Origin of the sequence: Reichenbachiella sp., from assembly GCF_965233835.1 — a bacterium.
Lineage (GTDB): Bacteria > Bacteroidota > Bacteroidia > Cytophagales > Cyclobacteriaceae > Reichenbachiella.
Window position 1 is genome coordinate 3,903,499 of record NZ_OZ247585.1, and the last position, 230,686, is coordinate 4,134,184.

Here is a 230,686-nt window from a genome sequence, read left to right on the forward strand (position 1 = left end):
CCATCTATCTTCGAAAAATGGGGCACGAAGTAAAAATCATTGCGCCCAACTTAAATGCTGAGCAAATCAATGATGCAAATGTCAAGTTGATCGGAAAAGGCAGGAGCACGACCCTCTGGGGTGGCACTGAGATCGACATCAACATCGCCAAAGGCGAGGAAGTAGAAGAACTCAAGCACTATTTGAAAAAAGAGCAATTTGACTTACTTCATTTCCATAATGGTTGGACACCATTCATGACTTATCAAGTCAGATACTACTCTAAGGCCAAACACATTGGTACTTTTCATGATACACCTGCTGATAACTTCCTCATGCAGAAGTTTGTGGGTCCAATTTTGATGCCTTTGGCGGCGAGCTTAGTTTGGAAAGTGGCTGACCATATGATATCGGTGTCTGAGTCTCAGGCTCGATATGTAAAGTCTTTTTTAGCCAAAGACCCCACCATTATCCCTAATGGTATCAATCCAGATCAGTTCAACACTTCCTTCGAACCAATTGAGGAATATAAAGATGGTAAGTTTAATCTGCTCTTTTTAGGGCGATTTGAGGAACGTAAAGGACTGTTTTATACTTTGAAAGCTTACAAAACCTTGAAAGCCAAGTATCCTGACATCCGCCTTCTTATTGCTGGTGATGGTGAACAAAAACAGGAGGCCTTAGATTTTGTAGCAGATAACAATTTAGAAGATGTAGTATTTCTTGGCTTTATTGACGAAGAAATCAAAGCCAATTTGATTCGAACAGCGGACATTCTGCTCGCCACTGCGATCTATGGAGAAAGTTTTGGCATCGTCTTGCTAGAAGCCATGGCTTGTGGTACACCTGTAGCCGGATTTGGCAATGAAGGTTATCTCAATGTAATCAAATCGCCTTGGGATGAGTACTTCCCTACGCCTCGTGACCTAGAAACATTGACCAACAAGATCGAAAAGCTGTACCTCAATGAAGACATTAGAAAAGAGATGTCGGCCTGGGGCATTGAAGAAGCCAAAACCTATGAATGGGAGCATGTGACCAATCAGGTGTTTGAGGTGTATGAGATGGTGATGAATAGTTAAAAACACACATCATTACCCGGCGGTGTCCGGGTAATCTTTATCGGCACGCAGTACGTTCGAATCTTACAGCACTTATCATATGTAGATTCCCTGAATGCTTCTCCGTCACATCAGAGAATATCGGGCTTCTGAATTACTTCCCCAATATCCCCTTCAAATCCGCCGGAGAATACTCCACAGATTTCAACGTCTTATCATCTTCCTTTCGATACACCAAAAACAAGCCATCGGCTTCTTTGATATAGCTATCCGTGCCTTTGTTTTCTTTGTAATGCTTGACGGTTGCCTCTGCCACTTCCATGGTTTTGCAAGCCTTGCTCATGTTGGAACGCTGCACTTCATTGAATAACTCCACGAATTTATCACCTAGGCCAAACTCCAACACTGCGCCAGACAATACATACTGAATATCACATAGGGCATCTGCTACTTCTACCAGATCATTATTGTCGATAGCTTCTTGGAGTTCTTTCAACTCTTCGGAGATTAGCTCTACTCTCAGGGCGCATCTTTTGGCATCTGGGATGGCCGGAGCATCCACGATAGGATGTTTGAATGTTTTATGAAATTCGGCTACCTGATTGAGTGAATCTATCTTCTCCATGAAATTGATTATTGATGTTGAAAAATTGAAAGCTCGAAATTCTTAATTCACCATCTAAATCCCAAAAAATGTGGAAAAGTATCTACCCTTTCTTCTTTGATTCATTTCGCATGGCCAATGACAGGAAGTAAACAAACCCGCCCACCACGGTTCCAAGAATTACGATCATTCCGATTATTGCTGAAGCACTCATTTTTTTGCTGCGAATTTGTTGTACAAAAATTTATTCATCAGGAACCCAATCACAATCACAGCTCCCCATTGTGTGATAATAGAAGCATTGCTATACACGTCAAACAAGTTCCAATGGCCATTAGCATCGAACCAAGGGTAGTCGCTATAACCTTGTGACAACCACCAGTAAATGAGGAACAATGCCAATAGGATATTGCCACTCATGCAGATCACAAAATAGTTGGTCGATACTTTGAAGTCCGAATCTTCATCTACCAGTTCTTCTTTGAATTTCTTGGCACCTGATTTAACCACCGCGAATAAAATAAACAGTCCCGTGACGATCAAACCTACTCCCCAAACCCAATCCTGATTAGAAAAGAAGTCCAATGAGTATGCCGATGGAAAACCGAATAGGATAAAGAATATTACCACTCTTGTCATCGCACTCTTTCGAGTAAAGCCCAGGTCATTGAGGTTTCTGGTAAACAACTCAATCATAGGCAGTAGTGAACTAAAGGCAGCTAGAAACAGTGCAGAAAAAAAGACAATAGCTAATAGTCCACCCCCTGGGAAAGTTGAAAACAATTTAGGGATGATGGTGAAAGTCAAAGCTTGATTACCTGACTGCAAATAGGATACTGCGCCCTCATAAGACGGTGCTAAGGCAAACACTGCTGGCAGTATGGCTATGCCAGCTACTAACGAAGCTGTGTTATTCCCAAATGCACTAATAAATGTATTGAGGGTAACCTCCTCATTTTTTCTGGAATAAGAAGAAAGTGTCATCATCAATCCCCATCCCGCTCCAGTGGACCATGCTGATTGCGTTAATGCTTCTATCCAAATTCTTGAATTCCCAAAATCATCCCAATTGATAGAAAACATATATTCTAACCCAAGCACACCATTATCCATATTGAGCGCAATAGCAGCTATGATCAGGAGCAAGAAAAATAAACTAGGAATTAAAATTTTGTTAGCCTTTTCAAGACCTTTTTGAATACCTTTTGACAAGACAAAAACGCCAAGCAAGACATTAAAAATGTACAAGCCAATAGTAACCCAATTGCCATTCGAAATTGAATTCCAAAATTGATTGAGATACTCAGGATTCTCCACCAGCTTTTCAGACAAAGGCTGTGTATCAAACAAATTTCCTAAAGAGAATCCTAAATACCTAAGTGCCCATGCCGTAACTATAGAGTAGTAGAAGGCAATGCCAAGGGTACAGATGGTCACAAAGAAGCCCATCCAGGTATACTTCTCTCCTGCCAGTTGCGCATAGGAACCGATGACTCCTTTCTTAAATTTCTTACCAATAGAAAATTCAGCCAATAACAAAGGTATTGACCAAATGAAGAGAAATAATATCCATAAAAGAATGAAGGTACCGCCGTATTGTCCTGCCAATCTTGGAAATCGCCAGAGATTTCCTGCACCAATGGCCATCCCTAAGGACGCTAATACGATTCCCCACCGACTACTAAACTGATCTTGATCTGTTTGACTCATATTTTGGTTGTTGTTTGTCAAATCGACCTAAAACAACCTAGGTCGGCATTTTTAACAATCGCCAATATTATGGAAAAAACTGACAGAAAAAAAGAATACTTATATCTGCGGGGTATTGGTGAAAATAGTATCAAAAAAAGAGGCCTTCTTTCGAAGGCCCCTACCAATTCAAATAATTAATTTACTCACAAAGTGAGAGTTTAATGATACAGAGCTTGCCTCATTAAACAATTTTTTAACTAAATCCTGGCTCGTGAGCTTGCTCCTATGCCGGTTGACTCGTCAAATCTTTACGAGTTCTAAATTCAATTTCACGTCTACTTCTTCTCCAACCACCAAGCTACCAGTGTCCAGCGTATCATCCCATTTCAGTTTGTAATCAAATCGATTGATGGTGAAACTGGCTTTAAAACCGCTAACCGTCTTCTTACCCATGTTGATCATACCACTGTAGGTCGCAGGAAATGTGATTTTTTTTGTCACATCTCTAATTGTTAGCATGCCTGTGATTTCGTATTGATCATCCCCTTTTTTCTTAAAGGATTCGCTCACAAACGTCATTTGGGGGAATTCCTTGGCATTAAAGAAATCATCCTCTTTTAAATGTTTATCTCTAGTAAGATTCTCAGTTGAAACGCTCTCTACCTTCACCTTTGCATCAATTTTTGCGCCATCAAATGAGTTCTTCTTGGCTTCCAATTCACAAGTGAAATCTGTGAATTTTCCTGTCACCGTAGATATGGTCATGTGCGATACCTCAAACTGGATTGAAGAATGTGCAGGATCTGCCTTCCACATAGTCTGAGCACTGACAGAATAAACTACGAAAATCGATAATAGTAATAGAAAAGCTCTTCTCATTTTGGGTTAATGTTTGTTTCACATAATATAATCAATTTTGAAAACATTACCTATGAAAAATATGTATGTTTGAAATTTGATAAATACTACTAGCTTATGAAGATTACCCAGTTGTCCACCCTTCTTATACTCGTCTTTTTTGGTTGTTCCTCACCTAAAAGCAATAGTGAAAATACTGAAGTAGCCGATGAAATAGCAGAAAACAACCCTCCACCGAATGACAATTACTTCATGCAGGCCACAGATGGCACCTACTACTATTTGGAAGAATTGGTAGATAAAAGAGTCTTCATCAACTATTGGGCTACCTGGTGCAAACCCTGTATTGCAGAAATGCCTGACATACAAGCCGCAGCCGAAATTCTAACCAAAGAAAACTATGTCTTCTTCTTAATCTCTGATCAGGAAATGGACAAAATCAAAGACTTTGAAAATAAGAGAGATTTCAATTTGACGTTCGCCAAATTGAATGGAAAAGTTCAGGACTTAGGTATTCAATCACTACCTACCACAATGATTTACAACACGAGTGGTAAACAGGTCAGAAAAATCGCAGGTGCGGTAAAATGGGACAGCGAGGATATGTTGAACAGTCTGAGAGAAGTAGAGTAATATGAGTGAATATGGATTCTGGTCTTTGGTGCCGCCACTGGTAGCTATTGGTTTAGCACTGCGAACAAAGCAAGTTTTTCTTTCTCTAACCCTGGGCATCTGGATAGGTTGGGTGATTATTGAAGGAGGTAATCCACTCTCAGGTTCTTTTGCCACCCTCAATGCATTTGTAGCTGTTTTCGAAGACGCGGGTAATACCAGAACCATCATTTTTACACTTCTCATTGGCGCTTTGATTGCGCTCATTCAACGATCAGGAGGCGTAGCTGGATTTATAGAATCTGTCAAAAAAGTACTCGACAAGCAGGAGCAAAAAAACAGAAACAATCGAAGGCTGGTTCAGCTCTTCGCTTCACTCACTGGCATAGTGATTTTTGTAGAATCCAATATTTCTATTCTGACGGTGGGTACATTGTACCGTCCCATTTTCGATAATTTAAAAATTCCACGTGAGAAGCTGGCGTACCTTGCAGACTCCAGCTCAGCACCCTCGTGCATTATCTTTCCATTCAACGCCTGGGGAGCCTATATCATGGGCTTGCTAGTCATGCAGGGATTTGACCGTCCTTTTGCTACGATGATGAGTGCACTACCCTACAACTTCTATCCTTTTTTAGCGCTAGGGATTGTTGGATATATCATATACACGGGCAAAGACTATGGCCCAATGAAAAAAGCAGAACAAAGAGCTACAGAAGAAGGAAAACTAATTGCAGACGGCTCCACGCCAATGATTTCAGACGAGGTGTCTATGTTGGAAGCCAAAGAAAATATATCGCACAGAAGCATAAACATGATTCTCCCCATTGTAACCATGATCATTATGATGCCAGTGATGCTGATATATACCGGATGGGGTAGTCTTGAAGACACCAGTGGAAGTTTCATCGACCTTGCTTTGCAAGCCATGGGACAAGGTTCTGGATCTACTTCTGTACTTACAGCGGTAGCCACGTCTGTTTTGGTTGCTATAATCCTCTACAAGGCACAGCGACTCCTAGGTATCAAAGAAATGGTAGACCTCTCTCTCAAAGGCATGTCCGGCATGGTATCTCTGGCCATACTTATGGTATTTGCTTTTGCACTGGGGAGCTTGTGTAAAGAATTGAAAACAGGGCTTTACGTCGCAGAAGTTTCAAAGGCTTGGCTTTCGCCAAATCTAGTACCAGCCATTGTTTTTATGGTTAGCTGTTTTATAGCTTTTAGTACAGGTACTTCTTGGGGAACCTTCGCTATTATGATATCTATCGCTGTGCCTATGGCTACTTCCATGAATGTAGATCCTCACTTGGCTATTGCAGCCGCTATTGGCGGTGGCGTTTTTGGTGATCACTGTTCTCCGATTTCAGACACCACCATTATCTCTTCCATGGCCTCTGCTAGTGACCATGTAGATCATGTAAATACACAACTTCCTTATGCCCTTTCCGCCGGAGGTGTAACCTTGCTCATGTATTTAGTGTTAGGGTTTATGCAATGATCATATCAAGAAAAGCAACTCAAGAAGATATACCTGGCATCCTTGCGCTACAAGCACAAAATCTGGTCAGCGAACTTAGCGAAGAACAACAAGCCACCAATGGCTTTGTTACCACACCATTTACCACCGCGTTGCTGCAAGAAATCATTGAACTGGGTTGGGCTTTTGTCACGGAGATAGAGGATCAAATTGCCGCGTATCTGTTTGGTGGTCCCTGGTCCTACTTTGAAAAATGGCCCATCTTTCCTTATATGACTTCACGATTTTCAAAATGGGGTAATTGGGAAATCAGCACTGAAAACAGTTTTCAATATGGCCCGGTTTGTATAGATGCTAATCATCGAGGGAAGAAGATAATCAACCAGTTGTTTGAGGCCATGCGCAAGGACTTTATCCCAACCTATCCACTGGCGGCTACCTTCATCAATCAGGCTAATCCAATCTCCACCAAAGCACATTTGAAGTTAGGCTGGAAGATTGTTGATGAGTTTGAATACAACAACTCTAAATACTATGGACTAGCGTATGATATGTCCACCCCTGTTGCCTTAGTTTAGATTATCGTAGTCTCAACAACACACGATCTACAATCTCCTTGGCTGTGGTTATTCGGCTCATGTCAGAATACAAGTTACCATTGCGACCAGAATGATGTCCATGACCTGCAAGGTGCAACAACTCATAGCGTTCAGATTGATCACCATCCAAAAGATCAGAAGAGTAAATCAAGGAGGGCTGACCTACCTGACCACTACCTGAATAAATCTCGTCCTCAGGGAATTTATCTTCGTTATAAAATTCGTTCCAGTCGTAAGACTGATTCACCTCCATCAAGACTCTATATTGGTTCATACTCCTTTCACTTTTTGTTTGTATGATAAAGTTATCTGTTGGGGTGGCTCCAGAGACGCCATCTAAATCTGCTGCCTGGGTCAAAGGCACATAGTATCCGTCCTCAGCCAGAATGTTTCTTTTATGCGACCAGTAAGGCAAGGCTTCTGGCCGCCTTTTCACAGAAGGTTTCCAAACACCCCCCTCTTTAATTCCATAGTCAAAAACACCTGAGGCAATGACTCTGGAGATGTACAACGTCTCAACATAATTACCAGCTGAATCTTCCAACCATATGGCAAACAATGGATAATTAAAGGCACTTCCCTTTTTTACTTCGATGGCTAAGGCGCTAGATGAAAGTGCCTCATTTACTTTGATCAATTGATAGTCAAATGAGTGGTCTTCCTTACCCAATTGTGCGTTTCGCCATTTATTTCCCCAATCATACAAATAGTTAACTCCGGCCACATTTTGGTAGCCCCCAACTACAATAAGGGACAAAAGCACAGTCAAAATTGTACTCTGATATTTAGCAAGATGTTTAGATTTTTTGCCTGTGAGATAATTTTTGAGTGGTATTTTATTATTCACAATATGAAAGACCACACTTATCACAAAAAGTACCGCAAACAAAGTATGTATGGCCGCCGTGTTTTTATAAAATGGATAAAAATACATTACCCCTCCGGATAGTGCTAAAACAAGAAAAGTAAGGATCAAAAAGTTACCAACAAGACTTCGGTTCATAGGCTCTGTTTGTTTAAAAAAACAAAGCTAGATCGTAGGGCCAGTTAAGTCAATAAGGGACAAATTCACCCCTATAAAATTCTCTCTTTTTAACAAAATCACAACTCTAACTAAAGATTGATTTACATACATTTACAAAAAATGTTGATCACTTTATTCATCTAGCCATCGTTTCTATGAAACTTCTCTTGTTCTTATACGCTGCTCTCCTCATCAGTTTTCAAACCTCCTGTGCTCAACCTAATGACGATCTATTCACCATCTACCTGGTAAGGCACGCCGAGAAAGATGTATCAGACAAAAAGAACTCAGACCCAGCCTTGACTCCTTGTGGTGTAAAAAGGGCCGAAAGTCTTTCCGTTTTTTTCGATCAAATAGCATTGAACAACATATATAGCTCAGACTATACACGAACTAGAGACACTGCTAAACCAACGGCTCAATCTAAAAGCAAAGCGTTGATCTTATACAATCCTGGGGATTTGGACTCTTTTTCAAAAGAGCTCCTTGAAAAACAAGAAGATGCGTTGGTCGTTGGGCACAGCAACACCACGGGTGTGTTGGCAGGGCTGCTGTCCGATCAAAAAATAGGTTCATTCGATGAAAGTATTTACAACCGGATCTATCAGGTGGTGATCAGCAAGAAAACCGCACAGATGTACGTCTACCATACCTCGTTCTCGTGTGAATAACACTTTAAAAGGAACGACGGTTTAACTTTTCATTAACAATTGATAAGAAAATATTAACAAGTCTCATGACTCTGTTTGGCTTTATTTGAATTTCAAAAAAACCAAACTCATGAAACTGAAATTAATCTCACTTTTAGTACTTCCTACTTTTTTCGCCATTGCACAAAGTTCCAAACTAACCATTCATCCACACATTCGAATGCCGCAAGACAGTGTGGTCAGTCAGCAATTAACTCATGCTTTTAATGAATTCTTGAGCGCTGCTTCCGGGCCCAACGAAGAGAACCCATGGGTGCTCGAATCTCAAAGGATTGAAACCCACATCTTACTGGACGAGTTCAAGGGCATTGAAAAAAGTGAAGCCTTTTCGAATGACCATTTTTACAAACCCTACCTTCAAAATGTATTAAAACTCAAAGAGGGCCAGTATCTCATCCAACTCTCCTACATAGGAACCAAAGACAACGAGAGCCACCTACGAGCCTCATTTGAATTGATCGCTCACCAGGAAGAAAGCTCATTTCTATTCTCCTCTCCACTGCTGTGGTATACGCGCCACTGGAAATCTACAGAGACAAACAATAATATCTTCCACTATGGCCATACCATCAATGAAGAAAATGTTGAGATTTTTGCTCGGCTGGCTGCTGAATTTGACGAAAAGCTAGAGGTAAAAGACAAGACCACTGAATTCTACTGTACAACCAATCTGACCGAGGTGCTGCAACTCATGGGGGTAACTTACCGATTAGATTACAACGGAATTAGTCAGGCCAATTTCAGCTCCACGCTAGCCGATCGAAAGCTCATCATCCTCGGCAATGACAACGCCGCTTTCAACTATTTGGATGAACACGACCTGTGGCACGATCGCCTGAGCCTAAAAATCTCCAGAAGAAAAGTAAACAAACCCATAGATGAAGCTTGTGCCTATTTGTACGGCGGCAGCTGGGGCTTAAGCTGGGACGAGATATTTGATCAGTTCTACGAGAAAGTAGCCAGCAACAAGAAAACGGATTGGACCACACTCAAAGAAGAACCGTTAAACTTCGGTGATAGCAGAGCCACCCACCTGATGGCGGACTATGTGGTTAACGCACTCATCGTACAGCAAATAGAAAATGAAAAAGGGTTTGACGGTGTGTGGGAATTTCTGAATTGTGGCCCATACGAAAAAGAAAATGCCAACTACTATACTACACTGGAAAAGCTAACGGGCATAAAGGAAAAAAACTACAACAAAGCCGTCTGGAAGTTGATAGAAAAGCAAAGACTATTAACCCTGGCGAACAACTAGTCTATGATTTCATATCATCCATCTCAAATTTCATAGCTTTATAATACTCAACAAACGCTATAAAATGAGACCTAAGGAATTAATCAAAAAATGGATCGATCTATTCAACCAAGGGAATGCAGAGCAACTGGCCGAGCTATATCACTCAGATGCTATCAATCATCAGGTAGCCAATGAACCCGTAGAAGGTAAGGAAGCCATTCAGGCCATGTTTGCTGCTGAGTTTCAGGCAGCAGACATGACCTGTATACCGGAAAATTTGTTTGAAGATGACGAATGGGCCATCCTCGAATGGAAAGATCCTATGGGTTTACGAGGTTGTGGTTTTTTTCACGTTATAGATGACAAGATCAAGTTTCAACGGGGCTATTGGGACAAACTGTCTTTCATGAATATGTACAAACCAAAAAATTGAAAGCTTGATGCAACCTATTTGAGGTCATATGCATCTGGGGTTTAGTTTTCAATTTTCATATTCATAAAAAACTCAAAATTATGACAACTAACCTCACACCCCCCAAATGGAGACAACACATCATGCGTGTACTATTCTTACTGATCTTGGTAGGTTTAGGGCCTGACCATTGGATGGCAGTATTTTCACCAAGTGAACCACCCTCACCCATGTCCGGCGTAACGATCAGCTTTTATGCGGCCTTTTCTTTCTTGTGCGTATTAGGTATTCGCTATCCTTTAAAGTTTATCCCTCTACTACTGATCCAGCTGGTATATAAATCCGCCTGGATGATAGGCACTTACTTACCTGCTAAGCATGCCGGCATCCTGGACGAAAACTACGAGTCCTGGTTTTGGTCTATGGCACCAGGTATAGTGATCGATCTCCTGGTTATACCGTGGGGATATGTATACCGAGAATATCTCAAAGACTTTTTTGTTTGGAAAAAAGTTGCTGAGTAGGGCATACAGGCCGCTTGTCATATTCCTACTTATTTGCTACTTTGGGCATCGGTCTGGTCAGCAGCCAGGCTATGCCTGCTTTTTTGTTCTGCAGGCGACCGAATTGCTTGCCTAACCGCAGCCATTCTGAGAAACATAAATAAACGTTTAAAAAATTGCTTAACCGTTCTTCTTTTGGTTTGAGCTATGATTTTAAGCAAAATCAAATGATCAAAAACATAATATGGCTAACACACATTGTGTTAGCCACTTGTTAGCCACAATTAAGAACAATGATTATAACATTTGAAGGACAGCATAAATCTTTGTACTCATTTGTAAGTGAACCACTAAAAAAGTTTACGGTTATAACAGGTGAAAATGGTTGTGGAAAAAGTCAATTAATGGAACTACTTGCCATGAAAGCTGGCAATAATATCCCTGCACTCTTGACTATTACACTGGAGCCTGATTTGAAGAAGATTCAAACAGAAGGAATTGAAAACCCAAACTTGAGTTCACTTAACAATCAAAATTGGAAATCCAAAGTTGATGTTTATGTTAATGTTTTCAAGACTATAGGCGAAAATGGAAAGATATTCATTGCGTACATGCTTGAAGCTGAGACATGGATTGATAAATTAACTTTAGAAAATATCTTTCAAGTAATTAACAGTGATATCATTACCAACGATGAGCTTACTACACTTGTAACAAATACTCTTAAAGAGTTTGAGCCGAACTATTTCAATTCTGAACGCCAGTTTAATCAAGTTTTTGCACGATTAATCCAAAGGGGCTATCTCGCTGGCAAAAGAAAGACAGCACTAGTAGCCAAATATGTTTCGAATTACCGAGAAAGAGTATTCCATCAAGTATCTGACGCTGACTTTTATCTTACTCCTATCCCAGACTACTTTTTGGATGAACCTAAATTATTTGGTTCGCAGCTAGAATATGTATTTTACAATTATGCCAAAAGAAGAGATCAAAACAGAAGGTTGTACTTTGAAAAGAAGGAAGAAAGTGATAAGAATAGCTCAATTCCCGACAATGAATTCGTTGAAAAATTTATTCCACCATGGGATTCTATAAATCAAATATTAGAATCTCACGACATAAAATTTAGATTCAAAGGACTGGATAAGAGAGATTTTTCTTCAGACGCGAGTATTTCATTTCAACTAGTTAAAACCACTATAAACAAGGATATTGAATTCCAACATCTCTCATCAGGAGAAAAGGTGATATTAGGCCTTATTATTAAGTTATTTACAAGTTCCTATTATGAAGAGAGATTAGAATTACCTGAGTTAATAATACTTGATGAGCCAGATGCTCATTTACACCCTGAAATGTCCAAATTACTGATTGATGTATTGAACGACACTTTTGTCAATAAAATGGGCATATACGTTTTAATGGTAACTCATTCACCTTCAACTGTTGCGTTGTGTCCTGACGATTCCATTTTTCAACTTACAAATGAGCCTGAAACAACTCTCACGCAAATTGAGAAAGAACAAGCACTGGATATCCTGACTGGACATTTACCAACCCTTTCTATAGATTACAAAAACCATAAACAAGTATTTGTAGAGAGTCCTACTGACATATACTACTATCAAACAATTTTCAATAAGTTAAATCAAGTCAATAAATATCCTTATCGCCTTTATTTTATATCAAACTCCTATGGAAAAGGTAGTTGTGAGCAAGTAATTAAAATTGTTGATGACATTAGAAGCTCTGGTAACCAAACCAGTTATGGAATAATAGATTGGGATTTAAAAAACCCAGAATCAGATTATGTCAAAGTACATGGTTTAGATAATAGATACAATGTCGAAAATTACCTATACGATCCAATCTATATTTTAATTTTATTGATGAATCTTAAAGCTCATAGTGTTTATACTGAACTAGGAATTGATGAAACTATTAATCAGTATTCGCTAGGAAGTGAAAGCAATGAATTTTTACAAGCTATTTCAGATTGGTTCTTTACCAAGTACTATGAAACGCATAAAGTTGACGAAGAGAAACAAAAAGAATTAGTGGAAATTGAATATCTCAATGGTAAAAAAATAAATGTCCCAAAGTGGTATTTGGAGTTTTCAGGTCATGATTTTGAAAAACGAATAAAGGATGTTTTTTCAGCAATTGAAGGAAGGTATCGTTCTGAAGGTGAGTTACAAAAGGAAATTTCTCTGATCGTAGGTAAAAGTTTCCCTTTTATCCCTAAAGATTCAGAATTATTAATTGAAAAAATAATAAACAGTGGCTAACATTATGTGTAGTGCATAACACCCTTCGGGATGCTACGACACCATACACGGAACGTTACGACCAAAACCAAAAATGAAAAGCAAATTATACCCAATGCTATATATGCTACTGCTGATCGGTTGTTCAAACGATGAACCCACTGATGAAGTAGAAACAGCAACAAGAGACTTTCAGCTTGGATTCACTACATGGACTTACGCCCCCACCCTGGAGGCTGTCAATGATACTTACTCCTTTATAGCCAATAACTCTGACATCTATGCTGAGCACATAGACAACAAGATTCCCTGGGATGCCTGGATCAATGACTTGGCACTTCCAACAGAATTCACCAACGAAATAATAGGGAGAGCAAATAGGAAGATGATAGATAAGGAGTTACTGCTCTCGGTGAGCTTGCTCACTTTGAACAGAGACGAACTTGCTTCAGACTTTGATGACACCACACCTTCTTATACAAACCTTGATGATGCATCCATTAAAAATGCTTATTTCAAGCATATCAACTATTTAGTCGACGCGTTTAATCCAGATTACCTTGTGATTGCTATTGAGGTTAATGAACTGAATCTTAAGTCTCCGGAAAAGTGGGATTCATACAAAACATTAATTGTAGATGTTAAATCCAGAATTAAACAGTCCTATCCTGATTTAAAGGTTTCAGAATCTATTTCATTGCACAATCTATATGAACCGGAAGTAGCCAACCCCAAGTCTCATATTGCGGAAATTTTTAATCATATCAATCAAAATGACTTTGTAGCTATCAGCTTTTATCCGTTTCTGAAAAATCTGAGTTCGAAGAGTGACTTCCAAAAAGTATTTGACTTTTTACATGCAAATACTACTCTGCCCATTGCCTTTGTAGAAACTGCGCACATCGCAGAAAATTTAGTAATTCCAAATCTTAGTGTTTCAATAGATGGAGATGAAATCGGACAGAGTGACTACTTAGAAACTTTACTTGAGAACGCTGGTAACCAGAATTATGAATTTATTATTTGGTGGGCGCACAGAGATTTTGATGCGCTTTGGGAAACTTTCCCGGAAGAAGTTAAAGACCTAGGTCAGGTATGGAGAGATACGGGTCTATTGAGTGAATCCGGAAAAGAAAGGCCTGCTTATTCAGTTTGGTCTGCCAGCCTCCAAAATTAAAAACCTATGCGTAATGAGTTATCAGTTAAACCAAGAATTACTTGAACTCATCCTTTCTATAAATTTGAAAACAAGAATAGCTTCATTAAAATCAACCTTATATGTCAACATTTAGTATTGTAGTAATTGTGGCTGTAGCATTGGCCGGATTTCTCTTGTTTTCAGCTTGTAGGCCTTTCTCCGGGCCCGTGGACGAAGCGCTTTCGGATAGCTACTATTACAACCGAGATAAAAGCGATATCCAATACAGCCCCATGGGCAACTGGTTTGAACTGGGCAATACCAAAATGAATGCTGATGTAGCCTCTTTCAAGGTGCTCGGGAGAGAATATGCCAAAGACAAGAACAGAGTGTACTTCAAAGCTGAGGACATTACTGCTGAAGTCGACCATGCTACTTTCCGTGTTGCCGACCACATAGGCTACGACGAATCCTATGTTTACGTGGCCAACGACTATGCACGAAGCAGATTGTCCGATAAACCTATGCCCAAAGAAACTATGCTTAAGGTTGAGAGTGCTAACCCTGCCACCTTTGAAATTATAGACTATGACTGGAGCAAAGATGACAAACTGTTTTTCTATAACTATAGACCCGTAAAGGCAGACTATGCTTCATTCGAAATTCTAAACAATGTCTGCAGCAAGGATAAAAACAACGTCTACCTACACAAGGAAGATGAGCTCATTACCTCGCCGATTGATGTGGCCAGTGTCAAGGTCATCAACGATCACTACGTCGCCGACAAAGATCACCTCTATTCGTACAGCAACTGGATCGAAGACTTGGACTCTGCACTGATCAAGATACCCGTGAAGGATCTTGAAACACTTAGGATAATGGAGCACAATTATCTACTGGTAGATGACAAGGTATATCATGACAATCAGCTAATGCCCATGGCCGATAGAGCCACCTTCAAACTGTGGAAGGATACCTACTACGGAGCAGACAAAAACTACATTTATTATTCAGGCCAACCCATAGAAGGAGCCGATTTGGAGACTTTCTATGTGTATGATTATCCAGCGTACGCCAAGGACAAGAACAATGCGTATTTCGATGGCAAAGTATTAGAAGGTGTTGACTTAGAGACTTTCGGTCCAAAGGATGCTGACGGGTTTATATTCAAGGACAAGAATCATGTTTACAGGGGGAATGAGATTGTGACGGAGTGAATCAGTTGTTTTCCTATTATCAAAAGGTATCAAGTTTAGTTAGTTCGCCTCGCCGGCAGGCGAAACTTTTCCATCAAGAAAGTATGATCTATATAAGTTAAGACAGGGTTATTGAACAGCGGCCTTATTCATTTTAGAATTTTGAAGTGTAAAATCAGAAGAGAAACAAAAGGCTGTTTGAATCCTTGTTCAGATTGGAATCTTGATAGAAATTGAGATGGATGAGTTTCTTTTGTTTCCTGATTTTACACTTCAAAAGGCGTTAATAAATGAATTCAGCCTTGATTTTTTTGCCTACTTTCTTCATCAAGGAAGAAAGTAGGAACCTCAGAGTCAGATCAAAACATGTAATAAGTAAAGGAGACTTTTTGAAGCAGCAGTTTGTATCCGCAAGGGATTGCCACACTTCGCTCCGCTCCATTCGCATTGACGAGAAGTTTCGAGCCTCGGTGAAATAGCTGGTAAACAACAGTCAATTCCCTTTCACTCGCTTCCACAATTCAGCAAGCAGCTTTTTGCCGTCCTGTTTGTTTTTGGGCACTTCTGTAAATATGACCTGACCAGAGTCAACTACATTGATCTGATAGCTGAATACAAAATCCTGGGCATTGGGATCGAGACTTAAGAGTCCAAAACGCAAATCATTGAAATATAACTGTCCTTCTTTTTGACTGATGGTATACCATCCTTCTGATATAGCGATCATTCGCTGTACTGAGCCTTCAGCAATCAAATCACCTAACAGCTGATGGTTCTTAGGATACGGCTCGAATCTGATCGGCTGTGAATCAAAGAGTGAATAGTTTCCTAGCAAATAAGCAGCTTCAGTCTCCACATTGGCACTCCATAGGATCGTATTCATGGGAGAAGGTCTGGTGTCCAATTGTGTGTACTCAATCCCTTGTGCATCCAAGGCAGATTCAAATTGTGCAAATGCCATCCATTTGAATAGAAAAGTAAGCAATAAATATCCCGAACTCATATAGAGTCCCATCCGATTATAAAACTGGCGTTTAGGACTCGTTCTACTTTGAATCATCGCCAGAATCAAAAACACTAAAAATGGTAAGGTGTACAGCGGATCGATAACAAATATGGTCTTGAATGCCAGTCGTAAATCGAAGGGCCAAAACAGCTGTGTGCCCCAAGTGGTATACGCATCCAAGATAGGGTGTGTGATAAACGCCCAGAAAAACAACCACGACCAACTTTTGAAATCTTTCAGACTCTCATAGCGAGAAACCAACCAACCAAAGACCGGTGCGAAAACAACCGAAAACACAATGGAATGGGTAAATCCACGATGTATAGACAAAGCGGATACTGTATCCGTAACATGCGAAGCCAATACATCCAAATCTGGAATCGTGCCAGCAATAGCCCCATAGAGCATAGCTTTGTTGCCAACCTTCTTACCCAAGACCGCTTCTCCTACTGCGGCTCCTAATACAATTTGTGTGACCGAATCCATCTAGCGTTTCATTAATACACGTTTTCTATTGCGTATCCAGTATCACGGGTAATATAAATACTAATCTTGTGAGCAAGTTTCTGCAGCAATCAACTCTTCCTTTGTTGGGTTGTATGAGTTGTCTTCAATGGACACATAAATATCCTCCGCCTCAACAATTGAGGATATTGAACAATAATCTGATAAATTGGCATTGTTTTTAATGTAGAGGGCGTTTATACTTTCCAATCCACTCAAATCATCCAAATTTGCTAATAAAGTGTTTTTAATTGAGATATCTCCAGTTATCACCTTGATAGAAGATAGATTAGAAAGGCTAGAAACCACATCAATATCTGTATCAGAAATAATAATCAGATCACCATCAATTGTATCATATCCACTAAAGTCATACGAATCAATTCCTGATTGATTTCTAAACCTTAGTTCTCCGTGAAGGACATTATCTGGTATATCCTTCTCGCACTCTACATCCTGTATATCCCACCTTGTTGGGTTGTATTTGTTACCTTTTGGTAGATAAAATATGCCTTCTAGCCCTTCTGCTACAAGAAAATCCTTTATACCACAATAACTGGTTAACACATCATTTCCACTAATACTTAATGACCCTCCAACTCTGGTCAACTTAGCTAGTCCATCTAGGTTCTTAATTTTTGGATTCGATTTAATATGAAGATTTGATCGCACATCAGTCAAACTAGAAACCCCATCTATGCTTTCTAGGTTTTCACTATTGGTGATGTATAGGTACTCACAAGAATTCAGATTAGACAGTGCTTCCAAATTTGAAATCAAGGGGTTATAGGTAATGTTAATACCAAATGAAGCATCTGTGATTGTTGGAAATCCGTCCAACGTCTTCAACGAAGAGTTCAGAGCAATTTGTAACATCTCATTTATCTGCAAATCTTCTATACCAACCAATGATTCAACTTTTGTCTGAAAAACATCCAAACCTCCAACAGTTTTTAGCTTTTCTAAAGGTGCCAAACTTGTCACCTCTCCTCCCAATATCAATCTACCTCCTACCTCAGTATAACCATCTGAAATAAATTGTTCTAACTCTTCTTGAGTGAATAAGTTAGCATCACCCTCAAACTTATCGTCGTCCCCAACACCATCAATATTAAACTCTGTTGATCCTTCATCAATATTGCTTTCGATACGAACTACACCCTGATACTCTCTTTCCTCTTTAGGTTCAAACAAAATTTCAACAACTTGAAACTCCCCTATCTGTATGTTTCCAGACAACCAGTCAAGAGAATATCCAGAAGGGACAGAAATATTTGATACTGACAAAGCTACATTTCCTTCATTATGGATTTCGAAAGACAAAGTTCTGTTATATCCAACTACAACATTTTCAAAATCCAGTGTGTCTCCGTCATCAAACACAATGTCAACAGCTGGAGTTTCAACAAACGTATCTTCAATAAGGTCATCAACGGCCTCTTCTGTATTACAAGAAAAGAAGCAAAATAAACAAGCTATGAAAGTGAGGAATTGGTTAGGGTTACTCATGTTTTTTTCAGCAAACATGTTCAATGTTTACATACAATTCAAATGATCTACAAAAATTAATCACCACTGACTCACTCCTCCAAAAGTTATACTTACATTTTCAATCGCAAGGCACCAGCTTTTTAAAAAATAGAACTTATACTAATTCTTCTTCTGATACGGCAAGAATCAAAAAATAGAGAGATAGACATTCCAGTACTACCCTACCCCAATGCCAATTGGCCCAGATAACTAATTCATTTTTTAGTTCAACTTCACTGAAGGCGGATTGAAAGAAGGCTTGATTGGTTGATTTGAAATAGATATAAAAAGAAGAAACAAACATAATCGCCAGCACGGTTGAAATCAAAGCGAAGTTTAACCCTTGAGCTCGTGTTTTGAAGAAATGAATAGCATATCCAATCGGTATTAGCAGAGCCATAATAGTCAAGACAGTATAGAAGCGATTAATGGCTGGTCCGAATGTCTGATAGTAGTTGTAGAACTCGCCAGAAGACATGGATTGCCAATACGGCACAAGTAGTACGCCTTCTGTTATTTGGCTTCCTACAAAAATTGAAAATACGGCGATTAAAAATAGGTTGGATTGAGATTTCATAATTGCTTTGGCTCGTTACTAATAGTCCAGTATTTCATTCTCATACTACTCCACTGTCTAGCAACCTTAAGCTCCCCTCCTCCACATCCAACTCGGCTTGTATACCGAAAGGTAAAGTAGCATTGTCATCGATATGTCCAATCGGCAGTCCATAAAGCACAGGAATGCTCAAATCCTCAAACCGATCTTTTAATACATTTTCCAGACTAGTCGATAACGCAAAGTCAGGGTCGGTGGATTTGGTTTCGCAACCCCAGAACACACCCATGGCGATGCCCTTGGCTTTTGCCAACTTACCTGAATTGAGCAACTGAGTGAGCATACGATCTACTCGGTAAGGGGACTCTCCTATTTCTTCTATGAATACAATTTTGTCAGTGTAGTCAATATCATAGGGCGTTCCCATGAGCGAGCACATCAGGCTCAAGTTGCCACCTACCAAGGCTCCTTGCTCAGCCCCTGTCACAATAGATAGTAATTGGAATGCCGGGTCTTGATTTTCCTCCCATGTCTTAGGTCTTTCAAACTTTGGTGCTTTGCCTTTCATTAGCACTTGCTCAAATCCCTTTTCTGTAAATTCAGAATATTCTGAAGCCCCTACGGGTCCGTGAAAACAAACCAAACCTGTCTGCTCGTGAATACCATAGAGCAAAGCAGTGATGTCACTGTAGCCAACCAACACTTTGGGGTTGGCTTTGATTAGATCGTAGTTGATATTTGGTAATAACCGCCCAGAGCCATAACCTCCACGTGCACAGACTATGCCGTCTATGTTTGGATCTTCAAACATCCGATGTAGATCGTCCAGTCGCTGCTGATCGGTGCCCGCCAAGAAGCCTTTACGTACACTCATGTTGTCCGTGTATTTTACAACAAACCCCATGGCCTCCAAGTTTTCTACCGCCTTTTCAAAGGCCTGTCTGGTGACTGCGCTAGCCGGCGTAATCAGGCCTATCGTATCACCTTTTTTTAAAGCTTTGGGTTTTATCAGTGATTCGCCTGCTTTAGCTTGTGCATTGGCGGCATTTAGGGTAAGTACAGTCGCTGCTGAAGCTACTGCCGATTTCTTTACAAAACTTCGTCGATCCATATGATCGAAAATAAAGAATTCAGACAGAAGATGATGATGAATCAATAATATATTGGCAATATTGAGCAGTTCAGAAATTCTTCGTACTGATTTGTCATTCAAATTTTAGTTTTTATGGATTTATACGCTCCTCTTTTTGGGTATCTGGCTGTAGCGCTGACCATATCCAGTTTTGTTCCTCAGGTCTGGCAATCTCTCAAAACACGATCAGTTGAAGATTTGTCACTTTGGACTTTGATCATCTTCGTGTGTTCATCTAGTTCATGGCTCACTTATGGAATTCTTATTTTCGACCTCCCCATAATTATGACCAACACCATAGTCCTCAGTTTGCAAATGGCCTTATTAGTTCTAAAATTAAAACACAACAGCCCACGTCAGCATAAAATTAAAATTGAACACGTCGCCATATGGGTAAACGACCTTGAAGGTATGTGCGAGTTTTACTCCAAGTATTTTCAAGCAGAGCGTGGGGCTAAGTACGAAAACCCTGCGAAGAAATTTACTTCTTATTTCCTTCGATTCGATCATCGTAAGACCAGAATTGAGCTGATGCACAACCCTGAATATTTACCAAAAGAAAAACAAGAAAGTAAGATTAACGGATTGGCACATTTGGCCTTTTCTGTAGGGAATAAGCAACACGTAGATGAATTAACGAACCAATTGAGAGCAGACGGTTATGCGGTACTGAGTGAACCAAGAACTACAGGTGATGGCTACTACGAAAGTGTTATAGCAGATCCAGAAGGTAATGCAGTTGAGGTTACGATCTAGACACAAAAAAAGAGGACTAGAAGCCCTCTTTTTTAACCTAACTGTATGATAATAACTTAATCAAAATGTATTTCTATAGTTCCTCGACTGATATTTCCATCTGCATCCTCAACTCTAACGATCAAATGAAGATGTTCCCCATCCTCAAGTTCATCTAAGTCAGATTGATTGACGACGATAGATTCGTTAGCCAACAGATTTCTAAACTGCACCATTCCTTCTCCTTCTACATCAAACTCCTTATCATAAATGGCATCTTCTAGTACACGGCCATGATCGTGTCCATCATGTCCGCCATCTTCTTCGTCCAAATGACCTACGCTAATATCAATATGAGCCAGCGTACCAGTCTCGTCCAGCACGTAGCCGTCGATCTCAAGGGCTTGTCCTACTACACCTTCCAACTCGTCGATTTCTACGTCGTTGGCATCAGTGAAGGTCACATGACCCATCGCTTCATTCGTAATCCAAATTTCAACCTCTACATTAGAGTCATCCTGAAAGGATGTTGAGTTACCTGCTGCATCAATAGCTTGTATTATGAAGTGGTAGGGACCAGCGGTTGCTGTTGCTGGAATTTCAATTTCCTGATGCATATGCACATCCGTACCCGCTGTCTCATAACTTTCGCTAAAACTAAATTTATCCAAAGTCCTACCATGCGAATGACCATCGAAATTATCGTGTATGGAAATGCTATAGGTGGCCAAATCCACATCATCCTCCAGGTCTCCGTGTACTTCCATCGTAGTTCCAGCAGCAATTTGCTCTCCACTTACCGGATCTTCAAGTGTAATAGTTGGTGCGGTGGTATCCACTGCGTCGTCGTCATCACAAGAAAACAATGCTGGCATTACCAAAAGGGCCAATAACCAATTTTTCGTCTTTTTCATTAGAGTATTTTAATTTGCAACAATATTGCAATATTAATACTAATGTTACTTAATTGCAAAAGGTAATTGAAAGGAAATCACAAAGTTTCTACCCTGTTCGGGCAAATTGAGCAATCGATACCTGCTCAAGTGATTGTAATATTCTTTATTGAGTAAGTTTTGTGCAGAAAAGGTAAGCTGCCCCACCGTGTTTTCGCCAAGTCTTAAGCCCATTCCTGCATTCAGTCCCAATAGCCAATAGCCAGGCGTTGTGTTTTCATTTCTATCAACTCGATTTTGATCAAACACCCATTTGGTATTAGCACCAAGATGTATATCATCCAAGAATGAATGGTTCATTTCGAAACCATATTCCAATTCAGAATACAACGATCCCGGCGGTGTGAAGGGTAGAGGTAGTTTGGTATCCAAGTTGTAATTGTACACATATTCATAGGCTGCTCGCCAGTGTAGCGCTTCTACAGGGTGGTATTCTACGGCCAATTCTGTTCCGGCAAACACCGCATCATTCTGCCGGTATTGATAAATCTGACCACTCTCCGCGGGCAAAAAGGGATTGAATCCAGCTGAAAACTCAGTGCTTGCTGCCAAATAGATGAAATCATTAAAGTATGAGACAAATGGGGTTACTACTAAACTGAAATCCTTCTTTTGATAGCTTAGACTGAAATCCATTTGCACACCACGTTCTGTGGATAGGTTGCTATCTCCGAGCTCATACCTGAAGGTACCGTGGTGCAGTCCGTTGATAGAAAGTTCATTAGGTGAAGGCACTCTATAGCTGGTACCCAGATTGAACTTTAAATTGAGCTGTTCGCTCGGATAATAGGATAACCCAAGCGCTCCTGATACATTAAAATAGGTGCGATTGATATCCTCATTATACTGGAAAAAATCGGTACCATCAGATTCACTGTATCCTGTGATATCTCTAATGGCATAGTCTACTCTCACTCCTCCTGTTGCAGTAAAGCGTTTGGCCCAACTGTATTCCTCATATAGAAACAATCCAAAATTGCTACTTCTAAACTCAGGCAACAAAAATGCAAAACCGTCCCAGTCGTGCCACTGATACTGTCCCTGAAGACCAATAATTCTTGTATGTGATTCCGAAGCTTGCCAGAAATAACGAGAATTGACACTGAGGGTCTGAAGATCCAGACCATGTTCCAGCGTACCCTCCGGCCCTTCCACCTGACCGTGAGCGGTTGGGTCAGAATGTTCCTCGCGTTGGTTTCGTTGATAGCCCCAGTCCATTTCAAGCCACCGTTTACCTATCAGTATATTAGAATTTGAAGCAACCTTCAAGTGATTAGTTTTTTGATAAGGGATATCGATATTGCGATACGAGCCATCATGATCCAATTGATAGGATCTCGGGATTCCCACCGCTCCGACAAATAGCCCGGCTCTTTGATTGAAGTTGCTCAAGGTAAGTGTAGAATATCCCCAATTCTTTTTGACCCCCGACATCAAAGTGAAATTTCTTTCCTTACCTGCGGTGTTTTTTAGTCGTTCATTGTAAATGGGAAGGGTATATCCATTGTAGGTAAATTGGTCTGCGGGCACCTTGTAATCACCAAAATCCTGTGTACTAAATCTTCCACGATACACCCAATCATTCTTTTTGCCTTGTACCACAGTGGATGAACCAAACAAATGGTTATTGGATTTATAAATTCCTTGTACGGAGCCTTCTATTTCCTTGTCTTGTGGTATAGCCGGCGGGAAAATATTAATGACTCCACCCAACCCATCAGAACCATACATCAGTGAACCAGGCCCTTTAATTACTTCCACCCTACCCGGCTCAAACATATCGATTTCCAATCCGTGATCTGTCCCCCATTGCTGGCCTTCTTGTTTTACTCCTTTGTCGTTCACAATCACACGATTGAAACTCATCCCCCTTATCACTGGCTTGGAGATACCTACACCAGTATTGATCGCACTAATACCCGGAATATCTTCTAAGGAATTAACGAATGTTCCTTTTCTATTTTTGGCCAAAAACTCCGCATCCAAGATTTCCATAGCCAAGGTTTGCTCTTTGGGTCCGGTTTTATAATGGTTGGATTCCACTACTATCTCACTAAGTTCCAAGGTCGTGCTTTCAAGGTATATACTCAAGCTTTCATTTTGCCTCACACTCTTGACCATAGTCCGAGCTTTGTACCCCATGTAGCTAATGTGCAAGTGGTAAGTAGCCGGGCGAATACCTTCAAACAAAAACTGTCCATCAATATCTGTGACTTTTGTGACGTCCAGTTCATGGATGCTCACAATTGCACCAGGTAATGGCTCTCTGTTTTCAGTATCGTATACCACACCTGACAGCAGCACCTGGGACCAGGCAGCCGTATTGATCACCAGCCCTACAATCAACCCCAAAAAATATTTCATGATCTTATCGGGCGTTACATGTTCCACAAACGCCGTTGACTATTACGTCCACTGCACCCATCTTGTAGTCTCGCGGAAGGTGAATGTTAGGCAATGCAATGGACTCCTCTATGCATTCCAATTGGCCGCACGAATTGCACTTGAAATGGAGGTGGTCATGATGATGCTCATCCGGACTACAGGTATCAAAACAAATTCCATAAGATGCAATTCCGCTATCACTGGGGATTTTATGCAGTACACCGCTATCGATAAAACTGTGAAGCGTTCTATACAAGGTTACGCGATCATAGGCTGTCAATTTCTCTTCCAGATCCTTTTGTGAAAGTGCTTGTTTCCTATTGATGAACAAGTCCAGCACATCCAAGCGACAGTCTGTGACACGCAATCCATGTCTTTTAAGTATTTCCTTACGTCCCTTTGTTTCCATATTTGCAAAGATAGCCTACTTGCAATTGAATTGCATTGTCATCGCAAAACTTTTTAGTCCCTATTTAAACTCACAAACCGAGAAAACCAATTATTTAGTTAAATAATTGTTATTTTAGTTGTATAACTAATTTTATAGTTATAAGATTGTGAAGAAATTAAAATACAATGAAAGAACTAACTAAAGCAGAAGAGCAAGTAATGAAAGTACTATGGCAAATAGAACGTGGTGTAGTACATGATATCATTGCCAAGCTTCCTGACCCTAAGCCAGCTTACAATACAGTTTCAACTATTGTGAGAATATTGGAAACCAAAGAATTTGTTTCACATAAGGCTTATGGCAAAACTTATGAATACTTCCCCATCATTGCTAAAAAGGATTACTCCAAATTTTACTTGTCAAATTTTATGGATGGCTATTTTGGCGGATCTTTCAAGAACCTTGTTTCCTTTTTTGCTGAGGAAAACAACTTGGATGTCAAAGAATTGAATGAGCTTATAGAGATAGCTAAAAAAGACACAAAACCTACCAATGATGAATAGTATGCTCAACTACTTCCTCGAATCAGGCCTTGCACTAGGTGTATTCAGCCTGTTCTATTTGATCGCCCTTAAACAAGAGAAGTCGTTTACTTTCAACCGTTTCTACTTGTTAGGCTGCACGGCCCTGGCATTAATTTTACCCTTGATCTCTTTTCGTTTTGAGGGAGTGCCTTCCCATCTGGTTGCAGGAACAATCTTCTTGAATACCGTAACAATGGAAACCCTAGGCAACGCAGGAAAAATTGATTTAGTAAGTTATTGGCCCTTGGCCTATGGGGCGATCTCAGCATTCTTTTTAATCCTATTGGTGGTAAGAACCTCTACCCTATTGGTGAAAAGAAGCCAATCCAAACGAGCTGCTCAGGTCCGGCTCTATGCGATACCTGGCAGTACCGAAGCCTATACTTTCGGAGACACCATCTTCATTGGAGATCAGTTGAATGCTGATGAACGTGATATGATAATAACTCACGAAGAAGTGCACGCTCGCGATTGGCACACCTTGGATATTCTGTTCCTAGAGATAGTGGGTGCACTGCTGTGGATTAACCCTTTTGTTTACATCATCAAGAGACTAGCACGAATCAACCATGAGTATTTAGCAGATGCCAAAGCACTCCATCAGTCCAACAAAGAAGAGTACATCCAGACCTTGGCTTCACATACGATCAAAAGTCAAGGGTATCAACTGGTTCATGCCTTCTATACCTCATCGACATTAAAAAGAATTAAAATGATAAATCAACAAAACAATCAAATTATGAAAATCAAACAAATAGCTCCTATCCTCTTAGGTCTAGGATTAGTCCTAATATTCGGCTGTGAAGATGCCGCAGAACAACTTAGCGACATGAATGATCAAGAGGCAGCTGCAGCCATTACCCAGGTTCAAACCTCGAAAGTACAGGAAGCCGAAGGCATGGATGGTGTTTACGACCTAGTAGAAGTTCAACCGCTTCCTGCTGAAGGAATGACTGCCTTCTACACCTGGATAGCTGAAAACATGCAATACCCGAATCAAGCTAGAAGAGAGGGAGTTGAAGGCCGTGTGTTCATTCAGTTTATAGTGAATGAAAACGGTGATATCACGGAAGTAAAATCAATCAAAGGTATTGGTGCCGGATGTGATGCCGAGGCTGAACGAGTGATGAAATCTGCTGCTAGCTGGAGTCCGGGTATGGTAGACGGCAAACCAGTAAAAGTAAGAATGATTATGCCCATCACGTTCAAACTAGGATGACCCTAAAGGTTTAGTGAATTAAGGCTTTGACCGGAGACAGGTCAAGGCCTTTCTCATTTCCTCCCATCAATCTTAATCAAAGATCTCACTTTTATTTTGAATTAGTCTTCGCTGCATTATTATTGAAGCTGTGAAAGGATGGAAATTTCTGGTCTGGGTGCTGGTGATACTGTTTATCAATAAATCACTAATTATTTCAATATGGAAAGAGACACCTAAGTTATCCCTAACCACCTGTGAGGAATTTAGCCAAAAAGGACCTCAATCTACTCAACATAAACGAGCTTGGGAAGATCCAAAATATCACGCGGAATATTGCCTTTCCTATGAAATAGACAATCAGAGTCATCAAAAAGCTACCCAATTCAAAAACAATTTAACCGATCCCAAGGCTTACAGTTATCCAGAATTTTGGGGAAAAGTATATAGACAACTAGCTGAGTCGGACCAAGTTTATCTGGAGCAAGTAATAGATTCTCTCGACCTCTTGTCGAAATCAGATTCGCTAGACTATTCAGCCTTTGCTCATGCAGTCGTCAAAATGGTCCAAGATATTCCTTATCAATATATCATCTCCGGCCCATGCACCAGCGAGCATAGCGACCATCCATGCTATAGCAACCAACGCTACGGCATCACTTCTCCTGTCGAATTCTTGTATACTTTGAAAGGAGATTGTGACTCAAGGACTGTATTGATATACACCTTGCTAAGACATTTCAATTATGACCCTGTGGTTTTGATCAGCAAGGAATACCGGCATTCAATGTTGGCACTAAATATTGCTGCGGCAGGAGAATACCTTACTATAGCAGGCGAAAAATATTACTTTTGGGAGACCACCGCTACTGGCTGGGAACCCGGCATCATTCCTCCGGGCATGAATAACAAAAAATATTGGAACGTAGCTTTAAAACATGAACTCTAACGTATTCTTTTTAGGCATTATAGAAATTCTCTCCGCTGCCAGTATGGGGCTGGTTATTCTCTCCACCACCTACAAAATTCTCAAATGGTACGGTAAGAAGAAATTCAATATTGGTCATAACAACTTAGCATATAGCATTTTTATAGCCAGCGTACTCATCGGCATGGGACTGATGGTTAGTGGCACGATTGAACCTATTGTTTCCTCCTTCAGGTTACTATCCAACGCTGAAGAAAGCAGCACCCAGCTGTTTTTATCCTTTTTGTTTAGAGGAGGACTTTATATCCTAATTGCTTACTCAGCTGGTTTAGCTATCAGCCTTATGGGTATTGTGATTTACTCTAAACTCACCCCCATTGATGAGTTTGTAGAAATGAAAAACAACAACATTGGAGTAGCTATCATTTCAGGCGCAATTATTATCACGCTGATCCTTTTGACTAAGGATGGTGTGGCTTTGGTGATCGAATCCCTTATTCCATATCCAGAATTGCCACCCAGGTAGTGGTCAATTCACTATATCATATCTACCATCCAATACCTTCACATTAAAAGGCATGTACTGAAAATTTGTAATTCGTTTTGACTTGCGCTTAAACCACTTCTTGATTTCCACTACCGAATACGAATTTCTGCGCGATGTAATGTCGTAATACAGTTGATGAATTTTTGGTGGCAAATCTTCAGACTTTATCCCATTCGCTTGAACGATAACTTCTCTTAAACTCTTGCCAAAACCGTGACCCTGAAAATGAAAATGTGCACGATCTATATCAGATTTGGCTGATTCGGCATATGCACTTTGATCAATCAGGAAATCCCTGAGTTTTCTATGCTCATTCCATTGACTTAGTTTATCAATCATATAATATAGATTGACCTGGGACAATTCTTTCTCCAAGTAAGTTCCACCAATATCTGAATGAACCCCGGGAAACCAAACTTCGTGAGTCACCCCTTCTTTATGGTTCATTAGCGAAGGACGAAAAGAATTGCGAGTTTCATCTATGCTCACCAAATGTACTGCCTGCTGAATATTAGCAGCAATGTGCTGGTCTGTGAATAAATCTTTCTTTCTCAGTTTGAAAGTGGCCAAGATATTATTAAACAACCCCAAAGCACTCACTGTATCCCAAACCCCAAGGAATTCAATTTTCACATCCTTTTTACTACTCCTATCAAATTTTACTCGATGAATTCGTTGTTCCACAACTCTTGTCTCGCGGTTCTCAACAGGTTTCAAGGTTATATCCACACGCTTAGGGATTCCCTCTTGGTTAATTTTTGCAGCCAACAGCCGGGCGGCAGCTGCCCCTCTACTAAAACCAAAAATATAAATCCTATCGCCACTCTGCCAATCCTGTACTAGTCTCGCGTAGGCACGTTCTACAATCAAACCCACCGCCTTGCCATCCGCACCCTTCCAGTTATGGCTCAACCATTTATTATCATTATCGTTTCCCACACCCCTGTGGTATCTAACAATTTGCTCATCCGGTCTATTAATAAATACCCGGGATAGCTGAACAATGTTGGTCACCAATCCGCTTCCGTCCAGACCAGTTTCATCATTCCAGGTGCCATCCAAAAGGATTATATGTTTACGCTCTTTTTCTTCCGCATGATGGTCTTTTTCATACCGCTGAGTATAGGTTGATTTTCGCATGAGTAGGTTTAGTTTTGTTGGTCGATAAATAAGAGGGTATCCGAAAAGACATTATTCCCAATCAGTTGTTCAAATTGTTTAGCGCTCCATTGAACTTCAAAGTAATCTTCCTCTGCATTTGACAGTACTGGATTCATGCCTTGTTCAATCATAGCGTCTATACTTGGATAGGTGACAACCACCTTTTGCTGATCAGTCACTCCCATCAAAAACAGCTCCCACCAGCCGTTCTCTCCTTTCACATTGAGAACAAACTGACCTCCAACCTGCCGAAGGAAGGCTTTTCTCCCAAGTTGAACTTCCAAAACCTCCCTGATTTCATAATAGATAGAATCATTTCTTATCTCAAATGACCTCCCCACCCCAATAACTTGTTGTCGTATTGAATCAAAAGGGTACACTTTACCTTCTTTGAAGAGCGCATAAGCCGTAGTATCCCTTTTTGTATAGGGCAAGGACAAATCGCTATATTCAATATTGGCGAAAAAATACTTGGCTACAATCAATGAGTCTTTGCCATCTGTCCAAACGCCCTGAAAAGGTTCGGGGAACGCATATATGTTACGACCGTTCGTTGGCTGAGGCTGATCAAAGTATTGCTGGCTACAAGCAGACGAAATGGCCAACAAAATGAATAATAGTTTTACTTTCATGGTATCAAGATTTGTTTCCATCTGCCAGAATAGCCCCACCCTTTGTCAGCCAAGAAAAACCAAAAGCAATTAAAGCTGCCGTTTCAGCCCAGAAGGTATATTCGAACTCCGATGCCGGCCAAACCTTACCAAACAATGGAATGCTAACAACACAAAAAATAATTGCCCATCCACAAAATTTATAAATACGATCTCTCGACTTCTTTTCTGACGTTCTGTTTGAATCATCATCATCCTTAGTCTTGGTGAACAGCACCAAAGAGAAAATAGCAAAAGTGAGAAACAATGAAGCGGCAAAGCCATAATGAACCCAACCAATGGCATCAATATCTCCAGTTTTCGTTGTAGGAAACCACGCCACCCCAATAGCAAAAATTCCAGCACAATTACCTGCCCAGTCATCTCTCCAATCAAATCCAGTGTAGAAAAACATAAAAAGAGCTACGGCACACAAAGCGCCAATAAAAACACGCCCCATGGTGGAGTAGTAATAGTGACTGATAGACTCCCAAGAATTACCGTCTAAAAGGTGCGTCCCAATAAGCAGTGTAAAAGGTAACAAGATACCTATCCAGCCGACAGTTTTGCGCAAAGCAAGATAGGAATACGTATGATCAATGTACTTTTGAGGAGTAGACATAGTTAGTTAGGTTTGGTTGTAGATAATGAAAGTTAGAAAAACTAATCATAACTCACAACCACGAAAGAAAAGGCACAAAAAAACCCTGACGAAATCGCCAGGGTCTTCAATATCTACTGAGTAATCAGCTTATTTCAACTGATCCACTACTGCTTTGAAAGCTTCTGGGTGATTCATTGCTAAATCAGCCAATACTTTTCTATTCAATTGAATATCAGAGGCAGTCAATTTGCCCATGAACTGAGAGTAAGACAAACCGTGCTCTCTTGCACCAGCATTGATTCTCTGAATCCACAATTTTCTGAATTCTCTTTTCTTAACTTTTCTGTCTCTGTATGCGTAAGTGAGACCTTTTTCAACGGCGTTTTTAGCAACCGTCCATACATTCTTTCTTCTTCCGAAATAACCCTTGGCTAATTTCAGAACCTTTTTTCTGCGAGCTCTACTCGCTACTGTGTTTACCGATCTTGGCATAATTTTTAACTTTTTTGATTATTGGCGACCTCACTTCCGTCAGATACTTATGAACCAATACTCTGGTGAAAATTTGAACCTAACCTCGTCCTTGACGTGATTAAATGTTTAGCATAGCTTTTACATTAGCTTCATCTGACTTGTGGACTAAGCCCATTTTAGTCAAGTTTCGCTTCTGCTTGGTTTCTTTCTTAGTCAAGATGTGGCTTTTGAAAGCGTGCTTTCTTTTGATTTTACCAGATCCTGTCAGCTTAAACCTTTTCTTAGCTCCTGCTTTAGTTTTAACTTTTGGCATTTGTATATATTGATAAAAAATTAATTCTTCTTTTGAACCTTAGGAGAAAGCATCAAAAACATTCGTTTTCCTTCCAATTTTGGAAGTTGCTCCACCTTGGCGTGTTCTTCAAGAGATTGAGCAAATTTCAATAATAAAATTTCCCCTCTATCCTTGAACACAATGGTACGACCTACAAAGTGCACATAAGCTTTCACTTTTGCGCCCTCCTTCAAAAACTTAATGGCATGCTTTAATTTGAAATTAAAATCATGATCATCAGTATTAGGACCGAACCTGATCTCCTTCAACACGCTTTTATGCGCCTTGGATTTGATCTCCTTTTGTTTCTTCTTTTGTTCGTACTTAAACTTAGAATAATCGGTAATCTTACAAACTGGAGGATCAGCGTTAGGTGAAATCTCCACTAAGTCCAACCCCTGATCTTTCGCCATGTTAATGGCTTGTGAAGTCGGATATACATCGACCTTTACATTTTCACCTACCACCCTAACTTCTCTGGCAGTGATTCGATCATTTACTTTGTAGGGTTCTTCGACACGACCTCTAAAGCCACGTCTTTGGAATCTTTGTTTAGCGATTTTTACTTAAGTTTTAGATTAACAAAATTTTTCGAGGTGCAAATATCGACATTATTTATATAAAAACAATAATGACGCTTTGTATTCACACATTTATTTACACCCATGATCGTCTATGAAGACCATATTTTCAAATATAACTCGTACGACCTTATACACCTTATTATATAGTACAATTTTTTAAATCAATATTTACCCCAAAAACAGCGGAATTTCACCCCCTTTTTACCACTTTTTGAGATTGCTAAAATTAGTTTGGCATTAATACTTTAAATATCTTTCTTTGCACAGATTTTTAAACCAAACAATAATAAAATGTCTGATATAGCACAAAAAGTTAAATCAATTATTATCGACAAGTTAGGAGTAGAAGAGTCTGAAGTAAGCAACGAAGCGAGCTTCACAAACGACTTGGGTGCTGACTCTTTAGACACTGTCGAATTGATTATGGAATTTGAAAAGGAATTCAATATTTCTATTCCAGACGATCAAGCTGAGAATATCGGTACTGTAGGACAAGCTATCGAATACCTAGAAGCGAACGCAAAGTAATTTAATCATACCTAAACAGGGAACTAGCATATATGCAATTAAAGCGAGTTGTAGTTACCGGCATTGGAGCTCTCACACCTATAGGGAATACCGCCGCAGAGTATTGGCAAGGACTTTCTAAAGGTGTGAGCGGCGCTGCTCCCATCACCCGTTTCGATGCGGAAAAATTCAAAACCCAGTTTGCTTGTGAAGTGAAAAATTACGACCCAAACGATCATTTTGATCGTAAGGACGCCCGTAAGATGGATCTTTTCACACAGTTTGCTCATATCGTAGCAGACGAAGCTGTTCTAGACGCCGGACTTGATCTGGATAAGTTAGACAGCAACAGAGCTGGAGTAATCTGGGGAGCTGGCATTGGTGGACTGAAAACTTTCCAAGACGAAGTGATGAACTTCGCTGGAGGAGATGGTACGCCTAGATACAACCCCTTCTTCATTCCGAAGATGATTGCTGATATCGCCCCTGGTATGATTTCTATCAAGTATGGCTTTAGAGGACCAAACTTCACTACAGTGAGTGCTTGTGCCTCAGGAACTAATGCCATCATCGACTCATACAACTACATTCGATTGGGAATGGCAGATGTATTTATTACCGGCGGATCAGAAGCTGCAGTTTGCGAATCTGGTGTCGGTGGATTCAATGCTTTGAAAGCATTGTCCGAAAGAAATGACTCTCCAGAAACAGCCTCAAGGCCATTTGATAAAGACAGAAATGGATTTGTACTAGGCGAAGGTGCTGCTTCTTTAATATTGGAGGACTATGATCACGCCGTTGCGCGTGGCGCAAAAATTTATGCCGAGTTGATCGGAAGTGGTATGTCAGCTGATGCCTATCATATGACTGCCCCACACCCAGAGGGAATTGGAGCAACTAACGTAATGCTTAATGCATTAAAGGATGCCAATTTGAATCCAGAAGATGTTGATTATATCAATGTACATGGAACTTCTACCCCACTTGGAGATGTGAGTGAATCAATGGCGATACAAAATGTATTTAAAGAACACGCCTACGACTTAAATATTTCATCTACCAAATCAATGACTGGTCACCTTCTTGGTGCTGCTGGAGCCATTGAAGCGGCGGCATGTGTGATGGCTATTCAAAATGGAGAAGTCCCTCCTACCATCAACCATTTCTCCGATGATGAAGCATTCGATCCGAAATTGAATTTCACGTTTAACAAATCCCAAAAAAGAGACGTAAAGGTGGCACTAAGCAACACCTTCGGATTTGGAGGTCACAATACTTCCATCATTTTCCGTAAATTTGAAGGGTAATTTGTAAAACTAATTTAAAAGCCGCTGCTGTTATTCAGAAACGCTAAAGACCGGAAGTTTGCCGTTTTGTTAAAACGAATCATTGGATTTAATCCGTCCAATCTGAAGCTGTATGCCCTTGCGATGAGACACAGTTCTGCGGCGCAAGAAAGTCGTAAAGGGTTTTTAGAATCAAACGAACGCTTAGAATATCTGGGTGATGCCGTTTTGGGCATGGCTGTGGCCGAGTATCTTTTTAACAAGTACCCATTTAAAGATGAGGGGTTTCTTACTGAAGTCCGTTCGAGAATGGTGAATCGCGAACACCTCAATCAATTAGCCAGAAAGATTGGATTGGCTGATGTGATCAAGTACAACGGTCAACTCAAAGCCAATGGACAGTCTTTCAAATCTATCTATGGTGATGCGCTGGAAGCATTGGTTGGGGCCGTATATCTCGACAAGGGCTTTGCAGCCACCAAAAATTTCATTTTCAAAATGTTGATCATCCCACATATTGATTTGGATGAAATCATCAACAACAACACCAACTTCAAAAGCAAAATTATAGAGTGGTCACAAAAAGAAAACAAAGACCTTCGTTTTGAAGTAGAAGAACAAGACAATCAAAAGCATTTTAAGAAATTTGAAGCCAAAGTGTTTGTAGGAAAAAAAGAAATCAGTGTTGGCCATGGATTGAGCAAGAAAAAAGCCGAACAAAACGCTGCAGAAAAATCTTGCCAGGTACTCAAAATTGAATAGAACTTTCGAAATCGACTCATGAGCCAAATCCGAATTGCAGGTGCCTGCCTCAACCAAACTCCGATCGACTGGGACAACAATGTCACTAACATTAAAAATGCGATCCAGGAGGCTCAGGAAAAAGACACGAAAATATTATGCCTGCCTGAACTAAGTATCACCGCCTATGGTTGCCAAGATCTCTTTCTTAGCGAGTGGCTCATTGAAGAGGCTATCAAACAATTGCTAACCATTGTTCCACTTTGTCAAAACATAGCGGTAGCCGTCGGTCTTCCCATCCTACATAATCGAAAAACATACAACACTACATGTCTCATTCAAAATGGGGAAATCTTGGGATTTTATGCCAAGCAAATTTTAGCCAATGAAGGCATCCACTATGAACCCAGATGGTTTTCTCCCTGGCCAAGTGGTGTAGAAGAAACACTAACCATTGCCGGAGGAAATTACCCCATTGGAGATTTGACTTTTCATGTTGATGGTATTCATGTGGGTTTTGAAATTTGTGAAGACGCATGGAACGAATCAAGACCGGCCTGCAGACTTTATGAAAAAGGAGTAGACTTAATTTTGAATCCAAGCGCTAGTCATTTTGCCTTCGGCAAACATAAAACCCGAGAAAACCTGATTGTATCGAGCAGTCTCAATTTTGAATGTCACTACTTGTATGTCAACCAACTGGGCAATGAATCTGGCAGAGTCATTTACGATGGAGATATCATTTTGGCCAGTCACGGCCAGTTGCTTGCTACCAATAAAAGATTCTCCTTCCTTCCTTATCAAATAATGACCTTTGACATTGACGTCAAAAACAAAAAGTATGACCAAACCGACCATGTGGATGACATCGATAATAACAGAGATTTTGCTAAAGCAGCATCTTTAGGTCTCTTCGATTATCTCAGAAAGAGCCGGGCGAAAGGCTATTCCTTATCACTAAGCGGTGGTGCCGATTCATCATCTATTGCTGTTTTGGTGGCAGAGTTGGTTCGAAATGGCGTGAAAGAATTGGGTATTGAGTCATTCACAAAAGCAATCGGTCAAGAATTCGAAGCAATTCAAAACCTTGCAAAAGAGGATGCAATCAAACATTTGGTCAACAAAATTCTAATCACAGCTTATCAGGGTACAAAAAACTCCTCAGACGACACTTTGAATTCCGCAAAATCTTTGGCCGAATCCATAGGTGCTCAATTCAAACAATGGGAAGTAGATGATGTAGTGCATACCAATCATGAGATCATTGAACAAGCCATAGGACGAAAACTTACCTGGGAGCAGGATGACATTGCCATGCAAAACATTCAGGCTCGAACACGATCTCCTTTAATCTGGATGATTGCCAATATTACAGGCACCATTCTACTTACTACTTCCAATCGTAGTGAAGGCGATGTAGGCTATACCACTATGGATGGAGACACCAGCGGAAGCTTGGCTCCTATCGCTGGCGTAGACAAGCCCTTCTTGCTTCAATGGCTAAAGTATGCAGAAAAAGAATTGGGTTATTCTGAGCTATCCCATGTGAATAGTCTAACACCTACTGCCGAACTACGCCCAAAAGAGTTTACCCAAACTGATGAGGATGATTTGATGCCTTACCCCATTATGGTTCAAATTGAAAGACTAGGGATATTCCAAAGGAAATCACCATTGGAAGTTTATCAGATGCTGATTCAAGAAATAGATATTGATTCGGAATTACTCAAGAATTACATTAGAAAGTTCTACAAACTGTGGTCAACCAATCAGTGGAAACGTGAACGACTGGCTCCATCCTTTCATCTGGATGATTTTAATGTAGATCCTAAGACTTGGTGTAGATTCCCTATCCTTTCAGGAAGTTTCGTAGAAGAGCTAAAAGCTCTTGATGAAGTTTAGTATTTTCTATCTAATACTTCTTTTAGTAAGATGGCTCTTCGTACCCCGTCGTAATCAGAAAGCATTTCTTCAATATCACCCGCCATGCTGTCTTCCTCCTCCTCTTCTACTGCAAAATGAATATCTCTTTGAAATTCCGGTTTCTTTCTTTCCAATGGTTTGTGAGGTACAATATCGATAAGATCATCTTCGTCCAATGCTTCAACATTTTTCTTTTGATAATCTACAAGCTCTGTAGCTAACACTGGCTCCGGTGCCGGCTGCAATGGTTTTTCTTTTTCATCTTTTGTAAAAGCAGGAGTTTGCTCTCCCGTTAGTTCTTTCAATATATCTTCAAAAGTAGGTGCAGGTTTTTTGGTCGGCTTCGGAGTGTCCAATTCCTCGTATTGATCTACTTCAGCCGGAATGTCTCGATTTTTCTTCTTACCAAATAGTTTTGACAAAACGTAAATAGCGCCTAAAACCAAGTAGTACAATATTGAATCATCCATGTGTCAAATGTAATTAAATTTCATTGATTGCAGACCATATTCATCCTGTTGAAAATGTGGTTTAATTGTTAATAAGTTTGATATTGGGCTCGATTGACCTTTCGGAAATAATTCTAAATTTGTTGGTTCTGAAAAAAGTGTATACTGCATGCAACTGACCAAGTTAGAGATTAAAGGATTCAAAAGTTTTGGTGACAAGGTGGTCATCAATTTTGATGAAGGCATTACGGGAATTGTGGGGCCAAATGGCTGCGGAAAGTCTAATGTGGTAGATTCCATCCGTTGGGTTCTAGGGGAGCAAAAGGTGAAGTCCTTACGCTCTGAAAAGATGGACAACATCATCTTCAATGGGACAAAGAATCGTAAACCGACCCAACTTGCAGAAGTATCACTATCCTTCAAAAACACCAAAAACCTCCTTCCTACCGAATACTCTAACGTAACCATTACCAGACGTTATTACCGATCAGGTGAAAGTGAATACCAACTAAATGGCGTCACCTGTCGACTGAAAGACATCACTAGTTTGTTTCTTGACACAGGTATTGCCTCTAATAGTTATGCCATTATCGAATTGGGCATGGTTGACAATATCCTGAACGATAAGGACAATTCTCGAAGAGGCTTGTTCGAAGAAGCGGCTGGGATTTCCAAGTTTAAAATCCGTAAAAAAGAGACACTTAGAAAACTGAATGATACTGATGCCGACTTGGATCGTGTAGAAGACTTGCTATTTGAAATTGAAAAAAACCTAAAGTCTCTCGAACGACAAGCCAAACAGGCCAAGAGGTATTATCAAATCAAAGAGGATTATAAAACCTATAGCGTTGAACTGGCTAAAACTACTCTTCAGCAACAAAAAGAAAAGCTGGAGAACTTAAAAAAGGCCACAGAAGAAAATAATGACAAGAAAATCAGCCTCAACAAACAATTAGCGGAGAAAGAGGCGCAAACGGAAAAGTCTAAAGCTGATCTGGTAAGTAAAGAAAAAACACTCGCTACCCGGCAGAAAACACTCAATGAGCATGTCAATAAGATCAGACAATACGAGAGTGAAAAGAAGATCAAAAATGAACGTCAGCGCTTCCTAAATGATCGAAGTGACAACCTCAAAGAAATAATAGAACAGGATAGAAAGAGTAGCGAACGCGCTTCATTTTCTATTTCCAGTTTGAGCAAAGAAAAAATCACTTCTGAAAAAATTCTCAGTGAGATTTTTCACAAGCTTGAATCCCTTAAACAAGACTTCGAAGGAGAAAAAGAAAAAAACGAAGAACTTAAGAACCAAGGAGAAGAACTCAATCAAAACTTCATCAATAAAAAAGAAGAAGTTTATCAATTAATCAAATCGCTTGAAATCAAGTCGATTCAAGTAAGCGCACTCAAACAAGAACTTGAAAAAGCAGCTACAGACACTTCTACTAAAACAGAGAACCTTCAAAATTTCGAAAAGCGAATTGCGGAAATTGAGCTGGAGAAAAAGGAAAAGCAGGAGCAATACGACTACCTGAAATCCAAAGATGAAGAACTGAAAAACCGCATCGCTCATTCAGAAAAAACAATAGAAGTCATACGTGAAGAGATGACTCAGGTCAACAGAAAATTAGATGCCTCTCAAAATGAATACAACCTGACAAAGTCTCTGGTAGACAATCTAGAAGGTTTCCCTGAAGCTATTAAATTCCTTAAGAAAGAAACCAGTTGGAGTAAGAATGCCCCACTCCTGTCTGACATCCTCACTTGTCCGGAAGAGTATCGTGTGACTGTAGAAAACTACCTCGAGTCGTACATGAACTACTACATTGTGGACACTGAAGCAGAGGCATTCAAAGCCATTAACATTCTAAGTGATGCCTCTAAAGGCAAAGCTCATTTCTTCATTTTAGATCGTTTTGAAAAATTCAAACCAACTCAAACGGACTTCATAGAAAATGCAGTTGCTGCAACAGAAGTAGTCGAATACGATCCAAAGTACAAAAAGCTGATTAGCTATATATTAGATAATGTGTACATCAGTAGTTTTGAAAACCCTGAAGGAACAGATCATCGAAACACTGTGTTGATAACCAAAAATGGTAAAGTAATAGACAGACAGTTTAGCATTTCGGGTGGTTCAGTCGGGCTATTCGAAGGAAAAAGAATCGGTAGAGCTAAGAATCTTGAAAAACTATCTTCTTCGATCAAGAAACTGACTTCAAAACTCAATGAAGTAAAATCAAATCTGGAAGAAAAAGTAGCTGACCTTAACCGTCTGAAAGAGAATAACTACGAGGAGCAACTAGAACATGTACAAGTCGAATTGGCTCAAATCAAAGAAGAGCATGTATCATTTGCCACCAAACAAGAACAATTCTCAAACCTTCTTACTGAAAACACCAATAAGAGTGAAGATATTCTAGAGAATATCAATGCGCTCAATGAAGAAATCACAGCACTCACTCCTAAAAAGGAGACGGAACAAAAGCTTTTAGATGAACTAGAGCTAAAGAATACAAGCTTTAAAGAAGAACTAATTTCGTACAATGAACTGCTCAATGAAAAATCAGCCGCCTTCAATCAAGAAAATATCCTTTACCATCAGCAGCAAAATAAAGTAGCGAGCGTAGCTCAGGAGATAGCTCACAAAGAAGCCAATCTCGATTCAGCCAAAGATCGAATCGAGAAAAACCAATCAGAGCTGAAACAGACAGATGAAGAAATCCGACAGCTTGTAGAAAAATCGGATTCCAATGATGATCAACTCATCGAAATGTATGAGGAGAAGGATTCCATTGAAACAGCAGTAACTGAAGCCGAGAAAGACTACTATGCCGAAAGGGAGTTAATCGAAACTGTAGAAAAAGAAGCACGAGAAGTGCAACGCGAACGCGAGCAGACTGATATGAATATCATGGAAGTCCAGAACGAGCTGAACGAAACTCGTCTACAACTTTCAAGTGTCAAAGAACGACTGTCCGTCGAATTCAGTATTGATATTGATCAGCTGTTGATCGATGGCAATGAAGATGAAGAAAAGACTGCTGAACTTAAAGATATGAGTGAAACAGAGCTTCGGGCTCATGTAGAAAAAATGAAAAGTCGGATGGACACCATGGGACCTATCAACCCCATGGCTATGGAAGCTTATGAAGAAATCAAAGAACGACACGATTTCATCATCACTCAGAAGGAAGATCTGCTCAAGGCGAAAGAATCACTCATGGAAACTATTAGTGAAATCGATGCTGTAGCGAAGGAGACTTTTGTGGAAGCCTTTGAGAACATCAAATCTAACTTCATCCGCGTATTCCGATCTTTATTTACCGAAGAAGATCAATGTGATTTGAGATTATCTAATCCAGATGACCCGTTGGAGTCTACCATAGAGATCATGGCAAAGCCAAAAGGCAAAAGGCCGTTGAGTATCAACCAGCTTTCTGGTGGTGAAAAAACCCTTACGGCTACGGCATTGCTATTTGCCATCTATTTGATCAAGCCTGCACCATTCTGTATTTTCGATGAGGTGGATGCACCACTCGATGATGCCAATATTGATAAGTTTAATAACATCATTCGAGAATTCTCAAGTGAATCTCAGTTCATCATCGTGACGCACAACAAACGAACGATGGTTTCTACTGATGTAATTTACGGAGTGACTATGGTTGAACAAGGCGTATCTCGAGTGGTACCGGTAGACTTGAAGGAATTGGCCTAAATTTCTTTGTAAGAACTCAACCCTTCCTTCTAATTCATCCATTTTTGAGAGCTTTACAAGAATCATTGTAGGCTGCGCTAAACATTTGATCTGTGCCCCTTTAGAGTTTAATGTGTTGATGAATTCCATTCGACAATACAAAAATCAGCGAAAAACACTTCTGCTTAGCTCTTATCACCCTCCATTCAGCTAAATAAATTCAGCAAACTGCTTTTTGTCTTTAGTCTTATAAGAACATTTAAAATACGTGAATAGACAAAAGATGAAGATTCGTTACTATTTAACCCTTAGTTTATTAGCCTTTGCTATAGTCAGTTGCCAGGAAAAATACACGCCTGCTTCGTACAATGAGGGTATAAACATTACACCAAAACCACTTGAGCTTACTACGAAAGAGGGTTCATTTACCTTAAATAAAACGACCACCTTTGTAACAGGAGAGGATGTCCAACTCAAGCAAGTAGCTGACTTCTTTTCGTCAAAACTTAAAAAGTCTACGGGACTCAACCTTAAGTCTCAAAACAATATAAAAGAGGACAACTTTATTCTTCTCGCACTAGATACTAACCTCGACCTGAATGAAGAAGGTTATACGCTTAATTCAACAAACAAAGGGGTCTCAATAAAAGCCACCTCTCCAAAAGGGATTTTCTATGGCTTAAGTACATTGATGCAACTGTTACCCGCAGAGGTGGAATCTCAGTCGCTGGTTAACAATGTAAACTGGACAGTTCCAACCGTAGAAATAAGAGATGAACCTCGGTTCTCCTGGCGTGGATTTCATATGGATGTTTGTCGTCACTTTATTTCGTTAGAAGAGATAAAGAAGCATATAGACATGCTTTCTGTTTTCAAAATCAACAAGTTTCACTGGCACCTTACTGAGGATCAAGGTTGGAGGATTGAAATCAAAAAATACCCAAAGCTAACTACGGTGGGCGGTACAAGAACCGAAGCTGACGGTTCTACTCACGCTGGATTCTACACTCAAGAAGAAATTAAAGAAGTAGTGGCTTATGCTGCTGAAAGATATATCGACGTAATTCCAGAAATAGAAATGCCTGGTCATGCGCTAGCTGCCCTATCAGCATACCCAGAACTCTCATGTAACGAAGGCTCTTATACTCCCAGAATCATATGGGGTGTAGAAACGGATGTGTTCTGTGCAGGCAAAGACGAGGTTTTTGCTTTCCTAGAAGATGTAATAGAAGAGATCATTCCATTATTCCCTTATGAATACTATCACATGGGTGGTGATGAGTCACCTAAGGATCGATGGAAGACTTGTGCTAGATGTCAAAAAAGAATCAAAAAAGAAGGTTTACATGACGAACATGAATTGCAAAGTTACTTCATGACCAGAATGGAGAACGTACTAAAAAAGCACAACAAGAAAATGGTTGGCTGGGATGAAATCCTTGAAGGTGGAATCTCCGATTCTGCGAATGTTATGTCATGGAGAGGTGAAGAAGGTGGTATAGCTGCAGCCAATGCAGGTAATGACGTAATTATGGCTCCAGGGGCATGGATGTATCTAGATAAGTATGAGGGAGATTATAAAATCGACCCAGTTACTATAGGCGGCCTACTCCCTATCAAGAAAGTTTACAACTACGAGCCAATCCCAGCTGATATAGACTCGTCTAAAGCTCACCATGTATTGGGTGCTCAAACCACCTTGTGGTCGGAATACATCTATCAAGAAGAGCTTTCAGAATACAGAATGTACCCAAGAGCCTTAGCTTTGGCGGAATTGACCTGGACAGCTAAGAACAAAAAGGACTACAAAGATTTTGAGCAACGACTCAATAACCAAATGGTACGATTGGACGGCCATGACATGGACTATTACGTTCCAATGCCAGAAGGGCCTACCTCCCAAATAGCATTTATAGATAGTGCTGTTTTAGAATTCAACACACCTCGACCGGTAGACAGAATGGTTTACACCACTGATGGCAGTAAGCCAAATCTGGCATCTAAGACTTACCAGGAACCTTTGGTGTTCGATACTGATGCTACACTCAAAATTGCCTCCGTACTACCACAAGGTAAAATGAGTCGAATCAGAACTATAACAATCGAAAAACAAGAGCTGTCTCCGGCTGTGGAAACCAAAGCCATCAAACAAGGGTTAGTTGCAAAGACCGCTTATGGCAAATTTCTTAGCACAAGTGACTTGGAAGGAATTGATGAGTGGAAGGAAAAACCACTAGACTCTCTGGCTCAAGTAAACACTACCTTGTATTGGGGATTTATTATCGATGAAGATAGATTCAGAGCTGAAATTATCGAGGGATACATTGATATACCAGAAGACGGTGTTTACTTCTTTGCAAGTAATCAGGATCAAGTTTGGGTGGACAATGAATTAGTCATCAACAACGACGGCTTTGTGAAACGCTTCTCACAAAACGACGGGTCCAAAGCCTTAGCCAAAGGACTACACAAGTTGAAAGTAATCTATCTGAATAATGTATACCGAGGATGGGCTTCCGACTGGAACACAGTAGAAGTACAGATAAGAAAATCTACTCATGAACAGTTTAAGCCGATCACGGCAGATATGACTTTCACTAATGGGAATGCAGAATTACTGACTAGCAACTAGGAATAGCCTGCACCTATTTGGCTGCAGGCTCAAGTGCATCAATTACCTCTTGCATTTTGTTTCTGGTGTATTTACCTGAAGTATTGTATATAATCTTTCCTTCTGGATCGAGAACATAAAAGTAGGGCACATCATTACCGTCGAAATTGAGTGCCTTTTTATACTGCTTGAGTGTTCCTTTATAAAAAAGTACAAGATGTTGAAGTTCAGGGGCCACGGTCTCCTGTACTTTCTTCATAGTACTTTTGTATGCGGCTCTTTTGGCACCAGTGAACATCGGAATAATGTACATATTGAGATCGTATTCAAAACTAAAAAAGGCATTCGGGTCAGGTTCTGTCAAGAATTGATTGTACAACGGATTGAACCAAGAACCTAGATCTTTTTCTGACTTTTTGGAGAATGCCAGAGCAATCAAACTGTATTTTCCATTCAAGTCTGAGGGAATATTGACCGTATCATATCTCAAGCTCTCCCCTTCCATATCAGGAAAAATATCGCCCACTTGAGCAAAACTGCTACTTGCACTAAAAATCAGTATGGTTGCTAGTAAATTTTTCATTGAATTCATCTTTTAGTTGGATCCCGCTAATCTAATCATTCCTTTATCTTCTAATAGCAGAAAAAAGACATAAAAAAAGCCGATAGAATTCTATCGGCTTTTCCTCAGGTGCAATTTTCTTAATTGTTTGCCTTTTCGTCTAGTGCTGGCCTGCTATCTCTATTTACTAGTTCCCAAGCGGTATAGAATACCAAACGCGTTCTTTTTAAGTACACGTCTCTCTCTATTTTCTCAACTGTATCCGTTTCTTTATGATAATCATCGTGAGATCCCGTGGTATAGAATATTACTGGAATGCCGTTTTTAGCAAAGTTCCAGTGGTCAGACCTGTAATAGATTTGCTCTGGGTGATTCTCATCGTTGTACACATAGTTAAGCTCCAAGTTAGTATATGTAGCATTGGCTTTTTCACTGATCTCATGTAGTTCGGTAGAAAGTTTATCCGAACCTACCAAGCAGACATAATCCTTGCCATTATAGTTTTCATCATCATTTCTTCCGATCATATCCATGTTTAGGTTTGTTACTGTATTGGCTAGAGGAAACACAGGATTGTCAGCATAATATTCAGAACCCAAAAGGCCTTTTTCCTCGCCGGTAAAAGCTAAGAACAACATGCTTCTTCGCGGTCCGTTACCATCAGCCTTAGCCATAGCAAACGCCTCTGCCATTTCCATAACGCCAGCAGTACCTGAACCGTCATCATCTGCCCCGTTGAATATTTTATCACCTCTCCTTCCTAAATGATCATAATGTGAGGTAATTACCACCAATTCATCTTTCAAATCAGAACCTTCCAAATAGCCCATCACGTTTTCAGAGCTAATTTTTTTGACTTCCTTCTCAATAGAAACTGTCAACTTACCTTTTTTAATTTTGTTAAAGCCGGCGTTATCTTCTGAAAAAGCAATCGCACTCAATTTATCATAAGGTTTGCCCAGCACATCCTTGAGTAAGCTAGGGGCTAAAAAGTACATCCCCAAAAAATCGCCTTCTTCAATACCAGTATCTACCGTCATACGACCGGCTTCAAGGTATCCACGGTAAGATGTCAATAGCTGATCTAGTATTTCATCTGTTGCGGTTCTCACAGCAATCAACGCTTTGGCTCCGTTAGCTGCAGCAATTTTACTAGCTTTTAAAGTGGCTCTGTAGTTATTGTCTCCGATCATCAATACGAATTTCCCTTTGACATCAAGTGATTCATACCTTTCAGCTGCACCATTGCCCACAAAAATCACTTCTTCTGTCATTTCACCAGAAGTCACCCCTGTACCTACGAATACATTCTTGTCGAAATTTTCATATTTCGTTTTCCCAATTTTCATATAGGCATTTTTAGTCTTTGAAGAAACCAAAGGCACATTTTGGTAATAACTCATTTGATCCCCTTGATTTACGGGAGCTTTCAGTCCTAAACTTTGAAAATGATCACTAAGAAGTGCTGCTGCCATTCGTTGGCCTCTCTCTCCTGTTTCCCTTCCTTCTAATGCATCTGAAGCCAGGATACTTAGTTGATCCATCAGGTCTTCTTCGGTAATAGTGTTGGCATATTTTACCGCCAATTCGGATTTTTGAGCCTGAATATTCAGTGCTGCTAAGGTTAGTAAACCCAAAAATATCTTTCTCATAAAAGTCGATGTTTAATAGTTATGCGAAGATAAGAAATGGTGTGACGCCCGTTCACATTTTTATACCAATGGTCAAAACATCATGAATACGGCAGCAAGTGCAGTCATGAACATGACAAACCATCTAAAACCCTGATCGGAAATTTTCTTGATTACATAAATCCCTAAATAGGCTCCTATTGCAATCATGGGTAGTGCTGTTAAATCCAAAAGTGCAGAATTCAAATCAATGGTTTGCCAGCTCCAAATATGAAACGGAACCTTAAACCAGTTGACGGCCATAAAAAACCAGGCAGCTGTACCGATAAACTCATTCTTGGGCATTCGCATAGATAGGAGATAAAGCGCCATTGTGCTGCCTGCCAAATTTCCCACCATAGTGGTAAACCCGGCAGCAACTCCAAGGAGCATAGCAAACCACCAATAATCAGGTATTTTATCTTTGTTGACGCGTTCCAACCAAATCATTATTCCTAAGCTTAGAAAAATGATCACCCCCATGATAGTCCGAAAGAGCTGATCATCTATATAGTTTCCTGTCCACGTACCTAACAAGACCCCAATCACTGCCCATGGAAACAACCTGATTAGGTGTTTCCATTCTGCATGACGGTGATAATATGCTACTCCGAACACGTCAGCCATTATCAAAAGTGGTAGCATCAAGCCACTCGAAGCCTTCCCTCCAAAAGTAGCAGCCAACAAGGGCACAGCGATCATTCCCATGCCATGCACACCGGTTTTCGACATGCCGATTAGCACTCCAACAAGCAAAAAAGTAGCAAAAGAGAGGTAAGTAAGTTCGTAGGAAAATAGTGTGATCAAGTCCTTTTTTTGCTGCGAAGATACCGGATTTGAAATCAACCAAAAGAAAATAGCTTTCTCAAGTTTTACTTTGAGAAAGCTATTTTAAACATTATTCAGAATTTAGGTTTTCTGCAGGGTTGGCACGAGCCGCTTGAACAGATTGAGCCCCGACAGTTACCCATGCGATCAGAAACACAAGAGCACATGAGCCAATGATTAACCCAACGCCAATATCTGTTCGGTAAACAAATCCTTCTAACCATTTACCCATCAGGTAATACCCCAAAGGCACGGATATCACAATGGCTATAGATAAAAGTTTTGAAAAAGAAGAGAACAACATTCTCACCACATTGCTCACGGTAGCTCCTAAAACCTTGCGAATACCTATTTCTTTTTTGCGCTGTTCGGCAGTAAAAGACGCCAAGGCAAACAATCCTAAACAAGCAATAACAATCGCCAAAGAAGAAAAGAAGCTAAATATGGTACCCAATCGACGTTCTTCCTCGAGTTTAGCTTGGTATTCCTGATCCATAAACGAATATTCAAAAGGTTGACCTGGGGCATGTTCTTTCCATACCCTCTCTACTTTAGAAACTAACCCGAGCGGATCATCCGATTTGTATCTAATCGCCATAGAATAGTTCGCATCAGTGTTTAGAAAAAACACCAACGGCATTATTTTCTGCTTAAAGGAATCAAAGTAAAAATCTTCGACCACACCAATGATGGTTATTTTATTCTCTTCTGACACACGTTTGATCTTTTTCCCAACAGGGTCTTCATACCCTAACCGTTTAGCCATCGACTGATTGATCACAACAGACGCGGTATCAATAGCTCTACTATCATCAAAGTTTCGGCCACTCACAACTTTCATGTCCAAGGTAGGAATGTAACGATCATCTACTTGCCAAACCTGTGCAGATATAGCGTGCTCTGCTCCACTATTCTCTTCTCTATTGAATGGGAAGTCACTACGCCCTCCTCGCGTAGGAAGGAAAAAGCTTGCTGTTGCATTTTCTATTTCCGAATCATTCAACAACTCATTTCTGAATGCTTCTAGTCCTTCCTCCAAGGTGTACGTGTTATCAACAATCATAATCTGTTCTGTATCATAACCCAATCGTTTATTTTGACTATAGCGCAATTGTTTATAAACTACCGCTGTAGCCATGATCATAATGATTGAAATAGAGAATTGAAAAACCACTAAAAGGTTTCTCAGTTTTCCGCTTTTCATACCTGTACTCAAATTGCCTTTCAATACGGCAATGGGCTGAAATCTCGAAAGGAAAAAGGCTGGGTAAACTCCTGCCAACAAACCGATCATCAAACTACTAATTAGTACATAAGGCCAAAGATTAAGTACACCAAACAATGGGTCAACTATATTTTTGCCAGTAAAGGCATTAAAGTATGGCAATACCAAATACACCATTACAATGGCTAGTACAAATGAGATCAAACTGATAACCGTTGATTCTGTAAGAAACTGAGCGATCAAGAATCTTTTCCTAGAACCCATTACTTTTCTCATGCCTACCTCTTTGGCTCTACCGGCAGACTTGGCCGTAGCCAAATTCATAAAATTGATACAAGCCAAGAGTAAGATGAACAACCCAACTGCACTAAAAAGATAGATGTTATCAATGCTGCCATTCGCCTCTATCTCAGCACCGAGATTGGAATGCAAATGGATATCTGTCATTGGCATCAGGGTGTATTCAAGTACATTACCTGATGCCTCGAATTCTTCCATTGATATTTGCGCCATTTCTTGTAGTCTTGGGCTGAAATAGGTCTTCAAAATTTCTGGTAATTTCCTATTGACCTCCTGATAATCCGCACCATCTTTCAGCATAAAATAATTAGAGTAGTTATTTGACAACCAAACAGTGTTTTTGCTATGTTCATATCCCTCCATAGAAAAGAGCACATCGAAATGAAAATGGGTTTGATGTGGCAAGTCTTCATATACTCCATCTACCTGGTATAAAGTACCATCACTAGATTTGACCGATTGCCCTACTGGGTTTTCATACCCAAAAAATTTTTCACTTGTACTCCGAGACAGCAACACAGACTCCGGTTTCTCCAGTGCGGTTTCACTTCCTCCATGGATAAATCGAAGCTTAAAGATGTTGAGAATAGAAGCATCTGCAAAAGCAACATTTTCCTGTTTGATAAAGTAATCTCCTTTTTGCAAGAGCACTGGAACATTGGTTCTAAACCTGCCCGACTCGATGATTTCCGGCACATCAGCTTTTAAAGCATCTTTCATAGGGGCAGGTGACTGCGCCATTCGAAATTCGTTGCCATTGAATAGCACATGGGACGAAATCCGGTAAATGTTTTCATGGTCGTCGAAGTGCTTATCATAGTTGAGCTCATCTTTGACAAAAATTCCAATAATCAGACAACATGCTATGGCAATGGCCAGCCCTGAAACATTGATCACAGAATAGAATCGCTGCTTTTTCAGATTGCGAAAAGCAATCAGAAAGTTGTACTTGAACATAATTTTGATATTTGAGTTTTGACTTTTTTTTATTGCAAAAGGGCGCAAGAAATTGAGTACTTGAAACCAATAGATAAGTGCTGAAACCCACCTGCCCTTCTTTGAGTAGTTCTTTTGAAGATGTTCATATAAATCACCCTGTATCTCTTCTAGTAAATAGCCCTTACAGAATAATTCTAAAAACAGGTCGGCCCACTTTGGGGGTTGGACATCCATCATCAGACGGTTTTAATGGTATACTGTTCCCAAAGGTTTACTCTTAAATCACGAGATAATTCGAGCGCCTTTCTTCCCGCAGCAGTAATTTCAAATATTCTCTTTCTTCTACCACCGCGTTCCTTGGTAGCTCCTCCTAACCTGGAATTGAGTAACCCTTTGTCTTCCAACCTACTGAGCACCGCATGTACCGCTCCTATGGTTGTATTTCTCCCTGCTTGCTCCTTAACCAGCTCCATAATAGCCAACCCGTAGGCCTCTTCACCAGCGATCCCCACTATGAGCAATACTATCTCTTCAAATTCACCAAGGTTTGATCCTTTCATAAGCTTTTGCAGTATTTTGTTCTACAAACATAGAAGATATTACGAAAGTTTAAAATCATTTGTTCTACAAATACAGAATTAATTGCATAAAAAAACCGCTACAGTTCAAAATAGAAGTGTAGCGGCCCAAGCGTTTACCAATACTTCCTAAAGACTCTGTTCTAACAATCTGGCGTTCTCAAACAAAATATTATTCTCAAGATGAATATGCCTATGCAGATCATTGACAAATTCATCCAGCTTGGCAAAAGCCACCTGATAAGTATTGCATGCGTCTTCTGGTGGCGTAAAATTGCTCGACAACGCTGCAATTTGCTTAAACGCATCCCCCTCAAAATCATGCTCTCCTTCCATCCCTTGTATTGGATTGGAAATACTTCCAAACGGAAATGGAGGCATCGGTTTGCCATTCATCTTTGCTTGCTCTATGGCTTCAATGGCAGGAAATAAGATCATCTCCTCTTTTTTCATGTGATCATATAAGGCATCCGTCGCTTCTTCGAAGATTTCTCTGATTTGTATCAATTCAGGGTGTCGCTCTCCATGAACATTGGCAATTTTGTCAAGCAGTTGAAATAGGTAAGGCACGGTATCCTCAATATAAGCATGGTGAACCTCAACTATATGTTTAATGAGTTGTGCATTGGTCCACCCTTCATAGGATATGGAATGATCGTTCCGGTTTCTTAAAGCATGAAGTTCCTCTAGTACGTTCTCCACATTCAGTCCATTTTTTTCACAGGCTTCGAATAAAGACACTTTTCCTCCACAACAAAAATCCAATCCATTAGCGCTGAATATTTGCGCGGCTCTAAAATCTTTTTTTACAATATTCGCTATCGTTTCTTGTTTATTGATCTGCATGATTTCCCTTATTTTTGATCAAAATTAAAAAGCCTAACACATCGATTTTATGACCCAAATCATAAGAGAAAAAAATGATTAACCCGAGCATTTTAGAACAAGCGGGAGCCAAGAAAATACAATTCAAAAAAGGGGAATGGATTTTCAGACAAGGTGACCATGCGCTTAGTTATTTTCAAGTGATTCGAGGCCAGATCAAGATGAGCAATTTCAGCGAACAAGGCCAAGAATTTGTTCAGGGACTATTCTCTGAAGGTCAGAGTTTTGGCGAGCCTCCTCTATTTGTTGATGTCACTTATCCGGCCAGTGCATTGGCTACTACGGATTGTGAATTGCTTAAGCTAGGAAAGGAAAAATTCATGAACCTACTTCTCTCCAATCCAGAAGTAAACCTGGAAGTATCAAAAAACCTTGCCAAGAGACTTCATTACAAGGCTGTGATGGCAACGGAGATCTCAAGTCATGATCCAGAACATAGAATTCTAACTTTGCTAAAATACCTGAAAGCCGAAATGAATCTAGATGCTGATGCCTTATTTGCCATTGAACTTACCCGTCAGCAAATCGCTGACATGACTGGCTTGAGAGTGGAGACTGTTATTCGCGCGATCAAAAAAATGGAATCTGAGAACATTCTTCAAATCAAGAACAGAAAGGTGTATTTGTAATAAGCTTCTCGGCAGCAGGAAAGAGTGCACTCATAAAGCACGAATCAATAAATATAATTATTTCAAGATGAAGTTTTACCTATGCTTGAACTTTCAAGGAAAATCTAGGTCCCATCCAATTCTTTATTGATTATTACTATTTTTACCTAATGGCAATAATTGTACTATGATTGAAATCAATCGGAACAATAGAAACCATTCCACAACTGACTAAACTTATCAAAGAAGCAATCAAAAAATTGCATTTTTATCATTTAAGCAAGAGCAAATAAAAACTATTCAGCTATGACTACAGTGTTCCGAACCCTAAGAGATGATGAAATAGAAATCGTAATGAACGCTCCTGCAATGGTTGCTATGCTAATAGCCGGCGCAGACGATGATGTGGACAAAGATGAAATTGCCGAGGCTATTCATTATGCAACAACGGCAAAGCATCGCTACGATAAACTTGGTGAGTATTTCGAAGATATAGCCACTCAGTTTGAAGATATTTTCAAGAACTACATTTCCGACCTACCGACAGATTTGGACACCAGACAACATGCGATCACCTCTTATCTTCGTCAGCTCAATGGTATACTGCCTAAAGTAGAACCCGAGGTTGCTAAGCAAGTGCACCAATTTTTACTGGATTTAGCCAAAGTGGTAGCAGAAGCATCTGGCGGTGTTTTTGGAATCAAAAAAATAAGCAAGGTTGAGGCTCAGTGGCTTCCGTTGGATATGATTGATAAACCAGCAGATTACGAAATGATGTAATCCAAATCAAGGAAAAACTAAAAAGCCAGTTTCGCAAATCGAATACTGGCTTTTTTTATAGCCATTTGCAACTATTTGAGTGGAGTGACAATCTATAGTCTAGATATAAGCAAAAACTCAACTCATGTTTAAACACAACTTGGTTCTTACCATACGGAACTTCAAAAGATTTAAAAGTTCCTTTTTCATCAATTTGATTGGCCTATCCACAGGATTAGCCTGCACCATGTTCATTTACCTCTGGGTGACAGATGAAATGAATACGGATAAATATCACGTCAACGATGAACGTCTCTTTCAGGTAATGGAACATCAGCAATATGCCGACAATATCATGACAACCTGGTCAACTCCTGGACTTTTAGCAGAAGCTCTCAAAGAGGAATTTCCAGACATTGAACATGCTGCTACCACTACTTGGGTAAATAAAATGACACTTACCTATGAAGACAAAAATCTAAAGTCAGAAGGTTGGTACGTAGGTTCAGATTTCTTCAAAATATTCTCCTATGATTTGATCTCCGGATCTCCAGATCAGGTTCTTCTAGACAAGAATAAAATTGTAATTTCTGACGCCCTGGCCCTTTCAATTTTCGGAACTACCGAAAACCTAATAGGCAAATCGTTAAAACTGAATCACGACGATTCATTCTTAATATCGGGTGTATTTAAAAAAATGCCTCCTGCTTCTAGTAATGTTTTTGATTTTGTACTCTCTTTTGAAAAGTTTAAAGAAGACAACGAATGGGTAACTCGATGGGGCAATAATGGCCCTCGTACTTATGTTACGATTAATGCAGGTGCTACAGATGAGGAAGTAACGAGAAAAATTGCGGAGTTCGTTAAAACAAAAAATGAAAGCTCAAATGTGACACTTTTTCTCAAAAAATTCTCAGACAACTATTTATACGGAAGATATGAAAACGGACATTTGACTGGAGGCCGAATAGAGTACGTACGACTTTTTTCCATCATAGCAGTGTTCATCCTTCTAATTGCTTGCATCAATTTCATGAACTTGTCTACTGCAAGGGCTTCACGGAGAGCCAAAGAGGTCGGCATTAAAAAAGCTGTTGGCGCACCAAAATCAACCATAATAACGCAATACATGACAGAATCATTGACCATGTCTTTAATCTCATTTGCAGTTTCTATAATTATGGTTTATCTCCTTCTTCCACAATTCAATGAGATCACTGGGAAGCAAATTTCAAATTCTTTTGATCTGCCCGTAATCCTTGTGTTTTTTGCTCTTACCATTTTTACCGGAATTATATCAGGCAGCTACCCAGCTATTTACTTATCAAGCTTTACTATCGTAAAAGTATTAAAGGGAGAGATGAAAAGTTCGCTTGCCGAACTATGGGCCCGAAAAGGTTTAGTTGTTTTTCAGTTTACACTTTCCATCATTCTGATTGTATCTGTAATGGTCATTTACAAACAAATTGACTATGTACAATCAAAAAGCCTGGGCTACAACAAAGACAACATGATCTATTTTGATCAGGAAGGTAAAGTAGAGAGCAACGTAGAAACATTTCTAAACCAACTCAAATCCATTCCAGGAATCGTATCTGCAACCAGTACTGGACACACGCTGCTGCAGCGAAACAACAACACCTCCGGTTTAGAATGGGAAGGCAAAGACCCTGAGGCCAATATTCTTTTTGAAAACGTCAGAACCAATTATGACATTTTCCAAACACTCGGTATTGAATTTAAAGAAGGGAGACCATTTTCCAGATCATTTGGTACGGATACTGCGAAGATCATTTTCAATGAAGCGGCTATTAAAGCAATGAACATGGAAGAACCAATCGGAAAAACTATTACGCTTTGGGGAGACAACAAGCTAGAAATAATCGGCGTGGTCAAAAACTTTCATTTTCAATCCCTACACAATGAAGTAAAACCACTGTTTTTTATACTTACTCCGGAAGACACCTGGCACATAATGGCTAGAATACAAGCGGGTACAGAGAAACAAACACTCGCAGAATTAAAGGCCTTCTATGAAGAATTCAATTCTGGATTTGCCTTTGAGTATGAGTTCATGGACGAAACGTATAAAGCGCACTACGAAGCTGAGCAACGGGTATCAACGCTATCTAGGTTTTTCGCTGGTATGGCTATCGTTATTTCATGCCTAGGCCTTTTCGGATTAGCAAGCTTCACTGCGGAACGAAGACAAAAAGAAATAGGCATTAGAAAAGTCCTAGGGTCTAGTGTTATGAATATTGTATATCTACTTTCGACTGACTTCACCAAGCTTGTGGGCCTATCTATACTCTTAGCTCTTCCAATCAGCTATTATCTCATCAGTGATTGGCTCGACCAATTTGCCTTCCGCATCAGTTTACAGGTATGGTTTTTTGTGGGTGCCGGTTTTCTCTCTCTGGTCATCGCCTGGCTCACCGTTGGGTCACAAGCATTGAGAGCTGCGCACGTCAATCCAGCAGAATGTTTAAGAGACGAATAAAGATTTTTGATTGATGGTTATATTGAAACGACTGCATATTGCAGTCGTTTTTTTATTCCACTATATATTTGTTGAAAACTAAAAGCCTATGTCCTACGATGAACCTGTAATGAAACAACTCCTCCGGTCAATTCCTCAAATCGGTAAAGTAGAATGGATAGGCATCCGACAGGAACGCAAAGCATTTCCCACGGCAGTAGATCAAGTCATAGCCAAGAAAAAAACAGGACTAGACGGAGATCATTTTAAAGGAAGTCTTTCCGGAAAAAGGCAGGTGACTTTGATTCAGAAGGAACACTTGGATGCCGTAGCTGCCATGCTCGACAAAGACAATATAGATCCAGGGCTCACTCGAAGGAATATTGTTGTCTCAGGAATCAATCTACTATCTCTCAAATCTCAAAAGTTTAAAATTGGAGAAGTTATTCTGGAAACTTCAGGAATCTGCGCCCCATGCAATAGAATGGAAGAAAATCTGGGTCCAGGCGGTTATAGCGCTATGCGAGGACATGGAGGTATCACAGCAAAAGTAGTTTCTGAAGGATCTATTAAGGTTGGGGACAACATTTCGTTAGAATAAAATTTTGATACCCCTCTGCTTGAACACTCGAAAAATCAAGCACGTTATATAATTATTTTAATATAAAATTTAAGTATTGACTGATTTTCGATGCCTATTATGTAAATAAACGAATAGAACCCATCATTCATCGAAAACGATAGCCTTTACTAGATATAGCTGTTATTTTACTAACCCCATTCCCCATCATTTATCCCTTTCTTGTTAAGAATCATTATATTAACAGCTATGACTATAGATAATTTTTCGGAAAAAAGGGCTATGGTGCGAATGCAACAAATCTTTGATTTGTTTACCGAACTTTCCGCTGATCAATCTTATCATTTTGACAAAGTACTCAAGAGAGCTACTGAACTGGTCGAAATGGACATTGGAATTATCAGTCACATCGACAAAAGCAGGTATGAAGTGCAGGAAGTATTCTGTACTGGAGAGGATGTCATTGAAAAAGGACAATCCTTTAGCCTTGAGGACACCTATTGTAGCCTCACCTTTGCCAGTAACAATATTGTAGACCTAAATCACATAGGTGCGTCAGAACACTGCAGCCACCCTTGTTATCAAAACACTGAACTAGAAGCCTACATTGGTGTTCCAATTGTTGTAAGTGGTAAGAAGTATGGCACCCTCAATTTCTCTTCGCCATCACCAAGAAAAAATCACTTTAACCAATTTGACAGAGACTTTGTTCTCTACCTCGGGCAATGGCTTGGCCAGCATATTACCAGATTGGAATACGAAAAAAAGTTGAGTGAAAAGAACAAACAACTGCAAGAACTCCTCGATGAACGTGAAAAACTAAGTTCTATTCTGATCCATGACCTGAAGGCACCGCTAAATAACCTCAGCGGGCTTCTCGACATTTCTGAGTCTATGACCGACGAGCATGTAATTTCAGATATGATGAAAGACTCATTGAATCGAGCTTTTGGATTGATTAAAGATTTGCAGGAAATCAATCAGCTGGAGCAGGGACTAACCAAGTTTCAACCAACCGTATTGAACGGAGTTGAAATTGCAGAAATCATTATTGGCCAATTCATCAATGCTTCACAACAGAAAAACATCAATTTGGTTCTCTTGAGCATTGAAGAGTTGATACCCGTAGAATCAGACATGAAATTGCTCTGCCGATCTCTTAACAATCTTGTATCTAATGCAATCAAATTCTCGAATGCAGACTCTACTGTAGAGTTGAGCGTGTTTCAAGAAAACGATCAGTTGCACTATAGAGTCAAAGATCAAGGCCCTGGGATCAGTAAAGAAGATCAGAAGAAACTCTTTAAAAGGTTTCAGCGACTATCTGCAAAACCAACAGCCAACGAACACTCTTCTGGACTTGGTTTATACATCGTCAAAGAAAATTGTAAGATCATGAAAGGTGACATCGCTGTAGAAAGTAAGGTCGATCACGGTACAGCTTTTACATTGTCCATTCCACTGAAAGTGCAGGATAATTAGCGACAGCAAATACATGCCGTCGCTAAATCAAAAATTAAGTCACTAAACTAACTATGCTAAAATATCTTCACGAGTTGCAGGCAGCTTCCGGATACGTCGACCTGTAGCATCGAATATGGCATTCAGTACGGCTGGAGCCAAAGGTGGTGTAGCTGGTTCCCCTAAACCGGTAGGAGGTTCCTCACTGGGCACAAAATGCACCTCGATTTCTGGTACTTCATCGATTCGTAGCAATTTATTATTGTGAAAATTGCGTTGTTGAACGACTCCATTTTTGATATCGATTCCACCGTACTTCAGTGCAGACAGTGCCCAAATAATACTTCCCTCCACTTGTCCTCTTCCAAAATGTGGATTAACAACAATTCCACAATCCAACACACTGGTAATCTTCTTAATTCGAATCCCCAAATCTGAGTTACCCTTTTCAACTTCTACTATATGGGCACAAACTGTATCTGCAAAAAAATCTTCCATGGCAAAGCCTCTGCCTACTCCTGTAGACTTAGCTTTTTCCCACAATTGATTTTGTTCCACATAATTCAATACGCTTGTGTAGTTTTTTCTAAGTGTAGTTCGAAACTCCTTGACCACCTCATCAAAGGGCTTTTGTCCTTCGCGTGTAGGCCTATTGAACTTGACTGTTTCGATCTCCTTTGCCAGAAGTTCCTTTCTCATGGCCACCGGATCTTTTCCAAGCTCTATCGCTACTTCATCTATGAAGCACTCTTTGCCCATAGAGCTTGAGTGTACCTGCACACTTCTCCAGGCACCTTGATGCACCAACCCATCAACTGCATTGAGATAGGTATCCAGATGATCAACCGGATAAGGGTGCTCCCAAAGATGATCACCAGATCCGTAATCCACTGACTTAATGAGCTTCACTTGCATACCCGAAAACTCACCCTCTTTAAGCTTGGCGCTAAATCTAGATTCCTGAAAGGGGTGAAAATAGTCGTGCTGAATACCATCTTCTCGCGTCCATGTCAGTTTCACCGGCTGTTCAATTTGCTTTGAAATATAGGCGGCTTCAATTGAAGTATCAGGATAATATCTTCGACCAAAAGAACCTCCAGAGTTCTGCGTATGTACCTCAATTTTATCATCAGGAATACCTACTGCCTTGGCCACATTTAGTACAACGCTACTGGCATTCTGAGCACCTACCCATATTTGACATTTGTCTCCGTCATAATGGGCAGTCGCATTCATGGGTTCCATTAGGGCATGAGCCTGATGGGGATTGATATAGGTGGCTTCTATCTCACGATACCCGTCCTCGACTTTCAGCTTTTCATAGTTTCCTTGGGTATACACTGGTTTCCCAAACTGCTCTCCTGCTTTAGCAAATCCTTCTTCTATTTTCTTATTGTCATTGGATGCATTTTCTCCTAAGTTCCATTCAATTTTCAAGGCTTTTCGCCCTTTAAAGGCAGCCCAGGTAGAATTGGCTATCACTACGACCCCTTCCTGGATATGGTTCATGTCTTCTGCCGGCTCTAAAGCGGGCATGGCTAAGACCTGCGTTACTCCATTTACTTTTAGCGCTTCAGTATCATCAAAAGACTTTAGTTTGCCTTTGTACACCGGGCACTTCTCAATGGATGCATACACCATATTAGGCAAGTCCACATTGATGCCATAGTTAGCATCACCTGCCACTACACTTTCGGTGATTAGATTGCGAACAGACTGGCCAACGATCTTAAAATCCGCAGGTTTTTTGAACTCTACTTCTTCTGGTGCTTCCAGTTTGGAGGCCGTTTCAGCCAACTCACCAAAACTGATTTTTCTGGAGGTGCCTTTCTCGATCACCCATCCTTCTTCAACCTCCAGTTGATCGACAGATACCTCCCACTGATTTGCAGCAGCTGATTTGAGCATTTCACGAGCAGTAGCACCCATACGTCTCATCAGGTCCCAATGGTCTTGAATAGTCCCGCTACCACCAGTAGTTTCACGAATCACACCAATGTACTTCTTATCATAACCCGCTCGGTTCACTTTTACTTTAGACCAATCAGCACCCAACTCCTCCGCGAGTATCATAGGCAGTCCAGTACCCGAGCCTTGCCCCATTTCATGCGCAGTCAATTGAAAAATCACATTTCCGTCCAAGTCAATACTAAGAAAATGATTCAGTTCAGTAAAATCAGCTTCTCCACCGGATTGAGCCAACTTAGCCATCCCTGGCACAGATAAAGCTAACATGAAACCGCCGCCAGCTAATGAGCTGACTTTTAGAAATTCTCTTCTACTTGTTTTCATGGCTCTTGAGTTTTGGCTACTGATTGAATGGCTTTCATAATTCTGGGATAGGTACCACATCGACAAACATTACCTTTCATAGCTCTGTGAATCTGATCCTCACTAGGCTGGGGAATGCGCTCTAGTAAAGCCGCCGCCGACATGATTTGACCAGTTTGGCAATAACCGCATTGTGGTACATCAATTTTTTTCCACGCTTCCTGGACGGGGTGATCTCCATTTTCAGAAAGACCTTCGATGGTGATCACTGACTTGCCTTGCATTCGCTCTATGGGTATGACGCACGATCGAACTGGCGTACCATCCACATGTACTGTGCAAGCGCCGCACTGAGCGATACCACAGCCGTATTTGGTTCCATACAATTTCAATTGGTCTCGCAAGACCCACAACAAGGGCATGTCAGCATCGGCTTCTATGCTTTTTGGTTTTCCGTTAATGTTGAGTTGATATGTAGGCATATTATTTTTTTGATAGTTGGGGTGACAGGGTTTCAAAATCGGCCTCGTTACCCCAGGCGTTCTGGATATAGTTGATTACTTCGATGGTTTCCTTTTGAGATATTGGGATGGCAAGCATGCCTCCATTTCCAGGAGATCCTTTTTCGATGAGGTACTTTGCTCTCGCTGTAAAGTCGGAAGTGATGGATTCACGAGTAAGCGCCGGGTAAGTACCTCCCAGCCCCTTACCATCTGCTCCATGACAGCTCAGGCAATTCGCCAGATAGACCTCTTGCCCTCTGGCCCATTCTAGTTGTTGCTCATCCGACAAACGGCTGCATGCACTGAGGCCCCAGATTCCAATACATAGACCAACGATTTTGAGTTTTAAATTCATCTTTCGGTTCTTTTTAGAAATAAGCTAACGAAAAACGCTTTTGAAATGAACCCAGTTCCTACGTACGACAGAATAAAGACGATCAATGACGACTCATCAAGCCATCACCAAATCGCACACCCATTGAACGAATATGAACAGATCTAAATAGAGCATATACACGTAACTCACTGATTGTCTATTAGTTGAAAGTATCGGCACGCATTTTGGCATAGAAGTTCAAAAACCAAGACATGCTGAAAAACTACTTTAAAATTGCACTACGCACACATATCAAGAATAAGACCTACGCATTGATTAACATTCTAGGACTTTCCGTAGGGATCACTTGTGCTTCGTTAATTCTGTTTTACGTGGAAGATGAGTTGACCTATGATCAATTTCACAGCCAACATGAAAATATCTATCGCATAGTTGAATCAGACCATTCTGACCCCTCAGATGTGCAATATTACGGTCAAACCTCGCCAGGAGTGTCAAACGCCATGCTTAGTGATGTTCCAGGAATCGATGATCGAACCAGAGTCTTTCAACCAGGAGGACATATTGACATTTTATGGAGAGGAGATAAAGAGCAAGTCCGTGACTACCTGATTGCGGATCACAATTTTTTTGATTTTTTCGATTTTGAATTTGTCGCCGGAAACAAAGAGTCAGCCCTTAAGGATAAAAATTCGATTATACTAACAGAAAGCGCGGCTGAGCGATTTTTTGGAAAGGAAAACCCTATGGGTCAGACTATGAAGTGGACAGAGCTTCATGATGTAAAAGTTACAGCAGTTCTTAAAGACATTCCTGATAACTCGCACCTTCAATTCAGCATTCTACTTTCTTTTAATACCATTCAAGAAGAAGATGGTGGTGACGAATACCTTAGTAGCTGGAGAAGTTATGGTGCACACTCATATGTGCTTCTGAATCCATCCACTCATGTACAAGCGGTAGAAGATAAATTTTCCGAATTAGTTACCAAATACGACAAAAGAAATACTCCAGAAGAAAGAAAATTCAGTCTTCAAAAAATGGAAGACATATACCTGAATTCAGAAAACATTCAATATGGCATCACTGAGGCTAAGGGTAATGCTTTCTACATTAAGTTATTCGTTGGCATTGCCGTTTTTATAATGATCGTTGTTTGCATCAATTATGTGAACCTTTCCACAGCCAAATCTACTCAGCGAGCCAAGGAGATAGGTCTACGCAAAGTAAGTGGTGCCAGCAAAAAACAATTGATCTCACAGTTTTTGATTGAATCGATCGTTTTAGCTTTTTTCTCCTTCTTACTTTCTGTTTTGTTGATAGAAATCCTGCTGCCATATTTCAATGAGGTAGCCGGAAAAACCTTCGACCTAAACCAAGAAAATATCCTCAATATCTCCTTAATTATCTTCTGCATCACTTTATTTCTCGGAACTGCCTCAGGCTTCTATCCGGCCTTGGTGCTATCCAAACTGCAACCCGTAGCCAGTCTCAAAGGAGAGGTGAAATCCAATTCTATGAATGTGAGAAGTTCACTGGTAGTGGTACAATTTGCCATCAGTATCGTAATGCTTGTAGGGGCTATAGTTATTTACCAACAAATGAAATACATCGAAAACAAACAGCTTGGGTTCGATCAGGAAAATATGTTGGTGGTTGATATTAACTCTGGAAATGTTCGGAAGAATTTTGAAGCTATGAAATCCCAATTGGCACAAGTACCAGGTGTAGAAAAAGTGGCTACTTCTTCTCGTGTACCCGGTGAATGGAAAAATATAAGAAGGGTGGATTTCAAATCGCACCAAGCGAGTCAAGATTCAGTCAACTCCTATTTTATGTGCTTTGACGAACAAATGCTGGATACCTACCAATTCGAATTATTGGAAGGCTCCAATTTCACAGGAAACAAAGTCACAGATTCAACGAAAGTTATCTTGAACGAGGCTGCTGTGAAAGCGATGAACTTGGAAAATCCTGTTGGGCAAACTATCTATCTGTCTGCCAGAAATTCAGGTCCGATGCAAATCATAGGCGTGGTGAAGGATTTTCATTATCAATCCTTACATAGCGATATTGCCCCTATCGCCTTGGGCTATTGGGCCAATCCAGTCACAGCCATTGATTACTTTTCATTGAAGCTTAATACCTCCAATTTCAGTGAGACATTGGCTGGAGTTAATGCTGTTCACGACAAATTTGACACCAGCACATCCATGGAGTGGCACTTTTTGGACAGCCAAATCAACAACTTTTATGTGAATGACCAACGCATTGGTCAGCTCTTTGGAATTGGCGCTGTGATTATGTTGATTATTGCCGGGTTTGGCTTGTTTGGAATCACGTCATACATGATCGACAGGCGTAAAAAAGAAATTGGGGTGAGAAAAGTACTAGGCTCCACTGGTATTCAGTTGGTAGCCCTACTATTCAAATCTTATGGCAAGCAGGTACTGATCGCTTTTGGTGTAGCCGCACCATTTGCATACCTCTTCACCAACGAATGGTCGAGCCTTTTCACCTATAAAGAAACTATTTCAGTAGTAGTTTTTCTGATAGCTGGTTTAGTTGTGATGCTGTTTACTTTCCTCACGGTGAGTTACAGGGTGATCAACGCCGCCAGGCTAAACCCTGTAGATGTACTGAAAGACGAGTAGTTGGTTCTCCGTCTCAGTAATAAAATACTATAGGTCATTACTCAAATTGATAAGCCTACCACTCAGTCGCTGCTAACGACACAGGGTGGTAGGTTTTTTTATGCTACTCGGCCCCAACAACGATAGAAGTTGGCCGAAAGGACTGGCCAAACTTCACTCGCCATAACAAGAATTATTAGGATCATTAACAATGGCTGTCATTTCGACCAAAGAGTAACGAAGTGAGAAATCTTAATGAAATTCTTTAAGCGAAATGAAAATGTACCGAAAAAGCTACAATAAGATTTCTCTCTACGCCCTCCTTTGTCGGCTTGCTCGAAATGACAATAAACACATAATCAAAGTCCAGGTAGCTACAAAGCAGCCAACACCTCATCAAACAACCGCTTCACTTGCAAGTCGCCAAACCCATAAATACTCTCTCGTTGGTTGAATGCTTTGAAAACCGGCCCAAACTCTTTGGTATCCAACTCACTCATGATTTGTTTGAGCGATTCTTTTGGTCTGCCCAAGTTTCCATCCTTGGGTAGTCGATCCGAATGTGCTTGAATGGCAACGGGAATAAATGGAAATTCGCCCTGAAGTTCTTCTCCTAATTCGACCAGCTGATCTAAGTCTTCATGGCTGTATGATTCCCACAGTTGAGCCAGTCTATCCAAGTCATTGATCTGAACTCTGTCAGCAAAAGCCTGAGTCAGTCCCTCCTGATCCAGCGCCGCAAAACCGTATGGGGTATGCACTTCGGGCCTGACCAAATAGACTTTACAGTGCTCTGTAAATTGATTCAAAAGGTAGCAGGTAAACCAAAAATTCACCTGACAAAACAAGTCGTCTTCGAACCAAAGATTGATTTCCGACTGAGATGGAATGTTCTTGATTTTTTCAAACTCGTTAATAGTTTTGATTTTGTATTCTTCTGTGGGAATATTATAAGTCTCAAATAGAAAGTTAGCCCTTACTTGAAATAGTTCTTCTAGACTATCACTTTTCACTGCTCCATCTACTAGACCCTCACGCGCTACCAGTATCTCTCCCTTGACAGTCTTAGGAAATTGTTCTTTCAGCGCATCTCCGTTTAAAATATGAAAAACCTTCATGCTTTTTGAATGATTTTATAGACTTTCTCAAAAGTTTTCAAACCGTCATCGCGAGTGCAACGAAGCGATCTTAAAGTTCAATGACGGAACGTATGATAAGATTGCTTCACATTGTTCGCAATGACGTTAACTTTTGAGAAAGCCTCGTTTATGACAAATTTCTACTTTTTATTATCCTCAAACGACTTATCTGGATAAGCCGGCACAGGTGGTACGTCTCTTGGATCTTCTTTGATCAGTTTTTGCAGATGCTCAATAGCCGCATCTAGCTGTGCATCTTGCCCATTGAAGGTAGCATGTGGAAGATTGTCCAGTTCAACATCCGGCACAAAACCGTGACCTTCGATCACCCATTCACTATCTTCATCATAGACTCCGAACATAGGTGCACGAGCATAGCCGTTATCGCTCAGGCGATTGCCGCTATGCAGCCAGATCTCACCACCCCAGGTTCGGGTACCGATAGTCACTCCCATGCCCAATTTTCTAAATCCGTCGGCAAAGGCCTCACCATCTGAGTAGGTATTTTCATTCACTAAAACCACCATATGTCCTCTGAATGCATAAGGCATGTTCCAATAAGATTCGCCATTTCTCGCCTTCCAATACATCCAGGCCTTTCTTAAGAGTTTCTCCAAAATGAAACTATCTATATTACCTCCAAAATTGTAACGAACATCTACGATCAATCCCCGCTTGTTGAACACTGGATAGAACTCACGATAGAACTGACTCAAGTCACTACTTCCCATAGCTCTCAGATGCAGGTAACCAATTTCATCATTCCCCTTCTCCTCTACTTCAAGGCGCTTGCCATACTCCCAGTCTCTGTACCGTAAACTATACTCATCGGTGATTGGTTTTACGATAATATCTCTGGTGTCAGCTCCTCTCTTTAGAGTCATTCTCACTTGCTTACCTTGTTGGTTTCTGATAAGCTCGCCGATATCTGTGGCTGATAAAGCGGTCCTACCGTTCACTTTGGTGATCACATCCCCCACTCGAACATCCAAATAAGGATCATCCAAAGGAGATTTTTCGTTTGGATAGTCAGGGTCCACTTTGTAGATATAGTCAATTCTAAATCCCTGGTTCGCTTCGTCCCGACTAAACTCAGCTCCTAAACTGGCGACTGAAATGTTTTTGGGGTCCAATCGCCAATCTCCCCCACGTACACTGGTGTGCAAGGCCGAAAGCTCTCCAACAAACCGACCAATCAAATCAGACAGTTCACGTCGTGTAGTAACTCTTTCAACCAATGGCAGGTACTTGGCATGCATAGCATCCCAGTCCACCCCGTGCATGTTTTGATCATAAAAATAATCTCGCTCCATGCGCCAGGCATCTGTAAAAATCTGCTTCCAATCCTCCAATGGCGTAATGGCAAATCGCCAGCCACTGAGATCAATCTTGCTATCTGACAGGCTACTTACCTTACCAGTTCCGGCATCGATCATGTAGTAACTATCCTTTTTTGTTACCAATATTTTCTCACCATCAGCAGAGAGTTCATAACCATCCGCACCTTCAACCATTGTTTTAACTTTGGCCTCTTCGTTGTCAATTTTGATGACGTTCAAGTGGCTTTTAGCGTTCAATCCCGTTTCTCTTGACATCAAATAGATGGCCCTTTTATTGACCGATAATCTGCTGTAGTTGCCAGCCGACACGGGCACTTCCATGATTCTTTGCTGGATACCTGGTAGATCAATCTCTACTACCAAATTGTCTTCCTCTCCTTTCTTTTTATCTTTTTTACTCTTGATTTTGGCAGGCTTGTCCTCTCCTTTCTTTTTATCTTTTTTACTCTTGATTTTGGCAGGCTTGTCCTCTCCTTCCTTATATAGCTCATCCGGCTCTCTGAATGGTGACCTGGTGCCTTTTTTCAATGCCACATGATAGACCTTTTCGCTCGCATCGAAATACGGCTCTGGCTGTCGAGTGCCCCATGGACTGCCAACCAAAGAAGTAAAGCTTCGATCCGACAAGAAGTAGATGAACTCACCATCAGGACTCCAATTCACACTCATACTATTGGCGCGATCCGTGGTAAGATCAAAAGTATTCCCTGAGTTCACATTATGAACCTTAATCTGATACATTGTGTTTTTAGCAGCTTGCACGAAGGCTATCCACTGGCTATCCGGTGACCAGGAAAAATCTAGAATGCCTTCTTCATTGGTAGAGATGAGCTTGCTCACTCCCGTTTCTAAATTGAGCACATACATACGGTTGGCCAAATCATCGTACGCCAACCACTTCCCATCAGGAGACGGGACACCGGCGTATCTCAGTATATTTCCATCACTAGTCAACTGTTTTTCGCTACCCAGTCCATCAGCCGACATTTTTACAAATTCAAATTCGCCAGACTCGTCCGACAAAGTGTAAATCTCCTCTCCGTCGTGAGAAAATGTGGCGTCCCTCATTCGTACATTTTTCTTTTCTGTAAAGGAAACCATCCTACCAGATTTAGCCGGAGCTACAAACACGCGTCCCCTGGCGGTAATCACCATTTTATCTCCGGAAGGACTTGGATGCACCGATGTAATGTACTGTGATGGATTGCGCTCCCATTTCTCACGCAGCTGATCCATATCTGAAGCTAATCGAATATCAATCACTTTGGTCTGACCAGAGGAGATATTTAGATGCCAAAGGTCAGCTCCTCTTTGATATACAATATTGCCTTCAGATAGATTAGCGTACCGCACATCGAATGCCGTGTGAGTAGTATGTTGCTTAAGATCGGCGCCAGATTCATTCATCGACCAGATATTCATGGTACCATCACGATCCGTGATAAAGTACACTCGACCATTATACCACATAGGATGGTGGCTTTCGCCCAAATGGTCAGTAGTGAGTTTTACAGCTTCTTCTGTGCCTTCGGTAAACTTCCAAATCTGCCTGGCCGTCCCTCCTTTATATCTTTTGGTCACATTCCTGTGAAAACCAGGTCTTACAAAATAAACTGTCTTGCCAGATTCTTCGAAAGAAGCTTCGCTTGCCTGATATAGCGGAATTCTTGATTTTTTCTTTGATTGCAAATCAATAGTCACCAATTGATAATCAGGCAATTTGGAGTAAGCCATCGTAGCGTAGACCAACTTTCCATCTGGCGTCCATTCATTCACTACAGAGCTGTTGGATTCATAGGTCCATCGAGTAGGCAATCCGCCTTCGATTGGCATAGTATAGATTTCCCTGGGGCCTTCGTATCTGGCTGAAAACGCCAAAGTTTTTCCGTCCGGTGAAATGGAAGCATTCGTCTCTTCCTCCATGTGTGTGGTCAGTCGCTTGGCCAAACCACCCGTCAGAGGTACGGACCAAAGGTCTCCTTCTGCGGTAAAAACTACTGTATTTTGATGTACATCAGGAAATCGGTAATAACCTTGAAATCCCTGAGCAGAGGTTGCAAAATGTGTCGTGAGATAAATAAAAAATAATAAGGAAATTTTTGTCAGTCGTAGAGACGAATGGTCAATCATGGTGATAGGATTAGGGTCAAAAAAGTATTATATGCTCAAGAGCCAAGGCAAGAAACATATTTTACCCTAATTATCTATACAGTACTTAGACTAAAAGTTTCAAAATAACATGAGGGGTTAAAAAGTTATTTTAAAGGAGTTTGTCTTTACTACCTACTTAGGTAAACTTTCTTATCTATGATTCTATTTTGATCGGCGTGCATAGCTCAATCAAAAATCCATTATTGTCCAGCACGTAACCTACCTGTTGTCCCCAAGGCTTTTCTACCAGAGGTTCATACTCAGTAGCTCCAGCTTCAACGGCTCGTTGAAAATCAGCTACCACGTTTTCTGTAGTGAACGCGAGCTCTACTCCAAAAGGTTTGTTTGACCTGGATATGGGTTCGAATCCTTTTTTGAAATTTGATGCACCTAGCGCATTCGAGGCGAACGCCAAGGTAGTTTCTCCTGTGAGTAATTCTCCATAATCATTTTCTGGCGTGATGAATTTTCTACTCAAGCCAAAGGCCTTTTCATAGAATTCAATAGTCTCAGTGACATTTTCAACATAGAGGATGGTATAGGCAAATTTCATATTCAAATCTTAATTTCAACCTGTAGCTAGGGTCAGGCACATATAAAGTGAACTAGCTTTTACGAGCTGATTTAGATTTGGGTTTACTGGCTTTGGCCAAAGGGTTGAAAGCCAGACACAAGTCGATCCAGTGCGCTAAGCCGTCATCAAAATCAAAGCCTGCTGGAGTGATAAAGATATAACCTTTCATAGGCCTGCCAGTAAAATCCATTGGCAGACATTCTTCCCTATCTATGTGTTCTTGATAAGCCTCCTCACCAACTCTAGCCATCAACAAGCTGTCTCCATATTTCTTATCGATATGAATGCCACAAAACATTTTATCATCAACCATAAACAGTAAACCACCCATCATTTTTTTACTATAGAAGTTGACAGACTTGTCTTTCAAAATGTTGTTGATGCGCTCACCGAGGTATTCGTCGTAGGCCATTAGTTCTGTTCAGAATATTGTTTTAATCCATTTAGAAACCCTTTGATCCCTTTGTTCCATTTGGGCTTAATCATTAAACCTAGCAATTTTCCTGCAATCCCATACTTCATTTTGAAAGTTTGAATTTGTTCCACCTGATACTTGCCCTTTCCCATTGGCTGAAAATGATACTCATGGCTCAAGCTATGCACTGGAAATGAACAGGCTGTCAATTCGTACTTCAGCGCTTCGTTTTCTCGAAACACTGTGCACTCTTCTTCAAACCAATTCTCTCCATCTTTCATATCCACTCTCCTTTTGCTATGCAATCCCGAATTGGTCTCTGATAGCTTTTTGGACTGCTTGGCCGCAGGGTCAAGCTTGGGCAGCAATTCCAGCTCAGCCAGATTTTTCCAAATAGACGCCAGTGGTGCGTCAATGATGATGTTATTCTTTAATGTAGGCATATTTTTATATTTAACTTGTAAAAACAAAGTTAAAATTAAATATTAACTTCGGAAAAGCAAGTGTTTTGAAATAAAATCATAATTTTGATATATGGAATTTCGATCGCACTGCCCTGTCAACTTTGGTTTGGAACATTTCGGAGACAAATGGTCCTTGCTAATTATCAGGGACCTGATGTTTAAAGGCAAGCGACACTACAACGAGTTTTTCGAATCGGATGAGAAGGTATCTACGAGCGTGCTGGGTGCAAGGCTACGGAGTCTGGAAGAAAGTGGAATAATCTCCAAAGGTCCGGATGAAGTAAAGAAGTCGCGCATCAAATATAGCCTCACCCAAAAAGGAATCGACTTATTGCCGCTAATGGTTGACCTGATTTCATGGAGTGGGTTCCATGATAAGCACACTGAAGCGGGGTCAGCGTTCTTAGATCGAGCAGCCAATCATAGACATGAGCTGCTCGATGAATTGAAGCAGTCCCTAATAAAGGAGCATTTGTAGGTTTACATAGCTGCAGTGCTATCTTCTTCCATCTCCACTACTTCTGGTTCAGGAAAATAGTTGATGGTATTACTTTCAACCAATTGCTTCAAGTTGCTTAGATTTTTTTCTTCTTGCTCCTTCATCATGGAAGGAAAGAAAGAGACAACAGATTGATTCATCAAACCATTGCCTGTTACCAAGGATTGGGTACGTACGATGGTTTGACCATCCTTTTCCTCCAGAGTTATCTGATAGTCCATGTTCATGAAATCCATGGTAAATGTCATCGCCATCAATCGGTTGGGCTCTATTGCTGTGATGGTTTCTTGCATCACCATTTCTTCACCGTTTTCTTCTACATAGATGTTGGACACGGCACCCACGGTGTTCTTCTCACCGCTTACCAATTCGCCATTCTTGTAACCTTCGAGCCATTCGGCGAGGCGCGATTCGTCTGACATTACGGCCCAAGCCTCAGCAGCAGGTTTGTTTACTGTTACTTCGCATTCATAGGCTATCGAGGGTGTCATGAGTCCCTTGCCTAAGAATACGACTACTAAGGCTAGAACAACGTAAAGGAGGTACTTTAGATATTTCATAGTTTAGTGGGTTTTGTTTGATAGGTAATTTAAGGGATTTGGGGGATTAGTGTTAGATGAAGTTAACGCTCAAATTGATACCTGCAAATTTTGCATATTACTAATTGTTTGTGGGACTTGTGTCATCTACTTTTAAACACCCTCTGACAAGAAAATATGAAATTAGTATTGAAATTGTAGGAATTAATGCAGAAGCCCAATTAATCAAAGTAAGGTTGTTCAAATAATTGACTTGGTCAATACACTTAATCAATAGAAAAAATGAAATTATATATACCAACCAGATAATGAGTTTTCCCTTCAACTTTATCTTAATAATGAGAGTGAACATAATTAGGGAAATGAAAACAATAATATCAATCAAAAGTGCCTCTAGAACATAACCACCACTTGCAAAACAAAGCAATGGGGTTAAAAAGGGTAGAATTAATAAAATAGGTTTCTTGTAGTTCTGCATTTATGGGTGTCTTCGATCAGATATGGTGAGTAGCCGCATCAATTTATAAGAAGTACTAAACTAGCTGATCTGCACCACACACACAACTGATTCCAAAAACCACTGCATTGGGAAAGGTAAAGGCCAGAAAAACAAAACTCATAGAAAGAACCAGACATTTTCAGAAGGCGAGAATGGCGGTCGAATTGCACTGAAGCAACTAGAAGTAGGTTGGCATATGCACCTTTAGCGACTGTTAGATGTAGTCTTTTTTGTAACTTCTCCAGTTGATCCGTTCCAATACAGCCCTGTATGCTGAAGTTCGGCAAACTTCCGAAAAAGTTCACCTAGTCTATTTATTGCAGCTGGTTCAAGAGTCATAAAGAATTCTGAAATTGATTTCTCAGGTGCAAGTTCGTTATTGTTCATTCCAACATGGATAGTTGCTTCAGAATCTCCAGGACTAATAAACAAGTTAAAAAGAAAGTAAAATGCGAAGCGATCTTCTGCTTTTTCAGAACCTAGTTCCCACTTGAAATCTTTTGAATTGAAAGGAAAACCCTCCATAGCGTTTGCAATTTGAACTAATCGATCAGCGTTATCATAGATTCCTAAAGTTCCCATTTGTTCACCATTGGAAATCTGAACAGTTAGGTTGACATGATAAGGTTCTTCGTAAAGGTGTCGAGTGATTTTTATGAAAGGTGTGTGTTCCAAGTTAGTTATGCTATTAATTCCAGTTTTCAATATTGCTTCTAACTCTGTCAGCAAAACTTGATGCATCTATTTCATTGCTTCCAAAGCGTTCAATGAACTTATTAGAAATCTTCTTGACCCATGTAGGTTCATGCTCAGCATTCATTCCCTCTGCTTCAATTACATCATGAGCAAAGTCTTTAGCTCTATAATATTCGGACTTAGATATTACATTACGGTCTTCTGTTGGAATACAAAACCCCCACTTCACACATAAGTCATATAAAAAACTGTTCAGTTCCCTTTCCATTGGCAGGGTATCTTCTTTTTGTTTTTTTCTCACTAATTCCGGCACATTTATATCTAACGGCCAGCTATGATGAGTGAGGATCTGAAAGCACTATCCTCTCTTCTCACACATATCCACGCCTTGTTTTAAATTTATTAATTGTGGCGAACTTTCCAATCGCCCTTTAAAATATCCTGATCGAATAAATCTTATTCATTCAAAGCATTTGCTGTACGTCTGTTTTACCATTTGTACTTTGCATTCGGTTTAATAGATTCCGAGCAGCTTTCTGAGCATACTCTGCATAACCACTGTCTTCCTTAGAAATTGATTCTAGTTCAATTTTACTTTTTCCAACGAATTTATCTTCAAACATCTTGATATAAGGTTCAAGGTTAATGGCCTGTTGCTTCAATATTTCTTGTTCTCGTTGCTGTTCTCTAATTGCGTAATTAAATGGGGAATCTGAAATACTAGATATTGCAAAGCCAAGAGATTTTTGAACTTTCAGGTTGGTTGTCTTTTGAAAACAAATAAGTTGGTTATTTCTAAGGTGAATTTGTAATTCATATTGTGTCGGAGAATCATGTTCACGTTTTTCAATAATATCAATGTTATATATACTGTGTAACTGACCTAAACTTTGATCATTTTTCGTGATACTGTTTAATGATTTGTTGAAGATATAATTTTCACCTTCCAGTATCAGCTTTAGGTTTCTTATCAAATTGAATATTGTAGTCAGGATTAGAAGACCCAATGAGATTTCAATGAAACCGATATTTTCAAAGTCAACATGATCCCATAAAAAATAGCAAAATGCAAGGCTGCTCAAAACTGTTACGGCAATTTCCAATTTCACGTAATTCAGATTGAGTGAGATTATCAGTTCACGGCTACTTTGCTTAGTGATTCTATATTTGGTGATTTGGAAAATCATAGATCGAATTCAGTCATGACGCACAACACTTAAATAAAGTCTACTATGCACTTTACTCCCCTAATATGGCTGAATAAAGTGCATTATACAAATCAGAATCTCAAAGACTACTAAGAGCAAACGAGTACGGATAAACCTGAAATGGATGGCCACTCCCGATTGATGTCGGGATCACCATGATTGGTTTATAAAAAATGAGGCCGCTACCTCAAACCCTTAGTATCGTTTATCTTGCTATCAACCTAGTGATCCAAGATAAGCATCAATCGCCTGTTTCCAGTCTTGCATGTCATGCTGATACATTCGTTTGATATGATTTTTATTGAGTTCGTTGCCTTTGGGCGTTAGTCCTATGTAGGTATAAGTTACCGTTGTTTTGGTGTGCTTACCTTCCGCTATCGACTCGCATCGGACCGTAATGGTCCAGTCTCTATGGTCTGTAGATACAAAGTACTGAATGAGATGTGAAGCCTTGTCGAATTGAATGACACGCCACAAGTACGAGCCTTCTTCTCCGCGTCCATCTACAGAAAAAGTAGTACCTACTTCGATCACCTCAGTTTCGGGATAAATTAATTTTGGGTTCCAACCCTTCTCCCATTTGCGCTCCTCAAAGGCATCAAATAAAGGAAAGACTGTTTCAATAGTTTCCTCAATAACAAACGAGGCGGTTTGACTGACTTTTTCAGCCATAAAAGATGCTATACTCATGATATCCGATTTTTTGCACCCTAGTAGTAATAGGGCTATGATTAAACATTTCATGAGGCAAAATTGACGAACGCCAGTCTCAATTGCATTTACATTTGTTGAGAAAACCGCTTACGAGCACGGCTGAGTTGGGTAGGTGTGATGCCTAGAAAATTAGCGACCAAGTAGTGAGGAATGCGATTGATCAGGTTAGGATACTCTTCTAAAAACAGTTTGTATTTCTCCAGAGAGTTCAAATTGACTAATGCGACCAAGCGAGATTGCAGTCGTTGATTCATCTTTTCAAAGGCTCGGTTGATGATATCTGTGATTTCCTGATTCTTATTGACATGAGACATCACTTCGGAGAAATTGGCCATGGAGATAGTGGTCCTTTCTACGGCTTGTAGGTTGATAGTAGCAGCTACATTAGGAATGAAATTGCCAGATATGATATCACCCTCATGGTAAAAATGTGTGGTGACTTCATGGCCTTCCTGATCATATACAAATCCTCTGATCACGCCTTGTTCAATTCCACAAATCTTCTGATTCATCTGGCCTTGCCGAATGAAAAAGTCTCCTTTTTCCAACACCAAAGTCTGGTGCAAGGAGTCCACGAAATTGAATCCATCAGAATTCATGAAAATTATTTACCCATTGACTATCGAGTAAATATAATAACCAGCCGCAAAACAGAGTCACACGGGTTCGGCTATCCTTTCGATACTTGTTGGTGACTTTTCAATGATTTTGGCTTCAACCTTTCGGGTCTCTGTCCCGAGCTTATCCGACTTCTTGTTTGTAACCTTCAACCACGCCCAAAAAGTAGTCACTGATAGCATCAACCAAAAGACATCTATGAAAAGTACCTGAAAATGTCCATCCCGTAGCGAATCCCAAAGCCACGCGCCCGAGGTGAGTCCATTGACTATGGGAATGAAAAAGCCTATAATACTTCCTGACAACAAAGTCGTACGGTTCATAAAGTTCAAGTCCTTTTTCCAGATCAAAAAGACCGAAACAATTAGCCACGTAACAAAGTAGAATTGGTACAGAAAGGTCATTCCGTGCCCTATGGTTTTTACGGCCATGAAAGTAAGGGCTGTCACCGGATACATACTCAGGCAAATAGCGAGATAAACCCGAGCTACACGTTCATTGAATTTACGCCGCTTCTCCGGCACATTCTTTTTGCGACGAGCCACCAACCAGATCATGACGCCAGAGGCAATGACAAAGCAGGATATGATACCCAAGACAAAAGAGACCAATTTGAGTGCGTATCCGCCATAGTCACCATAATGCAAACGATACAGGATATTCATTACTCCATCTTTATAACTGGCCGCCTCGAATGGGTTTTGTTCTTCTACCCATTCACCACTCGCGACTTCATATAGCCGTTTGCCTGGGCCTGTAAATTTAGCATCACTATGAGTTTCTCCCTCCACGGCGATGTGCATATTGGCATCTCCATAGTTGAAAATGTGCAGATGGTTTACAGTAAATGCTGGCCAGTCCTTTTGGGTTTGTTCAACTAAGGCATTGACGCTGTAGTCTGCGATCAACGCCTGCCCCAAGTATTCGATCTCAGGTTCACCATAGCCCAAATCCTCGTAAAGGGCAGATTCGTCTCCGTCGTAAAGCATGAACACGCTCGGCGCAATAAGCACCGCCTTGATCATAAAAAAGGCACCAGTGACTGCATAGACAAATTGAAAAGGTAAACCGATGGTGCCGAGTGCGGTATGCGCATCCGTCCACAAAGTTTTTAGTTTGGCCCAGGGCCTAAACAAATAAAAATTGGAAATGATTTTGTCCCAATGCACCAGAATCCCCGTGATGATAGCAAACAGAAATAAGAAGGCGGTAAAGCCAGACAAATAATAACCATACGGGTAGGGAACCTGGGCAAAGAAGTGTAGCCGATACAAAAACTCTCCCAACGAATAAGAACTAACATAATCAGCCGTTTGCAGCGTCTCGGTATCCTGATAAAAGAAATGCTTGGCCTTTCCTTCCTCTTCGGCCAAACTGTCCTGAGAAGGATCCAGGCTTACTGCAATCCTACGCTCTGTATGATGCCGAGAGATGGAAATGTTCCTGCCATGCAGTGCGTATTTTTCATCTAGCGAATCGAGGGCGCCATCCAAATTCATAGAGATTTGTTCCGAATTTTCTACCGCATGGTTGCGCTCCCAATTCGCGATTTCGTCTCTAAAAAAAGAGAACGATCCCGCAAAAAAGATGACATACAAAATCACGCTAATCACAATACCACTGACGGTATGCAAGTGAAACAGCACATTATAAATTCTCTTACTCATCCCTATATTGATTCTGGTAAATACAACTTCCCTACATAAACTACACCCATAAAAACGGCAGTGAGCAACAAATAAATACCCCAGGTTTTCCAGCCATTTTTACCTAAAAAAGCTACCACCATCAGCACCGCCCAAAGTATGAACCCCGTGAATGTGGCAGTGATGAGTACCGTTGTACGATCCAACCATTGCGCCAAGGCAAGATGAAGAGACATAGTTACCAGGTAGCCGCCAAGGATAGCTGCTGAAATTTTTGCTATACGCTGATGCAGTGGTTTGGTCAGGTGTTTTTTATTGGCTGGCATATCAGTAAATCAATAATTCGAAAACGAAAGAAGCTACAACCAGGCTGGCCACAAACTTATAGTTCAAGACATTCAATGGAGTCAAGAGAACTATCAAGCTTCCAATGGTCATCAATTGCACAAAGAAAAAAAGGAGACCGGCACCCAGTCCCCAAATTTGTACAGAAAGCAGTGCCGCCAACAAAAAGAACGCTACCCCTGCTCCTTTGGAGTTGATCCCTTGCCTTTGCACCCAGCGTACAATAGGCCAGTCAAAATTCAACTCCTGTCTTTTAGAGCCCAAGTAGAGAGTTAAGAACCCTATAAATACAAGAAACACCGATAGCGTAATCATGTTGAAGAATTAGTTGATGATGCAAGTGGTGGCACAGTGCCAGATGAATTCATAGTCCTGGCCTCGAAACTGACCGCGCACCTCTTCTTTGATCGTCGTCTCCACAATGTACTTGCTCTCCCATGGCAAGTCAAACGATACGATGCCCTGCTCATCAGTTTCCAGAGTTTTAGACCATTGATCTGCCACGAATACCTTGACCTCGTTTGCCGTCAAAGGCTGCCCTTTGTAGGTTACTAAGAGTTGAATCCCTGAGTCAGCAGTCATCCGCTGAAGGGCGATTCCTTCCTCATTTTGAGTCGCTGTTTCGGTATCTTCGCTTCCTACTTGCACCTTGGCTATGGAATTGTAATGAGTACGAAAAATCCCGAAGTCATATTGAGTATAGTCTATGACATCGATTTGGTCATTGTCAAGCACTACGGTGTAAGTGCCTTTTTTCTTTGGGGTGAAAGTAGCCAGATAGTGATCCTCCTGAGCTGCCACTTTCAGTGCTGTCCTTTTTCCTTTTGGGTCGACCACAAACAGCTTAAAATTCTTAACAGCATTGAAGCCCTCTCCACCTACTTTTTCTATCACGCCATAGGTGTATTCTCCGAAGTGGACTTTGATTTCTTGCTCCTGATTCAGTTGGCCGGTGGCGTCAGTTTCTATCCAGAGGTAGTGGGCGGAAACCGGTAGAGTAGCGATTACTAAAAGTGAGATTATTAATGCTTTTTTCATTGATATTCTTTTTACTAAAGTCAAACAAAATCCAACGTCATTACCCAGTGAATTCGACAAAGGAGTATTCATCTGGGTAATCCACTTCCTTCAGGCAGATTACCCGGATGCTCCTATCGTCTCACCGTGTAATGACGTTGCTTTTTTACAAAGCCGCAAAGCCTTTCGTCCAATTGCCGTCTACTTTGGCACCTTTGGTGGCAGTTGCAGTCGCAGGGTCAATCTCATAGATGTATGCCTCATCTGCATTGGATACATTGACATACACTTTGCCATCATAGTACAAATTGGCCATGCCCCATTCTCCACCATGTGTCGGAATGTCCAGTTTAGTTACTGTTTGTGCTTCAAGGTCCACTATAGCCATTTCACAGATGGCTAGCTTACTGTCAATGTTTGGCCCATAGGTTGCCCATAGGTAGTCTGCATTGGTGTCGTCTTCTTTGGCCATTCTCACCACGGCTTTATTGCCTCCGGCATACACTACATTGTTCAATTTATAGCCTCCACTTTTCTCTTCGAAGTTGAAGAAATAGTCTTCATCAAATGTTGTTGTACCGCTATTGATTCTCAAGAAGCCAGATGGGTTGTCCGGCGTTGGAGCAAATCCGCTGGCTAAAGCAGAAGTAGAGTAAGTATACAAATCTCCTCTGTCTGTTTTGATTAAACTGTTTTCTCCTGAATACAATCCGATATCGGTGGTACGATCATCTGTAATGATTTTTTCAAACTCCATTTCCGGGTAAGAGTAGATAGCTACTCTGGCCTGATTCGAATTAGGGGTTGAGAAAGCTGGGGCATCTTCTTCTTCACCAGCTCCCATCAGGTAATAAGCCACATACATTTTATCATTCTCAATGGCTACACCTGTAGGCCAGGCAACCAAACCTTCTTCTTGTCTCTCGTCAATTTTGGTACTGAATCTGCTCTTAATACTGATATCTTCTAAGTCAATCGTATAAAATACACGCTCCTCATATCCTGCTCTAGTTACCCCAATAGCGATAGCAGTAGTTTCATCTACTTCTACCACACCATATATACCCAACTCAGTAACTAATGATCCTAAATTGGTCAACTCTTCGCCAACGATGCGATAGCCGGTTAGGGTGTTGTCACTACTATATCCGGTCGTTACTAGTGTTTTTCCGATTTGATAATATGACATCCATACAGGCTGCTCAATACCTTCACCAACTGGTGAAATAGTACCAGACGTAATCGTATCTACAGCCACAACGATGTCAGTGCCTGTAGCTGCCTCTATACCCAATACGAACTGTGCACTTACAGCTGAATCGTTATCATCAGAACATGAGGCCAGTACTGCAATACTTAAAAACAATACTACTGCTATATTCAAAAATTGCTTTTTCATTTTTATTCTTTAATTAATTTTTACTTATGAAATATCTTAGCTTGAGGTTGAAAGATCTTCCCGGGTTTTGTTGATTGAAATTGTCGTAGACGTCTGCATCAAATACATTGGCTACTAAAAAAGAAACGTTATAGGTGCCTTGCTTCAGGCTGTAGGTCAGTTGAAGGTCATTAGTGAATCTGGTCGGTATCACGGATTTGCCTGTAGCAGCCAGGCTAGGCCAATTGAGATAGAACTCATGCACATATCGATTGACATTGGTTAGTGTCAACTCGTTGTTCAGCCCCAATAAATCCCTCATTCGATAAGTGATAATCAAGTTACCAAACAGATAAGGTTCGTTGGGTAGCCTGTCCTGATATACCGAGGACGTTTCATCGTTATTCCTAAGGTCCAAATAGGTGCCTCCTAAGCCTACATTCCAGTTTCCATCTATTTGATAGTTCATGGATAAATCCAAACCAGTCGCCATCACCTTAGGGTCATTGACATAAGTGCTTCGGTTCATTCTAGGCTCAAATCGAATGTAGTCCCTGGAGTCCCGTACAAACACATTGGCTTCTGCCACATAGCCACTGGTTGGTGTCTGCTTGTTGAGCCGTACCCCAAGGTTAAAGTTATTGCTGGTTTCGGGTTCTAAGGTAGGATTTGGAATCACGCTCAGTCCATCTCCATACATTTCTACAGACTCAGGAAATCGAAAGGCTCTTTCGAACGATGCTTTAAACTGAAGGCTTTCTCTCAAAAAGAATGTAGAAGCTATACCATACCCCAACTTTGAATTGTGTGTTTCAAAATAGTTGTCCTCATCGCCCGTATAGCTGGAATTGTTTGATTTCAAATCGTATTGATAGCGCTTGGCAAACAAAGTCGTTCTCAATCGATCATCCAACATTTGATTGGTGTAAGCCAAACCAATGACCTGCTTAGTAACTATGTTCGGTGTGTTGTATTGCGTGTTGTTTTGTGGCTGATAGTCGTCTTCCCCTTGTAATTCCAATCTGTTTAGCGAATAACTCGCAGATACTTTATGAGCAGGGGCCAATTGGTATTCCGAGTTTAGATTAGCCAGATAGTTTTCCCTATTCAGGAAAAAGTGAGTCTTCCTGCCTAGTTCACCTGTGGTAGGATGCACATCGGCTTCATAGTTGCCAAACCAATCATATCTGTTTGGGCTGATGTCCTGATACTCTTCCTTGGACTTTAGGTAAACGACATAGGCACGTGCATTTAGATTCTCAACAAAAAGGTTCTTTTTACGATAGCTTAGATTGAAAATATTAATATCGGATGCTGCAAACGCTTCCCCTACCGGAAATGAAGAAACTCCCGTTGCATAAGGATTCTGTTGGATTTCTTTATGATTGTCTGATACCACGGTGCCAATCATTAGTTCGTCCGCGAAAGGTTTATTCATTACTCCTGCTTCAACCCAAGCCATCTTGGAAGTATAGGCATCATGAAATCTTTTGACCTCCGTAGTTTCTTCAGCCAGTTTACCCGATTCTACATCAAGCAAGTTGATGTCTATCGGGTAATCGTTATCCGAATGATTGAAATAGGTTTTAACACGCAGTGTAAAGCCCGTATTTGCATGGTGCCATTGTGCATTGACCGCTGCAATATGTGTATTGAATGAGCCTAACGAGTATGAGGCGTCGAGATAGCTAATTGGTCTTGTGTCTGTAATAATATTTATGGAACCACCCAACGCATCAGATGACAAATGAATCGGAACCGCTCCTTTATAAATTTCTATCGTACTGATAAGGTTAGCCGGGAAATTATTGAGACTCAAAGAAGAGCCAAAGTAGTCCATCGGAATGCCATTGATGAAAGTCCTAACACGGTTTCCTGACAATCCATTGAGTGATAAGTTGAAATTGGAACCCATACCTCCGCTCTGGCGAATATTGATTCCAGACACTCGATTCAGGATCTGATTGACATCTGCACTTACATTTTTGAATTCCTTGGCCTCCACCACAGCTACAGCATAGGCCTGTTCACGAACTATGGTAGCCTCAGACTTGCCATAAATGGTCACTTCCTCCAGACTAGTCGCATCGGATTTTAATTTAAAAATCAGCTCGACTGATTGGCCCAATTCAATTTCTACCGTTTTAGTTTGTCCAATATGACCAAGAGCTGAAACTTTTATTTGGTGTGAGCCTACTGGAATGTTTTGTAAAACAAACCTTCCATTGATATCGGTAATACTCCCATTAGTAGTACCCGTTAATAGGACGGTACTTCCAGGTATTGACTCTCCATTTTCATCCGAAACAGTTCCATTGATAGTCTGACCAATGGTAGGTAACACCACAAATTGAAACCCAATCCAAAACCACAATACCTTTTGCATTTCTATTATTTAGAATCATTATAAATAGAATGCAAATGTACGTTTGACAACTGCAGCGGTGCAATCGCTATTGTTAGTGAAATAGAAAAATAATCACTAGCTAACGCTAGTGATTAATTAAGCCTGACATCACTACATGTAGTGAAAAACTTGATCTAGCTAGATTTGAATTTTAATCAGTCTGAAAAATACTGACTAAGTACCTTCTGAAAAGCTTCCTTGGTAAGCGGTTTTTTCATAAATGATTTGATGTCTGTAATTCCGTGTGCTTTAGCCTCATCATCGGGGTTCAGGGAAGTAGTCAGCATCATGATAATCACTTTCCCTTTTTGTGATGTATCCAGCCCTTTATATCTTTCCAAAAACTCCCAGCCGTTCATTCCAGGCATATTGATGTCCAATAGGATCAAGTCAGGTTGTGGGTATTGCCCACCCTCTTTAGCACACAAATAATCTAAGGCTTCTTGCCCACTTTGAACCGCTACAATGGATTCTGTACAGTTCAGCTGAGCAATAATCATCTCATTCAGAAAATTGGTCGGTTCATCATCGTCTATTAGTAATACACAATTCAATTTTTTCATGGTTAGTTTATTTAGGTATTGAAAAATAAAAAGAGCTGCCCATATCAGGCTCAGATTCTACCCAGATTTGTCCTCCGTGTAATTCAACAATTTTACGACAGTGAGCCAAGCCTATGCCGGTCCCTTCATATTTATTCTTATTATGCAAGCGCTGAAAAATTTCAAAAATTCGTTCACGATGTTCGTCTGCTATTCCAATCCCATTGTCTTTGACAGAGAACACAACTTCCCCCCTTTTTTTCTTAGCCTTTATTTGAATAACCGGAGTCTCCTCCGGTTTTCGAAACTTCATAGCGTTTGAAATGAGATTTTGCAACAACAGTCGTAGTTCCACTGGATAACCATTCACTGATGGTAAGTCACTGACATCCAGTTTAGTCTTAGATTCCTCTAATCCAGTAGTCAAATCTTTCTTAAGATCAGCCATCAAATCATTGCAATTGATATTTTCTTTGGCTTCGCTTTTTCCTAACCGACCATAATCCAGCAATCCCTTAATCAACTGACTCATTCGGCCTGTAGCGTCTAAAATGAACTGTAAACTCTTTTTCCCGGTTTCATCAAACTGGTTCTTATACTTCTCCACCAACATTTCCGAAAAGCTGGTAATTGTCCGTAAGGGTTCTTGCAAGTCATGTGAAGCTACATAGGTAAACTGCTCTAGTTCTTTATTCTTATTTTGCAATTGTTGACTAAACAATTCCATAGAGTCCTCTGCATCCTTGCGAAAAGTAATATCTCGAATGGCAGCACTCACCAAAGCCCCATCATCTGTTTCAAGCGGACTTAGTGACACTTCTATTGGAAATTCTTCGCCCGACTTTTTCCTACCAATCAACTCCACTCCTTTCCCCTGCTGTTCAATATCAGGAATATCGAAAAAACCGCTGCTATGGCCTTTATAAAGTCTTCTATATCGTTCAGGAATCAATCGTTCTACACTTGTACCCAGGAGCTCATCTTTTTCATAGCCAAACAAGTTGGTAATTTGTTGATTGATCAGTTGCACCGTACCATTACGTTCTGCAATTACCATGGCATCTGGCGCACTTTCTAGTAGGGACTTATATCTTTCGTTACTGAGCTCAATGATTCGCTGCTTTTCACTCAGTTCTTTGGTTCTTTCCTTTACACGCTGCTCCAACTGGTCTCGCGCCTCTTCAAGGCTTTTAAAGCCATTTTTTGCCATCATTACCAAGGCGGTGCAGACCCATATTACGATTACCGATATGACTCTATTCACCCCAAAAATTTCATCTGATGCCGCTCGGGATTGAGCAAAAACAAGGCCCAATACAATGAGCACTGTGCAAAAAATACCCGTATAAATTGGAGTTAATCTACCCGGTAGTAGCCAGCTATAAAATATCACAATACAGTACATTGCTCCTACAGCCACTCCCAGTGGTACAAATATATCAGCAATGAAAACCATTGATGTTATAAACAAGGCAAAAAAGGTCAGGATCAACATTTGGATCCAATCCTGATAATGTGATTGCTTTTTCACCCTTTGGATTTTAGCTCTGACAATTCTTTTTCCAATGCTTCAATTTTTGATTTGTATTGGTCGATGTTGTCAGGTTGGTCCCTTTCTGTATTTAATGAGGTAATCTGTAAAAGTTTAGGTAAATCCCTGATCAACGCAAAGACTGTAACAAAACTTACAATGGCGGTAAAAAAACGAACCATTGCGCTGAGTCTATAAGCAGGCCACCAAAACATCAGGGCATCTAAAATATGGGTAGCACCACAAAAAATGATGAAAGCTCCAAACAACCAGAAAACTGGCAAGAAAGGAATATCCGGTCGCCTTTGAATAAAGTAAATGATAATAACAGGAATGATAAAATAAGCTAACCAGATAGCAAAGTCACTGGTGATATATAGCCATCCATGAAAACTAGACCATTCTCCACAAATCCAGCGTGGTGGCCAGTCCGAAGTCTCAAATAGTTTCTGTAAAAAATCTGTCAATTGACTCATAGCAATAGTGGTATAGGTTGTACAATCTGTATTGAGCTTCGCAAAACGAATGCTCTTAAATAATTAATTTCCTCAATTGCTGATTGAGTGATTTCTCATGAATGCTTTAGATAATTTAGATGATTTGAATCAAAGATCAAAAGTCCACGATTTTTATTCGTCAATTACTGTTCGGTTTGGAGGTAACACAACCCCCATTCCCTGTTTTTTGGCAGTTTCTGAGTTGTCTAAAAGGTGACTTAGTACTGATATCTGCCATTTTAATGTGCTTCACCGCTACCTAGTTTTGTGAAATCAAATACGTAATTCACCAAAATCAACTACGTAAATCAAACGCTAACTAGTATCTACTATGAACATTCCTCTATCATTAGAAAAAGCAACTAAAATCAACCTCTTTGATTTTAGATCAACTCAAATGAGAACCTTCCACCTAAGCTGGATCGCTTTCTTCCTGTGCTTCTTTGGTTGGTTTGCACATGCACCACTGATGAACTCTACCATCGGGCCTGACATGGACCTGACCAAAGCACAAAAGATTACAGCCTTCATTGCCTCAGTAGGCGTCACCATTTTTGCTCGCTTACTGATAGGAAACCTTTGCGACAAAATAGGGCCTAGAAAAAGCTATACCTACTTACTCATATTTGGAGCCATTGTAGTAGCAGGTTCATCCTTTGCCTACAACTGGGAAACTTACCTGATCTCAAGAATGGCGATCGGAGTGATCGGTGCTTCATTTGTTATCACCCAATATCACACCACAAAAATGTTTGCTCCCAACGTTGTAGGTATTGCCAACGCCACCACTGCTGGATGGGGAAATCTTGGTGGAGGTGTCACTCAAGCTCTCATGCCCTTAATCGCCTCTGGGATGTTAGCCTTGGGATTTGCAGAATCAGAACTCTCGAAATGGAGACCTGCGATGTTTGTACCAGCCATCATCATGCTAGGTGTAGCTTTCTTATACTGGAAGTACACTAAGGACACCCCAAAAGGCAACTTCGACGAAGCTCCGGAAGAAAAACCACAAGCTATTGAAGGCGAATCAGGCTTATTTGTCTCAGCCGTAAAAGACAAAAGAGTATGGATCTTGTTTGCCATCTATGGTGCTTGTTTTGGACTTGAGCTATTCGTAAATGGACGAGCAGCCACTTACTATCAGACTAAGTTTGAGCTCAACGAAACCACGGCTGGAATGATAGCGGCATTGTTCGGACTGATGAACTTATTTGCTCGTTCGATGGGTGGCTGGTTAGGTGATCGTTTCTCCAAAATAGGTGGATTGAGTGGAAGAGTGAAATGGCTCGTGATGGTGCTTTTCGTAGAAGGCTTAGCCTTAATTCTGTTTTCCAGAATGGACATGCTTGGCTTGGCAATTGTCACCATGATCATTTTCTCGTTATTCGTTCAAATGGCTGAAGGAGCTACCTACTCTGTGGTTCCATTTATCAACAAAAAATCATTAGGAGCAGTAGCCGGTATCGTCGGCGCTGGAGGAAATGTAGGTGCAGTGATGTATGCACAATTTCTCCTCAGAAGCGGTTCAACACTAGAAAACAGTTTCATGTATTTCGGCATGGCCGTAGTAGCGATCAGTTTGCTAGGACTCGGAGTCAAGTTTTCTGAGGCAGACGAAGCAGCAGCTGTGGATGAACAAAAGAAATTAGAAGCGATAGAACTAGAACTCCAATCTAAGGAGAAACTAGCCGCCTAAGACTTTGGGGTTTAATGCTGTAAAAGTCCTGCCGATTGGCAGGACTTTTTTTCAATTTATTAATTAAACAATTCGGTGAAACCGGATTTCTAATCAATACAGCTTAGCCTGTTCCGATTCATCTCCAATATTCCACGGTTCATCCATACCAATCCCCGACTTACCGATTTACAATTCTATTTACAATCAGCTATTCTGAGTTTTGAAGCATCAAAAAATTAAAACTCAGATGACCAAATCAATTTTAACACTAATCTTAATAGGCGCTTCACTACTCACCGAAGCTACTACGATCAAAGGACGAATCACTGACCCTACCGGCGAAGGCCTCCCTGGGGTTAATGTATTTATCAAAGACACCTACGATGGTGCCACCACCGATATGAACGGCAACTATTCGTTTGACACTTACGAATCAGGACAACAAACCTTGGTGGCTAGTTTTATCGGATACAAAAAGCATGAGCAGATCGTCGACTTATCCAAGTCATTTACTCTCAACCTGGAGTTGAAAGAAGAAGTGAACCGACTCTCGGGGGTGACCATCACTGCAGGCAGCTTCGAAGCCAGCGATGAGAAAAAAGCAGTGGTTCTGAAACCACTAGACATTGCAATGACTGCAGGTGCTCTCGCTGATATCCCTGGTGCACTAAGTAAACTTCCTGGCACTTCTACCAATGGTGAATCAGGAAGGCTATTCGTGCGCGGTGGTACTGCTGCGGAAACCCAGGCTTTCATAGATGGTATTTTGGTTCACAGCTTTTACACACCAGCTCCTAATAATGTTCCATCCAGAAGTAGATTCTCTCCTTTCCTATTCAAGGGAACTTTCTTTAGCACCGGAGGTTATTCAGCCGAGTATGGTCAGGCCTTGTCTTCAGTACTGTCTCTGAATTCGAATGACATCGCCGACGAAACCAGAACAGACCTGTCCTTTATGACTGTGGGTGTAGATGCCTCACACACTCAAAAGTGGGAAAATGGTTCTGCATTTGGCCAGGTGAATTACACCAACCTTGATCCCTATATGAATCTTGTAGACCAGGCCTACGACTGGGAGGATGGATACACATCACAAAGTGGCACATTCATGCTCCGTCAGAAACTGAGTAAAAACGACATGCTAAAAGTGTATGCCAATTACGACCACAGCGCCTTTGTAATCAATCAGGAAAGTTTGAATCAAACAGGCTATGATCATACAGACATGGGCAATAACAATTTTTACCTAAACACAAGTTACAGAAGGGCTATAGGAGAAAACAGCACAGCTTATGTAGGCACCTCCTACGGAAGAACCTATACTGATGTGATCTTTAATGAGGCTCATGTGAAAGACACCCAAAATAGTGTACATACCAAAGGCTACTTCACTTCTGACATCAACAGTCTTTCTATAAAAGTAGGCGGCGAAATCATGAGCACGAAGCACGAAGAAAAAACAGTCATTGAAAATGGAGGCACATTTACTCCTGACTACACCAATCATCTTTCAGCTGGGTTTGCCGAAGCTGACTACTACCTGACCAATAGCTTGACCATTCGTGGTGGATTGCGCTATTCACACTATTCTCTTTTCAGCGAAAGTGCGCTCTCTCCGAGACTATCTATGGCTTTGAAAACCGGAGAAAATGCGCAGCTGTCATGGGCCTACGGAAAGTTTCACCAGATGCCAACACGAGACCTCTTGCTCCGCTCACAGCAAATGAGTTTCGAACGGGCCGATCACTACATGCTCAGCTATCAGACTATCAACAATGGCAGAACCTTTCGCTCAGAGGTTTATTACAAAAATTATGATGACTTGGTGAAATTTGATGGTAATGACCCATATAACCCAACCACTTTCAACAACAACGGTGGTGGCTATGCCAGAGGTATTGATCTCTTCTGGAGAGACAGCAAAACCTTCAAAAATGTAGATTACTGGGTTTCTTACTCCTATATTGATACAGAGCGAGACTTCCGTGACTTTCCATACCAAGCTCAGCCCACATTCGCGGCAGGTCACAACTTCGCAATAGTGTATAAGCACTGGTTGCCCGACCTTAGAACCCAGGTAGGGGCTTCTTTTACCTACAACAATGGTCGACCATACGACGACCCCAACATAGATGATTTCAATGGAAGTCAAACCAAACATTACTCGGACTTGAGCTTCAACTTCGCTTACTTATTCAAGCCTAACTTCATCATCTACGCCTCCGCAACCAACCTACTAGGACGCGACAATGTATTCGGGTACGACTATGCAGACAATCCTAATGCAAATGGCGTCTATGAATCGAGACCTGTGGGACAGCCGGCCAAAAGATTTTATTTCCTCGGGGTGTTCATTACCCTGACCAAAGACAAGAACAAAAACAACCTTGAAAATTTATAACAAATAGAAACTCATGAAAAAGTCAATTTTAACTGTATTGGGAATTGTGGTAGCCACACTTTCTATACTCGCAGCAGATGGTCAAAACGAACTAACTGTTGTCATCAAAAACATGAAAAACACAGACGGTGTACTCGAAGTTACACTCTTCGACTCTGAAGGCAACTGGCTCAAAAAAGGCCAGAAGCAACAAGTATCGATTGATAATACTGCTGAAGTAAAAGTCGAATTCAAAGACCTTCCAGAAGGCACGTATGCCGTTGCCGTCATTCATGATGCCAATGCTAACGGTGAATTGGACACTGGTGCCTTTGGAATCCCAACTGAAGCCTATGGCTTTTCGAATGATGCCCGTGGCATGTTCGGTCCCGCCGATTTCAACGAAAGTCAATTCGAAGTGAATGGCAACAAACAAATTGAAATCAAAATCAAATAACTCAACTAAACATCATACTATGAAATCTCTAAACATTCTTATCGTCCTTGTATTTGCGGCCATGTTTGCCAATGGACAAAACAAAAAATATATAAAAACCATGGAGGCCAGCATTCCAGGCATATTCCAGGCAGAAAGTCTGGAAGCGCTGGATGCCTCCGCCAATAAATTTGACCGTATAGGCCAGGCAGAAAGTTCAGAATGGGAGCCTTATTATTACGCTTCGCTGTCCTATGTATTCAAAGCATTTAAAATTGATGACTTACAAACTAAGGACAAGGCATTGGACCAAGCCCTGGTTTCATTGAGCAAGGCCTCTACGCTTTCAGAAAACAATTCAGAACTTATTGCCCTACAAGGCTTTATCAATATGATAAAAATAGGTGTAGATCCAGGCACGAGAGGCCAAACATTATCGCCAAAGATCATGGCGGATTTTGGAAAAGCAATGGAATTAAATCCAAACAACCCTCGAGCTAATCTCTTTATGGGACAAATGCTATTTGGAACCGCTCAGTTTTTTGGAACAGGCGTAGGAGATGCCTGCGCATTGGTAGACAAATCCATCGCCCTATTTGAATCTGAAAAGCCAGAGTCAAGTATAGCTCCAAGTTGGGGGATCTATAGTGCCAAGCAGTACAAACAACAATGCGAAACGGCATTAGCAAAAACCGAATCTCAGGAGTAAAGTAGGTATCAGGGGAGATCTTACAGAAGTTTCAAACCCCTCAGAGTTCTTTTGCAAGGAACTCTGAGGGTATTTCTAGAACTCAGAATCTCTCGCCTATGACGATGAATTACTTGTCATTTCGCTTTTAGGCCAGCCTCCATTATTTTGCAACTTTAACTCGAATCATGTCAGACATCAATTATTGTAGCAGTATTTCGAAAGACCCCAAGGCACTCATCCAGACTTGGTTTACCATTCCATTTCTTGGAGCATTGGTAATCACCATTTTTTACGATTTCCATAATCTTAGAGAAGGAGATTACATTACTTTCATGCAAAGTTGGGGTGTATCGTATGCCTTTTGGAGTCTGATTTCTAATGGCCATAATATTATTATCTATTGGATAGACAAGCGATGGACGTGGCTCGATCATCCAGTCCAACGTATGTCGATTGGCATTCTGGCCATCTTCACTTATACACCCATCGTTTCACTAATCATTATTTATTGTTTTGTTGAGTTTGTCCTGGACGTACGTTTTTCTAAAGTAGTTGAAAATCAGAGCATTTTCGGCATGCTTCTGGTCCCGATGGTTATCACTGTGGTAATAGCCTTATGGGGCCATGGCAGGGGCTTCTTTTTAGAATGGAGACAAGCAGCCATCGACGTGGAGCGTCTGAAAAACGAAAACCTTAAATCTAAATTCGAAACACTCAAGACACAGGTCAACCCGCACTTCCTCTTCAATAGTTTGAATGCTTTAACCTCATTGGTCTATGCGGATCAAGGCAAGGCGGTAGACTTTATTCAAAAGCTCTCTCAGGTCTATCGCTATGTGCTGGATCATCAAAACGACGAAGTGGTACCATTACAAACTGAAGTCGACTTTCTTAAGTCCTTTGTTTACCTCAACACTATTCGGTTTGGGGATAATTTCGTAGTGGAATATATAAACATGGAAAATTTTGATTCAAACGAATCTGTACCACCGGTAACGCTACAAATGCTCATTGAAAACTGTATCAAACACAATGAAATTTCGAAAAAGAATCAACTCAAAATATCTATAGAAAGGAACAACGGATTCGTTAGTATTGAAAACAACATCAACCCTATTCAAAAAGCGAAACAAGACTCCAGTGGATTGGGGTTAAGCAACATCATTTCTCGATATGAAATGTTATCTGATCAAAAAGTGGAAGTAGCACCTTCTGCAAATGTTTTCAAAGTGACCGTGCCCATCCTTACACTAGAATCATGAAGGTACTAATTGTAGAAGACGAGGGCATAGCGGCAGATCGATTGATCCAACTGCTGAACGAATTGGACAAGACGATTCAGGTGGTTGAACATTTAGATTCTGTTCAGTCCGTGGTAGAATGGTTTCAAACCAATACCTCTCCTGATCTTGCATTTTTCGACATCCAACTGGCGGATGGTTTGAGTTTTGAAATCTTCAAGCAAGTGGAAATCGACTGTCCAATCATCTTCACGACAGCCTACGATCAATACGCTATTGATGCCTTCAAAGTCAACAGTGTCGATTATCTTCTCAAGCCCATGATGGAGGCTGATTTGCAGCGAGCCCTAGATAAGTTCAACAAGCAAAAGCAGTCAAGCACTCCATCAGTAGATGTATCCGCACTCATGCAACTGATGCAACAACAAAACAAATCCTACAAGGAGCGATTTGTGATCAAAGTAGGTGAACATCTAAAATCGGTACTGACAGAAGAGGTCGAGATTTTTCTGAGTGAGAACAAAGCGACCTATCTTCTATCCAAAGAAAGCAAGAGGTACATCATAGACTTCACCTTGGATCAAATTCAAGAAGCAGTAGACCCCAAGTCCTTTTTTAGGATCAATAGAAAATATTTGATCCATATCGACGGCATCAAAGACATCATCACCTACTCCAACAGCCGACTTAAATTGGAATTGCACCATTTCAATGCCGATGATCTGATCGTCTCTCGAGATAAAGTCGCTCAATTCAAAGATTGGTTGGATCGATAGCACTTTTCACCTCGTCATTGTCCGTCCCGATAGCTATCGGGATACGGGCAATCTGCCGATGATTTGCAGAAGGTTCTCTGACACCTGATGTCCTACCATACAGATCCCCCGGACTATCGCCGTGGGATGACGCTTTCCAAAAGGCACCGAACCAAATCTCACCCTTCATTGATAATTTCCCGTATCTGCAACAAACCCTTTTACTATGCATATTCAGATTTTCATTTTATTATTCATATTTGCCCACACGCTTTCAGCACAAACTAAAAACATGGGAATAGCAACTTTCGGCAATGGCTGCTTCTGGTGTACAGAGGCCATATTTCAGGAATTAAAAGGAGTATCAAAAGCCGTATCCGGCTACATGGGTGGAGAAGTAAAAGACCCTACCTACAAAGAAGTTTGTTCGGGTACGACAGGTCATGCTGAGGTTTTACAAATCACTTATGATCCGGCTGTGATCACATTCGATGAATTGCTAGAGGTTTTCTGGAAAACACATAACCCTACCACCCTCAACCGTCAGGGTAATGATGTGGGCACACAATATCGCTCGGCCGTGTTTTATCACAATGAGGAACAAAAGAAACTGGCTACTGAATACAAAACCCAACTGAATGATTCGGGTGCCTGGAGCGACCCGATCGTCACCGAGATCACCGCCGCAGACACGTTCTACCCTGCCGAAGACTACCACCAGGAGTACTTCAGCCTCAACGGCTCACAGCCCTACTGCAACTTTGTGATTCGTCCCAAAGTAGAGAAGTTTAAAAAAGTATTTAAGGATAAATTGAAGGGGTAATTAACAACAGTAAACCCTATAGGTTTAAATAGAACTACTCCTTCACAATAGCGAACGGATGCAATTGCACAGGATAACCGTCGGAAGATAATTTACCGCCATCATCCCCAAAGATTCCATGATATAAGACATTCACTCCTGATGCATCATCGACATAGAACGTCTGTTTGAATTCACTGGATTTGTTGTCACTGCTCGATGTTTGTGTGCCTTTCACCTTGTTGGCAACCACGGCAGACCCATTCAGTTGAGCTATAATGGTTTCAAGGGTTTGAAAAATAATAGTGACAGTTTCGGTCGCATCAGAATTTTCGCAAGTCTCTCCAGTATATTGATGAATAGTAATGATAAGACCCTTGCCATCAAAGTCAAAAGTCTCGTTCAATCTAAAATCAGTAAAGTCAATACAATTAGAGCGCCAGATGCCGTCCATAGAAATTTCATTTCCACTACTAGTCAATACAGTTGTTTTGATCAGATCTTTCTCACTACAACTCCACAACAGAAAAAATAAACAGGTGTTAGATAACATTTTGTTGAAATACATTTTTTGATTTTTTGATAATGCCCAAATCAACGACCAATTCTTACGAACAGCGATCTTTTTAAGTATTCAGATGTTCGAATACAGGTATCCGAATAAAATATTTGTGTAAAATTGAATTATGATAGTGATTCATGATGTGTCAATTTTAATCAACGCCATATTTTTTGGTCTTAGCGTTTTCCTTGCCATCCTACTTTGGAATCAAAAAACATCTTATCGCACATCAAACAGAATGCTATCCTTGTTGTTGATAGCTATCGCACTCACCACATTCAATACCATTATCCGACTTTCCTACTATATGGATGCCATGGATTTTTATCAGCAAATTTCCAATGGTGCCTTGCTGCTGATGGGTCCAGCCATTTATTTATTCGTTAAAAGCAGGATATCAGACTTGATAAACTATAGATGGCTCATTCACTTTATGCCCTTCCTTTTGTATGCAGTTTTGATTTTGAGTCGAGGCCTCCTCTTCTGGCCAGAAGATATGAGTAGGATAAACCATTTTGCATTTCTCACATTCGTACTTCAATGGCTCGGGTATATCGTAGCTTCATTTTCATTAATTAGAACCTATAACCAACATGCCAAACAAAATTTCTCAAATCTCGAGAAGCATGATCTAAGTTGGATTAAAATTATACTAGCCTTATTCTTGACCATTTTAATTTTTCGATTATCTCTGTTGGTCTATTCCGTCTTAGTGGAAAAAGTACTTGATGCAATAGGCCTTAATCTGACCTTAGGATTTGCAATTCTTACCTGCTACTTGGGTTATAAAACCTTCAAGAATCCTGAACTGTTCGTTAAACTCACCAGTTATAACCAATCGAAATTATCTAAAGAAGACCTTCTACTTTACAAGGAAAAAATTGAATCTGCGATCACCAACAAAGCTCTTTATACAAATCCAAAATTGACCATTACTGAGTTGGCCGACAAGGCCAGTTTACACAGTCGTGTAATTTCTCAAACACTCAATCAAGGAATGAATCAAAACTTCTTTGACTTTGTAAATCACTATAGAGTTAAAGACTTGATGAAAAAACTGAAAGAACCAAAAGCCGGCAACTATACACTACAGGCCTTAATGGAAGAGTCAGGCTTTCAGTCACCATCCGTAGCATATGCCGCATTCAAAAAAGCAACAGGGACTACTCCGGCGAAGTATAGGAAAACAAACCTTTAAGGTTTTCAAACCATATAGGTTTATACAAGGCTACTCCTGCCTCAAAGACTTCACCGGATTGGCCCTAGCCGTACGAATAGACTGGAAGCTGATAGTCGCCAAAACCAAAGCGATAGTGACTAGACTGGCGATACCAAAATTCCAATAAGAGATATCTACGCGATAAGCGAACTCATCCAACCATGAGTTGGCCAGATAATAAGCGGCAGGAATGGCGATCAGCATCGCACCCAAAGCGAGTAACACAAACCGCTGCGATAAGAGCAATACCAATCCCGAAACCGAAGCGCCAAGCACCTTTCGTATGCCTACCTCCTTCATCTTTTGTCCGGCAATAAACATGATCATACCATAAGAACCAAGGCAAGAAATAAGAATCGCCAAAATGGAGAAATTACCAATAAGCTTACCCAGCTGCTCTTGCTCACCATAGCTTTGTTGCAGTTGTTCGTCTAAAAACTGGGCATCAAATGTCTCAGTAGGAAAGTGTTTATTCCATACCATTTCAATCGCACTTAAAGTCTCCGGTATATTTTGATTATGAATCTTAAAGGAAAAATGAGTGAAAGCCGGTACTCGGATATCTACTATCATTGGGCCCAGCGCTTGCGACAAGGGCATAAAATTGAAATCCTTAGCCACGCCCACTACCTTACCTATTTTACCTTCTACATTGATAGATTTGCCTAGTGCCTCTTCCGGCGAACCAAAGCCGTAGGTATCTATGGCTGTTTCATTGACGATAAAGGCAGCTTGTGGATCCGTTTCAAATTCCTCTGAAAAATCGCGCCCAGCTATGATCTGGATGCCATAAGTACTAATAAAATCAAAGTCTACAGAAAGCACAGGTGCCAGCAGATTATCTTCTGCTGTAAAACCGTCAGGGATGACGTTTCTATGTGCAACACCTGCTCCCGGGATTCCGGCTGACAAGGTACTGGCAAGTACACCAGGTATACTGGTCAGCTCTGTTTCGAAAGCATCCATGGCTTTTCGTTTGTCTTCACTCACCGCGCCAAACACATTGTTAAAGTTGGCACTCATCACTGGAGCAGTAATCATATGATCCTTATTCAAACCCAAAGGCTTGTTTTGCAAAAAACTCAACTGGTCATAGACAATCAGCGTACCTGATATTAAAAGAATAGAAATCGAAAACTGAATCACAATCAATCCTTTCCTGAACGACAGCCCTCCCTTAGCATCACTACCACTCAAACCTTTCAGGCTATAGATTGGCGATATCCTGGTCGCAAAAAATGCCGGATACAGTCCAGCCAATAAACTCGTGATTAAGAACAACCCTATAAAACCAAGAAGAATCTCTGGGCGATATAGTGCACCTAACTCCAGTTCCTTGCCTGTCACCTCATTAAGAATGGGTAATAAAAATACTGACGAAAGATAGGCCACTATGGCTGCTACTCCTGCCGTCACAAAGGACTCTCCTAGAAATTGAGTAACCAAGCTACCTTTCCAGGCACCCATCACTTTTCGCATGCCTATCTCTTTGGTACGCTGAAGCGATCGCGCGGTAGACAAATTCACGAAATTGATGCAGGCTATCAGGAGTGTCAAAGCGCCAACCGCCATAAACACAAAAAGGAATACCCTGCTGCCCGATGGTTCTAGCTGTGCACCCACTTCATCATTCAAATGAATATCCAGCAAAGGTTGAATCTTGAAGGATTGGCCCTTCTGCATATTTTCAGGGATTTTTTCCGTCACAAAGTCTGCAAATCGGGTATTCACGGCTTCGGGGTCTGCGCCTTCTTTTAGCAGCACATAAGTCGGCGAATGTGACACCATCCAGTTAAGTTTAAAATTTTGGCGCAAGCCTGTAGCCAACGGCTCCGGCTCCAGATCATACATATTTTGATAAGGCACCAAAGCATTGAAATGAAAGTGAGAGTTGGTAGGATATTCAGCCACTACCGCCGTCACACGAAATGGCTTACCTTCCATTTTTATGGTTTGACCAATAGCAGATTGATTACCAAAATATTTCTTTGCCAATTGATCAGTGATGATAGCAGTAAACGGTTCTTGCAGTGGTAGTTCTGTAGCCCCCTCTAAAAATTCGAAATCAAAAATTTCGAATGTAGACGAATCCGTGAAGAAGAAGTTTTCCTCCTCAAACTTTTTCATCTCGCCATTCGCTCCACCTACTTGCACGCTGATTCCCCTTGTAAAGAGTCTGGTAGTTTTTTCAACTTCAGGAAAGAAGTCATTGAGATGCTCGGCAAATACAGGAGGTACCCTACCAATGTTAAATTCTTGAATAAAGTACTGCAACCGATAGATTCGATCCTTCTTACTCTGAAATTTGTCATAACTCAATTCGTCATTGACAAATACAAAAATGAGCAAGCAACAAGTCAAACCACCGGCCAGGCCGACGATGTTAATCAGGCTAAAAGCTTTGTGCTTAAATAAATTTCGAATGGCAATTTTGATGTAATTCTTGAGCATGACCGAGTGTTTAAGTTTGAGTTTGTTCTAATGGTTAGTACTAGATAACCCTTTCTTATTACAAACCAGCTTCGGTTTTGAAGAATGGAACTTTGTAGATACAAGCGGTTGTGTAAAACTCATATATGTCGGCTTTTTGCTGATTTCTAAAAAAAGAAACTCAATTTGTTATGCATGCATACTATTTTTTTATATATTTGAATTTGTTATGCATGCATAACAAAAGAAAAGTCATTAACTTTAAGCATTAATAAAGAAAAAGATATGGAAACCACAGCGGAAAAAAGATCGATTCGAGGAGGAGAATTTCTCATCAAAGAATCACAGGCAGAAGACATCTTCATCAGAGAGGAGTTTTCCGAAGAGCAAAAGATGATGGCTCAGGCTACTCAGGATTTCATTGAAAAGGAAATCAACCCTAACATAGAAAAAATTGAAAAGCAAGAAGAGGGGCTCATGCCTTCGCTCATGGAAAAGGCTGGTGAGCTCGGGCTACTAGGTGTGTCTATTCCAGAAGAATATGGCGGACTGGGCATGAACTTCAACACCTCAATGCTTATTGCAGACGAAATCGGAGCTACAGGGTCTTTCTCTACAGCTTACGGTGCACACACAGGCATTGGAACTTTGCCCGTACTCTACTATGGCAATGAAGAGCAAAAGAAAAAATATTTACCCAAGTTAGCCACAGGTGAGTGGAAATCATGTTACTGTCTAACAGAACCTGATGCAGGATCAGATGCCAACTCCGGCAAAACCAAAGCGGAATTGACAGCAGATGGCAAACACTATGTAATTAATGGACAAAAAATGTGGATCTCTAATGGTGGATTCGCTGATCTTTTGATCGTATTTGCAAAAATCGAGGACGACAAGAAATTGACCGCCTTCTTGGTAGAAAAAACTTATGGTGGTATCACTATGAATGACGAGGAAGTGAAGTTGGGCATTAAAGGCTCTTCTACTCGTCAGATTTTCTTCAACGACTGTAAGGTTCCCGTTGAAAACATGCTTTCGGAACGAGAGAATGGTTTCAAAATCGCAGTAAATATTTTGAACATTGGCAGAATCAAATTAGGTGCTGGTGTGATCGGAGGATGTAAGGAAGTAATCTCACAGTCAACCAATTATGCCAATGAAAGAAAGCAGTTCAACACGCCTATTTCCAGCTTTGGTGCGATCAAGCACAAATTGGCTGAAATGGCAATCAAAACCTGGGTAACTGAATCTGCCGCCTACAGAGGTGGACAAAATATTGACGACAAGATCGAAGATATGATTGGCAGAGGCATTGATCCTGCTGAAGCAAAATTGAAGAGTTTTGAGCAGTTCTCTATAGAATGTGCAATTATCAAAATACATGGATCTGAAATGCTAGACTATGTAGTAGACCAAGGCGTACAGGTGTATGGTGGCATGGGATTCTCAGAAGAGGCGCCAATGGCTAGAGCCTATAGAGATGCACGTATTACAAGAATTTATGAAGGCACCAATGAAATCAACAGGATGTTGATGGTCGGAATGATCATGAAGCGAGCAATGAAAGGAGAATTGAATATTATGGAGCCTGCCATGGCAGTTGCGAAAGAATTGGTTTCGGTGCCTTCTTTCGAAGTTCCTGACCTTTCAAAGCCATTCGCTGAAGAAAAAGATGTCTTGAAAAAATTGAAAAAGGCAGTCTTGATGGTGGCTGGTAAAGCAGCACAGACTTTTGGCCCAAAGCTGGAAGAAGAACAAGAGATCATGATGAATGCAGCAGACATGATGATTGAAATCTACGCAGCGGAGTCAGCGCTTTTGAGAGCAGAAAAATTAGTGAGCATGAATGGCGAAGAAGCTACCAAAATGCAAGTAAACGCTGCCAAAGTGTATTTGTATGAAGCTGTTGAGAAAATCAACAAAGCGGGTAAAGACGCGATAGCTTCATTCGCTACCGGAGACGAACAAAAAGTAATGTTGATGGGATTGAAAAGGTTTACCAAAATGAATCCTGTAAACATCAAGCAGCTAAGAAGAGAAATCGCTGATCATTTGATTAGCAAAAACCAATACGCTCTTTAATTAAGCGCAAATCCAAAAATACAATTGTTTGATTTAGTATCTAAAGGCCGTTCTAACGAGAGCGGCCTTTTTCTTTTTCGCACACCCAATGAAAGTCAAGTCCCCTCCCGAGAGGAGACTTGCTTATTTTATAAGAGAAGGCCAACCAATTATGTCAATGGTTGGGGAATCCCCTCACCCCAACTCCCCTACGATTAACTTCCCATGATAGGCATCTGCACTAATTAGTTCATCTATATCATCAAGATTAGTATTTGTCACTTTACCTGCAGCAATAATTTGAATTTTGCCTTGGCCAGCATCAATCATTCTTTTGATCACCTTTGCTCCTTCTTTAGCTGTGGGCTTTCCTCCTGACGTAAGCACCCCTGTGATTTCAGGAATGGAGAGCAGTTGCCTTACTCCTTCTACTGGGTCTTTTAATTCATCAATCGCCTTGTGAAAAGTGACTTTCATTGGTGCGGCTAGTTCAGCCAGTTTTTTTGTGGCTAAGAGGTCAATATTGTTTTGCTTGGTGAGAAGGCCTAGTACAATTTCTTGCACGTCCATCTTCTTTAAAAACTCTATAGTAACAGCCATTACATCTATCTCTTCTTCCGTATAGACAAAATCTCCCCCCCTCGGCCGAACCATCACTTTCGTATGAATGGAGAGGCTATTTAATACCTCTTCCACCAACGACATATCTGGGGTAATCCCATCTAAATCCAACCTTCCGCAAAGCTCAATTTGAGTAGCTCCCAATTCTTCAGCTTTTTTTGCTCCTTCAAAACTTTTAATACATGCTTCTTTTACCATGGTGTAGTTTTCAACATATCGTACAAATTACTTTCAAAGCTACCAAAACGCTATTAACTTAATTATCCAATCAAAACATAACCATGAAAAAACTACTAATTTTCACACTCTCTTTATTTCTCTTTCAAACTGTTACTACCGCCCAAGACAAACCCGTATCAGTGTATATGAGTCAATTCAATGTGACTCCAGAAGATTTGGAAGCTGGATTGAAAGACGCCAACGCTTCCTTTCTATTCGAGGCACGAGTACATCAAATTGTAGGACAAGACACGACTACACAACTAGGGAAGTTTGATCCCAAACTGCCGGTATCTGAAAAATGGATCATCCTGGAACACGATGGTCGAGCTCCAACTAAGAAAGAATACAAAACATTTTACAAAAACCACAACACGAAAAAAGATGGAATTAATGCCTCCATCATTGCGGACAGCTGGGAAATAGAATCTGAAGATGAGAACCTTCTGGTTGTTAGTTTCATGTATGATGAAAAGTCTCTTCCACGGAAGTATCACTTTTTAACTGACACCAAAGGACACGCTCACATTAACAAAAAAGCAAACCGGCTGATGCACGTCATCTTCAAAAACGATACCCCTCAAAAAGTGAAACAGTTTAAGGTGAAATCTTACGAACTGTTTATGAAATACTACTTTGACACTCGAGATAAAATCTACCTTATCGAATGGGAAGATCTCAAAATGGAAACGACCGATGGGCCAATGAAAGAATTAACTGAATTTTTTGATTATCGTAAAGTAAAATAACTATGAAAAACCTAACTCATGCATTTATCATTGGCTTGCTCATCAGCTGCATAGCTACCCCAAATGTTTTAGCACAAAAACTCAATTATGGCAACTCTGTTTCCGTCTTAGTCCCGACTGGCGACTTTGGAGATGTTTATAAAGGCGGTTTTGGTGTCAACGCTAACTTCGAAGCCAAACTCAGCAAAATAGCCGTTGTCGGCCAATTCGGATATTCTATGTTTACTGGAGATGATCTAGATGGCTCCGAACTTGAAGATGCAACTGCCTGGGACTTACTGGCAGGTATAAAACTCAGTTTGTTAGGCCCACTCTATTTGGAAACCCGAACAGGTTATTATTTTGGCGATTTTGACGAATTTGTTGTCATTCCCGCTGTTGGCGCAAGGATCAAAAAGTTTGACTTCAATGCCGGATATCAATTATCTGGAGATGTGAATTTTCTAAGCTTTCGTGTTGGTTACCTTTGGGGTGGATCGGATTGATAGTCCTTTCTACTTCTTTTTGTTCCACTTGAGAAGAGGAATACGCTCACCTTGTGCTGAGCATTCAATCATTTTTGCCAAACGGCGCTGGCGAGTAGCTTCTTGTTTTGCACTTATGACCCACCACACGGTGGGTTTCTTTATAGAAGGTGGTAACTCATTGAAGAAAGTCCAGGCCAAGTCGTTGGCACGAAGCTGATCCTCGTATTCTTTATGAAGCTTAATTTCCTTCTGTTCGAAGGATGCTTTCCTTGCATTTTCTTTATCCCGTTTCTTGTAAATAGCCATGCCTGCAGGAGACACCAAATCTTCAGCGATAAGGTGCTTCATCTTTTCCAAATTCACTGCACTCCAATGACTTTTTGGTTTGCGTGGTGTAAAACGAATTTTATAACTCTCCTCATCGATAGATTTTCTGAGCCCATCAATCCAACCATAACAAAGTGCTTGATCCACGGACTCTGACCAGGTCATAGAAGGTCTTCCGGATTTCACTTTATAAAACCCCACCCATTGCTCCGTTAGTTGCTGATGATGCTCTGCTAACCACTGACCAAACTCAGGTGCCGAAGAGAAAAAAACAACATGCTCAGACATATTCTTTAATTAAGCTTAATTCAAAAGTATAAAAGGTGTATGATAAATCTGCCTTCCTTTATTGTGACATTTCCCATTGCTCTCACTCTATACTTTAATCTTTATTTGTTTATCAAATTTTAAGAACAGAACGGTATGAAAGTACAACTGGCCATAGCCATTGTGACTATCGCGCTCTCAGCGTGTAGAAATAGCACTTCCAACTCCAATGCTTCAGCTCCTTTCGAAGCAGAAGTAGATAGTCTTCTTTCCTTAATGACCATTGAGGAGAAAGCAGGACAGCTCAATCTATATGCTGGTAGCTGGGAGTTCACCGGACCTGTACCTGAAGACGTTGACAACCAAAAAAAGTTTGAGAATATTAAGAGTGGACGTGTTGGAGCTATGCTCAACGTAATCACTGCAGAAGGTACCAGAGAAGCTCAAAAACTAGCCATAGAAAATAGTCGTCTGGGTATTCCCCTACTCTTTGGATATGATGTTATACATGGTTATAAAACCATGATGCCGATTCCTTTAGCGCAGGCTGCCAGCTGGGACGCAGAAATAGCCAAATCCGGCGCAGAGGTTGCGGCCAAAGAAGCCTCCGCCTCAGGAATCAATTGGACTTTCGCACCCATGATGGATATAGCTCGTGATGCACGATGGGGACGGATGATGGAAAGTCCTGGTGAAGATCCTTATTTAGCTTCTTATATGTCCAAAGCATGGATTGAAGGGTTTCAAGGTGGGGATCTCTCAAACAAAGCTACTATAGCAGCCTGTGCCAAACATTTTGCTGCCTACGGTTTTGCTGAAGCTGGTCGAGACTATAACACTGTGGATATCAGTATGCAGACGCTATACAACATGGTATTGCCTCCATTTAAGGCCGCCAGTGAAGCGGGTGTTGCCTCATTCATGAACTCATTTAATGAAATAGGTGGTGTGCCTGCCAACGGCAGTGAGCTGCTTCAACGAGAATTACTCAAAGGAGCGTGGAACTACCAAAATGGATTTGTAGTATCAGATTGGGGTTCTATTGGAGAAATGATCACTCACGGTTTTGCTGCTGACACACTGGAAGCTGGATATAAAGCGTTAACCGCTGGTAGCGACATGGATATGGAAGCTCATATCTATGAAAACTCTCTTGAAGAGCTTGTTTCATCTGGAAAAATCAGTGAAGAGATATTAGATGATGCGGTTCGAAGAATCTTGACCATCAAGTTTCAGCTAGGTCTATTTGCCAACCCCTATCGATATAGTGATGTAGAGAGAGAAAAGTCGGATTTACTAACCAAAGAAAACTTACAAGTAGCCAGAGAAGCTGCACGTAAATCAATAGTTCTTCTAAAAAATGAAAACAACCTTCTTCCACTTAGCAAGAAAGGACAATCCATAGCCGTAATTGGTTCTTTGGCAGCTGACAAGGATGTGCCTTTAGGCAGCTGGAGGGCTCAAGCTAATGAAGGAAGTGCCGTATCGGTATGGGAAGGAATACAACAAGCGGTTGACAACAAGAGCAGCGTCACCTTTGCTCAAGGTTATACCTTGACAAAAGGAAGAAGACAGTTCGTTTATGAATTGGAGTTTGTAGAAGGAGATCAATCAGGATTTGCAGACGCTATCAATCTAGCCAAAAAAGTAGATGTGGTAGTACTGGCCCTAGGAGAGGATTGCTGGCAATCTGGCGAAGGTCGTAGTCAAACAGACATTGGTCTGAAAGGTGATCAATTGGATTTGATGTACGAATTGCTCAAGGTAAACAGAAACATTGTGGTGACACTAATGAATGGTCGCTCGTTGGCTATTCCTGCATTGGATGAGAATATTCCTGCCATTTTGGAAGTATGGCATCTGGGCTCTGAAGCCGGCAACGCCATCGCTGACGTGTTATTTGGGGATTATAACCCGTCAGGAAAACTTCCAGTGAGTTTCCCTAGAAACGTGGGACAGTGCCCGATCTACTACAACCATAAAAATGGAGGACGACCCACTACAAACCCGCATGATGCTGGTATGGTGTTTTGGTCACATTATACAGATTCACCGAACACACCGCTTTACCCCTTTGGTTATGGTTTAAGCTATACCACTTTCGAGTATGCTGATCTAAAACTCTCATCTTCAGAAATGAATCAAGCGGATCAAATTACTGCGTCAGTAAAAGTTAAAAATACCGGAATGGTAGATGGACAGGAAACAGTACAGCTCTACATCAGAGACTATGTAGGCAGTGTTACTCGTCCTGTGAAAGAGTTAAAAGGTTTTGAAAAAATTACGCTAAAGCCTGGGGAGGAAAAAGAGGTCCAGTTTACTATCAATAACGAAACACTCTCCTACTATCGGGCAGATCTGTCTTTTGGCTCTGAGCCTGGCAAATTTGCTGTGATGATAGGTGGCAATTCCCAAAAAATATTAACGACTGATTTTAGATTAGTTGATTAATAGATTTTAGCAAAAATTAGTTTTGGGTAAGTGGAGAGGAGTCGAGAGGCTCCTCTTTTTTTGTCTGCTTTAGTGCATCCGATCTGGGCGCACCTCTAGGTTCTTTAGAATTTCAGCTTCTGCTTCCAAAAATTCTGACCAGCGATTCATCACATAGTCTTCTGGTTTAAACTTCTTAGCCATATCAAGAAAACTGTTGTAATGACCAGCCTCTGAAACCATCAATTCAAAATAGAATTTACTTAGTTCTTCGTCTTGGATGTTCTGGTGTAGAATTTTGAATCTTTCACAGCTTCGTGCTTCGATCAATGCATTCAATAGCAATTTTTCAACCAGTTGATCCTCTCTACTGCCACCGCCCTTTAGGATCTTGGAAATAGCCAGTACATACTCGTCCTTTCGCATGCGATCGAGCTTGATCCCACGTTTTTTCATCATTTCGAGTACACGTTCGAAATGACTCCACTCCTCGGCCACAAGGTCAGTCAGCATTTCCACCAGCTCTTCGTGCTCAGGATATTGTACGATCAATGAAATACCTGAGGAAGCAGCCTTCTGCTCACAATAAGCATGATCTATCAAAATTTCGGCAATCGACTTCTCTGCAATATTGACCCATCGAGGGTCTGTGGGTAGGTTGAGACCAAGTGTTGTTTTATTCTTCTGCTCCATACTTATCAATCATAAAAATGCCACCTTAGCCCCAAGTCTATCATCTTCCTGGTTCCTGGGTAATACGGCGTCTCAAAGTAGCCCTCCTCTTTCTTTTGATTGAGATATTTGAACTTGGCCCATAAACTCAGTTTCTGAGCCTTCATCACAAAGAAAAGGTCTGCCGTCCAAAAGGATGGGATCTCAAAATCGTTTTGAATGTAGAACTGCTGCGTAATTGGGTCGTAAGCATTCGCGTAGTATGCGGATTGCCACCTTAGGTTGAAACCCAGTTGCATTTCCATATAATTGTTGAAGACAATGTTATCATAGTACCACTTACCGAAATAGTTCCAGTCTGGCGTTCGAATAGCATCTGCACCATCTCCAGCCACATGATTAAATATCGTTCTGTTCTCGAATTTGAAATGTTTTCCTACAGTAAAATCGGCCTTTAATGAATACTTGTTGACTAACGCAACCGCTGAATTTTGAGCTGGCAAACTATCCGTTCCGAAATAAACATAATTATCAATAGATGAAATCTTAACTTCAGGTTCTAATCGCACGAATGGAAAAGCATAAAACACAGATCCGGATATCGTATTGGATAATATGTCAGAAAAGTTGTTGGACCATTCATAGTGATTACCGAAATATCGCTCAGTCATGAAGGATGGCAGAGATTTGCTAGACTTATATTCAGCCTTTAGAAAGTTGTTCTGGTATCGACCAGAAAACCTGTACTGACCACCATCATTTACTTCTACTTCACCACTGAGTGCATTGCTCTTTGTTACATACAAGACAATATCCCCTCCCAGGTAGTTTTCAGCCGTATGCCCAAAAGTATCCAGATGCCTGTAGCTAAAATCTATATCCCTTCTTTTTACATAACCCGAGTAGAATATACGTTTACCCGCTCTTCCCTTCAGGCCTGCCTCTACTTTCCATTCATTAAACAAGGAGGCATCTAAGGTAGAGTCGGTACGAATCAAGAATTGATTATAATAATCTGTAGTCGAAGACAAAGGATAGTCCTCATATTTATTTTCTACATTATTCCGCTCAGCTACTGCATAAACCTCAAAAAATTCGGCCACGGAGTATTCTTGATAAAGATGCAATCGGGTTCGATTATCAGAACTAGTAGCATTTCTTAACTTGATATCTGAATCCTGATATTGAAAATAATCCCGTTCTTCGGGATCATCCGGCAACTTAATGCCGCCCGTTTCACTGGCATCATGTTCAAACTTGTAGGCATGAAACATTAAATGATACTTCGAATTCTTAGAACTGTGAAAGGTATAGGCATCAACTGCCGTTCCTGAAATTTGCGTTTCTCTCAGGGATGAGGCGCCAATCAATTTAAAGGAAGATATCTTATGCACATCGAAACCTATATTCCACTGGGCGTTGATATTTCTTGAAAAATTGAAATCCACGACGTTTCTACCTTTCCCTCCAAAGCCAACGCTCAACTCCATAAAGGGAGACTTTGAATCATAATATTTAAAATCGTCTGACTTTTTCACATAAGGTGTATACGACTCAAACCCCGTAGTTCGCCCTACGGTTTGCGGTTCGGAGTAATAAATTGGCCGCAAGGCAGTACCATTGTTGCCTAGATCCTGATATACAATTTCCGTTTTGTCTTTAAATTCAAATCGCTCCAAATTGTGTATGGCAGTGTCAATGGTATGATACAACGTATCACTTCGCATCAAATCCTTTTCAAAAATATACCTTGTGGTAGTCGGTCCATAAACCAACTTGGTTGTATCGTCTAGCAATTGCGACCAAGCAGAAGTAGAGAGGCATATAAAAACGAAAAAGAGTAATCTATTCACTATCTGGATTTGCGTTTGGCAAGATGTTCAGAATCAAGCGCTCAAAGTTAGGACGATCTGCTATAAATTCTATTTCTTCAGGAGAATTAAATGAGTTTAAAGCGTCAAATGAATTGCTGATAAAAAACACAGGGGTCTCCTTTTTCAGATACGGTAGCAAAGACCTTTCCAATTTTACACGACCTTCATTTTGAGGGGAATTGTAAATCAGCACCGCGTCAGCTTGCTTTGCCCCTGTTTTGCCCTCCTGCAAATTGCCAACAGGAAAAATTGCATCATTGATAAATGGACGATTGTAATCCGAGATTAACAACCTGAACTGAGGTCGAATTTCATTCTGTGCGAATTCTCCATCCAATATAAATGCCGGTGTATCCGGATTGCACTGAAACCATTCCGACAAACCTAGCACCCTATGTGTTGTGCAAAAAGTATGCGTTGCATTTAAAGGCCAATGATATAAGGTCAATTTCTGCTTTTCTTTTTCTAATTGATAATTTGAAATCTTATAACGATCAACGTGAAGGGCTCCTTTCAGCAACCGCTGTATATATCTGGAAATGGATACAGCAGGTTCATTAACCAGTGAACCTACAAAAACCACTGGAATTTCAAACTCTACAGACTTCCAGACGCCGAGTTCAAAGAGCCTGTTTCTTAAAATACCTCGACACCAGTTCACCACCGCTAGGGGCCACCACACATACCTCCATTTTGCAATCATCATTCAAAATTAATCGCCCGAAGACTAACCTCATCTTTGTTAGCTCATTAATTTAGCCACAGGGATTACTTATCTTTAGAAAACTATGCGAATAAACGATATTATTGGAGCGCTTAATCAATGGGCTCCTCCTTCCTATCAGGAGTCTTATGATAATGCAAGGCTGATCACAGGCAACCTAGAGCAAGAACTTCAAGGAGTATTGATTAGTTTGGACTGTACAGAAGAAGTAGTGCAAGAAGCCATAGATAAAGGTGTCAATTTGATTATTGCTCACCACCCGATAGTATTCAAAGGGTTAAAGTCATTTACTGGCAAGAACTATGTAGAGCGTACCGTCATCAAAGCCATTAAAAATGACATTGCCATTTTCAGTATTCATACCAATCTCGACAACGTAAACACAGGAGTGAATCGTATGATTTGTGACCGGATAGGATTGACAAATTGTAAAACGCTTGCTCCTAAATCTGGGATACTCAGCAAAATCGTAACCTTTGTCCCCTCGAATGAGGTACAGAAAGTTCTTGACGCACTCTACAGTGTTGGCCTCGGTCATATTGGCAACTATGATGAATGTAGTTTCCAAGTAAAAGGAACGGGCTCATTCAGACCAAATGATCAGGCAAATCCAACTGTAGGAAAACAAAATGAACGTGAGATGGTTGAAGAAACCAGAATAGAAGGAATATTTCCCTCTCACTTAAAAGGCAAGGTAGTCGCTACCTTGAAAAAAGCCCATCCCTACGAAGAGGTGGCCTACTATCTCACCTCGCTAGAAAATGAAAATCAAGAAGTCGGATCAGGTATGGTGGGAGAATTAGAATCCCCGATGCCGACTGAGGCATTTATGACGTTCCTTAAAGAACAATTCAACTTAAAGGTTATTCGGCACACCGTTTTTCACAAAAATGAGGTGAAAAGAATTGCTGTTTGTGGAGGAGCTGGAAGTTTCCTATTGGGGCATGCCAAAGGAGTAGGAGCCGATGTTTTTGTAACGGCAGATTTTAAGTACCATGAGTTTTTCGATGCCGAAGAAAAAATAATCATATCTGATATCGGACATTATGAAAGTGAGGTGTTTACAAAAGAATTGATTTGCAATTTTTTAAAAGAAAAATTCGCTAATATTGCACTCAATTTATCCGAGGTGGATACAAATCCTATAAAATACTTTTAAAATACATGGAAAGTACGGTAGCAAAAAAGCTCGAAGCTCTAACAAAATTACAGTCAATAGATTCACAATTAGATGAATTAATTAAAGTCAGAGGGGCTTTACCTGAGGAAGTGATGGATCTCGAAGATGAGATAGCCGGATATGAAACTAGGGTAAACAATCACAACGGCCAAATCGAGGAATTGGAATTGGCTATTTCTAACAACAAGACTGCCATTAAAGATGCTGAAAAACTCATCGCTAAATATGAGGAGCAGCAAATGAATGTTAGAAACAACAGAGAGTATGATGCAATCACCAAAGAGGTGGAGTTGCAGCAGTTGGAGATTCAAATTCTTGAAAAAAGAATAAAAGAAGCTTACGCTAACATAGAGGCTAAGAACGAAGAAATCTCTGACACAAAAAATGCTCTTGAAGAAAGAAAAAAGGACCTTGACAGCAAGAAAGGTGAACTAGACAACATCACCACAGAAAGCAAAGAGGAAGAAGATAAACTACTCAAAGGAAGAGAAAAAGCATCCAAAGGCATTGAAGAGCGTTTACTCCTGTCTTACAACAAGATCAGAGAGAACGTGAGAAACGGATTGGCAGTTGTTCCTGTGAAGAGAGATGCTTGTGGCGGATGTTTCAACATCGTACCTCCACAAAAGCAAGCTGAAATCAGAGAGAAGAAGAAACTGATTGTATGTGAGCATTGTGGAAGAGTATTGGCAGATGTAGAAGAAGTAGTAGTAGAAGAGAAAAAGCCAACAAGAACAAGAAGAAAAGCAGCGGCAAAGAAATAAGCTAGTTTGAAGGCTGTTTTAAAACATATTACAATATTAAAGGTGGGCGTGTCTCACCTTTTTTTATTTTTCACCTTTCTTGCTTTTACCCCATGTCAGGCACAAAGCATTAAAGATCATCCTGAAATTTACGAGGCCTATCACGATGTATTGAGACTTCGTCTGGAAAGCGCCCGAACCAAACTCAATCAGGTTATCCCTAACCACGCACAGCTTGGACATTATCATTATGTAAAAAGTCTGGCAGATGTTATTGAAATTCTAGTAACAGAGGACCCAAAGCTGTTCAAAGAATACGAAGACAGCGAAGACGACAACCTTGATGGTCTCAGAGAAATGGAAGACTCGGACCCTCATAAGCGCTTCTATAATGCAGAAATAAGAACCCAGTGGGCCATTGTGAAAATTCTGTTTGACGAAGATATGAGAGCAGGCATGTCTTTAAAAACGGCTTACAATTACATAGAAAAAAACATCGAAAAGCACCCTAACTTCACTTCCAATTATAAATCCTACGGAACCCTTCATGTACTATTTGCCGTAGTGCCTGAAAGCTATCATTGGGTACTCAAACTTTTTGGTATTCGAGGCAATGCTATCCTAGGCTGGGAAGAGCTCAATAAAATACAGCCAGACAATCCCTACTGGCTTGAAACCGGTCTGATCAAGTCATTGATTGCCATTAATATTTTAAACAAAGAAGAGCAGACACTTTCTCTATTAGATGAGTTAAGGCGGTCAAACAAAGACAATCTTGTTGTCAACTACTTATATAATACAGCCCTAATAAAATATGCAAAAAGTGAGCAAGCTTTGCCTAATTTGCGTAAGCTCCTTTTCACCAGTTCAGATTATTATCGTATAGACAACATCTACTACAAGCTAGGTGATATTTACATGCAAAAACAGCAGTACCCATTAGCCAGATATCACCTTTCCAAGTTTCTAAATCAGTACGATGGCAAAAACTACATCAAGGATACCTGGTTCAAAATTTTCTTGAGTTATTGGCTCGAGGGCAACGAAAAAATGGCGGAAATCCATTGGAACAAAGCCAAAGAATCCGGTCAGACTTTGGCCTCCGCCGATAGAAATGCAAACAGTTTGCTGGAAGAAGATGAGTACCCAAATCCGCTTTTGATGAAAGCCCGTCTGGCCACAGATGGCGGCTATTTCACTTTAGCTAAACAAGCGCTGGAAGATATTCAACAAGGCTCTTTAGCTGACAAAAAAGAGGAGTCCGAATATTTTTATCGTTTTGGGCGACTCTATGACAAGACAGACAGAGATCAGGATGCTATTTTCAACTACTTGAACTCAATTAAAAAAGCAGGTAAGGAAAACTGGTACTTTGCTCCTTCAGCCTGTCTATACACCGGGTACATCTACGAATCTCGTAAGGAATACGAAAAGGCTGAATTCTACTACGAAAAAGCTATGTCGTACAAAAAGCATCCCTATAAAGCCGGTATAGATCACAAAGCCCACGCGGCACTGCAACTACTTAGAGACAAACTCCCGAAGGAGAAAAAATAGTTTAGCAACAGCCGTCTTCTGCACAAACCGTACGTTTTGCAAAAAACTGAGAAAACGACTCTGAAATCGCCTCCCACTTTTCTGAATCAATACAATAGCAGGTACTGGTTCCTTCGATATTACCTTTAATAATACCCAGATTTTTAAGTTCTTTGAGGTGCTGTGAAACAGTAGCCTGAGCCAACCCGAGTTCTCCCACAATATCACCACAAATACAGCTGTTGGCCTTCAGTAGGTATTCAAGAATAGCAATTCGAGCTGGATGTCCGAGCGCCTTTGACATGACCGCCAATTCATTCTGATGTGTTGAGAATTTTTCTGTCTTTGATAATCCCATAATCGTAATATTACGACAAATCTAGCCAATAGTTTTCTGTTCCAAATCTTGCGAGGAATTGACAGCTCTTAGCCATACAATCGCTGATTTATTAAGTCGTCCGTATAGGTGAGGAAATAGAGCATTTCTTGAGGGTACCTCATTGATTTTGACTTCTGCCTCCACTTTCGACAAGTCGATACCTATTAGCACCAATTCATCATTTGGGTTAAAGTATTTCTCGTAAGAGGTCTTTAATTCCGAGATATACGAAGTATGAATAAAACCCTCATCCTCAAGAGACGGGTGAGTATACAGCGTACTTAACTCTTGTTCTTCCCAACTCGCCTTTGTGGCTAAATGAAAACTAACTGATTCTTGAGCAGGAGGCTTTTGAAACATCCGAGCTTTCACAAAATTTATAAATGTGTTTAAAACAAAATGGTTTGCCTTGATCAGAAAAACATGACGTTCCTTTCCTTCTAATAGCTCTAATCCGTCCTTGCCAAGAAACCCATAATACATCCAGGCAAAGAACAAAAACACCAGAAACAAGTTGCTTTGATAGTGATACCACCCAAGAGACAATGCCAGCCAGGACAGACAGGTTCCAATTCCACCAATCACCAATGGAATAATCAACTTCTTTCTGCTGACCACTAGGCTTCTGATATTCGACAGTCGGAAATCAGATCGCTTGCCCTTAAACATGATCACTAAAGTATGATCATACAATAGCAGCATATTTTGTGCATCGCCACTTTTGCCTAAATAGCATTTTAGCAGTACTGGTCGCATCAAGGCCTTTTTAAAAATTCAATCATTTCATTCACCAATTCCTTGGTAAACTCAGGCAGCTCTGAAGCCGTCCAGGGATGCTTCCCTCCAAAGGTATGATTTGCCCCTTCTACCCGATGAGTTTGAATCGCAGGGTAAGCGCCTTTCAACAACAAAAGCGATTCCACAGGTACCGTTTCATCTTCAGTACCATGAATGGCTAAAAATGGAACATTAAGTTTCTCTAACTGATCGGCAATTCTGAATCGTGAAGAATCCTTCTCAAAATCTTCAACCATCTGATAATAGAGCGGCATATCCTGATGTGTTCGTGCGTTTTTGATGTACTGAACGCCTTTCTCCTTCCATTCTTTAACGAACTCCTCCGACCAAAAAGCCTCCAAGTCTGGCACAGCTGCCCAGGTCACCAATCGCCTAACTCTGGTATCCTCGCAGGCTTTCAAGATAGATACAGCTCCACCACGACTATGACCAACTAAAAAAAGTCGAGATATATCAATTTCGTTTTTTGAAATATCTAATTGATGATTCGAAATATGGTCTATCACAATTGTTAAATCATCTAATTCTATACTAAAATTATTATTCCCAAACGCCTCAAGATCTACAAAGTCTTGTGGATGATCCGGCGTAACTCCATTATGAGACATATTCATTTTCACATAAACAAAACCCTGTTTGCCAACCTCCTCAGCAATAGCATTAAAATGCATCGCGTCTTTGAAACCTTTGAATCCGTGAACAAATAGAATGACCGGTTTTTGCTGCCCATCTGGTTCATACCTGTAATCGATCCCAAATGTTCTGCCTTTATGCTTTGAATGTAGAATTTGCTCCTTCTTTACCATCATCTATCCTATGCTTTAAATCAAATATCAACATCCTGATCTCATTATCGAAATAATTATCAAGAACCTTCTAATTATTTTCAGTCTATTGTGTCATTGTATTAATTTGCGGCCAAATAATGGCGCTTAGAATAAAAGACATCCAATCCCCTGTAGCCAATGAGATGGCTGAATTTGAAAAAAAGTTCAGACAGTCCATGAAAAGCAATGTAATGCTCTTGGACAAAATCATGGCCTACATTGTAAAACGAAAGGGAAAGCAAATGCGCCCGTTATTCGTTTTTCTTAGCGCTGCCACGACCGGAACCGTTTCGGAGGCTTCTTATCGAGGCGCTTCTCTGATAGAACTTCTGCACACAGCCACTTTGGTGCACGACGATGTAGTGGATGACTCTACCTACCGAAGAGGATTCTTTTCTGTGAATGCCCTATGGAAAAACAAGATTGCTGTTCTTGTTGGAGATTTTCTTCTTTCGAGAGGTATGCTTCTATCCATCGATAATGAAGATTTCGATTTACTCAAATTAGTTTCTGAGGCCATCAGAGAAATGAGTGAAGGTGAATTGCTTCAAATGGAAAAAGCCAAAAAACTGGATATCACAGAAGAGGTATATTACGAAGTAATTCGACAGAAAACGGCCAGTTTGATTAAAGCCTGTTGCGCCGTGGGTGCTGCTTCAACTGGTGCTGACCCTACAACCGTGCAAACCATGGGAGAATTTGGTGAGAAAGTAGGCATGGCTTTTCAGATTAAAGATGACCTATTCGACTATGGCACGCAGGAAATCGGAAAACCCCTGGGCATCGATATTCGAGAAAAGAAAATGACTTTACCGCTTATTCACGCCTTAAATCAAGCCACTAGTTCGGAGAAAAAGAACATCAAGCATATCATCAAAAAGCACAGCGAAAACACGAAAAAAGTGAATGAAGTGATTGACTTTGTGAAAGAAAAACAAGGAATCTCTTATGCTACCGATGTGATGAATACTTATCACTCTGACGCCATTCAAATGCTGAAGACCTTTCCAGACTCTCCCGCTCGACAATCATTAGAGCAGCTGGTTCAGTTTACTATTGAGAGAACCAAATAGTATCCCAAACGTAAGCTCAATTTCTTAAATCCACCAGCTCAATTATAAAGGTTGTTCCTTTTCCTACTTCAGAGTCGACTTCAATAGATCCGTTTAGATTAGTAATAATCTCTTTAACTATATACAACCCTAGACCCGTGCCGTCACTCTTGTGCGTGGCCCGGTAAAACATATTGAAAACCTTCTCTTGCTCTTCGGCTGGTATCCCAGGCCCATTATCAGCTATTGTTAGCCTTACCCCAGCCTCCGTTTTATCAATGACCACTTTGACAAAAGGGTTAGAAACATCATCGGGAGAATGGTGCTTATAAGCATTAGTAATTAGGTTATTCAGCACGATCTTTAGGCGATTTACATCTGAATGAATCATACCATCTCCATTACATTCAATTATGGATTCTATTTTGGGGAAGTTCTCAGAGTAAGTTAACCCTTCGATAACCTCCTCCACTTCCAGCTTCAAATCCAAAGCAGCAATCTCCAACTCGGTCCTGGCGTTTTTGGAATGGTCCACAATATCTTGGAGCAAAGAGTCTAGACGCTCTACACTGTTTTTTATATAAGCCAGGTACTCCTCTTTATTTGGTGTTTTATCTAAGGAAGCCACATTTATCAATCCAAGTATAGACGACAATGGGGAACGCATTTCGTGCGAAGCACTGTAAACGAAACGATCTAATTCAGCGTTTACTTTTCTCAGTTCTCTGTTTTGGTTATTGATAAATGCAACTCGCCAAGTAAAGAACAAGAAAATAGTCAACAATACGATCCCAATACACAATGCTAGAAACCATGTTGTTTCATAGTAAAATGGATGAACGGTGAATGCAAGAGAATCTCCCTCTTCATTCCAAACATGACCGTCATTGGTTCCAATCACTTTGAAGGTGTAATCACCCGGAGAGAGGTTGGTGTATTCAACAGTTCCCTCATAGGTGGCTGCACTCCAACCCTTGTCGTACCCCTCTAGTTTGTATTTAAATTGATTCCGCTCGGGAGAACCGAAACTGAGTACACTAAAATCAAACCTATACCTTGACGTACCTGGCTGGCACTCAGCCGGTTTTATATGGATGTTCACTTCTTTATCATCTGCAATCATTTGCCTGATGCTAACTTTAGGAAGATATTGATTGCGTTTAAATGTAGATGGATCAATAATAGATGCGCCTCCCAAAGTAGGGACATATATACTTCCATTAGAAGTTATCGTAGACCTTGTTGCTCCTGTACATTCTTCTGTATTCATTCCGCTACTTTGATCTACAGTAAATGTAGGTACTCGATCCAGCCTGTTATTCAAGTACTTCTCCCAATCTGATTTTTTTAATTGCAAAACTCCAAGATTGGTCGTGATCCAAAGGTGTTCCTGCTGATCAATAATAAGATCAAAAAATGTGCGGCTTCTTTTGTCCTGTTGCAGCTTCACTTCTATCAAAGAATCTCCTTTAAAGAAGAGCGGGCCGTTGTTGGTAGTGATATAGGCATTTTCTTCCTCATCGAAATCTATATTAAAAAACAGCAGTCCTGAATCATCATCGCTCAAATGAAAGGTTCTAGCATCTCCTTGTTGATTAATGATAGTCATCCCTCCACCAAAAGTCCCAACATATATCTCACCTTTTGCCGACTCTGCAATAGAAAAAACAAAATTTGACTCCAATCCATGACCATCTGAGTAAACGCTTATGATCTCTCCATTTCTGAATTTAATGAGACCACCTGATCTGGTTCCGAACCAAAAATTGTCATTTTTATCTTTATGAATTACACGAAAGTTGTCCGCCGGCATTCCTGAGGCGGTAGAAAACAATTGTTCTCCATCTGATCCCATGTGCAGAATTCCTGAATAAGTAGCCAACCAAAAGGAACCGTCCCGATCATGATAAATATCCCGCACCCCATTTCCATTTAAATTAGTCTTAACTGGTAAAATATGGAAGGTCTTCCCATCGTACACGTCAATTTGGTTGGCATCAGTACCTATGTAGAGATTACCGTTCCAGGATTCATGAACTATATTAACCCGGCTGCTCGACAAGTCTGGCTTGACAAAATTCGACACCCGGCTTTCCTTTATCTGAATAAGCCCTGAACGATTAGAAGAAAGCCATATGTTACTTTCTTCATCCATAATCATGGACGAAATTCTTACCAGGTCTATACCTTGCTTTGACCTAAACCATTCCAACCGATTGTCAGCCTCATTCCAGCAAGCTACTCCACCTTCAGACCCAACCCACACCATACCAGAATCATCAAGAAGCAGACTATTGATTGAGTTGTTCTCAAGGGGCGAAACTGTATGAAAGTTCTGCTGATCATCCAACCACTGTAATCCTTTTGATGTCCCCACGTAAAGTCTTCGTGCGTATTCAAACAGTGACATTACATTATTGCTCAATAACCCATTTTTAGTGGTTAAACTCCTGATGTCTGATTTACCCAAGTGATTCAACCCATTCCCTTCTGTACCAAACCATATATCTTTGTTTGAACCTTCAATAATTACTCTGATTATAGTTCTGTCAAATCGCTCGTCTGTTACTTTATAAGCGGAGTCGTTTTTAATTCTGTATATTCCTTCATAGTTAGATCCTAGGTACAAACTACCATCCGAGGCCACTAAAAGTGTTCGTATCGATTTTGGGATTTCTACACCCTTAGGCTGGTAGAGATTAAAGACACCTCCTTTGAACTGCACAATACCATCGCCCTTGCTAGCGATAAAAACGGTTCCTTCATCATTTTCAGCAACCGCATAAAAACCATCATTATTTAAGAATTCTAATCGGCTTTTGTCATAGGTCTGGATTCTCTCTCCATCATAAATCATAAATCCATTGTTGGATGTAATCCATATAAGATCTTTTGAATCTTGATAAACAGAATTTATATTATTGGATGGCAGACCATCATCACTTGTTATTTGGGAGATACTAACATCGGCAATGGAACTCTTAAGGCTAACAGACGTTGATTGACTCCACAATAACGTGGCGTACAATAGGATACATGTGGACAAGGTTAGTTTCAATCGCATTATTTTGGTCACTCCAGTTAGTCCATTATTAATCAAGAAGATAATGAATAATAACTATTTTTAATAAAAGGAGCTATTCAGCCTAACTAATAAAAGGATTCATTTCAATCAATGAACTCAAGGGAGAGGTCATTATTATCTAGTTCTTTCTAAGAAACCAGCGTTATGTCCATAATACTTTAGTAACATCGATTTATCCATTTTTCCTTCATCTTTGATTATTTTAGAATAACTGTTTATCGAAACAGACACCTTATTAAATCTACCTATGAAAAAATACCTATTACTCATCCTCATTACCATTACAACGAGTCAATCATTTGCCCAATTAGGTCCAAGTTTTGGACAAAATGCGAACGGTCAAGATTGGCAAAAACTAGAATCGCCGCTGGTGGACATAGTTTACCCTCAGGGCAAAGAAGCGCAGGCGCAGCGGATTGCTAATTTGATCAATTATCAGGGAACTGAATTGACCGAAACTATTGGCCCGATTGTAAAGAAACCTAATTTGCTTATCCAAAACAGAACCGTTGTCTCAAATGGTTTTGTTGGTCTAGGTCCATTTAGGAGTGAATTCTTCACTACTCCTCCTTCAAATATGAAAATTTTTGGTTCGATTGGATGGTTGGATATTTTATCCATTCATGAGTATCGCCATGTGCTTCAAAACAGTAATTCTTTACATGGCTTCACAAAATTCTTAAGGTATTTTCAAGGAGAATCGGGATGGTCTCTTGGGAAAAATTTAGTTATGCCCAATTGGTTTTCTGAGGGTGACGCCGTTTGGGCTGAAACTAAGTTTTCTGCCGCTGGCCGTGGAAGACTTCCACACTTCACCAAAGAACAAAGAGCGATCTCTGCAGCATCACGAGATTATAAATATCAGAAGTACAGAAATGGGTCTTTTAAAACCCAGCTTCCTAGCCATTACCCAACAGGGTATACGATATGTTCATTTCTCAGAAATGAAGAAGGTGCAGAAGTATGGAATGAAATAGTGGCAGACGCCACCGCATGGAAAAGTGTTTTTTGGTCGTTCAACAATGCTATAAAACGAAATTCAAAATACAGAAATAGTGACCGGCTATTCTACGCAGCATGGGATAAAGTGGACAAGCAATGGCAAGACCAGCAAGCAGCTGCCAATTTACAACCAGGAGAAGTAATCAGTCAGCCGCGTAAAACGGTGACTTACTACACATTCCCTCAAGAAAGTGCTTCTGGCAGTATTATAGCTTGGAGAAAAAGCTTCCAACAGACTGATCAGATTGTAGAAATATCTAATGGAAATGAGCAAGTATTATTCTCTCCTGGCTTCAACCTGTGGCAATATTTCAACACAAAGGATGGCGCATTTGTCTGGCCAGAGCGAGCTCAAAATCCAAGAAGAAATAATGAGAGCTATTCGGATATTTATGTGAAGAGTAGCCTGGAGGCAGACAGGATTAAGCTCACTAAAAAAGGCAATTACTTCAGCCCAATTTTTGGTAAAACCACTGATGAAGTTTATGCCGTGCGTTTTGCTCCAGACCTTGTGCCTTCCATTCGGAAATTCAACGTTCTCACCAAAGAAGAAGATGTCATTGTTACTTTTACGGCGGATGATTTTGTGGGCAGAATCACTTATGTAGAAAATGAAGATGTCCTGTTAGCTGTTTATAAACTCGACAACCAGTTGACGATTTTAAAAATAGATCTAACCACAGGAAATCGAAGCGAACTCCTTCCATTTACTTCTCATGCCATTGATGGAATGAGCGTAAACGACGGCTTCGTTTACTTTACCGGATCTTATACGGGTATTGATAATATTTTCAGAGCACCTCTCGACGGGTCCAAGAAAATTGAGCAGCTAACTTCAGAGCAAGTAGGTGCCTACACCCCAAGTGTTAGCAAAGATGGAAAGTCTATTTATTATGCAGTATATGATGAATTGGGGCACCAGGTGGCCAAACGCTCAAATGAAGCAATTGGAAACTCCTTTAGCTATTTGGAACCAAGACAAATGGTGTGGCAAGATGAAACGCCTGCTATCTTCGAAGACGAAGATGCCACTATTTTAACATTGGCAGACAACAAAGTATACGAAACTGCTGAATACACAAAATCCCCATTCAGAGGTGTTCGAGCACACTCGTGGAGTTTGAGCCCATCACCAGTTACTCCTTCTTTGTCATTAACCATGAATAACTACACCAATGACATATCAGCTGACCTTGGTGGCGGCTATAATGTCAATGAAGAAGGGGCTTTTTTTGGTGCTTCGGTAAGTTATGCAAGATTATTCCCTGTGATCACATTGGGTGTAGAGCACAACTTCAGATCTGCTGACTATTTGATGCCCGCAGATACTTTGGCAGATTTAAAGTATGCAGAAACAGTGATTGGTGGAGCAATTTCGATTCCATTGACCTGGATCAAAGGCAACTACAGTACATCCCTTACTCCGGCTGTTGAATATGATTATCATATTACCAACAATCTAGAGATAGACGAGACTAACATCGCGTTTGAGGACACCAACTACTCGACACTGGAAGGAAGATTAACATTCTCATTCTTACGAAGAACAGCCCAACAAAATCTGGCACCTAGATTAGGTGTTTCGCTTTCAGCTCAGATTGTTGAAAACCTGACAGAAAGTTCAAACAATAAATTTGTGGGGGTTGGCACCCTATATCTTCCCGGTGTAGGCAAAAATCACACCTTACAACTTGCAGGGGCTTATCAATATGAGCCATTGGACAATATTTTTCAAGAAGTAGATGCTTTTCAATACTCTAGAGGATATAAGACACCTATTAATGACGATTTCTTGAGATTCTCAGCCGACTACGGGTTTCCACTACTCTACCCAGATTTAGGATTCTTCGGCATCACTTACTTCAAGCGAATTAGAGCCAACTTATTCTATGATTTAGGTAAAGGTTCTTACGATCAGGATGACCTTGAAACAGATTATAACTCCACAGGGTTTGAAATCATTTTTGATAACACTTTCTTAAACATCTTACCGGCCAGCATAGGATTTAGAGGGTCCTTTCTGTTGAATACAGATCCTTTGGATCAGGACGCGGAATTTGTACCTGGATTTTTTATAATAGGAAGTTTATAACCAACCTTGACATAAACAAAAAAGCCCCCTAACATAAGTTGATAGCGGGCTTTTTGTTTTCTACTGGTGTTGCGGAATTCCCGTCATTTCCCAATGACCAAGCGTGATTGGAATATTGCCTATACTATTTAATTCATCGAAGAATTCTTTAATCAAGAACGGTTTACCTTCCAACTCGTTAAGTCTAGCCACATCGGCCATGGCATTTTCCAAAAGGTACTTTCCAGTGATATAACTGGTCCCGTACCCAGGTTGCCTCAAATACAAATGTTGTTCAAACAGCAACAGTTCCTTTTCTGTTTTCATCCAACCTCGAGGTGTATATTCTGAATGAATACTACCAGCCTCTTCCATAGTCATATCATTGGCATGTGCATATAGCGAACCAAGTCCTCGGGCCGCTCGTTGCGCAATCATGATATAGACTATTTCACGTACCCTCGGTGCATCGTCATACAAACCTGCTTGCATAAACATTTCTTCTACGGCCGTAGCGGTCCCTTCATTTCTTGAGTCAAAAATATTGTACAACAGCGGGCCTTTGCGTATTTTACTCGCATGAGGCTCTAGATCCATTCTGGCTAATTCGAACCAATGGTAGAAATGTGAATACAATGGCCGCGGATCATAATGCTCTCCAATCAAAAAGAAATTTCTTTTTTCCTTGGGTACAAACTCGCCCAAGTGTTCGCGCAAAGCCGGATCGAAATAATCCTTTACTGTGACAATTTCTTGTTGATCCAGAAAATTAATCAGACTCTTAGCTGCAGCATCTGCCATAGCATCGTAAGCTTCAGGGGAATCCACCTCAACCAGTTCTGGCAACTCACGATTCCTGTGCTCTTCCAGTTTCAGGGACGACCAGGCGCGAGCCAATTCTCGCTTAAGTAGCATCACCTCATCTTCCCAAGTCAAGGGAACCAGGTGCACATTCTGTAGATACCAGGTGTAGTTATCTTTACCAATTCCTGAAGGACCCGTCTTGGACGCTGATTGTTCCTCCAACCAATTCACCAAATCTGCAGTTGCCTCCTTGGCCAACTCGATAGCCTGAACTAACTCTGCATCTGACGACACTCCTGCTTCACTCATCAGATTATCCAAGGCAGTATTTTGATAGTCTATATAGGCGATGCCCGCGATCCACAATTCTCTAGCATTGCCTGTCAGATTTTGTTTGGCTTGCTTAAATAAAGCTGGAATGACTTTCAGATCAGCAAGTAACTGATCTCTTCTTTCTCCACTTACAGGAAAATCATACATCCACACTTCCGTAATCCCGTGATGGGTAGGACCTTCGTGTGCTGGCACATCACTTCGTGCTTCCCATACTGAATAATAAAAAGCCGGGTCGCGTGCCCAGGGTTTGAGTATGCGATGATTGAAGTCGTAGCCATTCATCTCCGCCCAGACAATCATCCAGTCTACTTTCTCATTTGTGTCCCAGCCGGAAGTGTCCATAGCAAGTAATTGTTTTTGCAACTGCTTAAATTCAGGCCATCGCTTTTCAAAAGTGGCAGCCGTGTAATCCGGACTTCCATCTTTCATCGGTGGCACCTCAAAAGCTCTCCAGTCTTTGAATAAACTAACTAAGTCTTGGTAACTTGCTTCGACCTGAGTAGGAGCAACACTTTTTTCATGATTAGGCGATTGGCAGCTAATTCCTAACAAGACAATAGAAAATAGAAAGTGTACATGTTTCATGTTGATCTGTATTTAATCTGAAAGGCTAACCAGTGTAATCTAGACGTTAATATAATCAACTTAATTCTGATTCATTAAACCGTTGATTAATAACGGTAATCACTTCTTAATGAAAGGTATGCTCTTTCGATCGTTCGGGGAAATTAATTGCAAAACATACTCCCCTCTTCCAAGCATTGTAATATCTATTTCACTATTCAATGTGCTCCCGCTAGAAATTTTTAGTCCAGACAGATTAAATATTTTATAATCCACAGGCCCCTCGAGGCTCAACCTGATCTTTTCTGACGATGGATTTGGAAACAATAAAGGTGTGTTATCTACTGAAGAGTCAAATCCAGTAACAATTGAATTATCATCAACAACAAGTTCCTTTTCAATAGTAAATGAAACTGGATTACTAAACCCAGAAGCATTATACGCAGCATCGATAGCCTGCACACTCCATTTATATGAACCTTTTTGAAGTTGGTTTGCAATAAAAAAAGTTTGGGTTCCTGAATTACCAAAATCCGCAATCATTCGCACACCAGATTCCAGACTTAGCGGTGAAATTATTAACCCATCCTGACTCTCAATTTTGACGTTATAAGTGATCGAATGAGTAGTTTCATCTTTCTCCTCCCAGACCAACTTCACAGAATTATCTACAACACTTTCAACAGCCATATTCATTGGCGTTTCTGGCCCAGTACTTTCATTTAGAACCCTTCTTACATTATCTAGTTCTGCAGTATTCACATAAACGGTGGCCAACAAGGCTAAATCCTCCTTTTGACCATTCACAAATAAATCCAATCGCCCATCATTATCGAAATCACCCCAACCCCCAGAACACTGAGATAAACCTTCTCCCGAGAAAAATTCAGTAAACTCCATCTCTTCATTCTCAAATACTTTAAGCTGCCTGCCTTCAACTACACCATTTCCTGCAATTAGAATATCCAAATCCCCATCATTATCCATATCTCCCCACTGACCAAAACCTTCTAGAATAGCTGGTAGTTCGATTTCTGAAAGCTCAAATCCGTCAATGTTATTTATATATACACCAGAAAATGGTTCATATTCTTCTGTCATCCCAGTAACCAACAAATCTAAATCCCCATCCAAATCAGCATCTCCCCAATCAATTGAACTTTCGGCAAGCCCTTTGAAAGCATTTTGAAAAACTAACTCAAAATCATCTCCATTATTTTCATAGAGGTGCATCAAAGGTGGACCAGACTCTGGGTACGTAATACCCGTATATCCTGAAATAATAAAATCAAGTAGCCCGTCATTATTAAAATCAACCCAAGCAGCATCGCCAAATGAGGCTCCGGTTACCTCTAATGTTTCTAGTTTGATAAACTCATCATTTTCTGGGTCATATGTAAAAATCTTGGTAATAGAATTGCTTTCATTATTCTGCCCTACCATTAACAAATCCTTATAGCCATCACCATTATAGTCTCCCCAATCAATGGAGCCTCTTGATAATCCTTCGAATTTATAATTCAACTCTTTGAAGCCCGAATCGTAGGTAAGTATTTTGGTAATTATAGATTCATCAGTTGATGAATAACCAATCAAAGCCAAATCCATATGACCATCATTGTTAAAATCTGCCCAATCAATACTACCGTCAAATAAATCAGGAAAAATACCTACATCAAATTCTGTAAAAGACAGGCTGTCATTAGTATAAAATGATGAATAAATGTTCGCTAAAGTATCATCACCAAAAGTGAATACATCAAGATTTCCATCTACATCAAAATCTGACCACAATACACCTCCAGACCTTAAGCCTCTTAGGTCTGTTTGAATCGCGGTAAATTGTGCAAAAAGCATAGAGTTATTACCTAAGAGTAGGACAACTAAAAATAGCCCTTGCAAGATTGAAGCCTTTATGAGGCTCCCTTTGGTTTGGTTGATCTTCATCTCAAAAAATCGTATATTAATTAAGTTCTAAATTTAAAAGAATAATATATATGTTATTCAAATTTCATATTATTATTAACCGATCATACCCCTCCATCTCTACCTTGCCTTCATCGATCAAGATTCGGATAGCCTCAGTGAAGACGAAATCTCCTTTAGCTTCTACAGCGTCTTTGAGTTCGTCGATATAGTTGGTTCCAGAAGTGACAAGAGCTAGAATTTCACTTTGGGTTTGATCTAGTGCAGCGATCAGCTTTTCCTCCTTTTTAGCTTTGATACACACATCACATACACCACAGTTGAGATAAGTTTTTTCATTGAAGTACTCCTGAAATATTCGTGTCCGACAACCTTCCTTGTTGGCTGCATAAGCCTTCATGGCCTCTACCTTTTCTTTGATGACTTGGTGGCGAGGGACTACTTCGTTGTAGAATTTTTTCAATGCAGACACCTCTAATCTCGGCGTGAGATAGGTAAGCTGTGGTAAGGTCTTCATAGGGTCGTACACAATCACACCCTGTTGCTCCAGCAGTTGTAGTTTTTTGATTACCTCACTCTTTGAGAGCTTACTCAGTTTGGCCACTTCAAATTCGGACACATTCATGAAATCGGCATACAGCCCTCCACCATAAAGCCGAAGCATCGACTTAATCACTGGTTCGTAAGCTCCATTAGAAATAGTGAATTTGTAGACTTCGTTGCCATCTAGTGCAAACTTGACCGTACTCGACTTATTCAAACTCTCACTCAGAAGTAGCAAACCCATCTCTTCCAATTTCTGAATACAAAAGTGGGCTTCTCGTGGATTGAGCTGGTAGGTAGAGGCAAACTGCTTCAGATCAAAATCATAACTCTGCCATTGGCTACTGCCAGTTGCTAGCTTGAAATAGTTAGCAATGGCTTGATACACCCGTTGCACATAATCCAGTGTTGGGTTCTTATGTTTTTCACTTTCGTTCAAGCGAAATAGATCGGATGGGTTGTATAGTAAGACTGCAAAAGCACTTCGTTCATCACGTCCGGCTCGCCCTGCTTCCTGATAATAAGCCTCTAACGAATCAGGCAGATCCAAATGCACCACCACTCTTACATCCGGCTTGTCGATCCCCATGCCGAAAGCATTGGTCGCTACCATCACACGCCGAACGTTCTTGATCCACTCTTCCTGTTTTTTGTTACGAGTAACGGGATCTAACCCTGCATGATAAAAGTCCGATGAGATGCCATGCTGGTAGAGGTATTTAGCCACGTTCTGGGTTTCCAGGCGACTCTTCACATACACGATGGCCGAGCCTTTCACATTGTTTAATATGTCGATTAGCTTAGGTCCTTTGTTTTCAAGTTCGAAGGCAGAGTAAGAAAGATTGGCCCGAGCAAAACTCTTTTGGAAAGTGGCTGGTTCTTCGAATGCGAGTTTCTCACAAATATCATGAGCCACATCAGCGGTAGCCGTGGCAGTGAGGGCGATTTTTTTGATATCTGATAGATAGTCGTAGATGGATGCAATCTCCACATAGGACGGACGAAAATCATAACCCCACTGTGAAATACAATGTGCTTCGTCAATTGCCAAGAGCCCCACATTCATCTTCTTCAATCTCTCAATGAAAAGGTCAGATTTCAAACGTTCTGGTGACACATAGAGAAACTTCACTTTTCCGAATACACAATTATCCAACAGGATATCAATTTCTCTTTTGGGCATGCCCGATGTCACCGCGGCGGCTGAAATGCCTCTTTGTTTGAGTTGTTGCACTTGGTCTTGCATCAGTGCAATTAATGGAGAAATCACCAGGCACAAACCGTCCAGCATCAAACCGGGCACTTGGAAGCAGATGGACTTTCCTCCTCCTGTAGGCAAGAGCGCGAGCGTGTCCTGACCAGCAAGTACAGACTCGATGATCTCCTCCTGTAAAGGTCGAAATGTATCGTATCCCCAGTATTTTTTTAGTATGTCCTTGGCTTCGCTCAATCGATTGAATTATTTGCAACAAATAAACGAATAACTCAGTTAATTCCTACAAAGCTCAGACACATGAACAAGATAAACCTCAAAGAAAAATTCAATCTATTTGACGACTACTGGCATCCTCGTATCATTGGAGAACTCAATGGACAACTGGTGAAAATCGCCAAATTCAAAGGCTCCTTCGAGATGCATAAACACGAACATGAAGACGAGCTCTTCCAGGTTATCAAAGGGCAGATTCAGGTCAAGTTTAAGGACAGAACGGAAACACTTGATGAAGGCGAAATGATCGTGGTACCCAAAGGGGTACTTCACCAACCCAGTGCCGAAAAAGAAGCCTGGGTCATGATGTTCGAACCCGCTTCTACGGTCAATACGGGAGAGAATACAAGTTCAGATATGACGAAGGAGGAACTGGAATGGATTTGATTCAAAACTATAAGGTTTTGAAAACCTTATAGTTTTCTCGAGGCTATTTTGATCCATTACGAAAAAGTCGTATCCTTGGGTAGCAGCTCTTTTAAAAAAAATCAAAAATTTTAAATCACAGTATAGATGCAGTGCGGATATAGTGCATTGTTTATATTCGGTTGTTCTAGCTAATAAATGAACTCAATTAGCAAATATTTAATCATACTCTTTACTGTCATAATTCTAACAAGATGTGGAGCTGCATACAAAGAAGAACTGGTGAAGAATCATTACTTGATCGCCGTGGACGTGCATCAACAAATGAGCATTGCGTACCATACTCCAGATGATAGAGAAACCTATATTACATTAATCGGCGCGACAATCTACTCCGTTGGATATAATGAGGAATATATTATCGCAAAACAACACCCCTACAACATCTACAATAGTAATAAATCAAGACAAACCAATTATTTTATTTTGCCAGTTAAGAAAACAATGGAATGGGAAACAAACAATGGACTAATTGGCCCCATGAATAAATTACAATATTTAAGCAAAAAGGAGGAATTAGGTATTGACGGGTTAACTTTTTCAAAGACTTTCGAACACTTACAATGAACAAACTACCTACAACATGTAGGTACGAATACCCCTGCGAGCTTATCGAATCAATGCCAGAATCAGTACCACCGCTCCTCGCGGAATCTACAAAATACTGATAACGCATTCATGGTTTCCCTAGAGGTCTAATTCGAGGCTAATGGATAAACAGGCTTTTGGGGTTGTGCGCGGATCGACTATCTTTCTGCTTTAATCAGGCTGTGAGGCACATAATCCTGCACAGGCGTTATGGAGCGCATCACTCGATCAAATGAAACCAAAAACTCTAATTTTCACATCGTTTTTAGTCATTAGCGGAATCTTTGGATTTAGAGCTGTAAATGAATTCATTAAGTCCGACAAATGCCTTGACTCAGAAGGTAGTTGGAATTATGAACTTGGTATTTGTGAAGAGTTTCAGTTGAACTTGGAGAGTAGTATATGGACAACCGAAGGAACCGAACTCTTCAATGGCGACTCTCTAACTTTCATCAACTCAACAGACGTAGAGTATTTTATGGGAGAGTACGACTGGACTTTTGACTCAAAATATGAATTGAACAGTAACACTCTTAAAGTTCTAACTAAAACTGTCGCGTTTGAAGTAGATGACGTATCTAAACTTCCACCTGACCTAGAACAAACATTTCATGTAACTCAAGACTCTCTAATATTGATAGAACTAAGGAACAAAAAGAATGGAGGCTGGGAACTTGCTGACGAGAATCGACTTAACGAGATTAAGAATTTTGCGAGAGTAAGGTAAGCTCCATAACATGGCCTTTATACCCACCTACTCCACCAAAACACTATCCGGCAATAGCTTCTGATATTTCGAGCCGTAGGTTTTGATAAATTCCAGATAAGCATCTGAGAGGATTTGACTCCAGTTTTCGAAGGTTCGGAGTTGTCCATAGTTGGAGTCAATGATGGCTTTTGCGTTTTCTGATTTTTTGAACTCCACCGTATTCATGTGCTGCATATATTCGATTCCGTTTTTCTGATACATCTCCTGAAATGCATAAAGACTGGAGAGATCCAATAAAATGTCCTGATCAAAATCTTTGATGGCCCCGGTGGAATTGGCCACATTCCAGGCTGCATCGCTGAGTAAGGGGATGTTAAATCCCAAAGAGTATTTCATTGGTTCTCCCTGATCATAGGAGTCCTTATACACCTTCACCTCTTCCAGACGCTCCTCGTAGGTTAGTTGCTCTTCCGCTACGTCTTTTTGATTGGTATATACCTCCAGGAAAATATTCACCAGTGCCCTTTCGGCCAGTTTTTGATCGTTATTAGCTTCTCTCCAATGATTCAACCCCAATGCCAGCAGCACAGCAAATACTACCGAGATAAACTCCATCAGGAGTTTTCCAATCCATCCCTTTTTATTTTCCATCGGTCAAGTTTAGATGTTTGATTTTATCAACCAGTACTTCGTTGATTTTCTGATAAGACTCGAATGACCACCCTCCCACGTGGGGTGAGAAGAGTACACGATCATCTTTGATCAATTGATTGAATATTTTGGCTTGCGGATCGGTTAAGAAATGAAGTTTTTCGTTTTCCAACACATCCAGTGCTGCCATGCGCACCGTTCCATCTTTCATGGCGGCCAACAAATCCTTTAATGGCACTACCTCTCCTCTAGAGGCATTGATGAATACAATCGGCTTTTTGAATTGCTGGAAATAATCGAGATCCACCAAGTTCCTGGTTTCATCTGTCAATGGCACATGCAAACTGAAAATATCGGCTTGCTCAAAGATGTCCTCCATAGCCACCTGCTCGGCGTACAGGTCTCCGTAGTTTTCCTTGTACTTGTCATAGGCGATCACTCGACAACCAAAACCACTCAACTTTTCTGCCAAGGCACTGCCCATGTGACCATAACCCAATAGGCCTACGGTCTTGCCACTGATTTCAAACCCACGGTTTCCTTCTCTATCCCAGACCTTGTTTCGTACGTCCATATCTCCATGCCGGAGATTGTTGGACAATGAAAGCAACATGCCCACCACGTGTTCACCTAGGGCATCACGATTGCCTTCTGGTGCGTTGAGCAATTCAATGTTTCTTGAGGCTAAATAGTCTACATCGCACTGATCTACTCCTGCCCCAGCCCGAGCGATAAACTTCAGTTCTTTTTGCCCTGCCAACAGTTCTTGATCAATCGTGGTCTTACTTCTCACAATAAATCCGACAAACTGATCCTTGTGATTGATAATCTCTTCTCTCGTAATGTCGGGCTTGTATTTTGGCTCAAAGCCAGCCTTTGTCAGCAATGGAGAAATGCTCTTGTGCATTTCGTCGATAATTAAAATGCGATGATTGGTCATGGGTTAGAAACCGTATAGAAAATGTGCAACTAAAAAATAAACAGTCAAACCAAGCAGGTCATTGGCTGTAGTAATGAATGGCCCGGATGCCATGGCGGGATTGATACCTACCCGATCCAGAATCAAAGGAGTGATGGTTCCCATGAAAGAAGCCAAAAGCACCACGCTAAACAATGCAATCGCGACGGTACCCGCCATTGCTTGATCTGAGGTGGAGAAGATCACAATCCCGAATACAATCAATGCTAAGATGATTCCATTGACCACTGCTACAAACAGTACTTTGACCATTTTCTTAAATAACGAATCTTCAAAGGCATTATAACTGGCTAAGCCCTGTACCACTATCGACGAAGACTGAATACCTACATTTCCTCCTGTAGCCGTGATGAGTGGAATGAAAAAAGCCATGGCGGGAATAAGTGCAATATCTTTCTCAAACAGACTAATGAATTTAGCCCCAAGCAATCCTCCCACCAGTCCGATAACCAACCAAGGCAAACGAGCTTTGGACAGTATCCAGACACTATCGTCCTCCTCCACATCTCCAGAGATACCCGTCATCATTTGACGATCCTCTTCCGCTTGCTCGGTAATCACGTCCATCGCGTCATCAATCGTGATGCGTCCTACGAGCTTGCCTTTCACATTCACTACTGGCAAAGCTTCCAGATCATACTTTTGCATGGTGAGTGCCACCTCCTCTTCATCGGCATGCGTACCCACGGAGACGATATCTTCTTCGTATATATCAGCGACCAGGGCATCTGGTTCAGAAAGGATAATCTTCTTAAGCGATACGCGTCCCAGCAGTTTACCTTCGTTGTCCACTACATAGACCGAGTAGATTTTTTCTACGTTTTCGGCCTGTTTTCTAATTTCTTCGATACACTGCTGAATGGTCCAATTGAGATTGGCGCAGATCATCTCCTTAGCCATCAAACCACCCGCTACATCTTCTTCGTAGCGCAGCAGATCCAGGATGTATCCGGCTTTTTCCTCATTTTCTACAGAGGCAATTACTTCTTCACGCTTCTCTATAGGTAACTCATTGATGACGTCTACCCCATCATCAGAATCCATCTGATCTACAAACCCAGCAAGTTCATCTGCCGTGAAATTTTCCAAGAACAAAGACTGTCGGTCCTCTTCAAGATTGACAATAACCTCAGCACCTACCTCTACATCCAAAAGATCGATCACAAACTTGGTCTGTTCGGCATCGAGTTCTCGAATAACCTCTGATATATCCGCAGGATTAACACCATCGAGTGTTGACGTGACGAAGTTCTCCTCTTTAGCATCCACCGCTTCGGTAAATCGCTCGAGATATTCCTTCGACAACTCAAACTCCATGTGCTCAATCATGTCCCTCAATTAGTTTAGTCAATTCGATAAAATCAGCGACTGAAAGCTGTTCAGCACGCTTGTTCAATACATCCATTTGCTGTATGGATTCGGGCAAATTTAGGCCTTTCAAAGCGTTTCGCAAGGTTTTACGTCGCTTTCCAAATCCTTCTTTCACTACCCGTTTGAACAACACCTCATCACAGCCCAACTGCTGAACATTATTCCGTACTAATCGAATAACGCCAGAGTTTACTTTAGGTGGTGGGTTGAAAACATTGGGAGGAACGGTAAACAAATACTCGATGTCATAATAAGCCTGTAACAATACACTGAGAATGCCATAGGTTTTATTGCCTTCTTTGGAAACGATACGATCGGCCACTTCCTTTTGGATCATGCCAACCACATAATTTACCTGATTTCTATTCTCTAAAACTTTAAAGAATATCTGTGAGGAAATGTTGTAAGGAAAATTGCCAATAATACTCAACGGTTGGTCATTGAATATTTTCTTAAAATCACTTTTCAGGAAATCCGCGTATTGAATATCTACTTCTTGTCCTATGTATCTATTTTTTAGATAATCGATGGACTCCGAATCCAAATCCATTAAAACCAGTTGATCGATTCCTTTGTCGACCATCAAGTCGGAAAGCACCCCTGTACCAGGTCCTACTTCCAATACGCAGTTAGGATCGGCAACATCGAATAGTCCTTTAACAATGTTATTGGCAATGTTTTGATCCTTGAGAAAGTGCTGTCCTAAATGTTTTTTGGGTTTTACTCCGGCCATAGTTTACGCAATGCTTTATCTAAATTTTACTCTAGAATTCAGTTTTATCTTCTATTTTGATGGATTGCAAGGATGGACCAAGATCACTAGGTGTATCTCAGGTATTCCTTTTAAATTAGCAATCAAATATTCATTTAATACATACCTAAATGTAGATGATCCCTATACCAAAACAGTGGATACGGATCATTAAATTTTGACATTAGACATGGACAAAGAATCTAAAAGCCATAAACAAAAACCACTCATAGGAATCACCATGGGTGACATCAACGGTGTCGGACCGGAGGTGATCATAAAGGCATTGGAGAATAGTAAAATTACCCAGCACCTCACGCCCATCATTTATGGCTCTGCAAAAGTACTTTCGTTTTATAGAAAGCAGCTCGACCGCAACAATTTTAATTTCTCTCCCATTAACGACTTGTCCAAACCTTACCACAGAAAGGTAAACGTCCTTAACTGCTGGGAGGAGATGGTGGAAATCAACCCGGGACAAGACAATGCCACGGGAGGCAAGTATGCTTTCAAAGCACTGGAAGCCGCTACCAAAGATTTGAAAGAAGGTAAGATTGCAGCACTTGTGACAGCCCCTATCAACAAACTTAATATCCAAAACGACAATTTCAAATTTGCCGGACATACGGAATATCTTGCGGAGAAAGCTGATTCTAAAGAAAGCCTGATGTTTATGGTGTCGGATGCTATGCGTGTGGGGGTATTAACAGGACACATTCCACTCAAAGATGTAGCCGCATCCGTGACCAAAGAAAGTATTATGAAAAAGCTCAAAATGATGAGCAAATCCCTCAAGCAGGACTTTGGCATACAGAAGCCAAAAATTGCTGTATTAGGGCTCAATCCACATGCCGGTGAAGATGGCCTTTTGGGTCAAGAAGAAATTGAAGTCATCCGTCCAGCTATTGAAGAGTTTAAATCAAAAGGACAAATTGTAATGGGACCATACCCAGCAGATGGGTTCTTTGGATCTGGTGAGCACCATAAGTTTGATGCCGTACTGGCCATGTACCATGACCAAGGACTAATTCCATTCAAAAGTCTAACCTTCTCAACAGGAGTCAATTTCACAGCCGGCTTGCCTTTTGTCAGAACATCACCAGATCACGGAACTGCCTATGCCATTGCTGGTAAAAATCAGGCAGACGAAGGATCTATGCGCACCGCCATTTTTGCGGCGTTGGATATCGCTAATTCTCGATTGGAAAACGCAGCATCCTAAATGCAGACGCGCTGGATAAAAACAGATCCGAACAGCACAAGTGTAGGTCTGGCGGAAATAACATCCGAAAATGATGACATTTTAAAGCATGATCACTCAGATTTGGATCATCTACATCCTAAGAAGAGGTTAGAATTTTTAGCTTCACGCCAGTTGGTTCAACAAGTTTGCAACGAACTAGATATTCCCTACCAAGGGATTGAAAAAGATGAATTTGGCAAACCTCATTTGGTCGACTCGAATTATCAAATATCCATTTCTCACAGTTACCCTATGGTTGCTTGTGCTATTCATCCTTCCAGTCCATGCGGAATTGACATTGAATCTATGCGGCCTCAATTAGTCAAAATCAAGCACAAGTTCCTTAATCCAAAGGAACTTGCCTACTGCCAAAACGATTTAAAAAAACTATGCTTGCACTGGTCAGCTAAAGAAGCTTTGTACAAAGTTCACGGTAGAAAAAGCCTGATTTTCGCAGAGCAATTAGCCATTCAGCAAATTACACCTGAAGAAATACAGGCTCAAGTCATTACTGACGAGGGCGTCGAAAATTTCCTACTCAATTATGAGTATTTTTTAGAATATTTCCTGGTTTATAACGTTTAACAGCTGCGCTTCTAACGGAAAACTCAACAAAACTTCTACCTTTAAAGTAGTTACCTAAAACCAAACATGAACCTAAGACTCACCCTTATCCTTGGCGCCTTATTCGTCTCCACTTTTTGCGTTGGCCAGAGTATAGTTAGTAAAGACCTGCGTCTCTATAATGTAATGACAGATAGCGAAATCACCATGAATCATTTCGATTCCCACAGTGCCGTAGTTATGGTGTTTACTAGCATTCGTTGTCCTTATGCTAAACTTTATAAAGATCGGGTAAGTGCAATGTCCGCGCAATATGCTGATCAAAACGTGCGGTTTGTTTTGGTAAATCCACATGCTTCCCATCCATCCAAAAAGGAAACTCTTGCTCATATGAAGGAAGAAGCAAATAGTCTTGATGATGACCTTCTATATTTTGCTGACAAGAACCATGCAGTGCGCAAATCCTTAAATGTAGAAAAAAGTCCTGAGGTTATCATTCTAACACCTTCCGACAAAGGATATAGAAAAGTATACCAGGGCGCCATAGACGACAGCCCTCAATCGGAGTCCCTGGTCCGTAATAACTATGTTCAAATGACATTGAACAATGTACTTTCCAATAAGGCTGTGTCAGTAGATTATCAACAACCCGTAGGTTGTCGGATTCAGTAAATGGTATTCTCCTAGAGCAACTATTTGATTATGACCTTCTGAATATATGAAGATTGCAATCCATTACCTTTAATTACAAATAAGCCTTTGCCTAAGTTCTTGCTCTCAAAAAGTGTTTTGTTATTTTCTACCCTCACTGTTTGTTTTATCCGACCATTGAGATCATATAGTGTCAGTTTCTGCACACCATCAACTTCCACCACAAACACACCCGTGTTTGGGTTTGGGTAGACCTTCATTGCATTTTCTAAGTTGGCCACGGATAAAGTGGTAGCAGTCGAAGCATCGTAAGTTGCGCCAGCAAAACGTCCAGTGTCCTCTTCCTTCAACTGCGCTGTACTTACCTCACTAAAACCAGGGATGTTGTTGATATTTCCTCTCCATGCACCTACTAATAAATGATGCTGGGTAAAAGGGCCCACAGTCTCTCCTTGATCTTCATAAGTCATATCTCCGGCAAAAGCATGATAGTGATAACCGAAGTCACTATGATCATGCCCGCCATAGTCATCCAATTCCTCGCTGTAGCCAGCCATTTCAGAATAATTGACTTCATATTTCCCAAATAAAGCCACTCCATCATAAGCAAAACCAATCAGTGGGGGATGATCTTTTCCGTCGTAATCGGAATAATTGTAAAGATTAATGCCATTGCCATTATACCCATGCCCATCTGCATGGTAATGCAAACCCATACCTCTGCCCACATGTATACCCATGCTCGTGATCTCAGCATCTGCGGCTGCAACTCTCAAATTATTATTGTACGAAGGGTATATAACGACACCGTCTATCGCTATTCCACTCGAAGACGTACCTGTATAATTGTAAGTATCATATTCTGAAGCTCCTAAATTCATGTCGTTGGCCAGACTTCCATAATCGCTCAAATCATTATCCGTAAGCTCTTGGACCAATCCATAGTCCTTCAATGGAATTTTAACCAATTTCACTTCTAACACTGCATTTCTTGTAATGGTTTGTTCTTCATACCCACCTCCTTCTCCATCTCCCGGAGGTCTGGCTACATCAATAAGAAAATTTGGCCCATCAGAAGCGTTGTGCGAAGCGATAACCATGAAAGGGTGGTGCAACCCTTCATCGTCTGTCGCATTGGTGAAATACACGTATTCGACGGTACTTTCATCCAATTTGCTGTTGTAGATATCATTCGCACCAAAAGTTCTTGCCAATAAATTTTCTCGAAACGTCAGATAAACCGATTGGTCATATCGCAGAGAGGCCCCTTCATTAGTTAATGCAGTTGCTATTTCATCCAGTGCTTCACTTGCCGCGGCACTGACTTCAGATGAATTTCCAAACTGGGACTGGTAGCTCTCATCTACATCTTTCAACAGTTGATCTCCAAACAAGTCGCTATCCTCATAATCCCAAACTTCGTCAGGATACGCCGCAAATTCATTGTCTTGCCATGCTGTACTCCCTGGATTAAAATCAGACCCAACTTCCAAGCTAAAATCTATTAAATCAAATGGATTCGCTAAATAGAAGGCTGATGCATCTCCCTCAGTTGAAGTCAACGCTAAATCTTCTCCAGATATCATCAACCATTGAGTGGTCCATGATTCGTTAGATTCGAATTGTGCTGTCGACGAATTGTGATCATACTGCGCCACTGCCTTGATGGTAGTACTAGCCGCTAAGCCTTCTAGCTCAAAAACCAAATATCCTCCTGTATCATCCGCATAGTACGACCCTGCGTCCGATGTAATCAAACTACTCCCGTCCGTATTCAATGCTGCATAGCTATTGAGTAAGGGTTTGATCAAATATTGACCAGACAGTGCAGCATCCGTATTAGAGTTGATATCTACCAGTTGAAACATACCACGTAATAAAGAAGAATAGGTGGCCGAGCTGCCGCTGAGATGATCTTTATTTTTAAAACTTGTTGTCGAAGTTGTAGCATCGTCCCAAATTAGGGCATCGGTTTGAGCAGAAGCATCAAGTAGAATGATATGTTTCAGGTTCTCTATGGCTGAAATAGTAGAAGGCGTCCAGGTTTCATCATAGGTTTGGACCAAAATTTCTGCAAATGTCTTCGGTGTATGAACGTCAAAGGTCTGGGCTCTTGCCTGTGTGAAAGTAAGTATAGCTATAGAAAGAAATAACTTTTTCATAATTGTAATAGATGTGCTACAACTAAAACGAAAGGATACATGGATGCCCTACCCTACTCACATTGAATTTGGTTGCTAGGTCAATTAGTAAATTGATTACAACTAACAACTAATCTTTATCACTTCTGCTTAGCCTTTATTCCCAGAGCGATTACCTTTGCGTTTTTATTTCGAAACACACACTATGAAAATATTTCCAAGTAATCCCTGGCACAAAGTGGCCGTTGGTGCGGGCACGCCAGATGTGGTGAATGGCATCATTGAAATCCCACAAAACACAAGGGCAAAATACGAACTGGATAAAGACTCTGGTCTTTTAATGATGGATAGAGTACTTTACTCTGCCATGTACTACCCTGCCAACTATGGTTTCATTCCTCAAACCTACTGTGACGATGGTGATCCATTAGATATCGTAGTATTGTCACAAATTGACATTGTTCCTATGTGTATTGTATCTGCCAAAGTGATTGGCGTGATGCGTATGCTCGATGGTGGTGAAGCAGATGATAAAATCATCGCAGTAGCTGAAAATGACATGAGTGTCAATCATATGAACGATATTGGCGATTTACCTCCTCATTTCACTAAGGAATTGAAAAATTTCTTTGAGGATTATAAGAAGCTAGAGCAAAAGACTGTCGAAGTTGAGGAATTTCAGGATGCAGCCACAGCCAAAGAAATCATTTTACAAAGTATTGAAGACTATAAAGAGCTGATGGCTCAAAATTCATAAAACCAAACCAACCATGACCGAAATTCTATTTCCCACTCTGGCGGCGCTCATTGGCACCGCCTTTGGTGGCCTAATCACCTACTTCACCCAGCGCCAGCAACTCAAACATGATTTAGAAATCCTCAAGCAAACCTACAAGACCGATTTTATGGCTGAGGAAACAGCAAAGCATTTCCTAAGTCATAAAACTTATACAGATCGGTCCTTCGATGTGCTGAAGAAACATCTGGGTGGCTTCGAAGATGATGAGCTACGAAAAATTCTGGTACGAGCAGGTGCTATTCGTGAATTTAGAGAAGATGGATCCGAATGGTGGAGACTTCTTTCTCGCATGGACGAATACATCGAGAAAAAAAGAAACGGAAAATAGTCTGCTATTTCTGAAGGCTCAACCAGTCATTAATTTTTGAAAACAAATCCTGTGGAAACTCCTCAGTATCCACGTCAAATAGGCTATGATTAGCATTTCCAAAACTATAAATCGTAAAGTTTGGTTTAGCCATAGCTGTGACCACTTCTTCGTCGAACAAAGTAGGATGGCTCATATCCCGCCCTCCAAATAAAAACAATGTTTCAATCGTGCAAGATTTTAAAACTGATTTTGGGTCGTACCCTATCTCTCCATTATATTCAGAAATCATTTGATTGGACTCTTCCACAGAATAGCCATCTGCAATTAAACTTTCATAAAACTGTTCTTCTCCCGTTGAGGCCGCGCCTCCACTAGCGAAAATCATTACATTAATATCTGTTGTCATCTCCTCGTAGATCATCGTACTAACCCAAGTACCTTGACTTGCAGCAAACAGACCAATTTTACCCTTCTCTATATCATGATGCTTCTGCAACAATTGAATAATACTAGAAACATCCTGTGCTCTGGCAGCTAAAAAATCAAAGGGATTCTCCACGGTCTCGGTGGGATAAACTCCCGTAGAACCACCTATTCCACGTTTATCGTAAATATACAAGCCATAACCAAATGAATTAAAAATAGGAGCAAACGGCTCGGTACTCGCTCTGTCTTCATTGCCTGACCCCTCTACAGCGATTAAAACCGGAAATGGCCCTTTCCCCTCCGGCAAAAACAACTCACCTTCTATCGATGATGTACCTACTACAGTCGTAAACACCCCTTCACCAAAAATGACTTCATCTTCGGATTCACAGGAAATAAAGACCTGTAAGAAAACAATGCTTACCGAAATCAATAAGGTTTTATAAGATTTGCTAATGCTGCACATGGCAATTGGGGTTTTTAGTCTACTAGATATCAATTCTATTTTAAAGACTGTGATCTAATAACCAACACGTACAACAATTACGAAAACACAGATATCACATCAAACTAAAGCAATAAACGGAACCCAAAGACCGGTAAATCGCCCTGTTTAAAATCCAGGTCTAAAGCCCGCTTGAACCCTATCTTTTCGTACATATTCCAAGCGATCTGCATCGCCTTCGTTGAGTGAATAACCAAGTGTCCTTTTTTAGAATCTCTGGCCAAATCGATACAAGCGCTAATCAGAAGCCTACCCAATCCTTGCCCTCGCCATTTGGCATCCACTGCGAGCAATCTAAAACCTGAGGCATTCTCTTCCAGCGTAGCTGTTCCTCCAGATCCATAATTTTTCATATTACCGAAGTATACCACAGCACCACCTATTTCCCCTTCTTTAGATACGGCTACTAATAGTCTGGTGTCGGTCTGTTCGGTCACCTTACCAATTGTGCTAAGCATCTTGTAATATTTCGGCTGTTCCTTTGGCGAAGGGAAACCATTTAATTGAGCATACACCCTTACCATCAGTTGTCCAATGACCTCGAACTCATTGTTTTTTGCGTCTCGTATTTTAAACCTAGCATTCCGCATATTTTTTTTTGTTTTTTATGAGCCAATAGATAAAACGCGACTTCTCGAACCTAAGACCTAATACGCTTTAAAATAAGCTAAATTATCAACCTTTAAATTGGAATTTTGCACGAGTCAAAATTCTGGAAGTTGAAAAATCACCCACAAGTGAAAATTGGCTCAAAAACCATCTATTCGTCCATTTTAAGCCATATCCGTATATTTACTGAGTGCAATTTCACTAATAATATAGAGCTAGGCTCAAGTCTTCTTCTTGTAAATTGCATGTGTAATCAATAAAGTTAAACCTGAAAATAACTGAACGATGAAAAAGCTATTATTTACCCTTGGTGCACTGTTTTTTATTTGTACAGTAAATCAAGCACAAAGTAAAAATGACCTAAAAGGACCGAAAGCCAAAAACTATAAGGTATGGCAAGATGAAAGTCCAGCTGCTGAGGTATACACTAGTGCTGACCAAATATCTATGAAAGGGCCAGAAGCCAAAAATCAAAAAGTGTGGGCAGATACTACAACTGATGAAAATAAAGTAGCAATCAAAAGAGATACTAGAAAGAAAGGTTTGAAGGGGCCAGCAGCCAAAAACTTCAAGCCTTGGAAATAATATCTGTGTGATCAGCAGATCGCCAGGAAGATCAATTTTCTTCTTATGCATTGAGACTTGCTCTGATATACCAAATCGGTATAGTGAGCAAGTCTCATTTTCAAGTAAATCCGAAAAAATAAAGCAACCAAACGACTACCGCTAGTATATAGCAATGGGTCTTGCAGGAGATCCGGTAGCACCTTTTAACCTGATAGGTGTGAAGAAAAGAGCGAATCGGTCAACTTCACTCCTCAATATTTCCTCAAAATTCATAAATTCAAGATTTACAATTCCGTGCTTTACTAACATATCAAAATGAACGGCATGCGTCCCTCCTTGATCGGTAGAATTATCCGAACCAACCAAAGAAATCTTCTTACTGACTAACCATTCCGCCACTTCCTTATTTATACCTGGTCTTGGTGCCAACACCTTTTCCTTATCTGGCCAGTATCTCCACCACCCATAATTAAAAAACACAGCATCGCCTTCCTGAATGTCTTCTGGCGCAATACTTTGTTTCCTCATCGCTTCCTTCACATCCTTAAGTGTAACCTCATATCCATCACCTAAAGTGTTAACATTTTTTGACTTTGCTATATCAATTAAATAGCAGCGTGTAACAATTGGTTTCACCTTTTCTACACCTAATTTTAAAACTCCATATGGGCTTTTTAAGTCATCTCCAGTGAAACCATTATAGTACCGATCTTCCGTTTTTCCATTAGGTAAAATGATTCGTTTGCCTATATGTGACGGTGCATCAAACTGAGTTCCTGCATGACCCAATTCACCTGAAAAGTAGTCGTCATTCCAAACAATATTATTTAGCCCTGCTGGCCCTCCAGTAGGAAATGAGGGTGAAATGACCTTAAAAGTTCTACCTAAAGCCACTGGCATTTCCGGCTCATGAACAAAGGACAATTCACTTATCTTCCCTTCCTTAATCATAGACATCGCTCGCATTACCGTAATTGTAGATATTCTATTGGATGACCCTGCTTCATCTCCGACTCCCCACTCTGGATGCGGCCACCATTTGCCATTTGTTTCATCTTGCCCTTTTGCATGATTCGCGAAGCATAGCAGCAACAGTAAAAAAGCAAAAAGCATATAATATTCTCTCATCATTTTTTGTTTAAAGTTTATCTTGCAATCACGCATACGCTCCTAGAAAAGTGACAAAAAAGCAGAGGTAATTTTTTCACATTTGTGGAATATGAAACAAACTGTAAACGACTCAAATGGCCCCAAATGAATACTGGAAAATAGGAATAGCGGTTTTTTGTTCCATTGCCATAGTGCAAAGTTTATTCTTAGCCGGACTTTTCTTCACCAAAAGATCATCCAACAAAGCACTTTCATTTCTTGCCATACTTTTGATTGGCTTGGGGCTAAGGATTGGAAAATCCATCTTTTCACATGTATGGACAGAAAAGATTCATTGGGGCGTTCTGTTGGGTTGCGTTGGACTCTGGATGATCCGGCCAAGTTTAACGAACTACGCAACCCAAAGGCAAAACCAAAAAGTAATAAATAGATACTGGTATCACTACCTTCCGTCGTTTCTCCTACTGATTTCAGGTCACTGGTTGGGCTTTGATCATCTCAATTGGGCCTACCGACTCGGCACAGCTGCATTTAGTCTCTATCTTATCTCACTATACTTTCAGAGACCATTTACAGGGCTAAAACAAGAAATGAACACCTTACTTTTTTGCTTTGCTCTGATTGACACGGCCTTCATTGCACAACTAGTCACGAATACTATAGAATTTTATGTAGCTGGCTCTGTAGTTGCCTGTACTGCGCTATACTATTTTAACTTTATTATCATCAAAAATCATCTATTCTTAAAAAAGCATAGTGGAACACCTTCCTTTGACCCTGAACTAAAAACATTATTCACAAGGTTAACTCAACTCTTTCTTTCCGAGAAAGTTTATAAAAAAAAGGGCCTTACAATAAACCAAGTAGCTCTACAACTTCAAATTCCGGCATATCTTATTTCACAGTCTATCCAACAGGAAGGTTTAAACAATTTCAACCAGTTTGTTAATCAATACCGAATCTCCGACATAAAGGTCATCCTCGAAAATCCGGACCGATTGGACAAAGTCGAACAGCTGGCTAAGGATTTTGGATTTGCAGGCGTTTCTTCTCTATATCAAGCTTTTAAAAAGGAAACTAATATGACACCGCACGCTTATCGTAAAAATCATGGCCCCTCTTAGGAACTCAATCGTAAGTTAAGCTAACATCTCCTCCTGAAGCATGTAAGCTAACTAAGGAGCCGCCGCCATTTACTCGCCCTTCTACTAAGTGATCCTTTGAAGTCCCTGAGAAATTATCTAAGACGGTCCGGATATCTTCTCCTCTGAGCAACAAGTCGAATCCCTTGTTTCCTGGAACAGTAACAGCGATACTTCCATCAGATGTTCGTAGCTCTAAGTCACCGTTTAATTCAAGCATGTTTCCTTTGATCTGTCCATCAGAAGTTCGTGCTTTCAGTGATCCAGACAGGTCTCGAAAAGAAATATCACCATCAGATGTATTTACGGTCATAGTTCCATTGACTCGTCCCAATCGAAGATCACCATCACTGCTCGTTAATTCTAAATTTCCATCCATCCCCACTGCGGTTATATCCCCATCGCTTGTCACGAGATCTACTTCACCTTTTATATCTTCTAATTCTACATCACCGTCCGAGGTACGACCATCTACGTCCCCATCTATATTTTTTAGCTCTATATCACCGTCACTAGTAATCGATTCTACATCCCCTACCACTTGACTCACATAAATATCACCATCAGAAGTGCGAGCATATAAATCTCCGTTAACTTTCGACACATCAATATCACCATCACTGGTTTGCATCTCTTGAGCAGCGGTTAATCCTCTCAATCTCACGTCGCCATCAGATGTTCTCAAATCACATGAGGTTTTGAACGGTGTGTATATTTCAAATGAAACATTGAGTCTATTCCTCCAGTCTCTCATTCGATATTGGTAGCGCTGTTTCACTGATATAGACAAATAGTTGTTTCCTGAAGAGATGTCTATGATAAATTCCTCTTCCAATTCCTTTGGAGAAATTTTCAGTACTTCATTATTCCGTTCTACAATGTAAAATACCTCTATTTCATTTTTATCAGAAGGATAAATAGATACATCACCGTCAGCTGTATTGATGGTCAGCTTAGGCGATTCCGATACAGAATAAACTTCATTGAAGGAGTACTTTTGCTTTTGAGCAAAACCATTTAATGAGAAAAATAAGCAACTTATTATTAAAGATACGGATAGAGCGTTTTTCATGACTTTGAGTTTTATTATAAATAACAAAACAAAGACATGACTCTTTCAAAGAAGTTGCACGAATCTGAAAATTATCTGGTTTGGGTAATAGAAACCGAAGCTTTTTTACAAACTCCTTTTATTGGTGGGTTGTGTTTACTCACTATGGCAGTTACCTGCTGTACAGTGCTAAACTGCTTGAGCAACTCTTTGCACATAGACGAAGCCAAAGTTTCAAGTAGTTTAGTTGAAACGGACATAATAGTGGATACAGTCAAATAAATTTCCTCATAGTTGATCGTTTGATCGAGATCATCATCTGTAAAAGCTGAGTTTTCTATCAACACCTCTACATCGACCGTGTATTTGTTTCCTACCTTACGTTCTTCCTCATAATACCCATGGTGGGCAAAGAAGTCCAATCCCTCCAGCCTTATTGTAGTCATTGATTAGTCTTCCAGTTCGTCGAAAAATGACAATCCACCTTCTGCCACTGGCTCCTTCTTCACTTTTGGTTTAGCTACTGGCGGCGTAGGAGTAGTTCTTGCAATCGGATTCTCTTCAGAAATGTAATTTTTCTTGACTGAAGCCTGATCATTGGCTTCAGGTCTGGCATCCTCCAGGTTTTCTTCCTGGACTGGCTCCTTTTTTACCTTCTCCATTTTCACTTCCTCAAGTTTAATGGATTCGATTTTTGATACGCTCTCGTCAGAATGATTACTGACTCTTTCTGAGGTTTCTCGAAGCAACTGCTTCACTTTCTTTACATGTGTTTCAATACCAGACTCTTGATATTTCACTTTCTCCACTTTACTCATCACATCACCGGAAAGCATTTTAAGTTGAGAAATGATATTGTCTCTTTGATTCTCTATAATGCGATAGTTTTCCTCCAATTCCTTTACTTCGCCTGTCATTTCTTCCATGACATCACGAGCTTCCATTTCAGCCTTTTCAATAATTGCACGAGCCTTATTCTTGGCTTCGCTAATCATAGCATCTGCATTGATTTGAGCCTCCTTGAGATGGAGAGCAGCTGTTTTATTGGCCTGATCCACGACACTTGCGCCAGTATCTTCAGCTGTTTTCAGTGTTTTGAAAAGGGTGGTTTCTACCTCTCTCAATTTCTGAACTTCTTGTTCAAGTTTATCTCTTTGTTGTTTGAGGTCCTTGTTTTCGTCCAGAAACCGCTCCCATTCGTGCGAAAGGGATAATAAAAATGCCGTAACCTCGTCCTTGTCTAGCCCTCTAAAAGACTTTTCGAACGTCTTTTGCCTGATTTCTAATGGAGTAATCTTCATCTGTCTATAGATCTTTTAAACACCAAAGGGATCAATTATGATTGAATCACCTCATCCGATAGATGTTTGGTTCAAGCTATTTCGATCAGTAGTTTTCTATACCTATCAATCTTAATATACTTATATTAATACGTACAAACTGGTAGTTTAATTACTAATTGGGCGGCTTATAATGCAATTATAAACATTATTTCTTAATATCTATACGCCAAACGCCTATAGAACGGTCGTCACTGCATGAAATTAAAAGGTCATTATATTCCATCCAGAGCAGTTTATTTACAGAGGTAAGATGACCTTTATGGCGTGCCTTGTCTATTACTTTGATCAATTTGCGCTGCTGATAATCCCAGATTTTGATGGTTTTATCCATGCTTGCACTAGCCAAATAGGCTCCATCTTGCCGTTCCACAATATCGTTGATAGCGTACATGTGCGCATTAATGGACTCATCCAGATTCAATTCATTCAAATCCCAGAACTTTAGTCGTGCATCACGACTGCCACTGATCACGACCTGATCTTTTTCAAGCAAAGCAAACACTGAGTTTTCATGCGCGTGTACCTCTTTCTTCAATTTAAAGTTAGGCAGATCGTACTTCCGGATAAACCCATCACTAGAACCAACCAGACAGTGGTTATCATTAGTAATCAATATCTCTCTAAGATTCTGATCACAAACCTCTACCTCCTTTAGAACTTTGAGCTTCGGCAAATCGATAATCACCAGTTTCCCATCGCCCGTTCCTACAATCAGCATATCTCCAGCTACTTGCATATCGAAAATCGCTGATTGGGTAAACTGTAAAGAACCCAGCTCCTTATTGGACAACACATCTATAAGATGGATGCCTTCATAGTTTTGAGCCACTATGAGCAGATGTCTCTCAGGAACCAATCGAATAGAGTAAACAGAGGCAGGAACCTTGGCTATCAAACGCCCACTGTCCGTCTTATTAAGATCCCACTCGACGATGTTTCCATCTCCACCAGCAGAATAAAATAAATGAGGTTCTACTCCTTTTTCCAGGGTATAGACTGCATCCGAATGACCGGTATAAGTTATCGTTTTTTCTATTTGGACCATACGGTCTGATTACAGCTGAATAGCGGATTTAATCTTAGCGGCAGTCTCAGCCAATTCTTCTTGTGCAGGCTTCAATTTTGGACGGGCAAAGTTTGCATCATCCATGGTATTCATAGGAATCAAATGCACATGGGCATGTGGCACTTCTAAACCCAACACAGACACAGCTATGCGCTCACATGGAATAGCTTTTTGAATCCCTAGGGCTACTTTTTTTGCAAATACATGCAATCCTGCCAGCATATCGTCATCCAAGTCGTAGATGTAGTCAATATCTACCTTTGGTATAGCCAAGCAATGGCCTTCCATCAAAGGATTTATGTCGAGAAATGCCAGATAGCTCTCGCTTTCAGCAACGATGTGTGCTGGTATTTCTCGACTGATTATCTTACTAAAGATGCTAGGCATGTCTATGCGAGTCCAATTTCTAAAATCTCAAAATCAATATTGCCAGCTGGAGCCTCTACTGTTGCTATCTCACCAACTTTTTTACCTAATAATCCTTTTCCGATTGGTGATTTCACAGAAATCTTAGCAGCTTTCAAATCTGCCTCTTCTTCGGCTACCAAAGTATACTTTACTTCCATGCCGTTCTTTTTGTTTTTGATCTTCACCGTAGAAAGAATAGAAGCTTTTGACGTGTCAATTTGCGATTCGTCAATGATTCTAGCGTTTCCCACTACAGCTTCCAACTTAGCAATTTTAAGCTCTAATAACCCTTGAGCATCTTTTGCTGCATCATACTCAGCATTTTCACTCAAGTCCCCCTTGTCTCTTGCTTCAGCAATCTGCTTCGCAATATCTGTTCTGCCGTGTGTCTTCAGTTCATTCAGTTCATCTTTCAACTTCTGAAGCCCTTCTTCTGTATAATATGATACACTCATCTTGTTTGATTTATAATAAAAAAGAACGGTCTCATTGCTGAAACCGTTTCTTGTTATTTTCTTAAATGTCTGTGCAAATCTACGAAAAAATAACGACTACTCTTTCGTTTAGTTGCCAGATTTCAACGTTTGCGCTTATGCTTTATTTTGTTTTTTAATCAAATTTAAAGCAGATCCGGCCTTAAACCATTCAATCTGACTATCGTTATAAGTGTGATTAGTTAAGATAGAATCCTCTGAACCATCTGCATGTTTTACCGTGATTGTTAAAGGCTTGCCAGGTGCAAAGTTTTCTAAATCAACAAAATCAAACGAGTCGTCTTCTAATATTTTGTCATAATCCGACTCATTAGCAAAAGTCAAGGCCAACATCCCTTGTTTCTTCAAATTTGTTTCATGAATTCTAGCGAAGGATTTAACCAAAACGGCTCTCACTCCAAGATGTCTAGGCTGCATAGCAGCATGCTCTCTCGATGAGCCTTCTCCATAATTGTGATCTCCTACTACTATGGTCGGAATGCCTTCGGCTTTATAGGCTCTTTGTGTGGCAGGCACCGGACCATATTCACCAGTAAGCTGGCTTTTCACACTGTCTGTCTCCCCATTAAAGGCATTGACGGCACCGATCAAGGTATTATCTGCTATGTTGTCCAAATGACCTCTAAATCTCAACCATGGGCCAGCCATAGAAATGTGGTCAGTGGTGCATTTGCCTTGTGCTTTGATAAGCAGTTTTGCACCCGTGATATTCTTCCCATCCCATGGAGCAAATCCAGCTAACAACTGTAGCCTTTTTGAATCTTCTGCAACAGAAACCTGAACAGAAGAACCATCTTTGGCCGGAGCCTGATATCCAGGGTCTTCTACATCAAACCCCTTAGATGGCAATTCATCTCCTTTTGGTGGATCAAGTTTCACTTGCTCACCAGCGGCATTAGTCAATGTATCTGTGATCGGGTTGAACCCTAAGTCACCTGAAATCGCCAACGCAGCGACCATTTCAGGAGAGGTGACGAAGGCGTGGGTATTTGGATTGCCATCAGCCCTTTTAGCAAAATTTCTATTGAAGGAGTGTACAATAGTGTTCTTTTCTTGTTTATCTGCACCTGCTCGTGCCCATTGTCCAATGCAAGGCCCACAGGCATTTGTAAATACTTTGGTGCCCAGTTTCTCGAATGTCTCTATGATCCCATCTCTTTCGATGGTGTACCTTACTTGCTCGGAGCCTGGATTAATTCCAAATTCGGCTTTAGGTTTGATGCCATGTGCTACCGCTTGTTCCACAATCGATGCTGCTCTGGTCATATCTTCATAGGATGAATTGGTACAAGAGCCAATCAACCCCCATTCAATTTTAGTAGGCCAATCATTCGCTTTTGCCTTTTCTCCCATTTCAGCAATTGGTGTGGCCAAATCTGGCGTGAAGGGGCCGTTCACATGCGGAGACAATGTTGACAGATCAATTTCAATGACCTGATCAAAGTATTGCTCAGGGTTGGCATATACTTCATCATCACCTGTCAGATGTTCTTTGATTCCGTTGGCAAGGTCCGCAACTTCTGCTCTACCTGTTGCTCTCAAATATCTCTCCATGGATTCATCATATCCGAAAGTAGAGGTAGTCGCTCCTATTTCTGCTCCCATATTACAGATTGTACCTTTTCCGGTACAAGACATACTCTTCGCTCCATCTCCAAAGTACTCAACGATAGCTCCTGTGCCACCTTTCACGGTAAGAATCCCTGCTACTTTTAATATCACATCCTTAGCTGAGGTCCATCCGTTCATTTTACCGGTTAGCTTCACGCCAATCAGTTTTGGAAACTTCAATTCCCAAGGCATGCCTGCCATTACATCTACAGCATCGGCTCCACCAACGCCAACAGCGACCATACCAAGTCCTCCAGCATTTACCGTATGGGAATCTGTTCCGATCATCATGCCCCCTGGAAAGGCATAGTTTTCTAAAACAACCTGATGAATAATGCCGGCGCCCGGCTTCCAAAAACCAATACCGTATTTATTAGAAACAGATTCCAAAAAGTTGAACACTTCATTTGAGGTGTTAATAGCGTTTTGCAAATCTGCTGCCGCTCCAATCTTAGCCTGAATTAAGTGATCACAATGAACTGTGGTAGGCACAGCCACCTTATCCTTTCCGGCTTGCATGAATTGCAGCAATGCCATTTGTGCAGTGGCATCCTGACAGGCAATTCTATCCGGCTCAAAATCCACATAAGACTCACCTCTTTGATAAGATTTGGAAGGATCTCCTTCGGTCAAATGAGAATAAAGAATTTTTTCTGATAGGGTTAATGGTTTTCCAGTTGCTTTTCTTGCAGCCTCCACTCTTTTTGGGAATTTAGAGTAAACGCTTTTTATCATGTCGATATCAAATGCCATAAATGTAGTTTTAATTATTCCTAATTAGTCTTCTAATTTAGTTAATAAACGGGGATAATGTAACTCACGTTAACGATAAGACATCAATATTATTTATAACAAAAAAGCCCAAGTCTATGACCTGGGCTTTCAATATTATTTGCTATTCTTTTATTACTTCACAAGCAACTTCCCTGAAGGTTTGAATTTAGTTAAATCAATACCTTCAACAGCAGCTTCGTATTCATCCAATTTAGGTGTACGTCCCAAGAGCGTAGACATCACAACTACGGGAGTAGAAGACAGCAATGACTCCCCTTTTTTCTCATTTGAGTCTTTCACCACTCTTCCTTGGAATAATCGAGTAGAAGTTGCCATTACGGTATCACCTGGCTCTGCTTTTTCCTGATTACCCATACAAAGGTTACATCCTGGACGCTCCAAATACAACATATTCTCATACTTGGTACGTGCCTCACCCTTAGGTGCGTCATCATTGAATTCGAATCCTGAGTATTTCTGCAATACTTCCCAATCTCCTTCTGCTTTCAATTCATCAACGATGTTGTACGTAGGAGGCGCCACCACTAGTGGTGCGTTAAATTCTACTTTACCTTTTTGCGATTCGATATTTTTCAGCATTTGTGCCAAAATCTTCATGTCGCCCTTGTGAACCATACATGACCCGATGAACCCAAGATCTACTTTTTTCTCTCCACCATAGAAAGATAACGGTCTGATGGTGTCATGGGTATATCTCTTCGAAACATCGTCGTTGTTGACATCTGGGTCAGCAATCATTGGCTCAGCAATTTGATCCAAATCCACCTCTACTTCTGCATAATATTTCGCGCTTGCATCAGGAGTAAGTGCTGGCTTTTCCCCACTTCTGATTTCAGCGATTCTTGCATTGGCTTTGTCGATCAACCCTTGGAGCACTTGCTTCTCGTTATCCATACCTTTATCGATCATGATCTGGATTCTGCCTTTTGCAATTTCCAATGATTCGATCAAAGTCTCATCTTCAGATATACAGATAGATGCTTTGGCTTTCATCTCTGCCGTCCAATCAGTAAATGTAAATGCCTGATCGGCCGTCAACGTACCAATGTGCACCTCAATCACCCTACCCTGGAATACATTCTCTCCACTAAACTGCTTGAGCATCTGCTGCTGCGTAGCATGAACCACATCACGGAAATCCATGTAGCTCTTCATTTCACCTGTGAAGGTCACTTTCACAGACTCAGGAATCGGCATTGAGGCCTCTCCAGTAGCCAGAGCCAAAGCCACAGTACCGGAGTCAGCACCAAAAGCAACACCTTTAGACATTCTTGTATGAGAATCGCCACCAATAATGATCGCCCAATCGTCAATGGTAATATCATTTAGAACCTTATGAATCACGTCAGTCATGGCATGATACTGGCCTTTCGGATCACGAGCCGTAATCATCCCGAAGTCGTTCATAAATTTCATCAACTTAGGAATATTAGCCTGTGCTTTTTTGTCCCAAACTGAAGCTGTATGACAACCGGACTGGTAACCTCCATCAACGATCGGAGAAATTGTGGTAGCCGCCATGGCTTCCAATTCCTGAGAAGTCATCAAACCTGTGGTATCTTGAGACCCTACAATGTTTACTTCTACACGAACGTCTGAACCAGCGTGTAATGTTTTTCCTGGAGTTGTACCGACTGCATTTTTATTAAAAATCTTTTCAACAGCGGTCAACCCCTGACCTTCATGAGAAATTTCTTTAGAAGGGGCAAATACGACAGGAGCATCTACTCCTAATGTTTTTGCGGCAAAGGTTTGCAGCTTCTTTCCAAATACAACCGCATAAGAACCACCAGCTTTGATGAATTCTACCTTTTGTGGTGTCAGTGCAGTAGAAATATCTTTTACTACTTCACCATTCTTGTAAAGTTTCTTCTCCTTCGTGTTAATGGTCAATACTGTTCCAGTTTCCACTGAGTAAGCTTGCTCTAGCACTGGCTCGCCTTCTGCATCAACTACCGTCTTGCCGTCAGCATCCTTTTTCTTTACCCAGTTTTGAAGGTCGATTCCGATACCACCTGTAACGCCAACAGTAGTTAAGAATATAGGAGAAATTCCGTTGGTGCCTGCAATAATTGGAGCAATGTTGATAAATGGAACGTAAGGACTTGCCTGAATTCCTGTCCATAATGCCACGTTATTTACCCCTGACATTCTAGAAGAGCCCACACCCATGGTGCCTTTTTCGGCAACCAACATGACACGCTTGTCTGGGTGTTCTTCCTTCAGCTCAGAAAGCTCTTTTTGCATTTCCTTGTTGTGTTCGAAGATGCACTGGCCGTGTAGTTCTCGATCTGATCGAGAATGCGCATCTGCACCAGGAGAAAGTAAATCTGTAGAGATGTCGCCTGTTCCGGCAATGAAAGTAACAATTTCTATTTCTTCTTCTACGTCTGGAAGCTTAGTGAAAAATTCAGCTTTTGCGTAACTCTCCAACAAATCCTTAGCTATGCTATTCCCTGCTTTAAAGGCCGCATCTAAGCGCTCCATGTCCGCATCATATAGGAACACCTGAGTTTTAAGAACTTCCGCTGCTTTTTTAGCAATGGCCTCATCATTACCCAGGGCTAAATCAAGCAACACTTCAATAGAAGGCCCACCCTTCATGTGTGACAATAATTCAAACGCAAAATCCGGATTGATTTTTTCAACAGTAGATTCACCAAGAATAATTTCTTTTAAAAACTTCGCTTTAACGCCTCCAGCACTTGTTGTACCTGGTAAGGTGTTGTAAATGAAGAATTTGAGCGCCTCTTCTCTATGCTCGCTTCCAGAATCTTTGATTTGCGCAATGATTGCACTAGTCAAATCTGCGCCATCAATTGGCTTTGGACTCAGTCCCTGCTCTTTTCTTTCTTCTATCTCCTTGATGTAATCGTTGTAATGCTTCTGAAGCATATCCGGATCGTTTGCCATAATCGCTGCTATTAAGTTGAAATTTCGTTTTAAAAATTAATCGGTGGGTCAAATGCTAATTTTTAAGGTGGCAAAAGTATTAAAATTTGCCTCCAAATCACACCCCAGACCTTTAAAAATGAGAGCTGACTTCTATAACAACCCTTGTAAAAACAGCACAAATTATTGTTTGACACCAACAAAGCCTCCAGAGACAATAAGCAAATGATACCGCTCGTTGCTTAAGAAAAGTAAACGACCGATGATTAAAAGATTTCTACAAACAACGTTCCTGATTGCTACTATTTTGAGCTGTAGCGAAATAGATAAGCTTACTCAGTTCAATATGAGATACAGCAGCACCGTAACAATCCCCTCATCATCCATTGTTAGTTTACCAATTAATTTGGATACCCCGGACATTAACTCGAATTCGGAATCAACCTTCTCAGGCAACAATACAAGGAAGGATCTCATTGAAGAGATTCGCTTAACCGAGATGACTCTTACTATTTCATCACCCACTGATGGTACATTTTCATTTCTGGAAGCAATATCTATTTCAATTTCGGCCAACGGATTACCTGACAACGAAATCGCTTTTTTGAATAACATTCCAGACAATGGAAGCAACACGATTACCCTTGACGTGTCAGACGACGACATCAAGGAGTATCTCACTCAGGACAAGTTTAAACTAAAAGTAAGTACAACAACTGACGAAACTATTGAACAAGATCACGATATCGAGATCAATTCAACATTTTTCGTAGATGCAAAAATTTTAGGACAATAACCTTATTAGACGTTAAACCTAAAGTGCATCACATCACCGTCCTTCACTACGTAGTCCTTTCCTTCGATGGCTAGTTTCCCAGCTTCTTTACAGCCTGTTTCGGAGCCATATTGTTGGTAATCAGGAATCTTGATCACTTCAGCCTTGATAAATCCTTTTTCGAAATCAGTATGAATAACGCCTGCAGCTTGTGGTGCTTTCCATCCTTTTTTGATAGTCCAGGCTCTCACTTCTGTCTCTCCAGCCGTAAAGTAAGTAATCAGGTCTAATAACTCATAGGCAGCCCGAATCAGCTTATCTAAGCCAGATTCTTTCAGTCCATATTCACCTAAGAACATTTCTTTTTCTTCAGGCTCGTCAAATTCAGCAATTTGAGATTCGATGGCAGCACTTACCATAACAACCTGAGCGTTTCTGCAGCAACGGCTTTCTTCAGAGCTTCCACATGTTCGTTGCCAGCCAGAATCGCAGATTCTTCTACATTAGCGACATAAATTACCGGCTTAATAGTCAGCAATTGAAGTGGCCCTACTACTTCCTTGCGTTCGTCAGTAAGCTCTAGTGCTCTTGCATTTTGCCCTGATTCTAACAACTCTTTGTACTCAGTAAGAACTTCTACAATAGCCTTGAGTTTGGCATCTCCAGATTTGGCAGCCTTAGCATTCTTTTGGATTTGTTTGTCGATTGACTCCAAATCCTTGAGTTGAAGCTCAGTATCGATGACGTCTTTGTCGGCCACAGGATTGACATGACCATCTACGTGTACAATGTTATCGTCATTAAAGCACCGAGTCACATGTACAATAGCGTCTACCTCGCGAATATTGGCCAGGAATTTATTTCCAAGTCCCTCTCCCTTGCTGGCCCCTTTAACCAACCCTGCAATATCGACAAATTCGATAACGGTAGGCAACACCTTTTGGGGATTAACTAATTTTTCTAATATACCGAGTCTTTCGTCTGGTACGGTGATTACACCCACATTTGGTTCAATCGTACAGAAAGGAAAATTGGCAGCTTCTGCCTTAGCATTTGATAATGCATTAAAAAGAGTTGATTTACCTACGTTTGGCAAACCTACAATCCCGCATTGCAATCCCATTTATATATTATTTTTTTGATACTTGAAAAATCCTGTAGCTCTTGAATCCGTCTCTGATTTCCATCACAGAAACACGGATAATCGTATAGACTGGAATGGCTGCAATCATGCCCGGAATACCGGCTAAACTTGCGGCCGCAAAGATAACAACAAAAATCTCTAAAGGATGCGCCTTCACACTTTTAGAAAAAATGAGTGGCTGGAGAAGTACGTTATCGGTAATCTGCACTACGGTGAATACCGAAACTATCTTCAACATGAAAATGACCGTAAACTGATCAAAGGCGAAATGACCACTCGTTGAAAGACCTACTATAATACCAAAAGAAGCCCCGAGTATTGGTCCCATATAAGGAATCAGATTAGCCACAGCAGCGAAGACGGCTATGGTAAGCGCATATTTCACACCAAATATTGAAAGTCCAAGACCTGCGATGGAAAAAATCGCCATCATTTGTAAGACCAAACCAATCAGGTAATTGGACAACAAGTGTTCAATCTTATGGATAGCAGATATAAACAACTCAAAATATTGATTGGGTACAATAGCGATCAATCTTCGGCTTAGTAAGCCATTTTCAAGAAGAAGAAAAAAAGTAATAAAGGCAATAGCCAAAACACTAACAAAAAAACCTCCTGTAAACGTCAATAGATTGTTAATGATGTTTCTGAAATTAAGATTGCTAACAAAATCGAATACACTGGTCCTAATAGTTTGAGTCAGGCTATGCTCATCCTCGCTTACCAATTGATACTCGATGAGAAAATTTTCAATGGCTACTAATGGCTGAGAGAGGTTTGAATATACCTCGTCAAAACTCACATTAGACAGAACATTCACTTGCTCTACGATCAGAGGTATAAACAACAAGATGAATGAAAATACCACTCCAACCACCGCACAATAAGAAACAAGAATGGCGATCACTCTCGGCATTCTTACCCTATATATATAGGTACGATGTATGAAATTGGTCAATGGCCTAAGAATAGTGGCCAGAACTATAGATATGCAGATATAAATGAAGATATCACTAAAGAGCCAAGCGCTAAAAACAAATAATGCCGCGGCAATTATTAAAAACAGTAGTGTTCTTCTGATCATGGTTTAAAAATAGAAAAAGCTCCAGGAGTACCCAAGAGCTTTCAAGTTTCTTCTGCCAAGAATTACATCAATCCCATTTCAAGTCGCTATCCTCATTAGATGGAACAGCTGCTGGTTGGCTTTCGAATTCTTCTTTTTCTCTATCGAATTGTTCAAAGTCAACTTCTGGCATTAACTCTGTTTTAACGTGATTTACCGAGTCATTAAGTGCTTGAACAAATTTATTAAAGTCTTCTTTGTATAAGAAGATCTTGTGCTTCTCGTAGAAATACCCATCATCCTTGTAGCGTCTCTTGCTCTCTGTAATGGTTAAATAATAATCATTTGAACGTGTGGCTTTTACATCAAAAAAATAGGTTCTTTTCCCCGCTCTTACTCTCTCAGAAAATATCTCTGCTCTTTCGTTATCCTTATGATCTTCCACTTTTTTTCGGTTTGATTTAGTAGTTAGAATTCAGATTTTAATGATTAATTAAATTCTTTAAAAGCTTTAAATATAATGTTTTTTAATTCACAAAAGCAAATCACCTCATATAAACTCAATGAGATGATCTGGGCCATGAAATCATATTGAAAATTTCGCTTCAAAAACCACTTCTCATTATAATATTGGCAACAACACAGATCATTTATATCTTGCGTACGTTGACCCCATAAACAAAATTTTGTGAAGCTAGATATAGACATCAACAAACTAAAAGAGTATGCCAATGTAGAACTACTCGCCAGGCAACTGGTTGAGGGATTTATTACTGGCTTGCATAAATCACCCTATCATGGTTTTTCTGTAGAGTTTGCCGAGCACAGACTGTACAATTATGGGGAAAGTACTAGACACATCGATTGGAAGGTCTTTGCCAAAACAGATCGACTGTATACCAAACGCTATGAAGAAGAAACTAACCTTCGATGCTACATTGTTTTGGATACCTCCTCTTCTATGTATTATCCAAAACCAGAACATGGCAAGATCAAATTTTCCATTTTGGCTGGAGCTGCCATTTCTTTTTTGCTACAAAAACAACGTGACGCCGTAGGACTATTCACTTTTAGTGATCAAATTGAGTTCCAATCTGATACTAAGTCTACTTCCACTCATGTGCGCAATCTGCTCAATAAGTATCAACAACTTTTTGAAAAACCACCAGTTAAACAAAAGACTAATGTAGCGCAGGTACTTCATGAAGTGGCGGAGAAAATCCCCAAGCGGTCTTTGGTCGTAATATTTTCTGACATGCTACAGCAGGAAAACGATCAAGAAGAAGTTTTCTCAGCGCTCAACCATTTGAAGCATAACAAACATGAAGTTTTGCTCTTTCATGTGAATGATAAAGAAACAGAACTTGATTTTGAGTTTGAAGACAGGCCCCACAGATTCGAGGATTTAGAAACAGGCCAAGTTGTAAAACTGACTCCCACAGAAATCAAGAAAATTTACAAGCAGCATATGGATGAAGAATTTCAAAATTTATTTTTGAAATGTTCACAACTAAAAATTGACTTTGTGGATGCGGACATCAAAGGCGGCTTCGATAAAATTCTAAGCACCTACTTAACCAAAAGAGCTAAGATGGGCTAAGCAAAACCTTCAATTTTCCTATCTTTATTTTATGCAAAATTCCAACGAACTCAAACTAGCCAATGTCGCCTACTGGATGATTGTAGTAGCTGGCGCAGTGGGAGTATTGATGTATTTTCAGAACTTCCTGAAAGTGTTCTGTATTTCATTTTTGATTTGGTACATCGTAAAAAAATTGAGAGATCTGGTTAGCAAAATAAAAATTGGAAAGTTTAAGCTACCCAAGTGGTTAGTGACGGTAATTAGTACCGCGACTGTGTTTTTAGGAATCTACACCATTGCAAAAATCATAAGTACCAATTTTCAAAGCCTGGCTCAAAACCTACCGCAATACAGCGACAATATATCTATGGCACTCGTGGCCTTGAGTGACTTAACGGGAATCGAAAACTTAGACCAGTCGTTTACTTCGTTGTTTTCAGAGTACAAAACCAGTATTATGACATATGCCGGTTCTTTTGCCGGAGCTGTAGGACAGTTTATCATTATATTGATTTATGTAGTCTTTCTTCTTTTAGAGGAAACTTTGTTTCAAGAGAAAATTCAAAAAGTACTAAAAACAACTGCAGCAGGGGGAAGTATTTACAAGACCTTCAGTGCGGTAACCAACCTGTTTGACGACTATTTATCAGTTAAAATATTTACCAGCTTCCTAACCGGGCTACTAAGTTATTTTGCCCTGTTAATCATCGACATCGAATTACCAGCACTTTGGGCTTTCATTATTTTTCTATTCAACTTCATTCCTTCGATCGGGTCCATAGTGGCAACTCTCTTTCCCACCTTGTTTGGCTTGATTCAGTACGGCGAACCACATGTGGCACTTACGGTGCTGATCGCCGTGGGAGCCATACAGATTTTGGTTGGCAATGTCTTGGATCCAAGGCTTATGGGAAGTAAACTCAATATAAGCCCGCTTGTGGTTTTATTGAGTCTTACGCTTTGGGGATTTCTATGGGGAGTGGTTGGGATGATTCTTTCAGTCCCTATTACAGCCACCTTGATCATTATATTTGGTCAGTTTGACAATACCAGGCCTTTAGCCATTTTGCTTTCAAAAAATGGAGAGATTCATTTTGGAGAGGAAAATGAAGACTAAGCAGCCTGTTCGTCCATATACTTTTGGAGCATGGTAGCACACTGAGCTTGCACTTTTTTATGCAAATAACTCGTCCAACCCAAAAGTATACCTGGAGTGCCTAACGCCATTCTGGTCCATTTATAAAAATCAAAATAATCGCGATGCCCTATTATGAGACCATCTTTAAATTCAAACTTGGCATCAATTCTATTGTGAACTTTTCTTCCTGTTTTCGAGAATGGATATTTGGCTTCCCAATCTACTCCGCCGAACTCGTTTTCTGACCAGGCATTTTTGAAGGTAATTTCAATGTCATTATTGCCACTCAAAAGCATCGCCCACATAGCACAAGCCTCTTCATAATCTAAAACTCCAAAGGCCGGATCCTCAAATTCCAATTCCTTGTGATAACATTCAGCCATGGCCTTCGCATCTTTTTCATTGAAGGCAGTATAAAATTTCTCAATAAGAGCAACGTGTTCTTTTACAAGCATGATTAGATTTTTAAAATTTTCTTGATAAATCGATCAATCCGTCTGGCAGACACTAAACTTAGCAAATGATACTTCACTAATTTATTTTTTATCACCACATCAGAGACTTTAGGCTTATTACTTTGGAAGGCCTTAAAGACCCGAAGGGCAAAATCATCTGCATCTATCGCATCCTTGGACTCTTTGTCAACAAGTTTAATAAAACGCTTTAGAATCGGCTCATAAATTGTCCCTTCCACCTTATCCATATTTACATCAATTTTATCCCAGATAGGTGTCTTGATGGGTCCCGGGTTGATAGTTACCGCATCAATACCATAGACCAACAACTCTCTTCTCAGTCCTTCTGTAAAACTATCTACAGCTGCTTTTGATCCGGCATACGGTGTCATAAAAGGCATGGTTCTCTTGCTAGCAATCGAACTCATATTAATGATTTTCCCTGGCTTGAATGGGTGATTTTCCTGCGCACCTAATAGAGGCAAAAAGGCCTTTGTCGCTGCAATTAGCCCAAAGTAATTGACCTCGTACTGTTTTCGATAGGCATCCAGGTCAAGCAATTCAACGGCGCCTGTCACTGCAACGCCTGCATTATTAATTAATAATTGCAGTCCGTTTCCTTCGAGCTTATTTGTCAAATCGACTGCTGATTTTTGAATGGCCACTTCATCCGTCACATCAAACAGCAAAGGATAGAAATTCTCACCGAACTCTTCACTCAATCGATCAGCATCCTCTTGTTTTCTTACGCTTCCATAAACAGCATAGCCCTCTTGAATGAATTTTTTAGCACATGCCGCGCCAATTCCAGTTGAAGCACCTGTGATTAATATATTGCCCTTGGTCATCTTTCGAAGATAACAAAAAAAGGGGCTGTTCTACAGCCCCCTTTAATTAAGTATTATTCTATTCTCTATTTCCAGACGTTCAAATCAAAGTCGTCTGCAAATTTTGATGCTTTCTCATATCCAGCGTCATGATGTCGAAAGATACCCATTGCTGGGTCATTATGCAAAACTCTTTTAAGACATTTTTCTGCCCTCTCCGTTCCATCTGCCAAAACTACCATGCCAGCATGTTGCGAATATCCCATACCTACTCCTCCTCCATGGTGGAAAGAAATCCAGGTTGCACCGCCGGTAGCATTAGACATTAAGTTCAACAATGGCCAATCAGAAACAGCATCTGTACCATCTTTCATGCCTTCAGTTTCTCTGTTAGGTGAAGCTACCGAACCGCAATCCAAATGATCTCTACCAATCACGATTGGTGCCTTCACTTTGCCTGATTTCACTAAGTCATTGAAAATCAGACCGGCCTTTTCTCTTTCGCCCATTCCTAACCAACAGATTCTACAAGGTATCCCTTGGAAAGCCACTTTCTTCTGAGCTTCCTGTAGCCAATTGATCATGTGCTTATTTTCTGGAAATGCCTCGATCAAAGCCTGATCAGTCACATAAATATCTTCTGGATCACCTGATAATGCTGCCCAACGAAATGGACCTTTGCCTTCACAGAACAGTGGCCTTACATACTCTGGCACGAATCCATTAAAATCGAAAGCGTTCGGTTCTCCACCTTGTTTGGCGAATTCACGTATGTTGTTTCCGTAATCGAAAGTTTTGCTTCCCTTTTTCTGCAAATCCAACATCAATCCTACATGGCGAGCCATACTCTTCAAAGACAAGATTTTGTATTTCTCTTGATCGGTCTTCCTGAGCTCAGCCGCTTCTTCCAATGACATTCCATTTGGCACATAACCAAAAACCGGATCATGGGCAGAGGTCTGATCGGTCAATACCTCTGGAACAATACCATCTGCAATCAGCTTCTCCAACATATCCCCAGCGTCAGCCACCAAACCAACAGAAAGGTTCTCTCCCTTGGCTTTAGCCTCCATCACCCAATCGCGTGCTTCTTCATAAGAATACGTCATGCGATCAATGTACTTGGTATCAAGTCTTTTTTGAATTCTAGAGGGGTCGATGTCTGCTCCCAGGAATGTAGCTCCAGCCATGGTAGCCGCCAATGGCTGAGCTCCGCCCATACCACCTAGTCCAGCAGTTACTACAAGCTTTCCTTTTAGGCTTCCGCCAAAATGCTTTTCTCCGCAGGCCACAAATGTTTCGTAAGTTCCTTGCAAAATACCTTGCGACCCAATGTATATCCAACTACCAGCGGTCATCTGTCCATACATCATCAAACCTCTTTCTTTGAGAGATTGAAAATGTTCCCAATTGGACCAGGCAGGCACAAGATTGGAATTTGCAATTAATACTCGAGGGGCTTCTGCATGCGTTCGCACAATACCTACTGGCTTTCCTGATTGCACCAAGAGACTCTCGTCTTCTTCTAGCTTTAGCAAAAGCTCAATAATTTTCTGAAGTGATTCAACATTTCTAGCCGCTTGCCCTGTTCCGCCATAGACCACCAACTCAGAGGGGTCTTCTGCAACTTCCTCATCCAGGTTGTTGAGCAACATACGGAGTGCCGCCTCTGTTTGCCACGTCTTAGCGTGCAGTTGATTACCAGTTGGTGCCTTGTAGTTAGGGTGCGAAGCGTATTGATTAATAAATTCCGAAAACTTCATTGTTGTATAGTTTAATGTTGTTTTGATCCGCGGCAGCATGAGCTACGGATACAATTTCTTTATTTCTAATTATGTCAGTGGCGATTACCATATCATCTCCAAAGATTCTATCCTCGGCAGCGAAAGTGATGTGCTTTCTTACATGAGCATGAACATCCTCTAGTATCACACTTGATTTTAATGGCCTTCTAAAGTCAAATCCTTGCGCCGCACAGAATAACTCGATACCTAAAATATTTTCTAAATTGTCGAGGATCGTGTTGAATTTTCGTCCTCCAATGGAGCCCATACTCACATGATCTTCCTGCCCCATGGAGGTAGGTACGCTATCGGCACTCGATGGGAAGCACAAGCCTTTGTTTTCACTTACCAAAGCAGCAGAAGTATATTGCGGAATCATGAAACCCGAATTGAGTCCCGTATTTTTCATGAGCAAAGTTGGCAACCCTTCGTCCTCACCTTCGAGCATCAAATAAACTCTTCGATCTGAAATATTACCTATTTCCGCAGAAGCCAGCGCAGCATAATCGATGGGCATCGCCATCGGTTGACCATGAAAATTTCCTCCGCTGATGGTTTTATCTACACTACAAATGATTGGGTTGTCGGTTACCGAATTGATCTCAACGGTCAGCATGTCCTTCAGGTGCAACCAAGCGTTTCGAGAAGCCCCATGCACCTGCGGCATACAGCGAAGCGAATACGGATCCTGAACCCTACTGCAGTTTTGATGCGACTCAATAATTTCTGAACCTGTCACTAATTTTTCTAACCGATCGGCCACATAGATCGAACCCTGATACGGTCTGATCTGGTGCAATTCCTGATCAAACGGCTTCATCGAGCCTTTCAAGGCCTCCAGACTTAAGGCGCCAATAATATCGGCTGAGTCGAGACAATTGCTCATTCTTACAAAACCCTTCAGAGCGTAAGCGGCGATGAATTGTGTTCCATTAATTAGTGCCAACCCTTCTTTTGGTCCAAGGTTGAGCGATTCTTTATTTTCCTTCTGGAATAATTCTTTGGTTGTAATCCATCGCTCATCTTTCCAAACTTTTCCTTCACCAATCAAAGGCAAAAACAAGTGAGCTAAAGGTGCCAAATCTCCTGATGCTCCTACCGAGCCTTGTTGTGGTACGTAAGGGATGAAATCACTCTCAATATGCCAAATGATTCTTTCCAGCGTTTCCAGCGCCACGCCAGAGTAACCTTTAGACAAGGCGTGTACTTTCAAAATCATCATGAGCTTAGCCACATCCAGCGGAGTCTCTGCGCCCACGCCTACACTATGACTTCTGAGAATATTCTCCTGGAGTTTGCCAGCATCAGCTTTGTTGATGATCGTAGTACATAGTGACCCGAATCCGGTATTTACACCATAAACTATCTTTTCCTGTTCGGTGATATCCAGTACATTTTGGCGGCTGGCCAAAATCTTTTGGGTGGCTTCCTCATTCAAAACACCCTGGGTGCGGCCTTCGGCAATATCGATGGCTATACCCGGGGTGAGATGATCGATTCCATAATTGAAAATCGGCATAATGTTGTTGTTTATCAATTGGGGTTATTGCTTCTGCCTCTCGGCAGCTTGAATGAAAAAGTCTATGCTTTTAATTCATGAACAATATTAATTGCTAATTTTGATTACTGAAAATACTTTGTAGATCAACAATTGATAACAATGAGTAATCAAATAGAATTCAGACATCTTAGATACTTTATGGTTGTAGCCCAGGAATTACACTTCCGAAAGGCATCAGAGCGACTTTTCATTACCCAGCCAGGATTGAGTCGTCAGATTAAACAACTGGAAGACGAATTGGGCGTACAGCTTTTTATCAGAAACAAACGTACCGTGGAATTAACAGATGCGGGCAAGTATTTGTATGACGAAAGTTCAAATCTGCTCAATCAATTGGAATCTATCAAACGCTCTATCCAATTGATAGACAAAGGGGAAGAAGGAGAATTAAACATTGGTTTTGTGGGATCGGCTATGCAAGCTGTGGTTCCTCATCTCCTGCTTAAACTCAATGAAAAATTCCCAAAGATTCACACGTCCTTAGAAGAAATGAGCAATGAAGATCAGATTTTTGCTATACAGCATAACAAATTGGATATAGGTTTCATTCGAGCCAAACAAGCACCAGAAGGAATCGCTTCAAAGCAGATATTCAAAGATAATTTCTCTATTGTATTGCCGAAGAATCACAAAATCAACGAGGACAACTTCAAAGACCTGAGTCAATTCTCCCAAGACAGTTTCATACTATTCTCCAGTGACTACAGTCGCACCTACTACAATAAGGTGATGAGCATTTTCGATGATCATGGTTTTACACCTAAGATCTCTCACAAATCGGTACATGCTAACACCATCTTTCGGCTGGTGGAAAATGGACTAGGTGTGGCTATTGTCCCTACTTCTCTGAAGCACGGTTTTGATCTGGATATCAAGTTTATCGAACTAACAAACGTGAAGCAGATTACTTATCTATCACTGATTTGGAAGGAAGGCACGGCCAATGGGTTGATTAAGAAGTTTGTGAGTTTGGTAGGAGAATAAGGCACAATGTCGAATCTTGTGCCCGGCGAAGTCTAAAATATCGTATCATGAATAATTGAAATAAGGAATATTTACTTAAAAAAGTGCATGAAATGACTTCTGGTTCATGATCTCATTAGACTTCATTTCTAATTGCCTGTATATATAATCATATAAAAAATTTCCCATACTAATTCGTTTTACACCTAATTCTGTCAATTGATCGAAATTAGGCAGATTGGGCACGCACATAACATTTACGGGTAAAGAGGTGCTGTCAACGATTACTCTAATATCAGACTCCTGCACAATACAAGGAACAAAAATACCATCAGCTCCGGCCTGTTCGTATATCGCAATACGCCTCCTAGACTCTTCAATCGAATCCGAACAGCCTAATAAAAATGTATCTGTCCGAACATTCACAAATACATCTACCTCTTCTTGGTTCAATAGGTTTTTAACTTCAGCCAACATCTTTGAGAATTCATCGACATTCAAAAGATGTCGCTGGTCCTTTACTATACTGTCTTCAATATTAATTCCCTCCACGCCCAAATTACTCAAGGCAATAATGTTTTTTGCTATTTCCTCAGGATTACGGCTATACCCTGATTCCAAATCAACCGATAATGGCAAATTTGTACATTTAGCTATTCGCTTTACTAAAAACTCTAACTCTTCGAATGCCAAATCTTCACCATCTTTATAGCCCAAAAGAGATGCCATTGCAGCACTCGAGGTGCCAATCGCGTGAAAATTAAGATGTTCTGCTACTTTAGCACTTGAAACATCCCAAACATTTGCAATAAGAAGGGGGTTTTCTTGATTATGTAATTCCTTAAATTTCATTTATTTTTTTCAAGCAAAGCAGGAACAAAAAATACCGACTGTCAACCGGAAAATGGACAAGCATTTTTTTAATTTTCCAAACCAGTAAACTCGAATCAACACCTCATCTTATAATTTGAATGGTGTTATAATGCACAACAACATAGCAATCTTCTAATTTTAAATTTTTATAGGTCGAGTCTGAATGGAGCCTTCTGATTAATTCAGAAAATGACGCCATTACTGAAACTTCAACAACCGTCTAAAGTTATCACAGAACACCGCCGTGGAAACAGCCACATTCAAAGACTCTGCGCCACCGTAACCAGGGATAAAAACTTCTTGGGTCAAGTATTGCCTTAAGTCATCTGCCAAACCTTCAGATTCATTACCAAAAACAACAACAGCGGGCTCCTGGAATTTTAATTCGTGAATGTTGTCACCTTGGAGGGTAGTGCCATAGACATGCTTTGACTTTTGTAGTATTTCTCCAAGGTCAGCATAATGCACTTGGACACGAGCAAATGAGCCCATGGTAGCGGAGATCACTTTAGGGTTGTAGCAATCGACAGACTCAGTTGAACACACAATCTGTTTGAATCCGTACCAGTCCGCAATACGAATGACCGTACCCAGATTACCTGGGTCTTTTATGCGGTCGAAGGCCAGAATAGATTGCGAACTATCCATTTCACTCTGCTCAGGTACTTTCACCAGGGCGAGTGCAGCATTGTTACTTGTAAAACTCCCCACTTTTTTTAAGTCAGCTTCTTTCACTTCGGTCAGCACCTCTGAATACTCTGAAAGCCTTTCTTGATACTTCGACAAAAAATCGTTTGTTGCGAATACTCTGATTACTTCCAAATCAGACTGCAGCAGTTCTAGCACATTTTTTGCCCCTTCCACGACAAATTGATTTTCCAGCTGCCTGAATTTTTTTAATTGTAGGGATTTAATGAATTTTGACTCTCGATTTGAAATCATCAATGGTTGTGCTTTATTTATCAAAAATGCGCTTTTGATCTGTATTCATTGAGATTAAGACAGACAGCAGACCTTTTGCCAAACTTAATGGATTATCAGTAATTCGCAGCAATTGAATATCTACTAGACAGAGAAAAGTATTAACAATTTCAAACCTTCATATGGGCCAATTATCCTGATCCTATTTCTGTTTCTTACAGGGTGTATGGGACGTAGGTTTTTGCCAGAGGGCGAATCTCTTCTGGTTGAACAAAAACTAGATGGCGCCGAAAAGCTGAACAAGGAAGAAATTCAATCTCTCTACACCTATAAACCCAATCGAAAAATCCTCTTCATTCCCTGGTCACCTTATGTAGGCATTTATCAACGTGGGGTCAAGCGATATGATTCAGCAAAATACGAGCGGAAAATTGAAGAAATCCGATCCAAATTCAGTAAAAAAATTGCAAAAAAGGATAGTGAGAAGAAGCAGAAACGGCTTCAGGCCAAAATGAACAAAAAGGTCAACAAACAAATCAGAAATATCAAAGAAGGAAACTTTGGAATGAGAATGGGTGAACCGTTGGCTATTTTCGACTCAGCGAAAGAACGTGCCACTGTTGATAAAATTCAGGATTACATGGAAACAAAAGGTTACTTTAATTCAGAGGTGACCTATACAACTGAAAATACTTTCAAAATGGTCTCTACGGTCTATACTATTGAAAGAAACCAACCCTACATCATAGACTCGCTCTTTTATAATATCCCTGACACCGCTATATACCATAGAGTAATCGAATCATCTGCAGTATCTTTTTTGAAGACAGACGAAAACTACGAACAGGCTAATTTGGTTCAGGAAAGAGATCGTCTAAACGATCTTATGCTCAACAATGGCTACTATAACTTCAGCCGACAGTTTATCAGTTTTGTAGTCGATTCATCCTCCTTAGGAGATCGAAAAGTAATCATTGGCTTGACTATTCGAAACCCGAACAACCAACCTAAACACAAAGTATACACCATTGATTCCGTCATTTTCACCACTGATGCAGACATTACAGGATTAGCCTCCAATAGACAAAGTGAAAGTTTTGAAGGCATCACCTACCAATTTTACAGTAAGAGATATTCAGAGAAAATTCTAGATAGGAGGATATTCCTAAAGCCTGGTGAACTCTACCGAAGGTCCAACACATTAGAAACACAGAAGCAGTTATCTAACATGGATATCTTCAAATTCATCAATGTAAACTATGATACTACTGGCGGACAGTTCGTATCCAATGTTTTCACCAGCCCTCTTAAGAAATTTCAAACTTCCTCAGAATTAGGGCTTAATGTAAGCAAAGGGTTACCCGGCCCTTTTTTCAACGCTTCCATCAAAAACAGAAATACGTTCCGTGGTCTGGAGGTGATGGAATTGAGCGGCAGGGTTGGATTTGAAGGTATATCCGGTGCAACAAATACAGGCAACCCCTATTCCTCCTTAGACTACGGCGCCAATTTAGCCTTCACTTTCCCTCAGTTCATGATTCCGTTAAGCTCTGATTTTCGATCCAAAATAGGCCACTTAAACCCAAAAACACGACTCTCTTTTGGTTTGAACTATACGAATAGGACAGAATATCTTCGAACGACCATCAATACCTCATATATCCTGAGTTGGCAGAACTATGAAAAACGACGAAACTATTCGTTGAACATCGCTGATATCAATTTTATCGACTCTGATGTAACAGATGAATATCAGCAGTTTCTGGATGAACTAGAAGCCCAAGGAAACAATTTGAACAACTCCTTCTTGCCTTCGTTTGTAAGCAGCTCTTGGCTCTCCGTGACTCACAACATCAATGATTATGGCAACCGAAAAGAGAAATCCTCATTCTTTAGGTACCAAATAGAATTAGGAGGGAATTTATACAGCGCTATTGCAAAAAAAACTATTGATAGAGACTTAGAGTATTTCAAGTATGCCAAGGTAGATCTTGACTTTAGACATTCCGCTCCCGTCAATTCTCTAGTTACCCTAGCCTATCGAGCGCATTTGGGGGTTGCTATTCCATACGGAGAAAATGAAACATTACCATACGAGGAGTTCTTTTTTGCCGGAGGTAGCAATAGTATTCGTGCCTGGGAACCTCGACGACTAGGACCTGGCTCGTTTCTACCGGTGGACTCTTTAGGAGTTTATAGCAATGATTTTGAACAGCCCGGTGAGATTTTGCTAGAAACCAGTGTAGAGCTGAGGCATAAAATATTTGGGTTTCTACACGGAGCACTGTTTGTAGACATGGGAAATACATGGACCATGCGTGTAGACCCTGTAAGGCCCGGTAGTCAGTTTCAATTTGACAATTTCTTAAAGGAAATTGCTATTGGTGCCGGTTATGGACTGAGATTAGATTTTTCCTTCCTACTCTTACGATTGGATGCTGCTTGGAAGATTCATGATCCTGGCAACCAAACCAGATACGACAACAACGTTAGACGAGGAAGTTTCGACCTACCCGACTACAGTAACTACAATCGCCTGGTATGGAATCTGGGTATTGGGTATCCTTTTTAATATTAGACAATGACAAAAGAAGAAATACAAGATTGGTTCAAAGAACTTCAAGATGACATTTGCTCAGCACTTGAACAAACCGACGGCAAAGGCAAGTTTCACCAAGATCTTTGGGAAAGGCCAAAAGGAGGCGGTGGCAGAACCAGGGTCATTAAAGATGGAAACATTCTAGAAAAAGGAGGCGTAAACTTCTCGGCTGTGCATGGCCCTACACCCGCCAAAATTCTAGAAGCACTTAAAATCGATCAGGCTGATTTCTTCGCGACCGGCGTATCTATCGTAATGCACCCATATAGCCCGATGGTACCTATCATTCATATGAATGTCCGCTATTTCGAAATGAGCAACGGTATCAGTTGGTTTGGAGGAGGTATCGACCTTACCCCACATTATGTGGATGAAAAGGACGCCAAATTCTTCCATAACCAAATGAAGAGCTGCTGTGATAGACATGATGCATCATACTATCCTGAATTTAAAAAATGGGCGGACGATTATTTCTACATTAAACACAGAAAAGAGACCAGAGGTGTAGGTGGTATATTCTTCGATCGCCTTTCGGCCGATGATCAATTCACCAAAGAAGATCGCTGGAAGTTTGTACAGGATGTAGGGAGTCAATTTGCGCCTATCTACACTCACTTAATGACGCAAAACAAGGATTTACCTTACGGAGAAAACGAAAAGCTGTGGCAGTATCTAAGACGCGGCCGTTACGCTGAATTCAACTTAGTTTGGGACAAGGGCACCAAGTTTGGACTGGATACAGACGGTCGAACAGAGTCTATTTTGATGAGTTTGCCTCCACAAGCTAACTGGGAATACAATCATATTCCTGCCAAAGATTCAAAAGAGCAACAAACCCTAGACCTGCTTAAAAAAGGGATTGATTGGGTATAGTGGAAGATTGATTGATTTATTCGTTTCACTTCCTAGCCATGACGAGCAGCCAAACAAAAAAGCATCCTGTCGGCCAGGACAGGATGCTTAGCATGATACAAAAACAAAACTACTTAACGATTAAGTTTCTTTTGAAGAACCGACTGAATCGGTCACTTCTTTTCTATTTTCTTTAATACACTGTAATCTTCGTTGCTTACTTCGTAAGAATACGATCCAGCAGGAAGGTTAGAAACATCAAATCTCTTTAACACCTTGTCTTTTTTTACTTTACCTCCGTAAAGAATCACACCGGCATCATCCTTAATGGTGATCTTCACTTTGGTATCCACAGGACTCTCAACCTGTATGTAAACCATACCATTGTTTTGCGCGAAGATGTTTGCCTTTACTTCTGAAACTTCCTTGTTGTCTGTACCATGGATTTCAGCCGTGGCTACTGATGAGAAGGTTAATGTTGCGATCACTAATAATGATAAAGCTTTCATAATAATTTGTTTTTATGGTTAAAAAATTAAGTAGTTAGATCAACCACGAACTTCGTTTGACAGAAGTAATTTTCGTTGGCCTTTCTAAATAGACATGTGCAATGTAGAGGGGTTTCGATGATTTTATCAGCCATTTTTTGACTAAAAATCAGATGTCGAAAAAACACATATTAGTTTCTGTTAGATGGCAGGAAATAAGTGTGAAAAGCGCATAAAACCGAGATAAACCTGGATTTCAGAGCGGATTATTAAAGAAGAAATTTAATCAGCGCTACCGTAGATTTCAAGAACTCCTTGTATATCTCCGTCTTGTAAATCTGCTATCTGACCGATCAGGTCGGGATTCATAATATTTTCAGAATTCACATGACCAAGGCCTAATACGTGACCTATTTCATGTAATGCAAACGAATAAAATGCATCACAATTCGGATAACTTATTGCTTTATTAATGATCACAGTCCCACCCAAATTTGAACAAGGTTCGTTGGGAAAATTTGGAAAACCGACCCCACTTTGTAAAATATCCGCCACATAAAATTTGATTTGACTACTGCTATTTTCTGGGCTTTCTAAAAAAGATATGTTGCCAACTGATTCCCAAGCATTTAGTGCCCTTCTAATTTCATCTTTAGAACAATCCATGATATTATCGAAGGAATCACTTGGTACGTTAATTTGTTTGTGAGTATTAACAATCCCATTAGACTCCTGAAAACTAAATGAAATGCCATTTGCTCCTGCTCGAGGTCCCGAAACATCAAAACCTTTTTCACTAAAAGGGTTGCCTTCTCCCCATTTAAATCCAAATAAACAGTAGTTACCACTTCCGCTTGCGCAAGCAGACAAAGCTGTATTGCAGATTTGGTAATAGGATGACTCAGTACCTAAAGCTGGGGCTTCTTGATCCTTGCAAGCTGTAAACGTTAAATTAAGAACTATAAATAATTTGAATTTGAAATTCATCTCAATCAATTATGATTCATGTATATGCACAAAACTGAATGGAAAATCCTCTTGTTTCAAAGCAAAAATACGACCATATAGCCCAAAAATGAAAAGTGCAGATAACAGGACTGGACTGGGGTTTTACTCAAAAAAATCACTTGATGTAACCTCCATTATTTTTGGCTTTCAAAGCGATGATTATTTAGGAAAACGCGCTGCTATAGAACTTGTTGGTGACAACACCAACAAGGGCGTAGAAAATCGGGTTATAACAATTATTGACTTAGTCACGCATCACAGATGGGCGCCAGTTGGTTTCAACCCTTCAAAGTTTATTCAATGCGAATTACACTATCCTTGTAAGTTCTTTCTCCATTTGCATCATAGCTAAACTGACCTTTCAACAAATATTTTTGAGAATTATTGAATTGCAACGTATCTACAACACTAAACCCATCTATGATTTGATAGGGTAGTTTTTTATATTCCTTCCAATGATCAAGGATCATCATATAGATTATCCATTCTGATGCCTCTTGATCTTTCGAAATATCATAATCTGTTTTTCTATGCCGCCTCATAATTTCGGGATAATGAGGCAAACCATTGGACAAGTCCCATTTAATGGTGTCCATTAAAATCATGTTAGTTTTGTAATAACCTGTTTTCGATACTAATTGAGCATTCAAGCTATCTTCTAAATGCTTCCTACTAGAATAAAGCCTGAATTCAAGCAGTTTTGCTTGTACAAATGTATATTGCCGAACTTCCTCAGCTGCTTTATGGTTGTATAGCCCTACTAAATATCTAAACTTGACTTTTTTTTGCTCATTCCTATTCTGGGCCTTGATATCATTTACTGACAATACAGCTACTAAAAACAAGGTCAGAATGATTCTCCGTTTAATGTATTTCATTTTACCTTCAGCAAAAAATCCAATTATTTAAGTTGTTGCAAATGAAATCCCAAAATAATGCCCCTATTTCATTCCCCAAATGATGCAATTTGAGAGCCCATCTTTAATAGAATCCAAATTCACTCCTTCTCCAAACACCCCAAAAACAGCAGACCCAGTCCCAGTCATAGAAGCATAAGCTGCCCCCTGCTGCAATAGTTGTTCCTTGATCTTTAGAATCTCTGGGTGAGCAGCAAAGACGGTTTTTTCGAAGTCGTTGATGATGGTACCTTGCCAATTTTTAGGTGGTTGTTGAAGGATGGTTTTCAGGTCGTAGCTTGGCTCTTTAGGATTGATGCCGGCAAAAGCCGTTTTGGTACTTACATGGATACCTGGAAACACAACCACCATAGAATAGCCCGATAAGTCAACTGTGACATCCTCCATCACCTCTCCAATGCCAGTCACTAGCTTAGGTTTATTATCTATAAAGAAAGGGCAATCAGCTCCGAGCGTTTTGGCGTAAGCCTCAAGTTCATCATTCGCCAAACCAATTTCAAACTGATCATTGAGCAACTTCAAAGCGAAAGCACCGTCTGCAGAACCACCACCCAATCCTGCGCCCATAGGGATCACCTTGTGCAAGTGCATCTTCACGGGCGGGATGTTGTGTTTTTCTTTCAGTAGATTATAAGCCTTAACGCAAAGGTTGCCGCTACTATCACCCGGAATATCTAATCCTGAAGAGGTAAATTCAAACTGATCCGTTGGTACAATTTCAAGTGCATCTTTCCAGTCAATAGGCAAAAAACAAGAAGAGAGATTGTGATAGCCATCCGCCCGCTTGGAGGTGATGTTGAGACCGATATTGATCTTGGCGTTGGGGAAGGCGATCATGTAATAGGAGTGTAATAGATCGCATCAAAAAATACAATCCGTCATCACGAGGAAACGAAGTGATCTTAAAATTCGAATACCGGACGAACGATAAGATTGCTTCACTTTGTTCGCAATGACGCACGCTTTTGATGCGATCATCAAGTTTTTACTTAGTCATCTGATCGATGATTCCCTGCGTGATACCAGACGAAGAGAACCCACCGTCGTGCATCAAGTTTTGCATAGTCACCATCTTAGTCAAGTCTGAGAACATAGACACACAGTAGTCTGCACACGACTCCGCAGAAGCATTGCCTAGTGGCGACATCTTCTCAGCATAGTCCATAAACACATCAAATCCGCCCACACCAGAGCCAGCCGTGGTCATGGTAGGAGACTGAGAAATAGTATTCACTCTTACTTTTTTCAATCTGGCAAAACGCTCACCGTAGCTACGAGCGATAGACTCCAGCATCGCTTTGGCTTGAGCCATGTCTGAATAATCAGGGAATGTTCTTTGTGCGGCAATGTAAGTCAAGGCCAAAATAGAGCCCCATTCATTCATAGCATCTTGTTTTTCAGCTACTGCCATCACTTTATGAAAAGAAACAGCAGAGATGTCCATCGCTTTGAGCATCCAATCGTAGTTCAATTCATTGTATTCTTTATTTTTTCTCACATTCGGGCTCATGCCAATCGAATGCAATACAAAATCCAATTTTCCGCCTAAAACTTCCTGAGACTTGGTGAAAAGGTTTTCCAAATCCTCTACAGAGGTTGCGTCTGCAGGAATCACTTCAGATCCACATTCTTCAGCCAATTTATTGATTGCTCCCATTCTCAATGCGATCGGCGCATTGGTCAGGGTAAATGAAGCCCCTTGCTCCTTAGCTTTCAAAGCCACCTTCCATGCAATTGAATTTTCGTCCAAAGCACCAAAGATGATCCCTCTTTTTCCTTTTAATAGATTATTAGACATTTGATTTAGTTTCTATTGTTGTATAAAAAAAGCAAAGATAACCACTCTGACTAGAGTAGCCCTTTGCGTACAAATTATTTCATTTCTATGAGTTCCTTGGCACTATTTCGTGCCGTATCCGAAGGATTCTCTCCTCCTATCATCTTGGCTATTTCTTCCAGACGGTCCTCTGGTTCAAGCTTGCGAATCATACTCTCTGCTTTCTCGGCTTCATTGTTTTTATATACAAAGTAATGTGCCTGCCCACGAGCCGCAATTTGCGGCAAATGACTGATCGAGATGATCTGATGATTCCCTGACATCCGTCGCATCATATTCGCCATTTTTAAGGCAATCTCACCAGATACTCCGGTATCAATTTCATCAAATACCACCGTCGGCATGGCTGTTTTGCTTGCCAGCAAATATTTGATGCAAAACATCAATCTGGAGAACTCCCCACCTGAAGCTACATTGCCTACTGGCTCGGGTTTGATACCTTTATTCGCACTAAAGAGTATTTCTATTTCGTCAATTCCCAGTTTCCAAGGTTCTACTCTCTTGTAGACAAACTCGACATGACCATCGGGCATACCTACTTCCGCCAACAAATCGTTCAATGAAGAGGAAAAAGTATCAATCTGACCACGTCGCTTTTCAGAAAGCGCTTCTGCAGATTGAATCATTTGCCTTTCTAGTTTTTCCTTTTCAACTTTTAGCGCTTTGATCTCTTCTTCCAGATTGATCGCCCCGATCGTTTCACTTTCCAGCTGCGTTTGAAGCTTAATCAATCCTTCTACATCTGCCACCTTATGTTTTTGCTGAAGTTTATAAATCAGATCAAGACGCTGGCTTACTTCGTCTAATCTGGCAGGATTGTGTTCTACATTATCCTGAACATTAACCACATCTCGAATAATATCAATAATTTCTTCTGTGGCCGATTCAAATCTCGTACTGAGCGTTTCCAGTTCCTTGGAAAAACTAGCGATATTTTTTAATACAGCAGAAGCCTCTTTCAATCGGTCGTTGATGGCTACTTCATTCTCATCAAACTCAACAGATATTTGCGACAGTTTGATTTTGATCTCTTCTGCATGTTCAAGGAGTTTCAGTTCCTCTTCTAGGGCCGACTGCTCCTCAGCTTTGAGATCTGCTGCAACCAGCTCATCCAGAAGATATTTTTTATAATCTTCGTCAGTCTTTGAGTTTTTCTCCTCTTCTAGAAGGTTAGCCAGTTTTTTTGACAGCTGACCGAATGCGTGAAAGTCAGCTTGGAATCGCTGGAGCTCTTTAGTGGTCTGAGCAAAATCATCAATGAGTTTTACCTTGACTGATTTATTACCCAGTTGAATACTTTCATTCTGGGAATGAATATCGATCAACCGCAGGCCAATGGTTCTCATCACCTCTAGCGTCACTGGCACATCGTTGATAAATGCTCTTGATTTGCCTTTGGGATTGATCTCTCTACGAATGATAGATGCATCTTCATAATCCAGGTCTTCCTCCTCAAAAAGTGATACCAAGCCTAGTTTGGAAATATCGAACTCTCCTTCCACCACGCACTTCTTTTCTTTGTCCAACAAAGCTTTGGTATCAGCGCGTTTGCCCAGAAGTAGCCCAACGGCCCCCAACATGATAGATTTTCCTGCCCCCGTTTCACCAGTGATGATATTCAATCCTGCATCTGGTTCGAGCTGCAGTTTTTTTATCAAAGCATAGTTACTGATGGACAAACTAGAAATCATAAATTGGCTATCCTTTCTTTAGGTGAAAATGAGGTCAAAAATAAGAACTTTAGAGATATGTACCTTCCAATCTTTTCCAAAGTTCTAAAGTTTGAAAAAGATGCTAATTAGTTATCCAAGATCTTACCAAACTGCTCAGTCTTAGAAGGCTCTAATGCCTTAAGAATATTGTAAACTTCTCTCCGTTGAGTTAGATCGCCATCAGAAAAAATGCTCACAATTTCATCCATTTTGGCATCCAAGAAAGAGATGATTAAAATAGACCTTGGTTTAGAACGGTTGACTTCCTGGACCTTTTTAAGGGCTTCGAAGATATTAGTCCGCGCGGTTTCAGGATCGTCTGCCATCAGATCCAGTCCCTGGAGGTGGTATTCATACATCACTTCACGCATAGGCTCCATCACTTGATCTATACTATTCTCTGCCAACCAATACCTGTTTCGCACACTATTGAATTGATCCCAGCCTGTATAACCCGACTGCTGTGCGTTGTTCACCACCTGCCATGCTGCTTCGTAGTATCGCTGTCCCCCTAGCTTTTCAAAGGAATCGTAATCATTGGCTATCATCATGTAAGCATAAAACCCCAACATCGATGTGATATTAGACATAAACGTGGTAGGCTGAAAATCAAGCGGCTGAGATTCCGTGTATTCAAAATTGAAATCTCTATCAGCAAAGTTGATCAAAACAGCTTCGTAAGATGAATTAAAAACGGGTCGGGCTGCAATCACCTGCACCGTAGCCTGGAAGTTACCCAACGAAGGCTGAGATTCTAGCGTGATATTTACGCCACAATTAATTCTCTCTTGATTTTCGAATCGCTCGTCTGCCCACTTTCGGTCATTAAGAAATTTAGCAAACTCAATTTCCATTTCTTGAAAGACTTGTCTTTCAGTAGTTTCAATTTGCACAGCATTCACTGTCACCTGGCAATTCAGCTCTTGCGCCCTAAGTGGTCTTATACCACAAACCAATAAAACAATTAGGAAAAAGTTAAGCGTGGATTTTTTCATGAATGCAGTCAACTATGTCTTCAGCTACTTTTTGCTTCGATTTAAGCTCAAAGTGCTTCGGTTTTTGATCAACGCTGAAGATAGTAATTTTATTAGTATCGACAGAAAATCCAGCGCCATTATCATTCAATGAATTCAACACAATGAGGTCAAAGTTCTTCTTAGCCAATTTCTCCCGAGCGTGCTGCTCTTCTTTTTCAGTCTCTAGAGCAAATCCAACGTTGATCTGAGTCTTAGACTTGCGTTTGCCCATATCAGCCGCTATGTCCTTGTTTTTTACCAACTCAATGGTCATCGAGTCACCCGCCTTTTTGATTTTCTCTTCAGCTGGCGATACTGGTCGGTAGTCCGCAACTGCTGCTGCAAAAATTGTGATATCGGACTTAGGGTATCTTTTCTCCACTGCTTCGTGCATTTCATCAGCTGAAGAAACACGAACTAAAGTAATTAAATCAGAATCTATTGGATAGTTACCAGGCCCTGCAATGAGTTGAACTTGAGCCCCATCATTAGCCATCACATGAGCGAGGGCCAGCCCCATCTTACCGGATGAATGGTTACCGATGAAACGAACGGGGTCAATTTTTTCGTAAGTAGGTCCAGCAGTAATTAATACCTGCTTTCCTTCAAATCTTTTTTTTTTTGAAAAGTGAGACTCTACATTGGCTAACAACTCTTCTGGCTCTGCCATTCGCCCCTCACCTACCAGTCCACTCGCCAACTCTCCATGTTCGGCATCTAGTACTTGATGTCCGAAAGACTGTAAAGTTTTTAGATTCTCCAAAGTGGCAGGGTGCTTGTACATATCCAAATCCATTGCCGGAGCAATCATCACAGGACATTTGGCAGATAAATATGTGGCTAAAAGCAGATTATCGCATAGGCCGTGCGCCATTTTAGCCAACGTATTAGCACTTGCTGGGGCTATCAGAAATAGATCAGCCCAAAGACCTAATTCTACATGGTTCTCCCATTGGCCTTGGTCATCCTTCTCAAATGAAGAAACCACAGGATTTTTAGAAAGTGTAGAAAGTGTAAGTGGTGTAATAAAAGTTTTGGCTGAAGAAGTCATGACAACACGTACCTCACAGCCTGCTTTGACCAAGAGTCTGATCAAAAGTGCGGATTTGTATGCGGCTATACTGCCGCATACTCCTAATAATATTTTCCTCCCCTTTAGCATTGGGGCGTGAATTAAATTTCGATGCCGCCTTCTTCTTTCACAGCATCTCTAACCAAGACTTTTCCCTCAGAAAACTCTTCGATAGCCACGATCGTAGGCTTTGGCATTCTTTCGTAAAACTTAGAAATTTCGATTTGCTCTCTGTTTTCGAAGATTTCCTCCAAGTTGTCAACAGTAGATGCAAATTCCGCCAATTTCCCACTCAACTCTTCTCTTACGTTAGAAGAAATTTGTCTCGCTCTTTTAGAAATTACATTCAAAGACTTGTAGATGTTGCCAGTAGAAGATGACAAATCTGTGATGTCTCTAGTTACAATTGATGGTTTAACCGCCATTATTATGAATTTTTAGATAATTTTTTCTTTTGTTCAAGTGACTCTACATAAAACTTTTCAGCCTTTTTCAAGAATTCACTCTCCGGATATTTGTCTATAAACTCTTCATAGAGTTCAATAGTTTTTTGATAACGCTCTTTTTGCTTCGCCCTAATACTTTGTTTGGCATAGCTAAATTCAGAATCTACTGCGTAGTACATGATTTCCTCATTCAACTTAGAGTCAGGAAACTCATCTGCAAAAGTTTCGAAAGCTACCCTTGCAGCCTCCCATCTTTCCAGCCTATGATACTGTTTGGCATTCTCAAAAGCCTTCTTTTCTAATTTTCTTTGTAGCTCATCGATGTACTTCGTCGCAGGCTCAGCGTACTCGCTGTATGGATTTCTATTGATAAAGACCTGGAACTCGTTGATTGCAGTATAGGTACTGGACTGATCTAAGTTAAAGTCGGGACTTTGCAAATAGGCAGAATATGCCGACATGTAAGCTGCTTCTATAGCCCATTCGCTTCTAGAGTAAATTCTCGCGAATTCATTAAAGTAGCTACCACTAAGAATATATTGTCTCTGATGATAATAGGAATAGGCTCGATAGAAACTAGCTTTTTCGGCATCTTGCGTTCCTTTAATTATCGGCAGTACCTGATCAAACAATACACTTGCCTTGTAATACTCCTCTTCTTCATAGTAGCGAAGAGCGGCTTCGTACTTCATTTGCCAGTCTGTACTTTTTTGTAGTCTTTTAAATTCACTACACGAAATGGCCAAAACAGCCATCAAAACCAATACAAAATTCCCTAAAACCCTCATTTTTCGCATAAGCCTGCAAATATAGCTTCTTTGTTTTAAATACAATACATTTTCGAGACGAGATTATTATCAACCAGAGTGGCTTTATCGCTCTTTTAGTAAATGATCCTGAGTGGATTTTAGTTGCTTCATCATGCCAGATTTGTTACCATTTTCCAGCATTTTTTTACCCATTTGTATCTCCTCCTTATTTTCTTGGATTAGTTGCTCTGCCTTACTTTTTAGATTTCCGTACTTTGTCACCTTATCACCAGGTTTATAATAGGTAGCCACCTCATAAAGTTCGGGTCTTTCATCGGAGCGCCAATCGAATTCTTCTAAAAACATCTGATCTTCCTCTAGCTCATGGGGCGGAATGAACTTGGCTTCGGGCTGTGTATAGAAAGAAATGTTCTTCATAAGATTATCCTCAAACCTCAAAGTCATCGAACTGCAGAATATCTTATTCATGCCAATCATTAAACTATCTCCCTTGAGCACGAAATAGTGACTTTCTCCATTGCCATTGATATCCATGGTCTGAATATCACCATATTCATTGAAATCACCTACCATTTTTCTTCCTTTGATTTGATTGTGCTGTCCCAACGTATCGATCGAAATCAAAAAGGCCTTTCTTCGAAGCGTCATGGTCCTAAGTATATCTTCTTTGAACAATAGGTCAATACTATCTGAGACCATCTGGCTACTCTTGTTCCATATCACAGGATCATTGTACATGTGAATGGTAGAATCAGAAAGAAAATATGCCACCGAATCACATTTGCCCTGCATGTTAAGCTTGTACATAAGAATATTGTGATAGGCCAGAATCCTCTCTTTGTCCTTATCCACATTCTCAATTGATACCAGAGTATCGGATACCATGAAGAAAGTATCTTGACGCATCACTCGTTTCATCAAGGGCCGTCCATATACTGTACTTACACCAGCCTTCTTGTCGTACACAGCCTTCTCTCCGAAGATTAGAATGTCATCTTTCTTTGAGGTCATGACCACATTTCCCTTCGCGGTATAAAATTTCTTCTGATCATCTAGAAACAATTCATCACCGGTTACAATATAGTTTCTTGTTTCTATGGTCCCCTCTGTAAATGTGGTTTGGTCGTGAGAAGTTCTAAAACGCCCTCCATCCGAATCCACGGTTGTTCCATCCTTATCCTCTATGTAGGTTGGGCCTTTGGTAACTGCTATTTTAGTCCTGGATGAATACTCTAAAGTATCCGCCCGCAGGTTGAAATCCGGTGAAACGAGAAGCACGTCTCTATAAAAGAAGGCTTGACTACTTTTAGAATGGTAGACCCCGTACACACTTGTCAGGGTATTTCTTTCATCGACCAGCTTACCCTGCTCTTTGAACTCCCCTACTTCAGTTATCAAATTGTAATCTAAGATATCCGTATAAAGTACCTTTCGCCCCTTTCTATACACCACATCCTCGCGAAGCAAAGCCATACCCTCATTTCCCTGGTAAATGAGCTTCTTCGCTGTGATCGTGACAGAATCATCTACAATCCTAACCCTACCGAAAGCTTCCATCTCATTCTTTTTACTGTAGAAGTAGGCAGAGTCACAATACACGGTAGTGGATTCCTGAGTAAAACTCACGTTGTGCAAAAGCTTTTTAAATCTCACCTTCCCATCACGAGCATTAGTTAGCCGATCAGCCTTATATCTAATTTTCTCTCCCTTTTGAGCAATTGTGGCTTCTGAGAACAACAATACACAAACCAACCAAAACAGAAATGTATTTCGCATAGTGTAAAAATATGAGGCAAAACTACATGGAAACCATGAGATAAGTAAACAATAAAATTGAGGACTTCTTTAAACAAATCAGATGCCAAATGAAATAACATTCATTCGCTTCCCATACGAAAAAAAACTAAGTTTGATCAAAAGTTCCGAAGTGAATACACTACTTAATCAAGTCAAGCAACATATAAAAAAGAATAGACTCTTTGGGCCTGATGACAATTTGTTGATTGCCTTGAGTGGAGGTCTAGATTCCATGGTCCTCACCCATCTACTTTTTCAACTTGATTATCACATTGGGGTTGCTCATTGTAATTTCCAATTGAGAGGACAGGAGTCTGATACCGATGCTGAATTTGTGGAAGCCTTCGCCAAAATGCATAAGATTCCTTTTTACACCAAAGCTTTCGATACCAAAAAATTCGCAAAGGACCAGCAACTATCAACACAGTTAGCAGCTAGGGAATTACGCTATACATGGTTTGATGAAGTGTTACGAACACAGGCATACAATTATCTGGTGACAGCACATCATGCAGGTGACCAGGTAGAAACCATGCTCTATAATTTAACAAAAGGAACGGGTATTGCAGGACTTAGGGGTATTCCTCTCAAAAATGATCAAATTCGCAGACCGCTGCTTTCCATTTCAAAAGAAGACATAGAAGCTTACGCCAGAACACATGAGCTGCAATGGCGAGAAGACGCTTCCAATCAAGATGACAAATACAGTCGCAACCGTTTACGTTTGAATGTTATCCCAGAACTCAAGCAACTCAATCCAGGACTCGAGCAGACCTTGACAAATAACAGTAAAAGATTTGAAGCCTTAGAAATGCTGCTTGTACACCAAGCCAATGAAGTCAGATCCCAATTCCTATCCAAACATCAGGACACTTTTTCCTTGAAGCTATCCTGGTTTGATCAGGAAGCTGGTGGGTTAGCCATTCTCATTGAACTCTTAAAACCTTTTGGATTTAATCTTGATCAATGTTTCTCTATAGCTGAGGGCTTATCAGATACTTCAGGAAAACAATATTTCTCCTCCGATTACTCATTAGTAATAGATCGTGAAAATATCCTAATCACTCCTAAACAAGAAAAGAAAGAATACAGCGCAATTATAGAAGATTCTGATCCTTTGATTTCTACGCCATGGGCTGATTTCACTATTGAATTTACCCCTTATCAGAAAGATTGGCCAAAAGACAATCATACGGCCTGTCTTGATGCTGATTTAATCCAGTTCCCTATAAAAGTGAGGAATTGGGCACAAGGTGATAGTTTTTATCCGTTGGGAATGAAGGGTAAAAAAAAGCTGAGTGATTTTATGATTGATGAGAAAATTCCCGTAAACTTGAAATCAAGGGTTTTGCTGTTCGAATCTAATCATGACATCGTCTGGGTAGCAGGCTATCGAATCGACAATCGATACAAAGTTACCCCGAACACTAAACGCCTTTTGCTCATAAAAATGACCAATCATGTTTAATCCATTCAAAAAGAAATATAGCAACGAAGAACTTGATCTTATTGCCTTTATGGCGCAGACCAGGCACTTCGAAAAGTTGGATGAAGATGAGTTGGCCTTATTTCTACCGAGCATGTACCTCCGCACATACCAACAGGATGAAGTGGTCTTCTTTTCGGGAGACCCCAGTCATGCACTGTATGTGATTAAGAGAGGGTCTGTATCACTTTCGATTGATGTCAACGACAAATTTGAGCAGCTGGCAGAAACCTATCGAGGCGGTATATTCGGAGACAATAGTTTGATTGAAGATGCTAAAAGAATTTACACAACAGTTATTACCTCTGAAAAGGCGCAGCTGTATGTCGTACCCCAAATCAACATATTAGAAATTTTTCAGTCACATCCTGAGGTAAAGGCCAAAATGATGAGTGCCTTCTCTGAAATCTACAACGAGTACACCACACAGCTTTTCAAAACTTACAAGTCACACTTTGGCTTTTTCGAACTAAGCAAAGTCTATCAGGGGAAAATCTAACCTTCTTCTAAGAAATCACTTCAACATTCCCAATTAGCCCAATATTTGGCTATTTTTGCGGCACGAAATGATCCCTAATTTAGAATTATAAAAATACAAACAAGATGAAAGTAACCGTAGTAGGTGCCGGAAATGTAGGCGCCAGCGTAGCCGAGTACATCGCTATGAGAGAAATAGCTGATGAAGTAGTAATCCTTGACATCAAAGAAGGTTTTGCCGAAGGTAAGGCCATGGACTTGAACCAATGCGCAACCCTAAATGGATTCAACGCAAAAGTAACTGGTACTACGGGAGATTATTCTAAAACAGCAGGGTCTTCTGTGGTAGTGATCACTTCTGGTATTCCAAGAAAGCCAGGTATGACGAGAGAAGAGTTGATCGGTACCAATGCTGGGATTGTGAAATCAGTAACTGAAAACCTAGTAAAACATTCCCCAGATGCTACTTTGGTAGTGATCTCCAACCCAATGGACACCATGACTTACTTGTCTGTAAAGACTAGTGGATTGGCTAAAAACAAAGTTATTGGAATGGGCGGTGCTTTGGATAGTGCAAGATTCAAGTACAGATTGTCTGAAGCACTAGAGTGCAACCCAAATGACGTGAAAGGAATGGTAATCGGTGGACACGGTGACACGACGATGATTCCTTTGACAAGACTAGCGTCTTACAACTCTACTCCTGCTTCCGACTACATCTCTGCCGAAAGAATGGAGCAAGTATCTGCCGACACCATGGTAGGTGGTGCTACGTTGACTGGCTTGTTGGGAACTTCTGCATGGTATGCACCTGGAGCTGCTGGTGCTGAGGTAGTAGAAGCTATCGTAAGAGACAAAAAAGTTATGATTCCTTGTTCTGTTTACCTGGAAGGAGAATATGGTCAAGATGATATCTGCATCGGCGTACCTGTGATTTTGGGTAAAAATGGTATCGAAAAAATTATTGAGCTAGACTTGAACGATGATGAAAAGGCCAAGTTTGAAGCTAGTGCTGAGGCGGTAAGAAAAATGAATGCTGCGTTAGAATTGTAAGATTAGCGAAGCCAAGATGTAAAAATCAAGGCTCAAAATTTTCAACAAAACTCCCATCTGGACTCAGATGGGAGTTTTTTTTATTCTTTAATGCCTTCCAAGACCTCCTTCATCTGACGCACAGACATCAGCTGATCATATTGAAATAGAATCTGTAGATCGGAATCTAAAATACACAGAGATGGATAAGACAGCTCACCTTGTTGTCGCCCCAACTCTTCTGCCAATTCATGTACGCCCGTACCTGCGCCAGTAGGCTTGAAGCTAAACGTACGTCCGGCAAGTATTATATCACCTCTATATTCTGCATTGAGCGATATGAACCAAAAATTCTCATTAAGCAATGATTCAACTTCTTGGTTTTGAAGGGTTGTGTTTTTCATGGTTTGACAGAATTTACACCAGTCCGTATGAATAAAAACCACCACATTTCTTTCCGAGGCTTGCTGCAAACTATCTAGCTGATCAAAAGTGTAAGCAGCCGGCTGAGCATCTGTGCTGAGCGGAAACCACCCCATGACCACCATCCATAAACCTAGAATCAACCGTAGCATTATGCTTATTAATTAAAAGTGTATCTCACACCCAAAAAGCCTCTTATTCCTTGATTTGGTGCATATACATAACTAGGATCAAAGGTAAGCGCATTAGGATTGTTTGCTGTATCTACTACCTCTCCTTCCGCATAAAAATTGCCGCTTGCACCTGTCATTCCACCTGCTGGCGCGAAGGTAACATCGTTATCAAACGGATCGAATGATCGTGCGATACTATTAGCGGGAGGTGTAAAGTTTAAAAGGTTCTTCACTCCTCCATACATTTCCCATTGACTACCAAACCTTTTGGTCAGCTGGATATTTTGAATGCTCCACCAAGGAGAGTATTCAGCTCGATCATCCAAATCCCCCAACAAAGGCAGTCGCATAGGCCCGTACAAATTACCCGTGTAATCCACAATCAAACCCAATTGATCAAAGGAATACCCAATGCTCCAAACGCCCTGAAAACGCTCAGTGAGCAGCTGACGAAATTTTTCGTCGCCTTCTTTTACAGACACATCCATCAGCGTAGCCCCAGCCATCACTTTCAGCCCGTTTTCCCAAGACATATCTAAATTGACAGAAGCCCCTTGAGAAACAGCGGAACCATCTAAGTTGCCATAAATAATTTTATTAGGGTCTGTCTCATAATCAGGAAGGATCTGATTTGAAAAATAAGTATAAAACAGACTAGCATCCAGGCCAATGAAAAAACCGCTATTGGTATAAATCTTTTTTACAAAATTGACATTACCATTCCAAGAAGTTTCAGGTGATAATTCCCCATCGAATTCCACTGTACGAGCCCCAGTAAGCGCAGCATGATCCTCCGTAAATACGTTGGCCACTCGATAGCCATTGCCCACACTAATCCGCAGTACATTCTTTTTATTGATCGAGGACCATTTATAGTTGACCCTGGGACTCACAATATTTCCATGCAAACTGTTGTAATCATAACGAGCCCCAAGCAACAGCTTGTTCTGTTCGTTGAGCTTGATTTCATCTTGAACAAACAGACCTGGCAAATGAGTGATCGAAGGTTGGTTTTCAGGGTTGTTGGGATCGGCATTGGCGGTCGCTGGTGTATTGTCATCGTAGTAGGTATATCTATATGCCACTCCGGTCAACCAATCATGATTTCCTACGGTCTTGTTCCAAGTGAGCTGTGTAAAGGCAATATATTGATCAGCGATGTATGAGGTATTGCCATAGACAGAATTTTGATTGTGCCCATTGGCGCTGAATTGAAAATTAACCAATTCTTCCACCGGTAGCTGATAAATACCAAAGGCTTCCCAGCGGCTGGTATAGATACTCTCCCCATAAATTTGATCACCACCTCTGTATTCTTTGGTCCAATCCATCTCTCCTCCCCATCGGTCTTCGTACACATAGCGACCCGCTACCGAAAACAGTCGATTCTCCTTCCTCTCAATATTTAGTTTATTGAAAACAGAGATTCTATTCTGAAGTGTCACATCTGTAAATCCGTCGTCGTTGTTGTCGATAGGATTTTGGTAATTGAAATAATTGATACCAAGGAGTGAAGATATTTTCTTGCCGAGACCATATCGGATACCCAGGTCTGTGTTTACTTCTCCCCAGCTGGTCGCAAATACATCACCAGCTACCAAAGGTGCGGAAGACGGTTTTTTGGTTATGATATTGACCAAGCCCCCTACAGCTTCAGAACCGTACAAAGTAGACGCTGGGCCTTTCACGATTTCCATACGCTCGATGAGTGATTGTGGTATGCCAGTCAAACCGTACACCGTAGAAAGTCCACTAACTATCGGCATACCATCTATCAAAACCATCGTATAAGGACCTTCTAATCCATTGATATGAATATCACCGGTATTACAAACGTTGCAATTGAGCTGCGGTCTTACACCATTTACATTCTGCAAAGATTCGAATACAGACGGCGTGGGATTGGCTCTAAAAAAAGTAGCGGTATAGACTTCCACAGGCACCGGGCTTTCGAGCTTCGAAACTTCTTTCATTGTGCCGGAGACTACAACCTCACCTAAAGTGGCACTGTTCTCTTTGAGAACAAAGTTGATGGTGGTACTTTCTCCTTCACGGAGCGTGACAGCATTCATCGCTTTGTCATACCCTAGGGAAGAAGCAACGACCTCATACGTACCCGCAGAAATATTATCAATTTGAAAAAATCCATTTTGATCGGCAACAGCACCCACTTGAGTGTCTTTCAAATAAACATTCGCAAACTCTACCGGTTGGTCGCCCGCAGTTACGCGTCCTTTTATAGCTGCATTTTGAGCTTGGAGACTGAAGTTTGCCAACGTCAGTGCCAGCGCTAACCATTTAGAGAAATAGTAATTTTTCATGAGGAATATCTAAACAAATAATTTATGAATGCAAAAATAATATGTTAGATTAATCTAACAAATAAATTTAGTGGGATTTTTATATTATTGCGAAATAGAATTGCAAACAACATGGCATCCGAAACGGTCGAAAATTATCTAAAGGCTCTTTTCAACTTATCCAATGAAGAAGGAGAAGTAAACATCTCCGAATTAAGTGCTACTCTTGAGGTAAGCAAACCCACTGCCAATAGCATGGTGAAAAACCTACAACAGCAGGGCTGGGTAGCCTATGAAAAGTATAAACCGCTTAAACTCACTGCTTCGGGACAAAAAGCGGCTGCACTGATCATTAGAAAGCACCGTCTTACCGAAATGTTTTTAGTGGAAAACATGGGATTTGGGTGGGAGGAAGTGCACGAGATTGCCGAACAGGTGGAGCATATTCAGGCTCCAGCCCTATTCGATCGAATGGACGAACTAATGGAATATCCAAAAGTAGATCCTCATGGCTCGCCTATTCCCGACAAGGAAGGTAACATCATTAGCCAAAACCATATACAGTTGTCCGAATGTCAGCCTGGTGATGAGGTGACTCTTATCGCTTTAAGTCATTCTTCTAAGGAGTTTTTAGAGTTCTTGGATAGCCGAAACATCTCTTTGGAAACACAAATGACGGTGCAATCAATTGAATCTTTCGATCAAAGTATGACCGTAAGTTATGAAGGTCATCCAACTGAAATGCTCAGCCAAAAGGTATGCGAGCAACTGCTGGTAAAAAAACTGTAACATTCCACTTTCTTAGGTCAACCAAAAAGTGGTGAAGAAAACAATACTACGATAGATCATCTGTGTAATAGCCGCTCCGACCATGATGAGCAATCCACTCCACACCGCATGGACCCACTTCACCTGAGCAAACCTCTTGAAACTGACAATAGCAAAAAATGTGGGGAGTACCACTAAGAAGCTGGGAATCCAAAACACCCAAGGCCCAATGGATGACCCGAAGTATTGATTCACAACCAAAATGTACCCCTTGGCGGTAAATACACCTACTACAATAAATAACAGAAAAACAGTAAAAAAGTGCATACTAAAAATCAAACTATCGAAATAGTACTTGCGCCTTCGAATGGCCAGTAGGTAAACAAACAAAGCTATGATCGGCACATTCAAAATCATGATTGTTTTAGATATATTGTCTGAAGCTTGGTTGTATATGGCACTATAATCCTCCATTTCCATTTTTTCTTCAACGAGCTTATTCTCTACCATTCGAGTGGCTAATGCCCCATGCGTAGGCTGATTGATTTGATCCACTAAGGGAAGAGAATAATCTGTAAGTGAGGAGATGAAAAAGTACAGCACATTGACAAACAAAAACAAGGTAACGGGAGGCATAAACTTCCGACGCTTCCCTTCCAGAAACTCATACGTCATTATCCCGGGCTTGCAGAGAAGATACTTGTAACTCACCCAAATCCGATTGTCCACAAAAAATAAATTGTTCACCAAATCACCTAAGAGATGACGCAGGGATCGGTCACTATCTTTATCTCGCTGCCCACATTGGGCACAGAAGTTTCCTTCCAACGAGGCTCCACAATTCAAACATTCGTTTGCCATATGATACACTTAGCCTTATGTATCGTAAACATAATGGATTTGGTTGATTTGTGAATTGTTGAGGTTTAACGCCAAGATATGGTGTCGTGGCGTTTTATGTTTTCTGTATTCGAGTTACGAATATAGTCGAATCTGTGATTCGGCTCATACATTTTGATTTCTCATGAGCCGCAGCACGGAATCGGCGGGACTTGTAAACACTACCACGGGCTCCATTTCCACTATACCGCCATGCATCTCATATCAAATGTTGTATGTCTTATATTATTGGGGAATGTTGATAGTCGAGTTTTGTAGGCTTATTTTTTTATACTTTTTAATAAGTTTTTGATCAATGCTTTTCTTGTCATTAGTAAATACTGCTACTTCTTTATCGAAATTCCATGTTCCTAGATAATTCACAGAATTCGGTTCTATGATAAACTTGAATCTTTCTAGCTCCTCTTCTTTAAGTTGGCCCGATTCTAACATGGTTATTGTTTCTTCATAAGAGTCAGTGTGTTTAAATACTGGTTCAGTATAGAATGTACCTCCAAATGCGTTGCTTTGAGTCCACCAGTACTGAAAAATCTCATAATCTCCTGGGGGAATATGAAAAACAAAATTGCTTTCTTTTTTAGAAGTCATAGTAGCTTTAACTCTAAAACGATAATACGTATCCGTGGCCTTATTGTAGACTCTCATGTCTTGAGGAAAGCCTCCACTGCTAAATCCCAATCGCTGTATGAAATTACCATAGATAATGGCATTGCCCTCAGTTAATATATCATTTTTATTAACTGGGTCAAGCTGGACAAGTTTTATTTTTTCTTGTGCTAATACTACTGTGGTTGAAAGAATAAAGAAGGTAAAGGCTATAAGATTTTTCATTGATTAGTATTAATGACATACAACCTGCGGATATGTTCAATACACTATATACGCACTACAACAATACCACAATTTTTAAAATTTTTATTTTTCTAAAAAGTGCTGCTAGTCAAGGATAAGACATTCCATAATGAGATCAAAACTGAGACGAATCAAACCTATAAGATTTTTAAAACCTTATAGGCTTGAACACAAATCTCCTACTCCATCTCCACTACCAAATCGTCCTGATCGACCATCTCACCAGCCTTGATCACGATCGACTTGATCGTGCCAGACATCGGTGAGGAAATGGTGGATTCCATCTTCATGGCCTCGATGGCAAACAGCGGATCATTTTCTTCTACCTGATCTCCTACCTTCACGAAGACACTGGACAGCTTACCCTGAAGCGGCGCCCCAATCTCTTGCGGATTGTCCTTGTCTGCTTTCTTGTGAGAAATGGCCGTGGCCTTCACATGAATATCCTTCACCTGTACGCGTCGCACCTGACCATTCAGCTCGAAGCCTACGGTACACATACCCGTCTCGTCCGGTTCCAGGATGTACATGAGCTTCACCATAATCGTCTTGCCCTTCCCGAGGGTAACGAGTATCTCCTCTCCTTTTTTCATTCCATAGAAAAAGGCCTTGGATGGAATCTTGTCTACATAGCCAAATTCCGAAAAATGAGTGTAATACTCATCAAACACCTTCGGGTATAGCTTGTAAGACAAGAAGTCAAGGAAGTCGGAATACTCCGTGTATTTCTCCTGAAACTCTTCAAATTCCTTATCAAAATCTATTGGAGTCAAATGCTCATTCGGACGGCCCTTCATCGGTTTGATATCTCTAAGAATCACCTTCTGCAGTTGCGCAGGGAAGCCACCCTCGGGTTGCCCGAGATCTCCTCTGAAGAAACCAATCACCGAATCCGGAAAGGACAGTTTCTTGCTTTCGTCCAGCACATCAGCGGGTGTGAGATTGTTTGAAGTCATGAAAATCGCCATATCTCCGACCACTTTAGAGCTTGGCGTCACTTTCACGATATTGCCAAACATTTCATTGACCACGGCATAGTTTTTCTTTACTCGCTCAAAATCCTCGCCTACCAAACCAATCGCAGCGGCTTGCGGCTTGAGGTTGGAATACTGACCACCGGGTATTTCATTTTCATAGACCTGTGCTGTGCCTGCTTTGAGCCCCGACTCAAATGGATAATAAATCTCTCGAACATCCTCCCAGTAGTTGGATTGCTTGTTGATGGCTTCCAGGTCAATATCCGGCTTGCGGTCGTGATGCCCCAGCACAGAAACCAACGAGTTAAAGTTGGGCTGCGAAGTAAGACCCGACATAGACGCCAGCGCACAATCCACCACATCTACCCCTTGCTCTATGGCCTTGAGATAAGTAGCATTTTGCATGGAGGAAGTATCATGCGTATGTAAGTGTATAGGTAAATCCACCGCCTTTTTCAAAGCAGGAATCAACTGTTCTGCCGCATAAGGAGTCAGCAGTCCAGCCATATCTTTGATCGCTAAGATATGCGCGCCTTCGTCTTCGATGCGCTTAGCCATATCCACGTAATAATCCAGGTTGTACTTTTTGTTTTCTGGATTCAGAATGTCGCCTGTGTAGCCAATACAAACTTCTGCCAACGAATTGGTGCGCTCTTTGACTGCTTTGATACTCACCTTCATGGCTTCCAGCCAATTGAGTGAATCGAAGATTCTGAATACATCGATTCCTTCTTCACCGGATTTTTCTACAAATTTCTCTACCAGATTATCCGGGTACGCGGTGTAGCCCACCGCATTGGAACCTCTCAGGAGCATTTGAAAAAGTATATTGGGTGCCGCTTGTCGCAACAACTTTAGTCGCTCCCATGGACACTCGTGCAAAAATCGCATGGCCACATCAAAGGTAGCTCCGCCCCACATTTCCATGGAAAAAGTCTGAGGTACGTTCTTGGCATAACTTTCGGCCACGGCCAGCAAGTCAATGGTTCTAAATCTGGTCGCCAACAAAGACTGATGTGCGTCTCTGAAAGTAGTATCGGTAAAAAGCACCTGCTTTTCATCCTTCATCCATTTCACAAATCCTTCACGGCCTAGTTCGTTAAGTCTGTCCTTGGTTCCTTTAGGATACTCCCCATACTTGTCAAAGGCCGGGATGACCGGTGTTACAAATTTCTTATTCGGATCGACGAACTTCACATCTGGGTTTCCATTCACACTCACTTTCGCCAGGTATTTCAGCGTTTTGGTACCCCTGTCTTGCGTTCGTTTGATTTTAAATAGATCTGGATGATTGCCAATGAAGTTGACCGTGCAATCTCCGGCATTGAATACCGGATGTGAAATCACATTTTTCAGGAATCCAATATTAGTCTTTACTCCACGAATCCTAAATTCGGTAAGCGTTCGCTGTAGTCTTTCACTTGCTCCACGAAGAGTTCGACCAGACGCACTTACCTTCACCAGCATAGAATCGAAGAAAGGCGAAATTCGCATACCCGGATAAGTCGAACCCTCATCCAGACGGATACCAAATCCAGCTGCATTTCTATAGGCGATGATGGTGCCATAGTCAGGCTTAAAATCATGCACCGGATCCTCCGTAGTTACTCTACATTGAATGGCATATCCGTTCACTTTGATTTCATCCTGGCTATTGAGAAAAATACCCTTGTACGTAAGTGGATGCCCTTGAGCAATAAGAATTTGCGAACGAACAATGTCGACCCCTGTAATTTCCTCCGTAATGGTATGCTCCACCTGAATCCTCGGATTCACCTCAATAAAGAATACCTCCCCAGATTTATCCACCAAAAATTCGACAGTACCCACGTTGTTGTAGTTGACGTGCTTGGCAATGCTGATCGCGTAATCGAATATCTCCTGGCGCGTCTCTTCCTTAAGGTTTGGACTGGGCGCTACTTCTACCACCTTCTGGAATCTTCGCTGAACCGAACAATCACGTTCATGCAAATGCACAATACTACCATGATTATCTCCCATGAGCTGTACCTCAATGTGCTTGGGTTCATCAATGAATTTCTCAATAAAGACCGTATCATCTCCGAAGAACTTCTCCGCCTCACTCTTAGAGTCATGAAACGCTCTTTCTAATTCTTTTTCGGATCGTATCACCCTCATGCCTCGTCCACCTCCACCGGAGGCCGCTTTCAGCATAATGGGATAGCCGATTCTTTCCGCTTCTTTTTTGGCAACAGATACATCCACCAAATCTTCCTGGCTGTCTTGGATCACAGGCACCTTGGCATCAATAGCTAGTTTCTTTGCTTCTACCTTGTCACCCAATCGAGCCATGATCTCAGACCTCGGCCCGACGAAAATGATTCCCTCTTCTTCGCACCTTTGGGCAAAGGTGACATTCTCAGATAAGAAGCCATATCCAGGATGAATCGCATCGATTTGATGCTCCTTAGCCAAGGCAATAATTTCCTCGATGTTTAGATATGGCTTTAGTGGATCGTCATCCTCTCCAATTTGGTAGGCTTCATCGGCCTTGTATCGGTGCAACGAATACCTGTCTTCGTAAGTATACATCGCTACTGTTCTTACTTGAAGTTCGGAGGCAGCCCGCAAGATGCGAATAGCTATTTCTCCTCTATTAGCTACAAGTATCTTGTCGAGTTTTTTTAAGTTTTGGGGCATTACGGTAAGTGTTAAAGTTTGGGCGTATAGAATATATTTTATTACACAATTGAGTTGATCTATATATACAAATATATGACCTAGAAATGTATTCACAAGCGATCTCAAAAAGTCAATGATTACTATTGTTCCAATGACTTACAATAAATTTTTATTCCGAAATTTTATTTTAATCAAAATGTTCTTTCGATTTATAAAATTAACTCCATCCAAACAGAATAAAACACTGACGTATCCTAAGGACGACAAAACATTATCTTACCAATTCTGAAGCGACATCAATTCCATATCAACTGAGATTCATTAAGACCGGTCACAAGACTGGTTTATAAAAACTGTTGCAAAATTTGCAGTAAGGAATTGAAAGTGTTGGTTAAATCAATTCGTTATCCTTGGCAAACTGAACCACCTGCATACTGTTCTTCAGGTCGAGCTTGCGCATCATGTTTCTTCGATGGGTTTGTACTGTCAGTTCTGAGATGAAAAGTTGATCCGCAATTTCCTGACTGGTCAGCCCTTCTGCCACCAGCTTAATCACATCTAGTTCTCTGGAACTCAATTTGTATTGCTTGACCTCTTCTTCAGCCGAGTTGAAATTCTTTAGTCGGTCATAATACTGACTTCCATTCATGACCCTGAAAATAGCGGTGGTCAACTCCTTACCTGTATTGTTCTTCAGCAGACAGCCATCTATACCAATTTTCACTATCTCATCTACAAAAGATTTTTGCGCATACATCGTGAGTACGATGATCTTAATGTCTGGGTATTCTTTTTTCAACTTTCGTGCACAAGTAATGCCATCCATAACCGGCATATTGATATCCAATACCACCACGTCCACCTCATGTCTGCCAACGAAGAGTATAACTTCCTCCCCATTGAGTACCGTACCTACTACCTCCAATTCTTCCTCAGCACTCAGCACCACCTGAAGTCCCTCCATTACTATCGAATGATCATCTGCAATTAGAACTTTTATTGTACTCATAGCGGTAATTCTATTATAGTTGTGGTGCCCTTGCCCCTGTTGCTTTCTATGGTCATTTTTCCATCCATTCGATCTACTCTTGACCTCAAATTTTTTAAACCCAATCCTTTCTCTTCTTGATCGGTATCGAATCCCACACCATTATCTTCAAAAATAAGGGTGAGATGATCTGCAGCCAGAGACAAGTCTATATTTATAATGCTTGCTCTGGCATGCTTTAGTGTGTTGTTGACTAACTCCTGAACAATTCGGTATACCTGCACATTGGTTTGACTGTCCATCTCTTCACCCAAATCGATATGACTGGTCACCTGAATGGTATGTGATTCATTAAGTGCATCAATCAATTCATTAATAGCAGCAGCCAAACCAAAATGTTTAAGCAAGCCCGAATGTAAACTATGAGAGATTTTGCGTGTAGCTTCTGTAGCCTGAGCAGCAATTTCACTAATCTTAGCTGCCAAGTTTTTAAGTGATTCCGGATCAGATTTTTTGGGCAATGTATCTGAAAGCATGTTCAACGTCACAAGCATACTTCCGAGATTATCGTGCAACTCTTCTGCTACTTGTTTATAGGCTCTTTCTTGCCCTTCCAAAATACCATAGGCAGACTTCAGTTCCTGCTTTTTGAGCAAATCCTCTATCTCCTGATATTCCAACTTTCTTTTAATGAGTTTGCGCTGATAAAGGTAAATAAACAGTACAATGGCCGTGGTAAGCAAAAGCATACCACTGGTACCAAGTATCAGGATCATTTCTGTATTTAGAGAGTTGGATTGATGCTCCATAGTATTGCCCTATAGTAGCTCTACATTTTAAATTTACAAAATACAATTTAGCCCTTTCAAAGATGAAAGACATTAGTCTATATGTAAATACCTAAAAATGAGTATTAACCCTAACAGGACTATGATGACAAGACTTGCTTCACTCTGCCTACTTCACCTGTTTCGAGCTGAACTTTGATACCATGGGGATGCGATGGGGATTTAGTAAGCAGTCGCTTAACAATTCCGTTCGTAAGCTCTCCGGTACGCTGATGGTGCTTCTGCACAACCTCTACTTCTGCACCTACCTGTATATTTTTTCTTATGGTTCCGTCGGACATGTCTGTGTGTTTGATTCAAATATACAAACCATCTTCATGAGTCTCACAAATTCGAATACTGTTTGAAGCCCAAGAAGCCAATCCAAATGGCTACGATTGCAATGATCCAAAGTCCAACGGTACTAATCCCAAAAGGTCCGAAGAGAAGTATAACTGCGCTACCTACGACCCAGCCTGCATCCAACAAGCTGATCACCTTCACAAGTACTGATCTTTCAATTTGCCAACCCGTGACGTAAAAAACGAATCCCGCAAACACGAGTAGATTTACTCCGATAATTGGAAACAATAGAGGATCAGGTACTTGAAAAATTTGATTGAGTTTCTCTGAAAACAACAACATCACCAAACCGCTCAAAGCGGAAAATGCATAGTTAATCGTTAAATAAAGTCTGAGTTTAGTCATTATCAAAAGTTAGTTATTAGTATAGTTCAAAATCCTTCTCCGCGAGTTTTTTACCATTCACCAAAACCCCTATTCTGTGCAAACCCGGATGATGTTTTCTTGTGGTTAAATCTCTAAAGGATAGTTTCTTATTGAAAGTGGTAGAATCCACGGAGTCAAACTCCTTCTCCGTGACGTGAAAAATCTTATCAGACAACGAACCGTTTGCTTTTTGATAGGATACCACGAAGCCCACTTTTGCAAACGCCTGCTTTGGCTCCAGATTGGAGACTTGAAATTTAAAATCAAAGCTATCTCCAATTTTCACCTTTTGTACAGATAATTGAAGCGCCTCTACTTCAAATCGGGCCTTGTCATCAAAACCAATAATTTGTAGCGCCCTTTCATTGCCATTCTTCAGTAAAGTCCTCAATCCGTGCTTGACGATCCAATTGGTATGAGAACTCTTCCCATACCATTTTTTGCAAAGTGCTAAGGCCACCTCTGGATTATCCTTTGTGATATCGTTGATATTGTTGGCCACACTCTTACGTACATACAAAGAATCATCGGCTTTGAGGTTTTCTAATATGGCTAGAATTAGACTAGGATCCTTCTTAAAAGCTGGCAAAGCCATAGCCCAAGGGAGTCTGGAGCGGCAACCTTCAGAGGCCAATCTCCTGACATGTTCGTTTTCATTCTGGCTCCACTCCAACATGGATTGCATAACGTCTCTTTCATATTTTACAATGAAAGGACGTATAGCGAATTCGGAAGATGAATATTTGGTCATTTCCTTCATGGCTTCCATCGACTCTTCCAAATGGTCTAATCCATAAACTTCTACATAATCAGGAAAAGTCATCCCTGCCAGTCCACCAAAATGTATTGATACCTCAGTCATGATTTTGAGCTGACCTGGGTAATCCAGGGAAGAGTGTGCATGTACCATGTTTGTGATATGCCTCATCCGAGCTTTGAGTTCTCGATCTTCCCAGTTGTCATTGATTATAGAGCAAACAAAACCATCCAGATTGAATGATTCGTCTCTTTCTGCAAGTAAATCACCCAGTTTGTTGACGAAGGCCTCGTTGTATTCGTTTTTAAGTGGTTCAGGCATCGGAAGTTATAAGTTTAAGGTTGCAAGAAATAAGTCGGCAGTCCCTACCACCGACTTCTGGTCAGCTCTATTTAACGGCGTAACGAATAATTGTTTTCAATTTTTCTTCAGCAGTTTTTGTAGGATCCGAAATATAAATTTCATGATGATGTCCATTCATTTCTAATCCATTCAATTTCATGTACTCCATAATCTTGTTGATACTTGGCCCCTCTTCATAATACGACCCCTTGTGTAAGACCTGTACACTTTTTCCTTCATGAATTGGTCTGAGATGTACTTCATTGGCCAACACCACATTCTTCTTCTTAATGACCTCTTCTACAGCCTGATCCACGTGATCATTGCTTACAAAATCAGGCATACGAATCATCAGTTGCCAATGCCAATCGCTTTGAGGTGTTTCATCAAACACTAATCCCTCTTCTACCCACCAAAAGGCCTCTAACTTGGGCACCACAAAATCCTTATCATCAGACTTGCAATACTTCTTTACGGTATATGCTACAGCATACAAAGCCCCAATACTACTTTGAAAAGACTCTCCGTCAGGTGCACCGATGCCACTTATGGTTAAGCAATTGACAGGTTCGATATTTAATTCAATCGGCTGGCTGTTCGCTTTGTAATAAGTTGGGTACTCTTTGATTAAATTGATCTTTTCCATTAGGCAACTTGTTTTACATGTAAGAAAAATTTGACTTCTTCGAATGCAGATAGATAAGGTGCATATAGCTCATCTTGCTGCATTTCTTTTACTTTTTCGGCTGCGAATTCTGCACATTCCAGGTTCTTCCATTCCACTTGATCTACAAACAGCCCTTCTTCCTTTACTGCATGGTAGGTCTGATAGTTTAGCATGCCATCAAAGCTTTTTACCAGTTCTCTGAAATGATGAATAATTTTCGTTTGGTAATTCTCCACCTCATTAGGTTTGATTTTGTAAATCACCAACTCTGTCACTTGATCGGTCATTTGTATAAAGTTTAAATTTTGAATTTGTTTTGATACAAATGAAATACCCTCCACTGACAGCCCTATGTCAGTGCATTTTGAGAAAATGAAATTTTATTGATTTCTTATAAAAAAGAGACAAACCAACCTGCTACGATCGATTGTAAGGTCCTCATCATCGATTTTTAGGCAGATATCGTCGATTAATCTTCCTATATATCAAGCCAAACTTTAAATTGTGCAATAAATCAAATACACCTTATTACTCATGAAGCAATTAAAAAGATTATTAACCAGCACCTTTCTGGCCTCTGCCCTGCTTTTTGCCTGTACGGAAGACGAGCCTGAAGTAGACATTACAGACATCAAATTTGATGGAGAAAAAGTGATTGTAACTGAAGGGTTTACCGTTGATCTTGATACGGTTTTGGTCATTACGGGATCTGATGCTGATCAAGCTCAAATATCATTTTCTTCGGGAGACGAAACCATTTTCAGTGTCGATGGTTTTATTTTGACAGCCGTCAAAGCCGGAACAACCACTGTGACTGCAATAGAGGCAAATACAGAGCTAACTGCCTCGATACCTGTAGAAGTGATAGCCAAAACCGTGGCTGTCACTGGCGTATCACTCGACAAAGAAACTGCCGATATGAAGGTAGGTGATGAGCTACAACTAACTGCCACCGTAGCTCCCGAAGACGCTACTGAAAAAGGAGTAACATGGAGCGTGGCTTCTTCATCTGACTCCAAAAACAAAGAAGACAGTCCCACTGACATAGCCACAGTCTCGGATGAGGGATTGGTAAAAGCAATAGCAGCAGGAGATGTGGTTGTAACCGTCAAAACGAAAGATGGAGAATTTACCGCAAGCATAGATATATCAGTCTCTAACGTGGCAGTGACCGGAGTGGCTTTAGGACCGGATCCCATTGAAGTGAATGTAAACGAATATGTCCAGTTGACCACAAGCGTCTCTCCCGAAAATGCCACTAATCAAAATGTGACATGGTCACTGGTTCTAGAAGAAACCGAAGAAGCAGGTAGAACAAATAATGAAATTGTAATAGTCCTTCCTCCTACGGCAGACGACTATGCTGAAATAGATGAAAACGGAAAGCTTAAGGGTAAATTGGAATGCGACGGCTGTGGATTGATGGCTGTAGTGACCACCGAGGAAGGAGAGTTTACGGATAAATTACCGGTAAAAATCAACTACATTCCGGTAACCAGTATTACGATAAACCCCAATACTTACTTCACCATAGACAAAGGGGAAACTTTCCAAATGGAATATACCATTGAACCAGAGGATGCTACCAATCAAGAGATTGAATGGGAAATCACCTACTATGACAACTGTAGGGCGGCGGCCGCTGCGCCAAACCCCGATGATTATGCCACTGTGGATGAAAACGGAAAAATCACAGCAATAGACGCTCACTCCTGTGGACTCCAGTTATCCGCGTCTGTTAGTGATTTAAGGTCTCCTGCGACTGTTGATTTTAATGTATTGGTTCAAGTCGAGAGCCTTAGTATTCTGGACCCAGCGGGCAGTCCGATCGAAAGCACCTATGATGTTGAATGCGGACAAACAGACTTTGGCTATAGTTATGAACCTGGAAGCGCAAGCGATTCAGACGTTATATGGAGCATTGATAATGACACTCATTTTAGTATTGATCAAAACGGTGTACTTGATGCCGATATTACCTTGCCGTCTGGCATTTACACGACCAAATTGACCATAACAGCTCAAGATGGAAGTGGTGTTAAGAAAGAAATAACAATCACCTATGATAGAAACAACTGTATTTAGGCTAAATTGAATAGGGCATCATTATTAAAAGACCAGCTGTAGTTGGTCTTTTCTTTTGAGCGCCTTCTAGATTCGCTTACCAAATAATCTGCCTGTTTAGCAATCGTCGATTGCAATGTCGTTATCATCGACTATTAGCATCAAATCATCGACTTATCTTCCTATATACCAAATAGAACTTTAAATTGTGCAACAAATTAAATTCACCTTATTACTCATGAAGCAATTAAAAAGATTATTAACCAGCACCTTTCTCGCCTCTGCCCTGCTTTTTGCCTGCACGGAAGACGAGCCTGAAGTAGACATTACAGACATTAAGTTTGATGGCGACAAAGTCATTGTAACTGAAGGATTTACCGTTGACCTTGATACGACTTTGGTCATTACAGGATCTGATGCCGACCAAGCTCAAATATCATTTTCTTCGGGAGACGAAACCATTTTCAGTGTCGATGGATTCATTTTGACAGCCGTCAAAGCCGGAACAACCACTGTCACTGCAACAGAGGCAAACACAGAGCTAACTGCCTCGATACCTGTAGAAGTGGTAGCCAAAACCGTGGATGTCACGGGCGTATCACTCGACAAAGAAACTGCCGATATGAAAGTAGGCGATGAGCTACAACTAACTGCAACAGTAGCACCAGAAGACGCGACAGAAAAAGGAATAACATGGAGTGTGGTCTTTTCATCTGACGCCAAAAGCAAAGAAGACAGTCCTACTGATATTGCTACGGTCTCTGATGAAGGGTTGGTAAAAGCACTAGCTGCTGGAGATGTGGTGGTAACGGCCAAAACGAAAGATGGAGAGTTTACCGCGAGTGTAAGCATAACCATAACAAACATAGCGGTTACTCAGATTACTATTTCCCCGGAAAGTGTCAGTGTCAACGTCAATGAAACCGCACAATTGACAGCTACTGTAATACCAGATAACGCTACACTTAAAGAGGTAAGCTGGTCTGTAGATTTTGATGCCGAAGCCGGGAGAATGCAAGTTGCTGCACCTTCGGTAGATACCTATTTAGAAATATCCGATGATGGCTTGCTGAAAGCTAAAGAAAGGTGTGATGAATGTGCATTTATCGCCCGAGCCACTTCATCAGATGGAGAAGTTTCCAGCTATATCAATGTCACCATCAATTATATCCCAGTCACAAGTATCACCCTTGACCCGAATGAGCTCTTCAATATATTTAAGGGAGACACCCGCCAAATAGAATACACAGTATTGCCAGAAGATGCGACTGACCCTACGGTATCCTCTTGGGACATTTCACATACCGGCGTTCCTGACCTATGCGGATTAAGTTCAATCGATTTTGACAATTATGCCACGGTTGACGAAAATGGCGTACTTACAGCGTCAAGTTCATTCTTTGATGACTGCAATAACAATTTAATTGTGAGAGCTCATCATCCAGATTTGGCTAATGCCGCCACAGTTGAATTCGATGTAACCAACCCAGTGGAATCGTTAGATATTTTAGATGATACTGGAGAGTCTGCTACTTCTATTGACTGGCACGGATGTGGCTCATATGACTTGGGCGTGAGTATAACAGCAACTTCTCCTTACAACTCATCTGTTACTTGGAGCTCAGAAAGTCCTGATATACTACCCATAGACAAAAACGGGGTAATTTCCTTAGGGCCAAACCCTCCTGTTCCATTAAATACTACTATAAAAGTTACGGTTACTGCTGACGATGGTTCAGGAGCAGGTGACACCATAGATATTGTTATAAATTATAATGAATGCTAGTCGCAAGAACTTTCCCTTGAATAAAAAGAAAAACTGTCTAAAGTATTTTTAGGCAGTTTTTCTTTTTTCATTTAACTGGTGATCAACATTCCTATTAAAGCAAAATATCACCCTTTTGGGTGATACTTATAGCGCCAATTATTCTTTAGATTGTACTCAATTTGTTAACATATCTTACTCATAAGCAAATAACTATGAAGAACAACCTACTAGCTTTTGGCATTAGCCTCTTAATATCTGGAGTATGCTTAATCAGTTGTATAGAAGATGAAGAATCATTAGACATTACCGACATTAAGTTTACAGATACCGGTTTTCAGGTCACAGAAGGTCTCACTTACAATTTGGATGATATCCTCCAAGTAATTGGTTCCGATTCTGCAAAAGCTCAAATCACATTTGAATCTAGTGATGTCACGATAGTCAGCGTAGATGGAACCACACTTACGGCTTTAGCCGTTGGTACGACCAAAGTGACTGCAACGGAGTCCAATTCGGGACTTTCTGCTTCTGCTGATGTTGAAGTTGTTGCCAAGCAAGTAGATGTGACTGGCGTATCCTTAGATAAAGAGACTGCAGATTTGAAAGTTGGAGAAACACTTCAACTCACCGCAACAATAACACCTGCGGATGCCACAGAGCAAGGCCTGACCTGGTCTGTAGCCCTACCAGCAGCTAAGGTCAAGGAAAACATCACTGCCGAAGACATTGCCACGGTCAGCAATGCTGGACTCGTAACTGCAAAAGCTGCTGGAGAGGTGGTAGTAACGGCCAAAACCAAAGACGGTGATTTCACTGCAAGTATAACGATTATCATCACCAATGTAGCCGTGACTGGGGTGGAATTCAGTTCTGCTGCAGTGGATGTAGTTGGAAATAAGACGGCTCAACTTGTTATCACGATTTCTCCTGACAACGCCACAGTTAAGGACGTAACGTACGCTTTGGAATTAAATAATGAGGGAGCTAGAGCCAATGCCGCTGTAACCGCTGACTATTATGCCTCGATTGATGAGGACGGAGTAATTACTGGCAAAAAAGCATGTAACGAATGTATCTTGGCAGTAGCCACCACCGCTGATGGTGGATTTACCGCAAAGAAGGCCATTACAATTACCTACGTAGCAGTAACCAGCATCACGCTGAACCCAACATCACTAGATATGCTTGTGGATAACACGCAACAAATGACGGCAACAATTGCTCCCGCTGATGCCACAGATCAGGAAATCACCTGGTCCATTGAAAATATCAACAACCCATGCCGAGTACAGGCTCTAACGACCTATGCAGAGGTATCTGAAACCGGACTAGTTACTGCTACTTACCCCAATTCTGGTGGATGCACAGATGTGAAGGTAGTAGCCACCACGACTGATGTGACAGGGGAGGCTAGCATAAACATTAAACAACTTGCAGAAAGTGTGGAAATAAAAGATGAGTTTCAATCATCAATAACCGAAGATGTATTAAATATTTCCAGTTGCGATGATAGTTATCAATTGACAAAGACTGTCTTACCTCAATCAACTTCAGATCAATCGGTAACCTGGAGTTATACAGGTGACACAGAAAAGGTTTCATTGAATACAACTACAGGACTGTTAGGTAGTTTCGATTATACAGCAGGAACTGTAACAGTGACTGCTACAGCTAATGATGATTCTGGACTATCACATTCAATTACCGTCAATTTTACAGATTGTAAATAGTGTTCACTTAGAACAGCAACAAAAAAGGCTAGCCAAATTCACTTTTCGGCTAGCCTTTTTTTATTTAATCTTTACCAGTAAATTTCAGTATGAGTCACAAAATCATTGCCTTCGATGCTGACGACACGCTTTGGCACAACGAATCCTATTTCAGGGAAACTGAAAAGAAATTTTACGCCTTATTAGAAGGTTATATGCCCGAACACAGTCTAGCCAAAGAACTGTTTAGAGTAGAAATGCAAAACCTGGAATTGTATGGCTATGGCATCAAAGCATTTACCCTATCCATGATAGAAAGTGCGATGCAAATTTCGGATCAAACCATCAAAGTAGAAGACATAGAAAAGATCATTGGCTATGGAAAAGAATTACTTCAAATGCCAGTTGAGCTGATCGATGACGTAGAAAGTGTACTTCAGACTTTATCCAGCAAATACAAACTGGTATTGGCCACCAAAGGAGACCTACTCGATCAACACCGAAAACTAACCAAATCAGGACTGGGTAAGTACTTTCACCATATCGAAATCATGTCCGAAAAGAAAGATTTGGATTATGAAAAACTTTTAAAAAGACTGGAAATAGAGCCACAACAATTTGTGATGATTGGCAACTCACTAAAATCTGACGTACTTCCTGTATTGGAATTAGGCGGGACAGCCTTTCACATCCCCTATCATGTCACCTGGGCTCATGAACATGTAGATAGAAAAATTGAGCACGAGAATTTTCACTCCGTGGAAAAACTTTCTGACTTGTTACCTTATTTTCAATAATGAAATCAATTAAAACTGAAACCCAATTCTTGAAATCCAGCCTTTTAACCTCCCAGAATAAGCCACATCTTCAATATCTGCCTTTGCTCCCCAAGTCCTATAACCTAGAGACATATAGAAGAGCTTTGAAAAGTGAAACACTGCCTCGGAGTTGAGTTGATAAGTCTGATGTTTCCAAAAACGAACCCCATAATCTACATATCCCATCAATTCTAATCGCCGGATTGGAAAATACCTAACTCGATAAGCAATCATAGGATCAAACCAAATGGTGTGTCGCTCTCCTTCCACCGGAAATACCAGAAAAGTTCCTTTCACCCGTGCCTTGATGCTGGCTACCTTCACCCCTACAAAGGCCTCCATATCAAGTTTTTTTCTATCCAAAAACAAATAGCCAAACGCTAAATCCCCACTGAAATAGTGAAACTTCAGATTGACATCTCTCAATAATATTTCTCTAGGAGTTACGGCATCTGTGTCCAATACTAGCGACATAAAGTTGAACTTGCTAACCAGCCAGTCTCCACGGTAGTCCCCTGAAAGCATCAGAGCAAACTTGATCGAATGAGAGATATCCTTGAAGTTCAAGTCTATATCTATGATCGGCTGAATTTCAGGTAAATTAGATGGTTTAGGAGGTGCATTTACTTGCCCCTCGATCCCTATATACCAAAAGAATGGGCTAATCCTAAAATCCCACTTATTGAAATCTTTGGCAACTGTTGAATCCTGCTTCTGAGCAACGATCTCAGTCAAACCTACTACCCAAATGGTCGCTACTAAAACCCCAAACTTTGTTAGCATATAAGGTAAATCTAATTCAAATGGTTAAAATCATAAATACCCTGCAAGAAAGTTGTTCATTCTAAATACGATAGTTGATTCAGTGTAATCAACCTAAGACTTAACTAGTGCTTCCTTACCTTTCTTCTCGGAAAATTGATGAAATTTCACTAAATTATACAACTAAGCAAACCACCCATTCTCATGTTGAAGCAAATCACTTACCTCCTGGGCCTTATTCTGGCCATTGGGTTCTTGGTACAGTGTACCGATGATGATCCCGAAATCAAAATCACAAACCTCACCTTCGACACAGCATCTGTAGAAGTGACCGAAGGCACCACGATTGACCTGAATGACTATTTGATTATTGAAGGTGAAGATGCCAATCAGGCCGTCGTGTCCTTTACCACCTCCAATAATGAAGTAGTTACTGTTAATGATGTCGTACTTTCGGCTGTTGGGGTTGGTACGGCTGAAATAGTGGCCACCGAAGCCAATACTGACCTTACGGCCACCATAGATGTAACTGTTATTCCTAACGTGGTAGCTGTCACAGGCATCAGTCTTGACAAAACCGAAGCCGAACTAAAAGTAGGTGACGAACTCCAACTTACAGCTACTATTGCACCTGAAAACGCTAGTGAAAAAGGAGTCATATGGGCCGTATCTTTCCCCTCTGATGGCAGCACCTCTGAAGACGAACCCACAGACGTCGCAACAGTAAGTGAAGCTGGACTGGTCTCAGCTAAAGCGGCAGGTGATGTGGTAGTGATCGCAAAGACCTTAGATGGTGAGTTTATGGCAAACGCCAGTATTTCAGTGACTAATCAATTAGTAACCAGTCTTACAATAGCTCCTAACTCATTTTCCGTAAATGTGGGTGAAACTCAACAATTGGAAGCCAGTTTTGAGCCTGCAAATGCCACAAACAAAGAAGTGACTTGGTCGATTGAAAAGTCAAGCTCGAACTGCAGGTCTCTAGCTTCAGAACCTGTATATGCTACTATTGATGAAAATGGCTTGGTCACAGGAGTGGAAAACCAAGGTTGCTACGAATTGACTGTAGTTGCCACATCCGGTGATGGCCCCAGTGCGAGTGCTACTTTTGATGTTATTCAACTAGTCACATCACTATCTGTTTTTGATGGGGACACTGAAGTTGGTGATGCAATCGAAAATTGTGATGATATTCAGTTTAGTGTTGTCGTAAGTCCAGCGAATGCCTCAGATCAATCTGTGACTTGGAGCATTGAAGAAAATGATGCTTTCGAGGTCGATCAAACAGGATTAGTATCACATAAAGAAGGCTACATTTTTACAGATGACGTATCCGTGACAGTCACAGTCACTGCTAATGATGAATCCGGAGTTTCCACCTCCTTTCAGAACAATTTTACGCTATATGGAGCGTGTCATTAAGATACAGTAAAGTTTAATCTAAAGAATCAAGAACTACTTTTCACCTATGAAAAATTTACTCTTTTCAATTTTAGCACTGCTCACTGTCACAACTCTAATCAGATGCACGGAAGATGATCCCGAAATCAAAATCACCAATTTCACTTTCGACGCAGTGTCTGCTGAAGTAGTAGAAGGCACCACTGTCGATCTAAATGATTATTTGATTATTGAAGGTGAAGATGCCAATCAAGCCATCGTGTCTTTTACTACTTCCAACGATGAGGTTGTCACTGTTAGTGGTGTAGTACTCTCGGCTGTTGGGGTTGGCACAGCCCAAATAGTGGCCACTGAAGCTAATACTGACCTAACAGCAACTATAGATGTGACTGTCATCTCAAATGTAATAGCCGTCACTGACATCAGTTTAGACAAATCCGAAGCCGATTTAAAAGTGGGTGACGAGTTACAACTGGTTGCTACCATCGCTCCCGACGATGCCACCGAAAAAGGAATTACCTGGAGTGTGGACTTTCCTTCTGAATCCAAAAATGCCGAAGATAGTCCATCTGACATTGCAACTGTCTCAGATGAAGGGTTAGTCAAAGCTTTATCTGCCGGGGAGGTAGTAATAACCGCCACAACAAAAAATGGTGAACTCTCAGCTAGTGTATCTATTTCTATAACCAACGTTGCCGTTACCGGAGTAATCATAGATAATGATCCAATTTCCATTGAAGGGAGTACTACGTATCAACTGACCGCCTCGGTGGCACCGACCAACGCAACCAATCAAACCATCATTTGGTCGTTGTATCTTGACACCTCAGGACGAATCCACAATGAAAAAATTCCTCCCCAAGTCGAAATCTCAGTCAGTTCGGATTTTTATGCCGAAATTGATTCTGAAACAGGGTTGATCACCAGTAAAAACCCATGTGATAATTGTGGGTTATTCGCAGTTGCCACCACCTTTGAAGGCGAATTTTCTAGTGAAAAACCAGTTGAGATTGCGTTCGTGCCAGTTTCAAGTGTTACGCTTAACCCAACATCAATCCTACTTGATATTGGTCAGACTCAGCAAATGACCTATAGTTTATCTCCAGAAAATGCAAGTAACAAAGAGGTGGATTGGTTTGTTGACTTCACCGGCTTCGGTTGCGATGCCCAACCAGAAGATTACGCCACCGTATCTGAAACAGGATTAATAACAGCCCATGCCCCGGATATTTGTGGATTGAAAGTGAACGCCAAAGCTGATTCTGGAGAGGGAGTGACAGGCTCAGTCTCAATTACCATCAATCCAATACTAGCAACCAGCCTTACAATAGTCGATGACGAAGACAATGAGTATAATGGCAAATCTCTTAGCATTGCCTACTATGAACCAACTACGCTTCAACTTTATACCTCAATGCTTCCCGAAAACGTAACCGACAACTCAGTTACCTGGAGCATCACTAACAACGGATACTTTAGCGTAAGTCCTACAGGCCTAGTTACAGTTACTTCTGGAGATCCAGGTAGCGATAGAATTACCGTAACTGCCAATGATGGCTCTGGTGTTACAGATTACCTTGATCTATACTTTTCAGGTATCCCGTAATAGTTATAGTATGAACTCTCAATTTTAAATAATGGATTAACCTATCTTCGCCATCAACTCACATCAGATGCCGAAGAAAGACATCCAAGAAGAACTTAAAAATCTGCTCATCCTTCTCAAAAAAGAGAAAGATGCTGACCTGCAGCAATACCGCAAAAAAATGGCAGGAACTTCGCTCAAAGAGCGAAGAAAACAAGGGGTTTGCTGGTATCCCATCAATCTTGAAAAAACCAAGTACGATGCGGGCGAAAGACTGATTGTGAAAATATCCAGACCGCCAGAGCATACAGATGCCCACCTCTTTCAATCTGGCAAACTCATCAGCCTATTCTCTGCCGCTGGAGGCAGCGGTGATTATGAAGATGCCGTGAATGGTGTAGTCAACAACGTCACCAAAACTCACATGCACATCACCATGAATGTGGACGAGCTTCCAGCTTGGCTACATCACGGACAGTTGGGGGTACAACTGCTATTCGATGAGAATGCCTATCGCGAAATGGAGCGCACGCTCACTACCCTGCTCAACACCAAAGAAGATCGTATTAATGAGTTTAAAAAAATACTACTCGGGGACAAAGCCGCGCAGTTCACCGAACACGAAACCATTCGTGACCTTGGGCTCAACGAAAGTCAGAATGCGGCTTTGCATCAAATTCACAACGCACAAGATGTAGCCATCATCCACGGTCCTCCTGGTACCGGAAAAACGACTACGGTGGTTCAAGCCATTTTGGAAACATTGAAGTCGGAAGATCAAATTTTGGTTTGCGCACCAAGTAATGCCGCGGTCGATCTATTGGCTGAAAAGCTGGGAGAACAAAAAGTAGAAGTGCTGCGCATTGGCCATCCTGCCAGAGTGACGGAAGAAATTCTAAGCAAAACATTAGACGCAAAAATTGCCAACCATAAAGATTTCAAAGACCTGAAAGCCCTGCGTAAACAATCAGAGGAGTACTTTGCGATGGCAGGCAAATTCAAACGCAACTTTGGCCAATCTGAGAAAAAGCAGCGCAAAGCGCTTCGCGATGAGGCCAGAGCGCTAAAAGCTCAAGCGGAGCACCTCAACTATTACATAGTCAACGATATCATTTCGAAGTCGCAAGTGATCGCCAGCACACTAGTAGGCGCCAACAATCAGATGCTGAAAGGCATGACATTCGAGACGGTATTTATCGACGAAGCAGCACAGGCACTAGAACCAGCTTCCTGGATTCCTATCCTCAAATCTAATCGAGTGATTTTCGCAGGAGATCACTGCCAGCTCCCTCCTACCATTAAATCGTTCGAAGCCGCCAAAGCAGGTTTGGAAGTGACGCTCTTCGAAAAGGCAATTCAAAGGAACAATGCTGATACCATGCTGCAAGAACAGTATCGCATGAATGAGCAAATCATGAATTTCAGCAGCCGACTATTCTACAAGGATCAGCTCATCGCCAATGAGCTGGTGAAAAACTGGAAGGTCTTTACTGAAGACCAAACAGTAGAATTTATAGACACCGCAGGATGCGGCTACTTTGAAGAGGCAGATCCCGAAACACGAAGTTCATTTAACACCGAAGAGGCAGATTTACTATTCAGTCACCTGACTAACTATCTCATGTCTCTGGATGCCATGGAAAAGCTGGATGAACTCAACAGTGTAGGCGTCATTTCTCCTTACAAAGCTCAGGTCATAAACATGCAAGAGCAACTAGCAGCCATGGAGCTTGAAGAAGGAACTAGAAACAAAATCGCTGTCAATACCATAGATTCTTTTCAGGGCCAGGAACGTGACATCATTTACATCAGTTTGGTTCGCTCCAACGAAAATGGAGAAATTGGATTTTTATCCGACACCAGAAGAATGAACGTAGCACTCACCCGTGCCAGGAAAAAACTGGTCGTAATCGGCGACAGTGCTACCATCGGTCAGCATCCTTTCTACGAAAAATTCCTGGATTACATCAATGAGATTGACGCCTATCGAAGTGCTTTTGAGTGGATGGAATAGTTACTTTTTAACCAATCTGATAGTTTTACCTGAAGACAATCGCAGATAATAAATCCCGGCATTGAGATGACTGCCGTCTAATCTTGTTGAACCAATATCATTCAACAAAACCTTCCCATCAGAACTAATGAGTGAAAATCTCTCCTTAACCCCTAAGTTTCTAATATTTAAAACATGGCTAAATGGGTTAGGAAATACCAAAATTTTCTCGTTATGTATTTCAGTACTTTGAATTACAACTTGAGAAACCATTTGTTGTGACCTATTATTGATAGCATGGGTGATATCAGGATTGTGATAATCTCCATCGACTTGAATATAGTAGGTGTAATCGATTCCTGGTTTCAACTTAGTATCCTCATCAGAATAACGCATACCTTTTGTAGGGTCAACTCTTCCAATTTCTTTAAATTTGCCAGGGTCAGCACTGTCTACATGATCACGATATATTATATGATCAGTATCAAAAACAGACCAGGGCGCATCAACCTTCCATTCAAGCTGAACACTTAGCCCTGCATTTCTCACAGATAAGTCAATGGTAGATGCTACAGCTGACTTCTCGACAAGTTTATTTGACTTATCATAAGTGTCAATTCGGTAATACAGTTTGCTTGTAGTATTGACATCCGAGTCTATATAATTTAACTCGTCAGTAGTTGCTATCTTATTTAAATCACTTTCACTGCTCCCTCTAAATACTTCATAAGTAAATGGCTCTAATGTACTCGCATCTACCAAGTCAAATGGGCTCAACCACTCCAATTCCACAGTTCCATTGGTTTCAGCAGTTTTAGTAACATCTACTTTTATTGGCACAGCCGAAATGGCGGGCATTGTAAAACATACATCTTCGGAAGGTTTGCTTACTCCCTCAATTTCATCTAAAACACCTGCCTGCAAGCTGTAGCAATGCATGGCACCAGCTATAAGATTTTGATCATTATAGGTCGTTTTATCCGTACTCGACGTGATGTTAGTATAACCCAGTTGCTCAAGATCTTGCACTTCACAATCATTGGTAACGGGTATTCCTCCTCCCAGCTTTCTCCAAACGTTTACACCTGTTGTCGAGCACTCATTATATGAGTCCCAAGACAACGACACTTCTCCAGCGGCATATTCACCTACCACAAGCCCAGAAGGAGATGGAACAGTCAGGTGAATTTCAAAAAATTCAAAATCCACGAGTTTAGGCCCGAGCTCCGGATTGTCTGTTGCTTTTACAAATATGACATAGGGGTCAGCCCTTACCTGCTCGCAGGTCGTATTCCATTCAAAATTTTGGTGGCTTGGAGTAGGCTCGAACTCTCCTTCGTTAGTCAGCACAGCGGCGTCACTTTCAAATTCAAAAGGTGCGCCAAATCCTTCAATTTTGACCTCGTGACCATCAGGATCGGAAGCCGAGATTGTTGTAGATACAGTTTCACCTGCTCCTACACACAAATCTGATAATTTCTCAATTTCTGGCTTCTTATCACTTGTCTCTTCAATAATGATTTGCATGTCGCGAGTTATTGACCCCATTCGAATCCATTTTCCTTCTACTTTTCTCCATTCATCTACTACAAAAGCCACGCTGTATTCGCCAGGCGAGCCAGGTGCATTCCAAGTGAGTTTCCCTGTTTCATAATCAATTTCAAATGATGGAGTTCCATTTTTTGCCTCATTCCCTTTTTGGTAATTAGAGTAAAAATCCGGGTCAACTGGAGACAAGTAATTACTTACAAATTCATTCAAACCTTGTCTTGGAGTTGACAATCTAAAAGACAGACTATCGCCATCACTATCGTAGGCACCTGGATAGTGAAGAAATGAGACACCAACCGCACCCTTATCTACCGGAGGAACCAGAAAGATAGGTGTGCTATTTAAGCCAACAAAAGGATCTAAGAGTACAGTTGTTTCCACATAAAAAGGAGTATCTACAGAATTCGACATGTTCAATACGCCCGCATTTCTATTCCTCTCACTATAGCTGATTGTATACCGACCAAAAGTGGAGTATGTATGTTGAATCTCGTAATAATTATAAGCCACTTCATCCTCAATTATTGTTATTCCATCTTCATCAGCATTTTCAGCAAGAATTAAGGTACTGCCATCCCCAAAATCAATCTCTCCTCCTCCGAACACTACTGAAGAACCAGTATCAGAATAGCCAATTACTGTGATTTTATATGTATAGCCAGAACTAGAAGCACGTTCAACAACAATTTCTCCAGCTCTAATATGAGTGGCTCTAATAGGACTAATAATACAAAATAGAAGAAGGAAGGGAATAGTAATTCTTAACAAAGAACCCAGACACTTAAATTGAGTCATTAACAATAGATTTCAGTTGGCCTCAAAACGCGAGGTCAAATATATGAAATAGTATCTACTAAGTATGACTGCTTCGCCGTCCCTCTTCGAATTCTATGAACTAAAGTCTGTGGTAAATCAATTGGTTTCAAGGTTCAATGTGATTTCTCCCTCTGGGCGAAATGACAAAAATGTTCATGTTTATACTTTTTGTCATTTCGAAAAATCTAACCTATAGGAAGGTAAAGAGCGAAATCTTAACTTCATTTAGAGCACGACCAAGCAATCTTATCATTCTTATGCACTCACGTTTTTTTCTCTTAACCAAAAGATTAAATTTGCGCTAGATTTTGAGGCTGACGGGCAAGCCAACTTATAATCCACAAAGAAAAAATTATGGCAAACAAATATGATCTTATCGTGATCGGTAGCGGACCTGGTGGTTATGTAGCTGCGATCAGAGCATCTCAATTAGGAAAAAAAGTAGCAGTAGTAGAAAAAGCCGAAATAGGCGGTATCTGCCTCAACTGGGGATGTATTCCTACCAAAGCGCTGTTGAAAAGTGCGCAGGTATTTGAATACCTTTCTCACGCACAAGACTACGGCATTAGCGTGAAAGACGCGAAAGCGGATTTCTCCGGCATGGTAAAAAGAAGCCGTGGCGTAGCAGACGGTATGAGTAAAGGCATCCAGTTCCTTTTCAAGAAAAATAAGATCGATCAGTTGCTAGGATTTGGTAAACTCGCTGCCAACAAAACAGTGGTCGTAACTGACGACAAAGGCAAATCAGAAAACTACACAGCAGACAACATCATCGTAGCTACTGGCGGACGTTCTAGAGAATTGCCAAACTTGCCGATCGACGGCAAAAAAATCATCGGCTACAGAGAAGCCATGAACCTGCCTAAGCAACCTAAGAAAATGGTCATCGTAGGCTCTGGCGCTATCGGCGTTGAGTTTGCTTATTTCTACCACTCGATTGGCACGGAAGTGACCATCGTAGAGTACTTGCCAAACGTGGTACCTGTAGAGGACGAAGACATTTCTAAGCAATTGGCGAGATCATTTAAGAAATCAGGCATGAAGATCATGACTGGATCTGAAGTGACCTCGGTAGACACCAAAGGCAAAACTTGCAAGGTGACTGTTAAGACCAATAAAGGCGAAGAAGTAATCGATGCAGATGTTGTACTTTCTGCGGTTGGCGTTTCTTCAAACATCGAAGGCATCGGCCTGGAAGATGTAGGTGTGATGACTGACAAAGGCAAGATCTTGGTTGACGACTATTACAAAACCAATATCCCAGGCATTTATGCGATTGGTGATATCGTTCATGGTCCAGCCTTGGCTCACGTGGCCTCTGCTGAAGCGATCATTTGTGCAGAGAAAATCTGTGGAGAGTCTCCAGAGCCATTGGACTACGGCAACATCCCAGGGTGTACATATTGTTCTCCAGAGATCGCTTCAGTAGGTATGACGGAGAAAGCTGCCAAAGAAGCAGGATACGAAATCAAAGTGGGTAAATTTCCATTCTCAGCTTCAGGAAAAGCGCAAGCGGGAGGAAATGCTGAAGGGTTTGTAAAAGTGATCTTCGACGCCAAATACGGCGAGTGGTTGGGTTGTCACCTGATCGGTGCCAACGTAACGGAGATGATCGCTGAAGCGGTAGTCGCTAGAAAACTAGAAACTACTGGTCACGAAATCATGAAAGCCGTTCACCCACACCCTACCATGTCTGAAGCCATCAAAGATGCTGTGGAAGATGCGTACGGCGAAGCGGTGCATTTGTAATAAAAACAGAATATTGAATTTTAAAAAAAGCTCAGTTTCTACTGAGCTTTTTTTGTTTCTACCCGTTAACACACACTTATGCCTAAAAACACATCTTTCGCCAATTGGCCCTTTCACCCAGCTAAAGCTTCATTCTATTACGGCTGGGCAATTATTGTCTTAGGCACCTTAGGCATTTGCATGAGTATTCCTGGCCAGACCATGGGCGTATCGACTTTCACGGACAGTCTGATAGAAGCACTAGGTATGAGTCGAAGCGAATTGGGATTTGCCTACATGTGCGGCACGGTCACCAGTGCTTCCTTGCTCACTTGGGTGGGAATAAAATACGATCAACATGGCGTAAGACCCATTGCTATATTGGCTGCCCTAGGCATGGCGATTACTTTGGTTTTTATGAGTAAGTCAGATGTCATTCAAGACCATTTGCCCAATTTTCTCGAAGGTCGTGTGGGCAATTTCCTCATCATGTATATTGGGTTTGCATCCCTTCGATTTACCGGACAAGGTGCTTTGACACTGGTCTCTCGAAACATGATGATGAAGTGGTTTGAAAAGCGCAGGGGCTTTGCCATGGGTTTTTCAAATGTGGTTACCTCATTGACTTTTTCTGCTGCACCGGTCTTTTTCGAAATGCTCATCTTGGACTATGGGTGGAAAGATGCCTGGATGATTATTGCGGCAATTGCCGGGCTTGGATTTCCGCTGATTGTATTATTCCTGTTTAGAGATGACCCTGAGAAGAGTGGATTGAAACCCGACGGCAACTATAAGGAGAAGAAATCCAAAGTCAATCGCTTTCCAGTAGTCAAACAATACACCCTCCAAGAAACCATGCAGAGTTTTCCTTTTTGGGTCTTCTCGCTGATGCTTGCCACGCAGGCCTTCTACTGGACTGGCTTCACCTTCAACGTGGTCTCTCTTTTCGAAACGGCAGACTATAGCCGTAGCACAGCGGTTTCTATTTTTGTTCCTTCGTCGATCATTGCCGTTGTGGTCACTTTGTCTGTGAGTAGCTTGAGCGACTATATTAAATTAAAATACTTGCTTTATGTATCCGGCATTGGATCGCTGATCGCTACAATAGGATTGATCTACTTGGCTCAATGGCCTTGGATGATCCATGTGATGATTGCAGGAAATGGAATTCTTCTTGGATTGTACGGCGTGTTTCTTTCTGTTGTTTGGCCACGATTCTATGGCACACGATACCTCGGTGCCATTTCTGGTCGGGCGATGACTTTTGTAGTCTTAGGCAGTTCGATTGGTCCTATCATTTTTAGTGAATCTCTGGCTCGTACAAACTCGTATAGTGCTGCTGGTTGGTTATGCGTTGCGATATTTCTATTGCTCACCATAGCCAGTTTCTGGGCTAATAATCCGCAGGAGAAATTTCGTAATTAGTTGTGCATAAACATTGAAAAAAGTTTGAAGAATATGATTAAAAATTGCTTGTCTATTTTAATGTTTTTTCTGTCTATTAATTTGACCTATGCTCAGGTAACCGACTCAACTTCTCTGGGAGATAAACCAATAGTTGCAGTTTATCCAGTTTGGAAACATGATAAAATCGAAATGAGTCAGTTACCTTGGCAAAGGTTCACTCATTTAGCCATAGCATCTATATACCCAAAAAATGATGGAAATCTATATTCTGAAGAAGCTGACAGATTCATTCGGAAAATAGTAACAGAAGCACATGAACAAAACAAAAAGGTTATAATTTCTGTTGGTGGCGCTGGTGAGGGCAGTAAAGGTTTTTTATCCATCACTTCTACTTCTGAAATACAAAGGAAATTCATAGAACGCCTTATCGCTTATATTGATTTATATGATCTAGATGGCATAGATATAGACTGGGAATATTGGACTTTTCAAAATGAAAAAGGAAAAGGAGGGAATGATCCAATTGAAAGCAAAAAACTACTTGACCTATTAATTGAACTGAACAAAAAGTTACCTCAACAAAAACTGCTGACGGTTGATATAATGGCTGGAAGCTGGGTAGGCGAACAGTATTTGAGTGAAATACAAAACCATGTCGATTTTGTGAATTTAATGGCCTATGACTTCACTGGGGCATGGCATAATTCCTCAATTAAGCACCACTCCGATTTTAAAACCTACCAAAAAGCGATTGACTATGTCTTAGACAAAGGATTCGAAAATAAAAAACTGATTGTTGGAATCCCCTCATATGGCATTGAATTTATCAATGGAAAGAATAAGCAGATTAAACATCTAGATTATCGTATCATTGTTGAAAAAGTTAACACAACAGGAAGAGATATTAACAAAGGAAAAATTGAGTCTATATATTATGAAACGCCAAAATTGGTAAAGAAAAAAGTTGAGGTAATCAATCAACTGGATTTGGCAGGAGCAATGTTATTTGAAGTCACTGCTGATTCTCCGGAGAAAGAATATAGTTTGCTAAAAGTTGTCAGGGAAACACTAAACTAATCAGTGACTTTTATGTAGAATGATATAGAACTTATAGCATCAGAAAACTCGAGAATTAAAAATCAAAAACGATTGTCAACATTGATTATTAGTGAGTAATCCTCAGGAGATACTGAGAGAGGCTAGCAAAAAACTAGAAATCAATCACTTTAGACTTTAAAGGCTCTGAACTACCATTTTCATGAAAAAACAGCTCAGTTGCACTACCATGACTTAAATTTATCTTTAAATCAACAATTGCATTTTCACCTTGTGCTGTGAAAACCCGCTGACTTGGCCAAGCTGAAAGGTCATCCTCCCAACCTATTGAACTTCCAAATCCAGTAAATAAATTCATGCTTTCCGCCCCAGACTGAACTGGTTTTACAATTACTTTCAAAGAAGTTCCTATTGGAAGGTATGCTGCAAAAGAATAATCACCATCAAATTCAAAATTCACTAATTCGTCGGATAATAAATTATCTCCATACTTACCTTCAACAGGATATGTAATGAAATTATCATATTCAAAACTTGTATTTTCAACAAATGAAGTAACATATTTTTCAAAGTTTCCTATTTCAAATTCTACTCCTAAATCTGAATATCTTTCTTCTATGTTTGACCTAGTTTCCGTATTTACATTCAACCTAGCATGATTAATTAATTTTGTTCCAAGCTTTTCTTCATCTAGTATTCCGTCCTCGCGTAAATCCAGACTAATATTTGAAAGCAATTCAGAAAGTTCACCTTCTGATCTAAACCCTTGGAGAATTATTGATGTAGCCAACAATGCTGCATTATCATCACCAGCCTGTGAAATATCCAATAATTCCGAAGAACGAATGTCATCAGTTTCTATATTAAAAACAGACAAAACCTCAGACTGCGCTTGCTTCTTCGCCTCCACAAAGGTCAGTCCTTCTGAAATTAAAAATTCCACTCTAGGCTTCTCTAGATGAGAAAGTATATTCACATTGATAGTACTTGAATCAGTAACATCACTCAAGGCATACAATGTAATTTGAGATGTAGAGGTTTTACCCGAAATTTCATTGAAATAAAAACCATCGGCTCTCAACATAACAAAATCTGACTCTAGTTCAAGGTCAACCTCAAAACTTCCTTTATCATTTGTTATTTGAGTAAAAAAGGTATGACCAGTTTGAATTAATGCTGAATCAAGTTCAGAAATTGTAATACTTGTACCATTAACAAATGGGCCTTTTTGTACAGAACCTGATAAACTTACCGTCTGAGTGGCAGGAACATATTCTTCTGTTATGTATTGCTCTTCTGTACAATTAGAAATTAAAAAGGAGATGCCAAGGATTGATAGGCTTGTAATTATTTTATTCATGAATTTGTATTCAACATATGCTTTAATGTTGCGAAACTACAAAAATCATATAACATTAATAACAAGTTAAATATATAGGTAAATAATAGTTCTAATTTAATGTTAAAGGAATCCCTTTTTACCTCGTCATCTTCCTGCGTTTAATTGGTGTCATAGCAAACAAATCAAAAATACCATTCCGTGCATCATCATCTTGATCAAGCCAAAGACTCCTTTTAGGACAAGACCAACATCGACTTTTGAATCAATCTTGCCTCTTCATCAGCTTATCAAACCACACCTCTCTTCCGATATGGCGATCGAGGTACTGGAAAAAGTAAAAGATCACAAAACACAAATAGAGATAAATGCCATGAGCTAGAAAAAGAGCCACTTTTCTTTCCCCGAATAAATGCTGACTCCAGTCCATAGGCTCTTCATTTAGGTAAAAATGTATCGTCTTTTCTAGGATCGAAACGCCAATCGTTATTCCCGTGTAAATCAAGGCTTTCAGTGTAATCTCGCGAATGGGCCTGAGTTTTTGAAGCCAACCATGCATAGGGAGTTTATCTATCAAAAACACCACCTTACCCATAGCAAGCGCACCGACTATAGTTGTCGCCCAGCCATAGAAAGAAATTTGATACTGAATCAACAACAGCTTTTTGATAATCATAAATACAGCGAAACACACAAAAAAGTAAAGAGTAATGAGCCCTACTTCTATCATTTCTTGTTTGATTTTATCAAGTTTCATAGGCATATGTTACAATGTTTTCAATTCCTTTTCCAACTCCTCTTCCATTTGCTGCTTGTGTGCGTAAGTCGGAGGCGCCACCCGATTGTCGCAGTCGGGAATAGCACATCGTTCGCACGTGGTGTGCACCGTTTTCATTCTTAGATTCGGATCTTTGATAAAGTTGAAAGCCCCTTTCAGACTATCGGTCATCATTAGGCCCAAGGTGATACTGCTGGCTCCATCTCCTTTATAATTGTCTGGCTCCGCCACGGAAATACAGAAGTACGAACTATTGGTTTGCCAATACTCCGATACTTGAGCATCGATCAAATGATCTTCTTTCTTACTTCGAATGTTCTTGATCGCACTGATCGACACCCAACGGTGACATAAGTGCTCATCCAATTCTGTGTGATAAGGATTATGCAACTGCGACAAATGGAGCTCCTTTGTGATATCGTATTTAATGAGATCATTCGTGCTTTGTAGACGAATAAAGAACAAGTCGCGAATGTTGAAATGATGAGGCAGAAGGTTCGTAAATCGCTGTAAAAGCGTCTCTGGTGTCACCTGATATTTTTGCAACAGCTTGCCAATCAAACTCGGTTTCCAGGTGGTCGATCTGGCTATAGACTCAATATCCTTCACCAACTCATCCGAATCCATAAGCAAGGCGGCAGCAAAATAGGAAGCTTTAAAGTTGCTCAACAACTTGTCAAATGACGCCTCCTTATTCAGTTGCGTTTCATAAGACCGTTCCGTCAGTTTCAAATATTGAAAACCCAATTCCTTGGAAAGGATAAAATTCTCCTGCCCTTCTGACAAACCCTCATTGATGTAAATCACCTTCTTTTCGGCTTGATAATAAGAACGGAATTTTCGCAGTTTCTTATTCTTACCCAAACTCACCCGATCTACCGTGATGTCATATCGCTGTCTCAAGATGTCTTCCAACAAATCATAACCATAAGGCAATTTATTTTTCAGCTTCATGTCCTTCTTGAATTGCTGAACGGCCTCCTCCAAATCTGGAAAATAGTTGTCGTGCATGTCCTGATACGAGCGCAAGGCAATTCGATAAAAATGCTCCTTCTCAATCTGATAGCTACGCACCATTTTTAGAATTGTACTGATAAAAGCACTGATGCGATCCGGAGAATTACTAAACACGTCAATGAGCTTATCCGGACTGATACCGAATTCTCCTAGGGGAAAAAATTTGAAGAACCCAGAGTTCAATAATTCAATAACCGGACGAAGCTTTTTATCCGCTCTGGTGCTCACCAGCTCGTCATAATCCAACTGAAAGGCTTGAGCCAAGGCACTGATTTTATCAGGCTTTGGATATTTCTTTCCCTTTTCGATGTCATTCAAATAAGAAACTGACAGACCCGTCTGCTTCGAAAGCTCCTGATAGGAAACCTTGTGCTGCAAACGCAAATGCTTGATTTTGAAGCCCAGGATAAGTTTTACGATGTCGTTGTCACTGATCATTCGAAGTGCTTTTCTAATTCAAAGCTAAAAATAGATTAAAAAAAGGAAATAAATTAATTAGCGGAATTTCCGCTTTTAGAATATTTTTATATATTTGAAGAAATATTCGCAACCATGTCACTACTACACATTACACCAGAACAACTCCTCATCTACCAGGACATTTATACCGACGAGGTACTAAAAGCACTAGAAGCACTAGCTCCACTCAATGCCAAACAAAAGGTGTTGATGAAAGAAAGAAATCAGCGTAGAGCTGAACGTATAGCCAATAAAACTCGATTAGATTTTTTACCTGAAGATACCTGTATCGGCCCAGATCACCTACGGGTAGCAGACATCCGATTGGGTGACTTTGAATGCAGCACCATCCCCAAAGATCTACAGCGACAATGGATACAAGGCACGGGCCCCGCAGCCAAACCCAACGCATCCATAGAATCTAGCATTAGAAATGTGGCCTACGCCCTGCTCTCCGGCGCAGACGGCTGGATGTTCGACGGAGAAGATGCCCTCGGTCAAATCAATACCATGTCACTAGACAATCAGCGCAACTTGAAATTAGCCATCCACAGAGATCACACATTCTTAACAGCAGCTGAGCAAGTAGCCAGCGAAATGAACCAATGGGCTCAAGGATTTTTAGGAAGAACCATTATAGACGACTGGCAAAGACAGTTGGACTTTACCACGCTGATTTTTAGAGCTAGAGGTCTACACTTGGACGATAGACATATCATCATGGATAATGGAGAATCATTCTCTGCCTCTATCACAGACCTTACGCTGTTTGTGGTCAACAACTACAAAGCCTTACAAGCCAAAGGCTCATCCATTGTGCTGTATCTACCCAAAATACAAACTGCGCAAGAAGCGGCCTTTTGGAATACCTTGCTCACTGCACTAGAAAACCATTTGGAGTTAACTCCAGGCACCATCAAGTGCTACGTCTTAGTAGAACAATTGGAAGCTACTTATCAACTTCTGGAAATCAGAGCGGCCTTAGGCCTTCACTTCGTAGGCTTCAATACCGGCCGATGGGACTACATCAATGCCGTGGCCGATGCTATGTGCGGCATTGACAATTTCATCAACCCAAATATTGAGTCGATCACCATGACCTATGCCTACATGGCCGCCTATGAAGATCGTGTGCGAAAGGCGGTCAACACCCCCGACCAAAACGGCAATTACAGTCTATGGCAAGGTGGCATGGAGCCCAACATTCCAGTGGGCTCAGTCGCTGGTGTAAAGGCCAGTATGGCGAAAGCATTGGCTGGAGCCAAAAGAGAACAAGCTGCGGGTGCTTCTGGCAAGTGGGTTGCCCACTGGAAAATGGTACATATTATCCGTCCTGTTTGGGAGAAAATTGGAGAAACCAATCAGCTGGGGCGCGACTTTGGGCCATTGACTTACTCCTCAGAAGACAGAAAGGCGCTCATTACTTTGGAGGATGCTCCGCTTACCATCAGAGGTGGAAGAAATCTATTGAGCGTGGCGCTGCAGTATGGCAATGCCTTCTTGCAAGGCTTTCAGGCAGCTGCCTTGAAACCGGCAGATTTCTTTGGCAACGAAGACATACTCTACCTCATGGAAGATATGGCCACGGGTGAAATTCGCTTGAGCGTGCTCTGCGAGTGGTTACACAAAGGCGCCAGACTGACTGAAGGTGATGAAGAACTTTCGCTCAATAACGGTGCACTTTTCACCAAGAAAATATTTGATCAGATGCTCACAGAAGAATATCAAAAGCTACTGGATGCTGAAGACAAGGACGTGCACAACGATTCGAAAACCACCACACTTCCTATTTCGCTGGAAATAGTCAAAACCTACATCACCTCAGAAGTGAAGGGCCCGTGGTTTATCGACTTACTCAATTTGAATTTGAACAATAAAGATCTGGAAGTCGCCAAGCAGCGCATCGCCAGATACTACGAGGAACTGACCTCCACAGGTCAGCGCCTCACGGAAAACCTCGACTTACAACCCAATACACATATAAACGCTTAACACTATGAAAAACGAGACCCAACTCATCAAAGACAGAACAGCCGCCATGGAGGCTTACTTCAACAAGCCCAGATTCGAAGGCATCAAACGATTGTATTCTCCAAGACAGGTCGTCGAGCAGCAAGGTACGATCCCGACCAGCTATACCGTGGCTCAAAAATCTGCCGAGGCGTTTTTCATTCGCTTACGCGAAATGTACAACGAGAAGAAACAAATCACCACATTCGGTCCCTATACGCCAAGTCAGGCCGTCATGATGAAAAGAGCCGGTATCGAAGGGATCTACCTCGGAGGCTGGGCTACTTCCGCCAAAGGCTCTGCCGACGAAGACCCTGGTGCAGACCTGGCCAGTTACCCGCTCAGCCAGGTGCCCAATGAGGCCGCCGGAATCGTGCGCGCGCTCATGGCCGCCGACCGCAATCAGCAATTTCAAAGAATGAAGATGTCTGAGGAACAGCGCCAAGCGACAAAGCAGTTTGACTTTCGTCCGTTTATCATCGCAGATGCTGATACTGGACATGGAGGAGATGCCCACGTTAGAAATTTGATCAGAAGATTCGTGGAGGCCGGTGTAACTGGCTATCACATCGAAGACCAAAAGCCTGGCACCAAGAAGTGCGGCCACCAGGGAGGCAAGGTACTCGTATCCAGCGATGAGCAAATCAAAAGAATCAACACGGCCCGACTGCAACTGGACGTGATGGGCGTACCGGGCCTCATCGTAGCTCGTACGGATGCAGAGGCTGCCTCTTTGTTGGAAAACATCTCAGATGAGAGGGATCAACCGTTCGTTTTGGGTGCCACCAATCTAAACGTGCCTTCGTACAAAAATGCCTTTTTGGCTTTGCAGCAATGCTTGAGCGAACTGGGTGCGACCCAAATCAAGGGGCATGAATTGTATCAAGTTGGTGAAGAAGATCGAACCACTGCGCGAGAATGGCTATTGAATGCGCCTTTCGCAGCACTACTGACACAGCTGAAAGCAGACTTGATCAGCGATGATGCAAGCAAATTCGAACCTGCTTATGACCAGATATCTGCGGAGTTTGTGAAATACTGGGAAGCTAGTGCAGGTGTGACTACCTTCAGATGTGCCGTGGCCAATCACATAGAAGAATGCAGCAAAGAAGGCGACGAATTCGAGATGTGTCATCAGGAGTGGTTGCAGTTTGCAGCCACAGCCTCACTGAGTCAGGCACGCAAAAAAGCTGACGAACTGGGTGTAAATGTTAAATGGGATTGCGATCTCGCTCGTACCCCTGAAGGTTACTACCAGGCCAAAGGCGGTATTCCATTTGCCATAACTAAGTCACTGGCCGTAGCGCCTTATGCCGATCTACTTTGGATGGAAACCAAAACCGCTGATTTGGAGGATGCCCGTAAGTTTGCGAACGCCATTCATGAAGTATATCCTGACAAAATGCTGGCCTACAATCTTTCACCATCCTTCAATTGGGATACCACAGGCATGACCGAAGAGGAAATGTCGAAATTCCCTGAAGCGCTGGGCAAGATGGGCTTTGTATTCAACTTCATCACTTATGGAGGCCATCAGATCGATGGCTTGGCTTCTGATGAATTTGCGAATTCGTTGCAATCTGAAGGCATGTTGGCCTTGGCCAGAGTTCAGCGCAAACTGAGACTGCTCGATTCTCCTTACAAAACACCGCAGTCGCATGTAGGCGGACCGAGATTGGATAGTGCCTTGGCTGCTAGTTCCGGCAGAACGGCTACCACTAAAGCGATGGGCAAAGGCTCTACGCAATTTCAGCACCTGAAGCAAACAGAATTGCCGACTACCCTCCTGGATCAGTGGATTACTGAATGGGCTGAATTCTACAAAATCAAGGAGGACATCCAGGTAAAACTAAGACCGCACCAACCGGGTTCGACAGTTATGGAATTGGCGCTGTCAGTGGGAGAAGACCAAGTAGCCAATATGGTCTTTACTTCTGTAACGGATAGAAACAAACGTCAAATTCTATCCATCAGAGACCAGAATATGTTTAGAGGCGATCTGAGACAAAAGCGCCTGATGACGTTGATGCATTTATTTATCATCAACAGATATCAGTGCGATACAGTGCATTACCTCACGCCTACGGAAGATAATGCTCGACAATGTGAGGCCATGTTGAAGATGGAGCTATACGCTGCGTTTACGGATGAGATCGGACAAATCATTGTAGCTGATATCGCTACGGATGAAGTACGTGCCTATGTAAACATTGAAGGCCGCATCTCCAGACTCATTCATAAAAAACAACAAACTCAACTGGTAGATGCTTAAGGTCGCTACCGCATAATGATAGGATCGGCAAATTGTCGATCCTTTTTTGTTTTTCAGAGCTATTTTTTATTTACTTTCCATGAAATCGATTTTAAACGTTTAAAAAAATGCAATGCAAGATATTCGGATGTTAGATTCAATTATGCGGACGAGAAAAGGAATCTTTACAGCCATTTTATTTTTGCTCATACTTTCGAGTTGCTCAGACACTTACCCAGAACATCCTGATTATGACCTGACTTTAAATCAATATGGATATTATTCAACAATAAATAGATCAGGTGAACTTTGGGAGCAGTTTGGCCTAACCTTACAACTAACGTCAAAATCCGGAAATCTCACCCCTATTTACTTGATGACCTGTTCTTGGTCCGAACATGCAACAACGAATAACAAAAATATTGGGCTTGGAACACCATGTGATGCCAATTTCATGACATGGGAATCAATTGGAACGGATGAATACCTAGAATTAACAACTATTGCCCATGCAGTATCAGGGTTTGATCCAACATCTTCTAAACTCAGAATTGCATTAATAGCAATTGATACAACTGAAATGGACTTTAGCTTCTATTTAACAAACCCTAAAGCAGAAAATTATTTGGACAGCTTGAAATCTCAAAAAGGACGCTTCATTTGGAGCAACGAGATTTCACTTGAACGGCTCAATTATCAAGAACAACTGAAGTGGGGTCAATGGGAGAAAAAGGAAGCATCTAACATGCTGTGATGAAATCATGCTTGGACAGTGCTGGACGAAGGTTTTATGCATTCGGGAAGCCCCGCCAATTCTGCGAATTGGCCTATTGAGAAATAAATAAGGTAATAGCCCATTTCGCAGAGTTGGCTATTCAGTAGAGGAAACATTATCTTCACCAAAACGCACGATTCGTACAGAGTCGTTATCAGCTACCAGCATGAAGCAAATCTATTTCACACTCTTTCTTTCATTTCTAACAACGTTTCTTTTTGCTCAGAATCAGAAATTGAACAATCTACTCAACACTAATTATAATGCTAGAGAATTACCACCTGAACTCACCGACTACAACAAGATTGGAGGTGGAATTATTCAGAAGGACTATGGTATCCATCAATTCAGAAAAGAGAATATCCAATTGCTCCTACTTGAGCAAATAACCAATGATGGACAGAACAACATTACCAATTACATTTTGGATTATTTAGAAATCGAAATGAATAATTCTGATGATTACATAGCCTATCAGTTATGTCGTTATGAAGGTTGGACCAATGACTTGATTGTTGCAAAAGTAATGCGCGAAGACAAGGAGTATTTTAACACTGTGTTTCAAGCCTGGCAAATTAACATGAAAACACTCAAATTTGAGAAAATTGAAGTTGACAAGATTGATTGCATGAACGAAGGATGGGGAATATGAAAAAGTTGAAGAATCCATGAAATACGTCGATTCATTCACCCATGCTTTAATGGGTACCGTAGACTGGACCTGGAAGTCCATTCTCCTTGATGTACCTTGGTACACCAATTATTTCTGGGGGTTGATCGTGATCTCGCTTATCGTCTGGGGGTTGGAAATCGTGTTTCCCTGGAGAAAAGATCAGCCCATCATTAGAAAAGATTTTTGGCTCGATGGGTTTTATATGTTTTTCAACTTTTTCATCTTTTCTATAGCCATCAGTGGCATCTACAACATGCTCACTGTGTTTTTCGCAGACCTGGGTATTACCTCCAAAAGCCTGGCGCTTATTGATATTTCAAATTGGCCAATGTGGATTCAGTTGTTGGTGTTTTTTATCGTTTTGGATTTTGTACAATGGTTTACCCATGTATTGCTCCATAAATATTCCTTTTTGTGGAATTTCCATAAAGTTCACCACAGCGTTAAACAAATGGGATTTGCTGCTCACCTCCGCTATCACTGGATGGAAAACATCCTATACAAGCCACTCAAAACTTTTGGGGTGATGATTTTAGGAGGCTTTGAACCTGAGCAAGCCTACATTGTTCATTTTATAGCCATTACTATAGGACACCTCAATCATGCCAATGTGAAAATCACCTGGGGGCCACTCAAATATCTTTTCAATAATCCGGTGATGCACCTGTATCATCATGCCTATCATCTTCCTGAAGGAAAGTACGGCGTCAATTATGGCATTAGCTTGAGTGTCTGGGATTATATCTTTAAAACCAATTACATTCCCGAGGACAGTGGCAAGATCGAAATAGGGTTCGAAGGAGATGAACATTTTCCACAGGATTTCATCGGTCAGAATACTTATGGATTCAAAAAAGATCAGACTCAGTCAGATTAATTTTAAATAGCCTTCATTTCTTCATCTGTTGGGTATATTATTGCCGACTTAATATACCAGTGTATAAAATCGAATAATATGTTTAATTCAATTGGCAATTTCTTCAAAGGACTTTTCGAAAAAGAACCGGAGGAATTGATCGCAAAGATTTCTAAGGAAAATCAAATCGAGCTTTACAAAACTTTGAAGCTTGCTGAAGAAGTAAAGGAAGAACAAAAGAGACAAGCTATTTTGGCCGAAAAGCGTGCTAAGAAAGAAGCTGAAATCGCTAAGAAGAAAGCCGAAAAACAAGCTAAAATCGACGCGAAACTAGCAGCAAAAAAAGCAAAAGAGGAAGCTAAAGCTGCTGCCAAAAAGGCAAAAGAAGAAGCAAAAGCTGCTGCTAAGGCTGCCAGGGAAGCCGAAAAAAGGAAAAAGAAAGCGGCCTAAATAAATCCATCGATTGGGTGGTGGTGTAAACTCCTACCCTACCTGTCGTTTTCTAGGACATTCAAAAAACCAAACCTTTAATAATGATTGGATTAGAAACCGAACGACTCATTTTTAGACAATGGCGAAAATCGGATTACCCGGTATTTGCTGAATTTTACTCTAAAGAAGAAAACGCGCATTTTGTAGGCGGTACCAAACCACCGGAGGAAGCCTGGAGATTGATGTCAACATACATAGGTCACCTTGCCTTGAATGGCTATTCATATCTTGCGATTGAGACTAAAGATACCCAACAGCTCATTGGTACCGTAGGTCTTTGGAATTCAGAGCCATGGCCTGAACCAGAACTAGGTTACTGGCTACTGCCAGAAGCACAAGGGAAAGGATATGGGAAAGAGGCAGGACTTGCCGTCAAGGCATTTGCGTTGGATCAGTTGAAATTGCATTCACTAGTGAGTTATATTGACCCAGCTAATGAACCCTCAAAAAAATTGGCCTTGAGCCTAGGTGCTCAATTAGATGGTACTATTAAACTCCTGGACTTTGGCCCGCACGAGGTTTATCGGTACAAGTGATTCTTAAAATATCTTCAGTTTTCATTATCTTGTAGAATTAGCTCACCCAAAATTCGAGGACAATATGAAAATTCGAACCAATACACCCGCACCCAAGTCTAAAGAAATAGCCCGACTTTTGAATTCAAAACTTCCCAAAGGCTCGGCAAAACTGTTTGGATTCAATTGTTACAAAACAATATTGGTGAGGACATCTCCCTTTGTAGGTGTGCAAATAACCCGACGAAACCATGAACTCGTAATAGAAGGCTCATTACCATCGGTCTCTGCTTCTATTTTATCCAGTTTTTTGATGCTGGAAGGCTTCCTCTATCTCTTTGAAATTATTTTCCATAATCAATGGAAAAACCTGGAAACAGAAGTTGCCACCCTATTATTAAATCAATATAAGTAAACCAAACTTTGAACATCCGAAAAGCCACTCTTCGAGATTACGATGCCGTTTGGAATATTTTCTCCGCTGTAATCCAGACCGGAGACACCTATGTATTCGACCCCGAAACACCCGTAGAAGATCTACAAAAACTATGGTTTGCCAATTATATGGAAACCTTTGTCATTGAAAATGAAGGAAAAGTTGTTGGCACCTACATCCTGAAACCCAACTACCCAGATCTCGGTAGTCACATTGCCAATGCCAGCTATATGATCCACCCAGGTGCCCAAGGCAAGGGGATCGGAAAACTCCTCTGTCAGCATTCGTTAGACTACGCGAAAGAACAAGGTTATCTGGCGATTCAGTTCAACCTTGTGGTCAGTACGAACCAAGCCGCTGTAGCATTATGGAAGCAATTCGGTTTCGAAATTATTGGAACCACCCCGGGTGGCTTTCGCCACAAAACACTCGGACTAGTGGATACCTACATGATGTATAAGAAGCTATAACCTCTCTCAAATCCAATCAGATTACATTTTTTCACTTTTTCTATATTTTTTCTCAAAAATAGAAAAATATAAATTATCATTGTCTTCTATAATATCTCAAAAGTAGAAAAATATGAAAGGGTATCTAGGAGAATTTGAAGAATTGGTACTGCTCACGATTGCCAATCTCGGTAGTGAGGCTTATGGACTTGGTGTACTTAGAAACATCAACGAACGCACCAATCGAAATCTCAGTATTGGCTCACTTCATTCCACCTTGACACGACTAGAAGAAAAAGGGTATCTAACCTCCTACAAGGGAGAACCAACCAATGAACGGGGTGGAAAAAGAAAACGCTACTTCCAGCTCACCAACTCAGCCAGATCCGTTTTACAAGAAATGAAATCACTCAGAGACGAGCTCTGGAACGGTGCACAAACTGAGCTTTCGATATGAAACAACACAGAGACATCCAGCCACCAAAGTGGCCCAAACGATTATTCCAATGGTGGTCTGACAAGGCTGACATTGAAGATCTGATGGGTGATCTCAACGAATATTTTGAATATCATGTAGAAGAAAAAGGGAAATTTAGGGCTCAACTCAACTATTTCAAAGAAGTCCTCATGCTCCTCTTCTCCTATTCGCTTAGGAAGCGTAAAAGGTCAGCTTCCTATTCTAATTATTATAACTCAAACTCAATAGCCATGTTTAGCAACTATTTTAAAATTGCCTTCCGCAATTTTTCGAAACACAAATTTTTCACCTCCATCAATGTCCTTGGCCTTGCCCTGGGCATGTCCATTAGTTTACTTGTACTCTCTCTTACTCACGCCATTTACAAATCGGATGATTGGCAAGAGAACAAAGACCGTATCTATCAAATCAACACTTTCATAACTGACGGCAGCAAAACAAAAACTTTTGGTTCTACCTTCCATGCAGTCGGTGACCATCTGAGAGACAATTACCCTTTCATTGAAGAAGTAGTCAAAATCAAGGATGGATTTGAACCAACTATCAAGAGGCAGGCCGGAGAGATGGACTTTCATGGTCACTTTGCTAGCACATCATTTTTTCAAGTTTTTAGTTATCCACTCATCAGTGGTAATCCACAAACAGCGCTCGCCAAGCCATTCAGCATAGTGCTTACCCAATCTGCTGCCAATGAGCTCTTCAGAGATGAAGACCCCATAGACAAAGTACTAGAAACAGAAGTCGGCTCATTTACGGTCACTGGCGTAATGGCTGATTTGCACCAAACCCATTTGTTTTTCGAGGTTTTGGCTTCATACCAGACTTTCGAGGAAATAGAAGAATCTGGAGACCTAAGGTCCGACTGGATCAACTTTCGGAATAACTATGTCTATACCTTGCTGAAACCAGGAACGACGCAAGAAACGTTGACTGAATCATTAAGTCAGGTATCCGAAATCGCCACCGCGTTTTACCCAGAAAATACCATTCAGCTGGAATCTGTAGTCCTATCAGAAGCCGTGCCGCGTTGGAATATCAGCAACGCCATTGGCATTGGTTGGGACCAGCCCTCTCTTATATTTTTCATGTCCATCGGGCTTCTCATATTGCTACCAGCCATTTTCAACTATACCAACTTATCCATTGCGAGAGCGCTCAAACGAGGAAAGGAAATTGGAATTAGAAAAGTAGTAGGCGCTGAAAAATTTCAGATCAAATCTCAGTTTATCATTGAAACTGTCTTATTGTCGTTGGTTTCGCTGGTGATCGCCTTCTTCATATTTGACTGGATTCAAAGGGAATTTCTTGGCATCCTTGGTTCTGCTCAGGTGCTGGACACATCCATAGGATTCTCATTGATTGGCCTATTCGTTTTGTTTGCAGTGATCATAGGCATATTGGCAGGGCTGTTTCCCGCTACTTATTTTTCGCGCCTCAACCCTGTTCATACCTTAAAAGGAGGTCTACAGAGCAAATCAGTTCATGTTTCTCACATCAAAAAAGGACTATTGGTGTTCCAATTTTTTCTGTCTTTAGTATTCATCATTGGTGTAAGTACCATTACCAGAGAATATAGTTCTGTTCTCAATTCTAACCATGGTTTCAATTCCAACAATATCGTCTCAGTCCCATTTCAAGACATTGACAAGCAATTGGTCCTGAATGAGTTAAAAAACCATCCGGATGTAAAAGCTATCACAACCACTTCAAACCTTCCTGGTATCATTCATGCTATATGGTCCGAAGCCACTCCCAATGACATAGACACCATGAACGTAAAACAGGTTTTTGTCGGAGACGATTATCTCGAACAGATGGGCATGAATTTACGCTGGAGCGATGGCAACAAGTTGAATAAGTCAAACAAAACACAAGAGTTCGTGATGGTAAACGAATCATTCATGCAATCTGCCTCGGTTTTTAATGTGCAACGAGATTCGCTCACTTTTACGCTTGCGGATGGGATGAAATGCAAAATCATAGGGGTTTTGGAGGATTTCAACTTCGAGCCACTGGATCAGCTGATACGGCCTATGGTATTTAGGCATTCAGTAGATGAAAGCAATTTTGCGCTGCTTACAATAAATTCTTCCGACATCAGTCAAACCCTTCTTGACCTCGATTATATCTGGACTGGCATTAATCAAGAGGCACATTTTGAACCCGTATTTTTAGACGATAAAATCGAAGAAGCCTATTACTTCTTAAGAATTCAAATCAAATTCTTTAGTTTCTTAAGTGCCTTTGCCATTAGCATTTCGTGTTTGGGGCTATTAGGAATGGTGTCTTATACTACAGAAAACAAGACAAAAGAAATTGCCGTCAGAAAAATCATGGGAGCCACTAGCTCCAGTCTATATTTTCTTCTGACCAAAGATTTTATCAAGTTGATATTGATATCCTCCATCATTGCCATTCCATTTTCTTATGTTTTTTACGACAAACTCTTTTTATATTTTCTACTGAGATATGGCAACGGTTTGGGCCTGCTCGAGGTCTTGTTTAGCATTGCTTTTCTCTTCTTGGTGGGATTTGCCTCTATATACCGGCAAACGCGTAAAGTAGCTCACGCCAATCCTGCAGAAAATTTAAGGTATGAATGATTATTAATGAGATGTGCTTTGATTAGGCATGGGCCTAATCAAAGCACATCTCTCAACTCTTCATTACGGTCAAATACACTTTTAGCAAAGGGACAAAGCGGTATAATGCTAACCTGCTTCTCTCTTGCAAAATCAACCGCAGCTAAAACCAGCTGTTTCCCCACTCCTTTCCCTTTAAACGCTGGATTAACTTCGGTATGGTCGATGATAATTTTATCCTCCCCTGCCCATGAATAAGTCATCCGGCCAGCTACTGGCCCCTTTTCTGTTGCTTTAAAGAATCCTTTGTTGTCTCTATCAAACTGTTCAATATTCATGAGCTAAATATATAGTATTAACACGTTGAACGGTCACGTAATAGTTCTCGTTGTGATTTATTCTTCATTATCATATCTTTAGTGACTATTCCATACACTTATGAAAATTTTCAAACTACTTCTTCTTTGCTTATTGTTCACACCAGTTATAGTAAGGTCTCAGGACAACCAACCACAGAATGAAGAAACGGAAGAAATTCAGCCCATCGCGATTCCCGAGGTTTCATCTCAGGCCGAAACACTTGTCAAACAGATAGAAAACGAGTACAAAACGGTAATATCTGAACCCATCATTTCACAAGTCAAACAGCAAGCAGATACACTAAAAAAAGAACTGGATAACATCACTACTATCACTGACCATATCATGGAAGAAAACCTTCCTTATCGCTACGTGGAAGGTTTCGTGAAAAAATGGGATCGCTTGATCACCAGGGCTACCATTCCAGAGATGACAATCAAAGGACACACGGAAAGAATAGACAAAATTTTTAAAGAACTGGCAGAACAAGAAGTGCTCTGGGAGATAACCAGAGAAGCCTATGCCAACAAAGAGGAAATCCCTGATGAACTCTTTGATCGGATTTTCTTTTCGGTCGATCAAATCAAGAGCTTGAAGAAAACGATGAGTGATAGTCTCCTACTTGCTATCAACGTTCAAAATCAAATCCTTGATTTAAAACTTGAGGCCAACAACTATGCTCAGCATTTAGACGAAGCCCTAAAAACACAATTCAGTACTTTGCTCTCGCAGCGCCAACTACCCATTTGGAACTCAGTATTTGATAGCACTACCTACAATAAAACACTGGCTAACAACAGGCTCTGGATACCTATTGCCATGGAGGAAACAACAAGTTACCTTCAGCTAAAAGCCTCAAAAATCGTAGTACTACTGCTCATTTTCACGATCTTTTTAGGCATTATCTATTGGATGCGTGGAAGGCTAACCGAGCTCAAAGCCAAAGACCTCGCCGAACTCCCATTGGGAGAAAAAATACTTGATCGTCCTGTCGGGGCAGCCATGCTTTTCACCTTGATGGCTAGCCTTATATTCCTACAAAATAGGCCCCTCTACTTGGACATAGCGATGGGCCTTCTTTTTCTTATTCCTTTCATGCTGGTGACAACAAATATCATCATAAAGAAACTGAAGTGGACTATCATCTTTCTTGCTTCCATGTTCATTTTGGTCGATACCAGCCGAGTACTTATTCTCTCCGACTACAGCAACCGACTCTTGATGCTCACGATTTCAGGCGCCATGGCGTACTACTTTTTTTGGCTTCTAAAAAATATCACGAGAGAAGAAAAACATGGTGAGGCCAATGACATTTGGTATCGAGTATTGCTATTCGTTTCTCCACTGTTTTTGTTGGGGATGCTCGTTTCTATTCTTTCCAATATTGTAGGATACATATATATATCCACCTTAATCACAGAAGGTCTACTTACCTCCACCATATTGGCCTTGCTTCTTGGTGCCTTTTATGTTAGTCTCAAAACGTTAGTACTTCTTTTCCTCAATACAGATGTTGCTCAAAAATCTAAAGTTTTCGAACGTTATAAGGACCAAACCTTTCGTACTATAAAAATTAGCTTGAAAATCTTTTATCTGGTTATCTGGTTCTATTATACAGCCAATGCCACTATGATTTTTAATCCTATTTTGGAACTATACCATGAGATTTGGAATTGGGGTGTCACAGTAGGCAGCATTAGCATCTCAGTGGGTGGAGTAGTCAGTTTTGGTATCATTCTTTTTATTTCCTGGCTGGTTGCCAATTTCACTAAAGTACTACTCCAGGTAGAATTTCTTGACCGCATCAACCTGCCGAGAGGTGTTTCTATGGCGGTTGGCTCTATTACCAACTATGCTATCATTTTTCTCGGTTTCTTTATGGCATTAAGTAGCCTGGGATTTGACTTGGCCAACTTAGGGCTTCTGGCTGGTGCCCTCGGCGTGGGTATTGGATTTGGATTACAAAACATCGTAGGGAATTTTATATCTGGTTTGATTCTCGTATTTGAGAGACCGATCACTATAGGAGATATAGTGACGGTAGATACTATTGAGGGGGAAGTCACAGCCATTGGTATTCGTGCCAGTAAAATTCGACAATATGATGGTGCCGAATTGATCGTACCCAACTCATCCCTTATCTCTAATAACGTTATCAATTGGACACTATCTGACAAACGGAGAAGAATAAAGCTGGTCATCCAAACAGACACCAAGGCCAAGCCAGAAAATGTAATCCAATGGATGGAAGAAGCTTTGACCGAAATCGATGGCGTAATGAAATATCCCTCTTGCAAAGCCTATTTTGAGGGGGTAATAGACCAATCCTATCAATTCTACATTCTGTACTGGGTTTCAAAGGATATCTTGTTGGTTAAAAATGAGGTTAACATTCGAATTATAGAAAACCTTAAAAAGCACAAGGTAACCGTATCCGCACAGCGGAAGGTGGAGTTAGTTGGCAAGTAAAAAGAGCATTCTACAATGTGATCAACAATTGCTTTAAGATATCACCGTATACTAGTAATTTGGCGGACTAATGATGTCGAGCATGAAGAGGAAGCCGGAGACCTAGAGCTAATCTAGGTGCCACAGATAATTTTTCTTCTTTACTAAAATAATAATCCTCTTTTGGTTCCTTAAAAAACAGTAAATTCATCCCAATCGTGACATAGTGAGCATATTTTCTTGAGAAAAATATATCAATTCCTCCCCCTGCTGAAATACCATACTTTTGCTCGTCACCTTCAACAAGATTTGGTCCATACATAACGGTACCATAGCCATTAACAAGAGTGTTACTATATGGGTTTTCGCTACGAAACCTCAATCCTCCTACAAAATGATTCCCACCATCTTCAGCCCTGCTATCACCTGTTCCCATACCAACAAAAAATCCGAGATCACCAGCATAAACGAGCAAATTAGCTCCTTGAATAGCATAGTCGACACCTAATCCGGCACCAAAGGAAATTACATCCTTCATTTTTAGATATCTAAGTTCTTCCTTCCCTTCTTGAATGGCTTCAATGTTTTCCTTTCGTATTCGGGTAGTTTTAGATTTACCATCTACTCGTCTTTTAAAGACCACATTTTTCTCTGCTTGAGAAATTATTTTGCCAGCAAGCTTCTGTCCAGACTTTGTGGTAATTGTATCATTTCCTGAAGCAATATATTCAATGATATATCGAGAGTCATAAATCAGCGTATCTACTAAGCCTTTATCTAGATAAGTTTTAGTTGGTCGATTCTTTTTGTATACATTAAAGTAAATCAATGAATCATCTTCACTTATCATTTTGACATCAATTGTATCGCCAGAAATCTTAACTAAGCGATCCTGAGAAGATGCAAGAGAAGAGGTTAGTACTATTAAACATGAAATAAATAGGATTCTCATATAAGAGGTTGTAAATATGAACTAGCAGTTAATAAATCCTCGAAGATAAACCAATCATTTCTTCCAGCCACGCAATCTTTTCAAGATTTCAATTTAATTTGGCGGACTATTAACCCTACATTATGCTCGGTAAAATCAAAATCCCTCACGTATTCGCTTTATTGACTATCATCATTCTGGTGGCCAGTGTTTTTAGCTACATCATACCCTCAGGCAGCTATGAGCGAAAAGAGGTGCAGGTTGGGCAAATGACCCGAACGGTAGTAGTTCCCAATTCCTTTCAGGAAATTCCAAAGCACTATTCCCTCAAAGGCATATTTGTAGGCGATGAGGTTGAAGGCAAGGCCACGCCAGTGAGCATTTTTGGTTTTTTAAAGGCTATTCCAAAAGGATTAGAAGAAAGCGCAGATATCATATTTTTTGTATTTCTAATAGGTGGTGCTTTTGGTATGATCAAACGAACTGGAACAATCACAGCTGTGATACAAGCCTTGATCAACAGGTTTAGTAATTCAGGTACTGCACTGACCGTAGTACTTATGTTAGCCATTTCAGCAGCTGGTTCCACTCTGGGCATGGGCGAAGAGTTTATCCCGCTTGTACCTGTATTTTTATACGTTTCTCACAAACTGGGCTATGACAAATTGTACGGGTTGGCCTTAGTGTTCGTATCTGCAGAAATCGGTTTTGCTTCGGCCACTACCAATCCATTCAACGTACAGATTGCCCAAGGCATTGCTGAAGTTCCTCTAGGAAGTGGAATGGGATTTAGATTGATATTTTATGCTGTGATTCTGATTACCGCTATTCTCTACATGCTGAGATATGGCAAAAAGCTGAAAGAAGACTTTTCAAATTCATATCTAGAGCCTGACAATGTATATAAGGAAGATGACTCATTAGCTCAATTTGACTTAACCAGCAAACACATCCAGATCGTAGTAGTTAGTGCCATTCTTTTTGTAGGTATTTTATGGGCTGTTCAGACGCAAGGCTGGTGGATGGCTGAAATGGGTGCGGGTTTTCTTCTTATTGGCATGGTAGCAGCCATCATCGGTAGACTTACGCTGAATGAAGCCACGAAAGCATTTATACTTGGTATGGAAGAAATGTTAGTAGGCGCTTTGGTCATAGGCTTTGCCAAAGGAATTCAGGTCGCCTTGGTTGAGGGTCAGATCATGGATTCTGTAATTTATTATACGTCTGGCACCTTGCAGTATCTACCCAAAATTGTAGCAGCAGAAGGCATGCTCGTCTTCCAAACGATTTTAAACTTCTTTATTCCTTCCGGTTCTGGTCAGGCGGCCACTACCATTCCAATTATGGTTCCATTGGCCGATTTGCTTGGCATCACCAGAAACACAGCGATATTCGCTTTCACCTGTGGGGACGG

At 40.8% G+C, this 230,686-nt stretch carries 205 protein-coding genes and 2 pseudogenes (2 of these 207 running past the window's edge); 89 read left to right on the forward strand and 118 right to left on the reverse strand.

What is annotated here, in order from left to right; genetic code table 11:
* Positions 1-1,061, forward strand: partial view of a glycosyltransferase family 4 protein gene (locus tag ACO6S2_RS16450; protein ID WP_422359653.1) — the 3' portion only. It extends 73 nt beyond the left edge of the window; 1,061 of the gene's 1,134 nt are visible here — the last part of the coding sequence; its start codon lies beyond the left edge, outside the window; its stop codon occupies positions 1,059-1,061.
* Between the two features lie 133 nt (positions 1,062-1,194).
* On the opposite strand, the gene ACO6S2_RS16455 is transcribed toward ACO6S2_RS16450, so the two are convergent.
* The 4 genes from ACO6S2_RS16455 to ACO6S2_RS16470 form a co-directional block, all read right to left on the reverse strand.
* The gene (locus ACO6S2_RS16455) at positions 1,195-1,665 is read right to left on the reverse strand and encodes a hypothetical protein (protein WP_422359654.1); all 471 of its coding nucleotides are present in this window, start codon (positions 1,663-1,665) and stop codon (positions 1,195-1,197) included.
* An 82-nt stretch (positions 1,666-1,747) separates the two neighbouring features.
* On the reverse strand, positions 1,748-1,858 hold the full coding sequence (locus ACO6S2_RS16460; protein WP_422359655.1) for a MetS family NSS transporter small subunit: 111 nt from the start codon (positions 1,856-1,858) through the stop codon (positions 1,748-1,750).
* On the reverse strand, positions 1,855-3,354 hold the full coding sequence (locus tag ACO6S2_RS16465) for a sodium-dependent transporter (protein ID WP_422359656.1): 1,500 nt from the start codon (positions 3,352-3,354) through the stop codon (positions 1,855-1,857). The genes ACO6S2_RS16460 and ACO6S2_RS16465 overlap by 4 nt, the downstream gene beginning before the upstream one ends.
* A gap of 282 nt (positions 3,355-3,636) precedes the next feature.
* The gene (locus ACO6S2_RS16470) at positions 3,637-4,215 is read right to left on the reverse strand and encodes a YceI family protein (RefSeq protein ID WP_420579618.1); all 579 of its coding nucleotides are present in this window, start codon (positions 4,213-4,215) and stop codon (positions 3,637-3,639) included.
* A 96-nt stretch (positions 4,216-4,311) separates the two neighbouring features.
* Between ACO6S2_RS16470 and ACO6S2_RS16475 the strand changes: the two genes are divergently transcribed.
* The 3 genes from ACO6S2_RS16475 to ACO6S2_RS16485 are packed head-to-tail and all read left to right on the forward strand — an operon-like array spanning position 4,312 to position 6,864.
* Complete coding sequence (locus ACO6S2_RS16475) at positions 4,312-4,827, forward strand: TlpA family protein disulfide reductase (RefSeq protein ID WP_422359657.1); 516 nt, start codon at positions 4,312-4,314, stop codon at positions 4,825-4,827.
* Position 4,828: 1 nt separating this feature from the next.
* Positions 4,829-6,307 carry a Na+/H+ antiporter NhaC family protein gene (locus tag ACO6S2_RS16480; protein ID WP_422359658.1) on the forward strand — a complete coding sequence of 493 codons (1,479 nt, stop codon included), beginning with the start codon at positions 4,829-4,831 and terminating at the stop codon, positions 6,305-6,307.
* Positions 6,304-6,864: a GNAT family N-acetyltransferase gene (locus ACO6S2_RS16485; protein ID WP_422359659.1), complete on the forward strand. Its 561-nt coding sequence runs from the start codon at positions 6,304-6,306 to the stop codon at positions 6,862-6,864. Before ACO6S2_RS16480 ends, ACO6S2_RS16485 begins: the two co-directional genes overlap by 4 nt.
* 1 nt (position 6,865) lies before the next feature.
* Here the strand turns inward: ACO6S2_RS16485 and ACO6S2_RS16490 are convergent, their stop codons facing one another.
* On the reverse strand, positions 6,866-7,888 hold the full coding sequence (locus tag ACO6S2_RS16490; RefSeq protein ID WP_422359660.1) for a hypothetical protein: 1,023 nt from the start codon (positions 7,886-7,888) through the stop codon (positions 6,866-6,868).
* A 176-nt stretch (positions 7,889-8,064) separates the two neighbouring features.
* Between ACO6S2_RS16490 and ACO6S2_RS16495 the strand changes: the two genes are divergently transcribed.
* From ACO6S2_RS16495 to ACO6S2_RS16525, 7 genes are all read left to right on the forward strand, one after another.
* Entirely contained in the window at positions 8,065-8,580 is a 516-nt protein-coding gene (locus ACO6S2_RS16495; protein ID WP_422359661.1) for a SixA phosphatase family protein, read from the forward strand.
* A gap of 109 nt (positions 8,581-8,689) precedes the next feature.
* Positions 8,690-9,877, forward strand: a complete 1,188-nt coding sequence (locus ACO6S2_RS16500) for a hypothetical protein (protein WP_422359662.1) — start codon at positions 8,690-8,692, stop codon at positions 9,875-9,877.
* Positions 9,878-9,941: 64 nt separating this feature from the next.
* Positions 9,942-10,292, forward strand: a complete 351-nt coding sequence (locus ACO6S2_RS16505; RefSeq protein ID WP_422359663.1) for a nuclear transport factor 2 family protein — start codon at positions 9,942-9,944, stop codon at positions 10,290-10,292.
* Positions 10,293-10,372: 80 nt separating this feature from the next.
* On the forward strand, positions 10,373-10,795 hold the full coding sequence (locus ACO6S2_RS16510) for a hypothetical protein (protein WP_422359664.1): 423 nt from the start codon (positions 10,373-10,375) through the stop codon (positions 10,793-10,795).
* Positions 10,796-11,067: 272 nt separating this feature from the next.
* A complete protein-coding gene (locus ACO6S2_RS16515; protein ID WP_422359665.1) occupies positions 11,068-13,062 on the forward strand; it encodes an ATP-dependent nuclease in 1,995 nt (664 codons plus the stop codon).
* A gap of 73 nt (positions 13,063-13,135) precedes the next feature.
* Positions 13,136-14,218, forward strand: coding sequence for a hypothetical protein (locus tag ACO6S2_RS16520; protein ID WP_422359666.1), 1,083 nt, complete (start codon positions 13,136-13,138; stop codon positions 14,216-14,218).
* A 101-nt stretch (positions 14,219-14,319) separates the two neighbouring features.
* Positions 14,320-15,396, forward strand: a complete 1,077-nt coding sequence (locus ACO6S2_RS16525) for a DKNYY domain-containing protein (protein WP_422359667.1) — start codon at positions 14,320-14,322, stop codon at positions 15,394-15,396.
* A gap of 472 nt (positions 15,397-15,868) precedes the next feature.
* On the opposite strand, the gene ACO6S2_RS16530 is transcribed toward ACO6S2_RS16525, so the two are convergent.
* The 4 genes from ACO6S2_RS16530 to ACO6S2_RS16545 form a co-directional block, all read right to left on the reverse strand.
* A complete protein-coding gene (locus ACO6S2_RS16530) occupies positions 15,869-16,867 on the reverse strand; it encodes a metal-dependent hydrolase (RefSeq protein ID WP_422359668.1) in 999 nt (332 codons plus the stop codon).
* A 60-nt stretch (positions 16,868-16,927) separates the two neighbouring features.
* Entirely contained in the window at positions 16,928-18,394 is a 1,467-nt protein-coding gene (locus ACO6S2_RS16535; protein WP_422359669.1) for a hypothetical protein, read from the reverse strand.
* A 136-nt stretch (positions 18,395-18,530) separates the two neighbouring features.
* Positions 18,531-18,992 (reverse strand): hypothetical protein, encoded by a 462-nt coding sequence (locus ACO6S2_RS16540; RefSeq protein WP_422359670.1) that lies wholly within the window; start codon positions 18,990-18,992, stop codon positions 18,531-18,533.
* A gap of 40 nt (positions 18,993-19,032) precedes the next feature.
* Positions 19,033-20,184, reverse strand: coding sequence for an LD-carboxypeptidase (locus ACO6S2_RS16545; protein ID WP_422359671.1), 1,152 nt, complete (start codon positions 20,182-20,184; stop codon positions 19,033-19,035).
* Between the two features lie 12 nt (positions 20,185-20,196).
* On the opposite strand from ACO6S2_RS16545, the gene ACO6S2_RS16550 reads away from it, so the two are divergent.
* Positions 20,197-20,859: a SemiSWEET family transporter gene (locus ACO6S2_RS16550; RefSeq protein WP_422359672.1), complete on the forward strand. Its 663-nt coding sequence runs from the start codon at positions 20,197-20,199 to the stop codon at positions 20,857-20,859.
* A 56-nt stretch (positions 20,860-20,915) separates the two neighbouring features.
* On the opposite strand, the gene ACO6S2_RS16555 is transcribed toward ACO6S2_RS16550, so the two are convergent.
* From ACO6S2_RS16555 to ACO6S2_RS16565, 3 genes are read right to left on the reverse strand one after another with little or no spacing between them, the layout of a single operon-like run.
* Positions 20,916-21,752, reverse strand: coding sequence for a DUF4625 domain-containing protein (locus tag ACO6S2_RS16555; protein ID WP_422359673.1), 837 nt, complete (start codon positions 21,750-21,752; stop codon positions 20,916-20,918).
* Between the two features lie 45 nt (positions 21,753-21,797).
* Positions 21,798-24,155, reverse strand: a complete 2,358-nt coding sequence (locus ACO6S2_RS16560) for a TonB-dependent receptor (RefSeq protein WP_422359674.1) — start codon at positions 24,153-24,155, stop codon at positions 21,798-21,800.
* Positions 24,156-24,159: 4 nt separating this feature from the next.
* A complete protein-coding gene (locus tag ACO6S2_RS16565; protein WP_422359675.1) occupies positions 24,160-24,585 on the reverse strand; it encodes a Fur family transcriptional regulator in 426 nt (141 codons plus the stop codon).
* Between the two features lie 167 nt (positions 24,586-24,752).
* On the opposite strand from ACO6S2_RS16565, the gene ACO6S2_RS16570 reads away from it, so the two are divergent.
* The 4 genes from ACO6S2_RS16570 (at position 24,753) to ACO6S2_RS16585 (ending at position 27,803) form a co-directional block, all read left to right on the forward strand.
* Positions 24,753-25,130 (forward strand): BlaI/MecI/CopY family transcriptional regulator, encoded by a 378-nt coding sequence (locus tag ACO6S2_RS16570; RefSeq protein WP_422359676.1) that lies wholly within the window; start codon positions 24,753-24,755, stop codon positions 25,128-25,130.
* Complete coding sequence (locus ACO6S2_RS16575; protein ID WP_422359677.1) at positions 25,120-26,370, forward strand: M56 family metallopeptidase; 1,251 nt, start codon at positions 25,120-25,122, stop codon at positions 26,368-26,370. The genes ACO6S2_RS16570 and ACO6S2_RS16575 overlap by 11 nt, the downstream gene beginning before the upstream one ends.
* A 130-nt stretch (positions 26,371-26,500) precedes the next feature.
* Positions 26,501-27,298 carry a hypothetical protein gene (locus ACO6S2_RS16580; RefSeq protein ID WP_422359678.1) on the forward strand — a complete coding sequence of 266 codons (798 nt, stop codon included), beginning with the start codon at positions 26,501-26,503 and terminating at the stop codon, positions 27,296-27,298.
* Positions 27,288-27,803: a DUF350 domain-containing protein gene (locus ACO6S2_RS16585; RefSeq protein WP_422359679.1), complete on the forward strand. Its 516-nt coding sequence runs from the start codon at positions 27,288-27,290 to the stop codon at positions 27,801-27,803. Before ACO6S2_RS16580 ends, ACO6S2_RS16585 begins: the two co-directional genes overlap by 11 nt.
* Positions 27,804-27,806: 3 nt before the next feature.
* Here the strand turns inward: ACO6S2_RS16585 and ACO6S2_RS16590 are convergent, their stop codons facing one another.
* The 6 genes from ACO6S2_RS16590 to infC all read right to left on the reverse strand — a co-directional run bounded on the left by ACO6S2_RS16590 (position 27,807) and on the right by infC (position 31,607).
* A complete protein-coding gene (locus tag ACO6S2_RS16590) occupies positions 27,807-28,964 on the reverse strand; it encodes a phospholipase effector Tle1 domain-containing protein (RefSeq protein ID WP_422359680.1) in 1,158 nt (385 codons plus the stop codon).
* A gap of 8 nt (positions 28,965-28,972) precedes the next feature.
* Complete coding sequence (locus ACO6S2_RS16595; protein WP_422359681.1) at positions 28,973-29,617, reverse strand: hypothetical protein; 645 nt, start codon at positions 29,615-29,617, stop codon at positions 28,973-28,975.
* Positions 29,618-29,621: 4 nt separating this feature from the next.
* A complete protein-coding gene (locus ACO6S2_RS16600) occupies positions 29,622-30,257 on the reverse strand; it encodes a DUF998 domain-containing protein (RefSeq protein ID WP_422359682.1) in 636 nt (211 codons plus the stop codon).
* Positions 30,258-30,386: 129 nt separating this feature from the next.
* Entirely contained in the window at positions 30,387-30,731 is a 345-nt protein-coding gene (rplT, locus tag ACO6S2_RS16605) for a 50S ribosomal protein L20 (RefSeq protein ID WP_422359683.1), read from the reverse strand.
* A 100-nt stretch (positions 30,732-30,831) separates the two neighbouring features.
* Positions 30,832-31,026 (reverse strand): 50S ribosomal protein L35, encoded by a 195-nt coding sequence (rpmI, locus tag ACO6S2_RS16610; RefSeq protein WP_420583406.1) that lies wholly within the window; start codon positions 31,024-31,026, stop codon positions 30,832-30,834.
* Between the two features lie 20 nt (positions 31,027-31,046).
* On the reverse strand, positions 31,047-31,607 hold the full coding sequence (gene infC, locus ACO6S2_RS16615) for a translation initiation factor IF-3 (protein WP_420583440.1): 561 nt from the start codon (positions 31,605-31,607) through the stop codon (positions 31,047-31,049).
* A gap of 315 nt (positions 31,608-31,922) precedes the next feature.
* Between infC and ACO6S2_RS16620 the strand changes: the two genes are divergently transcribed.
* The 4 genes from ACO6S2_RS16620 (at position 31,923) to nadE (ending at position 36,067) form a co-directional block, all read left to right on the forward strand.
* Positions 31,923-32,159 carry an acyl carrier protein gene (locus ACO6S2_RS16620; protein WP_084373960.1) on the forward strand — a complete coding sequence of 79 codons (237 nt, stop codon included), beginning with the start codon at positions 31,923-31,925 and terminating at the stop codon, positions 32,157-32,159.
* A gap of 32 nt (positions 32,160-32,191) precedes the next feature.
* A complete protein-coding gene (gene fabF / locus ACO6S2_RS16625; protein ID WP_422359684.1) occupies positions 32,192-33,445 on the forward strand; it encodes a beta-ketoacyl-ACP synthase II in 1,254 nt (417 codons plus the stop codon).
* Positions 33,446-33,511: 66 nt separating this feature from the next.
* Entirely contained in the window at positions 33,512-34,186 is a 675-nt protein-coding gene (gene rnc / locus ACO6S2_RS16630; protein WP_422359685.1) for a ribonuclease III, read from the forward strand.
* 18 nt (positions 34,187-34,204) lie between these two features.
* The gene (nadE, locus tag ACO6S2_RS16635) at positions 34,205-36,067 is read left to right on the forward strand and encodes an NAD(+) synthase (RefSeq protein WP_422359686.1); all 1,863 of its coding nucleotides are present in this window, start codon (positions 34,205-34,207) and stop codon (positions 36,065-36,067) included.
* Here the strand turns inward: nadE and ACO6S2_RS16640 are convergent.
* Positions 36,064-36,558, reverse strand: a complete 495-nt coding sequence (locus ACO6S2_RS16640) for a hypothetical protein (RefSeq protein WP_422359687.1) — start codon at positions 36,556-36,558, stop codon at positions 36,064-36,066. The genes nadE and ACO6S2_RS16640 overlap by 4 nt on opposite strands.
* A 148-nt stretch (positions 36,559-36,706) precedes the next feature.
* Here ACO6S2_RS16640 and smc point away from each other — a divergent pair, with 148 nt between their 5' ends.
* Positions 36,707-40,255 carry a chromosome segregation protein SMC gene (gene smc / locus ACO6S2_RS16645; RefSeq protein WP_422359688.1) on the forward strand — a complete coding sequence of 1,183 codons (3,549 nt, stop codon included), beginning with the start codon at positions 36,707-36,709 and terminating at the stop codon, positions 40,253-40,255.
* A gap of 262 nt (positions 40,256-40,517) precedes the next feature.
* The gene (locus ACO6S2_RS16650; protein WP_422359689.1) at positions 40,518-42,866 is read left to right on the forward strand and encodes a family 20 glycosylhydrolase; all 2,349 of its coding nucleotides are present in this window, start codon (positions 40,518-40,520) and stop codon (positions 42,864-42,866) included.
* A 13-nt stretch (positions 42,867-42,879) separates the two neighbouring features.
* On the opposite strand, the gene ACO6S2_RS16655 is transcribed toward ACO6S2_RS16650, so the two are convergent.
* The 7 genes and pseudogenes from ACO6S2_RS16655 to ric all read right to left on the reverse strand — a co-directional run bounded on the left by ACO6S2_RS16655 (position 42,880) and on the right by ric (position 49,793).
* Positions 42,880-43,428 (reverse strand): hypothetical protein, encoded by a 549-nt coding sequence (locus tag ACO6S2_RS16655; protein ID WP_422359690.1) that lies wholly within the window; start codon positions 43,426-43,428, stop codon positions 42,880-42,882.
* Positions 43,429-43,547: 119 nt separating this feature from the next.
* Positions 43,548-45,059 (reverse strand): M28 family peptidase, encoded by a 1,512-nt coding sequence (locus ACO6S2_RS16660; RefSeq protein WP_422359691.1) that lies wholly within the window; start codon positions 45,057-45,059, stop codon positions 43,548-43,550.
* 72 nt (positions 45,060-45,131) lie between these two features.
* Entirely contained in the window at positions 45,132-45,884 is a 753-nt protein-coding gene (locus ACO6S2_RS16665) for a sulfite exporter TauE/SafE family protein (RefSeq protein WP_422359692.1), read from the reverse strand.
* 91 nt (positions 45,885-45,975) lie between these two features.
* Positions 45,976-48,387 (reverse strand): ABC transporter permease, encoded by a 2,412-nt coding sequence (locus tag ACO6S2_RS16670; RefSeq protein WP_422362453.1) that lies wholly within the window; start codon positions 48,385-48,387, stop codon positions 45,976-45,978.
* Positions 48,388-48,420: 33 nt separating this feature from the next.
* Positions 48,421-48,606 (reverse strand): annotated as a pseudogene (locus tag ACO6S2_RS16675) (permease prefix domain 2-containing transporter); the annotation flags it as partial.
* A complete protein-coding gene (locus ACO6S2_RS16680; protein WP_422359693.1) occupies positions 48,606-48,929 on the reverse strand; it encodes a PadR family transcriptional regulator in 324 nt (107 codons plus the stop codon). The gene ACO6S2_RS16680 and the pseudogene ACO6S2_RS16675, both read right to left, overlap by 1 nt.
* Positions 48,930-49,076: 147 nt before the next feature.
* Positions 49,077-49,793, reverse strand: a complete 717-nt coding sequence (ric, locus tag ACO6S2_RS16685; RefSeq protein ID WP_422359694.1) for an iron-sulfur cluster repair di-iron protein — start codon at positions 49,791-49,793, stop codon at positions 49,077-49,079.
* Positions 49,794-49,867: 74 nt separating this feature from the next.
* On the opposite strand from ric, the gene ACO6S2_RS16690 reads away from it, so the two are divergent.
* The 5 genes from ACO6S2_RS16690 to ACO6S2_RS16710 all read left to right on the forward strand — a co-directional run bounded on the left by ACO6S2_RS16690 (position 49,868) and on the right by ACO6S2_RS16710 (position 55,740).
* Positions 49,868-50,461, forward strand: coding sequence for a Crp/Fnr family transcriptional regulator (locus ACO6S2_RS16690; protein ID WP_422359695.1), 594 nt, complete (start codon positions 49,868-49,870; stop codon positions 50,459-50,461).
* 285 nt (positions 50,462-50,746) lie between these two features.
* Positions 50,747-51,220: a hypothetical protein gene (locus ACO6S2_RS16695; protein ID WP_422359696.1), complete on the forward strand. Its 474-nt coding sequence runs from the start codon at positions 50,747-50,749 to the stop codon at positions 51,218-51,220.
* A 124-nt stretch (positions 51,221-51,344) separates the two neighbouring features.
* Positions 51,345-53,699 (forward strand): ABC transporter permease, encoded by a 2,355-nt coding sequence (locus ACO6S2_RS16700; RefSeq protein WP_422359697.1) that lies wholly within the window; start codon positions 51,345-51,347, stop codon positions 53,697-53,699.
* 88 nt (positions 53,700-53,787) lie between these two features.
* Complete coding sequence (locus ACO6S2_RS16705) at positions 53,788-54,279, forward strand: MOSC domain-containing protein (protein ID WP_422359698.1); 492 nt, start codon at positions 53,788-53,790, stop codon at positions 54,277-54,279.
* Between the two features lie 228 nt (positions 54,280-54,507).
* Entirely contained in the window at positions 54,508-55,740 is a 1,233-nt protein-coding gene (locus ACO6S2_RS16710; protein ID WP_422359699.1) for a GAF domain-containing sensor histidine kinase, read from the forward strand.
* Between the two features lie 51 nt (positions 55,741-55,791).
* Here the strand turns inward: ACO6S2_RS16710 and ACO6S2_RS16715 are convergent, their stop codons facing one another.
* The 3 genes from ACO6S2_RS16715 to ACO6S2_RS16725 are packed head-to-tail and all read right to left on the reverse strand — an operon-like array spanning position 55,792 to position 58,848.
* Entirely contained in the window at positions 55,792-58,011 is a 2,220-nt protein-coding gene (locus ACO6S2_RS16715) for a molybdopterin cofactor-binding domain-containing protein (RefSeq protein ID WP_422359700.1), read from the reverse strand.
* Positions 58,008-58,472 (reverse strand): (2Fe-2S)-binding protein, encoded by a 465-nt coding sequence (locus tag ACO6S2_RS16720; RefSeq protein WP_422359701.1) that lies wholly within the window; start codon positions 58,470-58,472, stop codon positions 58,008-58,010. Before ACO6S2_RS16720 ends, ACO6S2_RS16715 begins: the two co-directional genes overlap by 4 nt.
* A gap of 1 nt (position 58,473) precedes the next feature.
* Complete coding sequence (locus tag ACO6S2_RS16725) at positions 58,474-58,848, reverse strand: c-type cytochrome (RefSeq protein WP_422359702.1); 375 nt, start codon at positions 58,846-58,848, stop codon at positions 58,474-58,476.
* 233 nt (positions 58,849-59,081) lie between these two features.
* Here ACO6S2_RS16725 and ACO6S2_RS16730 point away from each other — a divergent pair, with 233 nt between their 5' ends.
* Positions 59,082-61,484 carry an ABC transporter permease gene (locus ACO6S2_RS16730; RefSeq protein WP_422359703.1) on the forward strand — a complete coding sequence of 801 codons (2,403 nt, stop codon included), beginning with the start codon at positions 59,082-59,084 and terminating at the stop codon, positions 61,482-61,484.
* Between the two features lie 353 nt (positions 61,485-61,837).
* On the opposite strand, the gene ACO6S2_RS16735 is transcribed toward ACO6S2_RS16730, so the two are convergent.
* The 5 genes from ACO6S2_RS16735 to ACO6S2_RS16755 form a co-directional block, all read right to left on the reverse strand.
* Positions 61,838-62,581, reverse strand: a complete 744-nt coding sequence (locus ACO6S2_RS16735) for a DUF1835 domain-containing protein (RefSeq protein WP_422359704.1) — start codon at positions 62,579-62,581, stop codon at positions 61,838-61,840.
* 161 nt (positions 62,582-62,742) lie between these two features.
* Entirely contained in the window at positions 62,743-66,072 is a 3,330-nt protein-coding gene (locus ACO6S2_RS16740; RefSeq protein WP_422359705.1) for a S41 family peptidase, read from the reverse strand.
* 175 nt (positions 66,073-66,247) lie between these two features.
* Positions 66,248-66,646, reverse strand: coding sequence for a VOC family protein (locus tag ACO6S2_RS16745; protein ID WP_422359706.1), 399 nt, complete (start codon positions 66,644-66,646; stop codon positions 66,248-66,250).
* A gap of 52 nt (positions 66,647-66,698) precedes the next feature.
* Entirely contained in the window at positions 66,699-67,079 is a 381-nt protein-coding gene (locus tag ACO6S2_RS16750; RefSeq protein WP_422359707.1) for a TfoX/Sxy family protein, read from the reverse strand.
* Positions 67,079-67,525: an SRPBCC family protein gene (locus ACO6S2_RS16755; RefSeq protein ID WP_422359708.1), complete on the reverse strand. Its 447-nt coding sequence runs from the start codon at positions 67,523-67,525 to the stop codon at positions 67,079-67,081. Before ACO6S2_RS16755 ends, ACO6S2_RS16750 begins: the two co-directional genes overlap by 1 nt.
* Before the next feature lie 91 nt (positions 67,526-67,616).
* On the opposite strand from ACO6S2_RS16755, the gene ACO6S2_RS16760 reads away from it, so the two are divergent.
* Positions 67,617-68,024: a winged helix-turn-helix transcriptional regulator gene (locus ACO6S2_RS16760; protein ID WP_422359709.1), complete on the forward strand. Its 408-nt coding sequence runs from the start codon at positions 67,617-67,619 to the stop codon at positions 68,022-68,024.
* 2 nt (positions 68,025-68,026) lie between these two features.
* Here the strand turns inward: ACO6S2_RS16760 and ACO6S2_RS16765 are convergent, their stop codons facing one another.
* The 15 genes from ACO6S2_RS16765 to ACO6S2_RS16835 all read right to left on the reverse strand — a co-directional run bounded on the left by ACO6S2_RS16765 (position 68,027) and on the right by ACO6S2_RS16835 (position 81,661).
* Entirely contained in the window at positions 68,027-68,605 is a 579-nt protein-coding gene (locus tag ACO6S2_RS16765; RefSeq protein WP_422359710.1) for an SRPBCC family protein, read from the reverse strand.
* A 682-nt stretch (positions 68,606-69,287) separates the two neighbouring features.
* The gene (locus ACO6S2_RS16770) at positions 69,288-69,758 is read right to left on the reverse strand and encodes a hypothetical protein (RefSeq protein WP_422359711.1); all 471 of its coding nucleotides are present in this window, start codon (positions 69,756-69,758) and stop codon (positions 69,288-69,290) included.
* 13 nt (positions 69,759-69,771) lie between these two features.
* Entirely contained in the window at positions 69,772-70,047 is a 276-nt protein-coding gene (locus ACO6S2_RS16775; RefSeq protein WP_422359712.1) for a hypothetical protein, read from the reverse strand.
* Between the two features lie 196 nt (positions 70,048-70,243).
* Entirely contained in the window at positions 70,244-70,882 is a 639-nt protein-coding gene (locus ACO6S2_RS16780) for a hypothetical protein (protein WP_422359713.1), read from the reverse strand.
* Between the two features lie 321 nt (positions 70,883-71,203).
* Positions 71,204-71,677: a hypothetical protein gene (locus ACO6S2_RS16785; protein WP_422359714.1), complete on the reverse strand. Its 474-nt coding sequence runs from the start codon at positions 71,675-71,677 to the stop codon at positions 71,204-71,206.
* An 89-nt stretch (positions 71,678-71,766) separates the two neighbouring features.
* Positions 71,767-72,300, reverse strand: a complete 534-nt coding sequence (locus ACO6S2_RS16790) for a Crp/Fnr family transcriptional regulator (RefSeq protein ID WP_422359715.1) — start codon at positions 72,298-72,300, stop codon at positions 71,767-71,769.
* Between the two features lie 57 nt (positions 72,301-72,357).
* On the reverse strand, positions 72,358-73,986 hold the full coding sequence (locus ACO6S2_RS16795; protein ID WP_422359716.1) for a PepSY-associated TM helix domain-containing protein: 1,629 nt from the start codon (positions 73,984-73,986) through the stop codon (positions 72,358-72,360).
* A gap of 2 nt (positions 73,987-73,988) precedes the next feature.
* Positions 73,989-74,291, reverse strand: coding sequence for a hypothetical protein (locus ACO6S2_RS16800; RefSeq protein WP_422359717.1), 303 nt, complete (start codon positions 74,289-74,291; stop codon positions 73,989-73,991).
* A gap of 1 nt (position 74,292) precedes the next feature.
* Positions 74,293-74,625, reverse strand: a complete 333-nt coding sequence (locus ACO6S2_RS16805; protein ID WP_422359718.1) for a hypothetical protein — start codon at positions 74,623-74,625, stop codon at positions 74,293-74,295.
* A gap of 9 nt (positions 74,626-74,634) precedes the next feature.
* The gene (locus ACO6S2_RS16810) at positions 74,635-75,348 is read right to left on the reverse strand and encodes a DUF4198 domain-containing protein (protein WP_422359719.1); all 714 of its coding nucleotides are present in this window, start codon (positions 75,346-75,348) and stop codon (positions 74,635-74,637) included.
* Positions 75,349-75,493: 145 nt separating this feature from the next.
* Positions 75,494-76,726 carry a DUF4374 domain-containing protein gene (locus ACO6S2_RS16815; protein ID WP_422359720.1) on the reverse strand — a complete coding sequence of 411 codons (1,233 nt, stop codon included), beginning with the start codon at positions 76,724-76,726 and terminating at the stop codon, positions 75,494-75,496.
* A gap of 13 nt (positions 76,727-76,739) precedes the next feature.
* A complete protein-coding gene (locus ACO6S2_RS16820) occupies positions 76,740-79,091 on the reverse strand; it encodes a TonB-dependent receptor (protein WP_422359721.1) in 2,352 nt (783 codons plus the stop codon).
* 176 nt (positions 79,092-79,267) lie between these two features.
* Positions 79,268-79,675 carry a response regulator gene (locus ACO6S2_RS16825; protein WP_422359722.1) on the reverse strand — a complete coding sequence of 136 codons (408 nt, stop codon included), beginning with the start codon at positions 79,673-79,675 and terminating at the stop codon, positions 79,268-79,270.
* A gap of 7 nt (positions 79,676-79,682) precedes the next feature.
* Positions 79,683-81,185 (reverse strand): sensor histidine kinase, encoded by a 1,503-nt coding sequence (locus tag ACO6S2_RS16830; protein ID WP_422359723.1) that lies wholly within the window; start codon positions 81,183-81,185, stop codon positions 79,683-79,685.
* Entirely contained in the window at positions 81,182-81,661 is a 480-nt protein-coding gene (locus ACO6S2_RS16835) for a hypothetical protein (protein WP_422359724.1), read from the reverse strand. The genes ACO6S2_RS16830 and ACO6S2_RS16835 overlap by 4 nt, the downstream gene beginning before the upstream one ends.
* Positions 81,662-82,013: 352 nt before the next feature.
* Between ACO6S2_RS16835 and ACO6S2_RS16840 the strand changes: the two genes are divergently transcribed.
* From ACO6S2_RS16840 to msrA, 7 genes are all read left to right on the forward strand, one after another.
* Positions 82,014-83,378, forward strand: coding sequence for an MFS transporter (locus ACO6S2_RS16840; protein ID WP_422359725.1), 1,365 nt, complete (start codon positions 82,014-82,016; stop codon positions 83,376-83,378).
* A 229-nt stretch (positions 83,379-83,607) separates the two neighbouring features.
* Positions 83,608-85,761: a TonB-dependent receptor gene (locus tag ACO6S2_RS16845; RefSeq protein WP_422359726.1), complete on the forward strand. Its 2,154-nt coding sequence runs from the start codon at positions 83,608-83,610 to the stop codon at positions 85,759-85,761.
* Between the two features lie 13 nt (positions 85,762-85,774).
* Complete coding sequence (locus tag ACO6S2_RS16850) at positions 85,775-86,197, forward strand: DUF2141 domain-containing protein (protein ID WP_422359727.1); 423 nt, start codon at positions 85,775-85,777, stop codon at positions 86,195-86,197.
* 19 nt (positions 86,198-86,216) lie between these two features.
* On the forward strand, positions 86,217-86,885 hold the full coding sequence (locus ACO6S2_RS16855; protein WP_422359728.1) for a hypothetical protein: 669 nt from the start codon (positions 86,217-86,219) through the stop codon (positions 86,883-86,885).
* Positions 86,886-87,052: 167 nt separating this feature from the next.
* Positions 87,053-88,129, forward strand: a complete 1,077-nt coding sequence (locus ACO6S2_RS16860; RefSeq protein WP_422359729.1) for a sensor histidine kinase — start codon at positions 87,053-87,055, stop codon at positions 88,127-88,129.
* On the forward strand, positions 88,126-88,884 hold the full coding sequence (locus ACO6S2_RS16865) for a LytR/AlgR family response regulator transcription factor (protein WP_422359730.1): 759 nt from the start codon (positions 88,126-88,128) through the stop codon (positions 88,882-88,884). The genes ACO6S2_RS16860 and ACO6S2_RS16865 overlap by 4 nt, the downstream gene beginning before the upstream one ends.
* Before the next feature lie 271 nt (positions 88,885-89,155).
* Positions 89,156-89,686: a peptide-methionine (S)-S-oxide reductase MsrA gene (gene msrA, locus ACO6S2_RS16870; protein WP_422362454.1), complete on the forward strand. Its 531-nt coding sequence runs from the start codon at positions 89,156-89,158 to the stop codon at positions 89,684-89,686.
* A 34-nt stretch (positions 89,687-89,720) separates the two neighbouring features.
* Here the strand turns inward: msrA and ACO6S2_RS16875 are convergent, their stop codons facing one another.
* Positions 89,721-90,233, reverse strand: coding sequence for a hypothetical protein (locus ACO6S2_RS16875; protein WP_422359731.1), 513 nt, complete (start codon positions 90,231-90,233; stop codon positions 89,721-89,723).
* A 118-nt stretch (positions 90,234-90,351) separates the two neighbouring features.
* Between ACO6S2_RS16875 and ACO6S2_RS16880 the strand changes: the two genes are divergently transcribed.
* The gene (locus ACO6S2_RS16880; protein ID WP_422359732.1) at positions 90,352-91,425 is read left to right on the forward strand and encodes a helix-turn-helix domain-containing protein; all 1,074 of its coding nucleotides are present in this window, start codon (positions 90,352-90,354) and stop codon (positions 91,423-91,425) included.
* Positions 91,426-91,455: 30 nt separating this feature from the next.
* On the opposite strand, the gene ACO6S2_RS16885 is transcribed toward ACO6S2_RS16880, so the two are convergent.
* Positions 91,456-93,897: an ABC transporter permease gene (locus ACO6S2_RS16885; protein ID WP_422359733.1), complete on the reverse strand. Its 2,442-nt coding sequence runs from the start codon at positions 93,895-93,897 to the stop codon at positions 91,456-91,458.
* Between the two features lie 264 nt (positions 93,898-94,161).
* On the opposite strand from ACO6S2_RS16885, the gene ACO6S2_RS16890 reads away from it, so the two are divergent.
* Positions 94,162-95,958 (forward strand): acyl-CoA dehydrogenase family protein, encoded by a 1,797-nt coding sequence (locus ACO6S2_RS16890; protein ID WP_422359734.1) that lies wholly within the window; start codon positions 94,162-94,164, stop codon positions 95,956-95,958.
* 174 nt (positions 95,959-96,132) lie between these two features.
* Here ACO6S2_RS16890 and ACO6S2_RS16895 read toward each other — a convergent pair whose 3' ends face one another.
* Positions 96,133-96,756 carry a copper homeostasis protein CutC gene (locus tag ACO6S2_RS16895; RefSeq protein WP_422359735.1) on the reverse strand — a complete coding sequence of 208 codons (624 nt, stop codon included), beginning with the start codon at positions 96,754-96,756 and terminating at the stop codon, positions 96,133-96,135.
* An 83-nt stretch (positions 96,757-96,839) separates the two neighbouring features.
* Between ACO6S2_RS16895 and ACO6S2_RS16900 the strand changes: the two genes are divergently transcribed.
* Together ACO6S2_RS16900 and ACO6S2_RS16905 are read left to right on the forward strand one after the other, a co-directional pair.
* On the forward strand, positions 96,840-97,526 hold the full coding sequence (locus tag ACO6S2_RS16900; RefSeq protein ID WP_422359736.1) for a hypothetical protein: 687 nt from the start codon (positions 96,840-96,842) through the stop codon (positions 97,524-97,526).
* Between the two features lie 2 nt (positions 97,527-97,528).
* Positions 97,529-98,011: a hypothetical protein gene (locus ACO6S2_RS16905; protein WP_422359737.1), complete on the forward strand. Its 483-nt coding sequence runs from the start codon at positions 97,529-97,531 to the stop codon at positions 98,009-98,011.
* 9 nt (positions 98,012-98,020) lie between these two features.
* Here ACO6S2_RS16905 and ACO6S2_RS16910 read toward each other — a convergent pair whose 3' ends face one another.
* Positions 98,021-98,608, reverse strand: a complete 588-nt coding sequence (locus ACO6S2_RS16910; RefSeq protein WP_422359738.1) for a YdeI/OmpD-associated family protein — start codon at positions 98,606-98,608, stop codon at positions 98,021-98,023.
* A gap of 135 nt (positions 98,609-98,743) precedes the next feature.
* On the opposite strand from ACO6S2_RS16910, the gene bglX reads away from it, so the two are divergent.
* Complete coding sequence (gene bglX / locus ACO6S2_RS16915; protein WP_422359739.1) at positions 98,744-101,038, forward strand: beta-glucosidase BglX; 2,295 nt, start codon at positions 98,744-98,746, stop codon at positions 101,036-101,038.
* A 69-nt stretch (positions 101,039-101,107) separates the two neighbouring features.
* Here bglX and ACO6S2_RS16920 read toward each other — a convergent pair whose 3' ends face one another.
* Genes ACO6S2_RS16920 through ACO6S2_RS16930 form a run of 3 tightly spaced genes read right to left on the reverse strand, consistent with a single transcriptional unit; the run spans position 101,108 to position 104,269 of the window.
* Positions 101,108-101,710, reverse strand: coding sequence for a tRNA-(ms[2]io[6]A)-hydroxylase (locus ACO6S2_RS16920; protein ID WP_422359740.1), 603 nt, complete (start codon positions 101,708-101,710; stop codon positions 101,108-101,110).
* Positions 101,711-101,715: 5 nt separating this feature from the next.
* Positions 101,716-103,542, reverse strand: a complete 1,827-nt coding sequence (locus ACO6S2_RS16925) for a putative porin (protein WP_422359741.1) — start codon at positions 103,540-103,542, stop codon at positions 101,716-101,718.
* On the reverse strand, positions 103,535-104,269 hold the full coding sequence (locus ACO6S2_RS16930; protein WP_422359742.1) for a tetraacyldisaccharide 4'-kinase: 735 nt from the start codon (positions 104,267-104,269) through the stop codon (positions 103,535-103,537). Before ACO6S2_RS16930 ends, ACO6S2_RS16925 begins: the two co-directional genes overlap by 8 nt.
* Before the next feature lie 82 nt (positions 104,270-104,351).
* Between ACO6S2_RS16930 and ACO6S2_RS16935 the strand changes: the two genes are divergently transcribed.
* From ACO6S2_RS16935 to ACO6S2_RS16945, 3 genes are read left to right on the forward strand one after another with little or no spacing between them, the layout of a single operon-like run.
* Entirely contained in the window at positions 104,352-105,446 is a 1,095-nt protein-coding gene (locus ACO6S2_RS16935; RefSeq protein WP_422359743.1) for a Nif3-like dinuclear metal center hexameric protein, read from the forward strand.
* 5 nt (positions 105,447-105,451) lie between these two features.
* Positions 105,452-106,231 (forward strand): zinc ribbon domain-containing protein, encoded by a 780-nt coding sequence (locus tag ACO6S2_RS16940; protein ID WP_422359744.1) that lies wholly within the window; start codon positions 105,452-105,454, stop codon positions 106,229-106,231.
* A gap of 48 nt (positions 106,232-106,279) precedes the next feature.
* A complete protein-coding gene (locus tag ACO6S2_RS16945; RefSeq protein ID WP_422359745.1) occupies positions 106,280-107,767 on the forward strand; it encodes a tetratricopeptide repeat protein in 1,488 nt (495 codons plus the stop codon).
* 1 nt (position 107,768) lies between these two features.
* On the opposite strand, the gene ACO6S2_RS16950 is transcribed toward ACO6S2_RS16945, so the two are convergent.
* The 3 genes from ACO6S2_RS16950 to ACO6S2_RS16960 are packed head-to-tail and all read right to left on the reverse strand — an operon-like array spanning position 107,769 to position 109,732.
* On the reverse strand, positions 107,769-108,104 hold the full coding sequence (locus tag ACO6S2_RS16950) for an ArsR/SmtB family transcription factor (RefSeq protein ID WP_422359746.1): 336 nt from the start codon (positions 108,102-108,104) through the stop codon (positions 107,769-107,771).
* A gap of 21 nt (positions 108,105-108,125) precedes the next feature.
* A complete protein-coding gene (locus ACO6S2_RS16955; protein WP_422359747.1) occupies positions 108,126-108,881 on the reverse strand; it encodes a DUF952 domain-containing protein in 756 nt (251 codons plus the stop codon).
* Entirely contained in the window at positions 108,881-109,732 is an 852-nt protein-coding gene (locus ACO6S2_RS16960; RefSeq protein WP_422359748.1) for an alpha/beta hydrolase family protein, read from the reverse strand. The genes ACO6S2_RS16955 and ACO6S2_RS16960 overlap by 1 nt, the downstream gene beginning before the upstream one ends.
* A gap of 116 nt (positions 109,733-109,848) precedes the next feature.
* Here ACO6S2_RS16960 and ACO6S2_RS16965 point away from each other — a divergent pair, with 116 nt between their 5' ends.
* Positions 109,849-110,823 (forward strand): polyprenyl synthetase family protein, encoded by a 975-nt coding sequence (locus tag ACO6S2_RS16965; protein ID WP_422359749.1) that lies wholly within the window; start codon positions 109,849-109,851, stop codon positions 110,821-110,823.
* Positions 110,824-110,839: 16 nt separating this feature from the next.
* Here ACO6S2_RS16965 and ACO6S2_RS16970 read toward each other — a convergent pair whose 3' ends face one another.
* A complete protein-coding gene (locus ACO6S2_RS16970) occupies positions 110,840-113,866 on the reverse strand; it encodes a two-component regulator propeller domain-containing protein (RefSeq protein WP_422359750.1) in 3,027 nt (1,008 codons plus the stop codon).
* Between the two features lie 268 nt (positions 113,867-114,134).
* Here ACO6S2_RS16970 and ACO6S2_RS16975 point away from each other — a divergent pair, with 268 nt between their 5' ends.
* Positions 114,135-116,981 carry a hypothetical protein gene (locus ACO6S2_RS16975; RefSeq protein WP_422359751.1) on the forward strand — a complete coding sequence of 949 codons (2,847 nt, stop codon included), beginning with the start codon at positions 114,135-114,137 and terminating at the stop codon, positions 116,979-116,981.
* 60 nt (positions 116,982-117,041) lie between these two features.
* On the opposite strand, the gene ACO6S2_RS16980 is transcribed toward ACO6S2_RS16975, so the two are convergent.
* From ACO6S2_RS16980 to ACO6S2_RS16990, 3 genes are all read right to left on the reverse strand, one after another.
* Positions 117,042-118,685 (reverse strand): hypothetical protein, encoded by a 1,644-nt coding sequence (locus ACO6S2_RS16980; RefSeq protein WP_422359752.1) that lies wholly within the window; start codon positions 118,683-118,685, stop codon positions 117,042-117,044.
* 99 nt (positions 118,686-118,784) lie between these two features.
* Entirely contained in the window at positions 118,785-120,611 is a 1,827-nt protein-coding gene (locus ACO6S2_RS16985; RefSeq protein ID WP_422359753.1) for an FG-GAP-like repeat-containing protein, read from the reverse strand.
* A 64-nt stretch (positions 120,612-120,675) separates the two neighbouring features.
* Positions 120,676-122,583, reverse strand: coding sequence for a RecQ family ATP-dependent DNA helicase (locus ACO6S2_RS16990; RefSeq protein ID WP_422359754.1), 1,908 nt, complete (start codon positions 122,581-122,583; stop codon positions 120,676-120,678).
* 63 nt (positions 122,584-122,646) lie between these two features.
* Between ACO6S2_RS16990 and ACO6S2_RS16995 the strand changes: the two genes are divergently transcribed.
* The 3 genes from ACO6S2_RS16995 to ACO6S2_RS17005 all read left to right on the forward strand — a co-directional run bounded on the left by ACO6S2_RS16995 (position 122,647) and on the right by ACO6S2_RS17005 (position 124,363).
* Complete coding sequence (locus tag ACO6S2_RS16995; RefSeq protein WP_422359755.1) at positions 122,647-123,009, forward strand: cupin domain-containing protein; 363 nt, start codon at positions 122,647-122,649, stop codon at positions 123,007-123,009.
* Positions 123,010-123,186: 177 nt separating this feature from the next.
* Positions 123,187-123,615: a hypothetical protein gene (locus ACO6S2_RS17000; RefSeq protein WP_422359756.1), complete on the forward strand. Its 429-nt coding sequence runs from the start codon at positions 123,187-123,189 to the stop codon at positions 123,613-123,615.
* 253 nt (positions 123,616-123,868) lie between these two features.
* Entirely contained in the window at positions 123,869-124,363 is a 495-nt protein-coding gene (locus ACO6S2_RS17005) for a hypothetical protein (protein ID WP_422359757.1), read from the forward strand.
* Positions 124,364-124,390: 27 nt separating this feature from the next.
* Here ACO6S2_RS17005 and ACO6S2_RS17010 read toward each other — a convergent pair whose 3' ends face one another.
* The 4 genes from ACO6S2_RS17010 to rsmA are packed head-to-tail and all read right to left on the reverse strand — an operon-like array spanning position 124,391 to position 128,079.
* On the reverse strand, positions 124,391-124,996 hold the full coding sequence (locus tag ACO6S2_RS17010) for a hypothetical protein (protein WP_422359758.1): 606 nt from the start codon (positions 124,994-124,996) through the stop codon (positions 124,391-124,393).
* The gene (locus ACO6S2_RS17015) at positions 124,986-125,936 is read right to left on the reverse strand and encodes an NAD(P)-dependent oxidoreductase (protein WP_422359759.1); all 951 of its coding nucleotides are present in this window, start codon (positions 125,934-125,936) and stop codon (positions 124,986-124,988) included. The genes ACO6S2_RS17010 and ACO6S2_RS17015 overlap by 11 nt, the downstream gene beginning before the upstream one ends.
* A 3-nt stretch (positions 125,937-125,939) precedes the next feature.
* The gene (gene mgtE / locus ACO6S2_RS17020) at positions 125,940-127,304 is read right to left on the reverse strand and encodes a magnesium transporter (protein WP_422359760.1); all 1,365 of its coding nucleotides are present in this window, start codon (positions 127,302-127,304) and stop codon (positions 125,940-125,942) included.
* On the reverse strand, positions 127,297-128,079 hold the full coding sequence (rsmA, locus tag ACO6S2_RS17025) for a 16S rRNA (adenine(1518)-N(6)/adenine(1519)-N(6))-dimethyltransferase RsmA (RefSeq protein ID WP_422359761.1): 783 nt from the start codon (positions 128,077-128,079) through the stop codon (positions 127,297-127,299). The genes mgtE and rsmA overlap by 8 nt, the downstream gene beginning before the upstream one ends.
* A gap of 208 nt (positions 128,080-128,287) precedes the next feature.
* Between rsmA and pdxA the strand changes: the two genes are divergently transcribed.
* The 3 genes from pdxA to ACO6S2_RS17040 all read left to right on the forward strand — a co-directional run bounded on the left by pdxA (position 128,288) and on the right by ACO6S2_RS17040 (position 130,576).
* Complete coding sequence (gene pdxA, locus ACO6S2_RS17030; protein ID WP_422359762.1) at positions 128,288-129,319, forward strand: 4-hydroxythreonine-4-phosphate dehydrogenase PdxA; 1,032 nt, start codon at positions 128,288-128,290, stop codon at positions 129,317-129,319.
* Positions 129,320-129,925: a 4'-phosphopantetheinyl transferase family protein gene (locus ACO6S2_RS17035; RefSeq protein ID WP_422359763.1), complete on the forward strand. Its 606-nt coding sequence runs from the start codon at positions 129,320-129,322 to the stop codon at positions 129,923-129,925.
* Between the two features lie 66 nt (positions 129,926-129,991).
* Positions 129,992-130,576: a thioredoxin-like domain-containing protein gene (locus tag ACO6S2_RS17040; RefSeq protein WP_422359764.1), complete on the forward strand. Its 585-nt coding sequence runs from the start codon at positions 129,992-129,994 to the stop codon at positions 130,574-130,576.
* A gap of 20 nt (positions 130,577-130,596) precedes the next feature.
* Here the strand turns inward: ACO6S2_RS17040 and ACO6S2_RS17045 are convergent, their stop codons facing one another.
* The gene (locus ACO6S2_RS17045; protein ID WP_422359765.1) at positions 130,597-132,717 is read right to left on the reverse strand and encodes a T9SS type A sorting domain-containing protein; all 2,121 of its coding nucleotides are present in this window, start codon (positions 132,715-132,717) and stop codon (positions 130,597-130,599) included.
* Between the two features lie 184 nt (positions 132,718-132,901).
* Here ACO6S2_RS17045 and ACO6S2_RS17050 point away from each other — a divergent pair, with 184 nt between their 5' ends.
* Both ACO6S2_RS17050 and ACO6S2_RS17055 read left to right on the forward strand, forming a co-directional pair.
* Entirely contained in the window at positions 132,902-133,453 is a 552-nt protein-coding gene (locus tag ACO6S2_RS17050) for an inorganic diphosphatase (protein ID WP_422359766.1), read from the forward strand.
* 13 nt (positions 133,454-133,466) lie between these two features.
* A complete protein-coding gene (locus tag ACO6S2_RS17055) occupies positions 133,467-133,823 on the forward strand; it encodes a hypothetical protein (protein WP_422359767.1) in 357 nt (118 codons plus the stop codon).
* Positions 133,824-133,827: 4 nt separating this feature from the next.
* Here ACO6S2_RS17055 and ACO6S2_RS17060 read toward each other — a convergent pair whose 3' ends face one another.
* On the reverse strand, positions 133,828-134,697 hold the full coding sequence (locus ACO6S2_RS17060; protein ID WP_422359768.1) for an alpha/beta hydrolase family protein: 870 nt from the start codon (positions 134,695-134,697) through the stop codon (positions 133,828-133,830).
* A gap of 104 nt (positions 134,698-134,801) precedes the next feature.
* Complete coding sequence (locus ACO6S2_RS17065; protein WP_422359769.1) at positions 134,802-135,326, reverse strand: GNAT family N-acetyltransferase; 525 nt, start codon at positions 135,324-135,326, stop codon at positions 134,802-134,804.
* Between the two features lie 304 nt (positions 135,327-135,630).
* On the opposite strand from ACO6S2_RS17065, the gene ACO6S2_RS17070 reads away from it, so the two are divergent.
* The gene (locus ACO6S2_RS17070; RefSeq protein WP_422359770.1) at positions 135,631-135,930 is read left to right on the forward strand and encodes a hypothetical protein; all 300 of its coding nucleotides are present in this window, start codon (positions 135,631-135,633) and stop codon (positions 135,928-135,930) included.
* Between the two features lie 141 nt (positions 135,931-136,071).
* On the opposite strand, the gene ACO6S2_RS17075 is transcribed toward ACO6S2_RS17070, so the two are convergent.
* Complete coding sequence (locus ACO6S2_RS17075) at positions 136,072-137,043, reverse strand: cyclase family protein (RefSeq protein ID WP_422359771.1); 972 nt, start codon at positions 137,041-137,043, stop codon at positions 136,072-136,074.
* A 113-nt stretch (positions 137,044-137,156) separates the two neighbouring features.
* Between ACO6S2_RS17075 and ACO6S2_RS17080 the strand changes: the two genes are divergently transcribed.
* The gene (locus ACO6S2_RS17080; protein WP_422359772.1) at positions 137,157-138,146 is read left to right on the forward strand and encodes a helix-turn-helix domain-containing protein; all 990 of its coding nucleotides are present in this window, start codon (positions 137,157-137,159) and stop codon (positions 138,144-138,146) included.
* 4 nt (positions 138,147-138,150) lie between these two features.
* Here the strand turns inward: ACO6S2_RS17080 and ACO6S2_RS17085 are convergent, their stop codons facing one another.
* The 8 genes from ACO6S2_RS17085 to ACO6S2_RS17120 all read right to left on the reverse strand — a co-directional run bounded on the left by ACO6S2_RS17085 (position 138,151) and on the right by ACO6S2_RS17120 (position 147,845).
* Positions 138,151-139,236, reverse strand: coding sequence for a DUF4097 family beta strand repeat-containing protein (locus ACO6S2_RS17085; RefSeq protein ID WP_422359773.1), 1,086 nt, complete (start codon positions 139,234-139,236; stop codon positions 138,151-138,153).
* 71 nt (positions 139,237-139,307) lie between these two features.
* Positions 139,308-139,661 carry a dihydroneopterin aldolase gene (folB, locus tag ACO6S2_RS17090; RefSeq protein WP_422359774.1) on the reverse strand — a complete coding sequence of 118 codons (354 nt, stop codon included), beginning with the start codon at positions 139,659-139,661 and terminating at the stop codon, positions 139,308-139,310.
* 3 nt (positions 139,662-139,664) lie between these two features.
* Positions 139,665-140,516: a DivIVA domain-containing protein gene (locus ACO6S2_RS17095; protein ID WP_422359775.1), complete on the reverse strand. Its 852-nt coding sequence runs from the start codon at positions 140,514-140,516 to the stop codon at positions 139,665-139,667.
* Between the two features lie 187 nt (positions 140,517-140,703).
* Positions 140,704-141,603, reverse strand: coding sequence for a WD40 repeat domain-containing protein (locus ACO6S2_RS17100; RefSeq protein WP_422359776.1), 900 nt, complete (start codon positions 141,601-141,603; stop codon positions 140,704-140,706).
* A 9-nt stretch (positions 141,604-141,612) separates the two neighbouring features.
* Positions 141,613-142,011 carry an HIT family protein gene (locus ACO6S2_RS17105; protein WP_422359777.1) on the reverse strand — a complete coding sequence of 133 codons (399 nt, stop codon included), beginning with the start codon at positions 142,009-142,011 and terminating at the stop codon, positions 141,613-141,615.
* Between the two features lie 2 nt (positions 142,012-142,013).
* Positions 142,014-142,487, reverse strand: a complete 474-nt coding sequence (gene greA, locus ACO6S2_RS17110; RefSeq protein ID WP_422359778.1) for a transcription elongation factor GreA — start codon at positions 142,485-142,487, stop codon at positions 142,014-142,016.
* Between the two features lie 135 nt (positions 142,488-142,622).
* Positions 142,623-144,890, reverse strand: a complete 2,268-nt coding sequence (locus tag ACO6S2_RS17115; RefSeq protein ID WP_422359779.1) for an aconitate hydratase — start codon at positions 144,888-144,890, stop codon at positions 142,623-142,625.
* Between the two features lie 153 nt (positions 144,891-145,043).
* Positions 145,044-147,845, reverse strand: a complete 2,802-nt coding sequence (locus ACO6S2_RS17120) for a bifunctional aconitate hydratase 2/2-methylisocitrate dehydratase (protein ID WP_422359780.1) — start codon at positions 147,843-147,845, stop codon at positions 145,044-145,046.
* A gap of 241 nt (positions 147,846-148,086) precedes the next feature.
* Here ACO6S2_RS17120 and ACO6S2_RS17125 point away from each other — a divergent pair, with 241 nt between their 5' ends.
* Positions 148,087-148,620, forward strand: a complete 534-nt coding sequence (locus tag ACO6S2_RS17125) for a hypothetical protein (protein ID WP_422359781.1) — start codon at positions 148,087-148,089, stop codon at positions 148,618-148,620.
* Positions 148,621-148,625: 5 nt separating this feature from the next.
* On the opposite strand, the pseudogene ychF reads toward ACO6S2_RS17125, so the two are convergent.
* The 3 genes and pseudogenes from ychF to ACO6S2_RS17140 all read right to left on the reverse strand — a co-directional run bounded on the left by ychF (position 148,626) and on the right by ACO6S2_RS17140 (position 151,251).
* A pseudogene (ychF, locus tag ACO6S2_RS17130) lies at positions 148,626-149,722 on the reverse strand (redox-regulated ATPase YchF).
* A gap of 7 nt (positions 149,723-149,729) precedes the next feature.
* Positions 149,730-150,827, reverse strand: a complete 1,098-nt coding sequence (locus ACO6S2_RS17135) for an AI-2E family transporter (RefSeq protein WP_422359782.1) — start codon at positions 150,825-150,827, stop codon at positions 149,730-149,732.
* Between the two features lie 67 nt (positions 150,828-150,894).
* Positions 150,895-151,251 carry a DUF3276 family protein gene (locus ACO6S2_RS17140; RefSeq protein ID WP_422359783.1) on the reverse strand — a complete coding sequence of 119 codons (357 nt, stop codon included), beginning with the start codon at positions 151,249-151,251 and terminating at the stop codon, positions 150,895-150,897.
* A gap of 243 nt (positions 151,252-151,494) precedes the next feature.
* On the opposite strand from ACO6S2_RS17140, the gene ACO6S2_RS17145 reads away from it, so the two are divergent.
* Positions 151,495-152,406: a DUF58 domain-containing protein gene (locus tag ACO6S2_RS17145; protein ID WP_422359784.1), complete on the forward strand. Its 912-nt coding sequence runs from the start codon at positions 151,495-151,497 to the stop codon at positions 152,404-152,406.
* Positions 152,407-152,437: 31 nt separating this feature from the next.
* Complete coding sequence (locus tag ACO6S2_RS17150) at positions 152,438-153,505, forward strand: AI-2E family transporter (RefSeq protein WP_422359785.1); 1,068 nt, start codon at positions 152,438-152,440, stop codon at positions 153,503-153,505.
* On the opposite strand, the gene ACO6S2_RS17155 is transcribed toward ACO6S2_RS17150, so the two are convergent.
* The 4 genes from ACO6S2_RS17155 to hutH form a co-directional block, all read right to left on the reverse strand.
* Positions 153,502-153,981, reverse strand: a complete 480-nt coding sequence (locus ACO6S2_RS17155) for a nuclear transport factor 2 family protein (RefSeq protein WP_422359786.1) — start codon at positions 153,979-153,981, stop codon at positions 153,502-153,504. The two genes, ACO6S2_RS17150 and ACO6S2_RS17155, sit on opposite strands and share 4 nt — an antisense overlap.
* A 2-nt stretch (positions 153,982-153,983) precedes the next feature.
* Positions 153,984-154,829: an SDR family NAD(P)-dependent oxidoreductase gene (locus ACO6S2_RS17160; protein ID WP_422359787.1), complete on the reverse strand. Its 846-nt coding sequence runs from the start codon at positions 154,827-154,829 to the stop codon at positions 153,984-153,986.
* Between the two features lie 65 nt (positions 154,830-154,894).
* On the reverse strand, positions 154,895-156,571 hold the full coding sequence (hutU, locus tag ACO6S2_RS17165) for a urocanate hydratase (RefSeq protein ID WP_422359788.1): 1,677 nt from the start codon (positions 156,569-156,571) through the stop codon (positions 154,895-154,897).
* The gene (gene hutH / locus ACO6S2_RS17170; RefSeq protein ID WP_422359789.1) at positions 156,549-158,111 is read right to left on the reverse strand and encodes a histidine ammonia-lyase; all 1,563 of its coding nucleotides are present in this window, start codon (positions 158,109-158,111) and stop codon (positions 156,549-156,551) included. Before hutH ends, hutU begins: the two co-directional genes overlap by 23 nt.
* A gap of 141 nt (positions 158,112-158,252) precedes the next feature.
* On the opposite strand from hutH, the gene ACO6S2_RS17175 reads away from it, so the two are divergent.
* Positions 158,253-159,137: a LysR family transcriptional regulator gene (locus ACO6S2_RS17175; RefSeq protein ID WP_422359790.1), complete on the forward strand. Its 885-nt coding sequence runs from the start codon at positions 158,253-158,255 to the stop codon at positions 159,135-159,137.
* A 75-nt stretch (positions 159,138-159,212) separates the two neighbouring features.
* Here the strand turns inward: ACO6S2_RS17175 and ACO6S2_RS17180 are convergent, their stop codons facing one another.
* Both ACO6S2_RS17180 and ACO6S2_RS17185 read right to left on the reverse strand, forming a co-directional pair.
* On the reverse strand, positions 159,213-159,968 hold the full coding sequence (locus ACO6S2_RS17180; protein WP_422359791.1) for an isocitrate lyase/PEP mutase family protein: 756 nt from the start codon (positions 159,966-159,968) through the stop codon (positions 159,213-159,215).
* A 219-nt stretch (positions 159,969-160,187) separates the two neighbouring features.
* Entirely contained in the window at positions 160,188-160,931 is a 744-nt protein-coding gene (locus ACO6S2_RS17185; RefSeq protein ID WP_422359792.1) for a TrmH family RNA methyltransferase, read from the reverse strand.
* A 205-nt stretch (positions 160,932-161,136) separates the two neighbouring features.
* Between ACO6S2_RS17185 and ACO6S2_RS17190 the strand changes: the two genes are divergently transcribed.
* Positions 161,137-163,482 carry a BamA/TamA family outer membrane protein gene (locus ACO6S2_RS17190; protein WP_422359793.1) on the forward strand — a complete coding sequence of 782 codons (2,346 nt, stop codon included), beginning with the start codon at positions 161,137-161,139 and terminating at the stop codon, positions 163,480-163,482.
* A gap of 9 nt (positions 163,483-163,491) precedes the next feature.
* Positions 163,492-164,382: an oxygen-dependent coproporphyrinogen oxidase gene (gene hemF, locus ACO6S2_RS17195; protein ID WP_422359794.1), complete on the forward strand. Its 891-nt coding sequence runs from the start codon at positions 163,492-163,494 to the stop codon at positions 164,380-164,382.
* Positions 164,383-164,534: 152 nt separating this feature from the next.
* Here hemF and ACO6S2_RS17200 read toward each other — a convergent pair whose 3' ends face one another.
* The 11 genes from ACO6S2_RS17200 to ACO6S2_RS17250 form a co-directional block, all read right to left on the reverse strand.
* Entirely contained in the window at positions 164,535-164,870 is a 336-nt protein-coding gene (locus ACO6S2_RS17200) for a hypothetical protein (RefSeq protein WP_422359795.1), read from the reverse strand.
* A 261-nt stretch (positions 164,871-165,131) separates the two neighbouring features.
* On the reverse strand, positions 165,132-165,836 hold the full coding sequence (locus ACO6S2_RS17205) for a matrixin family metalloprotease (RefSeq protein WP_422359796.1): 705 nt from the start codon (positions 165,834-165,836) through the stop codon (positions 165,132-165,134).
* Between the two features lie 314 nt (positions 165,837-166,150).
* Positions 166,151-166,735: a hypothetical protein gene (locus ACO6S2_RS17210; RefSeq protein ID WP_422359797.1), complete on the reverse strand. Its 585-nt coding sequence runs from the start codon at positions 166,733-166,735 to the stop codon at positions 166,151-166,153.
* 63 nt (positions 166,736-166,798) lie between these two features.
* The gene (ispE, locus tag ACO6S2_RS17215; protein ID WP_422359798.1) at positions 166,799-167,611 is read right to left on the reverse strand and encodes a 4-(cytidine 5'-diphospho)-2-C-methyl-D-erythritol kinase; all 813 of its coding nucleotides are present in this window, start codon (positions 167,609-167,611) and stop codon (positions 166,799-166,801) included.
* A 148-nt stretch (positions 167,612-167,759) separates the two neighbouring features.
* Positions 167,760-168,572: an enoyl-ACP reductase FabI gene (locus ACO6S2_RS17220; RefSeq protein ID WP_422359799.1), complete on the reverse strand. Its 813-nt coding sequence runs from the start codon at positions 168,570-168,572 to the stop codon at positions 167,760-167,762.
* Positions 168,573-168,646: 74 nt separating this feature from the next.
* A complete protein-coding gene (gene recN / locus ACO6S2_RS17225) occupies positions 168,647-170,302 on the reverse strand; it encodes a DNA repair protein RecN (RefSeq protein ID WP_422359800.1) in 1,656 nt (551 codons plus the stop codon).
* 107 nt (positions 170,303-170,409) lie between these two features.
* Positions 170,410-171,318 carry a DUF4835 family protein gene (locus ACO6S2_RS17230; RefSeq protein ID WP_422359801.1) on the reverse strand — a complete coding sequence of 303 codons (909 nt, stop codon included), beginning with the start codon at positions 171,316-171,318 and terminating at the stop codon, positions 170,410-170,412.
* Positions 171,299-172,501 (reverse strand): bifunctional phosphopantothenoylcysteine decarboxylase/phosphopantothenate--cysteine ligase CoaBC, encoded by a 1,203-nt coding sequence (coaBC, locus tag ACO6S2_RS17235; RefSeq protein WP_422359802.1) that lies wholly within the window; start codon positions 172,499-172,501, stop codon positions 171,299-171,301. Before coaBC ends, ACO6S2_RS17230 begins: the two co-directional genes overlap by 20 nt.
* Before the next feature lie 11 nt (positions 172,502-172,512).
* Positions 172,513-172,836, reverse strand: a complete 324-nt coding sequence (locus ACO6S2_RS17240; protein WP_422359803.1) for a DNA-directed RNA polymerase subunit omega — start codon at positions 172,834-172,836, stop codon at positions 172,513-172,515.
* Between the two features lie 2 nt (positions 172,837-172,838).
* Entirely contained in the window at positions 172,839-173,654 is an 816-nt protein-coding gene (locus ACO6S2_RS17245) for an outer membrane protein assembly factor BamD (RefSeq protein ID WP_422359804.1), read from the reverse strand.
* 75 nt (positions 173,655-173,729) lie between these two features.
* Entirely contained in the window at positions 173,730-175,403 is a 1,674-nt protein-coding gene (locus ACO6S2_RS17250) for an OstA-like protein (protein WP_422359805.1), read from the reverse strand.
* Positions 175,404-175,485: 82 nt separating this feature from the next.
* Between ACO6S2_RS17250 and tilS the strand changes: the two genes are divergently transcribed.
* The 3 genes from tilS to mdh all read left to right on the forward strand — a co-directional run bounded on the left by tilS (position 175,486) and on the right by mdh (position 178,440).
* Positions 175,486-176,892, forward strand: a complete 1,407-nt coding sequence (gene tilS / locus ACO6S2_RS17255; protein ID WP_422359806.1) for a tRNA lysidine(34) synthetase TilS — start codon at positions 175,486-175,488, stop codon at positions 176,890-176,892.
* The gene (locus tag ACO6S2_RS17260; RefSeq protein ID WP_422359807.1) at positions 176,885-177,409 is read left to right on the forward strand and encodes a cyclic nucleotide-binding domain-containing protein; all 525 of its coding nucleotides are present in this window, start codon (positions 176,885-176,887) and stop codon (positions 177,407-177,409) included. The genes tilS and ACO6S2_RS17260 overlap by 8 nt, the downstream gene beginning before the upstream one ends.
* A 104-nt stretch (positions 177,410-177,513) precedes the next feature.
* Entirely contained in the window at positions 177,514-178,440 is a 927-nt protein-coding gene (gene mdh, locus ACO6S2_RS17265) for a malate dehydrogenase (protein ID WP_422359808.1), read from the forward strand.
* Positions 178,441-178,520: 80 nt separating this feature from the next.
* Here the strand turns inward: mdh and ACO6S2_RS17270 are convergent, their stop codons facing one another.
* Positions 178,521-178,994 carry a thioredoxin family protein gene (locus ACO6S2_RS17270; RefSeq protein ID WP_422359809.1) on the reverse strand — a complete coding sequence of 158 codons (474 nt, stop codon included), beginning with the start codon at positions 178,992-178,994 and terminating at the stop codon, positions 178,521-178,523.
* Positions 178,995-179,002: 8 nt separating this feature from the next.
* Entirely contained in the window at positions 179,003-181,336 is a 2,334-nt protein-coding gene (locus tag ACO6S2_RS17275) for a TonB-dependent receptor (RefSeq protein WP_422359810.1), read from the reverse strand.
* Between the two features lie 111 nt (positions 181,337-181,447).
* Between ACO6S2_RS17275 and ACO6S2_RS17280 the strand changes: the two genes are divergently transcribed.
* Positions 181,448-182,104 carry a metal-dependent transcriptional regulator gene (locus ACO6S2_RS17280; protein WP_422359811.1) on the forward strand — a complete coding sequence of 219 codons (657 nt, stop codon included), beginning with the start codon at positions 181,448-181,450 and terminating at the stop codon, positions 182,102-182,104.
* Positions 182,105-182,116: 12 nt separating this feature from the next.
* Here ACO6S2_RS17280 and ACO6S2_RS17285 read toward each other — a convergent pair whose 3' ends face one another.
* The 10 genes from ACO6S2_RS17285 to ACO6S2_RS17330 all read right to left on the reverse strand — a co-directional run bounded on the left by ACO6S2_RS17285 (position 182,117) and on the right by ACO6S2_RS17330 (position 192,052).
* Positions 182,117-182,944, reverse strand: a complete 828-nt coding sequence (locus ACO6S2_RS17285) for a DUF3667 domain-containing protein (RefSeq protein WP_422359812.1) — start codon at positions 182,942-182,944, stop codon at positions 182,117-182,119.
* Between the two features lie 264 nt (positions 182,945-183,208).
* Positions 183,209-183,814: a hypothetical protein gene (locus ACO6S2_RS17290; protein WP_422359813.1), complete on the reverse strand. Its 606-nt coding sequence runs from the start codon at positions 183,812-183,814 to the stop codon at positions 183,209-183,211.
* Positions 183,815-184,014: 200 nt separating this feature from the next.
* A complete protein-coding gene (locus ACO6S2_RS17295) occupies positions 184,015-187,473 on the reverse strand; it encodes a pyruvate carboxylase (RefSeq protein WP_422359814.1) in 3,459 nt (1,152 codons plus the stop codon).
* Between the two features lie 373 nt (positions 187,474-187,846).
* On the reverse strand, positions 187,847-188,464 hold the full coding sequence (locus ACO6S2_RS17300; protein ID WP_422359815.1) for a response regulator: 618 nt from the start codon (positions 188,462-188,464) through the stop codon (positions 187,847-187,849).
* On the reverse strand, positions 188,461-189,219 hold the full coding sequence (locus ACO6S2_RS17305; RefSeq protein WP_422359816.1) for a sensor histidine kinase: 759 nt from the start codon (positions 189,217-189,219) through the stop codon (positions 188,461-188,463). Before ACO6S2_RS17305 ends, ACO6S2_RS17300 begins: the two co-directional genes overlap by 4 nt.
* A gap of 152 nt (positions 189,220-189,371) precedes the next feature.
* Positions 189,372-189,572: a YwbE family protein gene (locus ACO6S2_RS17310; protein ID WP_422359817.1), complete on the reverse strand. Its 201-nt coding sequence runs from the start codon at positions 189,570-189,572 to the stop codon at positions 189,372-189,374.
* A 43-nt stretch (positions 189,573-189,615) separates the two neighbouring features.
* Entirely contained in the window at positions 189,616-189,978 is a 363-nt protein-coding gene (locus ACO6S2_RS17315; RefSeq protein WP_422359818.1) for a hypothetical protein, read from the reverse strand.
* A 16-nt stretch (positions 189,979-189,994) separates the two neighbouring features.
* A complete protein-coding gene (locus tag ACO6S2_RS17320) occupies positions 189,995-191,077 on the reverse strand; it encodes a DNA alkylation repair protein (protein WP_422359819.1) in 1,083 nt (360 codons plus the stop codon).
* A 67-nt stretch (positions 191,078-191,144) separates the two neighbouring features.
* Positions 191,145-191,744, reverse strand: coding sequence for a GyrI-like domain-containing protein (locus ACO6S2_RS17325; protein WP_422359820.1), 600 nt, complete (start codon positions 191,742-191,744; stop codon positions 191,145-191,147).
* On the reverse strand, positions 191,744-192,052 hold the full coding sequence (locus ACO6S2_RS17330) for a hypothetical protein (protein ID WP_422359821.1): 309 nt from the start codon (positions 192,050-192,052) through the stop codon (positions 191,744-191,746). The genes ACO6S2_RS17325 and ACO6S2_RS17330 overlap by 1 nt, the downstream gene beginning before the upstream one ends.
* A 247-nt stretch (positions 192,053-192,299) precedes the next feature.
* On the opposite strand from ACO6S2_RS17330, the gene ACO6S2_RS17335 reads away from it, so the two are divergent.
* The 4 genes from ACO6S2_RS17335 (at position 192,300) to ACO6S2_RS17350 (ending at position 198,103) form a co-directional block, all read left to right on the forward strand.
* Positions 192,300-193,850, forward strand: a complete 1,551-nt coding sequence (locus tag ACO6S2_RS17335; RefSeq protein WP_422359822.1) for an Ig-like domain-containing protein — start codon at positions 192,300-192,302, stop codon at positions 193,848-193,850.
* A gap of 217 nt (positions 193,851-194,067) precedes the next feature.
* A complete protein-coding gene (locus tag ACO6S2_RS17340; RefSeq protein WP_422359823.1) occupies positions 194,068-195,615 on the forward strand; it encodes an Ig-like domain-containing protein in 1,548 nt (515 codons plus the stop codon).
* 194 nt (positions 195,616-195,809) lie between these two features.
* Complete coding sequence (locus ACO6S2_RS17345; protein ID WP_422359824.1) at positions 195,810-197,327, forward strand: Ig-like domain-containing protein; 1,518 nt, start codon at positions 195,810-195,812, stop codon at positions 197,325-197,327.
* 89 nt (positions 197,328-197,416) lie between these two features.
* Positions 197,417-198,103: an HAD family hydrolase gene (locus tag ACO6S2_RS17350; protein ID WP_422359825.1), complete on the forward strand. Its 687-nt coding sequence runs from the start codon at positions 197,417-197,419 to the stop codon at positions 198,101-198,103.
* 9 nt (positions 198,104-198,112) lie between these two features.
* Here ACO6S2_RS17350 and ACO6S2_RS17355 read toward each other — a convergent pair whose 3' ends face one another.
* On the reverse strand, positions 198,113-198,907 hold the full coding sequence (locus ACO6S2_RS17355) for a hypothetical protein (RefSeq protein ID WP_422359826.1): 795 nt from the start codon (positions 198,905-198,907) through the stop codon (positions 198,113-198,115).
* Positions 198,908-199,090: 183 nt separating this feature from the next.
* Between ACO6S2_RS17355 and ACO6S2_RS17360 the strand changes: the two genes are divergently transcribed.
* The 3 genes from ACO6S2_RS17360 to ACO6S2_RS17370 all read left to right on the forward strand — a co-directional run bounded on the left by ACO6S2_RS17360 (position 199,091) and on the right by ACO6S2_RS17370 (position 203,886).
* Positions 199,091-200,308 (forward strand): Ig-like domain-containing protein, encoded by a 1,218-nt coding sequence (locus ACO6S2_RS17360; RefSeq protein WP_422359827.1) that lies wholly within the window; start codon positions 199,091-199,093, stop codon positions 200,306-200,308.
* A gap of 46 nt (positions 200,309-200,354) precedes the next feature.
* Positions 200,355-201,893 carry an Ig-like domain-containing protein gene (locus ACO6S2_RS17365; RefSeq protein WP_422359828.1) on the forward strand — a complete coding sequence of 513 codons (1,539 nt, stop codon included), beginning with the start codon at positions 200,355-200,357 and terminating at the stop codon, positions 201,891-201,893.
* 67 nt (positions 201,894-201,960) lie between these two features.
* The gene (locus ACO6S2_RS17370; RefSeq protein ID WP_422359829.1) at positions 201,961-203,886 is read left to right on the forward strand and encodes an AAA domain-containing protein; all 1,926 of its coding nucleotides are present in this window, start codon (positions 201,961-201,963) and stop codon (positions 203,884-203,886) included.
* Here ACO6S2_RS17370 and ACO6S2_RS17375 read toward each other — a convergent pair whose 3' ends face one another.
* Positions 203,887-206,211: a T9SS type A sorting domain-containing protein gene (locus ACO6S2_RS17375; RefSeq protein WP_422359830.1), complete on the reverse strand. Its 2,325-nt coding sequence runs from the start codon at positions 206,209-206,211 to the stop codon at positions 203,887-203,889.
* A gap of 375 nt (positions 206,212-206,586) precedes the next feature.
* On the opposite strand from ACO6S2_RS17375, the gene lpdA reads away from it, so the two are divergent.
* From lpdA to ACO6S2_RS17390, 3 genes are all read left to right on the forward strand, one after another.
* Complete coding sequence (gene lpdA / locus ACO6S2_RS17380; protein WP_422359831.1) at positions 206,587-207,981, forward strand: dihydrolipoyl dehydrogenase; 1,395 nt, start codon at positions 206,587-206,589, stop codon at positions 207,979-207,981.
* A gap of 78 nt (positions 207,982-208,059) precedes the next feature.
* The gene (locus ACO6S2_RS17385; RefSeq protein ID WP_422359832.1) at positions 208,060-209,385 is read left to right on the forward strand and encodes an MFS transporter; all 1,326 of its coding nucleotides are present in this window, start codon (positions 208,060-208,062) and stop codon (positions 209,383-209,385) included.
* 33 nt (positions 209,386-209,418) lie between these two features.
* On the forward strand, positions 209,419-210,444 hold the full coding sequence (locus ACO6S2_RS17390) for a glycosyl hydrolase family 18 protein (protein WP_422359833.1): 1,026 nt from the start codon (positions 209,419-209,421) through the stop codon (positions 210,442-210,444).
* 133 nt (positions 210,445-210,577) lie between these two features.
* On the opposite strand, the gene ACO6S2_RS17395 is transcribed toward ACO6S2_RS17390, so the two are convergent.
* From ACO6S2_RS17395 to ACO6S2_RS17405, 3 genes are all read right to left on the reverse strand, one after another.
* Entirely contained in the window at positions 210,578-211,783 is a 1,206-nt protein-coding gene (locus ACO6S2_RS17395) for a hypothetical protein (RefSeq protein ID WP_422359834.1), read from the reverse strand.
* Between the two features lie 244 nt (positions 211,784-212,027).
* Positions 212,028-212,519 carry a hypothetical protein gene (locus ACO6S2_RS17400; RefSeq protein WP_422359835.1) on the reverse strand — a complete coding sequence of 164 codons (492 nt, stop codon included), beginning with the start codon at positions 212,517-212,519 and terminating at the stop codon, positions 212,028-212,030.
* 9 nt (positions 212,520-212,528) lie between these two features.
* On the reverse strand, positions 212,529-213,995 hold the full coding sequence (locus tag ACO6S2_RS17405) for a helix-turn-helix domain-containing protein (RefSeq protein WP_422359836.1): 1,467 nt from the start codon (positions 213,993-213,995) through the stop codon (positions 212,529-212,531).
* 114 nt (positions 213,996-214,109) lie between these two features.
* On the opposite strand from ACO6S2_RS17405, the gene ACO6S2_RS17410 reads away from it, so the two are divergent.
* The 11 genes from ACO6S2_RS17410 to ACO6S2_RS17460 all read left to right on the forward strand — a co-directional run bounded on the left by ACO6S2_RS17410 (position 214,110) and on the right by ACO6S2_RS17460 (position 225,554).
* On the forward strand, positions 214,110-216,008 hold the full coding sequence (locus ACO6S2_RS17410; protein ID WP_422359837.1) for a malate synthase: 1,899 nt from the start codon (positions 214,110-214,112) through the stop codon (positions 216,006-216,008).
* 4 nt (positions 216,009-216,012) lie between these two features.
* Positions 216,013-218,298, forward strand: a complete 2,286-nt coding sequence (locus ACO6S2_RS17415) for an isocitrate lyase/phosphoenolpyruvate mutase family protein (RefSeq protein ID WP_422359838.1) — start codon at positions 216,013-216,015, stop codon at positions 218,296-218,298.
* Between the two features lie 142 nt (positions 218,299-218,440).
* Positions 218,441-219,031 carry a hypothetical protein gene (locus ACO6S2_RS17420; protein WP_422359839.1) on the forward strand — a complete coding sequence of 197 codons (591 nt, stop codon included), beginning with the start codon at positions 218,441-218,443 and terminating at the stop codon, positions 219,029-219,031.
* 187 nt (positions 219,032-219,218) lie between these two features.
* On the forward strand, positions 219,219-219,704 hold the full coding sequence (locus tag ACO6S2_RS17425) for a hypothetical protein (protein WP_422359840.1): 486 nt from the start codon (positions 219,219-219,221) through the stop codon (positions 219,702-219,704).
* 16 nt (positions 219,705-219,720) lie between these two features.
* The gene (locus ACO6S2_RS17430) at positions 219,721-220,602 is read left to right on the forward strand and encodes a sterol desaturase family protein (RefSeq protein ID WP_422359841.1); all 882 of its coding nucleotides are present in this window, start codon (positions 219,721-219,723) and stop codon (positions 220,600-220,602) included.
* A gap of 135 nt (positions 220,603-220,737) precedes the next feature.
* On the forward strand, positions 220,738-221,031 hold the full coding sequence (locus ACO6S2_RS17435) for a hypothetical protein (RefSeq protein WP_422359842.1): 294 nt from the start codon (positions 220,738-220,740) through the stop codon (positions 221,029-221,031).
* A gap of 83 nt (positions 221,032-221,114) precedes the next feature.
* Positions 221,115-221,609: a GNAT family N-acetyltransferase gene (locus tag ACO6S2_RS17440; protein WP_422359843.1), complete on the forward strand. Its 495-nt coding sequence runs from the start codon at positions 221,115-221,117 to the stop codon at positions 221,607-221,609.
* Between the two features lie 64 nt (positions 221,610-221,673).
* A complete protein-coding gene (locus ACO6S2_RS17445; protein ID WP_422359844.1) occupies positions 221,674-222,003 on the forward strand; it encodes a hypothetical protein in 330 nt (109 codons plus the stop codon).
* Between the two features lie 8 nt (positions 222,004-222,011).
* The gene (locus ACO6S2_RS17450) at positions 222,012-222,494 is read left to right on the forward strand and encodes a GNAT family N-acetyltransferase (RefSeq protein ID WP_422359845.1); all 483 of its coding nucleotides are present in this window, start codon (positions 222,012-222,014) and stop codon (positions 222,492-222,494) included.
* A 112-nt stretch (positions 222,495-222,606) separates the two neighbouring features.
* Complete coding sequence (locus ACO6S2_RS17455; protein WP_422359846.1) at positions 222,607-222,930, forward strand: PadR family transcriptional regulator; 324 nt, start codon at positions 222,607-222,609, stop codon at positions 222,928-222,930.
* Positions 222,927-225,554 carry an ABC transporter permease gene (locus tag ACO6S2_RS17460; protein ID WP_422359847.1) on the forward strand — a complete coding sequence of 876 codons (2,628 nt, stop codon included), beginning with the start codon at positions 222,927-222,929 and terminating at the stop codon, positions 225,552-225,554. Before ACO6S2_RS17455 ends, ACO6S2_RS17460 begins: the two co-directional genes overlap by 4 nt.
* 38 nt (positions 225,555-225,592) lie before the next feature.
* Here the strand turns inward: ACO6S2_RS17460 and ACO6S2_RS17465 are convergent, their stop codons facing one another.
* Positions 225,593-225,871: a GNAT family N-acetyltransferase gene (locus ACO6S2_RS17465; protein ID WP_422359848.1), complete on the reverse strand. Its 279-nt coding sequence runs from the start codon at positions 225,869-225,871 to the stop codon at positions 225,593-225,595.
* A 100-nt stretch (positions 225,872-225,971) separates the two neighbouring features.
* Between ACO6S2_RS17465 and ACO6S2_RS17470 the strand changes: the two genes are divergently transcribed.
* Entirely contained in the window at positions 225,972-228,362 is a 2,391-nt protein-coding gene (locus ACO6S2_RS17470; RefSeq protein WP_422359849.1) for a mechanosensitive ion channel domain-containing protein, read from the forward strand.
* A 67-nt stretch (positions 228,363-228,429) separates the two neighbouring features.
* Here the strand turns inward: ACO6S2_RS17470 and ACO6S2_RS17475 are convergent, their stop codons facing one another.
* Positions 228,430-229,293: a hypothetical protein gene (locus ACO6S2_RS17475; RefSeq protein WP_422359850.1), complete on the reverse strand. Its 864-nt coding sequence runs from the start codon at positions 229,291-229,293 to the stop codon at positions 228,430-228,432.
* A gap of 122 nt (positions 229,294-229,415) precedes the next feature.
* Between ACO6S2_RS17475 and ACO6S2_RS17480 the strand changes: the two genes are divergently transcribed.
* A protein-coding gene (locus ACO6S2_RS17480) for a YfcC family protein (RefSeq protein ID WP_422359851.1) crosses the window boundary here: on the forward strand, positions 229,416-230,686 show its 5' portion. The gene runs 163 nt beyond the window's last position; only the first 1,271 of its 1,434 coding nucleotides appear in the window; it begins with the start codon at positions 229,416-229,418; its stop codon lies off the right edge, out of view.

Excerpts from the sequence above, each read along its gene's own strand:
- ACO6S2_RS16455 (WP_422359654.1), bottom strand. The coding sequence starts at position 1,665 with ATGGAGAAGATAGATTCACTCAATCAGGTAGCCGAATTTCATAAAACA.
- ACO6S2_RS16460 (WP_422359655.1), bottom strand. The coding sequence starts at position 1,858 with ATGAGTGCTTCAGCAATAATCGGAATGATCGTAATTCTTGGAACCGTG.
- ACO6S2_RS16465 (WP_422359656.1), bottom strand. The coding sequence starts at position 3,354 with ATGAGTCAAACAGATCAAGATCAGTTTAGTAGTCGGTGGGGAATCGTA.
- ACO6S2_RS16470 (WP_420579618.1), bottom strand. The coding sequence starts at position 4,215 with ATGAGAAGAGCTTTTCTATTACTATTATCGATTTTCGTAGTTTATTCT.
- ACO6S2_RS16475 (WP_422359657.1), top strand. The coding sequence starts at position 4,312 with ATGAAGATTACCCAGTTGTCCACCCTTCTTATACTCGTCTTTTTTGGT.
- ACO6S2_RS16480 (WP_422359658.1), top strand. The coding sequence starts at position 4,829 with ATGAGTGAATATGGATTCTGGTCTTTGGTGCCGCCACTGGTAGCTATT.
- ACO6S2_RS16485 (WP_422359659.1), top strand. The coding sequence starts at position 6,304 with ATGATCATATCAAGAAAAGCAACTCAAGAAGATATACCTGGCATCCTT.
- ACO6S2_RS16490 (WP_422359660.1), bottom strand. The coding sequence starts at position 7,888 with ATGAACCGAAGTCTTGTTGGTAACTTTTTGATCCTTACTTTTCTTGTT.
- ACO6S2_RS16495 (WP_422359661.1), top strand. The coding sequence starts at position 8,065 with ATGAAACTTCTCTTGTTCTTATACGCTGCTCTCCTCATCAGTTTTCAA.
- ACO6S2_RS16500 (WP_422359662.1), top strand. The coding sequence starts at position 8,690 with ATGAAACTGAAATTAATCTCACTTTTAGTACTTCCTACTTTTTTCGCC.
- ACO6S2_RS16505 (WP_422359663.1), top strand. The coding sequence starts at position 9,942 with ATGAGACCTAAGGAATTAATCAAAAAATGGATCGATCTATTCAACCAA.
- ACO6S2_RS16510 (WP_422359664.1), top strand. The coding sequence starts at position 10,373 with ATGACAACTAACCTCACACCCCCCAAATGGAGACAACACATCATGCGT.
- ACO6S2_RS16515 (WP_422359665.1), top strand. The coding sequence starts at position 11,068 with ATGATTATAACATTTGAAGGACAGCATAAATCTTTGTACTCATTTGTA.
- ACO6S2_RS16520 (WP_422359666.1), top strand. The coding sequence starts at position 13,136 with ATGAAAAGCAAATTATACCCAATGCTATATATGCTACTGCTGATCGGT.
- ACO6S2_RS16525 (WP_422359667.1), top strand. The coding sequence starts at position 14,320 with ATGTCAACATTTAGTATTGTAGTAATTGTGGCTGTAGCATTGGCCGGA.
- ACO6S2_RS16530 (WP_422359668.1), bottom strand. The coding sequence starts at position 16,867 with ATGGATTCGGTCACACAAATTGTATTAGGAGCCGCAGTAGGAGAAGCG.
- ACO6S2_RS16535 (WP_422359669.1), bottom strand. The coding sequence starts at position 18,394 with ATGAGTAACCCTAACCAATTCCTCACTTTCATAGCTTGTTTATTTTGC.
- ACO6S2_RS16540 (WP_422359670.1), bottom strand. The coding sequence starts at position 18,992 with ATGAAATCTCAATCCAACCTATTTTTAATCGCCGTATTTTCAATTTTT.
- ACO6S2_RS16550 (WP_422359672.1), top strand. The coding sequence starts at position 20,197 with ATGGATTTATACGCTCCTCTTTTTGGGTATCTGGCTGTAGCGCTGACC.
- ACO6S2_RS16555 (WP_422359673.1), bottom strand. The coding sequence starts at position 21,752 with ATGAAAAAGACGAAAAATTGGTTATTGGCCCTTTTGGTAATGCCAGCA.
- ACO6S2_RS16560 (WP_422359674.1), bottom strand. The coding sequence starts at position 24,155 with ATGAAATATTTTTTGGGGTTGATTGTAGGGCTGGTGATCAATACGGCT.
- ACO6S2_RS16565 (WP_422359675.1), bottom strand. The coding sequence starts at position 24,585 with ATGGAAACAAAGGGACGTAAGGAAATACTTAAAAGACATGGATTGCGT.
- ACO6S2_RS16570 (WP_422359676.1), top strand. The coding sequence starts at position 24,753 with ATGAAAGAACTAACTAAAGCAGAAGAGCAAGTAATGAAAGTACTATGG.
- ACO6S2_RS16575 (WP_422359677.1), top strand. The coding sequence starts at position 25,120 with ATGATGAATAGTATGCTCAACTACTTCCTCGAATCAGGCCTTGCACTA.
- ACO6S2_RS16585 (WP_422359679.1), top strand. The coding sequence starts at position 27,288 with ATGAACTCTAACGTATTCTTTTTAGGCATTATAGAAATTCTCTCCGCT.
- ACO6S2_RS16590 (WP_422359680.1), bottom strand. The coding sequence starts at position 28,964 with ATGCGAAAATCAACCTATACTCAGCGGTATGAAAAAGACCATCATGCG.
- ACO6S2_RS16595 (WP_422359681.1), bottom strand. The coding sequence starts at position 29,617 with ATGAAAGTAAAACTATTATTCATTTTGTTGGCCATTTCGTCTGCTTGT.
- ACO6S2_RS16600 (WP_422359682.1), bottom strand. The coding sequence starts at position 30,257 with ATGTCTACTCCTCAAAAGTACATTGATCATACGTATTCCTATCTTGCT.
- rplT (WP_422359683.1), bottom strand. The coding sequence starts at position 30,731 with ATGCCAAGATCGGTAAACACAGTAGCGAGTAGAGCTCGCAGAAAAAAG.
- rpmI (WP_420583406.1), bottom strand. The coding sequence starts at position 31,026 with ATGCCAAAAGTTAAAACTAAAGCAGGAGCTAAGAAAAGGTTTAAGCTG.
- ACO6S2_RS16620 (WP_084373960.1), top strand. The coding sequence starts at position 31,923 with ATGTCTGATATAGCACAAAAAGTTAAATCAATTATTATCGACAAGTTA.
- fabF (WP_422359684.1), top strand. The coding sequence starts at position 32,192 with ATGCAATTAAAGCGAGTTGTAGTTACCGGCATTGGAGCTCTCACACCT.
- nadE (WP_422359686.1), top strand. The coding sequence starts at position 34,205 with ATGAGCCAAATCCGAATTGCAGGTGCCTGCCTCAACCAAACTCCGATC.
- ACO6S2_RS16640 (WP_422359687.1), bottom strand. The coding sequence starts at position 36,558 with ATGGATGATTCAATATTGTACTACTTGGTTTTAGGCGCTATTTACGTT.
- smc (WP_422359688.1), top strand. The coding sequence starts at position 36,707 with ATGCAACTGACCAAGTTAGAGATTAAAGGATTCAAAAGTTTTGGTGAC.
- ACO6S2_RS16650 (WP_422359689.1), top strand. The coding sequence starts at position 40,518 with ATGAAGATTCGTTACTATTTAACCCTTAGTTTATTAGCCTTTGCTATA.
- ACO6S2_RS16655 (WP_422359690.1), bottom strand. The coding sequence starts at position 43,428 with ATGAAAAATTTACTAGCAACCATACTGATTTTTAGTGCAAGTAGCAGT.
- ACO6S2_RS16660 (WP_422359691.1), bottom strand. The coding sequence starts at position 45,059 with ATGAGAAAGATATTTTTGGGTTTACTAACCTTAGCAGCACTGAATATT.
- ACO6S2_RS16670 (WP_422362453.1), bottom strand. The coding sequence starts at position 48,387 with ATGTTCAAGTACAACTTTCTGATTGCTTTTCGCAATCTGAAAAAGCAG.
- ACO6S2_RS16680 (WP_422359693.1), bottom strand. The coding sequence starts at position 48,929 with ATGAAAGGATCAAACCTTGGTGAATTTGAAGAGATAGTATTGCTCATA.
- ric (WP_422359694.1), bottom strand. The coding sequence starts at position 49,793 with ATGCAGATCAATAAACAAGAAACGATAGCGAATATTGTAAAAAAAGAT.
- ACO6S2_RS16690 (WP_422359695.1), top strand. The coding sequence starts at position 49,868 with ATGATTAACCCGAGCATTTTAGAACAAGCGGGAGCCAAGAAAATACAA.
- ACO6S2_RS16695 (WP_422359696.1), top strand. The coding sequence starts at position 50,747 with ATGACTACAGTGTTCCGAACCCTAAGAGATGATGAAATAGAAATCGTA.
- ACO6S2_RS16700 (WP_422359697.1), top strand. The coding sequence starts at position 51,345 with ATGTTTAAACACAACTTGGTTCTTACCATACGGAACTTCAAAAGATTT.
- ACO6S2_RS16705 (WP_422359698.1), top strand. The coding sequence starts at position 53,788 with ATGTCCTACGATGAACCTGTAATGAAACAACTCCTCCGGTCAATTCCT.
- ACO6S2_RS16710 (WP_422359699.1), top strand. The coding sequence starts at position 54,508 with ATGACTATAGATAATTTTTCGGAAAAAAGGGCTATGGTGCGAATGCAA.
- ACO6S2_RS16715 (WP_422359700.1), bottom strand. The coding sequence starts at position 58,011 with ATGAAAACAAGTAGAAGAGAATTTCTAAAAGTCAGCTCATTAGCTGGC.
- ACO6S2_RS16720 (WP_422359701.1), bottom strand. The coding sequence starts at position 58,472 with ATGCCTACATATCAACTCAACATTAACGGAAAACCAAAAAGCATAGAA.
- ACO6S2_RS16725 (WP_422359702.1), bottom strand. The coding sequence starts at position 58,848 with ATGAATTTAAAACTCAAAATCGTTGGTCTATGTATTGGAATCTGGGGC.
- ACO6S2_RS16730 (WP_422359703.1), top strand. The coding sequence starts at position 59,082 with ATGCTGAAAAACTACTTTAAAATTGCACTACGCACACATATCAAGAAT.
- ACO6S2_RS16735 (WP_422359704.1), bottom strand. The coding sequence starts at position 62,581 with ATGAAGGTTTTTCATATTTTAAACGGAGATGCGCTGAAAGAACAATTT.
- ACO6S2_RS16740 (WP_422359705.1), bottom strand. The coding sequence starts at position 66,072 with ATGATTGACCATTCGTCTCTACGACTGACAAAAATTTCCTTATTATTT.
- ACO6S2_RS16745 (WP_422359706.1), bottom strand. The coding sequence starts at position 66,646 with ATGAAATTTGCCTATACCATCCTCTATGTTGAAAATGTCACTGAGACT.
- ACO6S2_RS16750 (WP_422359707.1), bottom strand. The coding sequence starts at position 67,079 with ATGGCCTACGACGAATACCTCGGTGAGCGCATCAACAACATTTTGAAA.
- ACO6S2_RS16755 (WP_422359708.1), bottom strand. The coding sequence starts at position 67,525 with ATGCCTACATTAAAGAATAACATCATCATTGACGCACCACTGGCGTCT.
- ACO6S2_RS16760 (WP_422359709.1), top strand. The coding sequence starts at position 67,617 with ATGGAATTTCGATCGCACTGCCCTGTCAACTTTGGTTTGGAACATTTC.
- ACO6S2_RS16765 (WP_422359710.1), bottom strand. The coding sequence starts at position 68,605 with ATGAAATATCTAAAGTACCTCCTTTACGTTGTTCTAGCCTTAGTAGTC.
- ACO6S2_RS16775 (WP_422359712.1), bottom strand. The coding sequence starts at position 70,047 with ATGGAAAGGGAACTGAACAGTTTTTTATATGACTTATGTGTGAAGTGG.
- ACO6S2_RS16785 (WP_422359714.1), bottom strand. The coding sequence starts at position 71,677 with ATGAGTATAGCATCTTTTATGGCTGAAAAAGTCAGTCAAACCGCCTCG.
- ACO6S2_RS16790 (WP_422359715.1), bottom strand. The coding sequence starts at position 72,300 with ATGAATTCTGATGGATTCAATTTCGTGGACTCCTTGCACCAGACTTTG.
- ACO6S2_RS16795 (WP_422359716.1), bottom strand. The coding sequence starts at position 73,986 with ATGAGTAAGAGAATTTATAATGTGCTGTTTCACTTGCATACCGTCAGT.
- ACO6S2_RS16800 (WP_422359717.1), bottom strand. The coding sequence starts at position 74,291 with ATGCCAGCCAATAAAAAACACCTGACCAAACCACTGCATCAGCGTATA.
- ACO6S2_RS16805 (WP_422359718.1), bottom strand. The coding sequence starts at position 74,625 with ATGATTACGCTATCGGTGTTTCTTGTATTTATAGGGTTCTTAACTCTC.
- ACO6S2_RS16810 (WP_422359719.1), bottom strand. The coding sequence starts at position 75,348 with ATGAAAAAAGCATTAATAATCTCACTTTTAGTAATCGCTACTCTACCG.
- ACO6S2_RS16815 (WP_422359720.1), bottom strand. The coding sequence starts at position 76,726 with ATGAAAAAGCAATTTTTGAATATAGCAGTAGTATTGTTTTTAAGTATT.
- ACO6S2_RS16820 (WP_422359721.1), bottom strand. The coding sequence starts at position 79,091 with ATGCAAAAGGTATTGTGGTTTTGGATTGGGTTTCAATTTGTGGTGTTA.
- ACO6S2_RS16825 (WP_422359722.1), bottom strand. The coding sequence starts at position 79,675 with ATGAAAAAATTGAATTGTGTATTACTAATAGACGATGATGAACCGACC.
- ACO6S2_RS16835 (WP_422359724.1), bottom strand. The coding sequence starts at position 81,661 with ATGAGTCAATTGACAGATTTTTTACAGAAACTATTTGAGACTTCGGAC.
- ACO6S2_RS16840 (WP_422359725.1), top strand. The coding sequence starts at position 82,014 with ATGAACATTCCTCTATCATTAGAAAAAGCAACTAAAATCAACCTCTTT.
- ACO6S2_RS16845 (WP_422359726.1), top strand. The coding sequence starts at position 83,608 with ATGACCAAATCAATTTTAACACTAATCTTAATAGGCGCTTCACTACTC.
- ACO6S2_RS16850 (WP_422359727.1), top strand. The coding sequence starts at position 85,775 with ATGAAAAAGTCAATTTTAACTGTATTGGGAATTGTGGTAGCCACACTT.
- ACO6S2_RS16855 (WP_422359728.1), top strand. The coding sequence starts at position 86,217 with ATGAAATCTCTAAACATTCTTATCGTCCTTGTATTTGCGGCCATGTTT.
- ACO6S2_RS16860 (WP_422359729.1), top strand. The coding sequence starts at position 87,053 with ATGTCAGACATCAATTATTGTAGCAGTATTTCGAAAGACCCCAAGGCA.
- ACO6S2_RS16865 (WP_422359730.1), top strand. The coding sequence starts at position 88,126 with ATGAAGGTACTAATTGTAGAAGACGAGGGCATAGCGGCAGATCGATTG.
- msrA (WP_422362454.1), top strand. The coding sequence starts at position 89,156 with ATGGGAATAGCAACTTTCGGCAATGGCTGCTTCTGGTGTACAGAGGCC.
- ACO6S2_RS16875 (WP_422359731.1), bottom strand. The coding sequence starts at position 90,233 with ATGTATTTCAACAAAATGTTATCTAACACCTGTTTATTTTTTCTGTTG.
- ACO6S2_RS16880 (WP_422359732.1), top strand. The coding sequence starts at position 90,352 with ATGATAGTGATTCATGATGTGTCAATTTTAATCAACGCCATATTTTTT.
- ACO6S2_RS16885 (WP_422359733.1), bottom strand. The coding sequence starts at position 93,897 with ATGCTCAAGAATTACATCAAAATTGCCATTCGAAATTTATTTAAGCAC.
- ACO6S2_RS16890 (WP_422359734.1), top strand. The coding sequence starts at position 94,162 with ATGGAAACCACAGCGGAAAAAAGATCGATTCGAGGAGGAGAATTTCTC.
- ACO6S2_RS16895 (WP_422359735.1), bottom strand. The coding sequence starts at position 96,756 with ATGGTAAAAGAAGCATGTATTAAAAGTTTTGAAGGAGCAAAAAAAGCT.
- ACO6S2_RS16900 (WP_422359736.1), top strand. The coding sequence starts at position 96,840 with ATGAAAAAACTACTAATTTTCACACTCTCTTTATTTCTCTTTCAAACT.
- ACO6S2_RS16905 (WP_422359737.1), top strand. The coding sequence starts at position 97,529 with ATGAAAAACCTAACTCATGCATTTATCATTGGCTTGCTCATCAGCTGC.
- ACO6S2_RS16910 (WP_422359738.1), bottom strand. The coding sequence starts at position 98,608 with ATGTCTGAGCATGTTGTTTTTTTCTCTTCGGCACCTGAGTTTGGTCAG.
- bglX (WP_422359739.1), top strand. The coding sequence starts at position 98,744 with ATGAAAGTACAACTGGCCATAGCCATTGTGACTATCGCGCTCTCAGCG.
- ACO6S2_RS16920 (WP_422359740.1), bottom strand. The coding sequence starts at position 101,710 with ATGGAGCAGAAGAATAAAACAACACTTGGTCTCAACCTACCCACAGAC.
- ACO6S2_RS16930 (WP_422359742.1), bottom strand. The coding sequence starts at position 104,269 with ATGATGATTGCAAAATGGAGGTATGTGTGGTGGCCCCTAGCGGTGGTG.
- ACO6S2_RS16935 (WP_422359743.1), top strand. The coding sequence starts at position 104,352 with ATGCGAATAAACGATATTATTGGAGCGCTTAATCAATGGGCTCCTCCT.
- ACO6S2_RS16940 (WP_422359744.1), top strand. The coding sequence starts at position 105,452 with ATGGAAAGTACGGTAGCAAAAAAGCTCGAAGCTCTAACAAAATTACAG.
- ACO6S2_RS16950 (WP_422359746.1), bottom strand. The coding sequence starts at position 108,104 with ATGGGATTATCAAAGACAGAAAAATTCTCAACACATCAGAATGAATTG.
- ACO6S2_RS16955 (WP_422359747.1), bottom strand. The coding sequence starts at position 108,881 with ATGCGACCAGTACTGCTAAAATGCTATTTAGGCAAAAGTGGCGATGCA.
- ACO6S2_RS16960 (WP_422359748.1), bottom strand. The coding sequence starts at position 109,732 with ATGATGGTAAAGAAGGAGCAAATTCTACATTCAAAGCATAAAGGCAGA.
- ACO6S2_RS16965 (WP_422359749.1), top strand. The coding sequence starts at position 109,849 with ATGGCGCTTAGAATAAAAGACATCCAATCCCCTGTAGCCAATGAGATG.
- ACO6S2_RS16970 (WP_422359750.1), bottom strand. The coding sequence starts at position 113,866 with ATGCGATTGAAACTAACCTTGTCCACATGTATCCTATTGTACGCCACG.
- ACO6S2_RS16975 (WP_422359751.1), top strand. The coding sequence starts at position 114,135 with ATGAAAAAATACCTATTACTCATCCTCATTACCATTACAACGAGTCAA.
- ACO6S2_RS16980 (WP_422359752.1), bottom strand. The coding sequence starts at position 118,685 with ATGAAACATGTACACTTTCTATTTTCTATTGTCTTGTTAGGAATTAGC.
- ACO6S2_RS16985 (WP_422359753.1), bottom strand. The coding sequence starts at position 120,611 with ATGAAGATCAACCAAACCAAAGGGAGCCTCATAAAGGCTTCAATCTTG.
- ACO6S2_RS16995 (WP_422359755.1), top strand. The coding sequence starts at position 122,647 with ATGAACAAGATAAACCTCAAAGAAAAATTCAATCTATTTGACGACTAC.
- ACO6S2_RS17000 (WP_422359756.1), top strand. The coding sequence starts at position 123,187 with ATGAACTCAATTAGCAAATATTTAATCATACTCTTTACTGTCATAATT.
- ACO6S2_RS17005 (WP_422359757.1), top strand. The coding sequence starts at position 123,869 with ATGAAACCAAAAACTCTAATTTTCACATCGTTTTTAGTCATTAGCGGA.
- ACO6S2_RS17010 (WP_422359758.1), bottom strand. The coding sequence starts at position 124,996 with ATGGAAAATAAAAAGGGATGGATTGGAAAACTCCTGATGGAGTTTATC.
- ACO6S2_RS17015 (WP_422359759.1), bottom strand. The coding sequence starts at position 125,936 with ATGACCAATCATCGCATTTTAATTATCGACGAAATGCACAAGAGCATT.
- mgtE (WP_422359760.1), bottom strand. The coding sequence starts at position 127,304 with ATGATTGAGCACATGGAGTTTGAGTTGTCGAAGGAATATCTCGAGCGA.
- rsmA (WP_422359761.1), bottom strand. The coding sequence starts at position 128,079 with ATGGCCGGAGTAAAACCCAAAAAACATTTAGGACAGCACTTTCTCAAG.
- pdxA (WP_422359762.1), top strand. The coding sequence starts at position 128,288 with ATGGACAAAGAATCTAAAAGCCATAAACAAAAACCACTCATAGGAATC.
- ACO6S2_RS17035 (WP_422359763.1), top strand. The coding sequence starts at position 129,320 with ATGCAGACGCGCTGGATAAAAACAGATCCGAACAGCACAAGTGTAGGT.
- ACO6S2_RS17040 (WP_422359764.1), top strand. The coding sequence starts at position 129,992 with ATGAACCTAAGACTCACCCTTATCCTTGGCGCCTTATTCGTCTCCACT.
- ACO6S2_RS17045 (WP_422359765.1), bottom strand. The coding sequence starts at position 132,717 with ATGAAAAAGTTATTTCTTTCTATAGCTATACTTACTTTCACACAGGCA.
- ACO6S2_RS17050 (WP_422359766.1), top strand. The coding sequence starts at position 132,902 with ATGAAAATATTTCCAAGTAATCCCTGGCACAAAGTGGCCGTTGGTGCG.
- ACO6S2_RS17055 (WP_422359767.1), top strand. The coding sequence starts at position 133,467 with ATGACCGAAATTCTATTTCCCACTCTGGCGGCGCTCATTGGCACCGCC.
- ACO6S2_RS17060 (WP_422359768.1), bottom strand. The coding sequence starts at position 134,697 with ATGTGCAGCATTAGCAAATCTTATAAAACCTTATTGATTTCGGTAAGC.
- ACO6S2_RS17065 (WP_422359769.1), bottom strand. The coding sequence starts at position 135,326 with ATGCGGAATGCTAGGTTTAAAATACGAGACGCAAAAAACAATGAGTTC.
- ACO6S2_RS17070 (WP_422359770.1), top strand. The coding sequence starts at position 135,631 with ATGAAAAAGCTATTATTTACCCTTGGTGCACTGTTTTTTATTTGTACA.
- ACO6S2_RS17075 (WP_422359771.1), bottom strand. The coding sequence starts at position 137,043 with ATGATGAGAGAATATTATATGCTTTTTGCTTTTTTACTGTTGCTGCTA.
- ACO6S2_RS17080 (WP_422359772.1), top strand. The coding sequence starts at position 137,157 with ATGGCCCCAAATGAATACTGGAAAATAGGAATAGCGGTTTTTTGTTCC.
- ACO6S2_RS17085 (WP_422359773.1), bottom strand. The coding sequence starts at position 139,236 with ATGAAAAACGCTCTATCCGTATCTTTAATAATAAGTTGCTTATTTTTC.
- folB (WP_422359774.1), bottom strand. The coding sequence starts at position 139,661 with ATGACTACAATAAGGCTGGAGGGATTGGACTTCTTTGCCCACCATGGG.
- ACO6S2_RS17095 (WP_422359775.1), bottom strand. The coding sequence starts at position 140,516 with ATGAAGATTACTCCATTAGAAATCAGGCAAAAGACGTTCGAAAAGTCT.
- ACO6S2_RS17100 (WP_422359776.1), bottom strand. The coding sequence starts at position 141,603 with ATGGTCCAAATAGAAAAAACGATAACTTATACCGGTCATTCGGATGCA.
- ACO6S2_RS17105 (WP_422359777.1), bottom strand. The coding sequence starts at position 142,011 with ATGCCTAGCATCTTTAGTAAGATAATCAGTCGAGAAATACCAGCACAC.
- greA (WP_422359778.1), bottom strand. The coding sequence starts at position 142,487 with ATGAGTGTATCATATTATACAGAAGAAGGGCTTCAGAAGTTGAAAGAT.
- ACO6S2_RS17115 (WP_422359779.1), bottom strand. The coding sequence starts at position 144,890 with ATGGCATTTGATATCGACATGATAAAAAGCGTTTACTCTAAATTCCCA.
- ACO6S2_RS17120 (WP_422359780.1), bottom strand. The coding sequence starts at position 147,845 with ATGGCAAACGATCCGGATATGCTTCAGAAGCATTACAACGATTACATC.
- ACO6S2_RS17125 (WP_422359781.1), top strand. The coding sequence starts at position 148,087 with ATGATTAAAAGATTTCTACAAACAACGTTCCTGATTGCTACTATTTTG.
- ACO6S2_RS17135 (WP_422359782.1), bottom strand. The coding sequence starts at position 150,827 with ATGATCAGAAGAACACTACTGTTTTTAATAATTGCCGCGGCATTATTT.
- ACO6S2_RS17150 (WP_422359785.1), top strand. The coding sequence starts at position 152,438 with ATGCAAAATTCCAACGAACTCAAACTAGCCAATGTCGCCTACTGGATG.
- ACO6S2_RS17155 (WP_422359786.1), bottom strand. The coding sequence starts at position 153,981 with ATGCTTGTAAAAGAACACGTTGCTCTTATTGAGAAATTTTATACTGCC.
- ACO6S2_RS17160 (WP_422359787.1), bottom strand. The coding sequence starts at position 154,829 with ATGACCAAGGGCAATATATTAATCACAGGTGCTTCAACTGGAATTGGC.
- hutU (WP_422359788.1), bottom strand. The coding sequence starts at position 156,571 with ATGAAGTTTTCGGAATTTATTAATCAATACGCTTCGCACCCTAACTAC.
- hutH (WP_422359789.1), bottom strand. The coding sequence starts at position 158,111 with ATGCCGATTTTCAATTATGGAATCGATCATCTCACCCCGGGTATAGCC.
- ACO6S2_RS17175 (WP_422359790.1), top strand. The coding sequence starts at position 158,253 with ATGAGTAATCAAATAGAATTCAGACATCTTAGATACTTTATGGTTGTA.
- ACO6S2_RS17180 (WP_422359791.1), bottom strand. The coding sequence starts at position 159,968 with ATGAAATTTAAGGAATTACATAATCAAGAAAACCCCCTTCTTATTGCA.
- ACO6S2_RS17185 (WP_422359792.1), bottom strand. The coding sequence starts at position 160,931 with ATGATTTCAAATCGAGAGTCAAAATTCATTAAATCCCTACAATTAAAA.
- ACO6S2_RS17190 (WP_422359793.1), top strand. The coding sequence starts at position 161,137 with ATGGGACGTAGGTTTTTGCCAGAGGGCGAATCTCTTCTGGTTGAACAA.
- hemF (WP_422359794.1), top strand. The coding sequence starts at position 163,492 with ATGACAAAAGAAGAAATACAAGATTGGTTCAAAGAACTTCAAGATGAC.
- ACO6S2_RS17200 (WP_422359795.1), bottom strand. The coding sequence starts at position 164,870 with ATGAAAGCTTTATCATTATTAGTGATCGCAACATTAACCTTCTCATCA.
- ACO6S2_RS17205 (WP_422359796.1), bottom strand. The coding sequence starts at position 165,836 with ATGAATTTCAAATTCAAATTATTTATAGTTCTTAATTTAACGTTTACA.
- ACO6S2_RS17210 (WP_422359797.1), bottom strand. The coding sequence starts at position 166,735 with ATGAAATACATTAAACGGAGAATCATTCTGACCTTGTTTTTAGTAGCT.
- ispE (WP_422359798.1), bottom strand. The coding sequence starts at position 167,611 with ATGATCGCCTTCCCCAACGCCAAGATCAATATCGGTCTCAACATCACC.
- ACO6S2_RS17220 (WP_422359799.1), bottom strand. The coding sequence starts at position 168,572 with ATGTCTAATAATCTATTAAAAGGAAAAAGAGGGATCATCTTTGGTGCT.
- recN (WP_422359800.1), bottom strand. The coding sequence starts at position 170,302 with ATGATTTCTAGTTTGTCCATCAGTAACTATGCTTTGATAAAAAAACTG.
- ACO6S2_RS17230 (WP_422359801.1), bottom strand. The coding sequence starts at position 171,318 with ATGAAAAAATCCACGCTTAACTTTTTCCTAATTGTTTTATTGGTTTGT.
- coaBC (WP_422359802.1), bottom strand. The coding sequence starts at position 172,501 with ATGCTAAAGGGGAGGAAAATATTATTAGGAGTATGCGGCAGTATAGCC.
- ACO6S2_RS17240 (WP_422359803.1), bottom strand. The coding sequence starts at position 172,836 with ATGGCGGTTAAACCATCAATTGTAACTAGAGACATCACAGATTTGTCA.
- ACO6S2_RS17245 (WP_422359804.1), bottom strand. The coding sequence starts at position 173,654 with ATGCGAAAAATGAGGGTTTTAGGGAATTTTGTATTGGTTTTGATGGCT.
- ACO6S2_RS17250 (WP_422359805.1), bottom strand. The coding sequence starts at position 175,403 with ATGCGAAATACATTTCTGTTTTGGTTGGTTTGTGTATTGTTGTTCTCA.
- tilS (WP_422359806.1), top strand. The coding sequence starts at position 175,486 with ATGCCAAATGAAATAACATTCATTCGCTTCCCATACGAAAAAAAACTA.
- ACO6S2_RS17260 (WP_422359807.1), top strand. The coding sequence starts at position 176,885 with ATGTTTAATCCATTCAAAAAGAAATATAGCAACGAAGAACTTGATCTT.
- mdh (WP_422359808.1), top strand. The coding sequence starts at position 177,514 with ATGAAAGTAACCGTAGTAGGTGCCGGAAATGTAGGCGCCAGCGTAGCC.
- ACO6S2_RS17270 (WP_422359809.1), bottom strand. The coding sequence starts at position 178,994 with ATGCTACGGTTGATTCTAGGTTTATGGATGGTGGTCATGGGGTGGTTT.
- ACO6S2_RS17275 (WP_422359810.1), bottom strand. The coding sequence starts at position 181,336 with ATGAAAAATTACTATTTCTCTAAATGGTTAGCGCTGGCACTGACGTTG.
- ACO6S2_RS17280 (WP_422359811.1), top strand. The coding sequence starts at position 181,448 with ATGGCATCCGAAACGGTCGAAAATTATCTAAAGGCTCTTTTCAACTTA.
- ACO6S2_RS17285 (WP_422359812.1), bottom strand. The coding sequence starts at position 182,944 with ATGGCAAACGAATGTTTGAATTGTGGAGCCTCGTTGGAAGGAAACTTC.
- ACO6S2_RS17290 (WP_422359813.1), bottom strand. The coding sequence starts at position 183,814 with ATGAAAAATCTTATAGCCTTTACCTTCTTTATTCTTTCAACCACAGTA.
- ACO6S2_RS17295 (WP_422359814.1), bottom strand. The coding sequence starts at position 187,473 with ATGCCCCAAAACTTAAAAAAACTCGACAAGATACTTGTAGCTAATAGA.
- ACO6S2_RS17300 (WP_422359815.1), bottom strand. The coding sequence starts at position 188,464 with ATGAGTACAATAAAAGTTCTAATTGCAGATGATCATTCGATAGTAATG.
- ACO6S2_RS17305 (WP_422359816.1), bottom strand. The coding sequence starts at position 189,219 with ATGATCCTGATACTTGGTACCAGTGGTATGCTTTTGCTTACCACGGCC.
- ACO6S2_RS17310 (WP_422359817.1), bottom strand. The coding sequence starts at position 189,572 with ATGTCCGACGGAACCATAAGAAAAAATATACAGGTAGGTGCAGAAGTA.
- ACO6S2_RS17315 (WP_422359818.1), bottom strand. The coding sequence starts at position 189,978 with ATGACTAAACTCAGACTTTATTTAACGATTAACTATGCATTTTCCGCT.
- ACO6S2_RS17320 (WP_422359819.1), bottom strand. The coding sequence starts at position 191,077 with ATGCCTGAACCACTTAAAAACGAATACAACGAGGCCTTCGTCAACAAA.
- ACO6S2_RS17325 (WP_422359820.1), bottom strand. The coding sequence starts at position 191,744 with ATGGAAAAGATCAATTTAATCAAAGAGTACCCAACTTATTACAAAGCG.
- ACO6S2_RS17330 (WP_422359821.1), bottom strand. The coding sequence starts at position 192,052 with ATGACCGATCAAGTGACAGAGTTGGTGATTTACAAAATCAAACCTAAT.
- ACO6S2_RS17335 (WP_422359822.1), top strand. The coding sequence starts at position 192,300 with ATGAAGCAATTAAAAAGATTATTAACCAGCACCTTTCTGGCCTCTGCC.
- ACO6S2_RS17340 (WP_422359823.1), top strand. The coding sequence starts at position 194,068 with ATGAAGCAATTAAAAAGATTATTAACCAGCACCTTTCTCGCCTCTGCC.
- ACO6S2_RS17345 (WP_422359824.1), top strand. The coding sequence starts at position 195,810 with ATGAAGAACAACCTACTAGCTTTTGGCATTAGCCTCTTAATATCTGGA.
- ACO6S2_RS17350 (WP_422359825.1), top strand. The coding sequence starts at position 197,417 with ATGAGTCACAAAATCATTGCCTTCGATGCTGACGACACGCTTTGGCAC.
- ACO6S2_RS17355 (WP_422359826.1), bottom strand. The coding sequence starts at position 198,907 with ATGCTAACAAAGTTTGGGGTTTTAGTAGCGACCATTTGGGTAGTAGGT.
- ACO6S2_RS17360 (WP_422359827.1), top strand. The coding sequence starts at position 199,091 with ATGTTGAAGCAAATCACTTACCTCCTGGGCCTTATTCTGGCCATTGGG.
- ACO6S2_RS17365 (WP_422359828.1), top strand. The coding sequence starts at position 200,355 with ATGAAAAATTTACTCTTTTCAATTTTAGCACTGCTCACTGTCACAACT.
- ACO6S2_RS17370 (WP_422359829.1), top strand. The coding sequence starts at position 201,961 with ATGCCGAAGAAAGACATCCAAGAAGAACTTAAAAATCTGCTCATCCTT.
- ACO6S2_RS17375 (WP_422359830.1), bottom strand. The coding sequence starts at position 206,211 with ATGACTCAATTTAAGTGTCTGGGTTCTTTGTTAAGAATTACTATTCCC.
- lpdA (WP_422359831.1), top strand. The coding sequence starts at position 206,587 with ATGGCAAACAAATATGATCTTATCGTGATCGGTAGCGGACCTGGTGGT.
- ACO6S2_RS17385 (WP_422359832.1), top strand. The coding sequence starts at position 208,060 with ATGCCTAAAAACACATCTTTCGCCAATTGGCCCTTTCACCCAGCTAAA.
- ACO6S2_RS17390 (WP_422359833.1), top strand. The coding sequence starts at position 209,419 with ATGATTAAAAATTGCTTGTCTATTTTAATGTTTTTTCTGTCTATTAAT.
- ACO6S2_RS17395 (WP_422359834.1), bottom strand. The coding sequence starts at position 211,783 with ATGAATAAAATAATTACAAGCCTATCAATCCTTGGCATCTCCTTTTTA.
- ACO6S2_RS17400 (WP_422359835.1), bottom strand. The coding sequence starts at position 212,519 with ATGAAACTTGATAAAATCAAACAAGAAATGATAGAAGTAGGGCTCATT.
- ACO6S2_RS17405 (WP_422359836.1), bottom strand. The coding sequence starts at position 213,995 with ATGATCAGTGACAACGACATCGTAAAACTTATCCTGGGCTTCAAAATC.
- ACO6S2_RS17410 (WP_422359837.1), top strand. The coding sequence starts at position 214,110 with ATGTCACTACTACACATTACACCAGAACAACTCCTCATCTACCAGGAC.
- ACO6S2_RS17415 (WP_422359838.1), top strand. The coding sequence starts at position 216,013 with ATGAAAAACGAGACCCAACTCATCAAAGACAGAACAGCCGCCATGGAG.
- ACO6S2_RS17420 (WP_422359839.1), top strand. The coding sequence starts at position 218,441 with ATGCGGACGAGAAAAGGAATCTTTACAGCCATTTTATTTTTGCTCATA.
- ACO6S2_RS17425 (WP_422359840.1), top strand. The coding sequence starts at position 219,219 with ATGAAGCAAATCTATTTCACACTCTTTCTTTCATTTCTAACAACGTTT.
- ACO6S2_RS17430 (WP_422359841.1), top strand. The coding sequence starts at position 219,721 with ATGAAATACGTCGATTCATTCACCCATGCTTTAATGGGTACCGTAGAC.
- ACO6S2_RS17440 (WP_422359843.1), top strand. The coding sequence starts at position 221,115 with ATGATTGGATTAGAAACCGAACGACTCATTTTTAGACAATGGCGAAAA.
- ACO6S2_RS17445 (WP_422359844.1), top strand. The coding sequence starts at position 221,674 with ATGAAAATTCGAACCAATACACCCGCACCCAAGTCTAAAGAAATAGCC.
- ACO6S2_RS17455 (WP_422359846.1), top strand. The coding sequence starts at position 222,607 with ATGAAAGGGTATCTAGGAGAATTTGAAGAATTGGTACTGCTCACGATT.
- ACO6S2_RS17460 (WP_422359847.1), top strand. The coding sequence starts at position 222,927 with ATGAAACAACACAGAGACATCCAGCCACCAAAGTGGCCCAAACGATTA.
- ACO6S2_RS17465 (WP_422359848.1), bottom strand. The coding sequence starts at position 225,871 with ATGAATATTGAACAGTTTGATAGAGACAACAAAGGATTCTTTAAAGCA.
- ACO6S2_RS17470 (WP_422359849.1), top strand. The coding sequence starts at position 225,972 with ATGAAAATTTTCAAACTACTTCTTCTTTGCTTATTGTTCACACCAGTT.
- ACO6S2_RS17475 (WP_422359850.1), bottom strand. The coding sequence starts at position 229,293 with ATGAGAATCCTATTTATTTCATGTTTAATAGTACTAACCTCTTCTCTT.